This window comes from Amycolatopsis sp. NPDC028719 (genome assembly GCF_055565395.1).
The window spans coordinates 1-222371 of the sequence record NZ_JBVHUL010000011.1 but is presented as its reverse complement, the minus strand read 5'-3'; the positions used below and the strand labels follow the sequence as shown (position 1 = coordinate 222371).

General features: G+C 71.4%; 223 protein-coding genes, 1 tRNA gene and 1 riboswitch (1 of these 225 running past the window's edge). Of the genes, 81 read left to right on the top strand and 143 right to left on the bottom strand.

What is annotated here, in order from left to right:
- Window positions 1-195, bottom strand: the start of a protein-coding gene (locus tag ACZ4TR_RS39575) for a carbon-nitrogen hydrolase family protein (RefSeq protein WP_465293286.1). Its footprint begins 648 nt before the window's first position; 195 of the gene's 843 nt are visible here — the first part of the coding sequence; the start codon lies at window positions 193-195; the stop codon falls past the left edge of the window.
- Window positions 162-956 carry a DUF1295 domain-containing protein gene (locus tag ACZ4TR_RS39570; RefSeq protein ID WP_465293285.1) on the bottom strand — a complete coding sequence of 265 codons (795 nt, stop codon included), beginning with the start codon at window positions 954-956 and terminating at the stop codon, window positions 162-164. The genes ACZ4TR_RS39575 and ACZ4TR_RS39570 overlap by 34 nt, the downstream gene beginning before the upstream one ends.
- A 30-nt stretch (window positions 957-986) precedes the next feature.
- On the opposite strand from ACZ4TR_RS39570, the gene ACZ4TR_RS39565 reads away from it, so the two are divergent.
- Both ACZ4TR_RS39565 and ACZ4TR_RS39560 read left to right on the top strand, forming a co-directional pair.
- On the top strand, window positions 987-1478 hold the full coding sequence (locus ACZ4TR_RS39565; protein ID WP_465293284.1) for an EXPERA domain-containing protein: 492 nt from the start codon (window positions 987-989) through the stop codon (window positions 1476-1478).
- An 11-nt stretch (window positions 1479-1489) separates the two neighbouring features.
- Complete coding sequence (locus ACZ4TR_RS39560; RefSeq protein WP_465293283.1) at window positions 1490-2701, top strand: threonine synthase; 1212 nt, start codon at window positions 1490-1492, stop codon at window positions 2699-2701.
- Here the strand turns inward: ACZ4TR_RS39560 and ACZ4TR_RS39555 are convergent.
- Complete coding sequence (locus ACZ4TR_RS39555; protein WP_465293282.1) at window positions 2698-3051, bottom strand: arsenate reductase family protein; 354 nt, start codon at window positions 3049-3051, stop codon at window positions 2698-2700. The two genes, ACZ4TR_RS39560 and ACZ4TR_RS39555, sit on opposite strands and share 4 nt — an antisense overlap.
- A 53-nt stretch (window positions 3052-3104) precedes the next feature.
- On the opposite strand from ACZ4TR_RS39555, the gene ACZ4TR_RS39550 reads away from it, so the two are divergent.
- Both ACZ4TR_RS39550 and ACZ4TR_RS39545 read left to right on the top strand, forming a co-directional pair.
- Window positions 3105-3695: a TetR/AcrR family transcriptional regulator gene (locus ACZ4TR_RS39550; protein WP_465293281.1), complete on the top strand. Its 591-nt coding sequence runs from the start codon at window positions 3105-3107 to the stop codon at window positions 3693-3695.
- The gene (locus tag ACZ4TR_RS39545; RefSeq protein ID WP_465293280.1) at window positions 3695-4312 is read left to right on the top strand and encodes an enoyl-CoA hydratase/isomerase family protein; all 618 of its coding nucleotides are present in this window, start codon (window positions 3695-3697) and stop codon (window positions 4310-4312) included. The genes ACZ4TR_RS39550 and ACZ4TR_RS39545 overlap by 1 nt, the downstream gene beginning before the upstream one ends.
- Here the strand turns inward: ACZ4TR_RS39545 and ACZ4TR_RS39540 are convergent.
- Both ACZ4TR_RS39540 and ACZ4TR_RS39535 read right to left on the bottom strand, forming a co-directional pair.
- On the bottom strand, window positions 4260-5522 hold the full coding sequence (locus ACZ4TR_RS39540) for an RNA polymerase sigma factor (protein ID WP_465293279.1): 1263 nt from the start codon (window positions 5520-5522) through the stop codon (window positions 4260-4262). The genes ACZ4TR_RS39545 and ACZ4TR_RS39540 overlap by 53 nt on opposite strands.
- Window positions 5523-5624: 102 nt before the next feature.
- Window positions 5625-5975: a YciI family protein gene (locus ACZ4TR_RS39535; protein ID WP_155545365.1), complete on the bottom strand. Its 351-nt coding sequence runs from the start codon at window positions 5973-5975 to the stop codon at window positions 5625-5627.
- Between the two features lie 85 nt (window positions 5976-6060).
- On the opposite strand from ACZ4TR_RS39535, the gene ACZ4TR_RS39530 reads away from it, so the two are divergent.
- The 3 genes from ACZ4TR_RS39530 to ACZ4TR_RS39520 are packed head-to-tail and all read left to right on the top strand — an operon-like array spanning window position 6061 to window position 7720.
- Entirely contained in the window at window positions 6061-6531 is a 471-nt protein-coding gene (locus tag ACZ4TR_RS39530) for a hypothetical protein (RefSeq protein ID WP_465293278.1), read from the top strand.
- A complete protein-coding gene (locus tag ACZ4TR_RS39525) occupies window positions 6525-6749 on the top strand; it encodes a helix-turn-helix transcriptional regulator (RefSeq protein WP_364519691.1) in 225 nt (74 codons plus the stop codon). Before ACZ4TR_RS39530 ends, ACZ4TR_RS39525 begins: the two co-directional genes overlap by 7 nt.
- Complete coding sequence (locus ACZ4TR_RS39520) at window positions 6746-7720, top strand: NAD(P)-dependent alcohol dehydrogenase (protein WP_465293277.1); 975 nt, start codon at window positions 6746-6748, stop codon at window positions 7718-7720. The genes ACZ4TR_RS39525 and ACZ4TR_RS39520 overlap by 4 nt, the downstream gene beginning before the upstream one ends.
- Here the strand turns inward: ACZ4TR_RS39520 and ACZ4TR_RS39515 are convergent.
- From ACZ4TR_RS39515 to ACZ4TR_RS39505, 3 genes are all read right to left on the bottom strand, one after another.
- The gene (locus ACZ4TR_RS39515; protein ID WP_465293276.1) at window positions 7710-8591 is read right to left on the bottom strand and encodes a M48 family metalloprotease; all 882 of its coding nucleotides are present in this window, start codon (window positions 8589-8591) and stop codon (window positions 7710-7712) included. The genes ACZ4TR_RS39520 and ACZ4TR_RS39515 overlap by 11 nt on opposite strands.
- Window positions 8592-8675: 84 nt before the next feature.
- Complete coding sequence (locus tag ACZ4TR_RS39510) at window positions 8676-9500, bottom strand: NAD(P)H-binding protein (RefSeq protein ID WP_465293275.1); 825 nt, start codon at window positions 9498-9500, stop codon at window positions 8676-8678.
- A 51-nt stretch (window positions 9501-9551) separates the two neighbouring features.
- Window positions 9552-9923: a YciI family protein gene (locus tag ACZ4TR_RS39505; protein ID WP_364519683.1), complete on the bottom strand. Its 372-nt coding sequence runs from the start codon at window positions 9921-9923 to the stop codon at window positions 9552-9554.
- Window positions 9924-10085: 162 nt separating this feature from the next.
- Between ACZ4TR_RS39505 and ACZ4TR_RS39500 the strand changes: the two genes are divergently transcribed.
- On the top strand, window positions 10086-11168 hold the full coding sequence (locus ACZ4TR_RS39500; RefSeq protein WP_465293274.1) for an exo-alpha-sialidase: 1083 nt from the start codon (window positions 10086-10088) through the stop codon (window positions 11166-11168).
- A 2-nt stretch (window positions 11169-11170) separates the two neighbouring features.
- Window positions 11171-11455, top strand: coding sequence for a MoaD/ThiS family protein (locus tag ACZ4TR_RS39495; RefSeq protein ID WP_364519679.1), 285 nt, complete (start codon window positions 11171-11173; stop codon window positions 11453-11455).
- Here ACZ4TR_RS39495 and ACZ4TR_RS39490 read toward each other — a convergent pair.
- Window positions 11430-12815, bottom strand: coding sequence for an MFS transporter (locus ACZ4TR_RS39490; protein ID WP_465293273.1), 1386 nt, complete (start codon window positions 12813-12815; stop codon window positions 11430-11432). The genes ACZ4TR_RS39495 and ACZ4TR_RS39490 overlap by 26 nt on opposite strands.
- 24 nt (window positions 12816-12839) lie before the next feature.
- Between ACZ4TR_RS39490 and ACZ4TR_RS39485 the strand changes: the two genes are divergently transcribed.
- The gene (locus tag ACZ4TR_RS39485; RefSeq protein WP_465293272.1) at window positions 12840-13265 is read left to right on the top strand and encodes a MerR family transcriptional regulator; all 426 of its coding nucleotides are present in this window, start codon (window positions 12840-12842) and stop codon (window positions 13263-13265) included.
- A gap of 185 nt (window positions 13266-13450) precedes the next feature.
- Window positions 13451-14146: a DUF222 domain-containing protein gene (locus ACZ4TR_RS39480; protein WP_465293271.1), complete on the top strand. Its 696-nt coding sequence runs from the start codon at window positions 13451-13453 to the stop codon at window positions 14144-14146.
- On the opposite strand, the gene ACZ4TR_RS39475 is transcribed toward ACZ4TR_RS39480, so the two are convergent.
- The 13 genes from ACZ4TR_RS39475 to ACZ4TR_RS39415 all read right to left on the bottom strand — a co-directional run bounded on the left by ACZ4TR_RS39475 (window position 14128) and on the right by ACZ4TR_RS39415 (window position 28909).
- The gene (locus ACZ4TR_RS39475; RefSeq protein ID WP_465293270.1) at window positions 14128-15180 is read right to left on the bottom strand and encodes a radical SAM protein; all 1053 of its coding nucleotides are present in this window, start codon (window positions 15178-15180) and stop codon (window positions 14128-14130) included. The genes ACZ4TR_RS39480 and ACZ4TR_RS39475 overlap by 19 nt on opposite strands.
- A gap of 56 nt (window positions 15181-15236) precedes the next feature.
- Complete coding sequence (locus tag ACZ4TR_RS39470; RefSeq protein ID WP_465293269.1) at window positions 15237-15743, bottom strand: flavin reductase family protein; 507 nt, start codon at window positions 15741-15743, stop codon at window positions 15237-15239.
- A gap of 23 nt (window positions 15744-15766) precedes the next feature.
- A complete protein-coding gene (locus tag ACZ4TR_RS39465) occupies window positions 15767-17113 on the bottom strand; it encodes an FAD-binding oxidoreductase (protein WP_465293268.1) in 1347 nt (448 codons plus the stop codon).
- Window positions 17110-17451 (bottom strand): avidin-fold protein, encoded by a 342-nt coding sequence (locus tag ACZ4TR_RS39460; RefSeq protein ID WP_364519665.1) that lies wholly within the window; start codon window positions 17449-17451, stop codon window positions 17110-17112. Before ACZ4TR_RS39460 ends, ACZ4TR_RS39465 begins: the two co-directional genes overlap by 4 nt.
- Entirely contained in the window at window positions 17448-18746 is a 1299-nt protein-coding gene (locus ACZ4TR_RS39455) for an ATP-grasp domain-containing protein (RefSeq protein ID WP_465293267.1), read from the bottom strand. Before ACZ4TR_RS39455 ends, ACZ4TR_RS39460 begins: the two co-directional genes overlap by 4 nt.
- 16 nt (window positions 18747-18762) lie before the next feature.
- Window positions 18763-20274, bottom strand: a complete 1512-nt coding sequence (locus tag ACZ4TR_RS39450; RefSeq protein WP_465293266.1) for an NAD(P)/FAD-dependent oxidoreductase — start codon at window positions 20272-20274, stop codon at window positions 18763-18765.
- On the bottom strand, window positions 20271-21809 hold the full coding sequence (locus ACZ4TR_RS39445; protein WP_465293265.1) for a class I tRNA ligase family protein: 1539 nt from the start codon (window positions 21807-21809) through the stop codon (window positions 20271-20273). Before ACZ4TR_RS39445 ends, ACZ4TR_RS39450 begins: the two co-directional genes overlap by 4 nt.
- Window positions 21806-22177: a cupin domain-containing protein gene (locus tag ACZ4TR_RS39440; protein ID WP_465293264.1), complete on the bottom strand. Its 372-nt coding sequence runs from the start codon at window positions 22175-22177 to the stop codon at window positions 21806-21808. Before ACZ4TR_RS39440 ends, ACZ4TR_RS39445 begins: the two co-directional genes overlap by 4 nt.
- A complete protein-coding gene (locus ACZ4TR_RS39435) occupies window positions 22174-23520 on the bottom strand; it encodes a SidA/IucD/PvdA family monooxygenase (protein ID WP_465293263.1) in 1347 nt (448 codons plus the stop codon). Before ACZ4TR_RS39435 ends, ACZ4TR_RS39440 begins: the two co-directional genes overlap by 4 nt.
- A gap of 60 nt (window positions 23521-23580) precedes the next feature.
- Window positions 23581-25245 carry a peptide ABC transporter substrate-binding protein gene (locus ACZ4TR_RS39430; protein WP_465293262.1) on the bottom strand — a complete coding sequence of 555 codons (1665 nt, stop codon included), beginning with the start codon at window positions 25243-25245 and terminating at the stop codon, window positions 23581-23583.
- Between the two features lie 44 nt (window positions 25246-25289).
- Entirely contained in the window at window positions 25290-26486 is a 1197-nt protein-coding gene (locus ACZ4TR_RS39425; RefSeq protein ID WP_465293261.1) for an acyl-CoA dehydrogenase family protein, read from the bottom strand.
- 192 nt (window positions 26487-26678) lie between these two features.
- A complete protein-coding gene (locus ACZ4TR_RS39420) occupies window positions 26679-27503 on the bottom strand; it encodes an isocitrate lyase/PEP mutase family protein (RefSeq protein ID WP_465293260.1) in 825 nt (274 codons plus the stop codon).
- A gap of 20 nt (window positions 27504-27523) precedes the next feature.
- Entirely contained in the window at window positions 27524-28909 is a 1386-nt protein-coding gene (locus tag ACZ4TR_RS39415) for an AlkA N-terminal domain-containing protein (protein ID WP_465293259.1), read from the bottom strand.
- A gap of 211 nt (window positions 28910-29120) precedes the next feature.
- On the opposite strand from ACZ4TR_RS39415, the gene ACZ4TR_RS39410 reads away from it, so the two are divergent.
- The 6 genes from ACZ4TR_RS39410 (at window position 29121) to ACZ4TR_RS39385 (ending at window position 34309) form a co-directional block, all read left to right on the top strand.
- The gene (locus ACZ4TR_RS39410; protein WP_465293258.1) at window positions 29121-29417 is read left to right on the top strand and encodes a putative quinol monooxygenase; all 297 of its coding nucleotides are present in this window, start codon (window positions 29121-29123) and stop codon (window positions 29415-29417) included.
- A 233-nt stretch (window positions 29418-29650) separates the two neighbouring features.
- On the top strand, window positions 29651-30865 hold the full coding sequence (locus ACZ4TR_RS39405) for an MFS transporter (RefSeq protein WP_465293257.1): 1215 nt from the start codon (window positions 29651-29653) through the stop codon (window positions 30863-30865).
- A gap of 203 nt (window positions 30866-31068) precedes the next feature.
- On the top strand, window positions 31069-32394 hold the full coding sequence (locus ACZ4TR_RS39400) for a helix-turn-helix domain-containing protein (protein WP_465293256.1): 1326 nt from the start codon (window positions 31069-31071) through the stop codon (window positions 32392-32394).
- A gap of 297 nt (window positions 32395-32691) precedes the next feature.
- Window positions 32692-33174 carry a hypothetical protein gene (locus ACZ4TR_RS39395; RefSeq protein ID WP_465293255.1) on the top strand — a complete coding sequence of 161 codons (483 nt, stop codon included), beginning with the start codon at window positions 32692-32694 and terminating at the stop codon, window positions 33172-33174.
- Window positions 33175-33264: 90 nt separating this feature from the next.
- Complete coding sequence (locus ACZ4TR_RS39390) at window positions 33265-33411, top strand: hypothetical protein (RefSeq protein WP_364515430.1); 147 nt, start codon at window positions 33265-33267, stop codon at window positions 33409-33411.
- 97 nt (window positions 33412-33508) lie between these two features.
- Window positions 33509-34309 carry a dimethylarginine dimethylaminohydrolase family protein gene (locus tag ACZ4TR_RS39385; RefSeq protein WP_465293254.1) on the top strand — a complete coding sequence of 267 codons (801 nt, stop codon included), beginning with the start codon at window positions 33509-33511 and terminating at the stop codon, window positions 34307-34309.
- Window positions 34310-34362: 53 nt separating this feature from the next.
- Here the strand turns inward: ACZ4TR_RS39385 and ACZ4TR_RS39380 are convergent, their stop codons facing one another.
- A complete protein-coding gene (locus tag ACZ4TR_RS39380) occupies window positions 34363-34731 on the bottom strand; it encodes a hypothetical protein (RefSeq protein WP_465293253.1) in 369 nt (122 codons plus the stop codon).
- 19 nt (window positions 34732-34750) lie between these two features.
- Window positions 34751-35695, bottom strand: a complete 945-nt coding sequence (locus ACZ4TR_RS39375; RefSeq protein ID WP_465293252.1) for an NADP-dependent oxidoreductase — start codon at window positions 35693-35695, stop codon at window positions 34751-34753.
- 134 nt (window positions 35696-35829) lie between these two features.
- Here ACZ4TR_RS39375 and ACZ4TR_RS39370 point away from each other — a divergent pair, with 134 nt between their 5' ends.
- Window positions 35830-36327, top strand: coding sequence for a MarR family winged helix-turn-helix transcriptional regulator (locus ACZ4TR_RS39370; protein ID WP_364515439.1), 498 nt, complete (start codon window positions 35830-35832; stop codon window positions 36325-36327).
- Window positions 36328-36387: 60 nt separating this feature from the next.
- On the opposite strand, the gene ACZ4TR_RS39365 is transcribed toward ACZ4TR_RS39370, so the two are convergent.
- Window positions 36388-37257 (bottom strand): helix-turn-helix domain-containing protein, encoded by an 870-nt coding sequence (locus tag ACZ4TR_RS39365; RefSeq protein WP_465293251.1) that lies wholly within the window; start codon window positions 37255-37257, stop codon window positions 36388-36390.
- Window positions 37258-37302: 45 nt separating this feature from the next.
- Here ACZ4TR_RS39365 and ACZ4TR_RS39360 point away from each other — a divergent pair, with 45 nt between their 5' ends.
- Window positions 37303-37821, top strand: coding sequence for a hypothetical protein (locus ACZ4TR_RS39360; protein WP_465293250.1), 519 nt, complete (start codon window positions 37303-37305; stop codon window positions 37819-37821).
- On the opposite strand, the gene ACZ4TR_RS39355 is transcribed toward ACZ4TR_RS39360, so the two are convergent.
- The gene (locus tag ACZ4TR_RS39355; RefSeq protein WP_364515821.1) at window positions 37811-38077 is read right to left on the bottom strand and encodes a hypothetical protein; all 267 of its coding nucleotides are present in this window, start codon (window positions 38075-38077) and stop codon (window positions 37811-37813) included. The two genes, ACZ4TR_RS39360 and ACZ4TR_RS39355, sit on opposite strands and share 11 nt — an antisense overlap.
- 38 nt (window positions 38078-38115) lie before the next feature.
- Entirely contained in the window at window positions 38116-39222 is a 1107-nt protein-coding gene (rlmN, locus tag ACZ4TR_RS39350) for a dual-specificity RNA methyltransferase RlmN (RefSeq protein ID WP_465293249.1), read from the bottom strand.
- A gap of 176 nt (window positions 39223-39398) precedes the next feature.
- Here rlmN and ACZ4TR_RS39345 point away from each other — a divergent pair, with 176 nt between their 5' ends.
- Window positions 39399-40166 (top strand): RDD family protein, encoded by a 768-nt coding sequence (locus ACZ4TR_RS39345; protein WP_465293248.1) that lies wholly within the window; start codon window positions 39399-39401, stop codon window positions 40164-40166.
- A 91-nt stretch (window positions 40167-40257) separates the two neighbouring features.
- Complete coding sequence (locus ACZ4TR_RS39340) at window positions 40258-40851, top strand: hypothetical protein (protein WP_465293247.1); 594 nt, start codon at window positions 40258-40260, stop codon at window positions 40849-40851.
- Here ACZ4TR_RS39340 and ACZ4TR_RS39335 read toward each other — a convergent pair.
- The 6 genes from ACZ4TR_RS39335 to ACZ4TR_RS39310 form a co-directional block, all read right to left on the bottom strand.
- Window positions 40844-43153 (bottom strand): transketolase-like TK C-terminal-containing protein, encoded by a 2310-nt coding sequence (locus ACZ4TR_RS39335; RefSeq protein ID WP_465293246.1) that lies wholly within the window; start codon window positions 43151-43153, stop codon window positions 40844-40846. The genes ACZ4TR_RS39340 and ACZ4TR_RS39335 overlap by 8 nt on opposite strands.
- A 106-nt stretch (window positions 43154-43259) precedes the next feature.
- Complete coding sequence (locus ACZ4TR_RS39330) at window positions 43260-43745, bottom strand: Lrp/AsnC family transcriptional regulator (RefSeq protein WP_364515481.1); 486 nt, start codon at window positions 43743-43745, stop codon at window positions 43260-43262.
- Between the two features lie 13 nt (window positions 43746-43758).
- Entirely contained in the window at window positions 43759-44766 is a 1008-nt protein-coding gene (locus ACZ4TR_RS39325) for an ABC transporter substrate-binding protein (RefSeq protein ID WP_465293245.1), read from the bottom strand.
- Window positions 44756-45574, bottom strand: a complete 819-nt coding sequence (locus tag ACZ4TR_RS39320; RefSeq protein WP_364515487.1) for an ABC transporter ATP-binding protein — start codon at window positions 45572-45574, stop codon at window positions 44756-44758. Before ACZ4TR_RS39320 ends, ACZ4TR_RS39325 begins: the two co-directional genes overlap by 11 nt.
- 10 nt (window positions 45575-45584) lie before the next feature.
- Entirely contained in the window at window positions 45585-46613 is a 1029-nt protein-coding gene (locus ACZ4TR_RS39315; protein ID WP_465293244.1) for a FecCD family ABC transporter permease, read from the bottom strand.
- Window positions 46610-47617 (bottom strand): FecCD family ABC transporter permease, encoded by a 1008-nt coding sequence (locus ACZ4TR_RS39310; protein WP_465293243.1) that lies wholly within the window; start codon window positions 47615-47617, stop codon window positions 46610-46612. The genes ACZ4TR_RS39315 and ACZ4TR_RS39310 overlap by 4 nt, the downstream gene beginning before the upstream one ends.
- Window positions 47618-47778: 161 nt before the next feature.
- On the opposite strand from ACZ4TR_RS39310, the gene ACZ4TR_RS39305 reads away from it, so the two are divergent.
- Window positions 47779-48399, top strand: a complete 621-nt coding sequence (locus ACZ4TR_RS39305; protein ID WP_364515495.1) for a PadR family transcriptional regulator — start codon at window positions 47779-47781, stop codon at window positions 48397-48399.
- Here ACZ4TR_RS39305 and ACZ4TR_RS39300 read toward each other — a convergent pair.
- On the bottom strand, window positions 48339-49148 hold the full coding sequence (locus ACZ4TR_RS39300; RefSeq protein WP_465293242.1) for a class I SAM-dependent methyltransferase: 810 nt from the start codon (window positions 49146-49148) through the stop codon (window positions 48339-48341). The two genes, ACZ4TR_RS39305 and ACZ4TR_RS39300, sit on opposite strands and share 61 nt — an antisense overlap.
- A gap of 112 nt (window positions 49149-49260) precedes the next feature.
- On the opposite strand from ACZ4TR_RS39300, the gene ACZ4TR_RS39295 reads away from it, so the two are divergent.
- The gene (locus ACZ4TR_RS39295) at window positions 49261-50106 is read left to right on the top strand and encodes a VOC family protein (RefSeq protein ID WP_364515501.1); all 846 of its coding nucleotides are present in this window, start codon (window positions 49261-49263) and stop codon (window positions 50104-50106) included.
- Here ACZ4TR_RS39295 and ACZ4TR_RS39290 read toward each other — a convergent pair.
- The 6 genes from ACZ4TR_RS39290 to rpsB form a co-directional block, all read right to left on the bottom strand.
- Complete coding sequence (locus ACZ4TR_RS39290) at window positions 50094-51419, bottom strand: MFS transporter (protein ID WP_465293241.1); 1326 nt, start codon at window positions 51417-51419, stop codon at window positions 50094-50096. The genes ACZ4TR_RS39295 and ACZ4TR_RS39290 overlap by 13 nt on opposite strands.
- Window positions 51420-51499: 80 nt before the next feature.
- The gene (locus tag ACZ4TR_RS39285) at window positions 51500-52597 is read right to left on the bottom strand and encodes a phosphatidate cytidylyltransferase (protein ID WP_465293240.1); all 1098 of its coding nucleotides are present in this window, start codon (window positions 52595-52597) and stop codon (window positions 51500-51502) included.
- Window positions 52597-53154: a ribosome recycling factor gene (frr, locus tag ACZ4TR_RS39280; protein ID WP_285484806.1), complete on the bottom strand. Its 558-nt coding sequence runs from the start codon at window positions 53152-53154 to the stop codon at window positions 52597-52599. The genes ACZ4TR_RS39285 and frr overlap by 1 nt, the downstream gene beginning before the upstream one ends.
- Before the next feature lie 49 nt (window positions 53155-53203).
- Entirely contained in the window at window positions 53204-53947 is a 744-nt protein-coding gene (gene pyrH / locus ACZ4TR_RS39275; protein ID WP_003065595.1) for a UMP kinase, read from the bottom strand.
- A gap of 119 nt (window positions 53948-54066) precedes the next feature.
- Complete coding sequence (gene tsf / locus ACZ4TR_RS39270) at window positions 54067-54882, bottom strand: translation elongation factor Ts (RefSeq protein ID WP_465293239.1); 816 nt, start codon at window positions 54880-54882, stop codon at window positions 54067-54069.
- Between the two features lie 94 nt (window positions 54883-54976).
- Entirely contained in the window at window positions 54977-55861 is an 885-nt protein-coding gene (rpsB, locus tag ACZ4TR_RS39265; RefSeq protein ID WP_364515511.1) for a 30S ribosomal protein S2, read from the bottom strand.
- Between the two features lie 1145 nt (window positions 55862-57006).
- On the opposite strand from rpsB, the gene ACZ4TR_RS39260 reads away from it, so the two are divergent.
- Window positions 57007-57444: a M23 family metallopeptidase gene (locus ACZ4TR_RS39260; protein WP_465293238.1), complete on the top strand. Its 438-nt coding sequence runs from the start codon at window positions 57007-57009 to the stop codon at window positions 57442-57444.
- On the opposite strand, the gene ACZ4TR_RS39255 is transcribed toward ACZ4TR_RS39260, so the two are convergent.
- The 17 genes from ACZ4TR_RS39255 to ffh all read right to left on the bottom strand — a co-directional run bounded on the left by ACZ4TR_RS39255 (window position 57445) and on the right by ffh (window position 71969).
- Entirely contained in the window at window positions 57445-58293 is an 849-nt protein-coding gene (locus ACZ4TR_RS39255; RefSeq protein ID WP_364515514.1) for a FliA/WhiG family RNA polymerase sigma factor, read from the bottom strand.
- A 109-nt stretch (window positions 58294-58402) separates the two neighbouring features.
- A complete protein-coding gene (locus ACZ4TR_RS39250) occupies window positions 58403-59386 on the bottom strand; it encodes a tyrosine recombinase XerC (protein WP_465293237.1) in 984 nt (327 codons plus the stop codon).
- 103 nt (window positions 59387-59489) lie between these two features.
- Window positions 59490-60629: a DNA-processing protein DprA gene (dprA, locus tag ACZ4TR_RS39245; RefSeq protein ID WP_465293236.1), complete on the bottom strand. Its 1140-nt coding sequence runs from the start codon at window positions 60627-60629 to the stop codon at window positions 59490-59492.
- On the bottom strand, window positions 60626-62137 hold the full coding sequence (locus tag ACZ4TR_RS39240) for a YifB family Mg chelatase-like AAA ATPase (protein WP_465293235.1): 1512 nt from the start codon (window positions 62135-62137) through the stop codon (window positions 60626-60628). Before ACZ4TR_RS39240 ends, dprA begins: the two co-directional genes overlap by 4 nt.
- On the bottom strand, window positions 62137-62514 hold the full coding sequence (locus ACZ4TR_RS39235) for a YraN family protein (protein ID WP_364515524.1): 378 nt from the start codon (window positions 62512-62514) through the stop codon (window positions 62137-62139). The genes ACZ4TR_RS39240 and ACZ4TR_RS39235 overlap by 1 nt, the downstream gene beginning before the upstream one ends.
- A 265-nt stretch (window positions 62515-62779) precedes the next feature.
- Window positions 62780-63103 (bottom strand): DUF2469 domain-containing protein, encoded by a 324-nt coding sequence (locus ACZ4TR_RS39230; RefSeq protein WP_003096226.1) that lies wholly within the window; start codon window positions 63101-63103, stop codon window positions 62780-62782.
- Window positions 63100-63942, bottom strand: a complete 843-nt coding sequence (locus ACZ4TR_RS39225) for a ribonuclease HII (protein WP_465293401.1) — start codon at window positions 63940-63942, stop codon at window positions 63100-63102. Before ACZ4TR_RS39225 ends, ACZ4TR_RS39230 begins: the two co-directional genes overlap by 4 nt.
- A 91-nt stretch (window positions 63943-64033) precedes the next feature.
- Entirely contained in the window at window positions 64034-64972 is a 939-nt protein-coding gene (lepB, locus tag ACZ4TR_RS39220) for a signal peptidase I (protein ID WP_465293234.1), read from the bottom strand.
- A 31-nt stretch (window positions 64973-65003) separates the two neighbouring features.
- Window positions 65004-65372: a 50S ribosomal protein L19 gene (gene rplS / locus ACZ4TR_RS39215; RefSeq protein ID WP_155545319.1), complete on the bottom strand. Its 369-nt coding sequence runs from the start codon at window positions 65370-65372 to the stop codon at window positions 65004-65006.
- Window positions 65373-65539: 167 nt separating this feature from the next.
- Window positions 65540-66286, bottom strand: coding sequence for a tRNA (guanosine(37)-N1)-methyltransferase TrmD (trmD, locus tag ACZ4TR_RS39210; RefSeq protein ID WP_465293233.1), 747 nt, complete (start codon window positions 66284-66286; stop codon window positions 65540-65542).
- A 1-nt stretch (window position 66287) separates the two neighbouring features.
- Window positions 66288-66800 carry a ribosome maturation factor RimM gene (gene rimM, locus ACZ4TR_RS39205; RefSeq protein ID WP_465293232.1) on the bottom strand — a complete coding sequence of 171 codons (513 nt, stop codon included), beginning with the start codon at window positions 66798-66800 and terminating at the stop codon, window positions 66288-66290.
- Between the two features lie 19 nt (window positions 66801-66819).
- Complete coding sequence (locus tag ACZ4TR_RS39200; protein ID WP_003103110.1) at window positions 66820-67059, bottom strand: RNA-binding protein; 240 nt, start codon at window positions 67057-67059, stop codon at window positions 66820-66822.
- Window positions 67056-67499, bottom strand: a complete 444-nt coding sequence (gene rpsP, locus ACZ4TR_RS39195; RefSeq protein WP_364515535.1) for a 30S ribosomal protein S16 — start codon at window positions 67497-67499, stop codon at window positions 67056-67058. Before rpsP ends, ACZ4TR_RS39200 begins: the two co-directional genes overlap by 4 nt.
- A 182-nt stretch (window positions 67500-67681) precedes the next feature.
- Window positions 67682-68485 (bottom strand): CPBP family intramembrane glutamic endopeptidase, encoded by an 804-nt coding sequence (locus ACZ4TR_RS39190; RefSeq protein WP_364515537.1) that lies wholly within the window; start codon window positions 68483-68485, stop codon window positions 67682-67684.
- 101 nt (window positions 68486-68586) lie between these two features.
- Window positions 68587-69312, bottom strand: coding sequence for a CPBP family intramembrane glutamic endopeptidase (locus ACZ4TR_RS39185; protein ID WP_364515540.1), 726 nt, complete (start codon window positions 69310-69312; stop codon window positions 68587-68589).
- Between the two features lie 45 nt (window positions 69313-69357).
- On the bottom strand, window positions 69358-70434 hold the full coding sequence (locus ACZ4TR_RS39180) for an amidohydrolase family protein (protein ID WP_465293231.1): 1077 nt from the start codon (window positions 70432-70434) through the stop codon (window positions 69358-69360).
- Window positions 70431-71969 (bottom strand): signal recognition particle protein, encoded by a 1539-nt coding sequence (gene ffh / locus ACZ4TR_RS39175; RefSeq protein WP_364515546.1) that lies wholly within the window; start codon window positions 71967-71969, stop codon window positions 70431-70433. Before ffh ends, ACZ4TR_RS39180 begins: the two co-directional genes overlap by 4 nt.
- 218 nt (window positions 71970-72187) lie before the next feature.
- Between ffh and ACZ4TR_RS39170 the strand changes: the two genes are divergently transcribed.
- Both ACZ4TR_RS39170 and ACZ4TR_RS39165 read left to right on the top strand, forming a co-directional pair.
- On the top strand, window positions 72188-73987 hold the full coding sequence (locus ACZ4TR_RS39170) for an ABC transporter ATP-binding protein (protein ID WP_465293230.1): 1800 nt from the start codon (window positions 72188-72190) through the stop codon (window positions 73985-73987).
- A gap of 9 nt (window positions 73988-73996) precedes the next feature.
- Window positions 73997-74461, top strand: a complete 465-nt coding sequence (locus ACZ4TR_RS39165; RefSeq protein WP_465293229.1) for a MarR family winged helix-turn-helix transcriptional regulator — start codon at window positions 73997-73999, stop codon at window positions 74459-74461.
- A 281-nt stretch (window positions 74462-74742) separates the two neighbouring features.
- Here the strand turns inward: ACZ4TR_RS39165 and ku are convergent, their stop codons facing one another.
- On the bottom strand, window positions 74743-75615 hold the full coding sequence (ku, locus tag ACZ4TR_RS39160) for a non-homologous end joining protein Ku (RefSeq protein WP_465293228.1): 873 nt from the start codon (window positions 75613-75615) through the stop codon (window positions 74743-74745).
- A 53-nt stretch (window positions 75616-75668) separates the two neighbouring features.
- Window positions 75669-76031, bottom strand: a complete 363-nt coding sequence (locus ACZ4TR_RS39155; protein WP_364515558.1) for a hypothetical protein — start codon at window positions 76029-76031, stop codon at window positions 75669-75671.
- Between the two features lie 120 nt (window positions 76032-76151).
- Here ACZ4TR_RS39155 and ACZ4TR_RS39150 point away from each other — a divergent pair, with 120 nt between their 5' ends.
- The 6 genes from ACZ4TR_RS39150 to ACZ4TR_RS39125 all read left to right on the top strand — a co-directional run bounded on the left by ACZ4TR_RS39150 (window position 76152) and on the right by ACZ4TR_RS39125 (window position 82142).
- The gene (locus tag ACZ4TR_RS39150) at window positions 76152-76739 is read left to right on the top strand and encodes a TetR/AcrR family transcriptional regulator (protein ID WP_364515561.1); all 588 of its coding nucleotides are present in this window, start codon (window positions 76152-76154) and stop codon (window positions 76737-76739) included.
- Between the two features lie 22 nt (window positions 76740-76761).
- On the top strand, window positions 76762-77514 hold the full coding sequence (locus ACZ4TR_RS39145; RefSeq protein WP_465293227.1) for an SDR family NAD(P)-dependent oxidoreductase: 753 nt from the start codon (window positions 76762-76764) through the stop codon (window positions 77512-77514).
- 625 nt (window positions 77515-78139) lie between these two features.
- Complete coding sequence (locus ACZ4TR_RS39140) at window positions 78140-79444, top strand: GGDEF domain-containing protein (RefSeq protein WP_465293226.1); 1305 nt, start codon at window positions 78140-78142, stop codon at window positions 79442-79444.
- A 67-nt stretch (window positions 79445-79511) separates the two neighbouring features.
- A complete protein-coding gene (locus ACZ4TR_RS39135; protein WP_465293225.1) occupies window positions 79512-80114 on the top strand; it encodes a TetR/AcrR family transcriptional regulator in 603 nt (200 codons plus the stop codon).
- The gene (locus ACZ4TR_RS39130) at window positions 80111-80773 is read left to right on the top strand and encodes a VC0807 family protein (protein ID WP_465293224.1); all 663 of its coding nucleotides are present in this window, start codon (window positions 80111-80113) and stop codon (window positions 80771-80773) included. Before ACZ4TR_RS39135 ends, ACZ4TR_RS39130 begins: the two co-directional genes overlap by 4 nt.
- A complete protein-coding gene (locus ACZ4TR_RS39125) occupies window positions 80766-82142 on the top strand; it encodes an FAD-dependent oxidoreductase (protein ID WP_465293223.1) in 1377 nt (458 codons plus the stop codon). Before ACZ4TR_RS39130 ends, ACZ4TR_RS39125 begins: the two co-directional genes overlap by 8 nt.
- Before the next feature lie 75 nt (window positions 82143-82217).
- On the opposite strand, the gene ACZ4TR_RS39120 is transcribed toward ACZ4TR_RS39125, so the two are convergent.
- Genes ACZ4TR_RS39120 through ACZ4TR_RS39110 form a run of 3 tightly spaced genes read right to left on the bottom strand, consistent with a single transcriptional unit; the run spans window position 82218 to window position 86260 of the window.
- Window positions 82218-84533, bottom strand: a complete 2316-nt coding sequence (locus ACZ4TR_RS39120; RefSeq protein ID WP_465293222.1) for a [protein-PII] uridylyltransferase — start codon at window positions 84531-84533, stop codon at window positions 82218-82220.
- Between the two features lie 9 nt (window positions 84534-84542).
- Window positions 84543-84881, bottom strand: a complete 339-nt coding sequence (locus ACZ4TR_RS39115; protein ID WP_086677886.1) for a P-II family nitrogen regulator — start codon at window positions 84879-84881, stop codon at window positions 84543-84545.
- Window positions 84878-86260, bottom strand: coding sequence for an ammonium transporter (locus ACZ4TR_RS39110; RefSeq protein WP_364515581.1), 1383 nt, complete (start codon window positions 86258-86260; stop codon window positions 84878-84880). Before ACZ4TR_RS39110 ends, ACZ4TR_RS39115 begins: the two co-directional genes overlap by 4 nt.
- A gap of 174 nt (window positions 86261-86434) precedes the next feature.
- Here ACZ4TR_RS39110 and ACZ4TR_RS39105 point away from each other — a divergent pair, with 174 nt between their 5' ends.
- Window positions 86435-87286, top strand: coding sequence for a putative RNA methyltransferase (locus ACZ4TR_RS39105; RefSeq protein ID WP_465293221.1), 852 nt, complete (start codon window positions 86435-86437; stop codon window positions 87284-87286).
- A 24-nt stretch (window positions 87287-87310) separates the two neighbouring features.
- Complete coding sequence (locus ACZ4TR_RS39100) at window positions 87311-88051, top strand: (2Fe-2S)-binding protein (protein WP_465293220.1); 741 nt, start codon at window positions 87311-87313, stop codon at window positions 88049-88051.
- Between the two features lie 5 nt (window positions 88052-88056).
- Here the strand turns inward: ACZ4TR_RS39100 and ACZ4TR_RS39095 are convergent, their stop codons facing one another.
- The 5 genes from ACZ4TR_RS39095 to ACZ4TR_RS39075 form a co-directional block, all read right to left on the bottom strand.
- Window positions 88057-88914 (bottom strand): sigma-70 family RNA polymerase sigma factor, encoded by an 858-nt coding sequence (locus ACZ4TR_RS39095; protein ID WP_465293219.1) that lies wholly within the window; start codon window positions 88912-88914, stop codon window positions 88057-88059.
- A 144-nt stretch (window positions 88915-89058) separates the two neighbouring features.
- Window positions 89059-89472, bottom strand: coding sequence for a PPOX class F420-dependent oxidoreductase (locus ACZ4TR_RS39090; protein ID WP_465293218.1), 414 nt, complete (start codon window positions 89470-89472; stop codon window positions 89059-89061).
- A gap of 62 nt (window positions 89473-89534) precedes the next feature.
- On the bottom strand, window positions 89535-89948 hold the full coding sequence (locus ACZ4TR_RS39085) for a VOC family protein (RefSeq protein WP_465293400.1): 414 nt from the start codon (window positions 89946-89948) through the stop codon (window positions 89535-89537).
- A 20-nt stretch (window positions 89949-89968) separates the two neighbouring features.
- Window positions 89969-91267 carry a serine hydrolase gene (locus tag ACZ4TR_RS39080; RefSeq protein WP_465293217.1) on the bottom strand — a complete coding sequence of 433 codons (1299 nt, stop codon included), beginning with the start codon at window positions 91265-91267 and terminating at the stop codon, window positions 89969-89971.
- A gap of 40 nt (window positions 91268-91307) precedes the next feature.
- Window positions 91308-91820, bottom strand: a complete 513-nt coding sequence (locus ACZ4TR_RS39075; protein ID WP_465293216.1) for a DUF3887 domain-containing protein — start codon at window positions 91818-91820, stop codon at window positions 91308-91310.
- A gap of 293 nt (window positions 91821-92113) precedes the next feature.
- Here ACZ4TR_RS39075 and ACZ4TR_RS39070 point away from each other — a divergent pair, with 293 nt between their 5' ends.
- The 4 genes from ACZ4TR_RS39070 to ACZ4TR_RS39055 all read left to right on the top strand — a co-directional run bounded on the left by ACZ4TR_RS39070 (window position 92114) and on the right by ACZ4TR_RS39055 (window position 95199).
- The gene (locus tag ACZ4TR_RS39070; protein WP_364515602.1) at window positions 92114-93400 is read left to right on the top strand and encodes an O-acetylhomoserine aminocarboxypropyltransferase/cysteine synthase family protein; all 1287 of its coding nucleotides are present in this window, start codon (window positions 92114-92116) and stop codon (window positions 93398-93400) included.
- On the top strand, window positions 93397-93873 hold the full coding sequence (locus ACZ4TR_RS39065) for a CoA-binding protein (protein ID WP_465293215.1): 477 nt from the start codon (window positions 93397-93399) through the stop codon (window positions 93871-93873). The genes ACZ4TR_RS39070 and ACZ4TR_RS39065 overlap by 4 nt, the downstream gene beginning before the upstream one ends.
- A gap of 35 nt (window positions 93874-93908) precedes the next feature.
- Window positions 93909-94664 (top strand): MBL fold metallo-hydrolase, encoded by a 756-nt coding sequence (locus tag ACZ4TR_RS39060; RefSeq protein ID WP_465293214.1) that lies wholly within the window; start codon window positions 93909-93911, stop codon window positions 94662-94664.
- 361 nt (window positions 94665-95025) lie between these two features.
- Window positions 95026-95199, top strand: a complete 174-nt coding sequence (locus tag ACZ4TR_RS39055) for a hypothetical protein (protein WP_196425520.1) — start codon at window positions 95026-95028, stop codon at window positions 95197-95199.
- Between the two features lie 45 nt (window positions 95200-95244).
- On the opposite strand, the gene alc is transcribed toward ACZ4TR_RS39055, so the two are convergent.
- Window positions 95245-96267 (bottom strand): allantoicase, encoded by a 1023-nt coding sequence (gene alc, locus ACZ4TR_RS39050; protein WP_465293213.1) that lies wholly within the window; start codon window positions 96265-96267, stop codon window positions 95245-95247.
- 1 nt (window position 96268) lies between these two features.
- The gene (gene allB / locus ACZ4TR_RS39045; protein WP_465293212.1) at window positions 96269-97597 is read right to left on the bottom strand and encodes an allantoinase AllB; all 1329 of its coding nucleotides are present in this window, start codon (window positions 97595-97597) and stop codon (window positions 96269-96271) included.
- A gap of 130 nt (window positions 97598-97727) precedes the next feature.
- Between allB and ACZ4TR_RS39040 the strand changes: the two genes are divergently transcribed.
- The 6 genes from ACZ4TR_RS39040 (at window position 97728) to ACZ4TR_RS39015 (ending at window position 102459) form a co-directional block, all read left to right on the top strand.
- Window positions 97728-98228 carry a helix-turn-helix domain-containing protein gene (locus tag ACZ4TR_RS39040; RefSeq protein WP_465293211.1) on the top strand — a complete coding sequence of 167 codons (501 nt, stop codon included), beginning with the start codon at window positions 97728-97730 and terminating at the stop codon, window positions 98226-98228.
- Between the two features lie 79 nt (window positions 98229-98307).
- Window positions 98308-98787, top strand: coding sequence for a 2-oxo-4-hydroxy-4-carboxy-5-ureidoimidazoline decarboxylase (gene uraD, locus ACZ4TR_RS39035; RefSeq protein WP_465293210.1), 480 nt, complete (start codon window positions 98308-98310; stop codon window positions 98785-98787).
- Window positions 98784-99101, top strand: a complete 318-nt coding sequence (gene uraH / locus ACZ4TR_RS39030) for a hydroxyisourate hydrolase (RefSeq protein WP_364515626.1) — start codon at window positions 98784-98786, stop codon at window positions 99099-99101. Before uraD ends, uraH begins: the two co-directional genes overlap by 4 nt.
- Before the next feature lie 3 nt (window positions 99102-99104).
- Window positions 99105-99986 (top strand): factor-independent urate hydroxylase, encoded by an 882-nt coding sequence (gene pucL / locus ACZ4TR_RS39025; RefSeq protein WP_465293209.1) that lies wholly within the window; start codon window positions 99105-99107, stop codon window positions 99984-99986.
- Between the two features lie 179 nt (window positions 99987-100165).
- The gene (locus ACZ4TR_RS39020) at window positions 100166-100750 is read left to right on the top strand and encodes a TetR/AcrR family transcriptional regulator (RefSeq protein WP_465293208.1); all 585 of its coding nucleotides are present in this window, start codon (window positions 100166-100168) and stop codon (window positions 100748-100750) included.
- Window positions 100751-100878: 128 nt separating this feature from the next.
- Complete coding sequence (locus ACZ4TR_RS39015; protein ID WP_465293207.1) at window positions 100879-102459, top strand: glycoside hydrolase family 27 protein; 1581 nt, start codon at window positions 100879-100881, stop codon at window positions 102457-102459.
- 1 nt (window position 102460) lies between these two features.
- On the opposite strand, the gene pucD is transcribed toward ACZ4TR_RS39015, so the two are convergent.
- From pucD to ACZ4TR_RS38995, 4 genes are read right to left on the bottom strand one after another with little or no spacing between them, the layout of a single operon-like run.
- The gene (gene pucD / locus ACZ4TR_RS39010) at window positions 102461-104716 is read right to left on the bottom strand and encodes a xanthine dehydrogenase subunit D (RefSeq protein ID WP_465293206.1); all 2256 of its coding nucleotides are present in this window, start codon (window positions 104714-104716) and stop codon (window positions 102461-102463) included.
- Window positions 104713-106053, bottom strand: a complete 1341-nt coding sequence (locus ACZ4TR_RS39005; RefSeq protein WP_465293205.1) for an 8-oxoguanine deaminase — start codon at window positions 106051-106053, stop codon at window positions 104713-104715. Before ACZ4TR_RS39005 ends, pucD begins: the two co-directional genes overlap by 4 nt.
- Entirely contained in the window at window positions 106050-106517 is a 468-nt protein-coding gene (locus tag ACZ4TR_RS39000; protein ID WP_364515641.1) for a (2Fe-2S)-binding protein, read from the bottom strand. The genes ACZ4TR_RS39005 and ACZ4TR_RS39000 overlap by 4 nt, the downstream gene beginning before the upstream one ends.
- Complete coding sequence (locus ACZ4TR_RS38995) at window positions 106508-107380, bottom strand: FAD binding domain-containing protein (RefSeq protein WP_465293204.1); 873 nt, start codon at window positions 107378-107380, stop codon at window positions 106508-106510. The genes ACZ4TR_RS39000 and ACZ4TR_RS38995 overlap by 10 nt, the downstream gene beginning before the upstream one ends.
- 141 nt (window positions 107381-107521) lie before the next feature.
- Here ACZ4TR_RS38995 and ACZ4TR_RS38990 point away from each other — a divergent pair, with 141 nt between their 5' ends.
- Together ACZ4TR_RS38990 and ACZ4TR_RS38985 are read left to right on the top strand one after the other, a co-directional pair.
- Entirely contained in the window at window positions 107522-108853 is a 1332-nt protein-coding gene (locus tag ACZ4TR_RS38990; RefSeq protein ID WP_465293203.1) for a PucR family transcriptional regulator ligand-binding domain-containing protein, read from the top strand.
- An 8-nt stretch (window positions 108854-108861) separates the two neighbouring features.
- Window positions 108862-109350 (top strand): MarR family winged helix-turn-helix transcriptional regulator, encoded by a 489-nt coding sequence (locus ACZ4TR_RS38985; RefSeq protein WP_364515646.1) that lies wholly within the window; start codon window positions 108862-108864, stop codon window positions 109348-109350.
- Here the strand turns inward: ACZ4TR_RS38985 and ACZ4TR_RS38980 are convergent.
- Entirely contained in the window at window positions 109347-109673 is a 327-nt protein-coding gene (locus ACZ4TR_RS38980; RefSeq protein WP_465293202.1) for a DoxX family protein, read from the bottom strand. The two genes, ACZ4TR_RS38985 and ACZ4TR_RS38980, sit on opposite strands and share 4 nt — an antisense overlap.
- 56 nt (window positions 109674-109729) lie before the next feature.
- On the opposite strand from ACZ4TR_RS38980, the gene ACZ4TR_RS38975 reads away from it, so the two are divergent.
- Window positions 109730-110884, top strand: coding sequence for a DUF2786 domain-containing protein (locus ACZ4TR_RS38975; RefSeq protein ID WP_465293201.1), 1155 nt, complete (start codon window positions 109730-109732; stop codon window positions 110882-110884).
- Between the two features lie 3 nt (window positions 110885-110887).
- Here ACZ4TR_RS38975 and ACZ4TR_RS38970 read toward each other — a convergent pair whose 3' ends face one another.
- The gene (locus ACZ4TR_RS38970) at window positions 110888-112075 is read right to left on the bottom strand and encodes a DUF6986 family protein (protein WP_465293200.1); all 1188 of its coding nucleotides are present in this window, start codon (window positions 112073-112075) and stop codon (window positions 110888-110890) included.
- Window positions 112075-113652, bottom strand: coding sequence for a malate synthase A (aceB, locus tag ACZ4TR_RS38965; RefSeq protein ID WP_465293199.1), 1578 nt, complete (start codon window positions 113650-113652; stop codon window positions 112075-112077). The genes ACZ4TR_RS38970 and aceB overlap by 1 nt, the downstream gene beginning before the upstream one ends.
- Before the next feature lie 113 nt (window positions 113653-113765).
- Here aceB and ACZ4TR_RS38960 point away from each other — a divergent pair, with 113 nt between their 5' ends.
- Complete coding sequence (locus ACZ4TR_RS38960; RefSeq protein ID WP_364515654.1) at window positions 113766-114542, top strand: IclR family transcriptional regulator; 777 nt, start codon at window positions 113766-113768, stop codon at window positions 114540-114542.
- Between the two features lie 49 nt (window positions 114543-114591).
- Here the strand turns inward: ACZ4TR_RS38960 and ACZ4TR_RS38955 are convergent, their stop codons facing one another.
- Complete coding sequence (locus ACZ4TR_RS38955) at window positions 114592-115107, bottom strand: GNAT family N-acetyltransferase (RefSeq protein WP_465293198.1); 516 nt, start codon at window positions 115105-115107, stop codon at window positions 114592-114594.
- A 143-nt stretch (window positions 115108-115250) separates the two neighbouring features.
- On the opposite strand from ACZ4TR_RS38955, the gene ACZ4TR_RS38950 reads away from it, so the two are divergent.
- Window positions 115251-115739 (top strand): hypothetical protein, encoded by a 489-nt coding sequence (locus ACZ4TR_RS38950; protein WP_465293197.1) that lies wholly within the window; start codon window positions 115251-115253, stop codon window positions 115737-115739.
- Here the strand turns inward: ACZ4TR_RS38950 and ftsY are convergent.
- Window positions 115736-117007, bottom strand: a complete 1272-nt coding sequence (ftsY, locus tag ACZ4TR_RS38945; protein ID WP_465293196.1) for a signal recognition particle-docking protein FtsY — start codon at window positions 117005-117007, stop codon at window positions 115736-115738. The genes ACZ4TR_RS38950 and ftsY overlap by 4 nt on opposite strands.
- Window positions 117008-117147: 140 nt before the next feature.
- Between ftsY and ACZ4TR_RS38940 the strand changes: the two genes are divergently transcribed.
- From ACZ4TR_RS38940 to ACZ4TR_RS38925, 4 genes are all read left to right on the top strand, one after another.
- Complete coding sequence (locus ACZ4TR_RS38940; protein ID WP_465293195.1) at window positions 117148-118356, top strand: anhydro-N-acetylmuramic acid kinase; 1209 nt, start codon at window positions 117148-117150, stop codon at window positions 118354-118356.
- A gap of 20 nt (window positions 118357-118376) precedes the next feature.
- Window positions 118377-119942: a sodium:solute symporter gene (locus ACZ4TR_RS38935; protein ID WP_465293194.1), complete on the top strand. Its 1566-nt coding sequence runs from the start codon at window positions 118377-118379 to the stop codon at window positions 119940-119942.
- A gap of 84 nt (window positions 119943-120026) precedes the next feature.
- A complete protein-coding gene (locus ACZ4TR_RS38930; protein WP_364515664.1) occupies window positions 120027-120527 on the top strand; it encodes a DUF3455 domain-containing protein in 501 nt (166 codons plus the stop codon).
- A gap of 55 nt (window positions 120528-120582) precedes the next feature.
- Entirely contained in the window at window positions 120583-120807 is a 225-nt protein-coding gene (locus ACZ4TR_RS38925) for a hypothetical protein (RefSeq protein ID WP_364515666.1), read from the top strand.
- Between the two features lie 4 nt (window positions 120808-120811).
- On the opposite strand, the gene smc is transcribed toward ACZ4TR_RS38925, so the two are convergent.
- Window positions 120812-124414, bottom strand: a complete 3603-nt coding sequence (smc, locus tag ACZ4TR_RS38920) for a chromosome segregation protein SMC (protein ID WP_465293193.1) — start codon at window positions 124412-124414, stop codon at window positions 120812-120814.
- A 157-nt stretch (window positions 124415-124571) separates the two neighbouring features.
- On the bottom strand, window positions 124572-124859 hold the full coding sequence (locus tag ACZ4TR_RS38915) for an acylphosphatase (RefSeq protein WP_465293192.1): 288 nt from the start codon (window positions 124857-124859) through the stop codon (window positions 124572-124574).
- A 222-nt stretch (window positions 124860-125081) separates the two neighbouring features.
- On the opposite strand from ACZ4TR_RS38915, the gene ACZ4TR_RS38910 reads away from it, so the two are divergent.
- A complete protein-coding gene (locus ACZ4TR_RS38910) occupies window positions 125082-125666 on the top strand; it encodes a hypothetical protein (protein ID WP_465293191.1) in 585 nt (194 codons plus the stop codon).
- Between the two features lie 45 nt (window positions 125667-125711).
- On the opposite strand, the gene ACZ4TR_RS38905 is transcribed toward ACZ4TR_RS38910, so the two are convergent.
- On the bottom strand, window positions 125712-126353 hold the full coding sequence (locus ACZ4TR_RS38905; protein ID WP_465293190.1) for a TetR/AcrR family transcriptional regulator: 642 nt from the start codon (window positions 126351-126353) through the stop codon (window positions 125712-125714).
- 65 nt (window positions 126354-126418) lie between these two features.
- Here ACZ4TR_RS38905 and ACZ4TR_RS38900 point away from each other — a divergent pair, with 65 nt between their 5' ends.
- Window positions 126419-127558 carry an acyl-CoA dehydrogenase family protein gene (locus ACZ4TR_RS38900; RefSeq protein ID WP_465293189.1) on the top strand — a complete coding sequence of 380 codons (1140 nt, stop codon included), beginning with the start codon at window positions 126419-126421 and terminating at the stop codon, window positions 127556-127558.
- On the opposite strand, the gene ACZ4TR_RS38895 is transcribed toward ACZ4TR_RS38900, so the two are convergent.
- Genes ACZ4TR_RS38895 through kdpF form a run of 7 tightly spaced genes read right to left on the bottom strand, consistent with a single transcriptional unit; the run spans window position 127555 to window position 135393 of the window.
- Complete coding sequence (locus ACZ4TR_RS38895) at window positions 127555-127782, bottom strand: hypothetical protein (protein ID WP_465293188.1); 228 nt, start codon at window positions 127780-127782, stop codon at window positions 127555-127557. The two genes, ACZ4TR_RS38900 and ACZ4TR_RS38895, sit on opposite strands and share 4 nt — an antisense overlap.
- 21 nt (window positions 127783-127803) lie before the next feature.
- Entirely contained in the window at window positions 127804-128502 is a 699-nt protein-coding gene (locus tag ACZ4TR_RS38890; protein WP_465293187.1) for a response regulator, read from the bottom strand.
- Window positions 128499-131027 (bottom strand): sensor histidine kinase, encoded by a 2529-nt coding sequence (locus tag ACZ4TR_RS38885; RefSeq protein WP_465293186.1) that lies wholly within the window; start codon window positions 131025-131027, stop codon window positions 128499-128501. The genes ACZ4TR_RS38890 and ACZ4TR_RS38885 overlap by 4 nt, the downstream gene beginning before the upstream one ends.
- 4 nt (window positions 131028-131031) lie before the next feature.
- Window positions 131032-131622 (bottom strand): potassium-transporting ATPase subunit C, encoded by a 591-nt coding sequence (locus ACZ4TR_RS38880; protein WP_465293185.1) that lies wholly within the window; start codon window positions 131620-131622, stop codon window positions 131032-131034.
- A gap of 5 nt (window positions 131623-131627) precedes the next feature.
- Window positions 131628-133634, bottom strand: coding sequence for a potassium-transporting ATPase subunit KdpB (kdpB, locus tag ACZ4TR_RS38875; protein ID WP_465293184.1), 2007 nt, complete (start codon window positions 133632-133634; stop codon window positions 131628-131630).
- On the bottom strand, window positions 133631-135292 hold the full coding sequence (kdpA, locus tag ACZ4TR_RS38870) for a potassium-transporting ATPase subunit KdpA (protein ID WP_465293183.1): 1662 nt from the start codon (window positions 135290-135292) through the stop codon (window positions 133631-133633). The genes kdpB and kdpA overlap by 4 nt, the downstream gene beginning before the upstream one ends.
- Window positions 135292-135393, bottom strand: a complete 102-nt coding sequence (gene kdpF, locus ACZ4TR_RS38865) for a K(+)-transporting ATPase subunit F (protein ID WP_364515690.1) — start codon at window positions 135391-135393, stop codon at window positions 135292-135294. Before kdpF ends, kdpA begins: the two co-directional genes overlap by 1 nt.
- Before the next feature lie 412 nt (window positions 135394-135805).
- Here kdpF and asnB point away from each other — a divergent pair, with 412 nt between their 5' ends.
- Both asnB and ACZ4TR_RS38855 read left to right on the top strand, forming a co-directional pair.
- Window positions 135806-137647 (top strand): asparagine synthase (glutamine-hydrolyzing), encoded by a 1842-nt coding sequence (gene asnB, locus ACZ4TR_RS38860; RefSeq protein WP_465293182.1) that lies wholly within the window; start codon window positions 135806-135808, stop codon window positions 137645-137647.
- A gap of 96 nt (window positions 137648-137743) precedes the next feature.
- A complete protein-coding gene (locus tag ACZ4TR_RS38855; RefSeq protein ID WP_465293181.1) occupies window positions 137744-138052 on the top strand; it encodes a hypothetical protein in 309 nt (102 codons plus the stop codon).
- Window positions 138053-138117: 65 nt separating this feature from the next.
- Here the strand turns inward: ACZ4TR_RS38855 and ACZ4TR_RS38850 are convergent, their stop codons facing one another.
- From ACZ4TR_RS38850 to ACZ4TR_RS38840, 3 genes are all read right to left on the bottom strand, one after another.
- Window positions 138118-138597 carry a GNAT family N-acetyltransferase gene (locus tag ACZ4TR_RS38850; RefSeq protein ID WP_465293180.1) on the bottom strand — a complete coding sequence of 160 codons (480 nt, stop codon included), beginning with the start codon at window positions 138595-138597 and terminating at the stop codon, window positions 138118-138120.
- A 9-nt stretch (window positions 138598-138606) separates the two neighbouring features.
- Window positions 138607-139605: a Gfo/Idh/MocA family protein gene (locus tag ACZ4TR_RS38845; protein WP_465293179.1), complete on the bottom strand. Its 999-nt coding sequence runs from the start codon at window positions 139603-139605 to the stop codon at window positions 138607-138609.
- An 82-nt stretch (window positions 139606-139687) separates the two neighbouring features.
- Window positions 139688-140722 carry a LacI family DNA-binding transcriptional regulator gene (locus ACZ4TR_RS38840; protein ID WP_465293178.1) on the bottom strand — a complete coding sequence of 345 codons (1035 nt, stop codon included), beginning with the start codon at window positions 140720-140722 and terminating at the stop codon, window positions 139688-139690.
- A gap of 112 nt (window positions 140723-140834) precedes the next feature.
- On the opposite strand from ACZ4TR_RS38840, the gene ACZ4TR_RS38835 reads away from it, so the two are divergent.
- The 8 genes from ACZ4TR_RS38835 to iolD all read left to right on the top strand — a co-directional run bounded on the left by ACZ4TR_RS38835 (window position 140835) and on the right by iolD (window position 149150).
- A complete protein-coding gene (locus ACZ4TR_RS38835) occupies window positions 140835-141713 on the top strand; it encodes a TIM barrel protein (RefSeq protein WP_465293177.1) in 879 nt (292 codons plus the stop codon).
- A 24-nt stretch (window positions 141714-141737) separates the two neighbouring features.
- Window positions 141738-142733 carry a sugar ABC transporter substrate-binding protein gene (locus ACZ4TR_RS38830; protein ID WP_465293176.1) on the top strand — a complete coding sequence of 332 codons (996 nt, stop codon included), beginning with the start codon at window positions 141738-141740 and terminating at the stop codon, window positions 142731-142733.
- A 167-nt stretch (window positions 142734-142900) separates the two neighbouring features.
- Complete coding sequence (locus ACZ4TR_RS38825) at window positions 142901-143842, top strand: ABC transporter permease (protein ID WP_465293399.1); 942 nt, start codon at window positions 142901-142903, stop codon at window positions 143840-143842.
- Complete coding sequence (locus ACZ4TR_RS38820; protein WP_465293175.1) at window positions 143839-144618, top strand: ATP-binding cassette domain-containing protein; 780 nt, start codon at window positions 143839-143841, stop codon at window positions 144616-144618. The genes ACZ4TR_RS38825 and ACZ4TR_RS38820 overlap by 4 nt, the downstream gene beginning before the upstream one ends.
- The gene (gene iolC, locus ACZ4TR_RS38815) at window positions 144615-145544 is read left to right on the top strand and encodes a 5-dehydro-2-deoxygluconokinase (protein WP_465293174.1); all 930 of its coding nucleotides are present in this window, start codon (window positions 144615-144617) and stop codon (window positions 145542-145544) included. Before ACZ4TR_RS38820 ends, iolC begins: the two co-directional genes overlap by 4 nt.
- Window positions 145541-146431 (top strand): Cgl0159 family (beta/alpha)8-fold protein, encoded by an 891-nt coding sequence (locus ACZ4TR_RS38810; RefSeq protein WP_465293173.1) that lies wholly within the window; start codon window positions 145541-145543, stop codon window positions 146429-146431. Before iolC ends, ACZ4TR_RS38810 begins: the two co-directional genes overlap by 4 nt.
- On the top strand, window positions 146428-147318 hold the full coding sequence (iolB, locus tag ACZ4TR_RS38805; RefSeq protein WP_465293172.1) for a 5-deoxy-glucuronate isomerase: 891 nt from the start codon (window positions 146428-146430) through the stop codon (window positions 147316-147318). Before ACZ4TR_RS38810 ends, iolB begins: the two co-directional genes overlap by 4 nt.
- Entirely contained in the window at window positions 147315-149150 is a 1836-nt protein-coding gene (iolD, locus tag ACZ4TR_RS38800) for a 3D-(3,5/4)-trihydroxycyclohexane-1,2-dione acylhydrolase (decyclizing) (protein WP_465293171.1), read from the top strand. The genes iolB and iolD overlap by 4 nt, the downstream gene beginning before the upstream one ends.
- A gap of 106 nt (window positions 149151-149256) precedes the next feature.
- On the opposite strand, the gene ACZ4TR_RS38795 is transcribed toward iolD, so the two are convergent.
- The 29 genes from ACZ4TR_RS38795 to ACZ4TR_RS38655 all read right to left on the bottom strand — a co-directional run bounded on the left by ACZ4TR_RS38795 (window position 149257) and on the right by ACZ4TR_RS38655 (window position 180614).
- Window positions 149257-149673: a hypothetical protein gene (locus ACZ4TR_RS38795; protein WP_465293170.1), complete on the bottom strand. Its 417-nt coding sequence runs from the start codon at window positions 149671-149673 to the stop codon at window positions 149257-149259.
- Entirely contained in the window at window positions 149670-150602 is a 933-nt protein-coding gene (locus ACZ4TR_RS38790; RefSeq protein ID WP_465293169.1) for a TolB-like translocation protein, read from the bottom strand. The genes ACZ4TR_RS38795 and ACZ4TR_RS38790 overlap by 4 nt, the downstream gene beginning before the upstream one ends.
- Window positions 150599-151831: an MFS transporter gene (locus tag ACZ4TR_RS38785; RefSeq protein ID WP_465293168.1), complete on the bottom strand. Its 1233-nt coding sequence runs from the start codon at window positions 151829-151831 to the stop codon at window positions 150599-150601. The genes ACZ4TR_RS38790 and ACZ4TR_RS38785 overlap by 4 nt, the downstream gene beginning before the upstream one ends.
- Window positions 151832-151839: 8 nt before the next feature.
- Window positions 151840-153396 carry a discoidin domain-containing protein gene (locus tag ACZ4TR_RS38780; RefSeq protein ID WP_465293398.1) on the bottom strand — a complete coding sequence of 519 codons (1557 nt, stop codon included), beginning with the start codon at window positions 153394-153396 and terminating at the stop codon, window positions 151840-151842.
- 488 nt (window positions 153397-153884) lie between these two features.
- Window positions 153885-154952 (bottom strand): NAD(P)-binding domain-containing protein, encoded by a 1068-nt coding sequence (locus tag ACZ4TR_RS38775; RefSeq protein WP_465293167.1) that lies wholly within the window; start codon window positions 154950-154952, stop codon window positions 153885-153887.
- 302 nt (window positions 154953-155254) lie between these two features.
- Window positions 155255-156481: a GGDEF domain-containing protein gene (locus ACZ4TR_RS38770; protein WP_465293397.1), complete on the bottom strand. Its 1227-nt coding sequence runs from the start codon at window positions 156479-156481 to the stop codon at window positions 155255-155257.
- A 639-nt stretch (window positions 156482-157120) separates the two neighbouring features.
- Window positions 157121-157891, bottom strand: coding sequence for an SRPBCC family protein (locus ACZ4TR_RS38765; RefSeq protein WP_465293166.1), 771 nt, complete (start codon window positions 157889-157891; stop codon window positions 157121-157123).
- An 87-nt stretch (window positions 157892-157978) separates the two neighbouring features.
- A complete protein-coding gene (locus ACZ4TR_RS38760; RefSeq protein ID WP_465293165.1) occupies window positions 157979-158833 on the bottom strand; it encodes an FAD binding domain-containing protein in 855 nt (284 codons plus the stop codon).
- On the bottom strand, window positions 158830-161271 hold the full coding sequence (locus ACZ4TR_RS38755) for a xanthine dehydrogenase family protein molybdopterin-binding subunit (RefSeq protein ID WP_465293164.1): 2442 nt from the start codon (window positions 161269-161271) through the stop codon (window positions 158830-158832). The genes ACZ4TR_RS38760 and ACZ4TR_RS38755 overlap by 4 nt, the downstream gene beginning before the upstream one ends.
- Window positions 161271-161795, bottom strand: a complete 525-nt coding sequence (locus tag ACZ4TR_RS38750) for a (2Fe-2S)-binding protein (RefSeq protein ID WP_364375056.1) — start codon at window positions 161793-161795, stop codon at window positions 161271-161273. Before ACZ4TR_RS38750 ends, ACZ4TR_RS38755 begins: the two co-directional genes overlap by 1 nt.
- Window positions 161796-162017: 222 nt before the next feature.
- On the bottom strand, window positions 162018-163130 hold the full coding sequence (locus ACZ4TR_RS38745) for an XdhC family protein (protein WP_465293163.1): 1113 nt from the start codon (window positions 163128-163130) through the stop codon (window positions 162018-162020).
- Window positions 163123-164235, bottom strand: coding sequence for a vWA domain-containing protein (locus tag ACZ4TR_RS38740; protein ID WP_465293162.1), 1113 nt, complete (start codon window positions 164233-164235; stop codon window positions 163123-163125). The genes ACZ4TR_RS38745 and ACZ4TR_RS38740 overlap by 8 nt, the downstream gene beginning before the upstream one ends.
- Before the next feature lie 139 nt (window positions 164236-164374).
- Window positions 164375-164451: transfer RNA gene (locus ACZ4TR_RS38735), tRNA-Arg, on the bottom strand.
- Window positions 164452-164706: 255 nt separating this feature from the next.
- Window positions 164707-166431: a hypothetical protein gene (locus tag ACZ4TR_RS38730; protein WP_465293161.1), complete on the bottom strand. Its 1725-nt coding sequence runs from the start codon at window positions 166429-166431 to the stop codon at window positions 164707-164709.
- A 39-nt stretch (window positions 166432-166470) separates the two neighbouring features.
- A complete protein-coding gene (locus tag ACZ4TR_RS38725) occupies window positions 166471-167349 on the bottom strand; it encodes an AAA family ATPase (protein ID WP_465293160.1) in 879 nt (292 codons plus the stop codon).
- A gap of 206 nt (window positions 167350-167555) precedes the next feature.
- Entirely contained in the window at window positions 167556-168143 is a 588-nt protein-coding gene (locus ACZ4TR_RS38720) for a nucleotidyltransferase family protein (protein ID WP_465293159.1), read from the bottom strand.
- A 290-nt stretch (window positions 168144-168433) separates the two neighbouring features.
- Window positions 168434-169264, bottom strand: coding sequence for an IclR family transcriptional regulator domain-containing protein (locus ACZ4TR_RS38715; RefSeq protein WP_465293158.1), 831 nt, complete (start codon window positions 169262-169264; stop codon window positions 168434-168436).
- A 10-nt stretch (window positions 169265-169274) separates the two neighbouring features.
- Entirely contained in the window at window positions 169275-169676 is a 402-nt protein-coding gene (gene pcaC / locus ACZ4TR_RS38710) for a 4-carboxymuconolactone decarboxylase (protein ID WP_465293157.1), read from the bottom strand.
- A complete protein-coding gene (gene pcaD / locus ACZ4TR_RS38705; protein WP_465293156.1) occupies window positions 169673-170476 on the bottom strand; it encodes a 3-oxoadipate enol-lactonase in 804 nt (267 codons plus the stop codon). Before pcaD ends, pcaC begins: the two co-directional genes overlap by 4 nt.
- A 13-nt stretch (window positions 170477-170489) precedes the next feature.
- Window positions 170490-171044 (bottom strand): protocatechuate 3,4-dioxygenase subunit alpha, encoded by a 555-nt coding sequence (gene pcaG, locus ACZ4TR_RS38700; RefSeq protein ID WP_465293155.1) that lies wholly within the window; start codon window positions 171042-171044, stop codon window positions 170490-170492.
- On the bottom strand, window positions 171041-171778 hold the full coding sequence (gene pcaH, locus ACZ4TR_RS38695; protein ID WP_465293154.1) for a protocatechuate 3,4-dioxygenase subunit beta: 738 nt from the start codon (window positions 171776-171778) through the stop codon (window positions 171041-171043). Before pcaH ends, pcaG begins: the two co-directional genes overlap by 4 nt.
- A gap of 12 nt (window positions 171779-171790) precedes the next feature.
- Window positions 171791-172972: a thiolase family protein gene (locus tag ACZ4TR_RS38690; protein WP_465293153.1), complete on the bottom strand. Its 1182-nt coding sequence runs from the start codon at window positions 172970-172972 to the stop codon at window positions 171791-171793.
- 159 nt (window positions 172973-173131) lie between these two features.
- The gene (locus tag ACZ4TR_RS38685) at window positions 173132-173884 is read right to left on the bottom strand and encodes a CoA-transferase subunit beta (RefSeq protein WP_465293152.1); all 753 of its coding nucleotides are present in this window, start codon (window positions 173882-173884) and stop codon (window positions 173132-173134) included.
- 154 nt (window positions 173885-174038) lie between these two features.
- The gene (locus ACZ4TR_RS38680) at window positions 174039-174848 is read right to left on the bottom strand and encodes a CoA transferase subunit A (protein WP_465293151.1); all 810 of its coding nucleotides are present in this window, start codon (window positions 174846-174848) and stop codon (window positions 174039-174041) included.
- 169 nt (window positions 174849-175017) lie between these two features.
- On the bottom strand, window positions 175018-176325 hold the full coding sequence (locus ACZ4TR_RS38675; protein WP_465293150.1) for a glycoside hydrolase family 27 protein: 1308 nt from the start codon (window positions 176323-176325) through the stop codon (window positions 175018-175020).
- A 24-nt stretch (window positions 176326-176349) separates the two neighbouring features.
- Window positions 176350-177183, bottom strand: a complete 834-nt coding sequence (locus ACZ4TR_RS38670) for a carbohydrate ABC transporter permease (RefSeq protein ID WP_465293149.1) — start codon at window positions 177181-177183, stop codon at window positions 176350-176352.
- Window positions 177183-178136, bottom strand: a complete 954-nt coding sequence (locus ACZ4TR_RS38665) for a carbohydrate ABC transporter permease (RefSeq protein WP_465293148.1) — start codon at window positions 178134-178136, stop codon at window positions 177183-177185. Before ACZ4TR_RS38665 ends, ACZ4TR_RS38670 begins: the two co-directional genes overlap by 1 nt.
- Window positions 178136-179404, bottom strand: coding sequence for an ABC transporter substrate-binding protein (locus tag ACZ4TR_RS38660; RefSeq protein ID WP_465293396.1), 1269 nt, complete (start codon window positions 179402-179404; stop codon window positions 178136-178138). Before ACZ4TR_RS38660 ends, ACZ4TR_RS38665 begins: the two co-directional genes overlap by 1 nt.
- 19 nt (window positions 179405-179423) lie before the next feature.
- On the bottom strand, window positions 179424-180614 hold the full coding sequence (locus ACZ4TR_RS38655) for an ROK family protein (RefSeq protein ID WP_465293147.1): 1191 nt from the start codon (window positions 180612-180614) through the stop codon (window positions 179424-179426).
- A 76-nt stretch (window positions 180615-180690) separates the two neighbouring features.
- Here ACZ4TR_RS38655 and ACZ4TR_RS38650 point away from each other — a divergent pair, with 76 nt between their 5' ends.
- The 4 genes from ACZ4TR_RS38650 (at window position 180691) to ACZ4TR_RS38635 (ending at window position 185856) form a co-directional block, all read left to right on the top strand.
- Window positions 180691-182781 (top strand): alpha-galactosidase, encoded by a 2091-nt coding sequence (locus ACZ4TR_RS38650; RefSeq protein WP_465293146.1) that lies wholly within the window; start codon window positions 180691-180693, stop codon window positions 182779-182781.
- A 106-nt stretch (window positions 182782-182887) separates the two neighbouring features.
- Window positions 182888-183775 (top strand): SGNH/GDSL hydrolase family protein, encoded by an 888-nt coding sequence (locus tag ACZ4TR_RS38645; protein WP_465293145.1) that lies wholly within the window; start codon window positions 182888-182890, stop codon window positions 183773-183775.
- Between the two features lie 30 nt (window positions 183776-183805).
- Window positions 183806-184738, top strand: coding sequence for a 2-hydroxyacid dehydrogenase (locus ACZ4TR_RS38640; protein ID WP_465293144.1), 933 nt, complete (start codon window positions 183806-183808; stop codon window positions 184736-184738).
- Window positions 184735-185856: a glycerate kinase gene (locus ACZ4TR_RS38635; protein WP_465293143.1), complete on the top strand. Its 1122-nt coding sequence runs from the start codon at window positions 184735-184737 to the stop codon at window positions 185854-185856. Before ACZ4TR_RS38640 ends, ACZ4TR_RS38635 begins: the two co-directional genes overlap by 4 nt.
- 44 nt (window positions 185857-185900) lie before the next feature.
- Here the strand turns inward: ACZ4TR_RS38635 and ACZ4TR_RS38630 are convergent, their stop codons facing one another.
- Both ACZ4TR_RS38630 and ACZ4TR_RS38625 read right to left on the bottom strand, forming a co-directional pair.
- Window positions 185901-186194, bottom strand: a complete 294-nt coding sequence (locus ACZ4TR_RS38630; RefSeq protein ID WP_284743642.1) for an iron-sulfur cluster biosynthesis family protein — start codon at window positions 186192-186194, stop codon at window positions 185901-185903.
- An 80-nt stretch (window positions 186195-186274) separates the two neighbouring features.
- Window positions 186275-186685: a hypothetical protein gene (locus tag ACZ4TR_RS38625; RefSeq protein WP_465293142.1), complete on the bottom strand. Its 411-nt coding sequence runs from the start codon at window positions 186683-186685 to the stop codon at window positions 186275-186277.
- A gap of 148 nt (window positions 186686-186833) precedes the next feature.
- Between ACZ4TR_RS38625 and ACZ4TR_RS38620 the strand changes: the two genes are divergently transcribed.
- The 4 genes from ACZ4TR_RS38620 to shbA all read left to right on the top strand — a co-directional run bounded on the left by ACZ4TR_RS38620 (window position 186834) and on the right by shbA (window position 189317).
- Window positions 186834-187313 carry a GtrA family protein gene (locus ACZ4TR_RS38620; RefSeq protein WP_465293141.1) on the top strand — a complete coding sequence of 160 codons (480 nt, stop codon included), beginning with the start codon at window positions 186834-186836 and terminating at the stop codon, window positions 187311-187313.
- An 11-nt stretch (window positions 187314-187324) separates the two neighbouring features.
- Window positions 187325-187678, top strand: a complete 354-nt coding sequence (locus ACZ4TR_RS38615; RefSeq protein WP_364515787.1) for a YidH family protein — start codon at window positions 187325-187327, stop codon at window positions 187676-187678.
- A gap of 430 nt (window positions 187679-188108) precedes the next feature.
- Window positions 188109-188405 carry a DUF202 domain-containing protein gene (locus ACZ4TR_RS38610; protein ID WP_465293140.1) on the top strand — a complete coding sequence of 99 codons (297 nt, stop codon included), beginning with the start codon at window positions 188109-188111 and terminating at the stop codon, window positions 188403-188405.
- Between the two features lie 255 nt (window positions 188406-188660).
- On the top strand, window positions 188661-189317 hold the full coding sequence (gene shbA, locus ACZ4TR_RS38605) for an RNA polymerase sigma factor ShbA (RefSeq protein ID WP_364515791.1): 657 nt from the start codon (window positions 188661-188663) through the stop codon (window positions 189315-189317).
- A 34-nt stretch (window positions 189318-189351) separates the two neighbouring features.
- Here shbA and ACZ4TR_RS38600 read toward each other — a convergent pair whose 3' ends face one another.
- Genes ACZ4TR_RS38600 through ACZ4TR_RS38590 form a run of 3 tightly spaced genes read right to left on the bottom strand, consistent with a single transcriptional unit; the run spans window position 189352 to window position 191518 of the window.
- A complete protein-coding gene (locus ACZ4TR_RS38600; RefSeq protein ID WP_465293139.1) occupies window positions 189352-190209 on the bottom strand; it encodes an amidohydrolase family protein in 858 nt (285 codons plus the stop codon).
- On the bottom strand, window positions 190206-191174 hold the full coding sequence (locus ACZ4TR_RS38595) for an aldo/keto reductase (RefSeq protein ID WP_465293138.1): 969 nt from the start codon (window positions 191172-191174) through the stop codon (window positions 190206-190208). Before ACZ4TR_RS38595 ends, ACZ4TR_RS38600 begins: the two co-directional genes overlap by 4 nt.
- 5 nt (window positions 191175-191179) lie before the next feature.
- Window positions 191180-191518 (bottom strand): L-rhamnose mutarotase, encoded by a 339-nt coding sequence (locus ACZ4TR_RS38590; protein WP_465293137.1) that lies wholly within the window; start codon window positions 191516-191518, stop codon window positions 191180-191182.
- A gap of 80 nt (window positions 191519-191598) precedes the next feature.
- On the opposite strand from ACZ4TR_RS38590, the gene ACZ4TR_RS38585 reads away from it, so the two are divergent.
- Window positions 191599-192318, top strand: coding sequence for a FadR/GntR family transcriptional regulator (locus ACZ4TR_RS38585; protein WP_465293136.1), 720 nt, complete (start codon window positions 191599-191601; stop codon window positions 192316-192318).
- 104 nt (window positions 192319-192422) lie between these two features.
- Here the strand turns inward: ACZ4TR_RS38585 and ACZ4TR_RS38580 are convergent, their stop codons facing one another.
- From ACZ4TR_RS38580 to ACZ4TR_RS38555, 6 genes are read right to left on the bottom strand one after another with little or no spacing between them, the layout of a single operon-like run.
- On the bottom strand, window positions 192423-193436 hold the full coding sequence (locus ACZ4TR_RS38580; protein WP_465293135.1) for an ABC transporter permease: 1014 nt from the start codon (window positions 193434-193436) through the stop codon (window positions 192423-192425).
- Window positions 193433-194956, bottom strand: a complete 1524-nt coding sequence (locus ACZ4TR_RS38575; RefSeq protein ID WP_465293134.1) for a sugar ABC transporter ATP-binding protein — start codon at window positions 194954-194956, stop codon at window positions 193433-193435. Before ACZ4TR_RS38575 ends, ACZ4TR_RS38580 begins: the two co-directional genes overlap by 4 nt.
- Entirely contained in the window at window positions 194953-195984 is a 1032-nt protein-coding gene (locus tag ACZ4TR_RS38570; protein WP_465293395.1) for a sugar ABC transporter substrate-binding protein, read from the bottom strand. Before ACZ4TR_RS38570 ends, ACZ4TR_RS38575 begins: the two co-directional genes overlap by 4 nt.
- Window positions 195985-196025: 41 nt before the next feature.
- Window positions 196026-196772, bottom strand: a complete 747-nt coding sequence (locus tag ACZ4TR_RS38565) for an SDR family NAD(P)-dependent oxidoreductase (RefSeq protein ID WP_465293133.1) — start codon at window positions 196770-196772, stop codon at window positions 196026-196028.
- Entirely contained in the window at window positions 196765-198069 is a 1305-nt protein-coding gene (locus ACZ4TR_RS38560; protein WP_465293132.1) for an enolase C-terminal domain-like protein, read from the bottom strand. The genes ACZ4TR_RS38565 and ACZ4TR_RS38560 overlap by 8 nt, the downstream gene beginning before the upstream one ends.
- 2 nt (window positions 198070-198071) lie before the next feature.
- A complete protein-coding gene (locus ACZ4TR_RS38555; RefSeq protein WP_465293131.1) occupies window positions 198072-198923 on the bottom strand; it encodes a fumarylacetoacetate hydrolase family protein in 852 nt (283 codons plus the stop codon).
- 202 nt (window positions 198924-199125) lie between these two features.
- Here ACZ4TR_RS38555 and ACZ4TR_RS38550 point away from each other — a divergent pair, with 202 nt between their 5' ends.
- Window positions 199126-200355 carry a multidrug effflux MFS transporter gene (locus ACZ4TR_RS38550; RefSeq protein WP_465293130.1) on the top strand — a complete coding sequence of 410 codons (1230 nt, stop codon included), beginning with the start codon at window positions 199126-199128 and terminating at the stop codon, window positions 200353-200355.
- On the opposite strand, the gene ACZ4TR_RS38545 is transcribed toward ACZ4TR_RS38550, so the two are convergent.
- Window positions 200298-200573, bottom strand: a complete 276-nt coding sequence (locus tag ACZ4TR_RS38545) for a hypothetical protein (RefSeq protein ID WP_465293129.1) — start codon at window positions 200571-200573, stop codon at window positions 200298-200300. The two genes, ACZ4TR_RS38550 and ACZ4TR_RS38545, sit on opposite strands and share 58 nt — an antisense overlap.
- 46 nt (window positions 200574-200619) lie before the next feature.
- On the opposite strand from ACZ4TR_RS38545, the gene ACZ4TR_RS38540 reads away from it, so the two are divergent.
- Window positions 200620-201345 carry a MerR family transcriptional regulator gene (locus tag ACZ4TR_RS38540; RefSeq protein ID WP_465293128.1) on the top strand — a complete coding sequence of 242 codons (726 nt, stop codon included), beginning with the start codon at window positions 200620-200622 and terminating at the stop codon, window positions 201343-201345.
- Here the strand turns inward: ACZ4TR_RS38540 and ACZ4TR_RS38535 are convergent.
- The gene (locus ACZ4TR_RS38535) at window positions 201338-202561 is read right to left on the bottom strand and encodes an NAD(P)/FAD-dependent oxidoreductase (RefSeq protein WP_465293127.1); all 1224 of its coding nucleotides are present in this window, start codon (window positions 202559-202561) and stop codon (window positions 201338-201340) included. The genes ACZ4TR_RS38540 and ACZ4TR_RS38535 overlap by 8 nt on opposite strands.
- 207 nt (window positions 202562-202768) lie before the next feature.
- Between ACZ4TR_RS38535 and ACZ4TR_RS38530 the strand changes: the two genes are divergently transcribed.
- The 3 genes from ACZ4TR_RS38530 (at window position 202769) to ACZ4TR_RS38520 (ending at window position 207245) form a co-directional block, all read left to right on the top strand.
- Window positions 202769-202972 (top strand): hypothetical protein, encoded by a 204-nt coding sequence (locus ACZ4TR_RS38530; protein ID WP_284743660.1) that lies wholly within the window; start codon window positions 202769-202771, stop codon window positions 202970-202972.
- A 74-nt stretch (window positions 202973-203046) separates the two neighbouring features.
- Complete coding sequence (locus ACZ4TR_RS38525) at window positions 203047-205026, top strand: SDR family oxidoreductase (protein ID WP_465293126.1); 1980 nt, start codon at window positions 203047-203049, stop codon at window positions 205024-205026.
- A gap of 437 nt (window positions 205027-205463) precedes the next feature.
- Window positions 205464-207245, top strand: coding sequence for a hypothetical protein (locus ACZ4TR_RS38520; protein ID WP_465293125.1), 1782 nt, complete (start codon window positions 205464-205466; stop codon window positions 207243-207245).
- Here the strand turns inward: ACZ4TR_RS38520 and ACZ4TR_RS38515 are convergent.
- Window positions 207242-208366 (bottom strand): FAD-dependent oxidoreductase, encoded by a 1125-nt coding sequence (locus ACZ4TR_RS38515; RefSeq protein ID WP_465293124.1) that lies wholly within the window; start codon window positions 208364-208366, stop codon window positions 207242-207244. The genes ACZ4TR_RS38520 and ACZ4TR_RS38515 overlap by 4 nt on opposite strands.
- 94 nt (window positions 208367-208460) lie before the next feature.
- The gene (locus ACZ4TR_RS38510) at window positions 208461-209783 is read right to left on the bottom strand and encodes an aminotransferase-like domain-containing protein (RefSeq protein WP_465293394.1); all 1323 of its coding nucleotides are present in this window, start codon (window positions 209781-209783) and stop codon (window positions 208461-208463) included.
- A gap of 290 nt (window positions 209784-210073) precedes the next feature.
- Here ACZ4TR_RS38510 and ACZ4TR_RS38505 point away from each other — a divergent pair, with 290 nt between their 5' ends.
- Window positions 210074-210730 carry an O-methyltransferase gene (locus ACZ4TR_RS38505; protein ID WP_465293123.1) on the top strand — a complete coding sequence of 219 codons (657 nt, stop codon included), beginning with the start codon at window positions 210074-210076 and terminating at the stop codon, window positions 210728-210730.
- Window position 210731: 1 nt separating this feature from the next.
- On the opposite strand, the gene ACZ4TR_RS38500 is transcribed toward ACZ4TR_RS38505, so the two are convergent.
- Window positions 210732-212648, bottom strand: a complete 1917-nt coding sequence (locus ACZ4TR_RS38500) for a transglycosylase domain-containing protein (protein ID WP_465293122.1) — start codon at window positions 212646-212648, stop codon at window positions 210732-210734.
- A gap of 76 nt (window positions 212649-212724) precedes the next feature.
- Window positions 212725-213444, bottom strand: a complete 720-nt coding sequence (locus tag ACZ4TR_RS38495; protein WP_465293121.1) for a FadR/GntR family transcriptional regulator — start codon at window positions 213442-213444, stop codon at window positions 212725-212727.
- 78 nt (window positions 213445-213522) lie between these two features.
- On the opposite strand from ACZ4TR_RS38495, the gene ACZ4TR_RS38490 reads away from it, so the two are divergent.
- Window positions 213523-213813 carry a hypothetical protein gene (locus tag ACZ4TR_RS38490; RefSeq protein ID WP_465293120.1) on the top strand — a complete coding sequence of 97 codons (291 nt, stop codon included), beginning with the start codon at window positions 213523-213525 and terminating at the stop codon, window positions 213811-213813.
- A gap of 124 nt (window positions 213814-213937) precedes the next feature.
- Here ACZ4TR_RS38490 and ACZ4TR_RS38485 read toward each other — a convergent pair whose 3' ends face one another.
- Genes ACZ4TR_RS38485 through gcvP form a run of 6 tightly spaced genes read right to left on the bottom strand, consistent with a single transcriptional unit; the run spans window position 213938 to window position 221920 of the window.
- Entirely contained in the window at window positions 213938-215305 is a 1368-nt protein-coding gene (locus tag ACZ4TR_RS38485; protein ID WP_465293119.1) for an L-serine ammonia-lyase, read from the bottom strand.
- A gap of 14 nt (window positions 215306-215319) precedes the next feature.
- The gene (gene lipA, locus ACZ4TR_RS38480; protein WP_465293118.1) at window positions 215320-216321 is read right to left on the bottom strand and encodes a lipoyl synthase; all 1002 of its coding nucleotides are present in this window, start codon (window positions 216319-216321) and stop codon (window positions 215320-215322) included.
- Window positions 216318-217592 carry a serine hydroxymethyltransferase gene (glyA, locus tag ACZ4TR_RS38475; RefSeq protein ID WP_465293117.1) on the bottom strand — a complete coding sequence of 425 codons (1275 nt, stop codon included), beginning with the start codon at window positions 217590-217592 and terminating at the stop codon, window positions 216318-216320. Before glyA ends, lipA begins: the two co-directional genes overlap by 4 nt.
- The gene (gene gcvH, locus ACZ4TR_RS38470; protein ID WP_465293116.1) at window positions 217592-217969 is read right to left on the bottom strand and encodes a glycine cleavage system protein GcvH; all 378 of its coding nucleotides are present in this window, start codon (window positions 217967-217969) and stop codon (window positions 217592-217594) included. The genes glyA and gcvH overlap by 1 nt, the downstream gene beginning before the upstream one ends.
- A gap of 11 nt (window positions 217970-217980) precedes the next feature.
- Entirely contained in the window at window positions 217981-219081 is a 1101-nt protein-coding gene (gene gcvT, locus ACZ4TR_RS38465) for a glycine cleavage system aminomethyltransferase GcvT (RefSeq protein ID WP_465293115.1), read from the bottom strand.
- Window positions 219082-219088: 7 nt separating this feature from the next.
- Window positions 219089-221920 carry an aminomethyl-transferring glycine dehydrogenase gene (gcvP, locus tag ACZ4TR_RS38460; protein ID WP_465293393.1) on the bottom strand — a complete coding sequence of 944 codons (2832 nt, stop codon included), beginning with the start codon at window positions 221918-221920 and terminating at the stop codon, window positions 219089-219091.
- A gap of 145 nt (window positions 221921-222065) precedes the next feature.
- Window positions 222066-222159, bottom strand: a riboswitch (glycine riboswitch).
- Window positions 222160-222371 lie beyond the last annotated feature (212 nt).

Genomic DNA, 222371 nt, shown 5'->3' with positions numbered 1-222371 from the left:
GATCGATGCTCGGAAGTAGCCGACGAACGGCTCCCGGCCCGGGTACCCGCCGAGCACGGCTTCGGGGAGCACCACCAGGGAGGCTCCGCGGATCTCTTCTTCGAACTCCAGGATCCGCTCGACGGGCACGCCTGTCCCGATCTGGAGCGCGGCGACGACGGTCATCCGCGGACGGGCTCGCGCTTCGGCGGCCACGGCACCACCGCGGAGACCCGGCGCTGGTAGTCCGCGTACTCCGGGTACCGCGACTTCGTGATGCTCTCGGTGAACTTCGTCGAGCCGACGAACAGCAAGGTGAGCAGCACCGCACCGATGACCGTCCACTGCAGACCGCCGGCGACGACGCCGAACGCCGCGACCGCCCACCACTGCGCCTGCTCGAAGAAGAAGTTCGGGTGCCGCGAATAGCGGAACAGCCCGTCCTGCAGGAACCGCGTCGACGCGCGGCCCGCGTGCTTCTCCCGGTGGAACACCCACTGCTGCTGGTCCGCGACCGTCTCCCCGGCCAAGAACGCCAGGAAGATCACCGCGACGACGACGTCCGCCACCCCGAACGAGCCCCGGTGCTCCAGCGCCGTCAGCGCGGGCAGCGTGATCAGCAGCAGGATCGCGTTCTGGTAGAGCGAGATGAAGAAGAAGTTGAACACCTGGAACTGCCACGGCGCCATCCGCTCGCGCAGCACCGCCCACCGGTAGTCTTCGCCGCCGCGGGCGTAACCACCCTTCCGGGCGAAGTTGAACGTCAGCCGGATCCCCCACAGGGTGACCAGGGCGAACAGCACGTCCAGGCGCGCGTCGGCGAACCCCGCCGCGCCGGCGAAGATCGCCAGGTACGCGACCGGGACGATCGACCAGATCCGGTCGACCCAGGAGTATTCCCTGGTCAGCACCGATAGCACCCAGGTGCCGAGCGTCACTCCGGCGAAGACGTACAGGCAGACCCGCAGCGCGTCCATCCGCCCACAATAGGACCTAGGATCGATCCCATGAACCTGCCGCTGCGGGACCGGAAGATCGACGTGTTCTTCGCGGTGCTGTTCTCGGCCTTCACGGTGACGTCGCTGATCAGCGACCTGCTGCCGACCGTCGGCGTCGACTTCTCGAAGCCGTCGGGCAACTTCTTCGTGAACTCGAACTACTGGTACGCCCACGACGCCGACCCGCTGTTCATGCACCCGCCGGACTGGATGCGGATCGTCACCGGGCTCTCGGCGTTCGTCTACATGCCGTTCTACGTCGTGCTCGTCTTCGCGCTGCTGACCGGCCGCAACCGGATCCAGCTGCCGTCGGTGATCTACGCGACGATGATCGTCACGCTGACCGGGATCGTCGTGTTCGGCGTCGAGTTCTTCGGCGACCCGGCCACGCGCACCGGCAACCCGGCGAAGTTCCTCGCGTTCAACCTGCCCTACGTCCTGGTGCCGCTCCTGCTGCTGGTCCGGATGCGCAAGCCACTCCCGTTCACCCGCCGTTTCTGACCGGAGGCGCCGTGCCGTACTCGTTCCTCAGCCACCTCGAATGCTCCCGGACCGGCGAGCGCCTCGACGCCGACGCGGTCCAAGGCCTCTCGGCGTCGGGCGCGCCGCTGCTGGCGCGGTACGACCTCGACGGCGTCCGCGAAGCCGTGACGCCGAAGGAGATCGCGGGACGTGAGCCGACGCTCTGGCGCTACCACGAGGTGCTGCCGGTGCGCTCGCCCGAGCACGTGGTGAGCCTGGGCGAGGGCATGACGCCGTTGCTGCGGCTCCCGCGGTACGGCCGTGAGCTGGGGCTTTCGCGGCTGTGGATGAAGGACGAGGGCTTGGTCCCGACCGGCACGTTCAAGGCGCGGGGCGCCGCGGTCGGCGTGTCCCGGGCGGCCGAACTGGGCGTGGGCGGGATCGCGATGCCGACGAACGGCAACGCGGGCGCGGCCTGGGCGCTGTACGCGGCGCGCGCGGGCATGACGAGCCTGATCGCGATGCCCGACGACGCTCCGGCGATCACCATGCGCGAGTGCGTCGCCGCCGGGGCCGAGCTGTACCGGGTGGACGGTCTGATCGGCGACGCGGGGAAGCTCGTGGCGGCGGCGGTTCAGCGCCGTCCGGGGGTGCAGGACGTCTCGACGCTGAAGGAGCCCTACCGCATCGAGGGCAAGAAGACGATGGGATACGAGATCGCCGAGCAGTTCGGCTGGCGGCTGCCCGACGTCATCCTGTACCCGACCGGCGGCGGGGTCGGGATCATCGGCATCTACAAGGCGCTGCTGGAAATGCGCGAGCTGGGCTGGGTTTCCGGGTCGCTGCCGCGGCTGGTGGCGGTGCAGGCGACCGGGTGCGCGCCGATCGTGGAGGCGTTCTCGCGCGGCGACCGGGAAAGTACTTTCTTCCCCGACGCCCGGACGGTCGCGTTCGGCATCACCGTCCCCAAGGCGCTGGGCGACTTCCTCGTGCTCGACGCGGTGTACGCGACCGACGGCACCGCGGTCGCCGTCACGGACGAGGAACTGCTTGCGGCGCAACGGGAGCTGACCACTTACGAGGGAACGTTCGTCTGCCCGGAGGGCGGGGCGTGCTTCGCCGCTCTTCGCCACCTTCGCGAGTCAGGGTGGCTTTCCGGCGACGAGGACGTCGTGGTCTTGAACACCGGCGCCGGGATCAAGTACCCGGAGACCGTGCCGCTCGACGTCCCGCTGCTTCCTCGGGACGGTCGCATTCCCTAGAGGACGGAGCGGACCGTTTCGGGGTCGCGGGCGACGACCGTCGTGCCGTCGTCGGCCGTGATGATCGGGCGCTGGATCAGCTTCGGGTGTGCGGCCAGGGCCTCGATCCACTTCGGCCGGTCCGCGTCGGTGCGGCCCCACGCCTTGAGGCCGAGTTCCTTCGCGATCGGCTCCGCGGTGCGCGTGATGTCCCACGGCTCGAGGCCGAGGCGCTTCAGCACGGCTTCGAGCTCCGCCGCGGTCGGCGGGTCCTCGAGGTAGCGGCGCACGGTGTACTGCGCGCCGGCTTCGTCCAACAGCGACACGGCGGACCGGCACTTCGAGCACGCCGGGTTGACCCAGATCTCCACGGCGGCAGCTTACCGCGCTGGTTTTGGAGCACGTGTTCTGTTACGGTCGCGGCATGCCCCGCCCCCGCGTCCACGACCTCGACGCGCTGCTCGACGTCGCCGAGCGGCTGGTCGCGTCGTCGGGGGAGGTCACCGTGCGTGGCCTGGCGGCGGCCGCGGGGGTGCCGAACGGGACGATCTACCACGCGTTCGGCTCGCTCAGCGCACTGCTGGCCCGGGCCTGGCTGCGCGCGGCGACCGCGTTCCTCGACCTGCAGACCTCGCGGGTGGATTCCGCGGCGACCCCGGTGGAGGCCGTCGTCGCGGCGGCCGACACGCCCGCGGTGTTCGCTTCGCTGCGTCCGGACGGGGCCCGGATGCTGCTGCGCGTCAAGGCCGACCGGCTGTTCGGGCCCGAGCTGCCCGACGAGCTCGCGAACGCCCTGCACGCACTGGACAAACGCCTGGTCGCACTGCTCGTTCGGCTGGCGCGGCAGGTGTGGGACCGCGGCGACGGCCTGGCCGTCGAGGTGATCACGACCTGCGTCGTCGACCTGCCGACCGCGTTCTTCCGGCGCGACATCACCGACCCCCTGGTGCGGGAGAGGCTGGCCGCCGCCGTGCGCGCCGTGCTGACCGTGCCCCCTCGAGACAAGGACCGATAGTGACCGTTTTGCACTTGGGCGACGACGAAAACCGGTTCTCGCCGGAGTGGCTGCAGCGCGTCCATTCCACTTTGGACGAAGTGGCCGACGTGCTGGTGACCACCGGCGGCGGCAAGTTCTATTCGAACGGCCTCGACCTCGACTGGCTGATGGCCAACGGGGACAAGGCTTCGGAGTACGTCGCCGAGGTGCAGGAGCTGTTCGCGCGCGTGCTGACGCTCCCGGTGCCGACGGTCGCGGCGATCAACGGCCACGCGTTCGGCGCGGGCGCGATGCTGGCGATGGCGCACGACTTCCGCGTGATGCGCTCGGACCGGGGGTACTTCTGCTTCCCGGAGGCCGACATCAACATCCCGTTCACGCCGGGGATGGCGGCCCTGATCCAGGGGAAGCTGACACCGGCGGCCGCGGTCGCGTCGATGACGACGGGACGCCGTTTCGGTGGCGCGGACGCTTTGTCTTTCGGCCTGGTGGACCAGATCGCGGCCGAGGGCGACGTGGTGAAGGTGGCTTCCGAGCGGGTCTCGGCATTGGCGGGCAAGGACCGCGGCACGCTGGGCGCGATCAAGGCGACGATGTTCGCCCCTGCGGTGACGGCTTTGCGTACGCCGGCTTAGCGCCCGGGCTTGCGACCTCGGCGAGGCGGCGGCGCAGGTGGGCGCGCTCCGGTTCGGTGCGGGCGAGAGCCAGCGCGTCCCGGTAGGCCGCGGCAGCTTCGGCGTGGCGGCCCAGGCGGCTCAGCAATTCCCCTCGCGCCGCCGGGAACGGGCTGTACTCCCGCAAGCGTGGCTCGTCCGCCAGCGCCTCCAACAAGGACAGACCCGCCGCCGGGCCGTCCCTCATCGCCACCGCCACCGCGCGGTTCAGCTCCACCACCGGCGACGGCGCCAGCCCGCGCAGCACGTCGTACAACCCCACGATCTGCGGCCAGTCCGTCCCCGCCACGTCCGCGGCCTCGTCGTGCAGGGCCGCGATCGCCGCCTGGACGCCGTACAGCCCTGGTGGCCCGCCCGTCAGCGCCACCTCGGCCAGCGCCGTCCCCTCCGCGATCATCGCGCGGTCCCAGCGGCCGCGGTCCTGGTCGTCGAGGAGCACCAGGGCGCCGTCCGGGCCCGTGCGGGCCTCGCGGCGCGCGTGGATCAGCAGCATCAGCGCCAGCAACCCCGCGACTTCCCGCTCCTCCGGCAGCAGCCGGCGCAGGATCCGGGCCAGGCGGATCGCCTCTTCCGCCAGGTCGAGCCGCTGCAGGTCCGGGCCCGAACTCGCCGCGTACCCCTCGGTGAAGATCGAGTAGACGACCTGCAGCACGCCCGGCAGCCGACCGGGCAGCTCGGCGGCGTCCGGGACCCGGAACGGGATGCCGGCCGCGCGGATCCGGTTCTTCGCCCGCACGATCCGCTTGCCCATCGTCGCGCTGGGCACCAGGAACGCGCGCGCCACCTCCGGCGTCGTCAGCCCGGCCAGGCAGCGCAGGGTCAACGCCGTCCGGTCCTCCGCGGGCAGCGCCGGGTGGGCGCAGGTGAAGAACAGCTGGAGCCGCTCGTCCGGCAAGCCGCCGTCGGACGCCGGGGCGGGCGCCGCGCGCTCGGCCTCGACCTGCAGCACCGCGAGCCGGGCCGCGTAGGCCTGGTCGCGGCGCAGCCGGTCGACGGCCTTGCGCCGCGCCGTCGTCATCAGCCACGCGCCGGGCTTCGGCGGCACGCCGTCGACGGGCCAGCGCACCAGCGCGGCCTCGATCGCCTCCGACGTCACCTCCTCGGCCAGGTCGAGGTCGCCGAACCGGCGGACGAGCGCGGCGAGCAGCAGCCCGCGCTCCTCCCGGAACACCGCCTCCAGTGTCAGCCGGGGCTCCGCCCCGGGCCGGGGGCTCCGCCACCCGGAACCCCCGAAAGCCTCGTCCGACGCCTCAACCCGCCCCGACATCTCGCGTCAGTCCCCGTACGAAGCGAGCGGCCGGACGACGATGTGCCCGCCGTCGCGGGCGCCCGGGCAGCGCGCCGCCCAGTCGAGCGCGACGTCGAAGTCCGGCACGTCGACGACGAAGTAGCCGCCGAGCACCTCACGGGACTCGGCGAACGGCCCGTCGGTGACGATCCGCTCGCCGTGCTCGTCCACGCGGACCGCGGCGGCGGTGGTGAAGTCGGCGAGCGAGTTCCCGCCGACGTGGACGCCCGCGTCCTTCATGGACTTGTCGAACAGCATCCAGTCTTCGGGCGTGCTGCAGCCGGTGGGCGCGCCGTCCGCGTCGAGCGAGGCGTTGATCAGCATCAGGTACTTCACGAGATCCTCCAGTGGCTCGGTTGCCGTACGCGGTGACTACGAACGGCCGGCGCCGCCTTGGACACCCCTCGCCGGGAATTTTCTCATGTCAAGAAACTTTGACACGGTGTCTGGTTTGTTTTACCTTGACGAGGTGACCCACGAAGAAAAACGCGCTTGGATCCTCGGGATCGCCTCGATAGCCGGCTACGCGGTGTACCTCGTCGTGGTCCTCGGCCGGGCCGGCGGGCGGCCGCTGGCCGAAGTCCCCTACGTCTCGGCGCTGCTGTGGACGGTCGGCGCGTCCGTCGTCGCGACGATCGCGGCGAGCATCCTGGCCGCGATGGTCTCGAAGGACAGCGGGAAGGACCAGCGCGACCGCGAGATCGGCCGGTTCGGCGAGTACGTCGGCCACTCGTTCGTCGTCATCGGCGCCGTCGCGGCCCTGCTGCTGGCGATGGTCCAGGCGCCGCACTTCTGGATCGCCAACGCCGTCTACCTGGCCTTCACGCTCTCGGCGATCCTCGGGTCGGTCACCCGGATCTTCGCGTACCGCCGGGGTTTCCAGCCGTGGTGAAACCGACCCGCGTCACCAACTCGATCCGCGCCCTCCGGTTCGCGCACGGCCGGCTCACCCAGGCCGAGCTCGCCACCCGGATCGGCGTCACCCGCCAGACCGTCATCGCCATCGAGCAGGGCCGGTACTCGCCCTCGCTCGAGCTGGCGTTCCAGATCGCGCACGTGTTCGGCGTCCCGCTCGAAGAAGTGTTCCAGTACCCGGAGGAGTCACCGTGAAAGCGATCGTCCAAGACCACTACGGCAGCCCGGACGTCCTCGAGTTCCGCGACCTCGGCAGACCGTCGCCCGGTGCCGGCGAGGTCCTCGTGCGCGTGCACGCGGCCGGCGTCGACCCGGGCGTTCGGCACCTGACCACCGGGCACCCGTACCTGCTGCGCCTGCTGGGGTTCGGGCTGCGGCGGCCGAAGCTGCCGGTGCGGGGCCTCGACTTCGCCGGCACGGTCGAGGAGATCGGTGACGGCGTCACGCGGGTCCGGCCGGGTGACGAGGTGTTCGGCGTCTGCGAGGGCGCGTTCGCCGAGTACGCCGTCGCGAAGCAGGACCTCGTCGCGGCGAAACCCGGCCGGCTTTCCTTCGAGCAGGCGGCCGCCGTGCCGGTTTCCGGCAGCACCGCCCTGCAGGCCCTGCGCGACGTGGGCCGTGTTCAGCCCGGGCAGCGCGTGCTGGTCATCGGGGCGGCGGGCGGCGTGGGTTCCTTCGCGGTCCAGCTGGCCCAGGCCTTCGGCGCGGAGGTCACGGGCGTGTGCAGCACCGCCAAGACGGAGGTGGTCCGCTCGCTCGGCGCCGACCACGTCGTCGACTACATGCGTGAGGACTTCGCAGCGCAGCAGTACGACCTGATCGTGGACACCGCCGGCCTGCGTTCGCTGACCACCCTGCGCCGGGCGCTGACCCCGCGCGGCTCGCTCGTGATCGTCGGCGGCGAAAACGGCGGCAAGTGGCTCGGCGGCATCCAGCGGGTGTTCCGGGCGGCGCTGCTGAATCCGCTTGTCCGACAGCGGTTGCGCGGGCTCGTCGCCCGCGTGCGCGGCGCGGACCTCGACGACCTGCGGGACCTGATCGAGGCCGGCCGGCTCACGCCCGTGCTCGACCGGACGTACCCCCTCGCCGACGCCGCCGCCGCGCTCGGCCACCTCCACGCGGGCCGCGCGGCGGGCAAGGTGGTGCTCACCGTGCTCACAACCTGACGCCGAGGTCCTTCAGCCGCTTGACCCGGTCGATGTGGGCGGGGTGCCCGGCCATCAGCCGGGACCACAGCCGGCGTTCGTCACCGCGGTCCCGCAGGTTCCACGCCTTCAGCAGCAGCGCCAGCTCCCGGCCGTACCCGAGCCGCGCCGCCATCCGGTCGGCCCGGTATTCGCCGAGCCGCTTCGACCAGGCGAGCACCGGGCCGAGCAGCGGCGTCAGCAGCAGCCACGGGTCGAGGAACGCGAGCGCGGTGAGGACGCCCAGGCTGAGCAGCACGGTGACCAGCACCTCGGCCGAGCGGCCGAAGGACCGGAACGCGCGGCCGACGTGCGGCACGACCCAGGCGATCAGCCGCACCAGCCGGGAGAGCACCCGCGCCGGCAGCTCGAGCCAGTGGATCAGCAGGGTGGCCCGCGTGTGCCCGGCCAGGTGGTGGCCCAGCTCGTGGGCGAGGATCGCTTCCAGGCCCGGGCGCTCCAGATCGAGGGCGGCCCGGGTCACCGCGACGGTCCGGCCCCCGGCGGCGAAGGCGTTCAGCTCGCGCGAAGGCTCAACCCACAAGCGGTACCGGCCGCTGTCGACGCCGGCCGCGGCGCAGACGGCCGCCCAGCTCGGCGTGAGCCAGGTCAGCTCGTTCTGGCTGGGCTCGCGCATCTTGAGCAGCACGGACAGCACGACGTGCTCGTAGACCGGGACGAACGTGATCGCGCCGGCCAGCGCCCAGCCGGCCGGCAGCACCCAGAAGTACGCCGGCCAGACCAGCTTTCCGAGCAGCCCCAGCACGAGCAGGCTGCTGGCGACCACCGGGACGGCGAGCACCACCCCCAGGACCGCCGAAAGATCCACCCTCGCCCGCTCTTTGTCGCTCACGCTCCCCCTCCCCGCCGACGCCGGATCCACCTTGGCGTGGCGCCCGGCGGAGCACAACGGTCCGCCGGAACTGTCCGGGAGCTGTCAGGAAAACGCGCCGGTGTGCGCGGCCGCCCAGTCGGCGAACGTGCGGGCGGGCCGGCCCGTCACCTCGGCCACCGTCGGGTACACCGTCGCCTCGTCCAGGGATCCGCCCACGTAGAAGTCCCAGAACGCTTCGACGTACTCGCGCGGCATGGTCGCCTCCAGCTCGGCGCGGGTCTCGTCGTCCGACAGCCCGTGGAACTCCAGCTTCCGGCCGAGCACCTCGGCCAGCACCGCGACCTGGTCCGCGGGCCGCAGCGCCACCGGGCCGGTCAGCTCGTGGATCCGGCCTTCGTGGCCACCCGCGAGCGCCCGCGCCGCCACCGCTGCGATGTCCGCCGGGTCGATGGACGCGGCCGCCACCTGCGGGAACTGCGCGCGGACCGTGTCGCCCTCGCGCAGCTGCGGCAGCCAGCGCAGCGCGTTCGCCATGAACGCGCGCGGGCGCAGGAACGTCCAGTCCAGCCCCGATTCCCGCACCGCGCGCTCGGCCAGCGTCATGTACGCCGAGACCGCGTTGTCCAGGTTTTCCAGCGCTGCCGAGCCGCCGGACAGCAGCACGATCCGGCGAACGCCCGCGCCACGCGCCCGAGCCAGCATGCCGGGCATGTCGTGGTAGCCGGGCAGCAGGAAGATCCCGTCGACGCCCTCGAGCGCGGCACCGAGACTCGCCGGATCGTTGAGATCGCCCGTGACGGCTTCGGCGCCGTCCGGGAGCGCGGCGGCCGGCCGGCGCACCAGCGCCCGGACCGGTTCGCCCGCTTTCGCCAGTGCCGCAACCACTTCCGCGCCCACGTTGCCGGTGGCGCCGGTGACCAGGAACATCGCTCTACCCCCAGAGTCGGTTCCGGGCCAGCCTAGCGCCACCGGCGGCCGTCAGTCCTGCGCCGGCAGGTCGTCGTACTCGACGACCTGGCGCACCTCGACCTCGATCTCGTTGTCGAACAGCTCGACGTAGGTCTTGGCGAACTCGACGGCCTCCGCCCGGTCGGCCGCGTTGATCAGCGCGAACCCGCCGATGACCTCCTTCGCCTCGGCGAAGGGCCCGTCGGTGACCCGGACGGCCGCGCCGCGCGGCTTGCGGATCAGCGCCCCCTTGTCCGACTTGTGGACGCCCTCGGCGGTGATCAGGATGCCCTTCTCGGCCGCCTCCTGGACGAACCCGCCCATCTTCTCCACGAACTCCGGGGTGGGGTTCCACGCCTGCGGGTCGTTCTCGTCGATCCGGTGCATCATGAGGAAACGCATGGTCGTTCTCCCTGTTCTCGTCGGCCGGGGCCCGGATCTTCCCGAGCTCGTCGACCGGCCTTCACCCCCGCGTCGATCGGCCGTGCGCGGCGTTCGACATTTTGCTCCGGAGATTTTTCCGGGAGAGTACTGTGACGCGGGTCACTGGGAGGAAGGTGTCCGATGTCGATACTGCTCGCGATCGGTACGCGCAAGGGTCTGTGGCTGGCGACCAGCACGGACGACCGCACGAGCTGGGAGGTGACCGGCCCCCACCACCCCATGACCGAGGTGTACGCGGTCGGCATCGACACGCGCCGCGCGGCGCCGCGCCTGCTGGCCGGGGTCACCAGCGAGCACTTCGGGCCGAGCGTCGCCACGAGCGACGACCTGGGCGCGACCTGGCAGGAACCCGACCACGCGCCCATCGCGTTCCCGCCGGACACCGCCGAGTCCCTCGTCCGGGCCTGGCAGCTCGTGCCCGGGCCGGCGAGCGAACCGGACGTCGTCTACGCCGGCACCGAGCCGTCCGCGCTGTTCCGCTCGGCCGACGGCGGCCGGACCTTCGAGCTGGTCCGCGGCCTGTGGGACCACCCGCACCGCGAGCACTGGACGCCCGGGGGCGGCGGCAAGGCGATCCACACGGTGCTCCCGGACCCGGTCGAGCCGGGCCGCGTCACCGTGGCGATGTCGACCGGCGGCGTCTACCGCACCGAGGACGGCGGCACGACCTGGCAGGCGAGCAACACGGGCATCAAGGCCGTGCACGTGCCCGACCCGTACCCCGAATACGGCCACTGCGTGCACAAGGTCGCGATGCACCCGAGCGCACCGGACCGGTTCTTCGCGCAGGTGCACCACGGCGTCTACCGCAGCGACGACGCCGGGGCGAGCTGGGAGTCCATCGCCGACGGCCTGCCCAGCGACTTCGGCTTCCCGATGGTCGTCCACCCGCACCGGCCCGAGGTGATCTACACGTTCCCGCTGACCGCCGACGTCATGCGGTTCCCGCCCGAAGGCCGGTGCCGGGTGTACCGCAGCGAGGACGCCGGGAAGTCGTGGGAAGCCCTGGGCGCGGGGCTGCCGGACGGGTACTGGGCCGGGGTCATGCGCGACGCGATGTGCGCCGACGACGCCGACCCGGCCGGGGTGTACTTCGGCTCGCGGACCGGCGACGTCTACGCCAGCCGGGACGACGGCGACAGCTGGGACTTGGTCGTCTCGCACCTGCCGGACGTGCTGAGCGTCCGCGCCGCGAGGGTGTGACCGTGCTCGTCACCGTGCTGGTGCCCGGTCCGCTGCGCGAGAAGACCGGCGGCGAGTCCCGGCTGGACGTCGAGATCGGCGAGCCGGCCACGCTGGGCGCCCTGCTCGACGTGCTCGCGCGGCGGTACCCCGCGTTGGAACGGCGGCTGCGCGACGAGCGGGCGCAGCTGCGCCGGTACGTCAACTTCTACGTCGACGGCGAGGAGTGCCGCCACCGCGGCGGCCCCTCGGCGGCGTTGCGCGACCGTGGCGAGGTGCAGATCATCCCGTCGGTCGCCGGAGGCTGACTCCTTCGACTTCGGCGAACAGCGCCGCCGCCCGCGTGGCCGTCGCGGTCGCTCGCGGCCCGGTGGTGACCAGGGCCAAGGCGAGGACGCCGGCCCCGAGCGCGGACACCAGCCACCAGACACCGGCCGTCTCGCCGGTGCCCGCGAGGGCGCCGGCGAGCGCGACCCCGAGGGTCGTGCCGGTCTGGCGGCCGGCCGAGGCCAGCGACCCGGCCACCCCGGCCATCGACGGCGGCATCCCGGCGACGGCCGAGTTGGTGATCGGCGGATTGACCGTGCCGAGGAAGACGCCGAACAGCAGGAAGACCGCGAGCACGAGCGGCAGCGGCGTCGCCGGGCCGAGCCACACCGACGCGGCGCCGCCCAGGGCGAGCGCGACCCCGGCGACGACCAGCGGCAGCCGCGGCCCGCGTGTGCCGACCAGGCGTCCCGCCCGCCGCGACAGGAGCAGGACGAGCACGCCGACCGGGAGCAGGCACAGCCCGGCGCCGAGGGCCGGCAGGCCACGGACGTCCTGGAGGTATTGCGTGGTGAGGAACAGGAAGGCGCCGAACCCGCCGAGGGACAACAGCGCCATGGCGATCGCGCCGGTGAACGGGACGCTGCGGAAGAGGCGCAGTTCGAGCAGCGGGTCGGCGCGGCGCGGTTCGTAGCGCAGGAGCGCGAACGCGGCGAGCCCGGCGACGAGCAGCAGGCCGAGGACCATCGGCGACCGGCGTGCCTCGATGATCGTCGCCACCACGCAGCCCAGCACGAGGACGACGAGCACCTGCCCGACCGGGTCGAACCGGCGTGCCCGGGCGGCGCGTGATTCGGGCACGAACGCGGCGGTGGCCACGATGGCGACGGCGATGATCGGCACGTTGACCCAGAAGACGGCCCGCCAGCCCAGGCCGTCGACGAGCAGGCCGCCGAGGATCGGGCCGAGCGCGAGCGCCAGCCCGGACATCGAGCCGAACACGCCGATGGCGCGGGCGCGTTCGGCCGGGGCGGGGAAGGTGGTGACGACGATGGCCAGGGCGACGGGGTTGAGCATGGTGCCCCCGACGGCTTGGACGGCGCGCGCGGCGATCAGCCAGCCGATACCGGGCGCCACACTGCACAGCAGTGAACCGGCTCCGAAGACGGCGAGCCCGGTCAGGAAGACGCGCTTGCGCCCGAACCGGTCGGCGGTCGATCCGGCGAGCACGAGGAACCCGGCCAGCACCAGCGTGTAGGCGTCGATTGTCCACTGTAGACCCGCTGTGGACGCGCCGAGGTCGTGGCGGATCGACGGCAGGGCGACGGTGACGATGGAGATGTCCATGACGGCGACGACGATGCTGGCACAGCAGATCGCCAGCACAAGCGTGGGTTTCATACCGTCGACGGTAGGATTTAGAGCGTGCTCGAAGTCAAACCGATCCCCGAGGCCGGCCTGACCATCGCCGACGCCGCGCGCCGTAGCGGGGTCAGCGCTCACACGCTGCGTTACTACGAACGAGCTGGTCTCGTGGTCACGCGCGTCGACCGCACTTCCGGTGGGCGGCGGCGGTATCGGCAGGTGGATCTCGAGTGGATCAAGATCTGCACCAAGCTGCGAGCCACCGGGATGCCGATCAAGGTGATCCGGCGGTATGCGGAGTTGGTGAGTGCCGGCCGGGGGAACGAGGCCGAGCGGCTGGCTTTGCTGGAGGCCCATCGGGCCGAGGTGCTTTGCCGGTTGGCCGAGCTGGAGGAGAACCTTCGGTTGATCGATCGGAAGATCGGGGTCTATCGGGGGCGGCTGGACGCTGGGGATGCTGATGGGCTTTGGGCTCCGGGTTCTTGAGTTTTACTGATATGGCTTGAGTTTTACTGAGACGGCTTCGCCGGGCGTGGGAAATCGGCGCTTCTTGTCCTTGCTTACCGCTCGGTGCCGGAGCGCCGATTCCCCACGCAACGGTGTCCCTGCCGAGGACTTGTTCTCACCACTTCGAGTGATGACATGCGTTCGGCTGCCGGTAATCTTGTTGTATGGACAGGGAAACGGTGTGGCAAGCGGATGCGGCGGCCTTGGCCGACCGCATCTCCGCGCTGCTCACCGTTGTGCGGTCTGCCGAGGCTGAGATCGGTTCTCTGCTGGCGGAAATCGAGACCCGCGGCGTGATGGAACTCTTCGGATACCGTTCTGTCGCGCGGCTCTTCGAGCACCTTGCCGACGTTCCCAAATCGGCTGCTGAGACTGTGGTGAAGCGAGCCCGCGCCCTCACTCCGAGCCGCACCCTCGACGGCACTCCCATCCCCGCGGTCGCTCCCGCTACCGGCGCTGCCGCTGCGGAGGGTCGGTTGAGCAGCCCGATGATCGACGCGATCGTCGGGGTGATGACCCAGGTCCCGCCCGAGCACCGCGATGATGCCGAGCAGCACCTGCTCGCGTTCGCTTCCGAGGCCGGACACAAGCAAGTCGCCGCTCTCGGCGCACGCATCCTGGCCCACCGGTCCTGCTCTGCGCCCACCACCACCGGCTCCTGCACCGCTCCGGCCGGCAAGTCCGCATCGCCACCGACGGCCTACCCGAATTCCTGCCACCCGTGTTCCTGGACAAACGCCGAAAACCCCGGCGCAACAACCTCCACCAACCACTCCCATTCGCAGCGTGAACACACGGGAAAGGCCCGCAGCCAACCGGCTACGGGCCTACACCCACGCCGTCAAAACAGCGTTGCCTGAGCAGGTTCCTCAGGCGGAGGCTGCTGCCCCCGCCGGCCGTTCAACGCGAACTTGTCCTCGATCGTCTTGTCCGGCTCGGGAAATCCGTACTTCGCGATCAACGGCCGGATCCTCGCCCCGATCTCGTGCCGGTACGACGTCTCCGAGCCCGACGAGTACAACCGCGTGTACTCCGTCACCAACGACGGGTACGTCCGCCGCAGCCACGTGAAGAACACGTCCTTCACCCCGCTCGACAAGTACAGCGGGTGGTACAGCACGTCCGTGGCCCCCGCCGAAGCCACCGCGGCCACCAAGGATTCCAGCTGCGCGACCGAATCCGACAGGTACGGCAGGATCGGCGACAGGAACACCGTGCACTCCAGGCCCGCGTCGCGGATCGCGCGGACGGTGGCCAAACGAGCCGTCGTCGTTGCCGTGCCGAACTCCACCGACTGCTGCAGGTCCTCGTCCAGCATCGACAAGGACACGCCCAGGTGCACCGTTGTCCGCTCGGCCGCCCGGGTCAGCAGACCGAGGTCCCGGCGGATCAGCGAGCCCTTCGTCAGGATCGAGAACGGCACCCGGTGCCCCGTCAGCGCGTCGATGATGCCGGGCATCAGCTCGTACCGGCCCTCCGCGCGCTGGTACACGTCCGTGTTCGTGCCGAACGCCACGCGCGGGGGGAGTTTCCGCTTGCGGGCGAGCTCGGCGCGCAGTACCTCCACGATGTTCGTCTTGACGATGATCTCGTTGTCGAAGTCGCCGGCCACGTTCAACCCGAGGCGCGTGTGGGTCGGCCTGGCGAAGCAGTACTGGCACGCGTGCGTGCACCCGCGGTACGGGTTGATCGTGTACTCGCCCGGCAACATCCGGGCGTCCGCCGGGACGTGGTTCAACGCGCTCTTGGCGAGCACCTCGTGGAACGTCACGTCCCGGAACTCCGGTGTCCGGACACTGCGCACGAACCCGGTCAGCCGGGCCAGGCCCGGCAGCGTTCCCTCGTCGACCCGGTCCGTGCGCTGGCCGCTCCAGCGCATCGCGTCTTCACTCACCCCGACGAGCATGCCCGGCCCCGGGAAGCCGGGCTAGCCAGATTCGGACATGACCGCTAGAGCGCCTCGCCCCACTGCCCCGGCCCGGCGACGTGGCGCGGGTCGGTGACCGCGTGGTAGCCGCCGTGCACGAACACCAGCGCCGGCGCGTGGCGGTCGTGGCCCGTGGCCAGCACCTCGCCGACGACCAGGGTGTGGTCGCCCAGGTCGAACTTCTCGGCCAGGGCGCACTCCAGCCAGCTCGCGCCGTCCAGCACGAGCGCCCCGGTCCGCTCCCCCGGCTTCGCCTCCAGGACAGCAATTTCGGAGACGCGTGACGCGCGCGGTCCGGCGAACCGGCGGGCCACCTCCCGGGCGTCCGCCGGGAGGATCGACACCACCCAGCGGCCCGTCTCGAGAAGGTCCGCCAGGAACGCCGAGTCCTTGCGGAACGACAGCGAAACCAGCGGCGGGTCGAGGGAGATCGACCCCAGGGAGTTGACGGTCACGGCGTCGTGCCGCCGGCCGCCCGGGGTGTCGCGGTACGTCGTGGCGACGCACACGCCGGTCGCGAAAGTGCGCATCGCACCACGGAGATCGGAAGCCATCACAACCCCTGCGGGTGGGAGAAGAACCGGTCCGGGTCGTACCGGCGCTTGACCTCGGCGAGCCGGGCGGCGTTCGGGCCGTAGTAGGCGCCGCGCCAGTCCTCGAGGTCCGGGTCGGTGAAGTTGACGTACGACGCGTCCGGCGCGAACTCGCCCGTCTCGGCGTGCAGCGCGTGCAGCCAGTCCAGGTTCGCCGCGACGGCGGCCGGCGTGTCCCCTTCGGCCCACGACGTGTCCAGGCTCAGCAGGAACTTCGTGTCCCGGTGCGGGAACGCGGTGTCCGCCACCGGGACGCGGCCGATCGCCCCGCCCCACGCGAACAACGCCGCCCCGGCGCCGTCGGGATTGCCACCGCCGGGCCACTTCTCGACCGCCCGGACGAGCGCCTCCAGCCCGGCGTCCGCGATCGCGAGCGGCGTGCACCGCGTGCGGACCGCGAACGCGCCGCCTTCGCTGCTGTGGTGCAGGAAGGACGCCGCGTCCCAGAAGTCCCGGTCTTCGATGTCCACCCGGTCGGGCGCCGCCACGGCGAAGGCCGGCGCCAGCAGCTCCCACAGCTCCGAGGCCGGGCCGAGGTGGTGGCCCACCACGGAGACGACGCCGTCGTCGCCCGCCGACCGCGAGATGCCGATCCGCGCGGAGAACTCCTCCGGCGCGGCGAGCATGATTTCCTGCATGGCCGCGAGGACCTCGACCGCGTGCGGCCACGCCCAGAGTACGACGCAGGTAGAGCCGGCCGGGGCCGGGCGCGCCTGGAACGTGAAGCTCGTGTTGACGCCGAAGTTGCCGCCCCCGCCGCCGCGGCAGGCCCAGAACAGGTCCGGGTTTTCCGACGCCGACGCCGTGACGACCCGGCCGTCCGCGAGCACGACGTCGGTCGAGACCAGCGCGTCGCACGTGAGGCCGTGCGCGCGGGAGATCGTCGTGACGCCGCCGCCGAGGGTCAGGCCGCCGATGCCGACGGTGTCGGAGTTGCCGAGCGGGAACGTCAGGTCCCACGGGCGCAACCCGGCGTAGAGCGCCTTCATCGGCGTCCCACCCCCGACGGTGACCCGCCCGGCGCCGCGGTCGACGCGGATCCCGGACAGCCGCCCGAGATCGAGCACCAGGCCGGGGCCCGCCGAGTGCCCCGCGTAGCTGTGCCCGCCGCCGCGGACCGTCACGGGCACCGACTCCGCACGGGCCCACCCGACGGCCCGGGCGACGTCTTCCGTGCGCGGGACCGAGAGCACCGCCGCCGGGCGGGTGGCGGCGAACCGCCGGTTCACCGGAGACACGGCGGCGAAGCCGGGGTCGCCGGGAAACCGGAGTTCGCCGAGGCCGCGCAGGCCGTCCCAGGCGGTCATGACACCCTGCTTTCCGCCATGACCTCTTCGAGGTAGGAGACGCCGGTGGCCGCGTGCTCGCCGTAGCGTTCCCAGACCTCGCGCAGCACCAGGGTGCCGCCGTGCCACTGCGGGGTGTTGGTGCTGTGCCCGGCGATCACCTCGCCGCTCGCCAGGACCATCGTGTAGGCCAGCCGCAGGACGCCGGCGGCGTCGCAGGTGCCGGTCACCGTGCCGCGCAGGACGTGGCCGCCCTCGAACTCGGCCCACACCAGGTCGCCCTGCTGGCGGTACTCCGCGTAGGTGCCGTCGCCGCCGCCCAGGGTGCGGAACCGGCGGCCGTCGTAGTGGATGCTCATTCGTCCACGTCCAGGAGCCCGGCCGGCATCGCCAGCGTCGTGCCGGTGGGCGGCGGCTCGATCTCGACCGAGTCCACCTCGACCTGCGAGGCCGCGTCCTCCAGCCGCTGCCGGCAGGTGTCGGCGTCGTCTGCTTCGCACGCGACGAACGAGTGGCGCGCGATGTAGCCACCCGGCGGCAGCCGCAGCGTGGTGCCGGGCTCGACCATCGGCGACGCCATCACGAGCCCGGGAGCCTCCCACGGAACCTCGACCGAGTGCACGACGCAGTCGTGGTCCGGGTAGCCGAACCGGATGCCGGCGACCCCGGACCGCGTCGGGGCGACGTCCGGGCGCTGGCCGGTGGCGACGTCGAACAGCACGCTGCCCGGGTCGATGCCGGTGGCCGTCTTGCCGAGCAGCGGGATGAGGTCGCCGCCGAGCCTGCCGTTGACCTCGATGATCACCGGACCACGGTCGGTCAGCCGGACCTCGGTGTGGGTGATGCCGTTCTCGATGCCGAGCACGCGGTGGGCTTCGGCCAGGACACGCAGCAGCTCCTCGTCACGCAGCAGCGGGTCCGCGGAGTCGACCAGGTGGCCGGTCTCCTCGAAGAACGGCGGCATCCCGGTGCTCTTGCGGGCGATGAACATCGGCAGGTACTCGCCCTTGTGGACGGCGCCGTCGATGCTGATCTCGGGGCCGTCGGCGAAACCTTCGATGATCGCGCCGCCCCGGTAGGGCTCGTCGCCGACGAGGCTGGCCTCGTGGGCGACGCGGTAGGCGGCGTCGAACTCCCCCGCGTCACGGGCGAGGGAGACGCCCATGCTGGCGCCGAGCGCGCGGGGCTTGACGACCACCGGGAAGCCGATGCGGGTGACCGCCGCGCGGGCGTCGTCGAGGTCGATGGCCAGGTGGAAGCCGGGCTGGGGCAGGCCGGCGGCGGTGAGCCGGACGCGGCAGCTGTGCTTGTCGCGGCAGCCGTGCACGCCGGGGATGCTCAGGCCGGCCACGCCGAACTCGTCGGCCAGCTCGGCCGCGGGCATGACCAGCGGCTCGTCCCAGCAGAGCACGCCGGCCACCGTGTAGCGGGTCGCCAGCTCGCGGGCGGTCTCGGCGAGCAGCGCGTGGTCGAAGACGTTGACCACGGTGATGTCGTCGAAGTACTCGTGCTGCCAGGTCGGCTTGAGGTTGTTGATCAGGACCAGCCGGAGCCCGTTTTCGCGGGCGCGGCGGGCGACGGAGCGGACGAGGTATTCGCGGTAGAGCTTGAGGCCGCTGCCGATGACGAGCAGCGCGCCCGGGTTCGAGGTCATCGAAAGTCCTTTCGGGTCAGAGGAACGAGGGCTGGGCGGCGAGTTCGGCGACGACGGCGTCCGCGGCCAGCGGGGCGGTGCGGAAGCCGTCGGGGCCACTGGCCGGACGGGCCCAGGCAGCGGGCCCGACGCGGACGAAGCCGGTTTCGCCGCCTTCGGAGGTGGCGTAGTGGCAGTGCTTGACGCGCACGACGTCGTAACCGTCCACATCGGACACGATGCCGGCGGCCAGGACGCGGGCCGCCCAGCCGGCGTTGTCGTCGGGGCCGGAGAGGGTGGACACCTCACGCCGGACGGCGTCGGTGCTGGCCTTGAGCAGCGTGCCCGCCACCGAGGGCAGCAGCCACGCCCGCCCGTCGGCACCGATCCCGCCCGCGGTGGGCGTCGCCGCCCAGGCGTGGGCGAGCGCGGCGGGCGGGCGCAGGTAGACCATCGTCTGCCGGTGCAGCGCGACGGGCCGGCCGATCAGTGCCGCGGTCCAGGGACCGGCGGCGACGAGCACGGCTTCGCCGGTGACGGTCGTGCCGTCGGCCAGGTGGACCTTCGCCTGGTCCGGGTCGACGGCGACGGCTTCCCGGCCGGGTCGCAGCTCGGCGTCCGGGTGGTGCCGCAGCCAGCGCGCGGCGGCGTGCAGCACGCGGTCGGCGAGCAGCGTCCCGGCGTGTGGCTCGAACACCGCGCCGCTGCCCCTCGGGAACCCGATGAGGGGGTAGCCGGACGGGTGCACGATCCGGATGGGCACGCCGGCGGTTCCCGCGGTGGCGACGGCCGCCGGCACGAGACCGGGCGGCAGGGCCTGGAGCACTCCGACGCGCCGGTACAGGTTGGCACCCGGCAGGTGGTCGCACAGCAGCATGTCGAGCTCCCGCCACCGGTGGTGCAGTTCGGCGGCCCGCCGCGTGGCGGCCGGGTCCCCGACGACGAGCGCCCGCAGCGCGCGGTGCTGGTCGAAGGAGGTGGACCCGGGGTGCGGCACGGGGCCGCGTTCGAGGAGGACGACCCGGTGCCCGGCGAGGACGCACTGGATGGCGGTGAGCAACCCGGTGATCCCCCCACCGACCACGACGACCCGCAAGCCGCCCCGGCGACCGGCCCGGCGACCGGCCCGGCGGGCTGCGGACGCGGCCATGGCCGGGTGAGTTGCGCTCGGCGCGGTCAGGGGTGCGGTCAGCAGCGTGTCGTGTCCGGCACCGGAGTGCGGGGGAAGGTCCGCCGGGGACGCGGTTTCGCCCAGACCCAGGGTGGGCGCGGTGACAGTGGTGCCCGGCAGGGTGGCAGCCCCGGCGGTCGCCGCGGTTGCCTGCCGCACGCCGGCGCCGGTCTCGGCCAGCAGGGTGCCGGCTCTACCGGACCCAGCCAGCACACTTGCCTGCCGCGCGCCGGCGGTCGGCGCCGGGTTCGTCCGGGACACCGCCCTGCCCAAGTCGCCCCGGCCCGCGCTGGCCTCCCGGCCCACGCGAGACAGCGGACCGTCCCGGCCGGCGCCGGGCGCGGCGGTCGCCGCGCCCGGCAATGTGTGCGGGCTCATCGGTCGCTCCCCGCCGGTCGCAGGCGCGGCAGTGCCGCCGGGGTGAACGACTCCGCCTCGGCGCCGGGATCCGTGCCGAGGGCCTGCTCCGCCAGATCCATCAGGATCGGCGCGGCCCCGCGCAGGAGCCGGTCGACCTCGAAGCAGAAGTCGCCCGCGTTCGCGCCCGTCACCTCGCGGCCGTCCAGCCGGGCCAGCTGCTCCGCGATCGTCTCCGCCGCGCGGTTCAGGCTGAACCCCGCCAGCTCGTACGACGCTGCGAACCGCTCGGCCATCAGCGAAGCCGCGCGGCGCGACCGTGCAGACACCGGAAGCGGGCCGATCCCGACCCACCGGTTCACCTCGTCGGCCACCCGGTTCCACGGGGACACCAGCCGTGACGACGTCACCCGGGCCAGCCCGTCGCGGGTGAAGCTCGTCCGCTGGTGCTCGGGGCTGGTCGCGGCCAGGTGGAACCGGATCAGGTCCCGCGGCACCTCGGCGGCCAGGTCCCGGCTCCACACCACGTGCCCGCGGCTGGTGGAGAACTTCCGGTGGTCCAGCTCGTAGAACTCATTGGTCAAGTACCGCGCCGGCAGGTCGTAGCGCCCGTCCAGCGCCAGGAGCATGGCGGGGCCGGCGATCGCGAACGGGTAGATGTTGTCGAACCCGAGGAAGTACACGATCTCCGAACCCGCGCCGGCCAGCCACAACGCGTCCTCCGAGGAGACCGCACCGGAGCGCTTCTCCGCCGCCAACGCCGTGGCGTGCATGCTCCACGCCATCGGCTCGGCGTTCGGGTTGACGCGCTGCCCCGCGACCTCGGGGAAGGGCACCTCGATGCCCCACGAGATCGGGTACGTCACCGGGAAGTCCGGCAACGGCTTCGCCAGCATCGCGGCCATCGCCTGCGCCATGTGCGGCCGCATTCCCGACGCGTGCGCCGCGAAGTGGGCCTGCAGCCGCGACCGGTACCGCTCGACCGGCAGCACGAGCACGTCGGCTTCCCGCAGCACCACGGGGTCCGAAGGGTCCGAAGTGGACCGGACGTCGAGCAGGTCCCCCGCGGCGACCAGCTGCCCGCAGCTCTCGCACAGCCCCGCGCAGCCCTCGGCGAGGCACTCCGGGCAGCTGCCGGACGCGAAACCGTCCACCAGGAACTGCCCCGACCGCGACGAGTACGGGAACTTCATCGTGCGCAGTTCCAGCTTGCCGGCCGAGTACAGCCGGCCGACGAAGTCGACGACCCACTTGGTGAACCGGTCGTCGTCGCCGGTGTAGCCGTCGACACCGATGCCCATGGCTTCGAGGCTGGCGGAAATCTGCGCGGCCGACGTGGCGACCAGCTCCGCCGGGGTGACCCCGCGCCGGTGCGCGGTCGTCACCACGAACGTCGAAGTGTCCTGGAACCCCGTGCCCAGCAACACTTCCCGGCCCTGCGACCGGGCGTAGCGCGTGTGCACGTCCGCGGCCAGGAACGGGCCCGCGATGTGCCCGAGGTGCAGGTCGCCGTTCGCCGTCGGGGCGGGCGAGATGACGACCGTCCGGGCCGTCATGACACGCCTGCTTCGTGGCGGGCCGTGAACCGGTCCGACATCCCGGTGTCCCACCAGACGCCGTAGTACTCGAAGTCCTCGGCGCCCGGGTTGGTGACGCAGTGCGTCGACCCCGGCGGCAGCCGGACGACGTCGCCGGCGGTGAAGGGGTGCGGCTCGTCGTCCACGACCAGGGTCGCGGTGCCCGAGACGGCGATGAAGATCTCGTACTCGTGGTGGGCGTGCGGGGTGGACGTGGTGCCGGGACGCAGGACGCACCAGGCGCCTTCGAACGGTGCGTTGAGTTCCGGCCAGGGCAGCAGCCGCTGCGAGTCGAGCCCGTACGCGCGTTCCAGGTGGTCGCGGTCGAGCCGGCGGATGTCGATCACACCCCCACCCCCACGGACTCGTCGGAACGACGGCGGTCTTCGTCGGGGCCGGAGCCGGTGACGCGGCGCTCGACGATGTCGCCGGCGATCTCGGCCGACCGCTGGGCCAGCACGCTGATCAGCGAGTCCGAGATGCCGTGCGTCGCCTCGTTGACGCCCTGCAGGTACAGCGCGCCGTGGGCGCCGGCACCGAGGTCGGCGCGGTAGCGGCGGTTGACGGAGATGCCCTCCAGGCCGATCGAGTCGGCCAGGCCGCGGACCATCGACGGCATCCGCGGGTCGAAGCCCGTGCCGAGGAACACCGCGTCGCAGCGGACCTGCTCGACCGTGTCGTGCTTGAGGTCGCGGACGTCGAGCACGATCTCCTCGCCACCGCCGGGCAGGGACTCCGTCCGGGAGCCGACGACGTCCGCGGAACCGCGGATGGTCGAAACGGGCTGGCCGAGCATCCGCTGCTTGTAGAGCATCGTGTAGAGCTCTTCGAGGAACGGCGCCGCCAGGCCGCCGTAGTTCGTCAGGTGCATCTCCGCGAGCACCTTCGCCCGTGCCTCCTCGGACATCGTGAAGAACTCGTCCACGAACGACGGGAAGAACAGCTCGTTGACGAACTTGCTGGTCTGGTAGTCCTTGAGGGCGATCGCGCGCAGCAGCAGCGTCGGGGACGAGCCCGGCGCCTCCTGGTGCAGGGCCATGAACATCTCGGCCGCGCTCTGGGCACCGCCGACGACGACCGGCCGCAGCGGCTTGCCCGGGCGGGCGAGCCCCGTGGTCTCGGCGACCCGGGTGCTGAACTCGGTGCTGTGCACGACGCGCTCGGCCGGCAGCCCGCGGAACACCTCGGGCACGTGGGCGTCGCGGCCGCCGCCGACGACGAGGTCACGGCAGAGGATCGTGTCGCCGTCGGACAGCGGGACGGTGAAGCCGAGCACCTTGCCGGACTCCGAGTGGATCGGCAGGACCCGCTCGGCGCGGGCGTTGTAGCGGATCTTCACCTGCTCCAGCGAGTCGGCCACCCACTGCAGATAGGCCGAGATCTGCCAGCGGAACGGGTTGAAGGTGCCCAGGTTGACGAACTCGTCGAGCTCGCCGCGCTCGTACATGAAGTTGAGGAAGGAGAACCGGCTGCGCGGGTTGCGCAGGGTCACCAGGTCCTTCACGTACGACACCTGGCTGCGCGCCCAGGGCAGCATCAGGTTGCGCTGCCACTTCACGTCTTCGTACTGTTCGAGGATCATGGCGGAGCGGGCCACCCCGGCCCGGCCGCACTCCTCGAGGGCCACGGCCAGCGCCAGGTTCGCGGGGCCGGCTCCGATCATCAGGACATCCACCTCGTGGACGGTCATGTCATCACTGCTTTCACGGTTCGACGTGCGGCGCGCCGGGTCGCGGCGCGCCGCACGGAGCTATTTGCCGACGGTGACGCTGAAGAGGTCGAGCTCGCGGAACTGGGTGGGCTGGACGTTGTGCAGCCGGGACGCCCAGGCCGCGGTACCGGACTGCCACCAGATGGGGATGGTCGGCATGTCCTGCAGGACCAGCTTTTCGGCCTGCTGGTACAGGGCCTGGCCCTGCTGCTGCGACGGCGCGGCGTCGGCCTGCTTGAGCAGCTCGTCGACCTTCGGGTTCGAGTACTGCCCGACGTTCGAAGCGGCGCCGGTGCGGAACAGCGGGTTGAGGAAGTTCTCGATCGACGGGTAGTCCGCGACCCACGCCGAGCGGTAGATGCCCGTGACGGTCCGGTTGTTGAGCTGCTTGCGGAAGTCGCCCAGCGTCGTCTGCGGGGTGAACTTGCACGTGCGGCCCAGCGAGGCCTGGATCTGCTTGCAGATGACCTCCATCCACTCCTGGTTGCCGGAGTCGATGTTCGAAGTCAGCTCGATGTCACCCTGGAAACCCGAGGCGTCGAACAGCTGCTTGGCCTTCTGCGGCTCGTAGGTGCACAGCTCGCCGCACTGGTTGTCGAGGTGGCCCTGGACGTTCGGGGCGACCAGGCCGTCGGCCGGGGTGCGGCCGCCGTTGAAGACCTGCTGGATCAGGGCCTTCCGGTCGATCGCCATGGAGATGGCCTGGCGGAACTGCGGGCTGTCGTAGCGCTTGTCGAACAGCGGGAACGCGATCGCCTGGTAGCCGAGGTAGGTGTAGGTCTTGCGCCGGTCGTCGGGCAGGTCCTTCTTGATCTTGCCGCCCTGGGTGGACGTCCACGGCGTGAACGACAGGAAGTCGAGCTTGTTCGCGATGACGTCGGCGTACGCCTTGTCGAGGTCGGTGTAGAAGCGGAAGTCGATGCCGCCGACGTTCGGCTTCTGCGCGCCGGCGAAGCCGTCGAACCGCTTGACGACGAGGTCCTTGCCCGGCGTGTAGGACTCGAACTCGAACGGCCCGTTGCCGACGGGGTGCGCCTCGAACGCCTTGCGGTCGGCGAAGAAGCTCGCCGGCATCGGGAAGAACGCCGCGTAGCCGAGCTGGACGCCGAACTCCGAGAACGGCGCGTCGAGCGTGACGGTGAACGTCTTGTCATCGACGATCTTCAGGCCCGGCAGTTCCTTGGCCGCCGGCAGCGCCGCCGGCTGCTTGCCGTCCGCGGTCGCGTTGTTGACCTGAGCGAAGCCCACGACGTGCGAGAAGTAGCTGGCGCCGGCCATCAGGTTCGGGGAGTACGCGGTGTAGTTCCACGCGTCGACGAAGCTCTTGGCGGTCACCGGGGTGCCGTCGTGGAACGTCCAGCCGTCCTTCAGCTTGATCGTCCACACCTTGGAGTCGGTGGTGGTGACCGAGTCCGCGACAGCGTTGTGGGGAGCGGCGGTCTTGGCGTCGTACTCGATGAGGCCGCGGAACAGCGTGCCCAGCACGCTGATGCCGCCGACCTCGGTGGTGTTGCCCGGCACGAGCGGGCCGGCCGGCTCGGTCTCGCTGTAGCTGATGACCGCGTCGCGGTCGATGTTCGCCGCGGCGGGCGCGGCGGCGCCGTCCGGCGTGGGAGCGGCGGTGGTGCCGCTCGGGGTGCTGCACGCGGTGAGCGTGACAGCCAGCACGGCGGCCGCGCAGACGGCGGCCCGGAGCTTTCGCATGGGTGTTTTCCTTCTTTTCGGGGTGGGGCCTGGGGTGGGTCGGGTCAGCGCCGGCTGGAAGTGATGCCGAGGGCCAGCGGGAACGCGGGGCGGCCACCGAGGAGGTGGGCGCCGGCGGTCTGCAGGATCCGGTCCTGCGCCACGATGTGCTGGCACATCGTGGTGGTGTCGCGCAGCCAGCGGTCCAGCGGCGAAGGCCGGTAGATCGCGGCGGTCTGCACCAGGTCGTAGAGGCGGGTGACGATCGACCGCGCGGTGCGGAACGCGTGCCGCCGGGACAGCGGCAGCGCGGCCCGCTCGCGCGGGGTCAGGTCGTCGAGGGAGCCGCCCGCGGACAGGACTTCGTGCTGGCGCCGCAACGCGCCGTAGACGCCTTCGCGAGCCGCGGCGAAGTCGCCTTCACAGTCGGCCAAGGTGGTCTGCGTGCGGTAGTCGTCTTCCCGGCCCGCGGACACGGAGGCGTCCGTGGCGTGGTCGAGCGCGGCCCGGGCGACGCCGAGCGCGACGCCCGGCATGTTCCGCATGTGCACCTCGGGCTGGGCCAGCGGGCCCGATCCCCCGCGTACTTCGGCGAACGTCAGCGTGTGCGCGGCGGGCACGAACACGTCGGTGATCGTGTAGTCGCAGCTGCCGCTGCCGGCCAGGCCGGTGGTGTGCCAGGTGTCGAGCACCTCGACGTCCGCCTTCGGCACCATGAGCAGGATCGACTCGTGCGGCGACCCGTCGGCGCCGGGTTCGGCCTTGCCGTCGCGGTAGAGGAAGGCCCCGGAGACGACCCAGTCGGCGTGCGTGACACCGCTGCCGAACTGCCAGCGGCCGGTGAGGCGGTAGCCGCCGGGGACGATTTCCGCGCGGCCGTTGGGAAAGAGCAGCCCGGCGGTCGCCATGTCCAGGCTGGGGAACATCTCCGCGGCGACGGCGCGGTCCAGGAACGACGCGTAGAGCCCGGTGTCCGACCCGATCATCGCGCACCACCCGGCGCCTGCGTCGCCGTGGGCGAGGGCCTCGATCACCTCGGTCTGCTCGATCGACGTGAGCTCGGGACCGCCGTGGTCGCGGGAGAAGCCCATCCGGAACACGCCGGTGCCGCGCAGGAGGTCCACGACGTCCGCGGGCAGCCGCCGGGCCCGTTCGATCTCCTCGGCGCGTTCGCGCAGCACCGGGGCGAGTGCCTGGGCCCGGCCGAGGATCTCCGCCGCGGTTTCCGGCGGGCGGACCGGCAGCGGCTCGACTACGGTCATCACATCACTTCCCTCGAGGTCTTCTTCTCGGTCGCGGTCCGGGTCGGCCGCTTGGAAGTGATTGAAGCCAGCGCTTTAATTGATGGAAACGGTTGGCCGTCAAGGAAAATCAACGGGGTGCACAACGGGAGTAGACAGCGGACGGGCCGCGAAGGGGATTCCTCCCCGTCGCGGCCCGTCCGTGGATGAGGCTCAGCCGGTCACGGCGCTGTTGACGGCGCCGAAGTCCAGGCCCCCTTCCAACGCGGTGTAGGTGCCCTGCTCCAGCAGTTCCACCGCCGCGCGCTGGGCGACCGCGTAGGCGGCCTGCGCGATCGCCGTGCCGACGCTGATCCGGCGGACGCCGACCGCTTCCAGCTCCGCCACCGTCGGGGCGCCCGGCCACACCATCACGTTCACCGGCAGCGGGCTCTCCTTGACGAGGACGCGGAGCGTCTCCAGGTCGACCAGGCCCGGTACGAACACGCTGTCCGCGCCCGCCGCGGCGTAGGCGCCCGCGCGGGACAGAACGTCGTCCAGGCGGCCTTCGGGCTCGCCGATGCCGAACAGGTGGACGTCGGTGCGGATGTTGAGCCACAGCCCGGGCAGGCCGGCCGCCGTCGCCGCGTCACGGGCCGCGCGAACCCGCCCGACCTGCGCCGGGACGTCGAACAGCGGACCACCGGGAGCGGTCGAGTCCTCCAGGTTGACCCCGACCGCGCCGGCCTCGACGACCGCGCGGACGGTCGCCGCGACGTCGTCCTCGGACGGCCCGTAGCCGCCCTCGATGTCGGCGGTCACCGGGACGTCGACGACGCGCACGATCCGCGCGACCAGCTCGGTCATCTCCTCGCGCGTGAGGCCGTGCCCGTCGGGCCGCCCGGCGGACCAGGCGACCCCGCCGCTGGTCGTGGCGATCGCCGGGGCCCCGGCCCGCGCGATGAGGGCCGCGCTGGCGGCGTCCCAGGCGTTCGGCAGCACCAGCGTGCGGTCGGTGTGCAGGGCGCGCAGCCGTTCGGCGAGCCGGGTGGCAGACATCTGTTCTCCTTCTGGGTGTTTCAAGCGGCCGGTGTCGGTACACCGGCGGCGATCAGGTGGGTCGCGGCGAAGGCGCGCCACGGGTGCCAGGCGGTACCCAGCCGGCCGGCGTCGGCGAAGACGTCGTGTTCGAGCAACGTCGCCTCGACCGTGCGCTCGGCGGCCGGGAAGGCGTCGGCGTGCCCCAGCCGCAGGGCGATCTCCTGGGCGGTGCTCCGGTCGATGCCGGGCAACGCCGTCAGCCCGGCGGTGCAGTCGGCCAGGCTCGCACCGGGGTCGAGCAGGGTCTCGTCGGCGGCCACGGCGGAGGCGAACGCACGCAGCGTCCGCGCGGTCTTCGCGGGCAGCCGGGCGCCCTCCAGGTCCGCCTGGGCCAGCGTCTCGGCCGAGGGGAACAGGTGGGTCAGGCCGTGTTCGAGGCCGGGCACCGGCTGGCCCGCCGCTTCGACCAGCGCGGCCAGCTGCCGCCGGACCCGCGCGCGGACGCTGTACTGGCTCAGCACGGCTTCCACGCCGACTTCGAAGAAGCCCCAGGCACCCGGCACGCGCAGGCCGGGCCGCTTGCGCAGCAGCGGGCCCAGCACCGGGTCTTCGGCGAAGGCGGCCTCGGCGGGCTTGGTGTCGGCGTCGACACCGACCATCCGCCCGACGCGGTCCACGACGTGGATGAGGCCCTCCCAGAACGGCATGTGCGCGGTCAGCAGCAGGTGGTCGTCGCCGCCACGGCGCACCTCGATGACGCCCGCCTCGCCGTCGAGGCTGATCGTGCGCCGGTAGACGCCGTCGAGCACCGACTCGACCCCGGGGACCGCGCGGTCGGCCAGGAACGCGCTGAGCGCTTCCCAGTTCAGCGGCGACTCGAAGGGCAGCCGCATCATCAGGCCGCCGTCCGCGGCGAGCCGGTCGGTCCGCCGGCGCCGGTTGCGCAGCTCGAGCGGGGAAGCGCGGAAGACCAGCTTCATGTCCCGGTTGAACTGGCGCAGGCTGCCGAACCCGGCGGCGAACGCCACGTCCGCGACGGTCAGGTCGGAGTCGTCGAGCAGGCGGCGCGCGAAGTGCGACCGCCGCGACCGGGCGAGCTGGTCCGGCGTCACGCCGAGGTGGTCGTGGAACAGCCGGCGCAGGTGCCGTGGGGACACGGCCAGCCGCCGGCCCAGCTCCGCTTCGGTGCCCGTGTCCAGCGCGCCGGCGATGATCAGCTGCACCGCGCGGCAGACGAGCTCCGGCGCGTCCGCGCCGACCGGGCCGGCCACGCGGTAGGGGCGGCAGCGCAGGCACGCCCGGAACCCGGCGGCCTCGGCCTCGGCGGCCAGCTCGAACGTCTTCACGTTCTCCGCGAGCGGCTTCGCCCCACAGCCGGGACGGCAGTAGATGCCGGTGGTGACCACGGCCGAAAAAGTCGTCATGTCCCAGGTGTAGGTGATCGGGCCCGGCCGGCGCTAGCCAGATCCGGACAGGACCGGGGCAGGTGCGCACCCCGGGAGAAGACTTCTTTGCGGGTCCGGGTGGCGAAGCCACGCATCGACGACAGACGTGTCCGGATCTGACCGGACGCGGCCCCGGGCGCTCGGCAGAGTGGTCGCCGGAGCAAGCACCGCACTACCGAGAGGTTCCCCCATGCTGGCGAAGGTGTTCCCCATCCCCCTCAAGCCGGGCAAGCAGGCCGAGGCCGAGGCGCTCGTGCACGAGTTCGCGCCGCTCGGCCCCGGGCAGGAGGACGGCACCCTGTCCTTCCGCGTCTACCGCGACCCCGCCAAGCCGGACTTCCTGCTGTTCGTCGAGCACTTCGCCGACCAGGCCGCCTACGACGCGCACACCGGTTCGGCCGCCTACAAGGAACTGATTTCGGGCAAGTTCGCCGATCTGATCACGGACTTCGTCGAAATCGACCACGAACTGATCGTCGGCCTCTGATTTTGCCGCATACCGGCCGGATGCAGCAATCGCTGCGTCCGGCCGGGCGCGGGCATGCGAATTCCGCGACAACCGCGTCACGCTCCGATTATCGGGGTTGTCCACATCACGCGAGAATTGATTTTCCGGCGGAACCAACTCTGCCGGTCAACCGGCCAGGCCGCTGCAATGAGGAAGCCGGCACCCGATCGAGGTGCGGCACACCCCTTCGCACAGCCCCTGGAGGCTCGGCCGTGACCACCACCGAAAAACCCGCCGGCGTACTGGCCGTCCTGCGCCGGACGCCCACGCCCGTCCGCTATCTGCTCGGCGGCGTGCTCGTCAACCAGCTCGGCGCGTTCGTCCAGACGTTCATGGTGCTGTACCTGGTCTTCCGCGGGTTCTCCGCGGGGCAGGCCGGCCTCGTTCTCGCCGCCTACAGCATCGGCTCGGTCCTCGGCGGCCTGGCCGGCGGCGAACTCGTGCACCGCATCGGCCCGCGGGCGACCATCACCGCGGCGATGTCCGGCTCGGCCGTGATCCTCGCGCTCGTCCCGTTCTTCGGGCGGCCCGGGCTGATCGCCGCCCTGATGGCCGCGATGCTGCTCGCCGGCCTCGCGACCCAGAGCTACCGGCCCGCGGCCGCCGTCCTGCTCAGCGAACTGATGCCCGATTCCGACCGCGTCATGGGCTTTTCGATGATGCGGATCGCCCTCAACCTCGGCGCGGCGCTGAGCCCGCTGATCGCGGCGGGCCTGATCCTGCTCGACTGGGACCTCCTGCTGTGGTTCGACGCGACGACCGCGTTGCTCTACGCGGTCTTGGCGGTGCGGCTGCTGCCCGACCGCCGGGTCGAGCGCGAGGTGTCGGAGCCGGCCGGGAGCGGAACCCGTGCCGCGTACGGGATCTTGCTGCGCGACGGCCGCTTCTGGTTCTTCCTGGCCTCGGTGCTGATCGGGTCGATCATCTACGTCCAGTACACGGTTTCCCTGCCGCTGAAGATCACCGCCGAGGGGCATTCCGCCGGTCTCTACAGCGTCGTGCTCGTGACCGCGTCGGCCGTGCTGATCCTGTGCGAGCTGAAGATCACCTCGTACGTCACGCGCTGGCCGAGCCACGTCGCCGCCACGGCCGGTACCGTGCTGATGGGCCTCGGGGTCGCCGGGTTCGGCCTCAGCGGCGGCTCGGCGGTCGCGCTTGTCGCCTGCACGATCGTGTTCGTCTTCGGCATCATGATCAACGGGCCGACGATGTTCGCCTACCCCTCGACGTTCCCCGCCGCCGTCAAGGCGCGCTACATCAGCGCCCACCAGGCGACTTTCGGCCTCGGCATGGCACTCGGCCCGCTGTTCGGCGTCGCCGCGTGGGTCGCGCTGGGCAACGGCGTCTGGTGGCTGTGCGGCGCGCTCGGCCTGGTGGCGGCACTGTGCGCCCTGCTCGGCATGACGGCCCGCCGCGCCACCCCCTGAGGTCCCGGACCCCGACGGCCGTCCGCTGCACGCGGACGGCCGTCGAGCGCTGCCCCCATTCACCGAAATGCCGTAAGAAGTATCGGAAAATGATCTACTCAACGTCAAAGAAATGCACGAACGGACTAGCGAAACCGCCAAAGAGCGGAAGAGACACCGGCCGCGAACAGCGACGCTGAGTGAGTGAGGGGAAGGGGATTCACATGGGCAGGCCAGAAAAGCCCGTCAACACCTCCGGTGGCATCGCCACCCAGTTCGCCCGGGAATTGCGCGAGCTGCGCGCACGGGCGGGCAACCCGACCTACCGGGAAATGGCCCGGTCGGCGATGTTCTCGTCGTCGGTGCTCTCCAGCGCCGCGAGCGGCAACCGGATGCCGTCGCTGCAGGTGACGCTCGCCTTCGTCGCCGCGTGCGGCGGCGACGACGAGGCGTGGCGACGCCATTGGCACGCCGCGACGAGCGGGTATACGCAGCCTCCGTTCGGGGGGCGCAAGAGAAGACCGCCGCTGTTCCAGCGGCGCGGCTCCGCGCCGCACCCGGCCCAGCTACCGCAGCGCCCCCGGGGGTTCACCGGCCGCACCGCCGAACTGGCCTGGCTGCGGTCCCCGCGCGACACCCCGCTGGTGATCAGCGGCCCGGCCGGGGTCGGGAAGAGCGACCTCGCGCTGCACTACGCGCATTCGATCGCGGCGGAGCAGGCCGACGGGCAGCTCTACGCCGACCTCGGCGGCCTGCGCCACGGCGGCGGGGCTCCTCCCGCGCCGGCGACCGCGGACGTCCTCGACGGCTTCCTGCGCGCGCTCGGTGTCGACGACGACCAGCTGTCGGGCACGTTCGACCACCGGGCCGGGCTGTACCGCACGCTGCTGGCCGAACGCCGGCTCGTGGTCGTGCTGGACAACGTCCAGGACGAGCAGCAGGTGCGCCCGCTGCTGGCCGAGACCACCACGAGCACGACGCTGCTGGTCAGCCGCAAACGGCTGCTGGGGCTGCGCGACGTCCACCGGCTGCAGCTGACACCGCTGCCGCGCGGCGACTCGATCGCGATGATCACCTCGGCGCTCCCGCACGTCGCCGTCTCCGCGGGTCCCGACCGCGACCGGCTCGCCGAGCTGTGCGGCGACCTGCCGCTCGCGCTCGACCTGGCGCTGCGCAAGATCGCCTCGCGGCCGCGGCTGACGCTGCGGCGGGTCGTCGACGAATGGCGCCTGAACGGCACCAGCGTGGACTGGCTGAGCGTCGGGGACCTTTCCCTGCGCGACTCCCTGGAGTCGGCCTACCGCACGCTCGGCGAGCCCGCGCGGGAGCTGCTGGAGCGGCTGGCGCGGACCCCGCCCAGCGGGTTCGACGCGGTGTCCGCGGCGCTGGAGGAGCTCGTCGAGGAAATCGCCGACGCCGGCCTGCTCGCGCACGCCGACCCCTACCTCGACGGCCACGCGCTGCTCCCGCCCGTGCGCGACTTCGTGCTCAGCACCGTCGAAAGCGGCGGACACGACCTTTCCGCCTTCGCGGGGCCGGTGTCCGCCTAGCACCGGGACGGCCCGGCAACGGCGCCGCCGTCCCTGTCTTCTCCACGGAAGCGCCGGATTGATTGTCCTTTGCGGACAAGGCTCCCAGCCAAGTCCGCGATGGCCTGTAATCAGCGGAGCACGGGTTTCCCGCTGACGCAGGCAGGTCGGACGCACCGGTCGTTCCGGCGGAACCCGTTCCCCACGGATTTCCCGGAAGGACAGGTCATGCTCGACAACGGCATCCCGGTACGGATCCCGCCCACCCCGCGTCCGCCGGGGTCCGGTGTCCACCGACGCTACGCGGCCTATTACGCCATGTCTGCTTCGATCATGCTGCTCGCCGGCGCGATCTGGCTGTCGACGCGGCTGCGGCCGAGTCCGGCGTGGCACGACATCGCGCTGTTCGCACACCTGGCGTCCCTCATCGTGGGCTTCGGCGCGGTCCTGGTCGCGGACTACTTCTTCGCCCTGTGGGCGCTCGGGCGCGCGTCGTTCGCCGAGGCCGTCCACAGCGCTTCCCGGCTGCACCTGCTGGTCTGGGGCGGGCTGACGGGCCTGGTGGCCAGCGGCGCGCTGCTCTCCCCCGACCTCGATTCCGCCGCCACGGTCGTGAAGCTCTGCCTCGTCGGGGTGCTCGCCGTCAACGGCGTCCGCGCGACCGTGCTGGGCCACCGCATGGCCCTGCTCGACGAGCCGGTTCCCTTCCGCCTGCTCGTCCAGGGCGGGCTCACCACGGCGGTTTCGCAGCTGTGCTGGTGGGGCGCGGTCGTCATCGGCTTCCTGAACGCGACGCGATGACCGCGAAGCTGTCCGGATCTGGCCAGACCCGGGACCCCGTGCCCGGGCACCCTGGGTTTTCCCCGAGTTCCGCGAAGAAGAGGAGTAGGAATGATCGCGAAACTGGCGCGCGCGGTGAGCGCGGCCCTGCGTCCGGCCCCTTCGGCCACGACCGTCGCGCAGCGCATCGACGCGGCCCGGTCGGAGCCGGGCTACCTCATGACGATCGAGCTGTTCCGCCTGCGCGGCCTGGGCTGACCCGCCTCGCTCGTTTCGTCGGCCGCGCGCCTCCCGGCCTGGTTCCCACACCAGCCCGCAACCGCCCGCCCGACCGACCGACGAATCGAGTGAACCCATGACGCACCAACGGCTCCTGATGTGTTCCGCGCGGTATTTCCGCATCGACTACGAAATCAACCCGTACATGCACGTCGGCGTCCAGCCCGACATCGAGGCCGCCATCGTGGAACACGAGAACATCGTGGAAGCGCACCTGGCGGCGGGCCGCAAGATCGAGTTCGTCGACGCGGACCCGTCCTGCCCCGACATGACCTACACCGCCAACGCGGCGGTGGTCCAGGGAAACCGTGCGGTGCTCGCGACGCTGCCTGCCGAGCGGGCGGCCGAAACCCCGCACCACCGGGCGTGGCTGGAGTCCCACGAGTTCGAGGTGGCTTCGACGTCGTACGCGTTCAGCGGCCAGGGTGACGCGCTCGCGTGCGGGCCCTTCCTGCTGGCGGCGCACGGGCAGCGCACGGACATCCGCGCGTTCCGCACCCTGGCGCGGCACCTGGACTACGAGATCGTCCCGCTCCGGACGACGAGTTCCCAGTGGTACGACCTGGATCTGGCGGTGGCGGTGATCCACCCGGGGTCCGTGCTGGCGTACAACCCGGCGGCGCTGGACGCCTCCGGCCTTCGTTCCCTGCGAGGGCTGGGGATGGAGCTGATCGAGGTGTCGCCGGCCGAGGCGGCGGCGTTCGCGCTCAACCTGATCAGCGACGGCCGCACGGTGACGATGACCGCGGGCGCCCCGCGGCTGGCGGCCGACCTGAGGTCGCTGGGGCTGGCGGTGACGGAGCTGGACACGACGGAGCTGCGCAAGGGCGGCGGCGGCATCCGCTGCACGGCGCTGACGCTGGACAACCCGGCCTGACGCCTGGTGCCTGGCGAGGCCGTCCCTCGCCAGGCGCCGCGGTTCGTGACCAGTCAGACGAGTCTCATGGCCGAGACGTCGGGCAGCCGATCGGGTGCTTCGTCGGTGACCCACGCGTATTCGATGGCCGCCAGGTAACCGCCGCCGACCCACACGAGCACCTCACCGAGGTATTCCCCCGCGCTGGTGCGGACTTCGGAGCCGGACGGCAGTTCACCGTCCGGCACCTGTGCCGGGGCGACGGTCCTCGGCACGGCCAGGTCGACGCTCGGCTGCCCCTCCGCCCACACCGCCACGACCCGGCAATGCGGTATCTGCGCGCGGAGCCGGTCCGCGCCGGCGAAGTCCGCGGACACCACGAATTCGAGGACTTCGCGTTCCGCCGGCGTCAACACCCGGGGCGTGCTGGGGATCGGTGCCATGGCGAACACCCCGTCCGGGTCAGGCAGTGGGCGGCAGGACGACGACCTTCCCGGCCAGTGTGCCCGCGGCGGCCTCGGCGTGGACAGCCGGCAGCTCGGCCAGCGGGACCCGCCGGGCGACGTCGACACGCAGCTCGCCGCGGTCGATCAGCTCCACCATCTGTGCCAGCTGGCCGGCGTCGCTGCGGACGAACAGATCGACGCCGCGCACGCCGCGTTCTTCGTCGGCGGGCGCGGGCATCCACACCGTCGTGTTGACCACGACCCCGCCCGGGCGGACCAGGGTGACCAGCGCGGCCAGTTCGGCCGGGTCGACCGGCGCGAGGTTCAGCGCGATGTCGACCGGCTCGGTCACCGCCGTGGTCACGCGGGTGACGGTGTGATCGACGACCTCGTCGGCGCCGGCCGACTTGACCGCGTCACCACTGCGCGGGCTGGCGGTGGCGATCACGTACGCACCGGCGTTCTTCGCCAGCTGCACGGCGTAGCCGCCGACCGCTCCCCCGGCGCCGTTGACCAGCACGCGTTGCCCGGCCTGGAGCTTGCCGTGGTCGAAGAGCGCCTGCCAGGCGGTGAGGCCCACCACCGGCAACGCGGCGGCGTCGGGCAGCGGAACGCTCTTGGGTGCCTTCGTCAGGATTCCGGCCGGCGCGATGACGTACTCCGCGGCGGCGCCGTCGCCGTCCATCGGCAGGAAACCGATGACGTCGTCCCCGGTCTCGACGCCGTCGGCGCCCTCGCCCAGCGCGTCGACCGTGCCGGCGACGTCGATCCCGGGCGTGTGGGGCAGCTGCACCGGGATGGGCCCCTGCATGAAGCCGCCGCGGATGTTGCCGTCGACGGAGTTGAACGACGTCGCGGCGACGTGGATCCGCACCTCACCGGCCCCGGGGACCGGTCGCTCGACGTCTTCGTAGCGCAGGACGCCGGGCTCGCCGTACTCGTGGAAACGCACTGCCTTCATCGGAGTTCTCGCTTTCGCTCTGGTCCAGTTGCTTCGAGTTCGAAGCAACTGAGGACGACAGTACATCTGCTTCAAATTCGAAGCAAGTGATGCCGGTCACTGCTGGTTCGAATTCGAAGCAGTAAGCTCCGGTCATGCCTGATTCGTCGCCGTCGCTCGACCCCGTGCAGCTCGGCGCCTACTTCGACCTCGTCGAGGTGACCAGCCTGCTCCGGCACGCGGTCGAGCAGCAGCTGCGCGAGGCCGGCGAGCTCAGCTACGTCCAGTTCCAGCTCCTGGCCCGGCTCGGGGATTCGCCGACGGGCAGCCACCGCATGACCGACCTGGCCGACGGCGTCGTCTACAGCCGCAGCGGCCTGACCTACCAGGCCGGTCTGCTCGAAAAGGCAGGGTTGGTCGTGCGCTCGCCTTCGCCGGACGACGAGCGGAGCGTCACGGTCACCATCACCGACGCCGGCCGCGCGCTGCTCGCGAAGGTGCTGCCGGGGCACATCGAGGTGGTCAGCGGCCTGCTGTTCGAGCCGCTCTCCCGCACGGACGTCGAAACCCTCGCCGGCCTGCTGGCGCCGGTGCGCGATCACATGCGTTCGACGCCGCCGCGGTCGGCCGCACCGCGCCGCCGCAAAGGCTGAGCTGGGGCGTTGGGCACGCCCGTGATCCCCATGAGCCCAGGATCACGGCCCCCGGCCCGGTCAGCCTGGGCCGGCTTGGCCCACCTCGAGGACGGCCGGCCCGCCGGACGCCCCGACGAGGTCACCGAGCCGCGCCGCGTCGGCCGAGCCCGGTGCCGCGGTGAGGACCACGGCCATCACGCCGTCACCCGGGACCTCGAGCAGATTGCCGTCGAGCGTGATCTCGCCACCGTCCGGGTGGCGGAAGACGGCACGGTTCTCGTAGGCGTCCACGGTCTTCGGCGTGCGCCACAAGGCGTCGAACGGCCGGCTGGTGCTCCGCAGCTCGTCGACGAGTTCGGCGAGCGACTCGTCGGCGGGATAGCGCACGACGGTGTCGCGCAGGCGGGCGACGAGCATCGCCTGGAACCCGGCCGCGCGCTCGTCGGTCCGGCTGATCCCGCCGAGTGCGCTGCGGAAGGTGCGCCACGCGACGTTCCAGTCGCGGGCGTGCCCGGTCGGCGCGCCGGCTTGGAGCGCCAGCCAGGCACCGTTGACGGCGATGACGTTCCAGGCGGCATCGGTCAGGAAGACGGGAGTGGCGCCGAACCGGTCCAGCAGCCGCAGGGAAGCCGCCCCGGCCGCGCGCGGCACGTGCCCCTCCGCGGCGGCGTACCCGGCCAGCGCGCAGAGCCGCTCGTAGTCGGCGCGTCCCACGCGCAAGGCACGGGCGATGGCACCCACAACCCCGGCCGACGGATGACTGCGCCCCTGCTCCAGCCGCCGCACGTAGTCCGCCGAAACCCCGGCCAGCTCGGCGAGTTCTTCGCGCCGCAACCCGCGAACCCGCCGCACACCGGACGTCAGCCCGCCGGCCGGCAGCCCCACTGAGACGGGGTCGGTGTTTTCGCGCAACCACCGCACCGCCGCCCCGAGATCACGCAACGCCATGGTGCGAGTGTGCACGCCCGCGCTCTGCCCCTACGGTGGGCACCCATGCGTTTGGATGAGATCCACGGCGAGTTCACGAGCGAACTGGACGCGCTCGCGGCCTCGGCCGAGTGGCCGGGCATCGGCTCGTACCACCCGTCCTTGCCGTTCGACGAGATCCCGCTCTACGCCCGGGACTCCGACGTGGCTTTCTTCGAAGGCCGACCGGTTCGAGAAGCGAACGAGGTTCTGCTTCGCTACTCGGCCCGGTTCCTCGCCGGCCTGGTCGGCGCGGTCGAGCGCGCGGGCAGCGAGCCTGCCGGCCGGTACCTGCGGATGATCTCACTCACGGAGTGGTCCGACGACGAAGCCGAACTGCTTCTCGTGCCCCGGTTCTGGATCGGCGACATGGCTCATCCGGCCATGAGTTTCTTCGAGATGTCAGCCGGCACCTCACCGTGCGCGCGGTTCGTCGAGTCCGCACTCGGGACCGGTGGCGAGTTCCGGGTGTACGAAAACTTCAGTACCCGCGGCGACCGGGAAGTGCCCGTCAGGGTCTACGTCCAAGCCGGCGTCAGCGGCTGAGCCACGGAGCGAGCAGCTTCTCCAGATCGGCGTCCGACAACGCCCGCGGTCCACCGTGGAACTCGTGCCAGCGCGAAGCATCGCGCGCCGCGTTGTACTCCACCTCGTACGCGCGCATCAGCACGTACATGAACGTCACCGAACTGAAGCGCTCACCGAGCAGCGTCCGCGCCTCGCGGGCGACGTCCGTCGCGCCGACGTGGTCGCCGAGCTTCAACGATTCCGCAGCCGGGTCCAGCAGGCTGGGGGCATACATCACGACGATTTCTCCATCACAGAAACAGAAACGAAAACTCAGCCTTCGGCCGCGAGCTGGCCACAAGCCGCGGCGATCTCCTGGCCGCGCGTGTCACGCACCGTGCACGCTACTCCGCCCGCGTTCACCAGCCGCACGAACTCCCGCTCCACCGGCTTCGGCGACGCATCCCACTTCGACCCCGGCGTCGGGTTCAACGGAATCACGTTCACGTGCACCAGCTGACCCAGGTGCTTGCGCAGCCGCTTCGCCAGCAGCTCCGCCCGCCACGGCTGGTCGTTGATGTCCCGGATCAACGCGTACTCGATGGACACCCGGCGCCCGGAAGTGTCGGCGTAGTACCGAGCCGCCGACAAAACCTCGTCCACCGACCAGCGCTCGTTCACCGGCACCAGCGTGTCCCGCAGCTCGTCGTCCGGCGTGTGCAGCGAAACGGCGAGACGCACCTGCATCTTCTCGTCCGCCAGCTTACGAATCGCCGGCGCGAGACCCACAGTGGACACCGTCACCGAACGCTGCCCGATCCCCAGCCCACCCGGAGCGGGATCCGTGATCCGCCGGACCGCCGCCACCACGCGCTTGTAGTTGGCCAGCGGCTCGCCCATGCCCATGAAGACGATGTTCGACAGCCGCCCGGGGCCACCCGGCATCGTGCCGTCGCGCATGACCGCCGCCGCCGACCGGACCTGGTCCACGATCTCCGCCGTCGACAGGTTCCGATCCAGGCCACCCTGGCCGGTCGCGCAGAACGGGCACGCCATGCCGCAGCCCGCCTGGCTCGAAATGCACAGCGTCGCGCGGTCCGGGTAGCGCATCAAAACGCTCTCGAGCAGCGTGCCGTCGTGCGCGCGCCACAGCGTCTTGCGGGTCGCGCCGTTGTCGGCTGCCAGCGCGCGGACCTCGGTCAGCAGCGTCGGCATCAGGTCCGAGACCAACCGGTCCCGCGACGCCGCCGGGATGTCCGTCATCTCCGCCGGGTCGACCGTCAGGCGCGAGAAGTAGTGGTTCGACAGCTGCTTCGCGCGGAACGGCTTCTCCCCCAGCTCGGCGACGGCGGCGGCGCGCTCGGCCACCGAAAGGTCGGCGAGGTGGCGCGGCGGCAGGCCGCGCTTGGGGGCGTCGAAGACGAGCGGGAGGGCAGTCATAACCGAACCAGTCTCCCACGACCCCCGAACCGCCGCCGGAGCCGCCCTGGCCCGGTGTACGCCAGGTCACCCGGCGGACTGGACAGTTCCCGGACAAAGGCGCGGGGCCTGAATCGCCGCCGCGGCACCGCGCGACTTCCCGGCTTGAACGCGAACGGCGGCGAAGGGAAACGATCGTGACCACACCCGGCGGCGGACAGCGCCCGACGACCTGGCGCCGGTGGGGCGCCCGCTGGATCGACTGGCTCCTGCCCTGGCTCATCGGCTCGCCGCTGTGGTTCCCGGCCGGCCACCTCATCCAGTCCGGCGCCGGCGAGCAGGCCGCGCTGCTGACCCGGGACGGCGCCCTCGACGCCGTGTTCGGCAAGTGGGGCGACCTCGACGACGTCGGGCTCGCGGCGCTGTCCGGCTACTGGGGCACCATCGTGCTCATCGTCGGCTGCACGCTCACGGTGCAGGTCCTCCTCGTCGCGGCGTACGAGGTCGCCTTCGTGCACTGGTTCGGCCGGACCCCGGGGAAGATGGCGTTCGCGCTGACCGTCATCCGGGCCGGGACGGGCGCGGCCGGCGGGGCCCGGCTTTCACTCGCGGCGACCGCCCGGCGCACCGCGGTCGCAGTGGTGCTCCCCGGGCTGGCCTGGGTGCTGCTGATCCTCGCGCTGCTGGACCTCAGCCTCCTGTGGGCGGCCCTCGGCGTCCTGCTGTTCGCGGGTTCGATCGCCGACTGCCTCGCCCTGCGGGCCGCGCCCGAAGGCCGCACCTGCTGGCACGACCGCCGCGCCGGGTCGGTCGTCGTCCCGGTCACCTGGGTGCAGCAGCTCCGGCAGGTGCAGGATTCGCAGGCCGCGGCTCAGCTGCGCGAATCGGGCCGCCGCGCCGCCGGCGAAATCCGCGCGCTGCGGTCCCGCGTCGCCGGTGATCCGGTGGACGACACCGCGTCCTGACGTCTCCGTGCGCCCTGGCTAGATTGTCGATCGCCCGGTGAAACCGGCCGGGGCGCTCGAGAGTCCAAGGGCGGACGAAAGAGGTGAGCCCGTGCGGAGCCGTTTCTTCCTGGCCGTCGCGGTGGTGCTGGGCACCGCCGCCTGCAGCACCGCCACCGGCGGTCAGGCGCAGCCCGTCCCGACCGTGACCAAGGTCGCCGGGCCGCAGATCGTGATCGCGACCATGCACGTCGCCCTGCCCGTCGGGGCGAAGTACACGGACAAAAGCGAGGACGGCCTCCTCGACGGCTGTGTCGCCGAAGGCGGCGCCGTCTGCCAGGCGCGGCTGCTGGACTTGCGCGAAGCGACTTCGGACCCCAACGCGCCCATCAACCTGCCCAGCGCGAAGCGGCCCTTCGGCTGGTACACCGGCACGGACGTCCCGACCTGCATCACCGCCGCCTCGCCGCCCGGCGACGCCGCCGTCGCGACCGGCAGCGACCTGCTCGAGTCCGGCTTCAAGCCGATCGGCCCGAAGAAGGCCGAGTACGGCAAGTGGCAGGTCACCTGCCGGGACTCGACGCAGAACAACCAGGTCCGGATGTGGTGGCTGCCGACGAGCAAGATCCTCGTCGTCGAGTACGGGTCCTTCCCTGAATGGGACGAGAAGATGGACTCGATGCTCGCCGCGGCGACCTTCAGCTGACGACGTCGAGCGCCGCCCGGATGATCGCGTCGGTGTCGATGCCGTGGTGGCGGTACACGTCCTCCAGCGACCCGGACTGACCGAAGCCCGTCACGCCCAGCGCGACCGACGGCACCCGGTTGACCCCGGCCAGGAACGCCAGCGTGTGCGGGTGCCCGTCGAGCACGGTGACCAGCGGCTTCGCCCGCGAAGCCGGGAACGCCTGGTCGAGGATCCAGGACTCCCCGCCGCCCCGGCCCGAGCGCGCCTGCAGAGCCTCGAACAGCAGGCCCGGGCTGGTCACGCACACGACGTCGGCCTCGACGCCCACCTGGGCCAGCCGTTCGGCCGCCGCCAGGGTGTCCGGCACCAGCGCGCCCATCGCCGCCAGCGTGACCGCGGGGGAATCCGCGCGGCGCAGCAGGTACGCGCCCGCGACGACCTGACGGCGACGGCGTTCGCGCGCCGCCGGATCCGTGGGCACGCCGGCCAGGGTCTGGTCGACCGGACGTGTCGAGAGCCGGAAGTACGACGACGTGCCGCCCGGCTTGCCCAGCCGGCCGAGCGCCGCCAGCAGCGTCCACTCGGTGTCGATCGCGAACGCCGGTTCGTAGCTGACGCAGCCGGGCTGTTCGATGCCGATCGACGGCGTCGTGATCGACTGGTGCGCGCCGCCCTCCGGGGCGAGCGTGACGCCGGACGGCGTGCCGATCAGGATCGACTGCCCGCCCGCGTAGATGCCGAACGACCACGGCTCCAGCGCTCGCTCGACGAACGGGTCGTACATGACACCGATCGGCAGCAGTGGCTCGCCCCAGCGGCTCCAGGTCGCGCCCAGCTCGCCGAGCAGCCCCACGAGGTTCGTCTCGGCGATGCCCAGCTCGACGTGCTGGCCGGTCGGCTTCTCCCGCCAGTGCATGATCGTTTCGGGGTCGTCGTCGAACCAGTCGCGGCGCTCGGTCGCGGACCAGACGCCGACCTTGTTGACCCAGCCGCCGAGGTTGGTCGTCGAGCTGACGTCGGGGCTGACCGTCACGACCCGCTTCGCCGCTTCGGGCGCTTCGCGCGTCAGGTCGAGCAGCACGCGTCCCAACGCGGCCTGGGTCGTCGCGGTCCCGGACGGCGTCCGCCCGATGTCGACCGGCAGCTCCAGCGAAGGCGCCGAAGGGACGTCAGGACGGCGAAGGCGCGAAGCGACTTCAGCGCACAACGCGGCTTCGGACGACCCTTCAGCGAAGCCCTCCCACGGCGAAGCGAGATCCGTTCCCAGAGACGAAGCCAGCTCTTCCATCTGCGCGACGGTCAGCAGCGACGAGTGGTTCTGCGGGTGTCCCTGGGTGGGGAGGCCACGGCCCTTGACGGTGTAGGCGAAGATCACCGTCGGCCGGCTGTCGGAAATGGACGCGAAGACCTCGTCGAGCGAGCCGAGGTCGTGGCCACCGAGGTTCCGGATCGCGGCCAGCAGCGTCTCGTCGTCCAGCGAGGCGACCAACGATGCCAGCGCGGCGTCGCCCGCGGGGAGCCGGTCACGCAGCTGGGCCGCGTCGCAGCGCAGCAGCCGCTGGTACTCGGGGTTCGGCATCGCGTCGATCCGCGCCCGCAGCTCCGCGCCGCCGGGCCGGGTGAACAGCTCCTCCAGCAGCCGCCCGTACTTCAGCGTCAGCACCTGCCAGCCGGCCGCGTCGAACATGCCCTGCAGCCGCCCGGCCGCGATGTTCGGCACGACGCGGTCGAGCGACTGGCGGTTGAGGTCGACGATCCAGACGATTTCGCCCAGCTCCGCGACACCCGGGTCGAGGATGGCTTCCCAGATCGCGCCTTCGTCCAGTTCGGCGTCGCCGACCAGCGAGTACTGGCGGCCCGTGCCGGCGGACGAGCCCCGCGTCGTCAGGTAGCGGCGGGCCAGCGCGCCCCAGATCGGGGCGGTCGCGCCGATGCCGACCGAACCGGTCGAGTAGTCCACCGGGTCGGGGTCCTTGGCGCGGCTCGGGTAGCTCTGCAGCCCACCGAACTCGCGCAGCGTCGGCAGGTAGGCCTCGTCCAGCTCGCCGAGCAGGTAGTTGATCGCGTGGAGCACCGGCGACGCGTGCGGCTTCACCGAGACGCGGTCCTCGGGACGCAGGTGCCGGAACCACAGCGACGTCATGATCGAGACCAGCGACGCGCATGACGCCTGGTGCCCGCCGACCTTGAGCCCGGACGGGTTGGGCCGGACGCGGTTGGCCTGGTGCACGATCGCGGTGGCGAGCCACAGCACCCGCCGTTCGATCGCGGCGAGCTCGTCCGAGCCGGTCGCCGGAGCCGTCGGGGAGGCCTGAGTCATCGTCGACACCTTTCGTGCAGGAAGCGTCCCTAGGACAGCACTGGTGAACGCAACGCACAACCGATGCCGCCGGAAGTGAGCAGAATGCCCACCGGCGACGGACGGCTCAGGTCTCCGGCTGCGCAGAATGCACGCGCTCGAGCAGGGGCGTCAGCCGGTACGGGACGAGTTCGCGCATGACGAGCGAGATGTTCGTCCGCTCGACCCCGGGCGAGGCCAGGATGCGCCCGGCGATCCGGTAGAGGTCGTCGGCGTCGACGGCCACCACCTGCACCATCAGATCGCTCGCCCCGGTCAGCCCGCACACCTCGGTGACCTCGGGAATCGTCGCGAGCGCGTCGGCGATTTCGGCCAGCCGCCGCTGGTCGACCTGCGCGTTGACGAACGCCCGCAGCGGGTAGCCCAGGCGAGCCGGGTCGATGCGGCGTTCGAACGACCCGAGGACGCCGCGCTGCTCCAGCCGCGCGAGCCGGGCCTGCACCGTGTTGCGGGACAGGCCCAGCCGTTCGGCCAGCGCGACCGCCGTGGACCGGGGGTCCTCCCCCAGCGCCTGGAGCAGGCGCGCGTCGATCTCGTCGATGGTTTCCGGCACGCCGCCGATTTTGTCAGCCCAGGTACTTCTTGAGGTCGTCGAGGACCCGCATGGCCCCGATCGGGCCGAGGCCGAGGAACCACACCTCGTCGGCGACCGGGATCGCGTGCTTCGCCTTCACCGCACCCAGGCCGGCCCACAGCCCGCTGCTCGTGACGGCCTTCTCGTCGGCGCTCGGCCCCGCGCCGTAGCTGGAGTAGAAGATCCAGTCGGCGTCGGCTTCGTCGATGCGCTCCTTGGAGATCTGCGCGGCGAGTTCGTCGATGTTCTGGTTCGCGGGCCGCTCCAGGCCGACGTCCTTGAGGACGACGCCGATGAAGGACAGGTTGCCGTAGAGCCGGATGTTGCCGGAGAGGAACCGCAGCAGCGAGATCTTGGGCGCGCCCTTGATCCCGGCCTTCACTTCGTTCGCCCGCTTCTGGTAGTCGTTCAGCAGCCCGACGGCCTTCGTCTCGTCGCCCAGCGAGGCCCCGATCAGCAGCAGGTTCTCCTTCCACGGGAACCCGGGCCGGATGCTGAACACCGTCGGCGCGATCTTCGACAGCTGCGGGTAGAGGTCGTTGGCGCGCAGCTTGCTGCCGACGATCAGGTCCGGGTTCAGCGCGGCGATCTGCTCGAGGTTCAGGTTGTTGATCTCCCCCACCGCCGGGATGCCCTTGACGCGGTCGGCCAGGTAGGACGGCACGCCGCTCTGCCCGGCGGTGGTGGCCATGCCGACCGGGGTGACGCCGAGCGCGAGGACGTCGTCGAGCTCCCCGCTGTCGAGGACGACGACCCGCGTGGGCTTCTTGTCGAGCTTCGTCTTGCCCAGCGCGTGCGTGACGGTGCGCGGGAAGACGCCGGGACCGACGTCCGCGCCCAGCTTGGCGGTCTCGCTGTCGGCGGTCGAGAACAGCCGGCCGCCGGTGGCGACGTCCTGGTCGCCGACGCCGGAGCTGCTCGGCTTTTCCGGCTGGCCGCAGGCGGCGAGGAGCGTCACGGCCGCGAACGCCGCGACCAGCTTTGTCCACTTAGGACGCATCGGGAGTTCCTTCTTCTCGGGGGGTGGCCCGCCGCCGGCCGATCGGGACGACCAGGGGCGTGGCGGAGACGGGGTCTTCGATGACCCGGCAAGGCATGCCGAAGACGTCGGCGACGAGCTCGGCGGTGAGGATGTCGGCGGGCGCGCCCTCGGCGGCGATCCGGCCGTCCTTCATCGCGATCAGGTGGTCGCCGTAGCGGGCGGCCAGGTTGAGGTCGTGGAGGACGATGACGATCGTCCGGCCGTCCTCGGCGTTCAGCTCGGACAGCAGGTCGAGAACCTCGACCTGGTGGGCGATGTCGAGGAACGTCGTGGGCTCGTCGAGCAGCAGCAACGGCGTCCGCTGCGCCAGCGCCATGGCGATCCACACGCGCTGACGCTGCCCGCCGGACAGCTCGTCGACGGGCCGGTCGGCCAGCTCGACGGTGTCGGTCGCGAGCATCGCCTTCGCGACGGCGTCGTCGTCCTCGTCGCTCCAGCGGCGGAACATCCCCTGGTGCGGGTAGCGGCCGCGGCCGACGAGGTCGGCGACGGTGATGCCTTCGGGCGCGGTCGGCGACTGCGGCAACAGGCCCAGCACGGTCGCGACGTCCTTGCTGCGCCACGTCGTGAGACCCCTGCCGTCGAGGTAGACGGCGCCCGCGGTCGGCGTGAGCAGCCGCGCGAGCCCGCGCAGGAGCGTCGACTTCCCGCAGGCGTTCGTCCCGACGATCATGGTGACCTTGCCGGGCGGGATCCGGACGGACAGGTCCTTGACCACCCGCAGCGGCCCGTAGCCGAGGTCGAGGTTCTCGGTGTGCAGTGTCACGGCGTTCCTCTCACACTCGCCCGGCGCGGTTGGCCGTCGCGAGCAGCCACAGCAGGTAGGGCGCGCCCACGGCGCCGGTAACGACGCCGACCGGCAGCTGGGCGCCGAGCAGGTGCTGGGCGGCGAAGTCGCCCAGCAGCACCACGAGCGCGCCGGTCAGCGCCGCGGGGACGAGTCCCGCGCGAGCCCCGCCGACGAGCCGGGTCGCGATCGGGTTGGCCGCGAAGGCGACGAACGCGACCGGCCCGGCGGCCGCCGTCGCGAACGCGGCCAGCGCGACGGCGACCAGGAGGAGCGCCACGCGGCTGCGTTCGACGCGCAGACCGAGTCCGGCGGCGGTGTCGTCGCCCAGCTGCAACCCGGTCAGCGCCCGGCTCTGGACCAGAGCCGCCGGCAGCAGGACGACGAGCGCGGCGGCGAGCGGAAGGGCGTGGTCCCAGCCTCGGCCGTTGAGGTTGCCCGTCAGCCAGACCAGGGCCTGCTGGGCGAGGGTGACGTCGGCCCAGGTCATCAGGTACGAGACGACGCTGGTCAGCACCGCGCCGACGCCGACGCCGACGAGCACCAGCCGGTAGCCGTGGACGCCGCCGCGGCGGGCGAGCAGGTAGATCGTGGCGCCGGTGAGCAGCGCGCCGGCCAGCGCCGCGGCCGAGACGACCGCGCCGCCGGCCCCGAACAGCACGATCGCGACGACCGCCGCCGCGCTCGCGCCCTGCGTCACGCCGATGACGTCGGGACTGGCCAGTGGGTTGCGCAGGAGGCGCTGGAAGAGCGCGCCGGAGGTCCCGAAGGCGACGCCGACGAGCACGCCGGTGACGGCTCGGGGCAGCCGGAGCTCGGTGACGACGTAGGCCGCGCGGCCGACGCCGTCGCCGCCGAACAGGAGGCCGGGAAGGTCGCCGAGCGGGACCGGGAAGTCGCCCACCGCCAGGGAAAGCGCGAAGACGACGACGATCGCGGCGAAGAGCAGCAGGGACACCGAACGGGCCCGGACCACGCCACGGCGGCGCGCGGCGGCGACCACGTCGACGGCGTTCACACCGCCACGACCTTCCGGCGGCGCACCAGGAACACGAACACGGGCGCGCCGACGAGCGCGGTGACGATCCCGACCTGCACCTCGGCCGGGCGCGCGACCACGCGGCCCAGCACGTCGGAGACCAGCAGGAGCAGCGGCGCCAGCAACGCCGAGTACGGCAGCAGCCAGCGGTGGTCGGGGCCGGTGAGCAGCCGCGCGGCGTGCGGCACGGTCAGCCCGACGAACGCGATCGGCCCGGCGATCGCCGTCGCCGATCCGCACAGCACGACGACGGCGAGCGCGCACACCAGCCGCGCGACCGGCACGTTCTGGCCGAGCGAGCGGGCGACGTCCTCGCCGAGCGCGAGCGCGTTGAGCAGCCGGGCCGAGACGAGCGCGAGCACGACGCCCGCCAGGACGAACGGCACGGCCTGGGTGATCGTCGCCGCGTCCCGGCCGGTCAGCGAGCCGACCTGCCAGAAGCGGTACTGGTCGAAGGTCGTGGCGTCGGTCAGCAGCAGCGCGCTCGTCACCGAAGCCAGGGCCGCCGTCACCGCGGCGCCGGCCAGCGCGAGCTTCACCGGTGTCGCCCCCGCCCGGCCGAGCGAGCTGACGCCGTAGACGGCGGCTCCGGCCGCCGCGGCACCCGCGAAGCCGAACCACACGTAGCCGCCGACGCTGGTGATGCCGAACGTGCCGATGCCCAGGACGACGAACAGGGCCGCGCCCGCGTTGACGCCGAGCAGTCCCGGGTCGGCCAGCGGGTTGCGCGTCGCGCCTTGGATGACGGCGCCGGACAGGCCCAGCGCGACGCCGGCGAGCACCCCGGCGAGCGTGCGCGGGAGCCGGAGCTCGCGGACCACGAGGTGGTCGGGGTTCGCCGGGTCGAAGTGGAAGAGCGCGTCCAGCACGGTGCCCGGGCTCAGGCCGCGGGTGCCGACGGCGATGCTGAGCAGCACGGCGGCGGCGAGCGCCGCGGCGAGGACCAGCAGCCCCGCCGTCAGCGGGAGCGATCGGGTGCGCACTGGTCGTTACCTTTGCTAACAGGTGTTTAGGCTTGCCTAATCTAAGGCTCAGCACTTGAAGGCTCAAGTTCCGTGAGCGGCATCACCGGAGCGAGGTTGCCATCCGACCGTTCACGATATATCGTGAACGTGTCGCAACAGTTCGAGAAAGGAACCCAGACATGCGTAGGCAACGACACCCCTTCGCTCACGAACGTGGGCGCGCCTCATTCGGGCCCTTCGGTGGTTTCGGCGAGTTCCCCCCGGGCTTCGGCCCCGGTGGACGCGGTCGCGGCCACGGACCGGGCCGGCGGGGTCACGGCGGACGGCGCAGCCGCCGCGGTGACGTCCGCGCCGCGATCCTGGCGCTGCTCGCCGAGCAGCCCCGGCACGGCTACGAGATCATCCGCGAGATCGGCGAACGCTCCGGCGGCTTCTGGCGGCCGAGCCCCGGCTCGGTCTACCCGACGCTGCAGCTGCTGGCCGACGAAGGCCTGGTCATCAGCAAGGACGAGCACGGCAAGAAGCTCTTCGAGCTGACCGACGCCGGCCGCACCGCCGCGGAAGAGCAGGACAGCACCCCGCCGTGGGAGCACATCGCGCAGGACGTCGACCCGACCGAGGTCGGGCTCGCCAAGGCGGGCAAGAACCTGGCCGCCGCCGTCGTGCAGATCATGCGCGCCGGCACCGAAAGCCAGCAGGCCCGCGCGGCCGAAGTGCTCAACGACGCCCGGCGCTCGCTCTACGGCATCCTCGGCGAAGACGACGAGGAATCCGCTTCGGGTGAAGCGGCAGCCGAGTGACCTGGTACGACGAGGCCGGTGGGCTTGACCCGCGCGTGGACGCGGTAGCCCACCGGCAGCGTCAGGTCGTGCGCGCGATTCCCATTACGCTGCACCGACTCCGCGATCGCCTGTTCGGCGACGCGCTTGCTGAACTCGATCTTCAGCACCGCTTCGAGGTCCCGCGCCGTCTCGAACCGCCACTCGGTGGTGACCCGGCGGCACCCGAACCCGGCCCGGGCGAAGAACCGTTCGACGGCGCCCGGGTCGTAGTGCGGTAGGTCGGCGCGCATCCAGGTGCCGTAGGGCTCGCTGGTCACGTCGAGGTCGACGATCAGGAGCACCCCGCCCGGCCGCAGCACCCGCTCCGCCTCCGCCAGCCCCGGCTCGCAGCCGGGCCCGAAGAAGTACGCCGTGCGCGCGTGGACGACGTCGACGCTCGCGCTGCGGACCGGCAGCCGCTGGGCCCGGCCCATCTTGACGTCCACGTTCGACAGATCCTTCACGCGCTCCAACGCGCTTCGCACGAGCGGCTCGTGCGGCTCCACCCCGAGCACCGAACGCGCGTCACGAGCGAAGCGCGGCAGGTGGAACCCGTCGCCGCAGCCGACGTCCAGCACGTCCCGGCCGGCCCAGTCACCCTCTTCACGCAGCACGTGCCAGATCTCGCCGCCGCTGTCCTGCGCCCGGTTCTCCAGCTCGTAATCGGCCTGGTAGTACCAGATGTTCGGACTCGGCACGACCTCCGCGCGCCGGGACGACCACCGCACCGTTGCTCCTTTCGGGCCCTTCACCCGCCGACAGTGATCGACCGGCGGCGAATTCTTGGCGGAAACCTTACGGATCACGCATAGAATTCGGTGGGTCTCGGGAGGAGCACCCATGGCGATCGACCCGTCCAGTACCCCATCCCCGGTCCCGGCCGGAATTCCGTGCTGGATCGAGCTGGCCTGCCGCGAGCAGGCCGTGGCGGAGAGATTCTACGGGGCCCTCTTCGGCTGGACGTACGCCACTCAGCGCGACCCGGCGACGTCCGACGGCCGGTACGCCATCGCGACGCTGAACACCGTCCCGGTGGGCGGCCTCTACCGCGCCGCCCAGGGCGCGCCGCTGGGCTGGATGCCGCACCTGTCCGTGCCGCACACCGCGAGTGCGGCCGAATGGGTGGAGCACCTCGGCGGGCGGCTGACGCTCGGGCCGATGCCGATCCCGCAGCGCGGCACGATCCTGCACGCCTTCGACGCGTGCGGCGCGCCGGTGGTGTTCTGGGAGGTGCCGCCGGACTGGGAGTTCGTCACCGGGATCCCCAACACCTTCAGCGGCGCGGACCTCAACACCCACGACGGCGTCGCGGCGGATCACTTCTACACCAAGCTGTTCACCTACGGCAGCCACCAGATCGGCGACGGCGAGTCGCTGGACTACGTCGAATGGCTCATCGAGCACGAGCCGGTGCTGTACCGGTACGTGATGGGCTCGGAGTACAGCATCGACACGCCGCCGCACTGGCTCGTCTACTTCGACATCGACCCGGCCCGCGGCGTCGACGCCGTCGCCGGCGAAGCGCTGATGAACGGCGGCACCGTCGTGATCCAGCCCTACGACACGCCGTTCGGCCGGATGTCGATCCTCGCCGACCCGGAAGGTGCCGTCTTCGCGGTGATCGACCACTCGCGCGTCTCCGAGGAGTGGGGCCGCGCCGAAGTCGACGACCCCTACGACGACTGACGCCCGGCGAACGCGAGCCCCGCGACGAGCGCGTAGCTGCCCGCCACCAGCCACATCCCGGTGGCGGGCAGCAGCGCGCCGACGAGCGCGACGCCGATCGCTCCCCCGGTCTGCCGCGACGCGTTGAGCACGCCCGCGGCCAGCCCGGCCTTGCCCGGCAGGGAGTTCATCGCCAGCGACGTCATCGCGGGCATGGCCAGCGAGCAGCCGCCGAAAACGACCGAGACCACGACGAACGGCACGAGCGCGCGGTCCGCGGGCAGCAGCGCGAAGCCCGCCGAACCGGCCAGGCCGGCCAGCGCGCCGGCGACCATCGGCACGCGCGGGCCGAAGCGCCCGATCAGGCGGCCGCTGAAGAACGCGTTGAGCCCGACCACCAGCGTCAGCGGCACCAGGGCGAGCCCGGCGGCGAGCGCGCCGAGCGACCAGGCGCGCTGCAGGTACAGCGCGAGGCAGAAGAGCGTGCCGTAGAGGCAGAAGTTGAACAGGCCGCCGATCCCGGTCGCCACCGCGAAGGTGCGGACCTTCAGGATGCCAAGCGGCAGCACGGGTTCCGCGACGCGCTTCTCGACCGCCACGAACACCGCGCCGGCCACCACTCCCCCGGCCAGCAGCGCGAGGGTCGCGGGCGCGAACCAGCCGGCGTGCCCGGCCTCGATGAACCCGGCGACGAGCCCCGCGAGCGACGCCGTGCCCGTCACCTGCCCGGCCGAATCCAGGCGGGTGGCGGTGTGGCGTGGCGGTTCCGCGACCGCGCGGCGCGTCAGCACGATCGCGACGACGCCGACCGGGACGTTGACCGCGAAGACGAGCCGCCAGTCGGCGAGGCCGACCGCGAGCCCGCCGAGCATCGGCCCGGCCGCGAGCCCGACCCCGCTCATGCCGCCCCACACGCCGAGGGCACGCGCCCGCTCCCGCGCGTCCGGGAACTGGTGGACGATCAGCGCGAGCGACGACGGCAGCAGCGCGGCGGCACCCGCACCCTGGACGGCCCGTGCCGCGATCAGCCAAGCCGTGTCACCGGCGAGCGCGCAGCCGATGCTCGCGAGGACGAAAGCGGCGACGCCCGCTTCGAAGACGCGTCGCGAACCCCACCGGTCGCCGGCGGCGCCCCAGGTGAGCAGGAACGCGGCGAGCGTGACGGTGTAGGCGTCGACGACCCACTGCAGCGCCGCGGTCGACGGTTCGCCGAAATCGGCCCCGATCGCGGGCAGGGCGAGGTTCACGATGGTCGCGTCGAGCGTGATCATCACGAAGCCCAGGCAGACTGCGGTGAGCGCCAGTTTCGCCGGGGCGCGCGTTTCGGTGGGCATGTCCCGAGTGAAACCCACCGAAGCTTCGGTGGTCCACGACGCGTCGCCTACCGCTGGGAGGCGACGGCTCCCAGCGCAGGTCAGCCGAGCGGCACGAACGCCGAGAGCAGGAGCCAGGACACCACGGCCGAAGGCAGCAGCGAGTCGAGGCGATCCATGATCCCGCCGTGCCCGGGCAGCAGCGTGCCCATGTCCTTGACGCCGAGGTCGCGCTTGATCAGCGACTCGACGAGGTCGCCCAGGGTCGCGGTCAGCACGATCGCGACACCGAAGATCACGCCCTGCCAGACGTGGCCGTCCAGCAGCAGGCTGAGGGTCAGGGCGCCGGCCACGACACCGCCGACGACCGAACCCGCGAAGCCTTCCCAGGTCTTCTTCGGGCTGATCGACGGCGCCATCGGGTGCTTGCCGCCGAGCACGCCGGCGATGTAGCCGCCGGTGTCCGAGGCGACGACGCCGATCAGGAAGGTCAGGACTCGCCCGACGCCGTCCGACGGCGGCACGAGCATCGCCGCGAAGGCGCCGAAGAGCGGCAGGTAGGCGGCGGCGAAGACCGACGCGCTGATGTCGCGCAGGTAGCCCTTCGCGCCGCCGGGCAGGCGCCACAGCAGGCACGCGAGCACGGTGAGGACGAACGCGGTGAGCGCGCCTTCGCGGCCGAACGGCCAGGCGAGCCAGATCATCGCCTGCCCGCCGACGAGCACCGGGATCATCGCGACCCGCGTGTCGGCGACCCGGCGCAGCACCCCGGCGAACTCGAAGGTGCCGACCGCGATCGCGATCGCGATGATCCCGATGAACAGGAAGCGCACGGTGAGCAGGGAAAAGATGATCGCGGCCCCGAGCAGCAGCCCGACCCCGATCGCCGCGGGCAGGTTCCGGCCGGCCTTGGAGGCCTTCTTGGCCTCGGGGGCCGGGACAGCCGGCCCGGCCGCGGTGCTTCCGGCGGCCGACAACCGGTCCGCTTCGCCGCTTCCCGGCGCCTCGGCCGCGAGCGGCGTTTCCGCCGCGCTCGAATCCGAGGCCGCGGGCGTGCCCGGTTCCGGCGCCGCGGTGGTTCCCGGGAACTCCGGCGTGGCCGGAGCGCCGGTGTCCGGTGTCCCCGGCGCCCCGGGAGCCGCCGGCTGATCTCCGGTGGCTTCCACCCGGTCCTCGCGTTCCTCGCTCACCTGTGCCATCAGACCTCGAGCAGCTCGGCTTCCTTGTGCTTGACCAGCTCGTCGACCTTGTGCGAGTAGGTGTCGGTGAGGTTCTGCAGTTCCTTCTCCGCGCGCACGACCTCGTCTTCGCCCGCTTCGCCGTCCTTGCCGATGCGGTCGAGCTCTTCCTTGGCCTTGCGGCGGATGCTGCGGATGGTCACCCGGGCGTCCTCGCCCTTGCTCTTGGCGACCTTGACCATCTCCTTGCGCCGCTCCTCGGTGAGCTGCGGGATGACGATCCGGATCACGTTGCCGTCGTTGCTCGGGTTGACGCCGAGGTCGGACTCGCGGATCGCCTTCTCGATGGCGTTCAGCTGCGACTGGTCGTAGGGCTTGATCAACGCCATCCGCGCCTCCGGCACGTTGACGCTGGCCAGCTGGTTCAGCGGGGTCGGCGCGCCGTAGTAGTCGACGACGATGCGCGAAAACATCGACGAGGTGGCCCGGCCGGTGCGCACCGACGTCAGGTCGTCCTTCGCGACGGACACCGCTTTTTCCATCTTCTCCTCGGCGTCGAGGAGGGTCTCGTCGATCACGGCTACTCCCGGTGTTGTGATGGTGTGGCGCTTGCTGATCCCAGCAGGTCTAGGCCGGCACCCCGTCGGCGGGGGTGCTGACCAACGTGCCGATTCTTTCACCACTCACCGCGCGGGCGATGTTCCCCTCGGTGAGCAGGTTGAACACGATGATCGGCATGTTGTTGTCCATGCAGAGGCTGAACGCCGTCGCGTCGGCGACCTTGAGGTCCCGCTCCAGCACCTCGCGGTGGGTGATTTCGCGGAACATCTCGGCGGTGGGGTCGGCCTTCGGGTCCGCGGTGTAGACGCCGTCGACGGCCTTGGCCATCAGCACGGCCTCGCAGCCCAGCTCGAGCGCCCGCTGCGCCGCCGCGGTGTCGGTGGAGAAGTACGGCATGCCGACCCCGGCGCCGAAGATCACGACGCGCCCCTTCTCCAGGTGCCGCTCGGCGCGGCGCGGGATGTAGGGCTCGGCGACCTGGCCCATCGTGATGGCGGTCTGCACGCGGGTGGGCAGGCCCTCCTTCTCCAGGAAGTCCTGCAGCGCCAGGCAGTTCATCACGGTACCCAGCATCGCCATGTAGTCGGCGCGGTCGCGGTCCATGCCGCGCTGCGAAAGCTCTGCGCCGCGGAAGTAGTTGCCGCCGCCGATCACGACCGCGACCTGGACGCCGGTGCGGGCGACGTCGGCGATCTGCTGCGCGACCGAGTGGACGACATCCGGATCGACGCCGATCGAACCACCGCCGAACATTTCGCCGCCCAGCTTCAGCAGCACCCGCCGGTAGCCACCCTCGACCCGGTCACCCATCTATGTCGCCTCCTAGGCCCTTCGACCCGCTGAATTCTTCTTCTGGACCCGGCAGTGCCCCGTCCCCGATGGACGGAGACGGGGCACTGGAGGGGTGAAACCTACGCCCGGACCTGGCCTCAGGCCTGGCCGACCTCGAAGCGGGCGAACTTCGTGATCGTCACGCCCGCCGCGTCGAGCAGGGCCTTGACGGTCTTCTTGTTGTCCTTGACCGAAGCCTGCTCGAGCAGGACGTTGTCCTTGTAGTAAGCGTTGACCTTGCCCTCGATGATCTTCGAGATGGCCTGCTCCGGCTTGCCCTCTTCACGAGCGGTCTTCTCCGCGATGGAGCGCTCGTTCTCGACGATCTCGGCGGGCACCTCGTCGCGGGTCAGGTACTTCGCGCGCAGCGCGGCGACCTGCATGGCGGCGCCGCGAGCGGCCTCGACGTCGTCACCGGTGAACTCGACGAGCACACCGACGGCCGGCGGCAGGTCGGAGCCGCGGCGGTGCAGGTAGGTCGCGGTCTGGCCCTCGAAGGCGACGACGCGGCGCAGCTCGAGCTTCTCGCCGATGCGGGCGGAGAGCTCCTGGACGACCTCGTTGACGGTCTTGCCGTCCAGCTCGGCGCCCTTGAGGGCCTCCACGTCGCTGGTCTTGAGGGTCTTCGCGACCTCGACGATCTTCGCGGCGAGCGCCTGGAAGTCGGCGTTCTTCGCGACGAAGTCGGTCTCGGAGTCCAGCTCGATCAGGACGCCGCTCTCGCCGGTGACCAGGCCCTCGGCGGTGGCGCGCTCGGCGCGCTTGCCGACGTCCTTGGCGCCCTTGATGCGGAGGAACTCGACGGCCTTCTCGAAGTCGCCGTCGTTCTCCTCCAGCGCCTTCTTGCAGTCCATCATGCCCGCGCCGGTCATCTCGCGCAGGCGCTTCACGTCAGCGGCGGTGTAGTTCGCCATTCTGGTAAATCCGTCCTTTTCAGGTACGCGAAAACTCTGGGTTGCTACGCCCGTGCGGCCGGCCACGAGGGCCGGCCGCACGGACGATGGGACATCAGGAGGAGGCGGTGGCCTGCTCGGCGGGGGCCTCGGCCGGCGTCTCGGTCGGCGCCTCGACGGCCGCGGCCGCCTCGGTCGCGTCGGCGGCGGCGGTCTCGGAGCCGGCGAGCAGCTCCTTCTCCCACTCGGCCAGCGGCTCGTCGGCGGCGACGCCCGGCTCCGGCTTGGTGTCGGCCGAAGCGCCGTTGCGGCTGGACCGCTGCATCAGACCGGCGGCCGCGGCCTCGGCGACGACCTTGGTCAGCAGCGCGGCGGAGCGGATCGCGTCGTCGTTGCCCGGGATCGGGTAGTCGACCTCGTCCGGGTCGCAGTTGGTGTCCAGGATCGCGACGACCGGGATGTTCAGCTTGCGAGCCTCGCCGACGGCGATGTGCTCCTTCTTCGTGTCGACGATCCACACGATGCTGGGCACCTTGGCCATGTCGCGGATACCGCCGAGGGTCCGCTCCAGCTTGTCCTTCTCGCGGGTCAGCGTCAGGATCTCGCGCTTGGTGAGACCTTCGAAGCCGCCGGTCTGCTCCCGCGACTCGAGCTCCTTCAGGCGGAGAAGACGCTTGTGCACCGTCTGGAAGTTGGTCAGCATGCCGCCGAGCCAGCGCTGGTTCACGTAGGGCATGCCCACGCGCGAGGCTTCGGCCGCGATGGCTTCCTGAGCCTGCTTCTTGGTGCCGACGAACATGATCGTGCCACCGTGCGCGACGGTTTCCTTGATGAACTCGTACGCACGGTCGATGTAGGTCAGCGTCTGCTGCAGGTCGATGATGTAGATGCCGTTGCGCTCGGTGAAGATGTAGCGCTTCATCTTCGGGTTCCACCGACGGGTCTGGTGCCCGAAGTGGACGCCGCTGTCGAGCAGCTGCTTCATGGTGACGACGGCCATTGCCGGAATCAACCTCTTCTGTGTCGTGCGCGCCCGGCGGTGGTTCGCCGCTGACGCGCTGCTCGGTTTTGTCGCTCGCGGCCGGGTGGCCGCTCGCCCTGGTGCCCGTGGCGGTGTCCGGACCCTGAGGAGTGAGGAGCCCCAGGGACCGCCGGACATCGTGCGACTCGCCGGCGAAATCCGCCGGGTATCGCGCACGTGCACGCGAAGTCAGCCCGCTCACGCGGACCGCGGAAAAGATTCTACCCCCTGCCACCAGCCCCTCCCCCACCGGCGGCCGCGGACGGACGGAGTTGTCCACAACGGGTCCGGTTGTCCACAGATTCGGCATCGGGTCCCCACGGGCGTCCCGGGTGCCGCAGGCTGGAGCCATGGAGTCGATCAAGGGTTTCCGGCACCGGGTAACGGGTCGTGGTCTGGTCGTGATCGCGCTGGTCACGGCCGGTTTTGTGGTGATTTGCGGCGGTGGGGCTCCGGCGCCTGCGGCGGGTGTTCGGCCGACCGGCTCGGCGGTCGGCGCCGGTGGTGAACCAGTCCGATCCGGGGTGGCGGCGGCGCCGGGACTGGGGATGCCTGCTGCTTGGGCCGACCTCGGGCCACCACCGGCACCTCCGCCACGACCGGGCGATCTCGGGCCGCCGTGGGCGGGCAATTTCGGCTCGCCCCAGCCGGGCGATCTCGGGTCACCGTGGGCGGACACTCTCGGGCCCACCTGGGCGGGCACTCTCGGCCCACCGTGGGCAGGCACTCTCGGCCCACCCCGGCCAGGGGGCCTCGGGCCACCCTGGGCGGACACCCTCGGGCCCACCCGGCCGGGCACTCTCGGCCCACCGTGGGCAGGCACTCTCGGCCCACCCCGGCGAGGCGACCTCGGGCCGCCATGGGCGGACGCCCTCGGGCCCACCCGGCCGGGCACTCTCGGCCCACCGTGGGCAGGCACTCTCGGCCCACCCCGGCGAGGCGACCTCGGACCGCCATGGGCGGACGCCCTCGGGCTCACCCGGCCGGGCGATCTCGGGCCACCGTGGGCCGGGCGGGCGGGCTCCGAACCGGCGGCGGCACCGGCGATACCCCTTCGGCCGGCCACGCCCGCGGCGGAGCCCTACCCCTCCGGGCCCGCCGGATCCGCTCCGGCCGGCTCGGCGATGGCCGTGTCCCAAGCGCGGCTGTCTTGGCCACTTTCACCCGTTCCGGTGGTCACCAAGTACTTCGACGCCCCCGAAACGCCCTACGGCGCCGGGCACCGCGGCGTCGACCTGGCCGCCGTACCCGGGCAGGAGGTGCTGGCGGCCGATGCCGGCGTCGTCGTCTTCGCCGGGCTCGTGGCCGGGCGTCCCGTGATCTCCGTCGACCACGACGGCGGCCTCCGCACCACCTACGAGCCCGTCGAGCCGAAGGTGGCCGTCGGCGAGCAGGTCTACCGGGGGCAGGTCCTCGGGTCCGTCCTCGCCGGGCACCCGGGCTGCGCGATCGCCGCCTGCCTGCACTGGGGCGTGCGGCGGGGCGACGAGTACGTCGATCCCCTCGCCCTCACCGGTGAGGTGGGCGAGTTCCGGCTCAAGTCGTGGGGAGGTGGTCCGTGATCAGGAGCCGGTCTGCTCGACCAGCTTGGCGCGCAGCCGCATGACCGCCCGCGTGTGCAGCTGGCTGACCCGCGACTCCGTGACCCCGAGGACCTTGCCGATCTCGGCGAGGGTCAGGCTCTCGAAGTAGTAGAGGCTGACCACGATCTTGTCGCGCTCGGTCAGCTGCGCGATGGCCTGCGCGAGCTGGCGGCGGTTGTCCTGGTCGACGAGCACCGCGACCGGGTCGACGGCGTCGTCGTCGGGGATGGTGTCGACCAGCGAGCCGCTGTCCTTGCCCGCGGCCACCAGGTCCTCCAGCGCGACGACGCTGGTGAGCTGCAGCTGGCCGTAGAAGTCGCGCAGGTCGTCGAGGCCGATGCCGAGCTCGGCGGCGAGTTCCGCGTCGGTCGGGGTGCGGTTCAGGCGGGCGCCGAGGCGCTCCATCGCGCGCTCGGCCTCCTTGGCCTTGCTGCGGACGGCGCGCGGCACCCAGTCCTGCGAACGGAGGTCGTCCAGGATCGCGCCGCGGATGCGCTGCATCGCGTACGTCTCGAAGCGCAGGCCGCGCTCGGGGTCGAACTTCTCGATCGCGTCGACGAGCCCGAAGATGCCGGACTGCACGAGGTCGCCCACGTCGACGTGGGTCGGCAGGCCGGTGCCGACCCGGCCCGCGACGTACTTGACCAGCGGGGCGTAGTGGAGCACGAGCCGATCGCGCGACGCCTGGTCGGGGCCGTCGGCGAACTGCCGCCACAGCGCCGCGATCCCGGCGTCGACGTCGTAACCGGCCCGCGCTTCCGCGGGCACGGCGGCGTCACCGCGAGTGGTCACTCCGGTGGCGTCGGTCACGTGCGGCCCTGCGGTCATTGCACAGTCGTTCTCGGCATGCGGCTCAGTATCGTCTCCGTGCTCGTGCGGATGCGCGTGCGCCGCCGGGCCCGCTGGTGACGACCCCGGCGAGCCTCCCCGGGCCGCCTCAGGCCCTGGGGTGCGCTCGGTCATGGATCGCTTTCAACCGGTCGACGGTCACATGAGTGTAGAGCTGCGTCGTGGCAAGCGTAGCGTGACCAAGCAGTTCCTGAACGCTCCTGAGATCGGCACCCCCCTCCAGCAGATGCGTCGCGGCCGAATGACGCAGGCCGTGAGGCCCCATGTCGGCCGCTCCGGGCACCGCCGAGACGGCGTCGTGCACCACCCGCCGCACCGCACGCGGGTCGAGGCGTTTCCCCCGTACACCGAGGAAAAGCGCGGGCTCGACGCGCTCACCGGCAGTTTCCGCGACGATCTTCGGCCGCCCCTCGGTGATCCAGTCGTCGAGGGCTTCCGCCGCCGGGACGCCGAACGGCACCACCCGCTCCTTGCCGCCCTTGCCGAGCACCGTCACGACACGACGGGAGAAGTCGGCGCCACCGACGTCCAACCCGCACAACTCGGACACGCGGATGCCGGTGGCGTAGAGCAGCTCGACGATCGCGCGATCACGCAGGGCGACAGGATCGCGCTGGGCCGCGCCGGCCGCCGACGCCCGCATGACCTCACCCGCCTGCCCGGCGCGCAGCACTCCGGGCAGGGTGCGGTGCGCCCGCGGGGCGGCGAGCCGCCCACCCGGGTCGGTGGCGAGGACGCCGGTGCGGTGCGCCCAGGCGGTGAACGTCCGCGCCGAGGCCGCGCGCCGCGCGAGCGTCGTCCGGCTCGCCCCGCCGGTCTGCTGGGCGGCGAGCCACGCCCGCAGCCGGCCGAGGTCCACCTCCGCGAGCCCGCCACCGCCGTCCACGACGAACGCCAGCAGCGCGACCGCATCGCCGACGTACGCCCGGACGGTGTGCACGGACAGCCCCCGCTCCAGCCCGAGGTGCCGTTCGTAGCCGGTGACGGCGGCCTGGACGGGCTCGGGCAGCGCGGCCCGGAGCGCGCGCAGGTCCGGGCGGCGCCCCCGGCCGGAGCGTGATGACGGCGGCATGGCTGTCACGCTGCGCGAACAACCGTCCTCGGTCAAGGATCGCCACGCGGCCCCACCGAACCGGCCGAACACTTTCGCCGATTTCGCCGGGAATTCGTGGCCTTCACGCGCTTTCCCTCCGTCGTCGCCACCCCGCTTCCCCGCGGACGGCGAATCCGTCGATCTCCAGCGCGGGCAGCAACGCCCGCACTTTCCGGAGAGGAAGCCCGGATTCGGCCGCGATTTCGGTGTCCGACCGGTCGGTGCGCGCGGCCAGCGCCTCGTAGGTCCGCAGCGCGTCGGGGCCCAGCCGGTCGGTGGGACGTTTCGGCCGGGCGGCCGGGTCCTCGGCGATGCCGAAGCGGCCCACGGTCTCGAGGACCTCGGCGACCGTCGAGACGAGGGTCGCCCGGGCGTCCCGGATCAGTTCGTGGCAGCCGACGGACATCCCGGACGAGATGGGTCCGGGCACCGCCATCACCACCTTGCCGAGGGCGCCGGCGGTGCTCGCGGTGTTCCGGGCACCGCTGCGGCGCCCGGCCTCGACGACCAGGGTGCCCTCGGTGAGGGCGGCGATGAGCCGGTTGCGGACGAGGAAGCGGTGCCGCGCCGGCGGGGTGCCGGGCGGGTACTCGCTGACGACCGCGCCGCCGTTGCGGACGATCCGGTTCAGCAGCCCGACGTGGCCCGCCGGGTAGCCCGCGTCGACGGCGCAGCCGAGCACCGCGACGGTGATCCCCTCGGCGGCGAGCGCACCGCGGTGGGCGGCACCGTCGATGCCGTAGGCAGCGCCCGAGAACACGGGGACGCCCCGGCCGGCCAGCCCGTACGCCAGCTCGGCGGCGTGGTGTTCACCGTATTCGGTGGCGGCCCGCGCCCCGACGACGGCGACAGCCCGATCGGCGGCGGTGCCGAGCGCGACATCGCCGGAGACCCAGAGTGCCAGCGGAGGCACGGCCTCGGTGACGCCACGCCGGGCCGCGAGATCGAGGGCGAGCAGCGGCCAGGCTGGCCACTCATCGTCCTCGGGAACGACCAGCCGAGCCCCGGCCGCGGCGGCCCGCGCGAAGTCCTGGTCGACGAGGTCGTACTCGCGACGCGCTTCGGTCGCCTTGAGCACCTCGGGCGGGCAGTCGCCTCGGCGCACCCGGGCGGCGGCGTCGATGGGACCGTGGTGGGCCACGAAGGCGATCAGCGCCGGAGCCGGCGGTTCGGCGACTCGCAGCAGGTAGGCGCGCGCTCGATGGACCTCGTCGGGGCTCACGCCGCCACCCGTTCGCGGAAGGCAAGTGCCGAGCCGACCTGGTCTGTTCCAGGGCGTTTCTCACCATCCAGATCCGCCAATGTCCAGGCGATCCGCAGGCACCTATCGGCGCCCCGACCGCTCAACGCTCCGCGTTCCATGGCGCGATCCAGGAGAGTTGTCGCGTCGTTGGCCAACGCGAACTGGCGCCGCAGCGCCGGCCCAGGCACCTCCGAGTTGGACAGCCAGCCGTGCTCACGCCATCGGCGCGCCGCACGTTCACGGGCCTCGAGCACCCGTCCGCGGACGACTTCCGACGATTCCGCTGTCCCGGTGTCATGCGCGCTGATAGCGCTCAACGGCCGTAACCGCACCCGCAGGTCGACACGATCGAGCAACGGTCCCGAGAGCCGGCCGAGGTAGCGACGCCGGGCCGTCGGCGAGCACACGCAGTCGGCATCTTTCGGTGGTGCGCACGCACAGGGATTCGTGGCCAGCACAAGTTGGAATCGTGCGGGGTAGGTGATTGAGCCCTTGACTCGAGCGATACGTACCTCGCCCTCTTCGAGTACGGTCCGCAGCGACTCAAGGCACTGCGCGCCGAACTCGCAGACTTCATCGAGAAACAGCACTCCGCGGTGGGCCCGGCTGATCGCACCAGGCGACGCGATTCCGCTGCCGCCCCCGATCAGGGCTGCGATGGAGATCGAGTAGTGCGGAGCCACGAACGGCGGCACGACGACCAGCGGCGATGACTTGGACAATGAGCCATCGACCGAGTGCACCGCCGTGACCTCCAACGACTCCGCCGGCGACAACTGCGGCAGCAGGCTGGGCAGCCGCTTCGCCAACATCGTCTTGCCGACTCCCGGCGGTCCGGTGAGCAGCAGGTGGTGCCCACCCGCCGCCGCGACCTCAAGGGCCCAACGCGCTTCCGGCTGACCGACGACGTCGGCCAGGTCCGGCACCTGCGGCGGTGTCGTCGGACCGGGTGGTTCCGGACGCGTCAGGTCGGCTTCGCCCTTGAGCCAAGCCACGAGATCGCGCAGATGACATGCACCCACCACGTCGATGCCATCCACAAGTGCCGCCTCGGTCAAAGAGTCCACCGGCACGACGGCGCGCTCGTAACCGGCCGTGCGCGCCGCAAGCAGGCCAGGAAGGATGCCGCGCACTGCGCGGATCCGACCATCCAGAGCGAGCTCGCCCAGCAGCACACTGCCGAGCAGCCGAGTCGCGGGAACCGCGCCTGTTGCCGCGAGGACGGCCGCAGCGATGCCGAGGTCGTACGCCGAACCGACCTTCGGCAAGTTCGCGGGAGACAGGCCTAGCGTCACCTTCCCGTCGGGCCAAGGTTGGCCCGAGTTGCGAACGGCGGACCGGACGCGGTCTTTCGCCTCACGCAGTCCTGCGTCCGGGAGTCCGACGAGCGTGACCCGGCTCAATCCACCCCCCAGGTCGGCTTCGATCTCGATGACTCGGCCATCGATACCCAGTAGTGCCGCCGACCATGCTTTGGCGATGGGCATCAGAACGCCGCCTCGATGTGCTGGACGCGGGGGCGCTTGCCGGGCTCGGCGAGGATCGTCACGACGTCGTAGCGGACCGGGCACCAGCCGATGCGGAACTCGCGCAGCCAGCGTTGGGCGGCCCGGCGCACGCGGCCGGCCTTCTCCTCCGTGACCGTCTCCGATGGCAGGCCGAACTCGGTGCCCGTGCGCGTCTTGACCTCGCAGAACACGACGCGGGTGCGGTCGGTGAGGATCAGGTCGATCTCGCCTTCGCGGCAACGCCAGTTGCGGCCGAGCAAGACGAGGCCGCGGTCCTGCAGGTGCCGGGCGGCGAGGTCTTCGCCCCACTCGCCCAGGTCGCGGCGGTGTCTTGCGAGCTGGTCGGTGCCCGTCATCGTGGTCGCCCCCTCGTCGGTGCGCCGGTCACCGGGGCGGTCCCGGCGATCACGGTGCGTGTGCGTTCGACGATGCCAGCGCGCGAGGCGGCGAAACCAGAGCGAAATCGCCGCTCTGTGGACAACCGGGGGTATGTGGACAACCGGTCCACGGAAAGCGCGGAACGCGCTGAATTGTCGGCCCGCTGTGCTAGGGGCGAAAAAAGATCACGCAAAAGCACCGCGCCGGCTCGTCCAGGACGAACCGGCGCGGGAAAAGACCAGCTCAGCCCGAGAACGGGCCGTCTTCGGGCAACCGGAGGTCCGGCTTGTCGAGCTCTTCGACGTTGACGTCCTTGAACGTGATGACGCGGACGTGCTTGACGAAGCGGGCCGGGCGGTACATGTCCCAGACCCACGCGTCGGACATGCGGACCTCGAAGTACACCTCGCCGCCGCCGTCGCGGACCTGGACGTCGACCGCGTTCGCCAGGTAGAACCGCCGCTCGGTCTCCACCACGTACGAGAACTGGCCGACTATGTCGCGGTACTCGCGGTACAGCGAGAGCTCCATCTCGGTCTCGTACTTCTCGAGATCCTCTGCGCTCATGAAATCCGCGCCCCTCCTCGGGATCGTGCTGCTGCTCCGCCGGCGGAGCGTTCATTGTGACCCACACCCGCGGCCGGGGCATGCAGCGGCAGGCTGAGTTGTGGCTCGAGTGCCTCGTCGAGGACCGCGGCGAGCTCCGCCCCGGCCCCGGCCTCCATGGCCTTTTCCAGCGCCGCGTAGGTCAGCAGGACCGGTCGCGCGGGTCGCACGCCGTGCTTGATGGCCACCGTCGCGACGTTCGTGTACGACCACCGGTGGACGTCGCTGGGGCCGTGTTCGCGCAGCGCCGCCAGGTGCTCGGAAGTGCTGTAGCCCTTGTGTACGTCGAATCCGTAGTGCGGGAGGTCGTCGTGGTGGCCCGCCATGATGCGGTCGCGCGTCACCTTCGCCAGGACCGACGCGGCCGCGATGCACGCCACCGAACGATCGCCCTTGATCACCGCCGTGTTCGGGGCCGTGAGGCCCGGGACCCGGAAGCCGTCGGTGAGGACGTAGCCCGGGGACACGCGCAGCGCCGCCGCGGCGCGCCGCATGCCCTCCAGGTTCATCACCCGGATGCCGTAGCGGTCGACCTCCGCGGTGGGGATGACGATCACGGAGTAGTCGACGGCCCGGGCGAGGACCAGGTCGTAGACCCGGTCGCGCGCCTTGGCCGTCATCAGCTTGGAGTCCGTCAGCTCGGTGAGCTTCGCCGCGTCGCCCTGCTTGAGCACGCAGGCCGCGACCACCAGCGGCCCCGCGCACGCCCCGGCGCCGGCTTCGTCCACACCGGCTACCGGGCCGAGGCCACGGCGGTCGAGCGCGCCCTGCAAACCCCAGAAGAGGTCGCCGCGCACCACGGCCCGCGGCGGCCGGATCGGCTCGGCCGCGGTGAGGGGAACGGGAAGAGTCAAGGCTGGATCACCCGTCTGCCGGCACGGATCGGGGTGGCTAGCGTTTCCGCCCGGCCGCCCGGCGCACTCCGGACTTGAGCTTGCGCCCGACGAAGAGCGCCGGCCAGGCCGCCGCGACGCCGGCCCCGAGCGGGATACCGCTCTGCCAGGCGGGCGCGCCGAGCGCCGCCGGCTGGGCGCCTTCTTGCGGGTTGTGGTCGGTGATCCCGCCCCACCGGCCCGGCGGCAGGACGATGATCCGCGCCTTGCCGATGATGTTGTCCACCGGGACCGCGCCGTTCACGCCGCCGCCACCCTGGAACCGGGAGTCGTCGGAGTTGTTGCGGTTGTCGCCCATGACCCAGACCGTCCCGGCCGGGACCTTGACCGGCTCGAAAGCGCGCTCGTTCTGGTTGGACGCGTCTTCCCAGTGGACGTACGGCTCGTCGAGCCCCTTGCCGTCCACGACGACCCGGCCCTGCGTGTCGCAGCACTGGACCGTCTGGCCGCCGGTCGCGATGACCCGCTTGACGAAGTCGCGCTCGTCCGGCGGGGCGAACCCGACCAGCGAGCCGAGACCACGCAGGCCGCGGACGACGATGTTGCTCGACTCCTGCGGCGGGACCTCGTTGTTGACCCACGCCGGCGGACCCTTGAACACGATCACGTCACCCGGCGAGGGCTCGGTGAAGTCGTAGGTGACCCGGTCGACCAGGATCCGGTCACCGGTGCACCCGGGGCACCCGTGCAGGGTGGCCTCCATCGATCCCGAGGGGATCATGAAGACCTTCGCGAGGAACGTCTGGATCAGGATCGTGAGCACCAGGGCGATCACGAGCAGGATCGGCAGTTCCTTCCAGAACGACCGTTTCTTGGCGGGTTTGGCTCGCCGCCGCCGGGATCCCCCGCGCTCCTCGGAGCGGGACCGCCTGGGCTGGTCCTCCTCGGAGCGATCGGGGTCATCCTCAGGAGCGTTCTGGGACACGGGTTCGGCCACGTCGTCAGGCTACCGGTAACCGGGTTGTGACTCAGTTAGCCGAAGCCGTCTCGCGGTTCTCGCGGCGCTCCTTGATCTTGGCCTTCTTGCCGCGCAGGTCGCGCAGGTAGTACAGCTTCGCGCGCCGCACGTCACCGCGCTTGTGGACCTCGACCTCGGCCACGTTCGGCGAGTGCACCGGGAAGGTGCGCTCCACGCCGACGCCGAAGGAGACCTTGCGAACGGTGAAGGTCTCCCGGATGCCGCCGCCCTGACGGCGGATCACGACGCCCTGGAAGACCTGGTTGCGCTCACGGTTGCCCTCGATGACGCGGACGTGCACCTTGAGCGTGTCGCCCGGGCGGAAGGCCGGGATGTCGGAACGCAGTGACTGCTTGTCCAGCGCGTCCAGGGTGTTCATCGGTGGTCCGTCCTCGTCTTCGTATGGCTTGCGTACACGTCCCCGGGCGCGCAACGACACCGCTGCGGGCGACCCAGGGGGCTGCTGGCGGGCTCGTGGACGAGGAAGTCCACTCACGCCAACCTGTCAAGTATTACAGACCGGGATCCGGCGGAAGCACCGGCCCCCTAGGCCCGCTCGGGGTCCAAGCCCTCCAGGACCCTGAGATCGTGCTTGTCGAGGCTACCTTCCGGCAGCCGCGCCAGGAGATCGGGGCGGCGCCGGGCGGTGCGCTCCAGGGCCTGGTCGCGCCGCCAGCGGTCGATCAGGGCGTGGTTCCCGGACCGCAGCACGTCGGGCACGGACAGCTCCCGCCACACCTCGGGCCGCGTGTAGCTGGGCCCTTCGAGCAGGCCGTCGGAGAACGAGTCCTCCTCGGCCGAGCGGGCGTTGCCGAGCACGCCGGGCAGCAACCGCACGACGGCCTCGACCATGACGAGCACCGCCGCCTCGCCGCCGACCAGGACGTAGTCGCCGATCGACACCTCGTCGACCGGCATCCGGCGGGCGGCGTCGTCGACGACGCGCTGGTCGATACCCTCGTACCGGCCGCAGGCGAACACGAGGTGCTTTTCCGCCGCGTAGGCGTGCGCGAGCTCCTGGGTGAACGGCCGCCCGGCCGGCGTCGGCACGACGAGCCGCGTCTCCGGACGGCAGACGTCGTCCAGCGCCGGGCCCCAGATCTGCGGTTTCATCACCATGCCGGGCCCGCCGCCGTACGGCGCGTCGTCGACCGCGCGGTGCACGTCGTGAGTCCAGTCGCGCAGGTCGTGCACGCCGACCTCGATCAGGCCGCGGTCGATCGCCCGCCCCAGCAGCGCGGCGCGCAGCGGGTCGAGGTATTCGGGGAAGATCGTGACGACGTCGATGCGCATCTCAGGCGTCCAGGAGCCCTTCCGGCGGATCGAGCACGACGCGGCCCCCCGCGATGTCCACCGTGGGGACGATCGCGTGGACGAACGGCACCAGCACCTCGCGGCCCTCGACGTCCAGCTCCAGCAGCTCGCCCGCGGGCGAGTGCACGACTTCGACGACCTTGCCGAGGACTGTCCCGTCGGCCAGCTCGGCCCGGAGGCCGGCCAGCTCGTGGTCGTAGAACTCGTCGGGGTCGCCGGTCGGCGGCAGCGTGTCGGTGTCGGCGAGCAGGAGGGCGCCCCGCAGCGTCTCGGCGACGTCGCGGGTCGGGACCTCCTCGAAACGCACCAGCAGCCGCCCGCTGTGTTCGCGGGCGGCTGCGATGGTGAGGTCCCTTGTGCTGCCGTCACGCAGCCTGGTCGTCACGGCCGCACCGATGCGGAACCGCTCGTCCGGCGAGTCCGTGCGCACGTCCACCGCGAGCTCCCCGCGGATTCCGTGCGCCTTGGCGATGCGACCGACTACGACGTCCATGACTGTTCCGAAACAGACTTCAGCGGTCGGTGTCGACGACGTCCACGCGGACGCCTCGCCCACCGATGCCACCCATGACGGTGCGCAGGGCGGTCGCCGTGCGACCACCCCGGCCGATCACCTTGCCGAGGTCGTCGGGGTGCACGTGCACCTCGAGCGTGCGGCCACGGCGCGTGGTCAGCAGCTCGACCCGGACCTCGTCCGGGTTGTCGACGATCCCGCGCACCAGGTGCTCGAGGGAGTCAGCCAGAAAGCTCACTCGGCCTTCTCACCCTCGGTGGCTTCGGCCTTCTCGGCCTCGGCCTTCTTGGGGGCGGACTTCTTCTTCGGCGTGGTGGCCTCCGAGGAGGGCTCCTCGCCGGCGGCGGCCAGGGCCGCGTTGAACAGGTCCTGCTTCGACGGCTTCGGCTCGGCCACCTTCAGGGTGCCCTCGGCGCCCGGCAGGCCCTTGAACTTCTGCCAGTCGCCGGTGATCTCGAGCAGGCGCTGGACCGGCTCGGTCGGCTGCGCGCCGACACCCAGCCAGTACTGGGCGCGCTCGGAGACGACCTCGATGAGGCTCGGCTCTTCCTTCGGGTGGTACTTGCCGATCGTCTCGATGGCCTTGCCGTCCCGGCGGGTGCGCGCGTCGGCGACGATGATGCGGTAGTACGGCGCACGGATCTTGCCGAGGCGCTGCAGCTTGATCTTGACGGCCACGGGTGTGGGTTCTCCTCGAATCTCTCTGGTGCGGGGCTGGGCGCACGCGGGCCGAGTGGGGACACGGTCGCGGGCACCCGAAGGTCAGGAGCTTTCGCACGGTGAGAGGGTCCGGCGGAAGCAGGCAGTGAACCATTCTGCCAGACGGCGCTCCGCGCCCGGAAAGAGGCCGGGAAAGAGGCTCAGAAAGACGCCACTCCGAGCGCTCCGAGCAGGATCGTCAGCGCCGGCAGGAAGTTGTTCACCTGGTGCGCGACGATACTGCCCGGCAGCCGGCCGGTGACCAGCCGGGCCAGGCCGATCGGCACCGCGATGACCAGCAGCAACGTCGTGCGCAGCGGCTCCAGGTGGCTCGCCGCGAACACCGCCGTGGACAGCATGAAGGCCGCCGCGCCGGCCCAGCGCTCGCTGCGCCACTGCAGCTGTTCGGCAGCGCCCCAGAGCAGGCCTCGGTAGATGATCTCTTCGCAGATCGGGCCGAGCAGCCACAGGTAGACGAACATCACGACGGCCGCCGAGACGGACATCTTCCGGTCCTCCACCAGCGCGCTGATCGCCGACGTCGCGTTGGCGTTGCCGACCAGCTGCGTCCAGAGGTAGGCGCCGAGGGTGGTGAAGACGAGCCCGACGCAGCCGAAGCGGAACCCGGTCTTCACGTCGGCCCAGCGCCACTCCAGCCGCAGGTCGATCACCGGCCCGTTGCCGCGCACGTACGTGATCAGCACCGCGACGCCGGCCGCGATCATCGTCGGCAGCATGGTGCCGAGCAGCACGACCCGGATCGGCAGCGGGCCCGGGCCGGTGTCGCCGACCAGCACGGACACGAACGCGGCCGACGACAGCAGCACGGCCTCGACCAGCAGGAACGCCCCGAAGCCCCACCGGTGCCGCCGCGCGGGCGGCAGGAACGCCGTCGCGGCGGGCTCCTCGGGCTCCGGCATCGGCGCGGCGTCGGGAGCCGGGTCCCGGGGCTGGGAAGTGGTCACGCGTTGCCCTCCGCGATCGTCGGCTCCTGGTCCCGAGCCTAGCCGCCGGAGAGTGATCGCACAGTATCCGTCCGACTACTGTCCACGATCCTCGCAACACCTCAGTGCGCGACGAACAGCAGGACCGCCGGCGGCAGGTTGTTGGCCGCGTGGGCGATCACGCCGGCACTCACCCGGCCGGACAGGTGCCGGGCGAGCCCGATCGCGATGCCCTGCCCGAACAGGGCGATCGTGCGGGTCGGCTCGCCGTGCAGCTGGGCGAACACCAGCGAGGTCACCAGCAGCACCACCCACGGCGGGACCCGGTGGAACGACAGCGCGTTCCACAGCGTGCCGCGGACCAGCAGCTCCTCCGTGATCGGCGCGCCCGCGATGACGATCACGGCGGCGAGCACCAGCCAGACGGTGTCGCCGTCGAAGGTGTCGGCGAGGTCGCTCAGCGGGCTGTCGGAGACGTCGTCGGCGCCGTAGACGGCGATCAGCACCAGGTTGAGGCCGTAGCCGACGACCAGCGCGAGCGCGCCGCAGGCGAGGCCGATCCGGACGTCGCGCCAGGTCGGCTTGAGCCCGAAGTCGGCGCGCAAACCCTCTCCCCAGCGCCACGAACCCGCCGCCGGGCCGAGGCCGAGCAGCAGGTTGGGCACGAACGCCAGGAGCAGCAGCGGGCCGACGTCGTGCAGTTCCAGGGGGTCGAACTCGCCGACGTTGCGGTTGACCGCGGCGGCGATGACGAGGTTGATCAGGTAGTAGCCGGCGATCCCCGCGAAGAACGCCACGAAACACCAGTGCGCCCCCAGCACGCGCCGTGCGCCGTCGTCGTCCGTCACGGCCCCAACGCTAAAGTGCCGTCCCCGCAAGGAAAACAGCGGGGGTCACACGTAGACGACACCGCCGAGCACGATGTGCTCCGGGTGCCGCAGGACGCCCAGGTCCTCGCGGGGATCGCTCGCGTAGACGAGCAGGTCGGCGGGGGCGCCGTCGGCGATGCCGGGGTGACCGAGCCAGTCGCGGGCGGCCCAGGACGCGCTCGCCAGCGCCGCCTCGCGGGTCATGCCCGCGCGGTGCAGGGCCTCGATCTCGTCGACGAGCCGGCCGTGCTCGACCATGCCGCCCGCGTCGCTGCCCGCGAAGACGCGTACGCCCGCTTCGATCGCCGTGGCGACCATCTGGCCGACGCCGGCGTGCAACGCGCGCATGTGCGCCGCGTAGGCCGGGTACTTGCCGGCCTTGTCCGCGATGCCCGGGAAGTTCTCGATGTTGATCAGCGTCGGCACGAGAGCGACATCGTTGCGGGCCAGCTCGGACAGCTGGTCGGCGCTCAGGCCGGTGCCGTGTTCGAGGCAGTCGATGCCCGACGCGATCAGCCCCGGCAGCGCGGCTTCGCCGAACACGTGCGCGGTGACGCGGGCGCCGTGGTCGTGCGCGACCTCGACCGCTTCGGCCAGGACGTCGTCCGGCCAGAGCGGGGCGAGGTCGCCGGCGCCGCGGTCGATCCAGTCGCCGACCAGCTTGACCCAGCCGTCACCGTCGCGAGCCTGCTCGGCGACCGCCTCGGGCAGCTGCGCAGGGTCGTCCAGCTCGATGCCGAGACCCGGGATGTAGCGCTTGGTCAGGGCGAGGTGCCGGCCGGCCCGGATGATGGTCGGCAGGTCGGACCGCCGCTGCAGCGGCCGGACGTCGATCGGCAGGCCGCAGTCGCGGATCAGCAGCGTGCCCGCGGCCCGGTCGGCCAGCGCTTGGGTCGCTGCGTCATGGAGCGACACCGGGCCGCCGACGCCGATGCCGGGGTGGCAGTGCGCGTCGACCAGGCCCGGCACGAGGAAGACGTCCCGGCCGAGCGTCTCGGCGTCCGGCACCGGCTCGAACGAGATCCGGCCGCCGGTGATCCAGAGGTCCCGGGACTCGCCGCCGGGCAGGATCACCCCGGCGGCGTGGAGCGCGGCGCTCAATTGTCCTTGGGGTTCTTCGGCAGCTTGAACTTCGACGGGTCGAAGCCCGGGACGTCGTTCATGCCGCCCAGCTTGGACAGGTCGGGCATCCCGCCGGGCATCTGGCCACCGGGGGGCAGCATCGGCATGCCGCCGGGGAAGCCGCCGCGGACCTTGGGCTGCGTCGGGCCCTTCCCCTTCTTGCCCTTCTTGCCCTTGCGCGTCTTGGAACCGCCGCCCCCGCCGCCGAAGCCGAACCGGCCGGCCATCTGGGCCATCATCTTGCGGGCCTCGAAGAACCGGTTGACCAGGTCGTTGACCTCGCGGACGCTGACGCCCGAGCCGTTGGCGATGCGCAGCCGGCGCGACCCGTTGATCATCTTCGGGTTGTCGCGCTCGGCGGGCGTCATGCCGCGGATGATCGCCTGCAGCTTGTCGAGGTGCTTGTCGTCGACCTGGGCGAGCTGGTCCTTCATCTGACCGGCGCCCGGCAGCATGCCGAGCAGGTTGCCGATCGGGCCCATCTTGCGGACCGCGAGCATCTGCTCGAGGAAGTCCTCGAGGGTGAGCTGGCCGCTCGACAGCTTCGCCGCGGCCTGCTCGGCCTGGTCCTGGTCGAAGGCCTGCTCGGCCTGCTCGATCAGGGTCAGCACGTCGCCCATGCCGAGGATCCGCGACGCCATCCGGTCCGGGTGGAAGGTGTCGAAGTCCTCGAGCTTCTCGCCGTTGGAGGCGAAGAGGATCGGCTGGCCGGTCACCTCGCGGACGCTCAGCGCGGCACCACCGCGGGCGTCGCCGTCAAGCTTCGTGAGCACGACGCCGGTGAAGCCGACACCGTCGCGGAACGCCTCGGCCGTGGTCACGGCGTCCTGGCCGATCATCGCGTCGACGACGAACAGCGTCTCGTCCGGCTGGACGGCGTCGCGGATGTCCGCGGCCTGCTTCATCAGCTCTTCGTCGACACCCAGGCGGCCGGCGGTGTCGACCACGACGACGTCGTGCTGCGCGTGCCTCGCTTCGGCGATGGCGCGGCGGGCGACGTCGACCGGGTCGCCGACGCCGTTGCCCGGCTCGGGGGCGAAGGTGACGACCCCGGCGCGCTCGCCGACGACCTGCAGCTGCGTGACGGCGTTCGGGCGCTGGAGGTCGCAGGCGACCAGCATCGGCGCGTGGCCCTGCTTCTTCAGCCACAGCGCGAGCTTGCCCGCGAGCGTCGTCTTACCGGCACCCTGCAGACCCGCGAGCATGATCACGGTGGGCGGGTTCTTCGCCAGGTTCAGCCGGCGCGTCTCGCCGCCGAGGATGCCGACGAGCTCCTCGTTGACGATCTTGACGACCTGCTGCGCGGGGTTGAGCGCCTGGGAGACCTCGGCGCCCTTCGCCCGCTCCTTGATCCTCGCGATGAAGGTCTTGACCACGCCGAGGGCGACGTCGGCCTCCAGCAGCGCGATGCGGATCTCGCGCGCGGTGGCGTCGATGTCGGCGTCGGACAGCCTGCCCTTGCGCGTGAGCGTCTGCAGGGCGGCGGTGAGCCGATCGGACAGGGTGTCGAACACGGGTGTGCACGCTCCAGCTGGGTCGAGAGTGGCGCGCCGGACGAAGCCGGCCCTCCCGAGGGTAGTCGCTCCGGCTCGCCCCCCTCACGGGTACGCGAAGGTCGCCCGCGCGATCAGTAAACACAGATGTACCAGTTTGCCTGACCACCTGAGGTAAAGGTGGCTTTACCTGGGAATATCCGGTGGCCAGCTCAGTCAGATTCGGTAAACATACGTGTATGACTTCCGCGACCAGACCCCGGCCGTCGCTCACCGAACCGGCCGCCGACACCGACGAGCCGGTCCCCCTCCGGCGGATCGCCGGGCTCTTCGACGCGCACCGCGCGGCCCTCGCCGCACTGTTCGCGCTGATCGTCGTGCAAGCCGGGCTCGGCGTCGTCTCGCCGTTCCTCCTGCGGGAGATCCTCGACGACGCCCTCCCCCACCGGAACACGCTCCTGATCAGCCTGCTCGCGGCGGGGATGATCGTCTGCGCGATCGGCAGCGGCTCCCTCGGCGTCGCCACCACCGGCCTGTCCAACACGATCGGGCAGCGGGTGATGAACGAGCTGCGCGTGTCGGTCTACGGCCACCTGCAGCGGATGTCCCTCGGCTTCTTCACCCGGACGAAGAGCGGCGAAGTGCTCTCGCGGGTGTTCAACGACATCGGCGGCGTCGACAACGTCATCACCACGACCGCCGGCTCGGTGGTGCAGAACGCGACCACGACGATCGCCATCACGGTGGCGCTGATCGTGCTCGACTGGCAGCTCGCGGCGCTGTCGCTGATCGTCGTTCCGCTGTTCCTGCTGTTCACGCTCCGGCTGGGCAAGAAGCGGCGGACGCTGGCCCGCGGCCGGACCCGGCGGATGGCCCGGCTGACGACGATGGTCGAAGAGTCCCTCTCGGTCACCGGCGTGCTGCTCGCCAAGACGATGGGCAACGAACGGGCGATGCGCGAGCGCTTCGGCGCCGAGTCCCGGGAGATCGCGGCGCTGGAACGCGCGGCGGCGCTGGCCGGGCGCTGGCAGATCGCGTCGCGCGGGATGAGCCTGACCGTCATCCCCGCGCTCGTCTACTGGATCGCCGGCCTGGCGCTGGCGGGCGGCGCGTCGCCGATCTCGCTCGGCACGGTCGTGGCGTTCACCAGCATGCTCAACCGGCTGGTCGCGCCGGCCAGCGCGATGCAGACGATCGGGCAGAACGTGGCGACGTCGAAGGCGCTGTTCGGACGCATCTTCGAAGTCCTCGACCTGCCGGTGGAGATCAGCGACAAGCCGGGCGCGGAGATCTTGGAGGTGCGGCGCGGCGACGTGTCGATGCGCGGCGTTTCCTTCCGCTACGACGAATCCGACACAGCGGGCCCGCTGACGCTGAAGGACATCGACCTCGACGTCCCGGCCGGGACCACGACGGCGCTGGTGGGCTCGACCGGTTCAGGCAAGACGACGCTCGCGTACCTGGTGGCGCGGCTGTACGAGGTGAGCTCCGGCTCCGTGCGGATCGACGGCACCGACGTCCGCGACGTGACCCTGGCGTCGCTCGCGGCGGGCGTCGGGATGGTGTCGCAGGAGACGTACCTGTTCCACGACACCGTCCGGGAGAACCTGCGCTTCGCGAAGCCGGACGCGACCGACGAGGAGATCGAGGCTGCGGCGAAGGCGGCGCACATCCACGACACCCTGGCCGGGCTGCCCGAGGGGTACGACACGGTCGTCGGCCAGCGCGGCTACCGGTTCTCCGGCGGCGAGAAGCAGCGGATGGCGATCGCGCGGATCCTGTTGCGCAACCCGCCGGTGCTCATCCTCGACGAGGCGACCAGCGCGCTCGACACCCGCACGGAACGCTCGGTGCAGGCCGAGCTCGACCGGCTCGCCGCGGGCCGCACGACGCTGACGATCGCACACCGGCTGTCCACTGTGGAGCACGCCGACCAGATCGTGGTGCTGCACGAGGGCCGGATCGTGGAACGCGGGACCCACGAAGAGCTGCTGGCGCGCGACGGGCGTTATGCCCGGCTGGTCCGGGGAACCGCTTAACCTGGGGGCATGCAGCCCGAATCCGACGTCGCACCACCGGTCAGCGCGGACCCTGAGCTGGCCGACCTGGCCCACCGGGTGCGCGAGGGCGTCGGACGGCTGAACTGGCGGATGCGCGCGGAGCGGGACCCGAACGGCCCGGGCCCGGCGGTGCTGGCGGTGCTGAGCCGGCTCTACCGGGCGGGCACGCACACACCGACCGAGCTGGCCGAAGCCGAACGGCTGCAGCCGCAGTCGCTGACCCGGATCCTCGCGTGGGTGACCGAACGCGAGCTGGTGACGCGCTCGCCGGACCCCGCGGACGGGCGCCGGTCGCTGGTGAGCATCACGCCGGCGGGGCTGGCGGTGCTGCGCGAGTACAGCGTCCGGCGGGAGCGGTGGCTGGCCGGAGCCATCGAAACGACGTTGTCGCCGACCGAACGGCAGCTGCTGAAACTGGCTTCGGAGCTGATGCTCCGGGTGGCGGACGCCTGAAAGCCGCCGCGGAGACCCCTCGATCCCTCCACGGCGGCTTCCGGGCCACCCCCTCGTTTCGCGCCGCCTCCCCGCGGTGCGACACGGGTTCCGGGAACGGGCCGCTCCTCCGTCGGCCCGCCCCGGAACCCTGGTGCCCGGACGGCTCACCTCCCCAGGGGCCGTCCGGTTCCCTTTCCCCCCTCGCCAGCGATCCGGTATCCGCTGGCAGGAGGAAGTCTGCCGCGCCGGACACCCGGCCAGCAGTGGGAGAACCCTCAATTACCCGTGGGTAGTACTACTCAGGACGTCTTCGTGCGCCCGCGAGACGCGGCTCGCTTCGCCGTCGTACGCGCCTTCGCCGCCCTCGACGCGGCGGCCTTGGCCTTCGTGACGGCCGCGGTGCGCGCGTCCTCGGCTTCGGACGCCGACTCCTGCAGCGCCGCCAGCAGCCGCGTGACGCCCTCCGCCTGCTCCGCGGCCGTCGGCTGGACGACCTCGGCACCGTCGATCTTCGCCTGGACCAACGCCTGGAAGGCCTCGCGGTAACGGTCGGGATAGCGGCCCGGGTCGAACTCGCCGGTCAGCTCCTCGACGAGGTTCACCGCGCGACGCAGCTCGCCCGGCCGGATGTCGACGTCGGCGTGCCGGAACGGGAAGTCGGGCGTGCGAACCTCATCGGGCCACAGCATCGTCTCCAGCACGATCACCTGGTCGCGCACGCGCAGCGCGCCGAGCGTCTCGCGCCGGCGCAGCGCGACCGTGACCAGCGCGATCCGCCCGGACTGCTGCAGAGCCTCGCTGAACAGCACGTACGGCTTCGTGCCCGCCGGCTCCGGCTCGAGGTAGTAGCTCTTCGCGAACCAGATCGGGTCGACGTCGGCCTGCGGCGCGAAGCCGCGGATGGCGATCGTGCGGCCGGGCATCGGCAGGGACGCGAGTTCGTGGTCCGACAGCAGCACGACGTCGCCGCCGGGCACGACGTACCCGCGGACCATCTCCTCGGGCGGCACCTCGGCGCCGTCGACCTCGCACACCCGCTTGACCCGGATCCGGCCGCCGTCGGCCTCGTGCACCTGGTGCAGCGGGATCTCGCGGTCTTCGGTGGCGCTGTACGCCTTCACCGGAATGGCGTAACTGCCGAACCCGATCGTGCCCATCCACATCGCGCGCATGCGAGCCACCTCCGCAGCTCTCAGGCTAGACACGCGCCCGCGCGCCCCGACAGCTACAAACGGGTGTCAGGGGCGACGGATTCGCTCACACATTCGAACGACGGCGTGACCTCGCCAAGAGCTTCGGCCGTGCAGCGGGCCGCGATGGCCGCCTCGCGGAACACCTCGGCGACGACCTCGACGTCCAGGGGCGGGGCCGCGGCGAGCGCGTGCGCACCGCCGCCTTCGACGCGGGCGGCGAGGCCGGCAAGCGCGTGGGAGATGGCTTCCTGGCTCGCGATCAGGTGCGCGACGACGTCGGTGAGCTCGGCGGTCGTGGCGCCCGGGCCGCCGCAACGCAGGCCGGCGGCGAGCTCCTCGGCGCAGGAGCGCAGGTGGGTGGCGACGACCGTCGGCGGCAGCGTCAGGTCCTGCATCACTCACCCCCTCCGGCGGTCAGATCAGCCATCGTGCCACCGCACAGCCCGTCATCGGAGGCGACACACCGCGGCATGCTTATTTGACCGAGCGTTCTCGATATAGGTAGGGTTTCGATCATGTCCCGGGTCAAGGAGTTCGACGTCGACGAAGCGTGCGACGCCGCGCTCGCGCTCTTCCGGCGCCAGGGCTACGAAGCGACGTCGGTCAGCGACCTCGTCACGCACCTCGGCGTCGCGAAGGCGAGCCTGTACGCGACCTTCGGCACGAAGCACGACTTCTACGTGACGGCGTTGAAGCGCTACGCCGAGCGGACCGACACCCGGGTCGTGTCCGAACTGTCGAAACCGGGCTCGGGCGTGGCCGCGGTACGGCGGCTCTTCGAGGGCTATGTCGCGGACATCCTGGGCGAAGACGGGCCCGTCGGCTGCTTCGTCGTCAACGCGGCGATCGAGCTCCTCCCCCGCGATCCGGCGGTCGCGCGGATCGTGGAGCGCAGCTGGGACACCCTCGAAGTCGCCCTGACGATGGCGCTCGAACGCGCCAGGACCCAGGACGAACTCCCCGGCGGCAGCGACCCGGCGACGCTGGCGCGTTTCCTGCTCACCGTGCTTCAAGGGCTTCGCGTCCTGGGCAAGGGGACGGACGCGGCGAGCCGGCTCGACGCGGCCGTCTCCCAGGCGATGCGCATCCTCATTCGAGACTGATCAGACCAGAAAGAAGGCAGCCATGGGGGCACGGTTCGCAGGCAAGGTCGTCCTGGTGACGGGCGGCGGCTCCGGCATCGGGCTGGCGACGGCCAAGGCGTTCGCGGCGGAAGGCGCGACGGTCGTGGTCGCGGGGCGGGACGAGCAACGGCTCGCGTCCGCGGTGCAGGAGATCGGCGACGCGGCGAGCGGGGTGACGGTGGACGTCACCGACTCGGCGGACGTGGCGCGGATGGTCTCCACGGTCGTCGAGCGGCACGGCGGGCTGGACGTCGCGGTCAACAACGCGGGCATCCTCGGGTCGCCGGCCCCGGTGGCGGACCTCGACGAGGACGGCTTCGGCGCGGTGATCGGCACGAACCTCACCGGCACCTGGCTGTGCCTGAAGCACGAGGTCGCGCACATGCGGGCGCACGGCGGTGGCGCGATCGTCACGATCGCGTCGAACATCGGCGCGCACGGCCGGCTGCCGAACATGGCGGCCTACGCGGCGTCGAAGGCCGCGGTGAGCGCGCTGACCCGCACGGCTGCGCGCGACCACATCGCCGACGGCGTCCGCATCAACGCGGTCAGCCCGGGGGCGACCGCCACGGACATGTCACTGCGCCCCGGCGAGACGGACGCGGACCGCGCCGCGCGGCTGAAGGACGCGATCCCGCTGGGCCGGGTGGGGGCCACCGCCGAGGTGGCCGCCGCGGTGCTGTGGCTGGCTTCGGACGAAGCGGCCTTCACCGTGGGGCACGACCTGGTGGTCGACGGCGGCGCGACCGCCTGAGCGGCCCCACCCGGGCCTGCGGGTTCTGGGGCCGGAGCTCCTCCGGCGGGTGTTCACGACTCACGGTTGCGCATGGTGACGTTTCCCCTCTCCTGCTGGACGGACGGGTGTTCGGCGTGGTCAGGACTCGCGGTTGCGCACGGGGCACTCCTCTCCCGCGAAGCGGCAGGTGGCTTTGGGTTCACGACTCGCGATTGCGCACAGCGCACTCCTCTCGCGCGAAGCGGCAGGCAGGCGTCGGTTCAGGACTCGCGATTGCGCACGGCACATCTCCCTTCCGGACGTAGCGGCAGGCGGGCTTGAGCTCACGACTCGCGATTGCGCACAGCGCTCTCCTCTCACGCGAAGCGGCAGGCAAGCGTCGGTTCAGGACTCGCGATTGCGCACGGCACGTCTCCTCTCGGGCGTTCCAGCGGGGCTTCGGCGGCTCAGGATTCGCGGTTGCGCATGACGGCCTCCCTCCGGCGTCGGCGTCGGCAACGGTCGGGGCGTCAGGACTCGCGGTTGCGCACGGCGACCTCCCTTCACTGCTCCGAACGTGTGGCAATCGTCGATCAGGGTCGCCCGATGTGGTGAAGTGGACGCGGATCGTCGGATCACCCAGGGGAGTTGCACCGCCTTGAGTATGGACGGCGCCCGTCCGGCCGAACCCCGCGTGGGGCGGATCCGTGGGGCGCTTTTCCCTGCTCACTGGACCCTTTGGCGCCAGCGCGGGTCGCTCGTCTTCTACTGCTTCCTCGTCGAGTCCGTCGCGCTCGTGGCGACCGTGTGGACCGCCTCCGACGTACCCGTCCACGACTGGGATCTCGTCGTCTTCGGCGTCCTCGCCGTCCTCGGCGTACTGCAGGCGGAGCTCGGCCGGCAGATCGAGCGCGTCCGGCGGCTGGTGTCCGACACCCCGCACATCAACCTGACGTCGGTCTGGACGTTCGCCGGCGTGCTGCTCCTGCCGCCCGCGCTCGTGACGGCCCTGGTCGCCGTCCTCTACCTGCACCTGGCGACGCGCAGCCTCGCGCGGATGAAGCGCGTCCCGCCGTTCCGGACCACGCTGAACGCGACCCTGGTCGTCATCACCTGCTATTCGGCCGAGTTCGTGCTCGCCCGGCTCGGCGTCGGCGACATGTACGCGGCCCTGACGTCGGGCTGGCGCGGCGTCACGGCCATCTCGCTGGCCGCGCTGACGTACTTCCTGGTCTCGGCGATCACGATCGTCCCGGCGCTGACGATCACCAAGCGGACGATCAAGGCGTTCTTCGGCGGTCTCGGCGACAACCTCCTCGAGGTCGCGACGCTCTGCCTGGGCCTGCTCACGGCGTTGACGCTGGCGACCCTGCCCGCGCTCGCCGTCGCGATCGTGCCGCCGCTGCTCGTGCTGCACCGCGCGGTGCTGATCAAGCAGCTGGAGATCGCCGCGACGACCGACGAGAAGACCGGCCTGTTCAACACGACCGGGTGGCATTTGCTCGCTTCCCGCGAACTGGCCCGCGCCCAGCGCAGCTCGCGGAGCACGTTCGGCGTGCTGATGATCGACCTGGACTACTTCAAGCTGATCAACGACCAGCACGGTCACCTGGCGGGTGACACGGTGCTGCGCGCGGTCGCGTCGACGATCAAGAGTGCGGTCCGCGACTACGACTCGGTCGGCCGCTTCGGCGGCGAGGAGTTCGTGGTCCTGCTGCCGGACATCGGCCCGGCGGCGGTGCTCGCGGTGGCCGAGCGCATCCGGTCGGCGATCGAGTCGCTGAAGGTGGAGTACGAGGACGGCAGCCACGTCCGCGTGATCGGCGCCCTGTCGGCGTCGATCGGCGTCGCGACGTACCCGGACGGCGGCACGGCCGTCGAGCGCCTGCTGCAGGCCGCGGACAAGGCCCTCTACCGGGCCAAGGACGCGGGCCGCAACCGCGTCGTAGACGGCACCGCCACCGCCTGACCCACCCCTTTTCCCGACCCTGACCAGGCGACTTGCCGGTTTTGCTCGGCTGAGCTAAATTTTGCTCATGCGAGCAAGAACGTTCACGGAGTCCGGCCGGCGAGCCCAGATCGTGCGGGCGGCGATCGAGGTGATCGCCGAGGACGGCTACGCCAAGGCGTCGTTCAGCCGGATCGCGAAGCACGCCGGCCTGTCCAGCACCGGCATGATCAGCTACCACTTCAAGGGCAAGGACGACCTGCTCGCGGCCTGCGTCACCGAAATCGAAGAGATCACCGGAGCCTTCATGGGGCCCCGCATCGACGCCGCCGTGGGGCACGTCGCCCAGCTGCGGGCCTACGTCGAGTCGAACGTCGAGCTCGTCGGCGAGCACCCCAACGAAGTGCGCGCGCTGATCGACCTCGTGAAGAACGCCGGCTCGCAGAGCGTGGGCGTCAACGGGCGGCTCGCGCTGTTCGAAGAGCACTTCCGCACCGGGCAGGCGGCGGGCGCGTTCGGCCCGCTCGACGCCCGGACCACGGCGCTCGCCTTCACCTCCGGCCTCGACGCCGTCGTCGCCACGGCGGCCGCGGCCGGGCTGGCGCCCGCCGAGCTCACGCGCATCGGCCGTGAGCTCGCCGACCTCTACGTGCGGGCGACCGCACCCGAATCCAGTGGGGAACCCGCATGATGATCGAAGAGAAGACCGAACCCGACGCCGGCCTGCGCCGGCTGATCCGCGCGAACGTGCTGACCGTCGTGTTCGAAGTGGTCGTGCCGATGGCGCTGTTCTACGGCCTGCGCGCGGCGGGCGTGAGCCAGTGGTGGGCCTTGATGGCCGGCGTCCTGGTGGCCGCGCCGTACGTGGTGTGGACGATCGTGCGCACCCGCAAGGTCGACCTGGTCGCCCTGGTCACGCTCAGCGTCCTGGTGCTGTCGGTGGTGCTGGGCCTGCTCTCGGACGACCCGCGCACGCTGGTGATCCGCGAAGGGTGGACAGCGGCGCTGGGTGGCGTGTTCGGCGCGTGGATGCTGGTCTCGGTGTTCGTCGGCCGGCCGGCGCAGCTGACGCTGGGCCGCACGATCGCCGAGGTCAAGCGCGGCGCCGAAGGGGCGGACGCCTGGGCGGGCCGCTGGGACACCGACGCCCGGTTCCGCCGCGGCCTGCGGATCAACACGGCCGTCTGGGGCGCGGTGCTGCTGGCCGGGGCGGTGCTGCACATCGTGCTCGTCTACACGCTGCCGATCGACCTCATCGCGCTGGTCACCAACGTGACGTGGTTCGGCGCGCTGGCCGTCCTGATCGGCTGGCACCTCTGGTACCTCAAGAAGGAGAACCTCGATGCCTGACGTCCTGGTGGCGGGCGCCGGGCCCACCGGCCTGCTGACCGCGTTCGAACTGGAACGCGCCGGGCTCGACGTGCTGGTCCTGGAACGGGACGCCCGGCCCACGACGCAGTCGAAGGCCCTCGGCCTGCAGCCCCGGTCGGCCGAGGTGCTGGCCGACCGCGGCCTGCTCACCGCGATCGAGCCGTACGTGCAGGCGAAGCTGCCCGCCGGGCACTTCTCGGGCCTCCCGATCGACTACACCGACCTGCCGACGCGCTTCCCGTACCAGCTCGGCGTGGAACAGGTCCACGTCGCGGCGGCGATCGAGGCGCGGCTGCGCACCCCGGTGCTGCGCGACGCGGCCGTCACCGCCGTCTCGCAGGACGACGAGGGCGTCACCGTCACGGCGGGAGGACGTACTCACCGCGCCCGGTGGCTCGTCGCCGCCGACGGCGGGCACAGCACGGTGCGCACACTCCTGGGCGCCGCGTTCCCCGGCACGCCGGCGCGGATCTCCCTGGTCGTCGCGGACGTCACGCTGACGGCCAAGCCCGCCGGCCTGGCGGACGACTGGCAGCTGCCGTCTTCGGGATCGGGCTACCTGCTGCCGCTGTCCGGCGGTCGCTTCCGCACGATCGTCTTCGGCGAGGAGCAGCAGCGGCTCGGCCGCGACGAGCCGGTGACGCTCCCGGAACTGCAGCGGGCCCTGACCGCCGCGCACGGACCGGGCATCGAGGTGGGCGAAGTGCGGTGGGCGTCGCGCTTCGGCGACGCGGCCCGGCAGCTGGAGCGCTACCGCCACGGCCGGGTGCTGTTCGCCGGCGACGCCGCGCACGTCCACCTGCCGGTCGGCGGCCAGGGGCTGAACCTGGGTCTGCAGGACGCGGTGAACCTCGGCTGGAAGCTGGCCGCGACGGTCCGCGGCACCGCACCGGACGGCTTGCTCGACAGCTACCACGACGAACGCCACCCGATCGCGGCCCGCGTGCTGGTCAGCACCCGCGCCCAGGCGGTGCTCGGCGTGCCGGACCCGGACGCGGCGGCCGTGCGGGAGGTCGTCACGGGACTGCTGACTGTCCCCGAAGCACGCCGCGCCCTCGCCTCGGAGCTGTCGGGACTCGGGGTGACCTATCCCGGGGTCAGCGGTCGCGCCGAGGTTCCGGCCGCACCCGACGGCCGCGCGGTGCTGATCGGTGCGGCGCTTCCCGCGGGCTGGGCCGACCGGGTCGAGACGCGGCCCGGCGCCCAGCCGCGGCTCGTCCGGCCGGACGGCTACGTGGTGTGGTCCGGTGGCCCGGGCCTGGAGGAGGCGCTGCTGCGGTGGTTCGGACGGCCCGAGGCAGGCCGGCCCGCTCACGAGCTGGCGGCGTCCGACCGCGGCGCAATCTAGCGGTCGCCGAAAGCCGTGAATGTCGCATTGAGGGACTTGAAGTCCCTCAATGCGACATTCACGGCCCGGAAGCGCTTACGAAGCGGCGGCCAGGATCGCCTGCTCCACCTCGCGCCGCCAGCCCGGCTCGATGCGGCCGCCGCGGGGCGTCACCGCGAACGAGTCCACCACTGCCCCGCCGAGGGTCGACACCTTCGCCCAGCGGACCTCCGCGTCGCAGCGGCGCAGGGCGCCCGCGACCCGGAACAGCAGGCCGATCCGGTCGGCGGCGCGCAGTTCGAGGACCACCGTGTCGGGGCCGCTCGTCTCGTCGTCGAACCAGAGGACCTTCGGCGCGACGGGGGCCGCGCCCGGCGAGCCGTAGTCGCGTTCCTTCGCCGCCAGGCGCTGGGTCAGCGGGAGGGTGCCGGCGACCGCGCGGGCGAACTGCTCGCGCAGCAGTGTCGCGTCCGGCAAGGAGCCGAACTTCGGCGACGCCGTGAAGACGCCGGCCCGGCCGCCGTCGTGACCCCGCAGGACCGCCGAGTGCACTTCCAGCGAGTTCAGCGCCAGCACGCCCGCCGCCGGCGCCAGCAGCTCCGCGCGGGCCGGCACGGCCAGCAGCACCGTGACGACCTTGCCATGAGCGCTGATCCGGATTTCGCCGGTGCCCGAAGCCACGGCCTGGGCGACGAGCTCGCGCTGGTCGCCGTCCATCGGTTCGGGCGCGGTGAAGCCCTTGCCGCGCAGCACTTCTTCGCAGCCCGTGACGAGCTCGGCGAGCAGCCGCGCCTTCCAGTCGGTCCAGACGCCGGGGCCGGTGGCCAGCGAGTCGGCCTGGGTGAGCGCGTGCAGCAGCTCGACCAGGACGAGGTCGCTGTCCAAGGTCTTCACCACGCGCCCGACCGTCTCCGGCTCGCTGATGTCGCGGCGCGTCGCGGTGTGTGGCAGCAGGAGGTGGTGGCGGACCATCGCCGACACCGTCGCCGCGTCCGCCGGGCTCAGCCCCAGCCGCGTGGCGACCTGGAGGGAGATCTTCGCGCCCAGCTCCGAGTGGTCGGCGTCGCGGCCCTTGCCGATGTCGTGCAGGAGCGCGCCGATCAGCAGCAGGTCCGGCCGCGACACCGTGGTGGTCAGCTTGGCGGCCTCGACGCAGGTGCGCACGAGGTGCCGGTCGACCGTCCACTGGTGCACCGGCGAGCGCGGCGGCAGGTCGCGGACCGCGCCCCACTCGGGGAACAGCCGGGCCCACAGGCCGGTCCGGTCCAGCGACTCGACGGCGTCGACCAGGCCCTCCCCCGCGCCCAGCAGCTCGACCAGGGCGTTCAACGCATCAGGCGGCCACGGCGCCCGCAGCTCCGGCGCCGATTCCGCCAGTGCCTTGAGCGTGCCGAGCGCGATGGGCTTGCCCGTGCGCGCCGACGCCGCGGCGACCCGCAGCAGGAGCGCCGGGTCCTTCGCCGGGACGGCGTCGCGGGCCAGCGCGACCTCGTTCCCGTGCAGCACCACGCCTTCCGCCAGCGGAGTGCGCGACGGCCGCCGTCCGAACCGCGGTTTCGGCGGTTCCACAGTGGACCGGAGCGCGACGTCCAGCGCGTACGCGATCGTGCGGCCCGCGCCGGAAAGCTTGCGGGCCAACGTGAAGCGGTCGCCGAACCCGAGTTCGGCGGCCACCAGCTCGGCCTCCGGCGCGGACAGGATGTCGCGTTCGCGCCGGATCTCCCGCCGCAGCTCGGTGCGGACGTCGAGCAGGAGCCCCTTGGCTTCCAGGAGCTCTTCGCCGGGCCGCGCGGTGAGCTGCGCCGCGGCCAGGGCTTCCAGGACGGCGAAGTCCCGCAGCCCGCCCCGCCCGTGCTTGAGGTCGGGTTCGGCGGACTGCGCGATCTCGCCGCTGCGGGACCAGCGTTGCCGGACCGACGCCGTCATGTCCGGGATCTGCTTGCGCGCGGTGCGGCGCCACTGGTCGCGCGCCGCGGACACCAGGCGGCCGGTCAGCTCGGCGTCCCCGGAAAGGTGCCGGGCGTCGAGCAGGCCCATCGCCGTGCGAAGGTCCTCCGAAGCGACCTTCAGTGCTTCGCCGGGCGTGCGGACCGAGTGGTCCAGCCCGACTTTCGCGTCCCACAAGGGATACCAGAGCGCGTCCGCGATCTCGCCGACCTTGCTGTTGCCGTTGTGCACCAGCACCAGGTCGAGATCGGAGAACGGCACCAGCTCCCGGCGGCCGAGCCCGCCCACGGCGACCAGCGCGACACCCGGTTCCGCGGTGTCGACGCCGGCCGCCGAGGCTCCCCTGCCCAGCCAGAACTCGTAGAGGTCGACCAGGGCCGCCCGCAGTGCGGACGCCCCCAGCCTCCCGTGCCTGCCCTCGAGCAATCGCTCGGTGGCCTTGACCAGTTCGCCCCCGTCGGCCATCCCCGTCGCCTATAGAGCGTCCGTGCCGCGCTCGCCGGTCCGTACCCGGATGACGGTCTCCACCGGCGTCACCCACACCTTGCCGTCGCCGATCTTGCCGGTGTGCGCGGCCGTGGTGATGGCCTCGAGGACCTTCTCCACGTTGGTGTCGTCGGTGACGACCTCGATCTTCAGCTTGGCCACGAAGTCCACCGAGTACTCGGCGCCGCGGTAGACCTCGGTGTGGCCCTTCTGCCGGCCGTAGCCTTGGACCTCACTGACCGTCATGCCCAGCACGCCCAGCTGCTCCAGCGCGGAGCGGACGTCGTCCAGCGTGAACGGCTTGACAATCGCCGTGATGAGCTTCATGCCTTGGTCTCCTCGAGTTTCGCGGCGGGGGAAGACTTGACCGGGATGATGGACGGAGCGCCACCGCCGGACAACCCGGTGAAGTCATACGCGCTCTCCGCGTGCTGAGCTTCGTCGATGCCGCTGACCTCGTCCTCGGTGCTGACGCGGAAACCGCCCGCCTTCTTGATCGCGAACCCGATGATGAAGGACAGGACGAAGGAGTACGCGAGCACCGCGCCCGCGGCCAGCGCCTGCCGGCCCAGCTGGGTGAACCCGCCGCCGTAGAACAGGCCGTCGGCGCCGAGCGCGTTGACGCTCGTGGTGCCGAAGAAGCCGATCAGCAGCGTGCCGACGATGCCGCCGACCAGGTGGACGCCCACGACGTCGAGCGAGTCGTCGAAGCCGAACTTGAACTTGAGCGAGATGGCGAGCGCGCAGAGGACGCCGGCGATCAGGCCGATCGCAATGGCCCCGAGCGGGCTCACGAAACCACACGCCGGAGTGATGGCGACCAGGCCGGCGACCGCGCCGGACGCCGCGCCGAGGGTGGTCGGCTTGCCGAACTTGAGCTGCTCCACGATCAGCCAGCCGAGCACGGCGGCGGCGGTGGCGACGGTCGTGTTGGTGAACGCGACGGCGGCGAGGTCGTTGGCGGCCAGCGCCGAACCGGCGTTGAAGCCGTACCAGCCGAACCACAGCAGGCTGGCACCGAGCAGGACGAACGGCACGTTGTGCGGGCGGCCGGTGTCCTTCGGCCAGCCCTTGCGCTTGCCGAGCACGATCGCCAGGGCGAGGCCCGCGGCACCGGCGTTGATGTGGACCGCGGTGCCACCGGCGAAGTCGAGTGCCTTGAGGTTGTTGGCGATCCAGCCGCCGACCGAGTTCTCGCCGATGAAGCCGTTGAAGGAGAACACCCAGTGCGCGACCGGGAAGTACACGACCGTCACCCAGATGACGACGAACAGCGTCCAGCCCCAGAACTTCGCGCGGTCGGCGATGGCGCCGGAGATCAGCGCGGGCGTGATGATGGCGAACATCAGCTGGAACATGACGAACGCGAGCACCGGCAGCGCGTCAGTACCGGGCCACGCGACGGCGGGCGCCGAGTCGGTCGCGGCGACCGCGAAGCCGGCGAGCTTCCCGAAGGTGTTCTCCAAGCCGGCGAAGTGGAAGTTGCCGAGCAAGCCGCCGAAAGCGTCGTCGCCGAAGGACATCGAGAAGCCGTAGAGGGCCCAGAGCACCCCCACCACGGCCAGCGCGATGAAGTTCATCATCAGCATGTTCAGGACGCTCTTCGCGCGGACCATGCCGCCGTAGAAGAAGGCCAATCCTGGGGTCATGAGCATGACCAGCGCGGCGCTGGCCAGTACCCATGCGGTGTCTCCTGCGTTCAGCACATCGTCCTCCCGTGCCCTGGGTGTCCTGCGAAGGCAGTTTTGGCTCGCGGTGTTTCACGGGGCGGCGCGAGAGGTTTCGCCCGCGTGAACTGTCCGTGCCCGGTTGTTACGGCCAGGTTTCCCGGGACGTGTCCTGGAGTGTCTGGTTGCGTAACGTCGTGGTCGAATAGCCCCATGACGTCTGGTGACCACGGGAATGACTCACTGCCACCCCTGGTCGTGGAAGCATTGCGCTGTTCGGTGTGCGGTACGCCGCTGGAGGCCGTGGATCGCACGCTGCGTTGCGAGAACCGCCACTCGTTCGATCTAGCCCGCCAGGGTTACGTGAACCTGTTGCACGCGCGAATCCCGGCCGGGACGGCGGACACGGCACCGATGGTCGCGGCCCGCGCGGACTTCCTGGCGTCGGAGGCGTACCGGTCGCTCGCGGACGAGCTGGCCCGCGTGTGCGCGGAGGCGGACGGTCTCGTGATCGACGCGGGCGCCGGAACGGGCTACTACCTGGCGCACGTCCTGGAGGCGGCTCCCGCGGCTTGGGGTCTCGCGCTGGACGTTTCCGCGGTGGCGTTGCGACGCGCGGCTCGCGCCCACCCGCGCCTGGGCGCGGCGGTGTGGAACCTGTGGGAGCCGTGGCCGGTGGGCGACGAGGTGGCCTCGGCGGTGCTGAACGTCTTCGCGCCGCGCAACGGGCCGGAGTTCCACCGCGTCCTGCGGCCCGGCGGGCTGCTGACGGTGGCGTCTCCGGCCCCAGACCACCTCCATGAGCTGGGCGACCTGGTGCTGTCGGTGGACGACCGCAAGGAGGAGCGCCTGGACGGCACGCTCGGCGAGTACTTCGCCCGCACCGGCCGCACGGAGGTCCGCCGGACGGCGCAGCTGACCCCGCGCCAGATCCGCCAGGCGGTGGAGATGGGCCCGACTGCCTTCCACCTCGACCGCGGCGACCGACGTGCCCGCCTGGACGCGCTGGCCGAGCCCCAGGCGGTGACGGTGTCGTTCACGGTCTCCACGTACCGGCGGCTCTGAGGACGTTCTGGAAGGCTGGGTGACGTGAAGCCCGACTGGACCGCGTCCGCGACGCTGCTCGCGGACGCGGAGTGGGTACGCGCCCGCATCGGCGGCGCGGCCAAGCTCTACGGCTGCGCCCGGCCGGAGGTGCTCGGCACGATCTGGTGGTACTCCCTGTCCTCGGTGCTCGTGGCCCCGGCTCTGGAGAGCCTGGTCGCCGCGACGGAGGGCGGGGCGAGCCCAGTACCGGCCGACCATGCGCAGCACTCGGCGAGCGACCCGATGGCACACCCGGTACCACCCGGCGGACCGGCAGCCGGCGGGTCTCCGCGGCCGGCGCTGGCCGACCCGTCGCTCGACGCCATGGAGATCGACCTCCTCGCCGACGGACGGTTCCTCGGCGCCCGCTCCACCCGTCCTCTCGCCGGCGGGCTGCCCGAACTGGGTGCCGCGTTCGGCGAGGCTCTGGGGGCTGCCATCGCCACGATCGCCGCCGTCACCGGCGCCCGTGCGCGCGCCCTCGGCGCCATCGCCACGGACTCGATCGGCAACCGGCTGCTGTGGACACCCGACCCGGAGCGCGCGATGGCCCTGGCCGAACCGCTCGTGGCCGCGATCGGCTTGGACCTGCCTAAGCCGCGTTTCGTGCGCCCCGGCCGGACGCCGGCTGTCCGCCGTGCCTCCTGCTGCCTGATCTATGAGGTCGGCAACCCGAAGTGCGTGAGTTGCCCGCGCCAGACGCCCGCCGAGCGCGAGGCGCGGCTTCGCGCCGCCCTGGGCTGAGCACGTCAGTCGAGGACGGCCAGCTCCAGCCCGCGCAGCCGCTCCGGGTCGGCGATGACCTCGATGCCGGTGATCCGGTCGCCGTCCACCTGGAACGCCAGGACGACCGACAGCCGCCCCTCGCGCCCCCACAGCAGCCCCGGCGAGCCGTCGACGAGGGCCAGCTCGCTGGCGCGAGACCGCTCGGCCGCCAGCACCGCGCCCTTGCGCACGTTCTCGACGCCGCGCAGCACGACCGGCGCCGGGCTCGGGCCGACGAACCGGTCCGCGTGCAGCACCACGTCCGGATCGAGGAGCGCGAGCAGCGCTTCGAAGTCGCCACCCCGCGACGCGGCCAGGAACGCCTCGACGACCTTGCGCCGCCGCGGCAGGCCCGCGTCCGCCGCGGTACCGCCCTTGACCCGCCGCCGGGCCCGGCTCGCGAGCTGCCGGGCCGCCGCCGGAGTCTTGCCGATCATCGGCGCGATCTCGTCGAACGGCACCGCGAACATGTCGTGCAGCACGAACGCGACCCGCTCGGCGGGCGCCAGCGCGTCGAGCACCACCAGCAGCGCCAGCCCGACAGTGTCGGCCAGCTCCGCCTCCTGCTCGGGGTCCCGCCGCTCCTCGCTCTGTTCGGGCCGGCCGTCCAGAGGCTCCTCGCGGTGGTTGCGACGCGTCCGCAGCATGGACAGGCACACCCGCGCGACGACGGTCGTCAGCCACGCGCCGACGTTCTCGACCTCACCCGTGTCGGTGCGGTCGAACCGCAGCCAAGCCTCCTGGAGAGCGTCGTCGGCCTCGCTCGCCGAACCGAGCATCCGGTAGGCGACCGCCCGCAGCCGCGGCCGCTCCTGCTCGAACCGCTCGGTCAGCGTGTCCACCGTGCCCGTCTCCTTCGCGCCGCAGTCGTAGCAGTAGACCCCGCGACGGCGGCCGATGTGACGAGAACACTGGGACGCACGGAGTGATCTGAGCCATTCCGGCATTCCGGCATTCCGGACGGCGTCGGAGCCGCGCCCGCTCAACTACCCGTGTACCGCCCTCCTCGGCTCGTACCACGTCTCGCCCACCGGCTCCCCCGCCATGTTCCAGCTCCACGAAATCCGCGGGGTGATCCGGGAGTACAGCCCCGGCCCGACCAAGCCGGTCCGTTCCACGGGCTCGTCCGCGTCGCCGTACACCCGGATCGCCCGCGCGACGAACGGGTGCAGCGACACCAGGTCGTCCACCACGACCGCGACCTTCCGGCGGCCGGCGGCGACGTTCCGGAACTTGCGGGTCGCCGCCACCGCCGCGCCGACGCCGCCGACCCAGAAGTGTTCGCCGTCGAACTCGAACGCCAGCGGGACGACGTCCGGCTGCTCCCCTGCGCCGAGCGTGGCGACGCGGGCGAGCGGCTGCGAACGCAGGTAGTCGATCTCTTCGGCGGTGAAGCTCATCAGCGCTCCTTCGTGATCCGGATCCACCTCCTACACGAACTCGGGGCACCCGGATCGACAGGTCAGAGCACGCAGAACTCGTTGCCCTCCGGATCCGCCATCACGACGTGGTCAGGGCGGCCGTCCAGCTCGTCCTCGTACAGCACCGTCGCGCCCGCCGCGGTGAGCCGGGCGACCGCTTCGACGACCCGCTCCCACCGCGTGTGCCAGGGGACCTCACGCCCGCCGCCGGCCTGGATGTCCAGGTGCAGACGGTTCTTCGCGACCTTCCCCTCGGGCACCTTGAGGAAGCTCAGGTTCGGCAGTATCCCTTCCGGATCGCTCAGGTACGCGCCGTCGTCCCACTCCGCCTCGGGCACGCCTTGCTGGGCGAACCACGCTTCCCAGCTGGCGAACCCGGCGGGTGGCGGCCGTTCGATGTAGCCGAGGGCCACCGCCCAGAACCTCGCCAGCGCGCGGGGTTCCGCGCAGTCCATCGTCAGGCTCCACCGCACCGTCACGGTCGAAGCGTAGCCGCGAGAAGGGCCACCGCACCCTTCGCGACGGCGATTCCCCGCCCAGCGACGTGGCTTTCGTTCAATGGCGCGGCCGGGTCCGACACCATGACGCTGGTGACCAGCGAGCGGCCGTCCGCGGTGCGCGCCAGGTAGTTCAAGGTCAGCACGCCCGGTTCGCTGCCGCCCTTGAACCAGACCTCCGGGAACTTCGTCCGGTCGAGTCCCAAGCCACCGTCGTTCAGCGCCAGCGCGTGCCCGATCTCCGGCTGGTTCTCCTTCTGCAGCCCGGAGAACGCGCGGCAGACGTCGTCCGGTGAACCGAACCACTCGATGTCGTCGATCTTCTCGGGCGACTGCCAGCCCTGGAGGCCGGTGAGCGGAAGGCGTTCCAGCCCGGCGACCGCCGCGGGACGCGCCCAGCGCGGCAGCGCCAGGTAGGCGTCCGCGCGAGCCGGGTACCGCGTGGCTTTGAGCTCGAACAACGCCTTCGTAGTCAGGAACGGGACGTTCGCCGACGGCCGCTGGTTGCCGAACGCGGCCACCTGCCGCTGCACGGCGTCCCGGCCGAGCCGGTGGATCAGGTGGTCGGTCGCGGTGTTGTCGCTGATCGAGATCATCTTGTCGGCGTACTCGGACAGCGGGAGCCGCGTGCCGGCCGGCTCGTTCTGCAGCACCCCCGACGGCAGGCTCTTCCAGTCGTCGCGGATCGCCAGCTGCTCGCTCCAGGACGCTTTGTGCTGGGCGACCGCCTTGCCGAGCGCACCGAGGACATAAAGCTTGAAGGCCGAGCCCAGCGGCCGCTGCACGTCGGCGTGCACGCCGTGCACGCTTCGGCAACGCCCGTCCGGAAGGATCTCCGACGCGCCGAACGACACGCGCGCACCGAGCGCCGCGAGCTGCGCGTCGACCTCCGGCCAGGACGCCGGGACCGGGTCGTCCGGGCTCGCCCTGAGCCCGTCGATCAGGCCGGCCTGGTCCACGTGCAGGTCGAGCAAGTAGTCGTCGGCGGTTCCGTGGACCGCGGCCTCCACGTGGTCCGGAGCCTCGGCGACGATCCGTTTCAGCTCGAGTGGACCTAGCTGCGCGAGTGCGCCGTTGACGCCCGCCGTGCCGCCCACGGCGGTCAGCAGGACCTGGGCGACGTGCTCACGCACCTCGGCGTCGGACACCGGGACGCGCGCGGTCGCGTCGACCACCCACTCGAGCTGGTGCGTCGCGGTGGGTATCTCGGCGGCCTGGGCGGCCGGAGCCACCAGCGGCGCCAGGACCGCGAGCACGCCCGCTATCGCTTTCTTCATTTCTCCCCCTGTGCTTCCATCGTTTCCCCCTTGGTCTCGGCTACTGGTCGGGCGGCCGGATCCACAACCCGGCCACTCGGCCGTCTTCGCGGTAGGTCACCTGCACCGTCCGCTCGCCGGCCTCGAAGGCCAGCGGCATGTGGACGACCGTGTAGTCGCCCGTGGACCGCGCATACGGTTCCCCCATCCCCTCGTAACTTCCGACCGTTCCGGCCACCTGGGCCCAGGCGAGCCGCAGCTCGTCCTCGCCCACCGCCGCCTGCATCCGGTCGTCGAAGTCGCGCCGTACCTCGTGCCACTGGCAGCCGACGAGCTCCGCCACGAGTCCCTCGGCGCGGTGGATCGCGTCCGGCGGCTTGAGCTCCGTCATGGACGTTCCCGTCGCCGGGTCGACCGGCCGGCCGAACCGCTGGAAGGCGGCCTGCCGGCTGGTGCCCAGCAGGTCGCCGAGCTCCTGCCACGTGTGCCCGGCTGCCCTCGCCGCGTCCACGGTGTCCCGCAGCGCCGCTTCGGCCTCACGGACCTTCCGCAACGCCTCACCGACCGCGGCCAACGGCCCTCCCGGCACAACGTCAAGAGTGGATTGACGTGGCCGGGTTGTCAAGTCATTCTTTACGTGCGCTCGCTGTCGACGGGCAGCACTCCGACAAGTGGCGTCGCAGTACTGGCGGTTTCGCCCAGCTCCGCGCCGAGGTGGCAACGGCTTGCCACACGCAGCACATTTCATACTTTCGAGTGTAGCGCACGGAATTCTAAATCGTGCTAAGCTCGGCAGCACGAAATGGTCCCGCCCAGCACCTGAGAGGCGTGGTCATCCGAAGGGGAGGACGGTTACGGTGAGAACCGATGAGTGAACGCACCTGGGGCTTCCGGACCCGAGCACTGCACGCGGGTGGAACCCCCGATCCGGCGACCGGCGCGCGGGCCGTGCCGATCTACCAGACCACGAGCTTCGTCTTCGAGGACGCCGCCGATGCGGCGAACCTCTTCGCGCTGCAGAAGTACGGCAACGTCTACAGCCGCATCGGGAATCCGACCGTGGCCGCGTTCGAAGAGCGGATCGCGAGCCTCGAAGGCGCCATCGGCGGCGTCGCCACCGCGAGCGGGCAGGCCGCGGAGTTCCTGACCTTCAGCGCACTCACCGAGGCGGGCGACCACATCGTGTCGGCGAGCGGCCTCTACGGCGGCACGGTCACCCAGCTCACCGGCACGCTCCGGCGGTTCGGCGTGGAGACGACGTTCGTCAGCGGCGGCATCGACGACTACGCGGCCGCGATCACCGACCGGACCCGGCTGCTCTACACCGAGGTGATCGGCAATCCCGGCGGCGGCATCGCCGACCTCGCGGCGCTGGCGGACCTCGCGCACGCCCACGACATCCCGCTGGTGGTGGACGCGACGCTGGCGACCCCGTACCTGTGCCGGCCGATCGAGCACGGCGCCGACATCGTGCTGCATTCGGCGACGAAGTTCCTCGGCGGTCACGGGACGACGCTCGGCGGGGTCGTCGTCGAGTCCGGGAAGTTCGACTGGGGCAACGGGAAGTTCCCGCGGATGACCGAGACCGTCGAGAGCTACGGCGGCCTGAGGTACTGGGAGAACTTCGGCGAGTACGCGTTCTGCACGCGCCTGCGAGCCGAGCAGCTGCGGGACATCGGCGCGGTCCTCTCGCCCCACTCGGCTTTCCTGCTGTTGCAAGGGGTCGAGACGCTCCCGCAACGGATGGACGCGCACGTGGCCAACGCCCGGGCGGTCGCCGAGTACCTCGAAGCGGACCCACGGGTGGCCTGGGTTTCGTACGCCGGGCTGCCCTCACACCAGCACCACGACCTGGCGAAGAAGTACCTGCCCGCCGGGCCGGGCGCGGTGTTCTCGTTCGGCATCGACGGCGGCCGGGCGGCGGGCGAGAAGTTCGTCGAATCGGTGGAGCTGCTGTCCCACCTGGCGAACGTCGGGGACGCGCGGACGCTCGTGATCCACCCGGCGTCGACCACGCACGCCCAGCTGTCGGAGGATCAGCTCGCGGCGGCGGGCGTCGGTCCCGACCTGATCCGGCTGTCGGTCGGCCTGGAAGACGTCGACGACATCCTCTGGGATCTCGACCAGGCTTTGGGCAAGGCGGTGGCCGGATGACGTACGCGGTGGGAGCCGTCGAGCGGCGGGCGATCCTCAACCGGACGAAGTCGGTGACGCTGGTGGGCGCGTCCGCCAACCCGGCGCGGCCCAGCTACTTCGTCGCGACGTACCTGCTCTCGTCGACGCGCTACGAGGTCAACTTCGTCAACCCGCGGCTGGACACGCTGTTCGGGAAACCGGTGTACGCCTCGCTCAAGGACGTACCGGGTGAACCGGACCTCGTCAGCGTGTTCCGCAAGCACGACGATCTGCCTCAGGTGGCCGAAGACGTGATCGACGCCGGCGCGCGGACGCTGTGGCTGCAACTCGGGCTGTGGCACGAGCCGGTGGCCGACCGGGCGCGAGCGGCCGGACTGGACGTCGTCATGAACCGGTGCGTGAAGATCGAACACGCGCGCTTCGCCGGCGGGCTCCACCTGGCCGGGTTCAACACCGGCGTGATCAGCTCCCGGAGGCAGTCGGCACCCTAGGGAAGAGAACGCGCGTTCCCACTGTTGCCCGGGGTATGACCGAGAACCTGGGGATCACCTTGTCCGGTGGTCCGACCGCGCTCCTGGAACTGGGCGGCGTCCGGCTGCTCACCGACCCGACCTTCGACGCGCCCGGCGATCACTCGATCGGCAACCGCGTGCTGATCAAGACCGAGGACTCCGTGCTGACCGAAGACGCGGTCGGCGTGGTGGACGCTGTCCTGCTGTCCCACGACCAGCATCCCGACAACCTGGACGACCGCGGCCGTGCCTACCTGGGGACGGTGCCGCTGACGCTGATCACGCCCAGCGGAGCCGAGCGGCTGGGTGGGACCGCGCGGGGACTGAAGCCGTGGGAGGAGACGCAGGTCGGACCGCTGACGGTCACCGCCGTCCCGGCGCTGCACGGGCCGGAGGGCGCCGAGACGACGACCGGCGAGGTCACCGGGTTCGTGCTGAGCGGCGACGGTCTGCCGACGGTGTACGTCAGCGGGGACAACGCGTCGGTCGAACTGGTGCGGGAGGTCGCGCCGCGGTTCCGTGTCGACATCGCGGTGCTGTTTGCCGGCGCCGCCCGGACGGCGCTCTTCGACGGCGCTCCCCTGACACTGACCAGCGCGAACGCCGCCGAAGCGGCCAAGGTGCTCGGCGCGGCGAAGGTGGTGCCGCTGCACTTCCGCGGCTGGCAGCACTTCAGCGAAGGGCCGGACGCGCTGCGGAAGGAGTTCGAGGCAGCCGGTCTCACCGACCGGCTGGTGCTGCTCGAACCCGGCGAGCGCGCGGAGATCTGACGCCGACGGAGTCATCAGGAGGTGACGCGAACTGGATCAGCGGGAAGTCAACGCAGTCGAGACGTGAGAGGACCCGAGCCGGGACTGCTGGAAGGGCCGCCGGTGCCGGCGGCCGGCCGCAGAAAGCGCGGCTTTCCTCCGGGCGTGGGTTGACGCCGGCCGGACCACGGGCACGGCACGGCACGGGCACGGGCACGGGCACGGGCACGGGCACGGGCACGGGCACGGGCACGGGCACGGGCACGGGCACGGGCACGGAGGTCGTAGTCCGGCGACGTCTCGCTCGGTCGCGCCGCCGTTCGCCGATGCGTCGTCCCTGGGTGCGCAGTCGGCTGACTCGCGCCCGTGAGAGGCTGGTGGCATGGCCAAGCCGACCCCGCTGCAGTTCCGGAACATCCTCGTCGCCGTGCTGGCGGCGGCGGCCTTCGTCTGGAGCGTCGTGGCCGGGCTCGAGTGGTGGGTCAGCGCGATCATCGGCTGCGCCTGCGTCCTGTCGCTGGCCTCCGCCTACCTCAACCGGCCGAACGCGGGCTGACCGCGAGCCGCCGGCGAGGGCAGCCGGCGACTCGCGAAACGAACCTCACCGCGTCTTGGCGAAGCGCGCCTTCACGTTGGTCCGGCCCGCTTCGGTGAGCCGGCCGTAGAGGCGCAGCCTGGCCAGTCCGCCGTCCGGGTAGATGTCCAGGCGGGCCTCCGTCACCTCCGGGCCGTCCTTCAGCGCGAACCGATGGCGGGTGTCCGGCTGCAGTCGGGTCTTCGGCAACAGCGGGACCCACTCGCCGTACGTGTCGCGGCCGCTGACCGACGCCCAGCCCGGGGCGTTGCCCTTGAGGTTGCTCGTATCCAGCTCGGCGAACCGGACGATGCCCGCGCCCGCCAGGCGCAGCGTCAGCCAGTCGTTGCCGTCGTCGCGACGGCGGGCCGTCTCCCAGCCCTCGGCCTGGTGCGCCGCCAGACCGGGTGAGAGCACGTTGTTCGGCGACGAATAGAACTTGTTGCTGCAGCCGATGACCAGGGCGCCGTTCTCCAGGGCCGCCAGGTCGAGCGCGTCCAGGTCCAGCAGCTCCGGGTCCGGGATCGGGGCGCCGTGCACACGCAGGCGCGCCACCCCGCCGTCCGGGTGCTGTGTCAGGCGCACGTGCGTGTACCGGCGCGAACCGTTGATCGCGTAGAAGTTCTCCGTGTGGCCGGCCGCCGGGGCGTGGTCGACCAGGGTGTCCCAGTCCGCCGACGCCAGCTCCGCCGCCGAGGGGTAACCCGGGACCGACGCCGCCTCGACCGAGACGAACGGCGGGTAGTTGCCCTTGAAGAACGCCGTGTCGACGATGACGCCCGTGACCGTGCCGGCCAGGCCGAGCCTGACCACGGCCTGGTCGTCGCCCGGTTCGCGGTGGCGGCGGGTCTCCCAGCCGTCGTACACCTGACCCTTCGGGCCGAACGTCTCGGCGCGGTGCGCCGGCGTCCACGGGTTGACCAGGTTCTCCTTCTCGGCGAACAGCTCGTCGGTCGCCCACATCACCGTCCCGCCGAAGCGGCGTGACGCGAGGTCGGGCAGTTCCGTCCACTCAGGACGGACAGGGTCGTCGGACAAGGCGGCCTCCATTTCAGCAGTTCCCCCGGGTCAGCAACGCGCCGCGGGGCTCGTCGCCGGTGATTTCGGTGCCCCGCAACCAGGTCGAGCGCACGACCCCGGCGAGCGGCCGCCGGTCGTAGGCGCTGACGGGGTTGCGGTGCTTCAGCTTCGCGACGTCGACCACGAACGCCTCTTCCGGCGCGAACACGCAGAAGTCGGCGTCGTAGCCCACCGCGAGGTGCCCCTTGCGGCGCATCCCGGCCTGCGCGGCCGGACGTTCGGCCATCCAGCGGACGACGTCGGTGAGCGCGAACCCGCGTTGCCGCGCCTGCGTCCAGATCGCCGGCAAGCCCAGCTGCAAGCTGGAGATCCCGCCCCAGGCAAGTCCGAAATCGCCGCTGTCGAAGCGTTTCAGCTCCGGCGTGCACGGCGAATGGTCGCTGACGACGGTGTCGATCACGCCATCGGCGAGCCCCTGCCAGAGCAGCTCGCGGTTGGCCGCCTCCCGGATCGGCGGGCAGCACTTGAACTGCGTCGCGCCGTCGCGGATTTCTTCGGCGATGAAGCTGAGGTAGTGCGGGCAGGTCTCCGCCGTCAGCGCCACGCCGTCGCGACGCGCCGCGGCGACCAGTGGCAGGGCCTCCGCCGAAGACAGGTGGAGGATGTGCGCGCGGGCGTCGTTGCGGCGGGCCGCCTCGATGACGTGCGTGATCGCGAGGTTCTCCGCCGCGCGCGGCCGGGACCGCAGGAAGTCGACATAGCGACCACCGTGCGGCTCGGGGGCTTCGTCGATCTCGTGCGCGTCCTCGGCGTGGACGATCATCAGCGCGTCGAAGGAACTCAGCTCCCGCAACGCTTCGTCGAGTCCCGCCGAATCCAGCGGGGGGAACTCGTCGACGCCCGAGTGCAGCAGGAAACACTTGAAACCGAACACCCCGGCATCGTGCAGAGCGCGCAGGTCGCCGACGTTGCCGGGGATCGCGCCGCCCCAGAAGCCGACGTCGACGTGCACCCGGCCGGTCGCCGCCTTGCGCTTGACCTCCAGGGCCGCGACGTCGACCGTCGGGGGCAGGCTGTTGAGCGGCATGTCCACGATCGTGGTCACGCCGCCCGCGGCGGCCGCCCGGGTCGCCGTCTCGAAGCCCTCCCACTCCGCGCGGCCGGGATCGTTGACGTGGACGTGCGTGTCGACGAGTCCCGGCAGCAGCACGACGTCGTCGCCGAGGTCGAGCACGCGGTCGCCGGACAGGGAAGCCCCGCCGGGTTCGACCGCGACGATCCGGCCGCCGTCGACACCGACGGTCGCCGGAACTTCGCCCTCGGCCGTGACGGCTCGGGCCGCGCGCACCACAAGATCCATCCGAAAACCCTTCTCCGGGAGGATTGAACCACCGCCGATTTCACAGTACGGAAAGGCGGTTTCGCACAACGACAGTAACCACGGCTCGCGCCGCTCGTCAACGACGGACGTGGCACGTTACGGTCATCCTGTGCGGCTTGAAGCGGAGTTCACGAGCGAACCGTTCCACGGCGAGGGTTCGCCGCCCGAGCACGCCGTCGCCGCGCGCGACGCCGCCGCGGAAGCCGGGCTGGACACCGACTTCGGGCCGTTCGGCACCCTCGCCCGGGGCGAGGCGAAGGAGCTGTTCGACGCGCTTCCGGTGATCGCGCAGGCAGCACTCGACGCGGGTGCGACCCAGGTGACGCTGCAAGTGCGCCGGGTCGAGCCGGGAGGCGCCGAAGCGGGCGAAAAGCCCGCGGCCGGCCCGGCCGTAGGACTGAACGACGCGCTGGCCCGGCTGATCGCCGATGTCGAGCGGGAACTCGGCGCCAAGCTGGGCGAACTCGACCGGCCCGGCAAGCAGCGCGCCGTCCGGCTGCTGCGCGAACGCGGGGCCTTCGGCCTGCGGAAATCCGTCTCGTCGGTGGCCGACGCGCTGGGAGTCACGCGGTTCACCGTCTACAACTACCTCAATCGGGAAGCCGACTGACCAGGCCTTTCAACAAAATGTTGACGGGACTCCGGCGCCGACGTACGGTCAGCGGGACGCCACTCACGAGGAGTTCCCCGTGCCGCTCACCCTCACCACCTTCAACGCCGCCGACGCCGATGACGTCCGTCCGGCGCTGACCGCCTGTCTCGCCGTCCCCCGCTGGGTGGACGCGATTCTCGAACACCGGCCCTACGCAAGCCGGGACGCGCTGATCGCCGCCACCAAGCTGCCGTTGAGCAGCGACGAGATCCGGCAGGCCATGGCCGCCCACCCCCGGATCGGGGAAAAGCCGAAACAGCGAGGTACCGAGGGCGACTGGTCGCGGAACGAACAGTCCGGTGTGGACAACGCCGGTGCGTTCGCCGCCGCGAATGCCGAGTACGAAGCCAAGTTCGGGCACGTGTACCTGGTTTGCGCCAGCGGGCGCAGTGGCGAAGAACTGCTGAAGACACTGCGGGAAAGGCTGGACAACGACCCCGCGACCGAACTGGCCGTCGCCGGCCGGGAACTGCTGAAGATCGCCGAACTCCGACTCGCGAAAGCGGTGACCGCGTGAGCCTCGTGACCACCCACGTCCTCGACACGGCGACCGGGCGCCCGGCGAAGGGGATCGCCGTCCGGTTCGAGACCGCCGAGGGGAAGCCGATCGCCGACGGGCGCACCGACGACGACGGCCGGATCCGTGACCTCGGCCCCGAAACCCTGGACCCCGGCGCCTACCGCCTGGTCTTCGACACCGGCGCCTACCTGGGTCCGGACGCCTTCTTCCCGGAGGTGGCGCTCACCTTCCGGATCGCCGACGGCACCGCGCACCACCACGTGCCGCTCCTGCTCAGCCCGTTCGCCTATTCGACCTATCGAGGGAGCTGAACCGTGGCCATCACCCTGGGCCCCAACCAGTACGGCAAGGCGGAGGTCCGCCTGGTGACGGTGCGCCGCGACGGCCCCGTGCACCACCTGAAGGACCTCACCGTGTCGACGTCGCTGCGCGGCGAGCTCGCCGCGACGCACCTCACCGGCGACAACGCGGGCGTGCTTGCGACCGACACGCAGAAGAACACCGTGTACGCCTTCGCGAAGGAGGCGCCGGTCGGCGAGATCGAGGACTTCGCCCTGCGCTTGGCGCGGCACTTCACCGGCACGCAGGGGAACATCACCGGCGCGCGGATCAAGGTCGACGAGCACGGCTGGGAACGGATCGCCGTCGGCGGCGAGCCGCACGACCACGCGTTCAGCCGCTCCGGCGACGAGCGCCGCACCACGGCCGTGACGATCCGGGACGGCCGCGCGTGGGTCGTGTCCGGCATCGACGGCCTGACCCTGCTGAAGTCGACGGGGTCGGAGTTCCACGGTTTCCCGCGCGACCAGTACACGACTCTCGCCGAGACCGACGACCGGATCCTGGCGACGGCTGTCACGGCGAAGTGGCGATACCAGGGCGAGGGCATCGACTGGGCCGGGAGCCACCGCGAGATCCGGCGGCTGATGCTCGAGACGTTCGCGACGAAGCACAGCCTTTCGCTGCAGCAGACGCTGTACGCGATGGGTTCGGCGGTGCTGGAGGCGCGGCCGGAGGTGGCCGAGGTGCGGCTGTCCCTGCCGAACAAGCACCACTTCCTGGTGGACCTGAGCCCGTTCGGGCTGAAGAACGACAACGAGGTGTTCTACGCGGCGGACCGCCCGTACGGGCTGATCGAGGGCACGATCCTGCGCGACGACGCCGAGGACCCGGGCCCGGCCTGGGACATCCACTGAGAGCGACCCCCGCGCAGCCCCCGCCCTCTCCGGGGGTCCGGCCCCGCATCCAGTGTATCGGGGGTGGCCGACGAAACCCGCGAAAAGCCGTCGTCGACGTCGGCTTGTCCACATCACCGTGGGGGTGTGGACAAGCCGGACTCGGTAGAACGCTCTAGCAAGCGCGTATCCTCGGGACCGTGGCAGGGACCAAGGAACGCATCATGGCCGCCGGCGCGGAACTGTTTCGGCGCAACGGCTACAGCGGTACCGGGCTGAAACAGATCGTCGCCGAGGCGAACGCTCCCTTCGGGTCGCTCTACCACTTCTTCCCCGGGGGCAAGGAGCAGCTCGGCCAGGAGGTCATCCGGACCTCCGGGCTCGCCTACATCCAGCTCTTCGACCTCTTCATCGCGCCCGCGCCCGATCTCGTCAGTGGGGTCGAGGCCTTCTTCGCCGCCGGGATCGCGACGCTCGAAGCCACCGACTACGTCGAAGGCTGCCCGATCGCCACCGTTGCCCTGGAGGTCGCCGCCACCAATGAGCCGCTGCGGCAGGCCACCGCCGAGGTCTTCACCGCCTGGATCGACGCCGGTACCGAAAGGTTCGCCCAGTTCGGCATCAGCACCGAAGCCGCGCGGACCTTGACCATCACCGCCGTCAACAACCTCGAAGGCGCCTTCGTCCTCTGCCGCGCGCTGCGGGACACCGAGGCCATGGCCGTCGCGGGTGCCGCGACCGTCGACGTCGCCCGGCGACTGCTTCAAGAAACGACGCAACTTTAGTCGGGAATCCAACAAGAATACTCAACATGGCGCTTGACCACGCAGTATCGGACATCGAAACTACCCAGTGCTGATCGAAAAGTGGTCTAGTCCTCCTGCCTCAACATCGTCGTTCGGTTGGAGCCGCCATGCGCCGAGTCCTCGCCGTCCTCGCCACCGCCGTAGCCGCTGCCGCCCTCCTCAGCCCTTCTGCCGACGCCCTGGAGAACGGGCTCGCGAGAACCCCGCCGATGGGCTGGAACACGTGGAACACCTTCGAGTGCGACATCAACGAGACGCTGGTCAAGCAGACCACCGACCTCATGGTCAGCTCCGGGATGCGCGACCGCGGCTACACCTACGTCAACCTCGACGACTGCTGGATGACGCGCACCCGCGACGCCGGCGGCCACCTCGTCGCCGACCCCGCGAAGTTCCCCAGCGGCCTCAAGGCCCTCGGTGACTACATCCACGCGCGCGGGATGAAGTTCGGGATCTACGAGAGTGCCGGCAGCGAAACCTGCCAGCACTACCCCGGCAGCCTCGGCCACGAGCAGACCGACGCGAACAGCTTCGCGAGCTGGGGCGTCGACTACCTCAAGTACGACAACTGCGGCAGCCCCGGCGGCGAAACCCAGCAGGACTACGTGCGCCGCTACTCCGCCATGCGTGACGCGCTGAAGGCCACCGGCCGCCCGATCGCCTACAGCATCTGCGAATGGGGCAACTTTTCGCCGTCCACCTGGGCGCCGGACGTCGGCAACCTGTGGCGCACCACCGGAGACATCACCAACAACTGGGGCAGCATCGACTCGATCTACCGCCAGAACGTCGGCCTCGCGTCCGCCGCGAAACCCGGCGCCTGGAACGACCCCGACATGCTCGAGGTCGGCGACGGCATGGACTTCCAGGAGGACCGCGCCCACTTCACGCTCTGGGCCGCCATGGCCGCGCCCCTGATCGCCGGCGCCGACCTCCGCTCCGCCAGCATCGCCACCTTCTCGACCTACCTCAACGCCGACGTCATCGCCATCGACCAGGACCCGCTCGGCAAGCAGGCCACGCGCATAGCGACCGGGAACGGCCTGGACGTCCTGGCGAAGCCGCTCCAGGGCGGGGACGTCGCCGTCGTGCTGTTCAACGAGAACAGCACCACGAAAACCGTCTCCACGACGGCCGCCGCGGCCGGGCTGCCCGCCGCGGCGAACTACCGGCTGACCAACCTGTGGTCGAAGGAGCTGTCCACGAGCACCGGCACGATCAGCGCGAACGTCCCGTCGCACAGCACGGTCGTCTACCGCGTGAAGGCCAACGCGAGCGGCAGCAGCATCGACACCGCCCACCCGCTGCAGAGCGCGTCGTCGGCACGCTGCATCGACATCAACGGCAACGTCACCACGCCCAGCACCAAGGTCGACATCTGGGACTGCGACGGCGGGCCGAACCAGTCCTGGACGTTCACCGGCGCCGGTGAGCTCAAGGCCGGCGGCCTCTGCCTCGACGCCGACGACGGCGGCACCGCGGCCGGGACCAAGCTCATCGCCTGGACCTGCCACGGCGGCGCGAACCAGAAGTTCAAGCTGAACCCCGACGGCTCGATCACCGGCACGCAGTCGGGCCTGTGCGTCGACGTCACCGGCGGCGACAAGCCCGCCGGCAACGTCAACGGCGTCCAGCTCGAGCTCTGGGGCTGCAACGACGACGCCAACCAGAACTGGCAGCTCAAGTAGCTCAAGTACCCGTGAGGTGCTCCGGCCGCACCGGGACGCGCGTGAGCGCGAGCCCGGTCGCGGCGCGGATCGCCGCCACGATCGCCGGGGTCGACGAGATCGTCGGCGGCTCCCCCACCCCGCGCAGGCCGTACGGCGCGTGCGGGTCCGGGCGCTCCAGGACGTCGATGCTCATCGGCGGCATGTCCAGGACCGTCGGGATCAGGTAGTCGGTGAAGGAGGGGTTCCGGATCTTCCCCCCGGAAGTCTGGATCTCCTCCATCACCGCGAGCCCGAGCCCCTGCGCCGAACCGCCCTGGATCTGGCCCAGCACGGCTTGCGGGTTCAGCGCCTTGCCGACGTCCTGGGCGCAGTCCAGCGCGACCACCTTGACCAGGCCCAGCTCCGTGTCGACGTCGACGACCGCCCGGTGCGCGGCGAACGCGTACTGCACGTGCGCGCTCCCCTGCCCGGTCTCGGGATCCAGCGCGGACGTCGGCCGGTGCCGCCATTCCACCGTCTCGTCGTAGACGTCGTCGCCGAGGACGTCCACCAGGTCGGCGAGCACCTGGCCGTCGGCCGCGACGAGCTTGCCGCCGACCACGCGCACCTTCGCGCCGAACCGCGAAAGCAGCCGCGACCGCACCGCCACGCAGGCGGCTTGGACGGCGCCGCCGGTGACGTAGGTCTGGCGCGACGCCGACGTCGAGCCGCCGTTGCCGATCGAGGTGTCCATCGGCAGGACCGTCACCTGCTCGACGCCCAGCTCGGTCCGGACGATCTGCTGCATGATCGTCACCAAGCCTTGGCCGACCTCGCAGGCCGCGGTGTGCACCGTCGCCGCCGGCTCGCCGCCGACGAGCTGCAGGCGCACGCGGGCCGTCGAGTAGTCGTCGAAGCCCTCGGAGAAGCAGACGTTCTTGATCCCGACGGCGTACCCGACCCCGCGGACGACGCCTTCGCCGTGGGTCGTGTTCGAGACCCCGCCCGGCATGTGCCGCAGGTCGAACGGCCGTTCCGGGGGCATCGGCTTGTCCCGGACCAGTCCCAGCAGCTCCGCGACGGGCGCGGCGGAGTCGACGACCTGGCCGGTCGGCATCAGGTCGCCCTCGCTCATCGCGTTGCGGACGCGGATCTCGACCGGGTCCAGGCCGCAGGCGGCCGCGAGCTTGTCCATCTGCGACTCGTAGCCGAAGGCCGCCTGTACCGCACCGAACCCGCGCATCGCGCCGCACGGCGGGTTGTTCGTGTAGGTGCCCCAGCAGTCGACCGACACGCTGTCCACTGTGTACGGTCCGACGCCGAGCGTGGCGGCGTTCGCGACCACCGCGCCCGTCGAGGACGCGTACGCGCCGCCGTCGAGGTACAGGCGCGTACGCACGTAGACGAGACGGCCGTCGCGAGTGGCGCCGTGCTCGTAGTACATCTTCGCCGGGTGGCGGTGGACGTGGCCGTAGAAGGACTCTTCACGGTTGTAGACCATCTTCACCGGCTTGCCGGTGTGCAGCGCCAGCAGGCACGCGTGGACCTGCATCGACAGGTCCTCACGGCCGCCGAACGCCCCGCCGACGCCGCCGAGGGTCAGCCGCACCTTCTCGGTCGGCAGGCCCAGTGCGGCCACGATCTGCTGCTGGTCGACGTGCAGCCACTGCGTCGCGACGTACAGGTCGACGCCGCCTTCGGTGTCCGGCACGGCGAGGCCGGACTCCGGCCCGAGGAACGCCTGGTCCTGCATGCCGACCTCGTAGACGCCCGAGACGACGACGTCGGCGGCCGGGTCCTGCGGCCCACGGCGGATCTTCACGTGCCGCACGACGTTCCCACCGGAGTGCAGCGACGGACCTTCGCCCGCGACAGCCGCTTCGGAGTCCGTCACCGGGGAAAGCTCTTCGTAGGTGACGGCGATCCGCTTCATCGCGCGACGCGCGGTCTCCGGGTGGTCGGCGGCGACCAACGCGACCGGTTCGCCCTGGTAGCGCACGACGTCGGAGGCGAGCACCGGCTGGTCGGAGTGCTCCAGGCCGTAGCGGTTGACGCCGGGGACGTCCTCGTGGGTGAGCACCGCGTAGACGCCGGGCACGGTCAGGGCGTCGGTGATGTCGATCGCCGTGATCCGCGCGTACGGGTGCGGGCTGCGCAGGGTCACGCCCCACACCATGTCCTCGTGCCACAGGTCCGAGGAGTACGCGAACTCGCCGCGGACCTTCACGATGCCGTCGGGGCGCTGCGGCGAGGTACCGACGCCGTCGACCGTCGGCGCGCTGACGGTGGTGGTCATCGGCCCTCCCGCAACCGGGCGCTCGCGGCCGCCAGCTCGGACGCGATCTCCGACTCGTCCGCCTCGCGCAGCGTGCCGTCCTCGACGACGGCCTTCCCGCCGACGAACAGCCGGCGCACCGGCGGCGTGGCGCCCAGCACCAGCGCCGCGACCGGGTCGGCGATCCCGGCGTGGTTCAGGCCGGTCAGGTCCCAGACGGCGAGGTCGGCGAGCTTCCCGGGTTCGATCGACCCCAGGTCGTCCGCGCGGCCCAGGCAGCGGGCGCCGCCCATGGTGCCCATCCACAGCGCCTCGCGCGTGGTCAGCCCGCGCGGTCCGCCGCGCTGGCGGGCCTGCAGCAGCGCCTGATGCAGCTCTTCGCCGAGGCCGCCGGATTCGCTGGACGCGGCCCCGTCGACGCCGAGGCCGACCGCCACGCCCGCGTCGAGCAGGTCGCGGACCGGGGCGATGCCGGAGCCGAGGCGGCCGTTGGACGTCGGGCAGTGCGCCGACCCGGTGCCGGTCGCGCCGAACCGCCGGATCGCCTCGGGCGCGAGGTGGACGGTGTGCGCGAGCCAGACGTCTTCGGCGAGCCAGCCGAGCTTGTCGGCGTACTCCGCGGGCGTGCAGCCGACCTCGGCGAGGCACTGCTTCTCCTCGTCCAGCGTTTCGGCCAGGTGGGTGTGGAGCCGGACGCTCTTGCGGCGGGCCAGCTCGGCCGCGCCGGACATCAGCCGCTCGGTGACCGTAAACGGCGAACACGGTCCCACAGCGATCTGCAGGTGCGCTTCCGGTGCGGCGTCGTGGAAACGGCCGATCGCCGCTTCCGTGCCGGTCAGCGCCTCTTCGGTCGATTCGACGAGGTTGTCCGGCGGGAGGCCGCCGTCGGACTCGCCGCGGTCCATCGACCCGCGCACGACGTGCAGCCGGACGCCGATCCGCTGGCGGGCCGCGGCCAGCGCCGCGACCTGGTCGCCGCCGTCGCGCGGGAAGACGTAGTGGTGGTCGGCGACGGTCGTGCAGCCGGTCAGGGCGAGCCGCGCCATCCCGGCCGTGCCCGCGGCGTGCGTGATCTCCGCGTCGAGCCGGCCCCAGACCGGGTAGAGCGCGACCAGCCACTCGAAGAGCGTGTGGTCGGCGGCCATGCCGCGGGTGGCCCACTGGTAGAGGTGGTGGTGGGTGTTGATCAGGCCGGGGGTGACCAGGCAGCCCGACGCGTCGACGCGCTCGTCGAACTCGCCCGTGTAGATGCCTTCGCCGACCTCGGCGATCCTGTCGTTCTCGACGACGACGTGCCCGTTCGCGTATTCCTCGCCGCTGACCGTGGCGATCGCGGCGCCGGAGATGAGCGTCCTCACGCGACACCACCCTTCGCCGCCACGCGCACCGCGTCGAGGATCTTCTCGTAGCCGGTGCAGCGGCACAGGTTGCCGGCCAGGGCTTCGCGGATCTCCTCGTCACTCGGGTCGGGAACGCGGTTCAGCAGGTCGTGCGCGGCGACGACCAGGCCCGGCGTGCAGAACCCGCACTGCACCGCACCGGCGTCCACAAAGGACTGCTGGACGGGGTCGAGCGTGGCGCCGTCGGCCAGCCCCTCGACCGTGCGCACCACGCGGCCCTCGGCCTGCCCGGCCGCGACCAGGCACGCGCACACCGGGAGATCGTCGAGGTAGACCGTGCAGGAGCCGCATTCGCCCTGCTCACAGGCGTTCTTCGAACCCGGCAGGCCGAGCCGCTCGCGCAGCACGTAGAGCAGGCTTTCGCCTTCCCAGACGTCGTCCGCCTGCCGTTGCTCGCCGTTGATCGTGACATTCAAGCGCATGCGCGCTCCCCCGTCCGGTGGTCGTCCCAGGCCCAAGTCAACGTACGCCGGGCGAGTACCCCGAGCGCGTGCTTCCGATACGCGGCGCTGCCCCGGACGTCGTCGATCGGCGACGACGCTTCGGCCACCAAGTCGCCGAAGCGGCGCTTCAGGGAGTCCGGCAGCGCTTCGGCCGACGTCCACGGCAGCTCGGCGGCCAGGAACTCCTCGGCCGCCCGGGCCCGGCGCGGGGTCGGCGCGGCGGACCCGATGGCGGCGCCGACCCGGCCTGGACGCAGGGACAGCGCGAAGGAGCAGACCGCGATGACCATGGCGTTGCGCGTCCCGACCTTGGCGAACTGCTGCGGGCCGGCGTGCGCGGGCAGGTGGACGGCGGTGATCAGCTCGTCCGGCTCGAGGGCGTGGCGTTTCACACCGACGTAGAACTCCTCCGCGCGGAGGAGGCGGGTCCCCCGGACGGAGGCCGCTTCGATCCGCGCGTCCAGGGCCAGCAGCACCGGATGGGTGTCCCCGGCGGGCGACGCGGCGCCGAGGTTGCCGCCGACCGTGCCGCGGTTGCGGATCTGCGGCGACCCGACCGTGCGCGAGGCCATGGCCAGCGCCGGAATGGATTCGCCCAGCTCGGCGATGACGCGGGAGTACGGGACGCCGGCGCCGAGCCGGACCGTTCCGCCCGAGTCGTCCACAGTGGACCACTCCGCCAGCTCGGGGACCCGGGTCAGGTCCAGCAGGGCCTCGGGACGCCGGTGGTCGAAGTTCAGCTCGACCATGACGTCGGTGCCGCCGGCGAGCGGCACGGCGCCGGGCCGCTCGGCCTTGACGGCCAGGGCCTCGGCGAGCGTCGTGGGCCGCAGGAACTCCACCGTGCCTCCTTGAAGAGGTGCTCCTTCGCCGGATGACGGCGATAGACCAGTAGACGCCGAACCGGCCGTGGGCGGCAACGGCAGGCCGCATGAACCGCACCCGAGCGAAAGCCGGGTCGTTTGTGCTTTCCTACAAGCCTGATGACGACCGTGAAAACTCTGCTGGGCCTGCCGGGGCTGCGGCTGCGCCCGCTGGCCGGGGCCGACCTGCTCGACCGGCCCGTGACGCGCATCTACGTCACGGAGCTGCCCGACCCCGGACGGTACCTGTCGGCGGGCGAGCTGGTGCTGTCCGGCCTGCTGTGGTGGCGGCGCCCGGGTGACGCCGAGCCGTTCGTGGCCGCGCTGGCCCGGGCGGGCGCGGCGGCGCTGGCCGCGTCCGGCGCCGACTCCGGCGGCATCCCGGACGAGGTCGTCGAGGCCTGCGAGCGGCACCGGATCCCGCTGCTGGAAGTGCCGTCCGACCTGTCGTTTTCGGTGATCACCGAGCAGGTGGTGCTGACGCTCGCGGCCGCGTCCGAGAGTGCGCGCAAACGTTTGCAGGCCGCCGCGGACGCCCCGGTTGAGACGCTGCTCGAGAGCGCGTCGGCGGAGCTCGGACTGCCGTGCTGGGTGCTGTCCGGTCTCGGCCGGGTGGTCGCGGGGACCTCCGCGCCTCCGGTGCCGGCCCCGGACGTCGTGCGCCGGTACGCGGCGAAGGAGGCCGGGCCGCTGACCCTGATCCCGGTCGAGGGGCGCCACGCCGTGCCGTGGCTGATCGCCGTCGGCGGCCCGTTGAGCACCGCGCAGGCGGAACTGGCCGAAGAGCTCGCCGGGCTCGTGGGAGTCACCCGGGCGCGGGGAGCGGCCCCTGAAGCCGAGCTGCCCGGCGAAGCGCGCGTTGTCGCGTTGCGGACCGAGGGCAGCGACGAGAGCCGGGACGTCCTGCGGGAGCTGCTGCCCGACGGCCTCCTGCTCGAGTCCACCGGGGACACTTCCTTCGCGGCGACCATCCTGGAGCCCTCCCCGGCCGAACTGTCCACTGTAGAGCCGTTGCTGCGGGCCTCACGAATCCTCTGCGGGGTCAGCGATCCCGCGCCGCGCGAGGAGGCGCGCGCGGTCGCGGCTTACGCGCTGGCCGTGGCGGCGCGGCGCGCGGGACGCGTCGCGGTCGTCCCGGCCGGCGAGGTGGACGTGCACCAGCTGTTGCTGGCCGGAGCGCCGGACGGGCTGCGCGCGGCGATGCGGCGGCGCGTCCTCGGACCGCTGCTGGCCTACGACGCCGAGCAGCACACGGACCTGGTGCACACGGTGCGAGTGTTCCTGGAGTGCTCGGGCTCGCCGACGCGGGCGGCGAAGGCCCTGCACGTCCACGTCAACACGCTGCGCTACCGCATCGGCCGGGCCGGCGAGCTGCTCGGCGCGGACCTGACCGAGTTCACCGGCCAGCTGGACGTCTACCTGGCGTTGCGCGCCGGCGACCAGGCAGGATGATGGTCGGCGTGGAACCCGAAATCACGTCGGCCCGGCAGGCGGGGTACGACCCGCGGGTGCTGGCCTTCGGGCGGCTGCAGGGGGCGGCGAACCGGCTCGAGTACCTGCTCGGGCGGGCCCTCGAGCGCGAGTGCGGGATCACGCACCTGATGTACGAGGTGCTGCTGATCGTGGGCCGCACGGGCGAGGACGGGCTGACCATGCGCGCGATCGCGCAGGAACAGGTGCTGACGACGGGTGGGGCGACCCGGCTCGTCGACCGGATGGAATCACTCGGCCTGGTGACGCGGACGGCGTCCCCGCGCGACCGGCGCGTCCAGCTCGTGCGGCTGACTCCACTCGGCGAAGAGACCACGGTGCGGGCGAGCCGGCTGCACGTCGAGAACATCGAGCAGCTGTTCTTCCGGCCGCTGCCCCCGGACCACCGCGAGCGGTTCGCCGAGGACCTGCGGACGTTGAGCCACTTCGCGCGGGACGCCCTCCCGCGGCTGCGTTAGACCAGCGTCGCCGCCGCCAGCCCGAGGAAGAGGAGCGGCGCGGCGCCGGTGGCGAACTTGCGGGCCTTGAGGTGCGCGACGACGGCGCCGACGTAGAACAGGACCAGGCCGATCCCGGCGGCGACGCCCAGAGCGGGTACTCCGAGCAGGCCCAGCGTGAGGCCGGCCGCGCCGGCGAGTTTCAGCGTGCCGAGCATCGGCAGCCAGCTCGGTGGGACGTCGACGGCGCTCGAAGTGGCCAAGACGAACGGGGCCTTGAGCAGGTCGGCGACGCCGATTCCGGCGTTCAGGACGATCACGGTGATGATGACGGCGGTGTGCATGCCTTCCCGACGGGGCGGCCGCCGGGAAGGTGACCGGGCTCCGGCACAATCGCCACGTGGGCAAGCAGAAGCGACGCACTCCGGCCGAAGAGACCGCGAGGCCTCGGACCGCAGAGGAATTCGGCGACGCGCTGCTGGCCGCCGCCTCCGACGTCGCGCGCGGAGTCCGCGGCGCGGCCGGTAAAGCCGCGAACCGGTTGGCACCGGACCTCGAACTGCCACCCGAGGCGGCCGAAGGCGCCCGCCGCGCCGGACAGCAGCTGATCGCCCGGGTCTGCCGGGGCGGCTGGCTGCCCGAGGACCTCCATGAGGCCGCCCGGCGGCGCGTCGACGAGTTCGCCCGGTCCTTCGTGCTCGACACGCTGGCCGCGTATGCCGGGCAGTTCGAGACCGCCCGCGACCAGGGTGCCGTCCGCTGGTGGACGGAGTCCGAACCGCACCTGACGCAGTGGGCGGCGAAGCACATCCTCACTCCGGCCGAGGCGCTGACCTCCGTCATCGAAGCCCTGGGCTTCCTCCTGACCTTGCCGGCCCTCGTCCCGCCGGGAACCGCGGCACCAGCCCGCCACACCGTGGACGAGAAGAAGCTGAGCCGCGTCCGCGCGCTGCTGGCGAAAGCCGAATCGAGCTCGTTCCCGGAGGAGGCCGAAGCCCTTTCGACGAAGGCGCAGGAGCTCATGACGCGGCACGCCCTCGACCGGGTGCTGGTCGAAGCCGGGCCCGAGCTGCCCGCGTCCCGCCGGATCTGGCTCGACACCCCTTACGTCGACGCGAAGTCGCTGCTGGTCCACGTGGTCGCGAAGGCGAACCGCTGCCGGGCCGTCTACGACTCGCGCTGGGACTTCGTCACCGTCGTCGGCGACGAGGACGACCTGGACGCCGTCGCGCTGCTGACCACCTCCCTGCTCGTCCAGGCGACGCGGGCGATGATCGCCGACCCCGACGGCCGGGACCGGGCGTTCCGGAAGTCGTTCCTCGTCTCCTACGCGACCCGCGTCGGCGAGCGGCTCGACCAGGCCGCCGAAGCGACGATCGCGGAGTCGCCGGACCCGGACCGGCTGCTGCCGGTGCTGGCGTCGCACGACCTGGCGGTGGAGGCGGCCTTCACCACGCTCTTCCCCGCGGTGGTCAGCAAATCGGTGACCGTGCGCAGCCACGAGGGCTGGCACGCCGGCCGGTCGGCCGCCGACCGCGCCCGGCTCGGTGAGTGACCCTCACGCGAGCCGGAGCGCGTACTTCTCCAGCTCCGGGCGCCCGAACGGCAGCTCGGTCTCGTCGAGGGCCCCGCAGTCGAGGCCGCGCAGCAGGTACACCGCCAGCGCCTGGGCCGTCGCCGGTTCGTCGAGGACTCCCCCGGCCTGCTTGTCCGCGTAGGCGCGCAGCCGCTCCACCGCCGCCGGGAAGCCCGAGCGGTAAAACGTGTACGTCGCGGCGAAGCGCGTCGGCAGCTGGTGCGGGTGCAGGTCCCAGCCCTGGTAGAAGCCGCGCTCCAAGGATCGGCGCACCAGGCGCAGGTGCTCGGCCCACGCCTCCGGGAGCGCGTCGCCGATCGGCAGGCGGTTGGTGGAACCGTCCGACAACCGGACGCCGGTGCCCGCCGCGGCCACCTGCATCAGGCCCTTCGCCAGGTCGGCCGCCGGGTGTTCCATGCTCTGGTACGCCGCCGCGATGCCCAGGCCGGCGCTGTAGTCGTACGTCCCGTAGTGCAGGCCCGAGCACCGGCCCGACGCGGCCTGCACGATCCGCGCCACCGAGAGCGTCCCGTCGAGGTCCACAATGGACTGGGCCGTCTCGATCTGGACCTCGAACCGCAGCGTCCCCGCGGCGAGTTCGTACGCGGATTCCAAGCGCTCCAGCACTTCCGCGGCCACGGACACCTGCTCGACCGCCGTCACCTTCGGCAGCGTGACGACGAACCCGGGCGGCAGCGGCCCGTTGTCGAGCAGCGCACCCAGGAACAGGTCCAGGGTCCGGATGCCCCGCCGGCGCGTCGCCGCTTCGAAGCTCTTGAAGCGGATGCCGCAAAACGGCGTCCCGCCGGTGGTGGCCAGGGTCTGGCCCGCCGCGCACGCGGCCGCGTCTTCGACGTCGCCGGGCACGCGGCCGAAGCCGTCTTCGAAGTCGATCCGCAGGTCCTCGATCGGCTCGGTCAGCAGCTTCGCGCGGACGCGTTCGTACACGTCCGCGTCGACGCCGAGGAGCTCGCCGTGCTCGATGAAGACGCGCATCGCCTGCTTGCCCCAGTCGGCGACCAGGCGGGTCTTGTACCGCGAGGCGGGGACGTACACCGTGTGCACCGGCTGCCGTCCCGGCCGCTCCCCCGGGTACGACGCCGCGACGCGCGCGTCGGCCGCAGCCAGGCGCGCGTCGGCGGCGTCGTAGACGTCCTCGGGAAGACGCACTACTTGATCCGCTCGTAGGCGGGCAGCGTCAGGAAGTCGGGGAACTCGTCGGCCAGCGCGACCTGCTCGAACAGCTCGACGGCCGGCAGCAGCCGGTCGGCGGGCAGCTCGCGGGCGAGCTCGCCGCGGACGTCGGCCAGCACGCCGCGCACCAGCTCGGACGTCACGACGTCGCCGGTGTCCAGCGTGGTCCCGTTCTTGACCCACTGCCAGATCTGCGAGCGCGAGATCTCCGCCGTGGCCGCGTCCTCCATCAGGTTGTGGATCGCCGCCGCGCCGTTGCCGCTCAGCCAGGACGCGATGTAGCGGACGCCGACGTCGACCGCGGCGCGCAGGCCGGCCGCCGTCGCGCCGCCCGGCGTCGAGGCGACGTCGAGCAGCTGGTCGGCGGTGACGCTGACCTCTTCGCGGGTGCGCCCGAGCTGGTTCGGCTCGTCGCCGAGGACCTTGTCGAACTCCTCCTTGCAGAGCTCGACCATGCCCGGGTGCGCGACCCAGGAGCCGTCGAAACCGTCGCCGGCCTCACGGGACTTGTCCGCGTGGACCTTCTCGAAGGCGCCCTTGTTGACCTCGGGGTCCTTGCTCGGGATGAACGCGGCCATGCCGCCGATCGCGAACGCGCCGCGCTTGTGGCAGGTGCGCACCAGCAGTTCGGTGTAGGCGCGCATGAACGGCGCGGTCATGGTGACGGAGTTGCGGTCCGGGAGCACGAACTTCTCGCCCGCGTCGCGGAAGTACTTGATCACGCTGAACAGGTAGTCCCAGCGGCCCGCGTTGAGGCCCGACGCGTGTTCGCGCAGCTCGTAGAGGATCTCCTCCATCTCGAACGCGGCCGGGATGGTCTCGATCAGCACGGTCGCGCGGACGGTGCCGTGCTCGATGCCGAGCGCCTTCTCCGAGTGGGTGAAGACGTCGTTCCAGAGCCGCGCTTCGAGGTGGCTCTCCATCTTCGGCAGGTAGAAGTACGGGCCCTTGCCGCGCTTCAGCAGCTCCGCCGCGTTGTGGAAGAAGTACAGGCCGAAGTCGACGAGCGCGCCGACGGCTTCGCGGCCGCCGAAGGACAGGCCGCGCTCGGGCAGGTGCCAGCCGCGCGGGCGGACCACGATCGTGGCGTGCTCGACGTCGTCCTTGAGAGCGTAGCTCTTGCCGCCGCTCTCGAGCGAGATCGTCTCCCGGACGGCGTCGTACAGGTTGACCTGGCCGGACACGACGTTCGCCCAGTGCGGCGTGTTGGCGTCCTCGAGGTCGGCGAGCCACACCTTCGCGCCGGAGTTGAGCGCGTTGATGGTCATCTTGCGGCTGGTCGGCCCGGTGATCTCGACGCGGCGGTCGCGCAGCGCGGGCGGGGCGCCGGCGACCTGCCAGTCGCCGTCGCGGATCTCCTTCGTCTCCGGCAGGAAGTCGAGCCGGCCGGTGGTCCGGGCCTCTTCGCGCCGTTTGCTCCGCGCCTGGAGCAGCTCGTCGCGACGGCCGGCGAACGCGTCGTGCAGGCCGGCGAGGAAGTCGAGCGCCTCCGGCGTGAGGATCTCGTCACCGCGCTCGACCGGCTCGCCCAGCACCTGGACTTCAGAAGACATGGGGAAACACCTCGAAGGTTCGGATCTTTGGATAACGGCCCTACGGTTTTCTACCAGCCGGACTATAGTTTCTGCATAGCGGAACCTCAACGCCGACGTAAGGAGGGCCACCGGTGGCAGCGGAGAAGAACGGGCGCGACGGCGGCGTCCAGTCCCTGCAGCGTGCCTTCGAGCTGCTGGAACACCTCGCGGACACCGGCGGGGAGGCCAGCCTGTCGGAGCTCGCGACGCTGTCCGGGCTGCCGATGCCGACGATCCACCGGCTCATCCGCACCCTGGTCGACCTCGGGTACGTCCGGCAGAACACCAACCGCCGCTACGCGCTGGGCGCGCGCCTGATCCGCCTCGGCGAGAACGCGAGCATGCAGTTCGGCGCCTGGGCGCGGCCGCTGCTGGCGGAGCTGGTCGAGGAGGTCGGTGAGACGGCGAACCTGGCGGTCCTGGAGCGCGACGAAGTCGTGTACGTGGCCCAGGTGCCCTCGAAGCACTCGATGCGGATGTTCACCGAGGTCGGCCGTCGCCTGCTGCCCCACGGCACCGGCGTCGGCAAGGCGATGCTGGCGCACCTGCCCGCGGACGACGTGCGCTCACTGCTTTCACGGACGGGGATGCCGGCTTACACCGAGCACACGTTCACCGACGCGGACCTGCTGGCCGTCGAGCTTTCCCGGATCGCGGAGCAGGGGTACGCGCTGGACGAGGCGGAGCAGGAGCTGGGGGTCCGGTGCGTCGCGGTGGCGGTGCCGGGCGCGCCGGTGCCGGCGGCCGTGTCGGTGTCGGGGCCGTCGGGGCGGCTGACCGCCGAGGCGGTGGCGCACATCGCCCCGGCGGTGCAGCGGGTGGCGGACGCCCTGGGCGCGAGCCTGTCCCAGGCGGCGGTCACGGTCTGACAGTCCGTGAATGTCGCATTGAGGGACTCTACGTCTCTCAATGCGACATTCACGGACTTGCGGGCTCGGTCAGCTCGCCGGCCAGCAGGTCCATCAGCAGGCCGTCGTGCCAGGTGCCGTCCGGGGCGCGCTCGTAGTCGCGCATCAGGCCCACCGGGCGGAAGCCCACCTTCGTGTACACCCGGATCGCCACTTCGTTCGACGCCGCCGGGTCGATCGTCAGGCGGTGGTGGCCCTGGTCCAGCAGGTGGCGGCCCAGGGCGCGCAGCGCGTCCGTGCCGATGCCGCGGCCGTGGAAGTCCGGGTGCACCGAGATGTCGATGCCCGCGTGGCGGTACTGCGGGTCCAGCTCCTCGCAGCTCTGGATCAGCCCGACGACCACGCCGTCGAGTTCGATCACGTAGCGCGTGACGCCGTCCTCGGCGGTGTACAGGCCTTCGGTCTCGTGGTCCGGGTCGCCCCACCAGCGGGCGACCTCGGGAGTGCCGAGGATCTCGCGTACGCGACCGCGATCGGTTGCAACGATCGGGCGCAACCGGACCCGTTCGCCGTGAATGGTGGTCATGATGGTTCCTCTCGTAGCGAATGACGGATTCGGGACGTCTGCTACGAGGAGGGGCACGAGCGGAAGTGCGTCAACCGGGCATGCCCGGGAGTGTGCGCCGCCGCGCGGGCGCCCGTCATCCGATTTTCGCCGGAGGGACCACGATGGACCCGCTCACCGGCGGCGCACTCGCCTGGCTCGCGCAGGGCGCCGCTTCGAACCTCCTGGACCGGCTCGTCGACCGCGCCCTCGACGGCTCTCCCCCCTCACCCGTCTGGCCGCGCCAGGCCGGGTCGCCCGCCGGGACCGTCGAGATGAGCGTGCGGCACCACCTCGCCGCGAAGGGGCGCACGCCGGTGATCCTGACGTTGCAGGAAGCGGGCAGCCGCACGGGCACGGTGTTCTCGGTCGTGCTGGGCCACACCACGCGCATCTCGGTGCCGGACGGCCACTACTTCGGGGCGGCCATGGTCGTCGACCCGCTGCGGCGCACCCGCTCCGGCCCAACGCTGCAGGGCATCGGCTGGTCCCGGCTGACGGTCGCGGCGCGGCGGACGTCGCCGTTCCTCATCCCGGTCCAGCGTCCGACCGCGCCGGTGCTGCTGCAGCTGGGCTTGCGCAAGGCGGACGGGACTCCGCTCTTCCGGGTCTAGCCCAGCAGGGCGTCCACGAAGGCGCCCGGCTCGAACGGCGCCAGGTCGTCCGGCCCTTCGCCGAGCCCGACCAGCTTCACCGGCACGCCCAGCTCCCGCTGGACCTGGAACACGATGCCGCCCTTGGCGGTGCCGTCCAGCTTCGTCAGGACGATGCCCGTCACGTCGATGACCTCGGCGAACACGCGCGCCTGCATCAGGCCGTTCTGGCCCGTCGTCGCGTCCAGCACCAGCAGGACCTCGTCGACCTTCGCCTGCTTCTCCACGACGCGCTTGACCTTGCCCAGCTCGTCCATCAGGCCCGTCTTCGTGTGGAGCCGGCCCGCCGTGTCGATCAGGACCGCGTCGACCCCGGAGTCGATGCCGCGCTTCACCGCGTCGAACGCCACCGCCGCCGGGTCCGCGCCTTCCTTGCCGCGGACGACCTCGGCGCCCACGCGCTCGGCCCACGTCTGCAGCTGGTCGGCCGCCGCCGCGCGGAACGTGTCCGCCGCGCCCAGCACCACCGTCTTGTCCTGGGCCACCAGGACGCGGGCGAGCTTGCCCGTGGTCGTCGTCTTGCCCGTGCCGTTGACGCCGGCCACCAGGACCACCGCGGGCTGCTTCCGGCCGTCGACGATGTGCGGCAGCGCCCGCACCGCGCGCTCGCTGTCGGTGGACAGCTGGGCCGTCAGCACCTCGTGCAGGACCTCGCGCGCCTCGGCCGACGACCGGATCGCGCGGCGGGACAGCTCGTCGCGCAGCCGCTCGACGATCTGGGTCGTGGTGGCCGCGCCCAGGTCGGCCATCAGCAGCGTGTCTTCGACGTCCTGCCAGGAGTCCTCGTCGAGGTCACCGGCGCCGAGCAGGCCGAGCAGGCTCGTCCCGAACACCGACCGGGACTTCGCCAGCCGGCCGCGCAGCCGCTCCAGGCGGCCGGTCGCCGGGTCGATCTCCTCGACGGCGGGAGCGGGCTCGTCGGGCAGCTTGACGTCGCGGACCGTGCGCTGCGCCGAATCGCGCGGCACGGCGGCGTCGTCACCGACCGCGGGCTGGCCGTCGGTCTCCGGCCGGTCCTCGACCGGGTGCTCGGGTGCTTCGGCCGTCCCGCCGGGCGCGAGGGCGATGCCCCCGCTGGCCGCGTAGGAGCCGCCCTTCGGTTTCTCCTCGACCTCGCGCTGGGCGTCCAGGCTGATCCGGCGCCGGCGTGCGACCAGCAGGCCGGTCACCAGCAGGGCGACCAGCACGACGACGGCGAGGACTACGAACAGGAACCAGGTGCTCGACACCCGCCCATCCTTTCATCCGCACCGCACCGGCCCGGACACCCCGTCCGCACAGGCAATTCGTAACGACGTAGATCCCGATTGGGCCAAGACTTCACCACACGGGGTTGCGCCGCCCGTGCCCCTGCACTAAACCCCTCCGGATGGGGATGAGCGCCGGCCACGGCTTCCGGGTGATCGGGCTGATTTCGGGCACGTCGATCGACGGTATCGACGTGGCCGCCGCCGACCTGCGCGCCGAGGGCGACACGGTCGTGCTCACCCCGCTCGGCGAGCTCGACATCCCTTACCCCGAGCCGCTGCGCGAGGGCCTGCTCGCCGCGTTGCCGCCGAACTCCTGCTCCGCCGGCGAGCTGACGCGGCTCGACACCGGCGTCGGCCAGGCGTTCGCCGCCGCGGCCGCCCGCGGCGCCGAAGAACTGGCCGACGGCGGCGCGGACCTCGTCGCCTCGCTGGGCCAGACGGTGTTCCACTGGGTCGAGGACGGTCACGTCCGCGGCACGCTGCAACTCGGCCAGCCCGCCTGGATCGCCGAGCGCACCGGGCTGCCGGTGCTGGCCGACCTGCGGGCCCGGGACGTCGCCGCGGGCGGCCACGGCGCACCCTTGGCGAGCACGTTCGACCAGCTGTGGCTGCGCGGCCTGGCCGAGGACGGCGGCCGGCCGGTCGCCGCGCTCAACCTCGGCGGGATCGCGAACATCACCGTGGTCGCCGGCGGCGAACCGGCGATCGCCTACGACACCGGGCCCGCCAACGCGCTGCTCGACCTCGCCGCCCACCGCGTCACCGGACGGCACAGCGACGTCGACGGCCGGCTCGCGCTCGGCGGCTCGGTGCGCTCGGACCTGCTCGCCCGGCTGCTCGCCGACCCGTACTTCGCCGCCGCGCCGCCGAAGTCCACCGGCAAGGAGCACTTCAACGCGCCGTACCTCGACGCCGCCCTCGCCGGGCTCCCGCCGGTCGGCTCCGGTGACCTCCTGGCGACGCTGACCGAGTTCACCGCCGTGACCGTCGCCGGCGAGTGCCGGCGCCACGGCGTCACGGCGGTCATCGCCTCCGGCGGCGGCGTCGCGAACCCGGCCCTGATGGCGGCGCTCGCCCGGAACCTGCCCGGCGCCGTGCTCAAGACCAGCGACGACCTCGGCCTGCCCGGCGCCGGCAAGGAGGCGTACCTCACCGCGCTGCTCGGCTGGCTCACCTGGTGCGGCGTACCCGGTACGGTGCCGTCCGCGACCGGTGCCCGCGGGCCGCGCCTGCTCGGCGCGCTCGTCCCGGGTGCCGGGCCCCTGATCCTTCCCGCCCCGCTGGGGGGCACCGTGACGCGGTTGCGAGTCGCGGAGAAGGCCGGATGAACAGACAGTAGGAGAAGTCCATGCGCGGTGTTGACCTCGCCATCATCGTGGTCTACCTGGCGGCGATGCCGCTGATAGGCGTGCTCGTCGGCCGGAAGCAACGGTCGGCGGCCGACTACTTCGTCGGCGAGCGCAGCCTCCCGTGGGGCGCGGTGATGCTGTCCGTGGTGGCCACGGAGACCTCGACGCTCACCGTGATCAGCACGCCGGGGCTCGTCTTCGGCAACGCGTTCCTGTTCCTGCAGCTGGCGTTCGGCTACATCATCGGCCGGACGATCGCCGCGTTCGTGCTGCTGCCGCGGTACTTCAAGGGCAACCTCGTGAGCGCGTACGCGTTCCTCGGCAAGCGGTTCGGCTCCGGGCTGCAGGGCACCGCGTCGGTGACGTTCGTGATCACCCGGCTGCTCGCCGAAGGCGTCCGCCTGTTCGCCGGCGCGATCCCGATCAAGGTGATCCTCGGGCACTACAACATCCACCTGGACTACTGGGTGATCGTGGTGATCCTGACCGCGCTGACGCTGATCTACGCCTACATCGGCGGGATCAAGGCGGTCGTCTGGGTCGACGTCATCCAGCTGACGCTGTACCTCGGCGGCGCGGCGGTGGCGGCGATCGTGCTGCTGAACAAGCTGCCCGGCGACTGGATGACCCAGGCGTCGGACGACGGCAAGTTCATGCTCGTCGACTTCTCGAAGAACCTGCTGACCAGCCCGTACGCGTTCATCACGGCGGTGCTCGGCGGCGCGGCGCTGTCCATGGCCTCGCACGGCGCCGACCAGCTGATCGCCCAGCGGCTGATGGCCACGCGCAGCCTGCGCGACGGCCAGAAGGCGCTCATCGGCAGCGGCATCATCGTCACCATCCAGTTCGCGCTGTTCCTGCTGGTCGGGGCGATGCTGTGGGTGTTCAACGGCCGCAAGTCGGTCGCGCAGCTCGGCCTGCAGAGCCCGGACGACGTGTTCTCGCGGTTCATCATCGACGACCTGCCGGTCGGTGTCTCGGGCCTGCTCATCGCGGGCGTGCTCGCGTCGACCATGGGGGCGCTCGCGTCCGCGCTCAACGCGCTTTCGACGTCGACCGTGGCCGACCTCTACCAGCGCTTCACCAAGCGGTCACCCGAGGATTCGAAGCTGCTGCAGCACGGTCGCATGTGGACGCTGATCTGGGCGGTCGTGTTCGCGCTCTTCGCGTCACTGTTCTCGACCACGAAGAACTCGGTGATCGAGCTCGGCCTGGCCATCACCGGGTACACCTACGGCGCGCTGCTCGGGTCGTTCCTGCTCGGCCTGCTGATCAAGAAGGCCCGGCAGCTGGACGCGATCATCGCGTTCGTCGCCACGGTCGTGGTGATGGCGTTCGTCATCCTCGGGGTGAAGTTCAGCGCGAAGACCGGCGGGCTCATCGGGATCGACTTCTCGAAGGCGGCCGGGGACAAGGTCGCGCTGGCGTACCCCTGGTACACGCTGCTGGGTGTGGTGATCACGCTGGTCGTGGGCGGTTTACTCGCGCTGCGGCACCGCACGCCGGACCCGAAGGCGGCGGAGGCGAACGCCGTGGGCGAGGCCGTGGAGGTCGAAGCCGCCTGATCCTTCTGAACCGTTTCCGGCGGGCGCCCGTGTCGGTCATCGGGAGCCCGCCGGGAAGCGGCGGGAGGAATCGAAGGTGGGTTCATGAAACGGATGACGGTGGCGCTCGCGGTCGGCGCCCTGGTGCTCGGCGGCGCGGCGACGGCTTCGGCCAGCCCGGCGGTCCGCGACGTGCCGGACGCGATCAAGGTCCCGGCCGGCAACCGGGCGCTGGCGAGCTACCCGGCCGAAGGCGTGCAGATCTACGGGTGCACCGCCGGCGCGTGGACGCTGATCCAGCCCGCGGCGGTGCTGTCCAAACACGGCAAGCCGGTGGCACTGCACAGCAAGGGCCCGGTGTGGACGTCCATCGTGGACGGCAGCACGGTCGGCGCGGCGGCGGTGGCCAACTCGCCGCAGCCCGACGCGATCCCGCAACTGCTGCTCAAGGCGAACCTCAACACCGGTGACGGGATCTTCGGCAAGGTGACCTACATCCAGCGGCTGAACACGCGGGGCGGGGTGGCGCCGGCCGGCACCTGCACCGACGGCGCGCAGACGGCGGTCCGCTACTCGGCCGACTACGCCTTCTGGGTCGCCGGATAAGCGGATGTGACCGCCCTCCCGCTCCCGTAGCCTGGGAGCGGGAGAGGGGTTTCACATGGGGTTCTTCATCGGGATCGGCGCCGTGCTCTTCGTGGTGCTCGCCGTCGCGCTGGTCATGGACCGGGCCGACCGCAAACGAGGCGTCAAGCGGGGCATGATGACGCCGCGCGGGCGCCGTCCACGAATCGGCGACGCCACGTACATCGGCAACGACCTCGGCACCTACGAGCCGCGCGTGCGGGGCGACGAGCGCCGCGCCCCACGTGAAGACGAGATGTGACGCGTCAGCCGACCGCGACCGGTTCGTCGTCGGCCGTGCGCAGGCGCTGCGAGATCACCTTCGTGATGCCGTCGCCCTGCATGCTCACGCCGTAGAGCGCGTCGGCGATCTCCATGGTCGGCTTCTGGTGGGTGATGATGATCAGCTGCGACGAGTCGCGCAGCTGCTCCAGCAGCCCGATCAGCCGGCGCATGTTGGTGTCGTCCAGCGCGGCCTCGACCTCGTCCATGACGTAGAACGGTGAGGGCCGGGCGCGGAAGATCGCGACCAGCATGCCGACCGCGACCAGCGACTTCTCGCCACCGGACAGCAGCGAAAGCCGCTTGACCTTCTTGCCCGGCGGGCGCGCTTCGACGTCGACGCCGGTGGCCAGCAGGTCGTCCGGCTCGGTGAGGACCATCCGGCCCTCGCCGCCGGGGAAGAGCACGCTGAACACGGTCTCGAACTCGCGGGCCACGTCCGCGTACGCCCCGGCGAAGACCTCGAGGATCTTCTCGTCGACCTGCTTGATGACCGCCTCGAGGTCCTTGCGCGTGTCCTTGAGGTCTTCCAGCTGCGTGGAGAGGAACTTGTAGCGCTCCTCCAGCGCCGCGAACTCCTCCAGCGCGAGCGGGTTCACCTTGCCCAGCAGCGAAAGGTCCTTCTCGGCGCGCTTGGCGCGGCGGGCCTGCGTGTCCCGGTCGTACGGCATCGGCGGCGGCGGGGTGACGTCTTCGCCGCGGTCCTTGGCCGCTTCGTACTCGGCCATCTCACCCGCGCTCGGCGGGACCGGGACGTCCGGGCCGTACTCCTGGACGAGGTCGGTGAGGCCGATGCCGAAGTCCTCGGCGATCTTCGCTTCCAGGGTCTCCAGCCGCAGCCGCTGCTCGGCGCGCAGGACCTCGTCGCGGTGGACGGCGTCGGTCAGCTTCTCCAGCTCGCCGGTCAGCTCGCGGACCTTGGCGCGGACGCCGGTCAGCGCGGCCTCGCGGCTCTGGCGGCGGGCCTGGACCTGGTCGCGTTCGGTGGCCGCGCGCTGGACGGAGTGCTCGATGCGCTCGAGGGCGATCTCGCCGCCGTTGACGACGGCGTTGGCGATCTCGGCGCCGCGCTTGCGGTTCGCGGCGGCGCGCTCGGCGCGTTCGCGGGCCTGCTGCTCGGCGTGCGCGGCGCGGCGCAGGCCCTCGGCCCGGCCCGCGATGCTGCGCGCCCGTTCTTCGGCGGTGCGCTGCGCGAGCCGCGCCTCCATCTCCTCCTGCCGGACGACGGCCAGCTCCTCGACGGCGGCGTCGCGCTCGGCGGTGTCCGGGTCGTCCTCGACGGGCTGCTCGGCGACGGCGGAGAGCCGTTCCTCCAGCTCGGCGAGCTGGGCCAGGGCCTGCACGCGGCTCTGCTCGACCTTCGCGCGCTGCCCCGAAAGCCGTTCGACCTCGGTCTGCGCCTGGCGGACCGCCTGCTGCAGCCGGCTGAGCCGCTCCGACGAGCGGGCCTTGCGGACCTTCGCCTCGCCGAGGGCGTCCTTGGCCTGGGAGACCTCTTCGCGACGCGCCTGCTGCTCGGCGCGGGCGCCTTCCAGCTCGGCCGCGTACTGCTCCAGCTGGCGCTCGGCCGTCCGCAGCCGCACCCCGGCCTCGTCGACGGCGGCCTGGACCTCGATGACGCTCTCGCGCTTGCCGGAGCCGCCGATCGCCCAGCGGGCACCGAAGACGTCGCCTTCGGCCGTGACCGCCCGGACGTCCGGGTGCACCGCGACGAGGTGGCGCGCCGCGTCGAGGTCGCGGACCAGGGCCAGCTTGTCGAGGGCCTGCTCGACGGCGGGCCGCAGCTGCGCCGGCGCCGTGACGACCTCGCGAGCCCAGCGCGCGCCTTCCGGCAGCGACGGCCACGAGTGGGTGTCCACAGTGGAATCAGGACCGCCGAGCAGGATGCCCGCGCGGCCGGAGTCGGTGTCCTTCAAGTACTTCAACGCGCGCAGGGCGTCTTCGCCGCCGGTGACGGCGACCGCGTCGGCGACCGGGCCGAGCGCGGCGGCCAGCGCGACCTCGTAGCCCGGCTCGACGGTGAGCAGCGCGGCGACCGAGCCGAGCAGGCCCGGCAGCTCGTGGGACGCGCCGAGCAGCGCGCCCGCGCCGTCCTTGCGCCGCAGGCCCATCGACAGCGCCTCGACCCGCGCCTTCTCGGACGCGATCTCGCGCTCGGCGGTGCGCTCGGCCTTGACCAGCTCTTCGACGCGCGCCTTGGCCGCGTTGTTGGCCTCGACGGCGCGGTCGTGACGGTCCATCAGGCCGGCGTCGTCGGACTCCTCGGCGCCGCCCTCGGCCTTGGCCAGTTCGAGCTCTTCGACGGCGATCTCGGCGCGTTCGGCGGCTTCTTCGAGGGAGACGCTGAGGCGGTCGATCTCGTCGGAGGTGGCGCCGTTCTTGCTGCGCAGGGCCTCGACCTGGCCGGTCAGCTTGGCCATGCCCTCGCGGCGGTCGGCGATGGCGCGGACGGCGGCCCAGTGCGCCCGCTCGGCGGCCTGGACGCGCTGTTCGAGGTCCTCGCGCCGCAGGACGGTCTGGGCGAGCAGCTCGCGGGCCTCCATGACGGCCTCGTTGAGCTCCTCTTCCTGCTCGGCGACCCGCTCGGCCTCCTCCAGGAGCTCTTCGGGGTCGCGGCCGCCGGTCGACGTCGAGACGTCGGCCGAGAGGTGGCGCTGCCGCTCGATGGCGAGCCGGACGGTGCCGCGCAGGCGCTCGGCCAGCGCGGACAGCTTGTACCAGGTCTCCTGCGCGCTCTGCAGCAGCGGCGCGTCCTCGGCCAGCGAGGACTCCAGCTCGGCTTCCTCGGCGGAGACGACTTCGAGGGTCTGCTCGACCTCGGCGCGGCGCTGGCGGGCGGTCTTCTCGTCGGCCTCGTCGCGCGCGATGGTGTCCCGCTGGGTGACCAGGTCGTCGGCGAGCAGGCGCAGGCGGGAGTCGCGCAGCTCGGACTGGACCGACTGGGCCTTGCGGGCGATCTCGGCCTGCTTGCCCAGCGGCTTGAGCTGGCGGCGCAGCTCGGTGGTGAGGTCGCCGAGGCGGTCGAGGTTGCCCTGCATGTTGGCCAGCTTGCGCAGGGTCTGTTCCTTGCGCTTGCGGTGCTTGAGGACGCCGGCGGCCTCTTCGATGAAGGCGCGGCGCTCTTCGGGCTTGGATTCGAGGATCGCCGAGAGCTGGCCCTGCCCGACGATGACGTGCATCTCGCGGCCGATGCCGGAGTCCGACAGCAGCTCCTGGACGTCCATCAGGCGGCAGCGGTCGCCGTTGATCTCGTACTCGCTGGCGCCGTCGCGGAACATCCGGCGGGTGATCGACACCTCGGCGTACTCGATGGGGAGCGCGCCGTCGGCGTTGTCGATGGTGAGGGTGACCTCGGCGCGGCCGAGCGGGGCGCGGCCCGCGGTGCCGGCGAAGATGACGTCCTCCATCTTGCCGCCGCGCAGGTCCTTGGCGCCCTGGGTGCCCATGACCCAGCGCAGGGCGTCCAGCACGTTGGACTTGCCCGAGCCGTTCGGCCCGACCACGCAGGTGATGCCCGGTTCGAAGCGCAGCGTGGTGGCCGAGGCGAAGGACTTGAAGCCCTTGAGCGTCAGGCTTTTCAGGTGCACTGGGTGCTGACCCCTCTGGCTGCCGGTACTGGCGATTCAATCGTCCCAGGCTACCCGGGGGCCTCCGGGGACCGCCGGACGCGTCCCTCCTCGGCGCGCCCTAGCACATCGCCGACGGCCTCGGCAACATCGTGCGCCCGGAAGTACCAAGGCCCTCTCACCGCTCGAGGAAGCCGCTGAGTCCCCCTTTCGGGTCGGACCAGCGCTCGACGACGGTCTCCACACTTCCGGGTGATTCTCCGGACCGCAGGGCGGCCAGCAACCGCTCACAGTGGTCTCGATCACCCTCCGCTATGACCTCGACACGCCCGTCGGGCATGTTCCGGGCACTGCCCACCAGCCCGAGCTCGAGCGCCCGGCTGCGGGTCCACCAGCGGAAACCGACACCCTGGACGCGCCCGCGGACCCACGCCGTCAACCGGGTGTTCGTTTGTTCCTCACGCACGCTTTCATCCTTTCCGGACACTTCGACTGCACACAGTGATCGCGCAGGCCTACTACCTGGGCGAATAGGGCACCGACGGTGATAGCCTCGCCGCCGAGGTCGTCCTCCCGGGTTCCCCCGCCCGGGGAAGCAGTGATCGATTAACGGCCTCGTACCGCGCCTTCCCGAACCCCCGAGGAGCCTGCAATGCCCCGCCCCGACGGGTCCGCATCGAGCTCGCACGTGACCAGGATCGACACCGCCCCGCCGAAGAGCAGCAAACCGAACCGCACCGGGTACGTCGTGCTCGGGGTGGCCGGGCTGGTGGTCGCGACCGCGTTCGCCGCGGTCGCCGAGCTCGCCGGCCCGGACCCCGCCAGCACGGCGGGCGGCACCGGCGGCACCGGCGGCCAGGGCACCTCGCAGGCCGGCCTGCAGACGGCGCCGACCACCCCGTCGTCCACCGGCCCGTCGACGGCCGGCGCGCCGACTCCGGAGTCGTCGGCCACGTCGTCGACCCCGCCGAGCACGGTGGTGTCGATCAGCCCGGACGGCAAGACCACGACAACGGTGGTCACCCACGCCGACCCGCCCCCACCCCCGCGCGACGACACGGGCGGCAACCCGCCGCCGGTCAGCAACTCCACGCCGAAACCGCCGCCGGCCAGCACGACGACGCCCAAGCCGCCGACCACCACGCCGTCGCCGACCACCACGGACGCCCCGCCGACCACGACGACCGGCGGTGGCACGAGCACCGGCGGCGCGCCGTCGCCGAGCACGACCGACTCCCCCACCGCGAGCGGAAGCACCACGCACGCGCAGTGAGAGAAGCCCCGAAGGCCACCGTTCCGGCGGTGGCCTTCGGCATGTCTAGGCCAGGATCGCGGCGACGACCGCGGCGCGCAGGAACGTCCCGTAGCGCTCCGGCGGCCACCCGCGCTCCAAGCACAACAGCTCGTACTGCTCCGGCCCGTGGTACGCCCACAGGACGTCGCGGACGTCGTCGGCGGCCAGGTCCGGCTTGACCTGCCCGGTCGCCAGCAGATCGGCCGAGAAGTACGTCATCGCCGTCAGCATTTCCGCGCGCATCTGCGCCCACACCTCGGCGGCCGCCGGGTCGGCCGCGGCCGCTTCCCTGGCCAGCAGCTGGACCGGGGACACCACCGGCGCGACCGCCGCGAGGTGGTCGAAGTACATCTCGATCTTGCGGGCGGCGTCCGGCTCGGCCTGGATCGCCGCGATGAAGTCGCGGCCGGCGATGGGGACGTCCTCGTCGTCGCCCGCGACCGTCACGTCGAAGACCGCCTTGAGCAGTGTCGCCTTGTTCGCGAACGCCTTGTAGACCGTCTGGACCGCGACGCCAGCCGCCTTCGCCACCTCGGGCATCGACGTGCCCGCGTACCCCTTCTCCCGGAACAGCCCCGACGCCGCCGTCAGGATCCGGCGGCGGTTCTCGCGCGCCTGCTCCTGGCGTCGCGACGTGTCGTAACGACGCTTGACAGGCTCGGCCATTTAGGTAGAGACTCCTCTATCTAATATACGTCCATCTATCATGACACCCTGAGGGGGCGCTGACCATGATGGGACAAGCCACCACCGACGCCGTGACCGCCGCGCGGGAGCTCGCGCCCGAGCTGAGCGCGCGGGCCGTCGAAGCCGAACGGCTCCAGACGCTGCCGCGCGACCTCGTCGAGCGGGCTCGGGAAGCCGGGCTCTTCCGCCTGGCGACGCCGCGCGCGCTCGGCGGACAGGAGCTGCCGCCCGCCGAGCTCGTGGAAGTCGTCGAGGAGCTGTCCCGCGCCGACGGGTCCGCGGGCTGGACGATCACCATCGGCAACGGCTCGGCGTTCCTCGCCTGGCTCGACCCCGCGGTCGCCGCGGAGCTCGTCGCCGGGACGCCGGACCCGATCGGCGGCGGCGTCTTCGCGCCGATGGGCCGCCTCACCCCGGACGGCGCCGGGAAGTTCGCGTTCGCCGGCCGGTGGGGGTTCTGCAGCGGCAGCCCGCACACCGACCTGTTCTTCAACGGCGCCTTCGCCGGCGGCGACCCGCGGGACTGGCGGCTCGCCGTGGTCCCGGCCGCCGAGGTGCGGGTGGTCGAGAACTGGGACGTCAGCGGCCTGCGCGGCACCGGCAGCCACGACGTCGAGATCGAGGCGGTCGTGCGCGAGGAGCACACGATCTCGCCCTTCACGAACCCGGCGCGCCACGACGGGCCGTTGTGGCGGTTCCCGTTCTTCACGTTCATCGGCACGCTGATGGCGGGCGTCCCGCTCGGCATCGCCCGCCGCGCGCTGGACGAGTTCACCGAGTTCGCTCCGGCGAAGTTCCGCCCGCCGGGCCCGGGCCCGATCGCCGAGGACGGCGACGTCCAGGTCGCCTTGACCGGGGCCGAAGGAGAGCTGCGGTCGGCACGGGCGTTCGTGTTCGACGCGCTCGGCGCGCTGTGGGAGACGGCGTGCGCGGGCGACGTGCCGGACGCGGCCCAGCGCGGGCAGTTCCTGCTGTCGACCCAGCAGGCGATGCGAGCGGCGTTGAGCGCGGTGAACACGGTGACGGGTCTCGCGGGCGCGGGGGCGTTGCACGCGGACCAGCCGGTGCAGCGGTGTTTCCGCGACCTGCACGCGGCATCCCAGCACATCTACTTCTCCGCGGCGGCTTCGAAGAGATACGCCAAGCTGCGGTTCGGGATCGAGCAGCCGACCTTCTGGTTCTAGCGCCGGCGTCGCAGGCGGTGGGCGAACAGCGCCCACAGGTAAACGGTCAGCGTGGCGGCCGCGCCCGCCGCCGCCACGCGGAGCCACGTCACCCCGCTCACGCCGCCGTCGAACGCCGTGAACAGCCAGCCGAAGGCACCGAACGTCGCTCCCACCGCCAGCGTCAGCACGATCACCGGCGGGATGCGCTCACCGCCCCGCAGCCACGTCTTCGTCCCGTCCATGGCCGTGGGGTACCCACGCCGCTACACCTCGAAGCGGTAACCCATGCCCGGCTCGGTGAGCAGGTGCCGGGGCCGCGAAGGCTCCGGCTCCAGCTTGCGCCGCAGCTGGGCCAGGTACACGCGCAAATAATGGGACTCCCGCTCGTACGACGGCCCCCACACCTCGTGCAGCAGCTGCTTCTGCGCCACCAGCCGGCCGCGGTTGCGGACCAGCAGCTCCAGCACGCCCCACTCGGTCTTCGTCAGGTGGACCTCGATGCCGTCGGTGCGGCGGACCTTCTTCGCCGCCAAATCCACGCTGAACGACGACGTCTCCACCACCGCGTCCGCGTCGTCCACGCCCGTCACCGCCGAGCGGCGGACCGCCGCCCTCAGCCGCGCCAGCAGCTCGTCCATGCCGAACGGCTTCGTGACGTAGTCGTCCGCGCCCGCGTCGAGGGCCTGGACCTTGTCCGCCGAGTCGCCGCGGGCCGACAGGACGATGATCGGGACCGTCGTCCAGCCGCGCAGGCCCGCGATCACCTCCGTGCCGTCCAGGTCCGGCAGGCCGAGGTCCAAAACCACCACGTCCGGTTTGGTCTCGGCCACCGCTTTCAACGCGGCCGTGCCGTCGTGCGCGGTGATCACCTTGTAGCCGCGGGCGGTGAGGTTGATCCGCAGCGCCCGCACGATCTGCGGTTCGTCGTCCACCACCAGCACGGTGGCACCCGGGTCGCTCATCGCACCCCCTCTTCTTCGAACTCGACGCAGAAAGCGGGCAGGGAGACCACGACCGTGAGCCCGCCGCCCGGCGTGTCCTCGGCGCGGATCGTGCCGCCCATCGCTTCGGTGAACCCCTTCGCCACCGACAACCCGAGCCCGACGCCCGGTGTCGTGTCGCGGTCGCCGCCGAGACGCTGGAACGGCGCGAACGCGGAGTCCGCGGCCCCCTTGCGCAGTCCCCGGCCGTGGTCGACGATCCGCAGCTCCACCTGCCCGGAGTGCGCCGAAGCCCGTGCGGACACCGGAGCGCCGCCGTGCCGGAGCGCGTTGTCCAGCACGTTCGCGACCACGCGCTCCAGCAGACCGGGGTCGGCGAGCACCGCGGGGAGCTGGTCGTCCACGGCCACCCGTACACCGTCCGATGAGTCCACAGTGGACAAAGCGTGCGCGACGACCTCGTCGTAGCCGACCGGGCGCAGGTGCGGCTTCACCGCGCCGGTGGCCAGCCGGGACGAATCCAGGAGGTTGTCGATCAGCCCGGCCAGCCGGTCGGCCGACAGCTCGATGGCCTCCATCAGCTCGGCGGTGTCCTCTTCGGACAGTGCGAGGTCGGGCGCGCGCAGGCTGCCGATCGACGCCTTGATCGACGTCAGCGGCGTGCGCAGGTCGTGCCCCACCGCGGACAGCAGCGTCGTGCGCAGCTCGGTCGCCTCGGCCTTCCGCTCGGCGCGCGCCGCGGCCGCGGCCGTCCGCTGCTGGCGCAGGGCGAGCAACGCCTGCCCGGCCACGGCTTCCAGCACCCGCCGGTCGGCCGCCGGGAGCGCCCGTCCGCGCAGGGTCAGGTGCACGTCCGCGGTGACGGCGATGTCGACGTCCGCCTCATCCGGGTCGGCACACGGGTGCTCCCCCGCGGTCGCCACGCCCCGCCACTCGCCTTCCTGCTTTTCCAGCAGGGTCACCGACGTCAGTGCGAAGTTCTCACGGACCTTCTCCAGCAGCCGCTCGATCGGGTTCGCGTGGGTCAGCACGGTCCGGGCGTAGGACGCGAGCAGCGCCGCCTCGGTCCGCGCCCGCGCCGCCTGCGTGGCCCGGCGCGCCGCCTGGTCGACGACCAGCGCGACGAGCACCGCGACCACGACCATCGCGATCAGCGTCACGAGGTTCTGCGGGGTGTGCACGGTCAGCGTGTACAGCGGCGGCGTGAAGAAGAAGTTCAGCAGGCCGGCGCCGAGCACGGCCGCGACCAGCGCCGGCCCGAGCCCGCCGACCAGCGCCACGACGACGGTGGCCAGCACGTAGGAGATGACGTCGGTGGCGAAGTCGAGCCCGGCCGGGATGAAGGAGCCGACGACGGTGACCAGCACCGGCAGCACGACGCCGAGCACCCAGCCCACGACCAGCCGCGAGAACCCCAGCGGGCTCGCGCTCAGCCGCGCCCGCAGGCGTCCGCCCGCCTCGGAGTGGGTGACCATGTGGACGTCGATCGACCCGGACTGCCGCACGACGCCGGCACCGATGCCCTCGTCGAACAGCCGCGCCACGCGCGAGCGCCGCGAGGTGCCGATCACCAGCTGGGTCGCGTTGACGCCGCGGGCGAAGTCCAGCAGGGCGGTCGGGACGTCGTCGCCGACGACGGTGTGGAAGGTCGCGCCGACCTCTTCGGCGAGCGTCCGGCAGCGCGCGATCGCTGCGGGCCCGGGCCCGGACAGGCCGTCGCCGCGCAGGATGTGGACGACCTGCAGCTCGGCGCCGGCCCGGGTGGCGATCCGGCTGGCGCGGCGGATGAGCGTCTCGCTCTCCGCGCCGCCGGTGATGGAGACGACGACGCGTTCGCGTGCCTCCCACGTGTCGGTGATGCTCTGCTCGGCGCGGTAGCGCTGCAGGGCGACGTCGACCTGGTCGGCCACCCAGAGCAGGGCCAGTTCCCGGAGGGCGGTGAGGTTGCCGGGCCGGAAGTAGTTGCCGAGCGCGGCGTCGATCCGCTCGGCCGGGTAGACGTTGCCGTGCGCGAGCCGCCGCCGCAGCGCCTCCGGGGTGATGTCGACCAGCTCGAGCTGTCCGGCGCGGCGGACGACCTCGTCCGGCACGGTCTCCTGCTGGGTGACGCCGGTGATCCGCTCGACGACGTCGTTGAGGCTCTGCAGGTGCTGGACGTTGACCGTGGACAGGACGTCGATGCCGGCCTCTAGGAGTTCCTCGACGTCCTGCCAGCGCTTGGCGTTGCGCGAGCCGGGCACGTTGGTGTGCGCGAGCTCGTCGACGACGGCGACCTCGGGGGCACGCTTGAGGAGGGCGTCGACGTCCATCTCGTCGAACTCGCGGCCGCGGTGGCCGGCGTGCCGCCGCGGGACGACCTCGAGGCCGTCGAGCAGCACCGCGGTCTTCTCGCGGCCGTGCGTCTCGACCAGCCCGACGACGACGTCGGTGCCGCGGTCGAGGCGGCGCCGCGCTTCGCCGAGCATGGCGAAGGTCTTGCCGACGCCCGGAGCCGCGCCGAGGTAGATCCTCAGCTCCCCCCGGCGCGGCTTCTTTGCACTGGTCACGCTGTCAGTGTGCCCCTCCGGCCGCACCTTGCACGGCCAAGTTGAGCGGGAGCACATCCACTCCCGGAACGCCGATCCCGGCCCCCGACGTGTTCGCTTCGACCAGTTGTTTCACCCGGTCCACCGGAAGCCCGGTGTTCCGGGCGACGCGGGCGATCTGGAGGTCGGCGTAGGCGACGCTGATCGCCGGGTCGAGCCCCGAACCGGACGCCGTCACCGCGTCCGGCGGTACCTGATCGGGCGACACGCTTTCGCGCTGGGCGATGGCCTCACGACGTTCCTGAACGGTCTTCACCAGGTCCTCGTTGTACGGGCCCTTGTTGGATGCACCGGACGGCATCTCCGGGGTGACCACCGACGGCCGGGTGTGGAACCACGGGTCGCGCGCGGGATCGGCGGGCACCGGGTCGATGCCGATGAGCGACGACCCGACGGCCTGGCCGTTCCGCGTGACGACCGAGCCTTCGGCGTTGCCCTCCAGCCCGGGGATGCGGGCGATGGCCCACACGGCAAGGGGGTAGAGGACGCCGAGCAGGGCGGTCAGCACGACGAGGACGCGCAGGCCGGCCCAGGTCTGCTTGACGAGAGTGTTCACGAAGGTCACCCGATTCCAGGGACGAGGCGCACCAGCAGGTCGATCAGCCAGATCCCGAGGAAGGGGCTGACGATGCCGCCGAGGCCGTAGAAGAGCAGGTTGCGGCGCAGCAGGGCCGAGGCCGACGACGGCTTGTACCGCACGCCGCGCAAGGCGAGCGGGATCAGCACGACGATGATCAGCGCGTTGAAGATGACCGCGGAGAGGATCGCCGACTTCGGCGTGGCCAGGTGCATGATGTTCAGCCCGCCCAGCTGGGCGTAGATACCGGTGAACATCGCGGGGAGGATCGCGAAGTACTTGGCGAGGTCGTTGGCGACGCTGAACGTGGTCAGCGCGCCGCGGGTGATCAGCAGCTGCTTGCCGATCTCGACGATCTCGATCAGCTTCGTCGGGTCGCTGTCGAGGTCGACCATGTTGCCGGCCTCCTTCGCGGCCGACGTGCCGGTGTTCATCGCGACGCCGACGTCGGACTGCGCGAGCGCGGGCGCGTCGTTGGTGCCGTCGCCGGTCATCGCGACGAGCCGGCCACCTTCCTGCTCCTGCTTGATGAGCGCCATCTTGTCTTCGGGCTTGGCCTCGGCGAGGTAGTCGTCGACCCCGGCGTCCGCGGCGATGGCCTTGGCGGTGAGCGGGTTGTCGCCGGTGATCATCACCGTCTTGATGCCCATCGCCCGCAGTTCCTCGAAGCGCTCCTTCATGCCCGGCTTGACGACGTCGGACAGCCGGATCACGCCGCGCACAGTAGTGTCTTCGGCGTCTTCGGCGACCACCAGCGGAGTGCCGCCCTGGGCGCTGATCTCGTCCACCACACGCTCGGTCTCGTCGGGGAATTCGCCGCCGTTGTCGCGCACCCACGCCCGGACGGCGCTTGCCGCGCCCTTGCGGATCCGCCGATCACCGATGTCGATCCCGCTCATCCGCGTCTGCGCGGTGAAGGGGACGAACTCTCCCCGCTCGTCCTGGGCCGCGTGGTCCGACGTCAGCTCGACGACGCTGCGGCCCTCGGGGGTTTCGTCGGCGAGGCTGGCCAGCCGGGCGGCACGCGCGAGTTCGTCCATCGTGGACGATCCGACCGGGATCAGCTCGGTCGCGCAGCGGTTGCCGAACGTGATGGTGCCGGTCTTGTCGAGCAGCAACGTCGAGACGTCGCCGGCGGCTTCCACCGCGCGGCCGCTCGTCGCGAGGACGTTGCGCTGCACCAAGCGATCCATGCCCGCGATGCCGATCGCGCTCAGCAGCGCGCCGATCGTCGTCGGGATCAGGCAGACCAGCAGCGCGGTCAGCACGATCACGGACTGCTCGGACCCCGAGTAGCGGGCCATCGGCTGCAGCGCGACGACGGCGAGCAGGAAGATGATCGTGAGCGTCGAGAGCAGGATGGTCAGCGCGATCTCGTTCGGCGTCTTCTTCCGCGAAGCGCCTTCCACCAACGCGATCATGCGGTCCACAAAGGACTCGCCCGGCTTGGTCGTGATCTTCACGACGATCCGGTCGCTCAGCACGGTCGTGCCGCCGGTGACGGCGCTGCGGTCGCCACCGGACTCGCGGATGACCGGGGCCGACTCGCCGGTGATGGCCGACTCGTCGACGGTCGCGATGCCCTCGACGACGTCGCCGTCGCCCGGGATCACCTGACCCGCCTCGACGACGACCAGGTCGCCGATCTTCAGCTCGACCCCCGGTACCTGTTCCTCTCCGGCATCGGTGAGCCGGCGGGCGACGGTCTCCTTCTTCGATTTCCGCAAGCTCTCGGCTTGGGCTTTGCCGCGTCCTTCGGCGACGGCTTCGGCGAGGTTCGCGAAGAGGACCGTGAACCACAGCCAGACGGCGATCAGGATGGTGAACACGCTCGGGTCGGTGACCGCGAAGACCGTGGTGAGCGCGGAACCCACCCACACCACGAACATCACGGGATTGCCGAGCTGGTGCTTCGGGTTGAGCTTCCGGACCGCGTCGGGGAGCGACGTCCAGAGCTGGCGGGGGCTGAACACCCCGGCGCCGACGGTCATGCGAGTGCCTCCGCGATGGGCCCGAGCGCGAGCGCCGGGATGAAGGTGAGGGCCGCGACGAGCACCACCGTGCCGGTGAGCATGGTGGCGAAGAGCGGCCCGGTGGTGGGCAGGGTGCCCGCGGTTTCGGGCACCTTGCGTTGCGCGGCCAGCGAACCGGCCAGGCAGAGCACGGCGAGGATCGGCACGAACCGGCCGATCGCCATGGCGACGCCGAACGACGACTGGAACCAGTCGCTCGTCGCGGTCAGGCCGCCGAACGCGCTGCCGTTGTTGTTGCCGGTGGACGCGTAGCCGTAGAGGATTTCGGACAGGCCGTGCGCGCCGCCGTTGCCGAGCGCGCCGGCCGTGTCCGGCAGCAGCAGCGCGATCCCGGAGCCGAGGAGCACCACGGTCGGCATCGCGAGCATGGCGATCGCCGCGCAGGTCACCTCGCGCTTGCCGAGCTTCTTGCCCAGGTACTCCGGCGTGCGCCCGACCATCAGGCCGGCCAGGAACATCGCGATGACCGCCATGACCAGGATCCCGTAGAGGCCGGTGCCGACCCCGCCGGGCGAGATCTCGCCGTAGAGCATGTTCAGCAACGGTCCCCCGCCGCCGAGGCCCGAGAGACTGTCGTGGGCACCGTTGACCGCCCCCGTCGACGTGCCGGTGGTGGTGTCGGCGAAGATCGACGTCAGGCCGATGCCGAACCGCTGTTCCTTGCCCTCCATGTTCGCGCCCGCGGCCAGCGCCGCCGGGTTGTTCGCGTGGGCTTCGGAGAACCAGATGAGGGCCAGCGAAGCCGCCCACAGCAGGCTCATCACGCCGAGCAGGACGTACCCCTGCCGGGGCTTGCCGACGAGCTTGCCGAACGCGCGGGTCAGGCTGACCGGGATCACCAGGATGAGGAACAGCTCGACCAAGTTGGTCCAGGCGTTCGGGTTCTCGAAGGGGTGCGCGGAGTTGGCGTTGAGGATGCCGCCGCCGTTGGTGCCGAGCTCCTTGATCGCCTCCTGGCTCGCCGCCGGGGCCAGCGCGATGGTGCTGGAGCTGCCGTCCGGGTTGGTGACGGCGACGCCCGCCTTGAGGCTCTGCACGACACCGAGCGCGACCAGCACGATCGCGAACACGAACGCCATCGGCAGCAGGACGCGGACCGTGCCGCGCGTGAGGTCCACCCAGAAGTTGCCGAGCCGGTCGGTCTTCGCCCGGACGAACCCGCGGGTGACCGCGATCGCCACGGCCAGGCCGACGCCGGCGGACAGGAAGTTCTGCACGGTCAACCCGGCCATCTGCACGAAGTGGCCCATCGTCGTCTCGGGGACGTAGGACTGCCAGTTCGTGTTGGTGACGAACGAAACCGCCGTGTTGAACGCGACGCCCGGGCTCACCGAGCCGCGGCCCAGGCTCCACGGCAGGAACGGCTGGAGCCGCTGCAACAGGTAGAGCAGGACGATCGAGACGAACGAGAAGCCGAGCACGCCCGCGGCGTAGGTCGGCCACCGCTGCTCGGAGTCCGGGTCGACGCGGAAGAGCTTGTACAGGCCCTTCTCGAGCTTCGAATGCTTCTCGGTGGAGAAGACGCGCGCCAGGTGATCGCCGAGGGGCTTGTAGACCGCGGCGAGGGCGGCGAGGAGGAGGCCGAGCTGGATGAGCCCGGCCGCGGTGTCGGACATCAGAATTTCTCCGGCCTGATCAAGGCGACGAACAGGTAGACGAGCAGACCGAGCGCCAGCAGCCCGCCGACGACGTTGGCAGGAGTTCCCGCGCCGCTCACAGCTTTTCCAGCCCACGCAGCGCCAGCGCGAGCACCACGAACACGCCGATCAGCAGGACGGCGTAGAGCAAGTCGGCCACAGGGCACCTCTCGAGACGGGTCACCGGGTTCGGGGACCGGACGCGTTCACTGTGCGGCTCCGGGACCTCGTCCCGACCTGGGGCTGACGGCGTCTTGATGCGTTCCTGACACGCGTTTACGCCGTCTTTATGGCCGGTGGCGGGCGTCACGCAAACGTTTGCCCGGTACTCACCGTATGCAGTTGGTCAGTGACTCGCGACACAACGCGTGACCGAACAAGTGCGGAACGTGCAATTCGGGCAGACAAGATCCACAGCCCGTGTTACACCTGTGTTACCGATAGTTGTATCGGCTAAGCAAACCTGTAGGAGATTTGGGAGAGGGGATCACTATGTGCGGTATCGCCGGCTGGGTTTCCTACGACGCCGACCTCACCCGCCGTCCGGACGTGGTCGACGCCATGACGGAGACCATGGCCTGCCGCGGCCCGGACGACGTCGGCACGTGGGTGCGCACGCACGTCGCGCTCGGCCACCGGCGGCTGGCCATCATCGACCTGCCCGGCGGCCGTCAGCCGATGTCCGTGCACACGCCGAACGGCGACGTCGCGATGGTCTACAGCGGGGAGGCCTACAACTTCACCGAACTGAAGGAAGAGCTGACGAAGCTCGGCCACCAGTGGGAGACCGACAGCGACACCGAGGTCGTGCTGCACGGCTACCTGCAGTGGGGCGACGAGGTCGTCGACCACCTCAACGGCATGTACGCGTTCGCGATCTGGGACGAGCGCGACGACCGGCTCGTCATGATCCGCGACCGGATGGGCATCAAGCCGTTCTACTACTACCCGACCCGCGACGGCGTCCTGTTCGGCTCCGAGCCGAAGGCCATCCTCGCGAACCCGCTGGCGGGCAAGGTGGTCGACACCGACGGCCTGCGCGAGCTGATGGCGTTCACCAAGCGCCCCGGCTGGTCGCTGTGGAAGGGCATGGAGGAGGTCCAGCCCGGCACGATCGTCACCGTGTCGCGCGAGGGCGTCCGCACCCGCACGTACTGGAAGCTCGACGCGAAGCAGCACACCGACGACCAGGAGACCACGGTCGCCCGCGTCCGCGAGCTGATGACCGACATCGTGCACCGCCAGCTGGTCGCGGACGTCCCGCGCTGCGTGCTGCTGTCGGGCGGGCTCGACTCGAGTGCCGTCACCGGTCTCGCCGCACCCCACCTCGCCGAGCAGGGCGAGCAGCTGCGGACGTTTTCCGTCGACTTCTTCGGCCAGGAGGAGAACTTCAAGCCGGACGAGATGCGCGACACCGCGGACTCGCCGTACATCCGTGACGTCGCGGAGCTGGTCGGGTCGGCGCACCAGAACGTCATGCTGAACCCGGCGGAGCTGAGCGACCCGGCGGTGCGGCGCGCGGTGCTGAAGGCCCGGGACATCCCGGCCGGGCTCGGCGACATGGACACGTCGCTGTACCTGCTGTTCAAGGCGATCCGCGCCGAGTCGACGGTGGCGCTGTCGGGCGAGTCGGCCGACGAGGTGTTCGGCGGCTACCGCTGGTTCCACGACGAGAAGGCCGTCAACGCGGACACGTTCCCGTGGCTGGCGTTCCGGACGTCGATGATGGACGAGCGGGCGTCGCTGTACACGACCGAGCTGCGGCAGAAGCTGGACCTGGAGTCCTACATCGCGGACCAGTACCGGACCGCGGTTTCTTCGGTCGACCACCTGGACGGCGAGTCCGCGCAGGACGCGCGGATGCGGGTCATCTGCAACCTCCACCTGACCCGGTTCGTGCGGATGCTGCTCGACCGCAAGGACCGCGCGTCGATGGCGGTGGGCCTGGAGGTCCGCGTGCCGTTCTGCGACCACCGGCTGGTCGAGTACGTCTACAACACGCCGTGGTCGCTGAAGACGTTCGACGGCCGCGAGAAGAGCCTGCTGCGGCACGCGACGAAGCACGTCCTGCCGGACTCGGTGCGCGACCGCGTGAAGAGCCCGTACCCGTCGACGCAGGACCCCGGCTACGCGGCGGCGTTGCAGCAGCAGACCAAGGAGGTCCTCGCGGACCCGGGCCACGCGGTGTTCGGCCTGGTCGACAAGACGTGGGCGCACCGGGTGTCCGAAGTGGACCCGGCGACCATGAACCCGGCGGCGCGGGTCGGGCTGGACCGCTTGCTCGACCTCTACCACTGGATCGAGATGTACCAGCCCACGCTCGAGCTCGACTGAGTTGTCCGTGAAGGCCTCCTTACCGGCGCCTATGGCCGGTAAGGAGGCCTTCACGGCGCTTGACCTCGAGTGCCCTTGAGGTGTGAGGCTGATGCCATGAAGGTGCTGCTGTTCGGCCGCAACCCGGCCACGGTCTCGAGGGTGACGGCGGCGCTGTCCGCGGCGGGTCTCGCCGCGGACGGCGTCGACTCGGAGGAAGCGCTGCTGTCCCGGCTGGGTGCTTACGAGGCGCTGGTCCTGGGCGCGGGGGTGGTGGGCCCGCTGCGGGAGCGCGTCACGGCCGCCGCGCGACGACACGGGGTGGTGTGGGTGCAGGGGCCGCACATCGTCCCTGAGCGGAACGCACTGGAGTACGTGCGGACGGAGATCCTGCCGCGGCTGCGGCCTTCGCGCTCTCCCGAGTGACCGCCGGGACGTCGTGAACGACTCGTTCACCTCGCCGGACGACAGGTAATGAGTCGTCCGGGACTTCAGCCCAGCCGGAGGTCCGCGGTCACCTCGTCCCCGTCGGTGGTGAGTGCCGCGCCGAGCCCGGCCAGCAGTGACCGGGCGCCGTGGTTGCCGGCCGTGGTCGAGGCGATGAACCTGGCCGCACCGGAAGTCCGGGCCTCCGCCAGCAGCAGTGCCGCCACCACACGGCCGATGCCGCGGCCGCGGACCGCACGGCTCAGCCAGACGCCCGCCTCCACCGCGTCCCCGGAGCGCTCCAGCCGGGCGGCACCGGCCGCGGTCCCGTTCACGTCGATCACCCACGTGCGTTCCACCGCGGTCGCCGGGTCGAGCGAGCGGCCGCGGTGGAACGCCCGGAACGCGTCCCGTCGGGCGGGGGTCCAGCCGGGCCGATCGTCGACCGGGGGCATCACCTCGAGGGGATCCGCCCCGGTCACGGCCGCGTCGAGCAGCCGGGCCAGCGCGGCTTCGTTCAAGGGGGTGAGCACTACGTCGGTCACCTCGCCACGTTAGCGGCGAACCTCCGCCAGCTTCACCGGACGCCGCTCCCGGCGAGAGACCTCGCACGCCTCCGCGATGTAGAACGCCTCCAACGCGTCCGCCGCGACGCACGGCGAGGGTGCCCGGCCGGCGACGACGTCCAGGAACGCCCGCAGTTCCGTCGTGTACGCCGGGCGGAACCGCTCCATGAACCCCGGGTACGCCGGGCCCGGCAGCGGCGCCACGGCCGGCTCCACCGAGCGCAGCGGCGCCCGGTCGTCCAACCCCACCACGACGTTCGCGAGAGAACCCAACGCCTCCAGCCGCACGTCGTAGCCCGCGCCGTTGTAGCGCGTGAGGGACACCGTCGCCAGCGTGTCGTCGTCCAAGGTGAGCGTCGCCGCCGCCGTGTCGACGTCGCCCGCGTCCGCGAAGAACCGCTCTCCCCGGTTCGCGCCGATCGCGTACACCTCGGAAACCTCGCGGCCGCTCACCCAGCGGATGATGTCGAAGTCGTGCACGCCGCAGTCGCGGAACAGCCCGCCCGAATGCGCCACGTACTCCGCCGGCGGGGGCGCCGGGTCGAACGTCGTCGCGCGCAGGGTGTGCAGCCAGCCCAGTTCACCGGACGCGACCGCCGCCCGCGCCGCCGCGTACCCCGCGTCGAACCGCCGCTGGAAGCCGATCTGGACCGGGACGTCCGACGCGCCGATGCGGTCGATCACGGCCAGGGTGCCCGGGATGTCGGCCGCGACCGGCTTTTCGCAGAACACCGGGATGCCCGCGTCGACCGCCGCGATGATCAGGCCCGGGTGCGCGTCGGTGGCGGCCGTGACGACCAGGCCGTCGAGGCCCGCGGCGAACATCTCGTCGAGGGAAGCCGTCTCGACGCCCAGCTTCGCGGCGGCCGACGACGCACGCGCCGGGTCGACGTCGGCCACGACGACCGACTCCACCTCGTCGAACCCCTTCAGCGTCTCCGCGTGCGCGGTGCCGATCCGGCCGGTGCCCGCCAGTCCCAACCTCATCGTGGTGCTCCTCCAGTCTCGGAACTGTGCCAATGGTTTCCGACCCCGCCACAGCCACGGCCGAATGCCTTTGCAGCGACGGTCACGTGCCGCTCGGGGGGCGGCCTGCTTTTGGCCGGGTCGGAAACTGAGCGGTGGTCGCGCGGACCACCAGGGAGGGGTGCAGCAGGTGCCGGACCGGCTCCGTGCGCTCCCCGCGGACGCGTTCGATCAGCGCTTCGAAGGCCAGCCGGGCCATGTCCTTGCGTGGCTGGTCCACTGTGGTCAGGGAAAGGTGGCGAAGCGCGGCGAGCGACGTGTTGTCGTAGCCGACGACCGACACGTCCTCGGGTACGCGCAGCCCGGCCTCTTCGAGCGCCGAGATCGCCCCCACGGCGTTGAAGTCGTTGCCGGAGACCAGCCCCGTCGGCCGGTCCGGAGGCGGGTACGCGGCCAGCAGCTCCCGCACGGCGTTCTCACCCCCGATGTCGGTGTGCTCGCTGCGCACGATGATCGGCTCGAGCCCGTGCCGCCGCATGGCGGCCTCGAAGCCCCGCCGCCGTTGAGCCGCGCCGGCCGCGCCACCGCCGTCGAGGTGCGCGATGCGCCGGTGCCCGAGGCCGACCAGGTGGTCGACGGCCAGTGCGGAACCCGCCTCGCCGTCGTCGTTCACCGTGTCCACTGTGGACGAGCGGGCGGTCCGCGAGACCAGCACGACCGGGCACTGCCGGGCCGCGACCTGGATCGCCGACGCCGGGACGACCGGCGAAAGCAGGATGATCCCCGCCGGACGGAAGGAAAGGAGGTTGTGCAAGGCGTTCCACTCGCGCGTGGGACTGCGGCCGCCCGTGGTGAGGATCAGGTCGAAGCCCGCCGCCTGCGCGGCGCTGTCCAGCTCTTCGACGATGTCGGCGAAGAAGGCGTTGCGCAGGTCGTTGACCATCACCCCGAGCACCGTGGACGTCCGGCTGGCCAGGGACCGCGCCATCACGTGCGGCTGGTAGCCGAGTTCTTCGGCCGCGCGCAGGACAGCGGCGCGCCGCGCGTCGGACACCTTCGGTGAATTCCTCATCACCAGGGAGACCAGCGCGCGGGAAACCCCCGCCCGCGCGGCGACGTCTTCCATGGTCGGACGCATGCCGCACCTCCCCTCAGCATCGAAAACTCGGCCTTGACTTGCTGTGACGGACGCTACAAGATTAGAGCGCTCTAATCAATAGAGCGCTCCAACGGACCAACGGAGGCCCCTGGTGACAGCGACGATCCGAGTAGCCGCCGCGCCGATCTCTTGGGGTGTCTGCGAAGTGCCGGGCTGGGGGCGGGTGCTCGATGCGGCGACCGTGCTCGCGGAAATGGCGGCGCTCGGGGTCCAAGCCACCGAACTGGGCCCGCCCGGCTACCTCCCCCGCGACCCGGCGGAGCTCCGGGAACTGCTCGGGAAGCACGGCCTGAAGCTTGTCGGCGGCTTCCTCGCCGTCGTCCTCCACGAAAATCAGGAGAACGCCCTCAAGGAAGCCGAGGAGTCGGCCGCGCTGTTCGCCGCGTGCGGCGGTGACGTGCTCGTGCTCGCCGCCGCGACCGGGCTCGACGGCTACGACGAACGCCCGAAGCTCACCGACGCCGAATGGGCGACGCTCGTCGACACGGCCGGCAAGATCGGGGACATCGCCGCCGCCCACGGCCTGCGCACCGTGCTGCACCCGCACGTCGGGACGCACGTCGAGCAGCAGGCCGAGGTCGAGCGCTTCCTCGCCGATTCCACGCTGGGCTTGTGCCTCGACACCGGGCACCTGATGATCGGCGGGACGGATCCGGTCGAGCTGGCGAAGCGGTATCCCGAACGGGTGGGACACGTGCATCTGAAGGACGTCCGGGAAGACCTGGCGGCCGAGGTCCGCGCGGGCCGGCTCGGCTACACCGACGCGGTCGGGCGGGGCATCTACACCCCGCTCGGCGAAGGAGACGTGGACGTGGCGTCGATGGTGCGCTCCGTCCAGGCGGCCGGCTACGACGGCTGGTACGTCCTCGAACAGGACACCGCCCTCGGCGACACCAGCCCCGACGACCTCCCCCGCCGGGACACCGGGCGCAGCCTGGCCCACCTCGCGAAGATCATCGACTCTCTCTAGAAACCTGGTCCCAAAGGAGTGACTGTGTTCTCTTTCAAGAAGCTGGCCGGGGTGGCGGCGCTCGCCGCCGCCGGGCTGGTCCTGTCCGCCTGCAGCGGCCCCAGCGCCGACAACTCGTCCAGCAGCTCGAGCGCCCCGTCGGCCGCCGCGCCCAGCTCGGGCGGCCCGCTGAAGGTCGCCGTCGTCACCCACGGCAGCGCCGGCGACGCCTTCTGGAACGTCGTGAAGAACGGCGCCGAGCAGGCGGGCAAGGACCTCAACGTCGGCGTCGACTACTACTCCGACGGCGACCCCGGCAACCAGGCCAAGCTGATCGACAACGCGGTCGCGCAGAAGGTCGGCGGCCTGGTCGTCTCCATGGCGAACCCGCAGGCCCTGCAGACGTCGATCCAGAACGCGGTCAAGGCCGGCATCCCGGTCGTCACGATCAACTCCGGCGAGGATTCCAGCGCGCAGTTCGGCGCGATCGCGCACGTCGGGCAGAGCGAGGGCCTCGCGGGCCAGGGCGCGGGCCAGCGCCTCAAGGCCGCCGGCAAGACGAAGCTGCTGTGCGTCATCCACGAGGCCGGCAACATCGGCCAGAACCAGCGCTGCGACGGCGCGAAGCAGACCTTCGGCACCGTCACCACGCTGCAGGTCGACATCTCCAACCCGACCGACGCGCAGGCCCGCATCCGCGGCGCGCTGCAGTCCGACCCGTCGATCGACGCCGTGCTGGCACTGAACTCCCAGGTCGCGGCCCGCGCGGTGGACGCGGCCAAGGAGGCGAGCTCGAAGGCGCAGGTCGCCACGTTCGACCTGAACGCCGACGTCGTCGCGGCCATCAAGGCCGGCACGATCCTGTTCGCCGTCGACCAGCAGCAGTACGAGCAGGGCTACCTGCCGATCGTGTTCCTCAAGCTGTACAAGGAGAACGGCAACACCATCGGCGGCGGCCACCCGGTGCAGACCGGCCCCGGCTTCGTCGACAAGACCACCATCGACACCGTGGCCCCGTACGCGGAGCGCGGCACGCGATGACCGCGGCGTCTTCTGGGGCCGAGCCCCAGACCCCAGCCGGGGGGCAAGCCCCCCTGGACCCCCCGAAGGCCGGTGAGATCCAGGCAACGCCCGACGAACGAGTGGGGAAGAAAAGCCTGACCGACCGGCTGGTCGTCCGGCCGGAGATCGGCGCGCTGCTCGGCGCCGTGCTCGTGTTCGTCTTCTTCTCCGTCGTGACCAGCCAGTTCCTCAGCCCGCTGGGCGTGGCGACCTGGCTCGACGACTCCTCGACCCTGGGCATCATGGCCGTCGTGGTCGCGCTGCTCATGGTCGGCGGCGAGTTCGACCTCTCGGCCGGCGTGATGACGGCGTCGACGTCGCTGGTCACGGCGATCCTGGCGACGCAGGCGGGGTGGAACGTCTGGCTCGCGCTGGGAGTCTCCCTGGCGTTCGCGCTCGGCGTCGGCGCGTTCAACGGCTGGCTGGTGATGAAGACCGGGCTGCCCAGCTTCATCGTCACGCTGGGGTCGTTCCTCGCCCTGCAGGGGCTCAACCTCGGCGTGACGCGCTGGGTGACCAACACCGTCCAGGTCTCGGGCATGCGCTCGACCAGCGGCTACGAGTCCGCCGGCGGGTTGTTCGCGTCCACGTTCAGCGTCGGCGGCACCGAGTTCCAGTCGTCGATCATCTGGTGGATCGTCGTCACGGCGATCGCCGCGTGGCTGCTGGTCCGGACCCGGTTCGGCAACTGGATCTTCGCCGTCGGCGGGTCCCAGGTGTCGGCCCGCTCGGTCGGCGTGCCGGTGGTGCGCACGAAGATCCTGCTGTTCATGGGCACCGCGCTCGGCGCGTGGCTGGTCGGCTCGATCAACATCCTGCGCTTCGCCAGCGTCCAGGCGAACCAGGGCATCGGGCTGGAGTTCCAGTACATCATCGCGGCGGTGATCGGCGGCTGCCTGCTCACCGGCGGGTTCGGCTCGGCGGTGGGCGCGGCGATCGGCGCGCTGATCTTCGGCATGGCCCGCCAGGGCATCGTGTTCGCGCAGTGGAACAGCGACTGGTTCATGCTGTTCCTCGGCATCATGCTGCTGGCCGCGGTCCTGGTGAACAACGCCTTCCGGCGGCGCGCGGAAAGGGTCCGGCGATGAGCCTCATCGAGGTACGCGAGATCGGGAAGACCTACGGCAGTGTCATCGCGCTGCGCGATGTGTCCACTGTGGTCAACGTCGGCGAGGTGACCTGCGTGCTCGGCGACAACGGCGCCGGGAAGTCCACGCTGATCAAGATCCTGGCCGGCGTGCACCAGCACGACCGCGGCGAGTTCCTCATCGACGGGCAGCCGGTCCGGCTCGCCTCGCCGCGGGAGTCGCTCGACCACGGCATCGCGACGGTGTACCAGGACCTCGCCGTGGTGCCGCTGATGAGCGTCTGGCGGAACTTCTTCCTCGGGTCCGAGCCGACGACCGGGTTCGGCCCGTTCAAGATGCTCGACCGGAAGAAGGGCCGCGAGACGACCAAGCAGGCGCTGTCCGACATGGGCATCGACCTGCGGGACGTCGAGCAGCCGGTCGGGACGCTGTCGGGCGGTGAACGCCAGTGCGTCGCGATCGCGCGGGCGGTGTACTTCGGCGCGAAGGTGCTGATCCTCGACGAGCCGACCGCCGCGCTGGGCGTCAAGCAGGCCGGGGTGGTGCTCAAGTACGTCGCGCAGGCGCGGGATCGCGGGCTCGGCGTCGTGCTGATCACGCACAACCCGCACCACGCCTACCCGGTCGCCGACCGGTTCCTGCTGCTCAAGCGCGGTGCGCCGCTCGGCTCGTACGAGAAGAAGGACATCGACATCAACGAGCTGACCCGGCAGATGGCGGGCGGTGCGGAACTCGAAGCCCTGGAACACGAACTGCGGCAGGTGGAGAAGGCGTGAGTCTCGAGGCGCTGACGATCGGCCGGGTGGGCGTCGACCTCTATCCGGAACAGAGCGGCGTTCCCCTGGCCGGCGTCAGCACGTTCGCCAAGTCGCTCGGCGGGACCGCGACCAACGTCGCGGTCGCCGCCGCGCGGCTCGGGCGGCGCACGTCGGTGCTGACCAAGGTCGGCCCCGACGGCTTCGGCGACTACGTCCGGCAGGCCCTCGAAGGCTTCGGCGTGTCCTCGGCGCACGTGGGCACCGCGGAAAACCTCCAGACGCCGGTGGTGTTCTGCGAGCTGAACCCGCCCGCGGACCCGCCGCTGCTGTTCTACCGCTCCCCCATCGCGCCAGACCTCACACTCACCGACGAGGACGTGCCGTGGGACGTCGTCGAGTCGGTGCCGCTGCTGTGGGTCACCGGCACCGGCGTCTCCGCCGAGCCCGCCCGCACCACGCAACGGAAGATCCTGGAGGCCCGCGGGCGTCGTGAGCACACCGTGCTGGACCTCGACTACCGGCCGATGTTCTGGCCGTCGGTGGACCAGGCCCGGGAAGAGATCGGCGCGATGCTCGACCACGTCACCGTCGCGGTCGGCAACCGCACCGAGGCCGAAGTCGCCGTCGGCACCGCGGATCCGGACGCCGCCGCCGATCGGATGCTCGAACGCGGCCTGCGGCTCGCGGTGATCAAGAAGGGCGCCGACGGCGTCCTGGTGGCGACGCCCGAGGGACGTTCGACAGTGCCGCCGCAACGCGTCGAGGTCGTCTGCGGGCTCGGCGCCGGCGACGGCTTCGGCGGCGCGCTGATCCACGGCTTGCTGTCCGGCTGGGAGCCGGTGCGCATCGCCGAGTACGCGAACGCGGCGGGCGCGCTCGTCGCGTCCCGCCTGGCCTGCGCCGACGCCATGCCGACCGTCGCCGAGATCGAGGAGCTCCTGTGATCCTCACCGACGAACGCTGGCGCGACCTCCTGCACACCCGGGCCACGAACCCGGGCGCAATCCGCCAGGCCTACGCGACCCGCAAACGGCGCCCCCACCTCCTGTCCGACCAGGGCACGCTGTTCCTGGTCGCGGCCGACCACCCGGCCCGTGGGGCCCTGTCCGTCGGTGAAGACCCGCTCGCCATGGCCGACCGGCGAACCCTCCTCGACCGCCTGCTCGTCGCCCTCGCCAACCCGGCGGTCGACGGCATCCTCGGTACCCCCGACATCGTCGAGGAACTGCTCCTGCTCGGCGCGCTGCACGACAAGGTCGTCTTCGGCTCGATGAACCGCGGCGGCCTCGCCGGCGCCGACTGGGAGATCGACGACCGCTTCACCGGCTACGACGCCCGCACCCTCGTCGACTGCGGCCTCGACGGCGGCAAGATGCTACTGCGGCTCGTCGACTCCGACCCCGGCACGGTCCCGACCCTGCAGGCCTGCGCCGACGCCGTCACCGAACTGGCCGCGTACGGCCTGGTGGCGATGGTCGAACCGCTCCCCTACCTCCGCTCGGAGGGAAAGCTCGTGCTGCAGAAGGATCCCGGGTCGCTCACGCGGGCCGTCACGGTCGCGTCCGGGCTCGGGACGACGTCCGCGCACACCTGGCTGAAGCTCCCCTCGACCGACTCGGCCGCCGTGCTGGGCGCGACGACGCTGCCGGTGGTCGTGCTCGGCGGCGTGCCGTCCGGCGATCCGGCCGCCGATCTCGCCTCGTGGGGCCGGACGCTGCGCCACGACGTCGTCCGCGGCCTGGTCGTCGGCCGCACCCTGCTCTACCCGCCCGACGGCGACGTCGGTGCCGCCGTCGAAGCCGCCGCGAAGGTCTTGGAGGCCGCGAAGTGAGCAAGCTGCACCGTCCACTCGGGACGCTTTCCGACGATGCCGACCCGGTCCGGCTCACCCCGGATTCGGCGGGCTGGGCCTACACGGGGCTGCGGGTGCTCCGGATCGGCACCCGGCTCCCGCGCACGGTCAACACCGGCGAGTTCGAGGCGTTCGTGCTCCCGCTGTCCGGCTCGCTCACGGTCCGCGTCGACGGCGAGGAGTTCGAGCTGGAAGGGCGTGAGTCGGTGTTCACCCGGGTCACGGACTTCGTCTACGTCCCCCGCGACGCCGAGGTCGAGCTGACTTCCGAGACCGGCGCGCAGGTCGCGCTGCCGATGGCCCGCTGCACCCGTCGCCTCTCCCCGAAGTACGGTCCCGCCGAAGACGTCCCGGTCGAGGTCCGCGGCGCCGGGCAGGCGACGCGGCAGGTGACCAACTTCGGCGTGCCCGGGGTGTGGGATCACGCCGACAAGCTCAACGCGTGCGAGCTGATCACGCCGGGCGGCAACTGGTCGTCGTACCCGCCGCACAAGCACGACGAAGCGAGCGAGTGCGAGGTCGTCAACGAGGAGATCTACTACTTCCGCATCGCCGGCCGCGACGGGGTGACGCCGTCGCGCGAAGGGTTCGGCCTGCATCGGACGTACACCTCGGACGGCGAGCTGGACGAGGACGTCGCCGTGCGCGACCACGACGTCTTCCTGATCCCGCGCGGCTACCACGGTCCGTGCGTGGCCGCGCCGGGCTACCCGATGTACTACCTGAACGTCCTGGCCGGCCCCGCCGACGAGCGGTCGATGGCGTTCTGCGACGACCCCGCGCACGGCTGGGTCCGCGACACGTGGGCGTCGCAGGACCTCGATCCCCGCTGTCCGGTGACGAGCCACGAAGGGCGTGTCCAGTGAAGCTGACGACGGCTCAGGCGCTGGTCCGCTGGATCCTTGCGCAGCGCTCGGAAACCCTGGACGGGCGCGAAGTCCCGCTCTTCCCCGGCGTCTTCGCGATCTTCGGGCACGGGAACGTGCTCGGCCTGGGGACCGCCCTGGAAGACCACCGGGCCGAGCTGCCGGTCTGGCGCGGCCACACCGAACAGGGCATGGCGCTCGCCGCGGTCGGGTACGCGAAAGCCACGCACCGGCGGCAGGTCGGCGTCGTGACGTCGTCGATCGGGCCGGGCGCGCTGAACATGGTCACCGCGGCCGGGGTCGCGCACGCCAACCGGCTGCCGGTCCTGCTGCTGCCCGGCGACACGTTCACCGGCCGCGCGCCGGACCCGGTGCTGCAGCAGATCGAACCCTTCGGCGACGCGACCGCGACGGTCAACGACGCCTTCCGCGCGGTCTCGCGCTACTTCGACCGGATCACCCGGCCCGAGCAGCTGCTTTCGACGTTGCCGCAGGTCGCGCGGGTGCTCACGGACCCGGCGGACAGCGGACCGGCGGTGCTGGCGCTGCCGCAGGACGTCCAGGCGGAGACGTACGACTTCCCCGACGCGTTGTTCGAACCGGTGACGCACCGGCCGCTGCGGCCGCGTCCCGACCGGCGTTCGGTCACCGAAGCGGCGGGTGTCCTGCGTGCTTCGCAACGGCCGTTGCTCGTGCTCGGCGGTGGCGTCCGGTACTCCGGCGCCGGGAAACGTGCGCTGGACTTCGCCGAACGGCACGGGATCCCGCTGGTGGAGACCACGGCGGGCCGGACACTGGTGGCCCACGACCATCCGCTGCACGCCGGACCGCTGGGCATCACCGGCTCGACGTCGGCGAACGTCCTCGCGGCCGCGGCCGACGTCGTCCTGGCCGTCGGGACGCGGCTGCAGGACTTCACGACGGCGTCGTGGACGGTCTTCTCCCCCGACGTCCGCCTGCTCGCGCTCAACGCGGCCCGGTTCGACGCGGTGAAGCACGGCGCGCTGTCCGTGGTCGGGGACGCCGACGCGGGGCTGGCCGACCTGGGCGCGCAGCTGGAGAGCTGGCGGGTCGACCCGGCGTGGACGTCGCGGGCCGCAGCCGAGCGGGCTTCCTGGGACACGCATGTCGACTCGCTGCGCTCGGCAGCAGCCGAAGTTCCGTCCTACGCCCAGGTCGTGGGCGTGGTGAACGACCTGTCGGCGCCGGACGACTACGTGATGACGGCGTCCGGCGGCCTGCCGGGCGAACTCATCGGCGGCTGGCGCGGCTCCGGCTCGATCTCGATGGACGTCGAGTACGGGTTTTCCTGCATGGGTTACGAGCTGTCCGGCGCATGGGGCGCGGCGATCGCCCATCCGGGCCTGGTCACGACCCTGCTGGGCGACGGTTCGTACCTGATGCTGAACTCCGAGCTGTTCTCGGCCGCGTTCGCGGGTCACCCGTTCGTCGCGGTCGTCTGCGACAACGACGGCTACGCGGTGATCGGGCGGCTCCAGGAGGGGCAGGGCGGGAAGCCGTTCAACAACTTCTACGCCGACTGCACGACTTCCCACGCCTCGCCGCCGCGAGTGGACTTCGCGCGGCACGCGGAGTCGTTGGGCTGCCTGGTCTTCCCGGCGTCCGATGTGGACTCGCTACGCATCGCCTACGCCCGTGCCCGCGAGGCGGCGGTGTCGGAACGGCGTCCGGCCGTGGTCGTCGTCAAGACGCAGCCGTCGGCGTGGACCGAGGCCGGCGCGTGGTGGGAGGTCGGCGTGCCGGAGCACCTCGCGGGCCGCGACGAGTACGAGCGTTCGAAAGCCGATCAGGTGCGCTACCTCAGGTCCTGACCCCGGCCGCGGGGGCGCCCCCCGTTTTCCACGTTACCGGAGGGCACCGACATTTTCGGCGCCGTACGCACCCGCGACCGCAGCGTGAACCCGCTGAGCTTGAGCGTCAGCGACTCGACGATCTTGAGTTCGCACGACGGATCGACCTCGAAGTCGTCGCGCTGCAGCACCATCCCGAGCGCCTGCCCATGCCGACGTGCTTGCCGAACCTCGTCTCGTCGTTCAGCTCGGTGACGAGGTCGACGCCGCCGACGAAGACGATCTCGAAGCCGAAGATCTTCCGGGTGAAGATCGGCCCGAGGCGCCGGCCGATGCGCACGGTGTCCTGCAGCGGCGTGCGCGGGACGGCACCGATCAGCGTCGATCGTCCGCGAGCGGCGCCGACCGCGAGATCCAGGAGATCCGCGAGGCCGGGATGGCCGCCGACGTTCGTCGCGACCACGATCCTCGAGTGGCTCGACCAGCCGACGGTCACCCAGGAGGAGCTGTGCGCGCGGACGTTGTTCGCGGCGGTCGGCGTCACCCCGTGACGGCCGGCGACGCGGCGTTCCGGGCAAGTTCTCGTGGCGCGCCGGAGCCGTCCGCCGGGACCGCCCAGACGGCATTGTCCAGCCCGTAGAGGACGGTGTGGTCGTCCTGCCAGAGCGCTTGGTCGTCCACGCTCCGCTGTTCCGCCAGTTCGGTTTCCTGCATCGTCTTCAGGTCGAGGACCGACAGCCGCCACACGCCCTCACCCGTCTTCTTCTTGAAGGCGATCCGGGTGGCGTCCGGGGAGAGCGACGGGCATTCGACGTTCTCCCGGAGGGTTTTCCCGCGGTACCGCCGGTAGTCGGCCTCGACGAGGTAGGTCTTGCCCTTGCTGCCGAGAGTGGCGTAGAAGCGGTTGCCGTCCGGGGCGAAAGTGATGCCCCAGTAGTTGACGTCCGCAGCGAAGTACCGCTCGTCGCCGACGAACACCGGCAGCTCTTCGATCGTCTTGACGAGCCGGCCGGTGTCGACCTCGTACAGCCCGGCGCGCGTCGAAAAACCGGTCTGCGAATAGGAGTCGCCGGTGACGAAGAGCGTCCAGTAGACGCGCTTGCCGTCCGGGGACACGCGGGCGCGGCTCGGCGTGCCCGGCAGCGCCTCGGTGTGGCGGACGGCGAGGTGGTCGTCGAGGACGAGGACGTCGGTCACCGCCGGGAGCGTCCCCGGCCGCACGGCCAGGCAGACGGCTGTCTGCTTCGCCACCGCGAAACGATCACACTTCAGTCCGCTGAGCTGCCGTTTTCCCAGGTCGAGGGTGCCGACGCGGCCGGTGGCGGTGTCGCGGAACAGCAGCTGACCGGGACTCAGCGTGAGCTGGGCGGCCGGCTCGGCGTCCGCGGTGCCGTGGCGGGCGCTGACGGTGTAGACGACGGCCGCGGCGATCAGCAGGACCGTGCCGAGGAGGGCGAGGACGAGTTTCTTCACGGGCGCACCGGTTTCGCGAAGGCGGCGGCGAGGGCGACCAGGACCAGGCAGGCCGCGGCGGCGAGCACCGCGGGCCGCAGGTCCCAGAGCGTCCAGGCCAGTCCGAAAAGGACGGACGAGAGCATGCGGGCCACGGCCTGCCCGGTCTGCACGACGGCCATCCCGGTGGCCCGGAGATCACGCGGGATGAGCGGGCCGGCGGCGGCCATGAGGACGCCGTCGGTGGCCGCGTAGAACACGCCGTGCAGGCCGAGCGCGACGACGGCGAGCCAGATGCCGGCCTGGGGGCCGCAGAGCAGCACGAGTGCCAGGCACAGCGCCCCGTGGCCGCCGAGGAACACCGGCCAGCGGCCGACGCGGTCGGCGAGCTTGCCGAGGGGCACGGCCAGGACCAGGTAGACGCCGGCGGTGCCCAGCGGCAGCAGCGGGAAGAACGTGGCCGCGATCTCCCAGCGCCGCTGCAGGACGAGGTAGACGAACGAATCGCCGACGGTCACCAGGCCCAGCAACGCGGCCCAGAGCGTCACGCGCCGGAAGTCGCCCTGTTTGAGAAGGTTCGCCGCCATTCGCAGCGACACCGCGGCGCGGTCGACGCCGCCGGGGTGATCCTTGACGAACAACGCCAGCAGCAGCACGGCGATCGCGGCGACGCAGAAGCTGGTGAAGAACACGCTCGTATAGCTGCCGAGGCTCAGGGCGAGCACCGCCATCGCGACCAGGGGGCCGAGGAACGCGCCGACGGTGTCGAGCGCGCGGTGCACGCCGAACGAGCGGCCGAGCGCGTCCGGTGTGCTGCTGAGGGAAATGAGGGCGTCGCGCGGGGCGGTGCGCAGGCCCTTGCCGGTGCGGTCGGCGGCGAGGACGACGCCGATCGCCGCGACCGACGAGCCGGCCGCGACCAGGCCGAGCTTGCACACCGCGGACAAGCCGTACCCGAACCCGGCGACGGCCTTGAGCCGCCGCCACCGGTCGGCGAGGTGCCCGCCGGCCACCCGCACCAGGGCCGTAGCGCCCGCGTAGAGCCCGTCGAGGAGCCCGAACTGCAGCGGGTTCAGGCCGAGGCCGAGCACCAGGTAGAGCGGGAGGACGGCGGTGACCATCTCCGAGGAGACGTCGGTGACCAGGCTGACCATCCCGAGCGCCACCACGTTGGCGGACACGCGTTTCAGCGCGGGTTTCCGGTCGGTGCCGGCCGCCAGGTCCGAGGTACGGCTTGCCGCGATGTACATGCCCGCTCCTACTGGTGGCAGGGGTAGGTCGGGCTGCTGTCGAGGACCTTGCCGTCGACGCCGATGAGCTGCGACTGGAACGACGTGTCCGTCATCGACAGCTTGAGGACGCCGAAGGTCTTGAGCAGCTTCGCGGTCGTCTGGTGCGCCGGGCTCAGGTCGTAGAGGTTGGCGCCGCCGGAACCGCCGACGATCTCGACCGGGCCGTTCGCGTCGGCCTTGCCGTCGGCGTTCTGCGGGACGAACCGCTCGTAGTCGTGGTCGTGACCGTTGAGGACGAGGTCGACCTTGTTGGCGGTCATGATGTTCCACAGCTCGGTGCTGTCGGGGTTGTCGCCGTGGTCACCGGAGCTCCACCGGGGGTGGTGGTAGTAGGCGGCGACGCAGCCCTTGGTGTTCTTGGCGAGGTCCTGCTTGAGCCAGGTGATCTGGGGCGGCTCGGCGAAGTCGTCGTGGGTGACGAAGTCGTTGGAGTCGAGGGCGATGAAGTGCCAGTTGCCCATTTCCCAGCTGTAGTACCGCTTTCCCTGCGGTTTGGCGATGGCGCCGAAGTAGTCTTCGTAGCCCTTGAACGGCGTGTCGTCGTAGGACTCGTGGTTGCCCGGGATCGGGTGGGTGATGCTCTTGAACCGGCCCCACGTCTTGTCGTAGTAGGACTTGAAGTCCGAGAGGTGGGCGTCGTCGTACTGGTTGTCGCCCATGGTGATCACGGCGGCCGGGTTCATCTGCTCGACCAGTTTGGCGGTCTTGACGTGAGCGCAGCTCGAGCTGCTCGAGGTGCAGCGTTCGGCGATGTCGCCGGCGGCGGCGAGGACGAAGCCCGATCCGCTGCCCGCCTTGGTCTTCACGGTGACCGGCGAGCTGGCGTTCGAGACGTTCCCGGCGGCGTCGCGGGCACGGACGGCGTAGGAGTAGCCGGTGTCGGGCGTGAGGCCGTTGTCGGTGTAGGACGGGGTGGTGCTGGTGGCGACGACGGTACCGTCGCGCAGGATGTCGTACCCGGCGACGCCGACGTTGTCCGTGGCAGCGCTCCACGTCAGGGCGGCGCTGGTGGCGGTGGTCGTGCCGGCGGTGAGGCCCGTCGGGGTGGTCGGGGCCTGGGTGTCGCCGGAGGAGTCCGTGGAGCCGAAGACCTGCATCTCCCAGAAGGAGTAGCCGTAGCTCGTCGCGCGGGTGACGCCGACGAAGCGGACGTACCGGCCGTGGGCGTTCAGGGTGAGGTCATCGGTCTTGCCGTCACCGTTGTCGACGGCGGTGGCGGCGGTGAAGTTCGTGCCGTCGTCGGAGACTTCGATGCGGTACTTCTTGGCGTAGGCGGCTTCCCAGGTGAGGAGGACGCGGTGGATCGCGGCGGACTGGCCGAGGTCGATCCGCAGCCACTGCGGGTCGGCACCTTCGGCGCTGGCCCAGCGGGTGGTGGTGCTGCCGTCGACGGCCTTCGCACCGGCGTACGACGAGCTCTCGACGGTGGAGGTCGCGACGGGTTTCCCTTGCGAGAGCAGGACGTCGGCTTGGGTACTGGCCGCGGCGAACGCGGAGGGCAGCAGGGTGATCGCCGCTATCACCGGGGTGAGGCGGGCGAATGTTCGTAGGGTCGACGGCACGTCGCGCTCCTTCTGGGCCTGGCGGTGGCTGGTGGGCTGCGGCGTTTTAGCTGTTAGGAAAGTTTCCTAACTAAGCGGACTGTATCGGTGACCGGTTTCGGCTGACAAGACGTGTCTTGCCGTTGAATCGGTCAAGAGGGTGAGGTTCTTCGTGTTTTCCCAGCGCAGCGGGGTTCCCGCTGACCGGCGCAGTGCCCCGTGGCGCGGGACGGGCTCCGCAGACTCCCCACCTTTACCAGTTCACCGCTGGTTCACCGCCGGTTTGTCGGCGGTCTTGTCGACGGTTTTGTCGGTGGTCGCGGGTAGCGTGGAACCGGGGGCAGCGCCCATCCGCACCGCGCCATTTCCCTTGTTTCACAACAAAAATCGCGCCGGTGGCCGTCTTTCGAGTTCACCCGATCCAGCGATGATCTTCGCACAGGTGTTCGGGTAGCTTCGGATGTATGACCTCATCCGTCCGAACGCAGCAGCTTCTTGATCTCGGTGACAGCGGCGCGGCCGGCCCGGTTCGCCCCGACCGTGCTGGCCGATGGCCCGTATCCCACGAGGTGCAGCCGCGGCTCGCGCACCACGCGCGTGCCGTCCATCCGGATCCCGCCCCCGGGTTCCCGGACGTGCAGCGGCGCGAGGTGGTCGATCGCCGCGCGGAACCCGGTCGCCCAGAGGATGACGTCGGCGTCGAAGCGAGAGCCGTCCGCCCAGGCGACTCCCTCGGGCGTGATGCGCTCGAACATCGGCCGCCGCTCGAGGATCCCGGCGGCGCGCGCGGCGCGCACTTCCGGCGTCACGGCGAGGTCGGTCACGCTCACGACGCTCTCCGGCGGCAGCCCGGCCCGCACCCGCTCGTCGACCTTCGCGACGGCGTCCCGTCCCCAGTTCTCGCTGAACGGCTCGTCGCGCCACACGGGCGGGCGCCGTGTCACCCAGGCGGTCGCGCGGGCGAGCGGAGCGAACTCCATGAGTAGCTGAACGGCCGACGCGCCACCCCCGACCACGACGACCCGCCGGCCGCGGAACTCTTCGGGGCCGGTGTAGTCCGCCGTGTGCACCTGACGGCCGGCGAAGGTTTCTTGGCCGGGGTAGTGCGGCCAGAAGGGCCGGTCCCAGGTGCCGGTAGCACTGATCACGGCTTTCGCGGCCCACGACTCCGCGGGGCTCGCCACCACCAGCCGCTCCCCCGCCCGCGTCACGGACTGGACGTCGACGGGCCTGAACACCGGGAGGTCATAGACGCTTTCAAAGCGCGCGAAGTACTCCGAAACGACTTCGGACGCGGGTCGTGTGACGTCCGGGCTGCCGAAGGCCATGCCGGGCAGGTCGTAGATGCCGTGCACCTTGCCGAGCACGAGTGAGGGCCACCGGTACTGCCAAGCACCCCCGGCCCGCTTCCCGTGATCGAGGACGACGAACCCGCCGTCGTTGGCGAACCCGGCCCGGCGCAGGTGATAGGCGGCCGAGAGCCCGGCCTGCCCCGCACCGATCACCACGACGTCGGTCTCGTGATCCGCACCGCTCATGTCGGTTTCAACGGCTGACGGCCAGGGGTATTTCGCGCCGTGGATCACAGCGCGCCCGCCTTCACGGAAGCGCCGAGTCACCGGGTCACCTCACCGGACCTGGCACGGGCCGCAGACGACAACGCCGCCACACCGAGGCCGGCGCCCACCCGAACCGACTCCTGCGTCGGCCACCGCGACCAGCCACCCGGCCGAGCCACGCCGCTGCCGGCGCCGCGCCCAACCCGGCCGACCGGTTCCCGGCCATCACGCCCAGCCCGAACCCACTTCGACCCTCAGCCACTCGACCGAGCAACCGGACGTCACACGGCAACGCGGTTCCGCCCCGCCTCCTTGGCGCGATACAACGCGGCGTCAGCCGAGCGGAGCACGTCGTCGAGCGTCGGGCCCGCTTCCGGGTGGCGGGCCACCCCGATCGACACCGACAAGCCGCTCACGCGAACCGTCCCGCTGCCCGTCGAGATCACCACGTTCAGCTCGCCCACCGCGGCCCGCACGCGTTCGGCGATGCCGAGCACGTCGGCGCGGCCGATGCCCGGCAGCAGCACCACGAACTCCTCGCCGCCGAACCGGCCGACCGTGTCGCCCTGGCGCACCGCCTCGGAAATCGCGATCGCGACCGCGGCCAGGACGTCGTCGCCGGTGAGGTGGCCGTACGTGTCGTTGATGCGCTTGAAGTGGTCGAGGTCGATCATCAGCACCGCGAAGCCGCCGCCGGCGGGGCCGCGCCGCTGTGCTCGGGCGTGTTCGCGCGCCGCGGAGTCGTGCCAGCCGGCGGTGTTGAGCAGGCCTGTCTTCTCGTCGGTGACGGCCGCGACCTGCAACTGCTGTTTCAGCAGCAGGTAGCGGTGCAACAGCAGCAACGGCGCCACGACGAACACCACCAGCACCGGCTGCTCGGCCAGCGCCAGCGCGGCGAGGCCGCCGAGGCACAGCGTCGCGAGCTCGAAAGCGTTGTCCTCCCACGTGCCGATCAGGTCGGCCGCCGAGCGCTTGCTCGTGTAGAGGTAGATCCCGGCCGAGACCAGGCCGATGTTCACCAGCTCGAACACCGTCGCCGCCAGGCAGAGCGCCAGCAGACCGCGCGCGGTCTGCAACGACGTCCCGTGCAGGCCCGACACCGCGAGAACGGACGAAGCGGCGAAGCACGAGAGCATGGCCCAAGCCGTGCTGGCGACGAAACGATGCACTGGCCGCGTACGGACCTGACGCCACACGCGCACCCACAGGTGCGCGTAAAGCACGACAGCGAGCAGGGCCACCCAGGCCGGCGGCAGCAGGACGACGCCGGCGAGGTACCAGACCGACGTGACGTTGATGTGGGTCTGCCCGCTCATCCACCGCCGCAGCCGCTCGATGCGGCGCGACATTTCGGCCTGGGCCACGCCGAGCGCGACCAGCACCGCGAACCAGACCGGCCGCACGGGCCCGCCGAAGCCGGTGACCAGCGCGACCCCGGTCGCCACGACGGCGACCAGTTCACAGCCGAGTGCGTAGGTGATCCAGCGGGCTTTCGCCCCGGCCCACATCTCCCACCGCGCGGGCCAGCCCGGCCAGGCGGAAAGCGCTTCCCGGCGCACGGCGGCCTGGGCTCTCAAGAGCCGAAGCCACAGAAGTGACGGACCGGCATCGTGACGTTACCCCTTGCGCGAAGTTCGGCCGACAGGTTGCCCAGCGTAGCCGTTCCGACGACGCGCGTCGCCAGTCCGGGCGAATTGCGGGCAACGCTCCTGCCCGAAGACCCGCGCAGGGTAGATCCGCCCAGCTCAGCGGCTCACGACCGGATCATCGCTCCGGGAACGCGCCCGTGAGAACGCCGGAGTGGGAATCCCACCCCCGCGCGCCCGGTGGCGGGCTAAATCGGCCAACGCGACGAGCGAGATCGGCGCAGAAGGATCTCGCGACAACAGGTGGGGTGCGCATCGCCGCCACTGGAAGGGCTCGCCGGACCCCAGCGGCGGAATCCAGCTCACCAACCCGGCCGGCGGACACCAGAGCGAGCCCGGCTCGCCCGCACAGCGCGCACTCCGGCCAACCCCTCGCCGACGGACGCACCGACGCATTCCGCCCGCATGCGTAGCGCGCAGGCGCGCGTACTTCAGGGAGCCCTCGCGGCGCATACACCGCGCAAATCCGGCTTGCGTTCGCAGCACCCAGGCCAACGGCAACTACTTGCGCAGCGCCCGGATGATCGCCACCACTCCGACCACCGCCGCGATCGCGACCACGACCGGCGCCAGCCTCTTCAGCACCGACTGGCCCGCGTAGTCGAGCAAGTCGATCGCTTCCGCCTCCGGGGCCGCCGGGACGCTTCGCAGCGGCGGGCGCTCCGCGGCCGGCTTGGGGTCCGTGTTGATCTCCGATGTCGTCGGAGCCGGCTTGACCGCCGCATCCGGACCAGGAGCAGGAGCAGGGGCCGGCTCGGCGACCGGCTCCGCGGTTGCCGTCGGCTCGGGCGTCGGTGCCGCGGCCACCGGGGCCGGGGCCGGCTCGGCCGCCGGGGCCAGCTTGCCCGACAAACATCCCGCGAACGTGTCGAGGATCTTGCCGCCCACCTCGCTGATCAGGCCGCGGCCGAACTGGGCCGGCTTGCCCGTGATCGACAGGTCCGTCGCCACCGAACCGTGCGTTGCGCCGTCGGCCTCCGTCAGCGTCAGGGTCACCGTCGCCGCCGCCGTGCCCGATCCTCGGGAGTCCTTGCCCGATGCCTTGATCGTCACCTTGTGCGCGGCGTCGTCCTTCTCCAGGAACTCGCCATTTCCTTTGTACAGCAGGGAAATCGGCCCGAGCTTGACCTTCACCGTCCCGCTGAACTTGTCCCCTTCGACCTTCGTCAGCGTGGCGCCCGGCATGCACGGGGCCACCCGCTCGGGGTCGACGACCGCCTGCCAGACCTCGCCGATCGGAGCCGGGACGGTGAATTCGTGGTCGAGCCGCACGGGCCGACCTCCTTCCTGATGACAACGAGGGCCGGTGTCCACCCTAGCCGCCGCCGGGGCGGCGGCCAGGGGGACGAACCTCGAACCTCAGGCGCCGGCCGCCGCCGCGATCGCCCGGCCCGTCAGGACCTGGGCCAGGTGACGGCGGTATTCGACGTCGGCGTTGCTGTCGACCGGCGGATTCGTGCCTTCCGCCGCGTGCGAAGCCGCCGCGGCGATCGAGTCGGCCGAAGCCTGGACCCCGACCAGCGCCGCTTCGACACCAGACGCCCGCACCGGGGTCGAGCCCATGTTCGTCAGCGCGACCCGAGCCTCCTCGATGACGCCCGCTTCGGTACGGACGGTGACCGCGACCGCGACCATCGACCACGCCTGGGCGACCCGGTTGAACTTCTCGTAGTGCGCCCGCCACCCGGTGTGCTTGGGCACGCGGACCTCGACCAGCAGCTCGTCCGCGGCCAGCGCAGTGGTGAACAGGTCCTGGAAGAACTCCGCGGCCGGCACCGTCCGGCGTCCCGAAGGCCCGGCCAGCACCAGCGAAGCGTCCAGCGCGAGCACCGGCGCCAGCAGGTCCCCGGCCGGGTCGGCGTGGGCGATCGCGCCGCCCAGCGTGCCCCGGTGGCGGATCTGCGGGTCGGCCACCGTGTCCGTCGCCTCTTTCAGCAACGCGGCGTGCGAAGCGATCAGCGCGTCACGCTGCACGTCGTAGTGCGTCGTCATCGCGCCGATGACCAGCTCGTCGCCCTCCTCCCGCACGCCGCGCAGCTCCGCGACGCGCCCGAGGTCGACCAGCGTCGTCGGCGCCGCCAGCCGCATCCGCAGCACCGGCAGCAGGCTCTGGCCGCCCGCGATGACCTTGGCGTCCTCACCCGCCGACGCCAGCGCCTGCACCGCTTCGTCCACTGTGGACGGGCGGACGTAGTCGAAGGAAGCCGGGATCACTGCACACCTCCGGTGGCGTCGATGGAGCCGAGGCCGCCGCCGGCTTCGTCGCGGCCGGGGCCGCCGGCGTCGGTGGTGCCATGCTGGATGGCGTGCCACACCCGCATCGGCGTCAACGGCATCTCGATGTCGTTCACCCCGAAGTGCCGCACCGCGTCGATCACCGCGTTGACCACCGCCGGGGTGGACGCGATCGTGCCCGCCTCGCCGACGCCCTTGGCGCCGAGCGGGTTCGACGTCGCCGGCGTCTCCGTGCGGTCGGTGGTGAACGACGGCAGGTCCGCCGCCGACGGCAGCAGGTAGTCGGCGAACGTGCCGGTCGTCAGCGTGCCGCTGTCGTCGTGCTCGGTGCCTTCGAAGAGCGCCTGCGCGATGCCCTGCGCGAGCCCGCCGTGCACCTGGCCCTCGACGATCAGCGGGTTCACCGCGACCCCGACGTCGTCGACGCACACGTACGAGCGCAGCTTGATCCGCCCGGTCTCGGTGTCCACTTCGGCGGCGCACAGGTGCGTGCCGTGCGGGAACGAGAAGTTCTCCGGGTCGAACGTCGCGTCCGAGTCGAGCGACGGCTCGATCCCGTCGGGCAGGTTGTGCGCCGCGAACACCGCGAGCGCGATGTCCCCGATGCCGGTGGACGTGTCCGTGCCCTTCACCGTGAACTTGCCGTTCGCGAACTCGAGGTCGTCCTCGGCGCATTCGAGCAGGTGCGCCGCGATCGGCTTGGCCTTCGCGACTACCTTCTCGGCGGCCTTGATGACCGCGATCCCGCCGACGACCAGCGACCGCGAGCCGTAGGTGTCCATGCCCTTGTGCGACGACTGGGTGTCGCCGTGCAGGATCTCGACGTCCTCGAACGCGACGCCCAGCTGGTCGGCGACGATCTGGCTCCACGCCGTCTCGTGGCCCTGGCCGTGCGCGGACGCCCCGGTCGTCACCTCGACCTTGCCGGTGGGCAGCATCCGGATCGACGCGTACTCCCAGCCGCCGGCGCCGTAGTCCAGCGAGCCGAGCACCCGCGACGGCGCGAGCCCGCACATCTCGGTGAACGTGGAGATACCGATGCCGAGCTGCACCTTGTCACCGGCTTTGCGGCGCCGGTCCTGTTCAGCGCGCAGGCCGTCGTAGTCGAAGAGCTGCTTGGCCTTTTCGGTGGCGGCCTCGTAGTTGCCCGAGTCGTAGGTCAGCCCGCACACCGTGGTGAACGGGAACTCCTCGTGCTTGATCCAGTTCTTCTCGCGCAGCTCCATCGGGTCCATGCCGAGCTCGACGGCGAGCTCGTCCATGATCCGCTCGATCGCGAACGTCGCCTCCGGCCGGCCGGCGCCGCGGTAGGCGTCGGTCAGCGTCGTCGTCGTGTACACGTTCGTGCAGGCGAAGTGGTACGCCGGGATCTTGTAGATCGCGTTGAACATGAACGCGCCGAGGATCGGCACGCCGGGGCCGACGAGGCCGTTGTACGCGCCGAGGTTGGCGAGCAGCTCGACCTTGAGACCGGTCACCTGGCCGTCGCGGGTCGAGGTGATGGTGATGTCCTGGATCTGGTCGCGGCCGTGGTGCGCGGCGAGCATCGTCTCGGACCGCGTCTCGTTCCACTTGACCGGTTTGCCGAGCTTCTGCGCGACGAGCAGCGACATCATCTCTTCCGGCAGGACCCCGATCTTGCCGCCGAAGCCGCCACCGACGTCCGGGGCGATCACGCGCAGCTTGTGCTCGGGGATGCCGAGCGTCAGCGCGGACATCACGCGCAGGATGTGCGGGACCTGCGTGGCCGACCACATGGTGATCTGGGTGCTGGTCGGGTCGACGACGCACGCCCGTGGCTCCATGAACGCCGGGACCAGCCGCTGCTGGCGGAAGCGGCGCTTGAGGACGACCTCCGACGAGCTGATCGCGTCCTCGACGTTGCCGCCGGTACCGGCCTCGGCCGAGTCGAACTTCCAGACCGCGCTCGTGTTGGTGCCGAGGTCCTCGTGGACCAGCGCGGCACCGTCGGCGATGGCGGCTTCCATGTCGAGGACGACCGGCAGCTCGTCGTACTCGACGTCGATTTCCTCGAGCGCGTCGTGCGCTTCGGCCGACGTCCGCGCGACGACGACCGCGACGCCTTCACCGGCGAAGTTGACCGTGTCGGCGGCGAGCACCGGGCGGCGTGGCGCCTTCATGTCCGGCGTGATCGGCCACGCGCAGGGCATGCCGATCGAGCCGTCCGGGTCGAGGTCCTTCGCGGTGTAGACGGCGACGACGCCGGACGCGCCCTTGGCCGCCGACGTGTCGATCGAGACGATCTTGGCGTGCGCGAACGGGCTGCGCAGGACCGCCATGTGCAGCAGGCCGGGCAGCGCGATGTTGTCGGTCCAGCGGGTGCGGCCGGTGATCAGCCGCTCGTCTTCCTTGCGGCGCCGTGACTTTCCGACTTCCGGTTCGATCGTGGCGGTCATCAGTCACCACCCACGCCGGCGTGCTTGGTTTCGGCGATCCGCTCGGCTTCGGGGCCGGCGCCGGGACTCATGTTCTGCGCGGCGTCGCGGACCGCGCGAACGATGTTCTGGTAGCCGGTGCAGCGGCAGAGGTTGCCTTCGAGCCCTTCGCGGACGGCCTGTTCGTCCGGATCGGGGTTGTCGGCCAGCAGGTCGATCGACTGCATGATCATGCCGGGCGTGCAGAACCCGCACTGCAGGGCGTGGTTGTCGTGGAACGCTTTCTGCACCGGGTGCAGCTGCCCGTCGCGGGCGAGGCCTTCGATGGTGGTGACCTCACAGCCGTCGGCCTGCACGGCCAGCACAGAGCAGGACTTCACGCTGTGCCCGTCCAGGTGGACGGTGCAGGCGCCGCAGTTGCTGGTGTCGCAGCCGACGACGGTGCCGACCTTGCCCAGCTTCTCTCGCAGGTGGTGCACGAGCAGGGTGCGGGGCTCGACTTCGTCGGTGTACTTGGTCCCGTCGACAGTGACGGTGATGCGCATCAGGCCTCCAAAAGCCGGTTCGGGAACGGCCCGCCCGACCGTGATCGGGCTCACAGACCTCCGAGCGTGCTACGCGACCTTCGCGCGGACAAGTCCTGATGTCATACGTTCAACTACCCGTTCCGCAGATACGCGGCAATCCCCTGCGGAAACCCGAATCTGCGGAAGTCCGGATGGGTGAACTTTTGTGGGCCACCCGGAGCAGCGCACGCCGGAAAGCCGTCAGCCGTGGATGCGCCCCGTCAGCTCCGCGAGCCGCTTGCCGCCGCCGCCCCACCGCAGCGCGATGATCTCCGCCGCGATCGACACCGCCGTCTCCTCCGGGGTGCGGGCACCGAGGTCGAGGCCGATCGGCGACGACAGCCGGTCCAGCTCCGCCTCGGTGATCCCGGCCTCGCGCAGGCGGGCGAAGCGGTCGTCGTGCGTCTTGCGGGAGCCCATCGCGCCGACGTACCCGACGTCCAGGCGCAGCGCGACCTCGAGCAGCGGGACGTCGAACTTCGGGTCGTGGGTCAGCACCGCGATGGCCGTGCGCCGGTCGATGCGCCCGGCCGCGGCTTCGCCCTCCAGGTAGCGGTGCGGCCAGTCGACGACGACGTCGTGCGCGTCCGGGAAGCGGCTGCTGGTGGCGAACACGGGCCGCGCGTCGCAGACCGTGACCTGGTAGCCGAGGTAGGCGCCCATGCGCGCCATCGCGGCGGCGAAGTCGATCGCGCCGAACACGAGCAGCCGGGGCGGCGGCTCGAAGGAGTTGACGAACACCGCCATGCCCTCGCCGCGGCGCTGGCCGTCCGGGCCGTAGTGCAGGGTGCCGGTGCGGCCGCTGGCCAGCAGGCCGCGCGCGTCGTCGGCCACCGCGTCGTCCATCCGCGAGGACCCCAGCGAGCCCTCGGTGCGGTCCGGCCAGACGATCATGTGCTCGCCGATCAGGCCTTCCTGCTCGTGCTCGATGATCGTGACGACCGCGACGGGTTCGCCGCCGCGCACGGACGCGACGACGTCGCCGAGCTCCGGCATCGACGCGCGGTCGACGTGCTCGACGTAGATGTCGATGATCCCGCCGCAGGTCAGGCCCACCGCGAAGGCGTCGTCGTCGGTGACGCCGTAGCGCTGCAGCACCGGCTTGCGCTCGCGGACGACCTCCTGCGCGAGCTCGTAGACGGCGCCTTCGACACAGCCGCCGGACACGCTGCCGGCGACGGTGCCGTCCGGGGCGACGACCATCGCCGCACCGGGCGCGCGGGGCGCCGACGAGAAGGTGGCGACCACGGTGCCGAGCCCGACCGTTTCCCCGTCGGACCAGCGGCGGAACACGTCGTCCAGTACGTCACGCATCGGAAATCTCCCCGAGCAGTCGTTCCAAAGTGGCCAGGGTGTGCCCGGCCAGCAGCCGGTCGATGTGGGGCAAAGCGGCCACGATGCCCGACTGGACCGGAGCGTACCCCGCACGGCCGGCGTGCGGATTCACCCAGAATACGGCGTGCGCGAGCCGGCGCAGGTGGGCGAGCTGCTCGCCGAGCAGGCCGGTGTCGCCGCGCTCCCAGCCGTCGGAGAACACGGTGACCACGGCGCGGCGGGCCACACCGCGCCGGCCCCAGCGGTCGAGGAAGGCCTGCAGCGTCTCGCCGAGGCGGGTGCCGCCGGCGAAGTCCGGCACCGCCGAGCCCGCCGCGAGCATCGCGCGTTCGGGGTCGCGCTGACGCAGCTGGCGGGAGACGCGGGTCAGCCGCGTGCCGAGGGTGAAGACCTCGACGGACTGCGGTGCGCTGCGCGTGAGGACGTGGGCGAACCGGAGCAGGGCGTCGGCGTACGGGCTCATCGACCCCGAGACGTCGATGAGCAGCACGACCCGCCGCGGCCTGCCGGCCCGCCGGGCGTAGGCCGGTTTCAGGGGTTCGCCGCCGCTGGCGAGCATGGCGCGCAGAGTGCGGGAGGGGTCGAGCCGACCACGCTTCGCCGGGGTCCTTCGCGAGGCCGGCCGCTTCGGAGGCACGGGCTTCAAGGTCGCCAGGAGCTCGCGAAGGTGTTCGCGTTCGGCGGTGGTCAACGCGGCGAGGTCGCGGTGGCGCAGGACTTCGTGGTCGCTCGCGGCGACTTTCAGCTGTTCGGGGCCGTCACCACCCTCGGCGTTCCCGCCGCCGGCGTCGACCAGCGGGGCGATCCGGGCCTGCTTCGGCGCGGCGGACTTCGCGCGCTGCGGGGTCGTGGATTCGATCGAAAACCACTGGCTGAAGGCTTCTTCGTAGTACGGGAGGTCGTCGGGGCTGGAGCACAGGGTGAGCCGGCCCGCCCAGTAGAGCTGGGTGGGTTCGGCGACGTCGATCTCGCCGACGGCGGCCAGGTAGGCCTGCACCCGGCGCGCATCGCAGGCGACCCCGGCCTCGCGCAGGGCAGCGGCGAACCCGGCGTACCCGGCGACGGGATCGGCGGCGGTGGTCATGACTCCATTGTGCGCTCATCCGGCCGCGCAGGTCGGCCTGTGGACGCGGAGGGCTGCCTTGTGGACGAGGCAACGGCGCGCACCCGAAACTGTCGGTGCGCGCCGGTAGCATGGAAAACGGGGGCCGGAGGCATACCATTGGTGTCCCGGCGAGGAGTCGAACCTCGGACCTCGGCGTTCGTAGCGCCGCGCTCTGTCCTGCTGAGCTACCGGGACGGGGCGGTCTGCGCGCACGCCCCTCCCCGGACGGGCGCAGACCGCGCTCTTCGCGGCGACCGACCCGAGGTAGCGAGGGGTGGGCGCGAAGAGCCTTCAGGAAGATTCAGCGAACGGCACGGGAGATCGTGCCGCAGTGGTGCGCTTGCCGGTTCACGATCTCCTCCTCTCGGCGGCGGTTTCCGCGGTACGGGAAAAGAATGCCGGAGCCCGGCGCACCGGGCAACGCATTTAATTCTGGTCCTTTGTGGACTGTCAGGCCGTGAAGCCCGGCACGATGTTCGCGCAGCCGCGGCGCCGCGCCACGTCGTTGCTCGCCAGGACCGGCGGCAGCGCCTGCTGCGCGAACGCCTGCAGTTCGGCGAGCTTCGCGTCGTCCACCAGGTCGCGGCGAACGTGGTACGTGGCCTGGTTCTTCGCGTCGTTCCGGGCGAAGATCGTGGCGTAGTCGCGCTCGAACCGCGGATCCTGGTCGAACTGCAGGGTGCTGCTCCACGAGCCGACGAAAACGATCAGTTCGGGCTTCGCCGTCGTGAAGACGTGATCCCGCAGACCGGCGAAGTCGGCGACGTGCAGGTAGTCCGCGATCGGGGCGTCGCCGAGCCCGGCGAGGTCGAGCAGCCGGAGCCGGCTGCCCAGCGCCGTGCCCCCGAGGTCGATCACCCCGGCCGAAGCCGTGTCCGGCAGCCGCAGGAGGTCCGCGAACCCGTTGATCGCGGTGTCGTCCCGCTCCGCGACGGCACACATCGCCGTCTTCACGTCGGCGCGGTACTTGGTGCCCTGGTCGTAGTAGCCGCCGATCGCACTGACCGACGCGGCGACGAGCAGGCAAGCCAGGACGACGCGGCCGCGCACCCGGACCAAGGCGAACGTCTCGACGACCGCGGTCGCGCCGAGGAGGGCGCCGACCGTCCAGACCGGCGTCGCGAACCGCAGGTGCCCCATCCAGTCGTACTCGAGCACGATGAACGCGGCGACGGCCAGGCCGAACGGAACCAGCAACGCGATCAGCCCGACGCGCAGCCGGCCCGGCTTGACCAGCAGCACCGCCAGGCAGCCGACCACGACGGCGGCGAGCAGCCAGCCCGCGTAGGACACGATTTCGCCCGGCCGCGCGAGGTCACCGAGGTCGGGCGGCTCCTGGCCCTTCGCGACCGCGGTGTTGGGCAGCAGGCGCCCGAACTCGAACCAGCGGTAGACCACGTAGGCGCCGAACGGCACGACGAAGGCGGCGACCGAGACGACCACCGCGCGGACGCTGGGGGCGAGCGCGGTCCGCTTCAGGAAGACGGCGACGGCGATCGGGTACGCACCCGCGTAGATGATCCCGTCGGGGCGGGTCAGCGCGGCCAGCATGGCGATCACGCCGGCGCCGATCGCGACGCGGTGGGTCAGCAGGCTGCCGCTCAGCACCGACCGCAGGAGGAGCACGGCCAGCGCGGCGACGGTCAGCGCGTAGAAGGAGTTCTCCAAGCCGGAGAAGCACCAGATCACGAACGACGGGTTGGCGGCGAGCGCGGCCCCGGCGACGAAGGTGACGAGCGCGGGGCGGCGGCTGAGCGTCTTCGCGCCGGCGTGGAAGAGAACCAGGACGCCCGCGCAGCAGGCCAGCGCCAGCGCCTTCGGGAAGAGGATCTGGTCGGAGACGCCGAAGAGCGTCCCGTGGTCGAACAGGCCGACGAGCTTGCCGAGGGCGAGCAGGACCATCCAGGTCGGGTTGGAGTACCCCTCGACCGGCGCCACGCCGGGCTGGAGCACCGGCCCGAGCCCGTCGGCGACGTTGCGCGAGTAGGCGAAGGTGATGGCGGCGTCGTCGATCAGCCAGTGGCCGTAGAACGAAGCGTGCACGGCGATCAACGCGGTGCCGCCCAGGACGGCCGCCACGGCGGCGAGCCAGGACGGCCACCGGCGAGCGGTCACCTCGGGTTCCGCTTGCCGGCCGGCCGACGGCCTCGCTTCGGTCGTCTCCACCACGCTCATACCTCGGGCCCTCCCATGCCTTCGGATACCCCGGGCCGGTCAGGCGAACAAAGCGTCGAGCTTGGCCCGGACACGGTCGAGGTCTTCGCTGTATTTCAGGACAGCACCGAGCGTGCGCGCCGCCGTCGCCGCGTCCAGCTCGTCCCGTCGCAGAGCCAGCAGGGCTCTCGCCCAATCGAGTGACTCCGCTACTCCGGGTGGCTTCAACAGGTCCATTTCGCGGAGCCGATGCACCGCTTCAGCGATCTGCCGAGCCAGGTTTTGCCCTATTTGGGGGATTCTACGGCGCAGGATCGTGACCTCTCGCGCCAGGTCGGGGTGTTCCAGCCAGTGGTAGAGGCAGCGGCGCTTGAGGGCGTCGTGCACTTCCCGGGTCCGGTTCGAGGTCAGCACGACGAGCGGCGGCTCCGCGGCGCGGATTTCGCCGTACTCGGGGATGGTGACGGCGTGCTCGTCGAGCAACTGGAGGAGGAAGGCTTCGAACTCGTCGTCGGCGCGGTCGATCTCGTCGATCAGCAGCACGCACGGCGCGGTGATCAAGGCCTGCAGCAGCGGGCGCGCGAGGAGGAAGCGTTCGGTGTAGAGCGAGCGCTCGGCGGCCTCGACGTCGATCCCCCCGCCCCCGGCGGCTTCGAGGGCCCGCAGGTGCAGGAGCTGGCGCGGGAAGTCCCATTCGTAGAGCGCCTGGGCGGCGTCGATGCCCTCGTGGCACTGGAGGCGCACGAGCGGGCGGCCGAGCGCGGTGGCCAGCGCGATGGCGAGCGACGTCTTGCCGGTGCCGGGTTCGCCTTCGCAGAAGAGGGGGCGGCCCATCCGCAGGGCGAGGAAGCCGGCGGTGGCGAGCCCGTCGTCGGCGAGGTAGCCGGTCCCGTCCAGCGCGGCGGCAAGTTCTTCAGGCGAGGCGAGCGAGTCCGTCACGGTGTCGATCGTAGGCGGCGCGGCGGCTGCGCGCGGGTCGCCGGGGCCGAGGGGGCTGGTGGTGGCCGTGATCCGGCGGACGACACGTACCCGGATGGACGACACGCGTGATCGGGCGGACGACACGCGTGATTGAAGGGTCGACACGACGGTTTGGCGGGGCGTCTCGCGTGCCTGGGGAGTCGGCTTGTGGGGCGGGCCGGTGGTCAGGCGGTGGGGAGGTCGGTGCGGTGGTCGACGTCGCGGCCGCTGCCGAGGTCGCCGCACTCGATGAGCTTCAGATCGGCGCGGGTCGACAGCCAGTCTCGGGCGCCGCGGTCGCCCTCGGCAGATTCGGCGATTTCGGGCCACCAGCGGCGGCCGAGGAGGACGGGGTGACCGGGGACGCCGTCGTAGGCCGCGCGGGCGACGGTTTCAGGCGTCGCGCCGACGGCGACCCGGGCGATGATGTCGGCGCCGACCCACGGCAGGTCGACGAGGTGGACCAGGGCCGCGACCGGGCCTGGTTCCTGGGAGAGCGCGGCGAGGCCGGCTTTGAGGGAGGCGCCCATGCCGGTCTCCCAGCCCGCGGCCCGCACCGCTTGGGCCGGATCGGGCAGAAGCGCGCTGACCTCGTCGGCGGCGGCACCGAGGACGACCCGGACGGGATCGCAGCCGGCCGCGGTCAGGGTGGCGAGCACGCGCAGGACGAGGGGTTGGCCGTCGATTTCGGCGAGGGCCTTCGGGCCGCCGAACCGGCGGCCGGCCCCGGCGGCGAGCAGCAAGCCGGCGACAGGCGGGGTGGCTGCGGTCATCGGCGCACCAGCTTCGTGACGGCAAGCAGAAGACCGCCGCCGGGCCGCGTAGCCAGGATCACCGGCACACCAACCTCCCGACAGCAAGCAGAAGGCCGCCGCCGGGCCGCGTAGCCAAGATCACCGGCACACCAACCTCCCCGCCGCGAGCCAGAAGGCTCGCACCGGGCCGCGTCGCCGGCGTTACCGGCCCACCGGGCGCCCGGTGGGCGGCCCGGACCAGGTGCTCGGCTGAGGCGCGCAATGCCCGGTCCTCGGCTCCGGCCGCCTGGCCCGTGCAGACTGGGTTCTCAACCATGGGCGCGGCCGGGGGCGCCGATCGCCAGGTCGGCTTCTATCAAGCGGGCCGTCTCCAGCAGCGGGGGGACCAGGTCCTTCTCCACCGACTCCGCCGTCGTGCGGCTCGCGTGCGTCGACAGGTTCACCGCTGCCGCCACCCGGCCCGTGCGGTCGTGGATCGGGGCCGCCACCGAGCGGAGGCCTTCCTCCAGCTCCTGGTCGACCATCGCCCAGCCCTGGTCGGTCACCTTGGCCAGTTCCGCGCGGAGGCGGTCGGGGGCCGTGACCGTGCGGTCCGTGAGGCGGTCGAGCTTCGCCACCACGAAGTACGCCTCCAGCTCCGCCCGGCTCAGGCCGGCCAGCAGGACGTGACCCATCGACGTCGCGTACGCCGGGAAGCGGGTTCCCACGTTGATGCTCACCGTCATGATGCGCGAGACCGCCACCCGCGCCACGTAGACGATGTCCGTTCCCTCCAGGACCGACACCGAACTGGACTCGCGCACTCCCGCCGACAGGTGCTCCAGGTGGGGCTGGGCCACCTCCGGCAGCGTCATGCTCGACAGGTACGAGTACCCCAGCTCCAGCACGCGAGCGGTCAGGGAGAAGTACTTGCCGTCCGTGCGGACGTAACCGAGGTCGGTCAGCGTCAGCAGGAAACGGCGGGCCGCGGCGCGGGTCAGGCCCGTCGCGCGGGCGACGTCGCTGAGGGTCAGCTCCGCCGCGTCCGCGTGGAACGCCTTGATCACCGCCAGGCCGCGCTCCAGCGACTGGACGTGGTGGGCGCCGCGGTGGGCCGGCTCGCTGTCGAGCTCGGCTTCGATGGGCCTCCCCGTGTCCATGCCCGGCACCCTATCCGGCGTCGGCCGGCCGGGCGCTCGGCTCGCCGAGCTCGGCCAGGGTGCGCTGGGCGATGGCGAACGCCGCGTTCGCCGCCGGGGCACCCGCGTAGACCGCCGTGTGCAGCAGGACCTCGCCGATCTCCGCCGCCGTGAGGCCGTTGCGGACCGCGGCGCGGACGTGCATCGCCAGCTCGTTGTGCGCCTGCAGCGCGGTCAGCGCCGCGAGCGTGACGCAGCTGCGCGTCCGGCGGTCGAGGCCGTCGCGGGACCAGACCGAACCCCACGCCCCTTCGGTGATGTAGTCCTGGAACGGGCGGCTGAAGTCCGTCGTGCCCGCGACCGCGCGGTCGACGTGCTCGTCGCCGAGCACTTCGCGCCGGACCTTCATGCCCTGCTCGTGACGGTCGCTCACTTCGCCTCCAGGTGCTCGAGGATCAGCCTCGTGAATTCTTCCGGCCGTTCGTAGCTGCCCAGGTGCGCGGTGTCCGGCACGACCTCGAGCCGCGCGCCCGGGATGCCCGCCGCGATCAGGTCGGCGTGGCCCTCCGGTGGCGTGGCCGGGTCGTCGGCACCCGCGATGACCAGCGTGGGCGCGGTGATCTTCGGCAGCACGTCGAGCAGGTCCATCCGCTCGATCGCACCGCAGCAGGCCGCGTAGCCCTCGGCCGGGACGGCGGCGATCATCGAGCGCAGGAACGCGGCGCGATCCGGGTGCCGCTCGGCGTAGCCCGGCGTCAGCCAGCGGCTCACGCCGGCCGCGGCCACCGCGCCGGTGCCCTTCTCCCGCACCGTGCGCGCCCGGTCCGCCCACATCTGCGGCGGCCCGAGCTTCGCGGACGTGCAGCAGAGCACCAGGCTCGCGATCCGGTCCGGCGCGTGGGCGCCGAGCCACATGCCCGTCATCGCGCCGAGCGACAGGCCCACGAGGTGCGCTTTCGCGACGCCGAGGTCCTCGAGCAGCGCGAGGAAGTCGAAGCCGAGGTCTTCGAGGTCGTACGGCCCCGGCGGCACCGGCGAAGCGCCGTGCCCGCGCGTGTCGTAGCGGACCACCCGGAAGCCGCGCTCCAGCAGCGGCACCACCTGGGGTTCCCACATCCGGAGGTCGCTGCCGAGCGATCCCCCGAACACCACCACCGGACCGTCTTCGGGCCCTTCGACGATCCGGTGCAGCCGGACGGCACCCACGCCGTCACCTCCGTTCGCGTTCGTCATGCCGGGAAGGACGTCATACCCGGAAGAACACCGTCTCGCCCTGGCCTTGGAGGCGCACGTCGAAGCGGTAGCCGTCCTCGGTCTTGGCCGCGATCAAGGTGCCGCGCCGCTCCGCCGGCACCGTCGCCAGCACCGGGTCCCCGGAGTTGTCCTGGTCCTCGAAGTAGATCCGCGTGACACACCGGTTGAGCAGCCCGCGCGCGAACACCGACACGTCGATGTGGCGGGCCTGCGTGGTGCCGCCCTCGCCGGGCACGACGCCCGGGAGCAGGGTGAGGATCCCGTACGTGCCCTCGGGGGTCGTCGGGCAGCGGCCGAAGCCTCGGAAGTCGCCGGACGCTTCGCCGCGCGGGTCGTCGGGGTGGCGGAACCCGCCGTCCGGGTCGGCCTGCCACGTCTCGATCATCGCGTCCGGAACCGGGTCGCCGTTGCCGTCGCGGACGATGCCGCGGATCCAGAACGCGCCGGGCGTGCCTTCGGGGACGACGTGCGGGCCGTCGGGCCAGGGCAGCCCGATCGACAGGTACGGGCCGACGGTCTGCGAAGGGGTGGGAAGCAGCTTGGTCATTCGTCTTCGTCCTCTTCCTCTTCGAACACCGACGCGTCGCGCCCGCGGAGCACGATGTCGAACTGGAACCCCAGCGCCCACTCCGACTGCGTGATCTCGTGGTCGTAGCGCGAGACCATGCGCCGGCGGGCTTTCTCGTCCGGGATGGAGTTGAAGATCGGGTCCTGGGAGAAGAGCGGGTCGTCCGGGAAGTACATCTGGGTGACCAGCCGCTGCGTGAACGCCGAGCCGAACACCGAGAAGTGGATGTGCGCGGGGCGCCAGGCGTTGTCGTGGTTCTTCCACGGGTACGCGCCGGGCTTGATGGTGGTGAAGGTGTAGCGGCCGTCGCTGTCGGTCAGAGCGCGCCCGACGCCGTCGAAGTTCGGGTCGAGCGGCGACGGCCAGCGGTCGCCGGTGTGGCGGTAGCGGCCGCCCGCGTTCGCCTGCCAGATCTCGACGAGGGAGTCGCGCACCGGGCGGCCGTCGCCGTCGAGCAGCCGGCCGGTGACGATGATTCGCTGGCCCTGCGGCTCGCCCGCGTGCTGGCGGGTGAGGTCGTTGTCGAACTCGCCGAGACGGCCGGGGCCGAGCAGCGGGCCGGTGACCTCGGTCAGCATCTGCGGGAGCAGCACCAGGTCCTGCTTGGGGTGCCGCAGCGCCGTGGAGCGGTAGCCGGGATAGCCGAGCGGGGGGTGCGTGCCTTCGGGCTCCTCGCCGTAGCGGGGCAGCCGGAATTCGGTCGGAGTAGCCACGTCTTCTCTCCTTTACCGGCCTTCGAGGACGACGGCCAGGCCCTGGCCGACGCCGATGCAGATGGCGGCCAGGCCCCAGCCGCCGCCCCGGCGGTGCAGGTCGTGCGCCAGGGTGCCGAGGATGCGGCCACCGGACGCGCCGAGCGGGTGGCCGATCGCGATCGCGCCGCCGTGGGTGTTCACGATCTCCGGGTCGAGCTTCTTCCAGTCGCGCAGGCAGGCCAGCGACTGCGCGGCAAACGCTTCGTTGAGCTCGACCGCCACCAGGTCGTCCCAGCCGATGCCGGCCCGCTCGAGGGCGATCTCCGCCGCGCGCACCGGGCCGATGCCGAAGACGTCCGGGTCGACGCCCGCAGCGCCGCGCCCGGCGATCCGGGCCAGCGGGGTCGCGCCGAGCCGGCTCGCGCTCGCTTCGTCACCGAGCAGGAGCGCCGACGCGCCGTCGTTCAGCGGGGAGGCGTTGCCCGCCGTGACGGTGCCGTTCTCCTTCCGGAAGACCGGCTTCAGCTTGGCCAGCTTCTCGGTGCTGGAGTCCGGCCGGATGCCCTCGTCACGGGCCAGGTCCACACCTTCGACCGGGACGACCAGGTCGTCGTAGAAGCCTTCGTCCCACGCCTTCGCCGCGTTGACGTGGCTGCGGGCGGCGAAAGCGTCCTGCTCGTCGCGGCCGATGCCGTAGCGCTCCGCGAGCAGCTCGGTGGACTCGCCGAGGGAGATCGTCCACTGCGACGGCATCGCCGGGTTGACCATGCGCCAGCCGAGCGCGGTGTTGTAGAGGGTCTGGTTGCCGGCGGGGAAGGCCTTCTCCGGCTTCGGCATGACCAGCGGCGAGCGGGTCATGGACTCGACGCCGCCGGCGACCACCAGCGAGGCGTCGCCGACCTGGATCGCGCGGCTGGCCTGCATCACCGCGTCGAGGCCGGAGCCGCAGAGGCGATTGACGGTGTTGCCGGGAACGCTCGTGGGCCAGCCCGCCAGGAGGGCGGCCATCCGGGCGACGTTGCGGTTGTCCTCGCCCGCGCCGTTCGCGTCGCCGAGGGTCACCTCGTCCACTGTGGACGGATCGAGGTCGTTGCGGGCCGCGAGGGCCTTGAGGACGCCCGCGGCCAGGTCGTCCGGGCGGACGCCGGCCAGTGCGCCGCCGTAGCGGCCGAACGGGGTGCGGATCGCGTCGAGGACGTAGACGTCGGTCATGCGTTCGCCTTCCGGGTCGGCGGCGCGGGGGTCGCCGGAGTGGTCGGGTGGGGACGGTTCGGTGCGGTTGCGAGAGCCGCGCGCGGGGCGACGATCACCGGCTCACCTTGCCACGGCGAAGGTGGTGGGCGCGCGTGGCGACGGAGAACTCGAATGCCGTCACGCCTTCTCCAGCTCTCGCAGGAGGCTGAGCTCCTGCTCCGTCGGGGCGGGGGTGGTCTTCAGGTCTTCCGCGACCTTCAGCTTCCACCCCGTGGCCGCGATCGCCTGCTCGAGCTCCACGCCGGGGTGGAGCTCGGTGAGGGTCAGCTCGGCCGTTTCCGGATCGGGGCGCATCAGGCCGAGATCCGTCACGACCAGCGTCGGGCCCTGGCCGGGGAGTCCGAGCTTCTCGCGGTCACCCTTGCCGGTGCCGTGGCCGAACGACGTGACGAAGTCGACCTTCTCCACGAACGCCCGGGGGCTCTGGCGGAGCACGATGAACACCTCGCCGCACGACGCCGCGATCTCCGGGGCGCCGCCCGCGCCCGGGAGGCGGACCTTCGGGTCGTGGTAGTCCGAGCCGATCACGGTCGTGTTGATGTTGCCGAACTTGTCGAGCTGGGCGGCGCCGAGGAAGCCGACGTCGATGCGGCCGGGCTGGAGCCAGTAGTTGAACACCTCGGGCACGCTGACCACCGCGTCCGCGGTGTCGGCCAGCTCGCCGTCGCCGATCGAGAGCGGGAGGCGGGACGGCTTCGCGCCCAGGCAACCCGATTCGTAGATCAGCGTGAGGTTCGGGGCGTGCGCGCGGCGGGCCAGGTTCGCCGCCTTCGAGGGCAGGCCGATGCCGACGAAGCAGGACATGCCGTCGCCGAGGGCGCGGGCCGCCGCGACGCTCATCATCTCGTCGGCGGTGTACTCCGTGCTCATGCGGTTGCCTCCGCGGTCTTGCGGGTGTCGGCGATGCCGGGGTGGGGTGCCGGAGCGGGGCTCCAGCCGGTGGGCGCCGCCCCGGGGAAGGAGGCGGCGACCACCGGCCTCGAGGGGGAGCCGGGCGCGTGCCGATGGGGACGACGGGTGGGGGTCATGCCTTCACCCCGGTCAGCTCGTTCAGCCACTTCGTGAACTCCTCGCGATCGCGGCCCACCTCGTCCCACGCCTGGTACGCCGAGTTGTCGCGCTCGTAGTACCCCGCCGCGTACGACGGCTTCGCGCCGCCTGGCACCTCGGCCACCGCGGTGACCACCCAGGCCGGCAGGATCACCGCGCCCGGGCGGGGCTCCAGCTCGTCGACGATCTCCTCGACCGTGACGATCGAGCGCTTCGCCGCCAGGACCGCTTCCTTCTGGACGCCGGTGATGCCCCACATCTGGACGTTGCCGGCCCGGTCGGCGCGCTGGGCGTGGACGATCGTGACGTCCGGGTTCAGCGCCGGGACCGCGGTGAGCCGCTCACCGGTGAACGGGCACGTGATGGGCTTGATCGTGTCGGTCTGCGCGGGCAGGTCGGTGCCCGTGTAGCCGCGCAGCACCGCGAACGGCAGGCCGGACGCGCCGGCGACGTACCGGTTCGCCATGCCGGCGTGGCTGTGCTCCTCGATCTCCAGCGGCACCGGCCAGTCATGCTGGACGGCGTCACGGAAGCGGTGCAATGAGCCGACGCCGGGGTTGCCGCCCCAGGAGAAGATCAGCTTGCTCGCGCAGCCCGCGCCGATCAGCTGGTCGTACACGATGTCCGGGGTCATCCGCACCAGCGTGAGACCCCGCCGGCCCTGCCGGATGATCTCCTGCCCGGCCGCGACCGGGATGAGGTGCGTGAAGCCCTCGAGCGCGACGGTGTCGCCGTCGTGCACCAGCCGGCCGACGGCCTCCTCCAGTGACAGCAGCTCCGCCATCTCACTCCCCTGCATCCGTTCGCATTACGCACACTCGTTCTGCAACCGAACATAGCACGACCATCGGGCCGCGGACCAGACGTCTTCCGCCCAATGGATGACTCAGGCACGACGAAGGGGACTTTCCTCGCGTGCGCGGCGAGGGAAGTCCCCCTTCGGAGGAAGAACGTCAGCCGATCCGGACCAGGCGGGAGCCGTGCGGCGGCACCGAAGAAGCCGTCCACGAGCCCCGGAACCGCCCGAGGTCCGTCCGCGCGACGAGGTCACGCACCGGCCGCGCCCCCGGCATTCCGAGGTCCACCGTGATGTCGGCGGGCGTCGAGCCGAGGTTGTAGACGGCCGCGTACGTCCGGCCGTCCGGCGCGCGCTTCTTCCACACCTGGAGGTTCCCGCCGGTCACCTGCGTCGCGTACGTCCCCGACTGGTCGACGCGGACGACCTCGGGATTCGTCAGGATGGACACGGCGGACGAGTCCAGGAAGTAGATGTCGCCCCCGACGTACAGCGGGGACGACGCCATCGACCAGAACGTCATCACGCTCTGCCGCTCGACGTCGGAGATCCCGTCCTGGATGCCGGACCCCGTGTTGTTGCTGATCGGCATCGAGTCCAGGTCGGGCCGGTACTGCGGGCCGAAGACGCCCTGCCAGCCCGGCAGGTCGGCCCACCGCGCCTTCACCGAGCTGTCCCACGTGGACACGGTGTCGCAGTAGCACTCGACGTCCGTGTCGATCCGCACGCTGTTGGCGTAGCGAGCGAGAGAAGGCCCGATGGACCGCGGCACCGGCCACGCGCTCGCCGTCAGCCACATCGGCCGCCGCGAGTGGTCGATCGCCCTGGACCAAGCCGCGATGTCCGGGACGTTGTCGGCCGTCGTGCCGTCGACCTTGACGAAGTCGACCCCCCAGGACGCGAAGCGGGCCACGATCGAGTCGTAGTACTTCTGCGCGCACGGGTTCCCGAAGTCGACCTTCCAGTTGCCGCCCCAGCCGTTGGACGGCGTCAGCGGCCGGTAGGCGATGTCCTGCGCGTGGCACGAGGTCCCGAGGATGGGCGCGTTCTTGTCGTACACCTCCTTCTCGAGCCCGGTCACCGCGTACAGGCCGAGCTTCAGCCCGAGCCCGTGCACGTAGGAAGCCAACGCGGGAATCCCGGACGGGAACCTGCCCGGGTCCGGCGTCGGGATGCCGTTGACGTCGGTGTGGAACACCCACGACTGGTCCGCGTTCCAGCCGGAGTCGATGTTGACGTTGGTGTAGCCCGCGGACTTGAGCTTCGAAGCCATGGCCGAAGCCGCGTCGCGGACGTGTGACTCGTTCAGCCACGAAGTGCCGTAACCCGCGCGGGTCGACGACTCGAGGCTCCAGCTGCTCCAGCCCATGAACGGCCGGACGAACGGCGTCCGCGCGTCGGCGACGGGCACCAGGAAGGCAAGAAATCCGAGCATGGCGAAGAAAACGGAAAGGAGGCGCTTCACTGAACACTCCTCGATAGGGGGGACCTACTCCTTGAGCCCGCTCGCGGCGATCCCGCTGACGATGAACCGCTGGGCGACCAGGAACATCGCGACCAGCGGCGCGATGGTGACCAGAGCGCCGGCGAACAGCGCCGGCAGGTTGACCGACTGCGCGGTCAGGAACGTCGAAAGCGCGATCTGCGCGGTCCACGACGACGGGTCCTGCCCGATCACCAGCGGCCACAGGAACGCGTTCCAGCTTTCGATGAACATCAGCGCGCCGAGCGACGCGATCATGCTCCCCGAGTTCGGCAGCACGAGCCGCCGGTAGACGCCGAGGTAACCGAGCCCGTCGAGCCGGCCCGCCTCTTCGATCTCGCCGGGGAACCGCAGGTAGAAGTTGCGGAACAGGATCACGGTGAACGCGCTGAACAGGTTCGGCGCGATGATCCCCCACTCCGTGTCGACCCCGCCCAGCGAACCGACGACGACGAACGTCGGCACGAACGTCACCGACTGCGGGATCATCAGCGTGACCAGCACGTACGTGAACACCGCACGGCGCCCGGGCACGTTGATGCGGGCCAGTGCGTACCCCGCCATCGAGCCGAACAGCGTGCCGACCGGCGCGGTCACGACCGCGACCAGGAACGAGTTCCAGAGCGAGTGCGCCATCGGCACCGACGCGTCGGCGAACAGGTCGCCGAAGTTGACCCACGACAGCGGGTCCGGCAGCCACGACCAGTCCGGCGAGCTGACCTGCTGCCGCGTCATCAGCGCGTTGCGCAGCATGATGTAGAACGGCAGCAGGAAGACCAGCGACAGCACCGAAGCCAAGACGTACTTCGGCGCTTTCCGGGAAACCGGGAGGACGGCCATCAGTCCTTCTTCCCGAAGCCGACGAACCGGCCCTGCAGCAGGGTGATCACGACGATGAGCACGGTCAGCAGGAACGAGCCCGCCGAACCGACGCCGTAGTTCTGGTCGCCGAGCGCGGAGTCGTACAGATAGACGAGGGGCGGCTTCACCGGCGCGGTCGCCGTGCCGGAAAGCCCGGTGCCGAACAGGTTGTAGAACTCGTCGAACGCCTGGAACGCCGCGATGAGGATGAGCAGCAGCACCGCCACCGACGTGTTCCGCAGCTGCGGCAGCGTGATGTACCGGAACGCCTGCCACTTCGTCGTGCCGTCGAGTTCGCCGGCTTCGTACAGCGACGGCGAGATCGCCTGCAGCCCGGCCAGGAACAGGATCATGTACAGCCCGACCTGCAGCCACAGCCGCAGCGTCACCACCGCGACCCAGTACACCGGCGGGCTCGTCTCCGACAGCCACGGCACCGGCTCGACGCCGAACAGCCCGCCGAGGACGTTCGCGACGCCTGAGGGCAGCCCGTTGAACAGCGCCATCTTCCACACCAGCGCCGCGACGACGTACGACACCGCCGCCGGGATGAGGAAGATCGTCCGGAAGAACGCCTTACCGCGCTTGATGCTGTTGATCAGCACTGCGAGACCGAGCGACGCCACGAAGGTGATCGGCACGATGACCACGGTGAAGAGCGCGATCGTCGCCAGCGACGTCAGGAAGGCGTCGTCGCCGAGCAGGAACGCGTAGTTGCCGAAGCCGATCCAGTGCCCGAGGGTGATCGTGCCGCGAGCATCGTTGAAGCTGAGCAGGAAGCTCCACGCGATCGCGACGTACTTGAACAGTCCCAGCCCGATCACCACGGGCCCGGTCAGCACCGCGAACGCGCCGATCGCGCGCCAGTCGCGGCGACGGCGGCGTTTCTCGGGCGCCACCGTGACCGGCGGAGCCTCCAGCACGGCCGTCATCAGGCCAGCTGCTTGTCGACTTCGGCCTGGGCCTTCTTCGCCGCGTCGCCGAGTTCGGCGGCCGGGTCGGCCTGCCCGTTCGCGATCTTCGTCGCGGCCTGCAGGAACAGCGTCGCCGATGCCTTGTTCCACAGTCCCGAGTAGGACTTGCCGTTCTGCTGCGAGATCGTGACGGCGTCCTTCGCCGGGCCGCTGGAGAACTCGGTGGTCTGCGCGGCGACCGGCTTGCGCGCCGGGATGTGGAAGCCGTACTTCACGCACCAGTCCTTCTGGAGGTCGGCGTTCTTGATCCACAGCCAGTCGATGAACTGCTTCACCGCATCCGGATGAGCGGACTTCGCGTTGGCCAGCTGGTACCAGCCGCCGACCCGCGCGACCTGCTTGCCGGCGTCGCCGAACTTCGGCCACGCGACGACGCCGAAGTCGTCACCCAGCGCCTTCTTGATGTCCGGCAGCGACCAGAGGCCGCCCCACTGCATGGCGGTGGCGCCGTTCGCGAACGCGCCGGGGTCGGACCAGTCGGTCGGGTAGCCTTGGAGCAGGCCGCCGGTGTCGTGCAGCTGCTTGAGCCCGGCGATCGCGGCGACGGCCTCGGGGGAGGCGAAGGCGACCTTCTTGCCGCTGCTGTCGAAGAAGTCCGCGCCGGACGACCAGAGCAGCAGCGTCGCGGCTTCGCCGACGCCGTCGGTGCCGACGTAGAGGCCCTTCTGCTTGCCGCTGTTCAGCTTCCGGGTCGCTTCCAGGAGCTCGGCGAACGTCTGCGGCGGCTGGACGCCCGAGGCCTGCAGCGCGGACTTGCGGTAGTACAGCATCATGACGTCGTCGATCATCTTGACGCCGTAGATCTTGCCGTCGACGGTCACGGTGTCCAGCGCGGCCGGGCTGAAGTCGGCCTTGGCCGGGGCGATGATGTCGTCGAGCGGTGCGAGCAGGCCGTTCTTGACGTTCTGGTACCGGAAGTCGCCGAGTTCGAACAGGTCCGGTGCCTGCGCGGTGAGCATCGCGGAGTTGAGCTTGGTCTCGTAGTCGCCGGCGATCCAGCTGACGTTGATCGCGATGTCCGGGTGGGCCTTGGTGAACTCCTGCGCGTATCGCTGGACGGCTTGCTGCGTCCCGGATTCGCCGTACGCGTGGTACCACTGCTGCAGGGTGACCTTGGCGCCGGAAGAGGGACCTGCGTTCTTGTTCAGCGGATCGCTCGTGCAGCCCGCGAGTGCGGCGCCACCGGCGAAGAGGACGGACCCGACCAGGAAGCTTCGGCGATTCATGGGGCTCACAAGGGACTCCTTAGACGCTCTCGGCGACGAAAAGACTTTGGATGGCGACGGCGGCCGCACCCCGCGCCCACTCCTCGAACGGCAGCGGCCGGATCACCAGGCCGCAGCGGGCGGCACTGCCGAACGCCTGGACCGCGAAGGTCCGGCGGATCTGCTCCTCGAACAGGTCGTAGGTGGCGACGCCCTCGCCGGAGACCACGACCCGTTCCGGGCCGAACAGGTTGACCAGCGCGGCCAGGCCGAGCCCGATCGCGTGGCCGGCACCGGCGAACACCTCGCGCAGCGGTTCGTCGCCGCGCCGGGCGCGGGCCACGGCGTCTTCCATGTCCAGCGCGGGTTCTCCGGAGACCTCGCGAGCCCGCGTCAAAATCGCTTCGGTGGAGGCGATCGCCTCGACGCAGCCCCGGCCGCCGCAGTGGCACGGCGGTCCGCCGTCGGCGACCGGGACGTGCCCGATCTCGCCCGCGACGCCGTGCGCGCCGCGGACCAGGTCGCCGTTGACCACGAGCGCGCTGCCGATCCCGGTTCCCACCGTCACCAGCGCGAACGACGACGCGCCGACGCCTTCGCCGAACCACTGCTCGGCGACGGCCAGGGCCTTGACGTCGTTCTCCAGCGTCACGGTGAGACCGGTCGCTTCTCCCAAAAGTGAAGCCAGGGGCACGTCCCGCCAGCCGAGGAACGGCGAATACCGGACCACGCCGGACGCGCGGTCGACGTCGCCGGACACCGCGACGCCCAGGCAGTAGGCGCGCTCGCGGAGGTTGCTCGTGCCGTCCGGGGTCGGGCCGGCCAGCAGCTCGCCGACGAGGTCGGCCAGCGCGCGGACGACGTGGCCGACGTCGTGGCTCTTCAGTGCGTGGTGAGCGCTGGCCCGGACGTCGGCGCGCAGGTCGGTGACCACGCCGATCAGGTCGTCGCCGGTGATCTTGACGCCGACGAAGTACTCGCGGTCGGGCCGGATGGCGAGGGGATTCGCGGGGCGCCCGGCGCCGGGGCCCGTGCGGCCTTCGGAGGCGAGCTCTTCGAGGTAACCGGCTTCGATGAACGGCCGGGCCGCCTTGGTGACCGCGGCCGACGACAGACCCGTGCGCCGGGCGACGTCGACGCGGGAGACCGGCCCCTCGGTCAGGACCGTGGTGAACACGGTCGCTGCCGCGGGACTGGTGATCGGCGCCCTTGCCGGTGCACTGCGAGGCATGGCCGGAAGGGTAGGCAGGATTAATTAACTTCGTCAAGAATTTATTTTCTGGCTGGTCGTGCCTACGCTCGGGATCATGTCGCTCGTCGAACACGACCCCGCGCACCGGCTCTGGCTGCTGCGCACCCCCGAGAGCTCGTACGCGTTCCGGCTCGACGCCGACGACCGGCCGCGGCACGTCCACTGGGGCCCGCCGTTGACCTTGGCGCAGGCCACGCAGGTCGCCGCGCGCCGCAACCCGGCCGACAGCAGCTTCGACGAGCCGGGTGACGAGCGGCAGGAACTGCCGGCCGAAGGCGGCGCGTTCTTCGGCGTCGCAGCCCTGGCGGTCCGGTACGAAGACGGGACGTCGGCGCTCGAGTGGCGTTACGACGGCTTCGCGATCGAAGACGACGCGCTCGTCGTCCGGCTCGCCGACCGGCACTACCCCCTCGAACTCTCGCTGCACTACCGCGCCCGCGGCGAGGTGATCGAGCGCTGGACGTCGTTGCGCAACACCGGCGACGCCCCGATTTCCCTGCTGCGCACGGATTCCGCGTCGTGGACACTCCCCCGGCGCGCCGGCGCGCGGCTCACCCGGACGTCCGGCGCGTGGAGCGCCGAGTACGGCGTGCTGCGGGAACCGCTGCCGGTCGGCGAAACCACGCTGACCAGCCGTCGCGGCGTCTCCAGTCACCAGGTCAACCCCTGGGTGATGCTCGACGCGGGCGACGCGACCGAGACGTCCGGCGAAGTGTGGTCGACCGCGCTGGCGTGGAGCGGGAGCTGGCGGATCACCGTCGAGCACACGCACACCGGCCGCGTCACGTGGACCGGCGGGTTCGGCCACGAACACGTCGGCTGGCGGCTGCTGCGCGGCGAAACGTGGGAGACGCCCGTGTTCGCCGGGCTGTATGCGGCCGACGGCTTCGGCGGCACGAGCCGGCGGTGGCACGCCTACGTCCGCGAGTTCGTCCAGCCGCACCCCGAAGAGCTGCGGCCGATCGTCTACAACTCGTGGGAGGCGACCGGCTGGGACGTCGACGAAGCCACCGAAACCTCCCTCGCCGAAGCCGCGGCGAAGCTCGGGGCCGAGCTGTTCGTCATGGACGACGGCTGGTTCGGCGCCCGCACCGGCGACACCGCCGGGCTCGGCGACTGGACCGCCAACGCCGAGCGCTTCCCGGCCGGGCTGCGGCCCCTCGTCGACGCCGTCCACGCCCGGGGCATGAAGTTCGGGCTGTGGGTCGAGCCGGAGATGGTCAACCCGGACAGCGAGCTTTATCGCGCGCACCCGGACTGGGTGCTGCACATGGCGAACCGGTCACGCACCACGCTGCGCAACCAGCTCGTGCTGAACTTCGCGCGCGCCGACGTCGCGGACTGGGCGCACGAGTGGCTCGACCGCCTGGTCGGCGAGCACGGCATCGACTACCTCAAGTGGGACATGAACCGCGCGTTCACCGAGGCCGGCTGGCCCGCGGCGGGCGAGGACGCGGGACGGCTCTGGGTCGAGCACGTCCGCGCGGTGCACGCCATCTTGGACCGGCTGCGCGCCGACCACCCCGCGCTGCGGATCCAGGGCTGCGCGGGCGGTGGCGGGCGCACCGACCTCGGGATCCTCGCGCGCACCGACGAGATCTGGGCTTCCGACAACACCGACGCCGCCGACCGGATCAGCATCCAGCACGGCTACGGCCAGCTCTACCCCGCCGGCACGATGTCGGCCTGGGTCACCGACAGCCCGAACCCGACCACCGGCCGCGAAGCGCCGCTGAGCTTCCGGTTCCACGTCGCGATGGCGGGCGTGCTCGGCCTGGGCGGCGACCTGCCGCGCTGGAGCGCCGCCGAGCTTTCCGAGGCCGCCGGCCTCGTGGCGCTGTACAAGAAGATCCGGCCCGTGGTGCAGCACGGCGAGCTGTACCGGCTGGCCGACCCGGCGACGTCGGCGCTGACCGCGGTGCAGTACGTGCTGGACGCCGAGGCCGTGGTCTTCTTCTGGCGGCGGCCCGCGGAGTTCGCGCGCCCGGTCACGCCGCCACGGCTCGCGGGGCTGGACCCGGCGGGGCGGTACCGCGACTCCGGCGGCGTCGTGCACGACGGCGCGGTGCTGCTGAGCCACGGCCTCGACGTCGACCTGCCGGGGAGCGGGTACGCGAGCGCGGTGGTGCGGCTGACCAGGGTCTGATTACCCACGCCGATCGGCGTGACCGGCACGGGTGAGCCGCATTGACTTTTCACCGGACGTGAGCCGAATGTGAAAGTCCTTCACTTCGCTCGCCAACGGAGGCAGCATGCGCAAGCGCCTGTCCGCCCTGCTCGTCGTGCCCGCGCTCGCCATGCTCGCCTTCGCCGCTCCGGCGTCGGCGAGCGCGAGCTACCACGAATACGTCGCCCTGGGTGACTCGTGGACCGCCGACGTCTTCGTCACCTTCCCGCCCACCACCGAGTTCACCCCGCTCGACTGCGCACAGTCCACTTCGGACTACCCGCACGAGGTGGCCGGCGCGCTGGGCGTCGAGACGTTCCGCGACGCCAGCTGCGGCGGCGCCACGACGACCGACTTCACGCAGCCGCAGAAGCTGCCGCTGGGCGGCACGAACCCGCCGCAGTTCGACCGGCTCGCGACCACCACGGACCTGGTCACCGTCGGGATCGGCGGCAACGACATCGGGCTCGCTTCGGCCGTGACGAAGTGCCTCAACCTGCTGCCGGTGAGCACGTGCAAGGCGAAGTTCACCGCGGGTGGCGTCGACCAGCTGGAAAACGCGGTCACGGCGAGCGAACCGAAGGTCGCCAACGCGCTGCGGCAGATCCACGAACGCTCACCGCAGGCACGGGTCCTGCTGGTGAACTACCTCGCCGGGCTGCCCGCGAGCGGGAAGGGGTGCTGGCCGGTGATCCCGATCGCCGACGGCGACGTCGCCTACCTGCAGGCGAAGTTCCTCTCGATGAACGCCATGCTGGCGCGGGTCGCCGCGGCCAACGACGCCGAACTCGTCGACACCTACTCCCCGACCGTCGGGCACGACGCGTGCCAGGCGCCCACCGTGCGCTACGCCGAAGGCCTGCTCCCGGTCTCGGCGAGCAACCCGCTGCTCCTCGCGTTCCCCTTCCACCCCAACGGCGCCGGAGCCGCCGCGCAGTCGGAGATCGTCCTCGACGCGGTCCGACAAGGCTGAAATGTCGGTGCCGTGAACTAGGCTGTCGGGGTGCCCAAGATCGCGGTGACCCGATGGATTCCCGACGACGCGGTGAAGGTCCTGGCCGAGGTGGGCGACGTGGTCGTGTCGCCCGCCGACCGGCCGCTGACGGCCGGGGAACTGCACGAGTTCGTCTCCGGCGCTTCGGCCGTCGTCGGGATGCTGCACGACCGGCTCGACGGCGCACTCGCCGACGCCGCCGGACCCGGGCTGCAGGTGGTCGCGAACGTCGCCGTCGGCTACGACAACGTCGACGTTCCCGCGCTGGCTTCCCGCGGGGTCGTCGTCACGAACACGCCGGGGGTGCTGACCGACGCGACCGCCGACCTCGCGTTCGGCCTGCTGCTCGCCGTCACGCGGCGGATCGGCGAAGGGGAACGGCTGCTGCGCTCGCGCACGCCATGGTCGTTCCACCTCGGCTTCCTGCTCGGCTCGGGCCTGCAGGGCAAGACGCTCGGCATCGTCGGGTACGGGCAGATCGGCCGGGCGGTGGCGAAACGCGCCGAGGCGTTCGGCATGGACATCATCCACTCGGGACGGTCGAAGCAGGGTTCCGTTTCCTTCGAAGAACTCCTGGCGCGCGCGGACGTCGTCTCACTGCACTGCCCGCTGACCCCCGAGACGCGGCACCTCATCGACGCGGCCGCGTTGCGCGCCATGAAACCCGGCGCCTACCTGGTGAACACGACACGCGGCCCGGTCGTCGACGAAGCCGCCCTGGCGGACGCCCTCGAAGCCGGGGAGATCGCCGGCGCCGCGCTGGACGTGTTCGAGAAGGAGCCCGACGTCGAACCGCGGCTGCTCGGCCGCGACGACGTCGTGCTGAGCCCGCACCTCGGGTCCGCCACGGTCGAGACCCGCACGGCGATGGCCGTGCTGGCGGCCCGCAACGTCGCGGCGGTGCTCGCCGGGCGTCCCCCGCTGACGGAGGTGAAGCCGTGACCCGGATCGTCATCGCACCCGACAAGTTCAAGGGCAGTCTCACCGCGGTCGAGGCCGCGGAGGCCATCGCGCTCGGCGTCCGGGACGCCTTGCCGGACGCCGAGATCGTTTCGTGCCCGGTCGCCGACGGCGGCGAAGGCACCCTCGACGTCCTCGAAGCGGCGGGCGCGCGGATCGTCCGGCTGACCGTCCGCGGGCCGCTCGAAGACGCGGTCCAGGCTTCATACGCGGTACTGGACGGCACGGCGTACATCGAATCGGCGCGCGCGTGCGGGATCGAATTCGTCGAGCCCAGCCCGGAAACCGCGCTGGGCGCGCACACCTGGGGCGTCGGAGAACTGCTCTCGGACGCGTTGATCCACGGCGCTCGCCGGCTCGTCCTGACGGTCGGCGGCACGGCCAGCACCGACGGCGGGGCCGGGATGCTCAGCGCGCTCGGCGCCGGGGTGCTGGACGCGTTCGGCGCGCCGGTCGGCCTGGGCGGCGGGACGCTTTCGCGGGTCGCGTCGACCGAGCTGACGCCGGTGCGGGAACGTCTCGACGGGGTCAGCGTCGCCGTCGCCACCGACGTCACGAACCCGTTGCTGGGCCCGGAAGGCGCCGCGGCGGTGTTCGGGCCACAGAAGGGCGCGGGGCCGTCGGAGGTGACGTTGCTCGACGAAGCGCTGGGCCGGTGGGCGCACGCGCTGCAGGTCGGGGGCGCTCCCGACGTCTCGCGGATCCCGGGCGCGGGTGCCGGCGGCGGGGTCGCCGCGGGCGCGATCGCCCTCGGCGGGATCGTCGAATCCGGGTTCGACCTCATCGCGGGGCTGACCGGCGTCGATCAGGCCCTGGCAGGCGCCGATCTCGTCATCACCGGGGAGGGCTCGCTCGACGAACAGAGCCTGAACGGCAAGGCGCCCGCCGGGATCGCGGACCGGGCACGGCCGCGCGGAGTCCCGCTGCTGGCGCTGGCCGGGCGGATCCGGCTCGATGCCGCCGGGCTGGCGCGGCTGGGGGTGGTGGGGAGCAGCGCGCTGATCGACCACGCGCCATCGGTCGAGCACGCGCAGGCGAATGCGGCGGAACTGCTGCGGGTCCGCGCCGCGGTGCTGGTCAGCGAATGGGCGGCCCGCTAGCGAACGGACCTCCCGCGTCGCTGCGAAAGGCCCGTCCGCCGTGGTCAGCTCGTGTGCTGCGGCAGCACGGCGAAGGCGACTCCGCCGGCTTCGTCCTCTTGGACGTCGAGCACCTTGTCGTCGAGCAACGCCGCGGCCTGCGGTTCCAGGAAGACCTTCGGGCCTTCCTCGGCACCCAGCACGCTGTCGCCCGCCGCGGGCTCGGGGGCGACGGACAGCGCCAGCTGGGCGCTTTCGCCGTCGGCGTTCTGAACCGCCAGGCGGAGCCCGGCGTCACCCTCCCCCTGGCTGGTCAGTGCGGTGATCGCCTCGGCGGCGGCTTCGGTCACGGTCAGCATCTTCGGCCTTCCTTCGTCGCGGTCCGGTGCACTGGGGCCCCACGCTAGGGGCGTCCGTTCGGCCGTGCAGTCTGAGCGGATCAGCCCTGCCGCGCCTCACGGATGGCGTCCGCCACGGACCCGCCCGCGTAGTCCGCCTCTTCGCGCGGATCGGAGTCGGAGTGGCGGTGCGGCACCTCGTCGGCCGGGGCCACCTGTTCGAAGTCGGCCGGCGCGTCCTCGACGGTTTCGTCGAGCTGGTCGGCCGGGGTCACCGCGAGCGGGCGCTCCGGGACCGGCTCCGGCTCGGTGTCCGGCACTTCTTCGGCGAGGCGCTGGTCCATCGGCTCGCCTTCGCGGACCTCTCTGGGCGTGGTGCCGAAGCGGTCGGCGGCGCTCCAGCGCTCGGGCGGCTCGATGCCCTCTTCGAGGGGGTCGACGCGCAGCTCGTCCTCGTCCAGCGCCTCGCTGGGGTCGAGGCTTTCCGGTTCGGCCGCGTCACGGTCACTCACGGGTTTCTCCAGGCGCGTAGGCAGTAGTCATCGCCGGTGACCTACCCGAGGCGGCGGGCGCCGAAACCGCGGCGGTGTCGCCGGGATCACAATTCTTCAACTGGTTTAACATATTCACAATTTTGTGAACGCGGGGTAGGTTCGGATCATGGCCACCACCAGGTGCGCACCGGGACACCGGCTGCTCGCCACCGACCCCGAACGGCACCACGAGCTCGGCACGCACGCCGCGTGGTACGTCGTGGCCGGCGTGGTGACGACCGGCGTGCAGGCCGTTCTGTTCCTCCTGCTGCGCGACGAGCTCGGCTCCCAGGTGGCGAACCTGGTCGCGATCGCGCTGACCACGGTCGGGAACACCGAGTTCCACCGCCGCGTCACCTTCGCCGGGCGGCCCAGCAACGCCGGGAAGCGGCACCTGCAGGACCTCCTGACGTTCGCCTTCTACGCCGGGTACGGCTCGGCCGTGCTGGCGATCCTCGACGCGGTCGTCGACCGGCCGACGTCGTGGGAGGAGACCGGCACGCTGCTGCTGGCCAGCCTGGTCGGCGGGTTCGTCCGGTTCGCGGTGCTGCGCTGGTGGGTGTTCGCGCACCGCGCCGAAAGGGCCGCGGCAGCACACAGCGGCTAGCGTCTGGAGGCGTGGCCTCGGAAGACATCACGCCCCACGAGGGCGGCAGCGAACCGGACTATCGCTTCACGCTGGCCAACGAGCGGACGTTCCTCGCGTGGATCCGGACGGCGCTGGGATTGCTGGCGGGCGGGGTCGCGGTCCACCAGCTGGTCCCCGCCCCGGCGGCGGCGAGCGCGGTGCTCGCCGGGCTGTGCGTGGTACTGGCGGCAGCGTTGGCCGCGACGGCCTATCCGCGGTGGCGCCGGGTGCAGATCGCGATGCGGGCCGGGCAGCCGTTGCCGCGAAGCTGGACGATCGTGGCCCTGACGGGCGGCCTGCTGGCGCTGACCGTGGCGGCGGCGGTGTTGCTGGTGCTGTCGTGAGCGAGCCGGGCGCGACCATCGCACCGCCGCACTGCTCGCGGGCGGCGGGCAAGCCTGGCGCCGCCGGCCTCGAGCGGACGCCACGACTCACGGAGATCGCGCCCCACCGACAGCGGACCGAAGTCCCCCGGCCACGTGCCGCTCGGACCACACCGATCCAGCACCCGCACCAGCCGCGCCGGGCCATCCGGGCGCAGCCGAGCGTGAACCTTCAGCACTGCCTCGGCACCACCCGAGCCGAACCGGATCCGCACGCTCTGCCACGCAGCGCACACACCGTCCGGCCGTCCGAACACCCCCGCCGAGCCTCGCCGGCCGCCGTCCGCGCCATTCGGCCCAGCGCCCCCCAACCTCGGCTTGCCCCCCGAATACCGACACTTCGCGATTATCGCGACGTCAGAAGTACCGTCATCCGTCTGTGGGTAATCCCGTGACCGCCCCCGATGGCGCTCAGGCGGAGCGCACCGGGCTCGCCTGGCGGCGGACCGCCCTCGCCTCCGCCGCCTGCACCGTACTTCTCCTGCACTCGGCCGCCCAGCGCCATTGGGGTGTCTCTCTCGTCCCCGCACTGCTCGCCGCGATGACATCCGCCCTGCTGGCAGCCGTGGCCGTGCGCCGCGAACGGGTGCTGCGGACCGCCCGGCCGGTTGTGATGAGCCCCGTCCTGCCCGCCATCGCGTCGCTCGCCGTGACCGTGACTGCCACTTCCGTGGCGATCCTCCACTGACGAGTGAAGTCGGCACATCCTGAAACCGATTAATCGCAATGTGCGGGGCCTGGTCGCGGTAACATCACGACCACTGCTGCTAACGGGGTATTGGTACTTGAAATCTGGACTGATGTGCCACCACGTGCTTACGATTACCCAGCGTCGCACGGAACGCAGATAAGACCGGGTCTCCCGGAGTATCTTGCGATCAGAACGTCACAGAGAGTTGGCCCCCCGGCAGCGACGGTCGAGGGTCGGCCGGGGAGACGACTCATGACTGCACCGCCGAGGACCACCGAGCAATCCGCCAGCGACGTCCGCGATTATCGGACCCCGGAGTCATTGCCGCGGCCCGGTGGACGCCTCACCAAGGAGGACCTCGACCCGCTCGTCAAGGACGCGGGAGAGGGCAACCCCGCCGCCATCCACAACCTGCTCCAGATGATCGAGCCGGTCGTGGTGCGGTACTGCCGGGCCCGGATGGGGGGCCGCGACCTCTCCTACCTGTCGGCCGACGACGTCGCCCAGGAGGTCTGCCTCGCGGTGTTGAAGGCCCTTCCGGATTATCAGGACCGCGGCGGCTCCTTCCTCTACCTCGTCCACGCGATCGCGGCCAACAAGGTCGCCGACGCCTACCGCGCCGTCGCCCGCGACCGCTCCGAGCCCGTCCCCGAGCTCCCGGAACGCCCGCTCGCCGGCGGCAACGAGCCCGAGACCCACGCGCTGCACCTCGACCTCGGGGCCCGCCTCGGCCGGCTGCTCGCCTCACTGCCGCGCGTGCAGCAGGAAATCCTGACCCTGCGCATCGCCGTCGGCTTCTCGGCGCAGGAAACCGCCGAAGCGCTCGGGATCTCCGCGGGCAACGTCCGCGTCACGCAGCACCGGGCACTGACCCGGCTGCGCGGCATGATCCACGACGACGAGTTCTGACAGACCACCCCAGCGGCGGGCGGGGACACCTCTTTTACCCCCTGGAAGAGGTCTCCCCGCTCGCATCCAGGCCGTAGCAGCCGCGGGCGTTGTGCTCGAAGACGCCCAGCCGCTCGGCGTCCGAAAGCCCGCCGGTCAGCGCGATCGCCGCGTCCAGGACCAGCTCGTAGGACGCGGCCAGCTCGCAGACCGGCCAGTCCGAACCGAACACCAGCCGCGACGGGCCGAAGACGTCCAGCACGTGGTCGACGTACCGGCGCAGGTGCCCGACCTCCCAGCCCGTCCAGTCCGCCTCCGTGACCAGCCCGGAGAGCTTGCACACGACGTTCTCCCGCGCGGCCAGCGCCGCCACCCCGGACGCCCAGGGCTCCCACTCCCCCGCCGCGATCGGGGGCTTCGCCGCGTGGTCCAGCACCAGCCGCAGCTCCGGCAGCCGCAACGCCAGCTCGGTGGCCGCGGGCAGCTGCGCCGGGCGCACCAGCAGGTCGTACGCGAGCCCGGCCGACGCCACCGCGCTCAGCCCGGCGACGATCCCGGGCCGCAGCAGCCAGTCGTCGTCCGGCTCCGTCTCCACCTGGTGGCGGATCCCCACCAGCGGACCTTGCGCACGCAGTGCGGCCAAGCGGTCCACGACGTCCGGGGCCGCCAGGTCCACCCAGCCGACGACGCCCGCGATCACCGGCTCCGCCGAAGCCGTCGCCAGGAACTCCGCCGTCTCTTCGGCCGACGAAACCGTCTGGACCAGCACCGTCGCGTGCACACCGGCCGCCTTGGTGACCGCGCGCAGGTCGTCTGCCGTGTACGGCCGGCGGATCGGGTCGAGGGCCGTCCCCGCCATCCACGGGTACTCGCGCCGCGACGGGTCCCACAGGTGGTGGTGGGCGTCGATCATGGGGCTCCTCCGGCGATCACGACGTCGGCGCGCAGCAAGCCCGCGTCGACCAGTTCCTTCCACAGCCGCAGCGGCACCGCGGCCCGTGCGCGGCGCGCGTTCACGGCGACCTGGTCCGGATCATGCGCGCCGACGACGACCGACGCCACCGCGGGATGCGCCATCGGCAGCGCCAGCGCGGCTTCCGGCAGCTCGACGCCGTGCCGCGCGCACACCCCGGCGATCCGCCGGGCCCGCTCGACCAGCTCCGGCGGGGCCTCCGCGTAGTCGTAGACGCCGCCCGGCTCGGCGGTCGCCAGGATGCCGGCGTTGAACACGCCGCCGGCGACGACGGAGACACCGCGGTCGAGGCAGAGCGGCAGCAGCTCGTCGAGCGCCGGCTGGTCGAGCAGCGTGTAGCGCCCGGCCACCAGCACCACGTCGAGGCCGGTCCGGCGGACGAACTCCGCCAGCATGGGCGCCTGGTTCATCCCGGCGCCGAACGCGCCGATCACGCCCTGGTCCCGCAGCTCGCGCAACGCCGGGAAGGCGCCGCGCAGGGCTTCCTCGAAGTGGTCGTCGGGGTCGTGCACGTAGACGATGTCGACGCGGTCGAGCCCCAGCCGCGTCAGGCTGTCCTCCAAGGACCGCAGGACGCCGTCGCGGCTGAAGTCCCACCGGCGCTTGTACGCGGCCGGGACGGCGAAGCCCTGGTCGTCGCGCGCGCCGGCGCCGTCCGGATTCGGCTCCAGCACGCGGCCGACCTTCGTCGAAAGCACGTACTCGTCGCGGGGGTACGAGCGCAGTGCCGCGCCGAGGCGGGTCTCGGAGAGGCCGAGGCCGTAGTGCGGTGCGGTGTCGAAGTACCGGACGCCTTCCTCCCACGCGCGGCGCACGGTCGCGGCCGCGGTCTCGTCGCTGATCGCGTGGTAGAGGTTGCCCAGCTGCGCGCAGCCGAGCCCGAGCGGGGACAGGGAGAGTTCCAACGCCGTCACTCCTTCACCGGCAGTTCCCAGACCAGCCCGATGCCGGTGTCGCCGCCGGAGTAGTCGTCTTCGACGGCCAGCAGCTCGGCCATCCGGGCCTGCCACGGGACGTTCGCGGGGTGCTCCCGCAACGCCGCGCGCATCGCCGCGTAGTCGTCGACTTCGACGACGTGAAAGAGGTCGAGACCGTTACGCCAGATCCGCCAGGTGCGGACTCCGGCCTCGCGCAGGGCGACGTCCAGCTCGGGTGGGATGACCGCGTGGACGGACTCGTACTCGGCCTCCTTGCCCGGCTTGAGCCGGGTATGCAGAGCCACTCTTTGCGGTGCGGGTCCGTGGGTCATCACCACTCCTTCGTCGGGACATGGCACGCTGGGGAGTACACCGAAACATCCGAGGTCTGTTGCAGGGAAGGGCGGACACGATGCCCGTCACCGATGTCGCGATCGACAAGATCAAGGACATGATCATCTCCGGCGAGCTGGCGCCGGGCGACCGGCTGCCGAAGGAGGCCGAGCTGGCCCAGCGGCTCGGGCTCTCGCGCAGCTCCCTGCGGGAGGCCGTGAAGGCGTTGTGCCTGATCCGGGTGCTCGACGTCCGCCAGGGCGACGGCACGTACGTCACCAGCCTCGAGCCGAACCTGCTGCTCGACGCGATGACGTTCGTCGTCGACTTCCACCGCGACGACACCGTGCTCGACTTCCTCGCCGTGCGGCGGATCCTCGAGCCGGCCGCGACCGCGCTGGCCGCGCTGCACATGAGCGACGACGACATCACCGAGCTGGGTCAGCTCCTCGGTGAGCTGGAGGACTCGCCGACGGTCGAGGCGCTGGTCGCCAACGACCTGCAGTTCCACCGCAAGATCGCCGACGGCTCCGGCAACCCGGTCCTGTGCTCGCTGCTCGACAGCCTCTCCGGGCCGACGGCCCGCGCCCGCATCTGGCGCGGCCTCACCCAAGAGGGCGCGGTCGCGAAGACCCGGGAGCAGCACTCGGCGATCTACGACGCGATCGCGGCGCGCGAGCCGGAGCTGGCGCGCTCGTGGGCGACCGTGCACGTCGCGGGGGTGGAGCAGTGGCTGCGCAACGCTCTCGGCACCGCGGACGACCCGACGAACACCGACCTCACCGCGGAAGCCTCGTAACGCCACACGCACCTCCTGAAAGCCGTGAAGGCCTCCTTACCGGCCTTGAGAGCCGGTGAGGAGGCCTTCACGGCTTTGAACGTCGGATGATCACCGGGCTGGGGTCAGGTTTGGGGTTTGCCGCCCGCGTACCGGGCGATGATCAGCGCGACCAGGATGATGGCGCCGTAGATCGCGCCCTGCCACTCCGCTGAAACGTGCGCGTAGTTGAGGAGGCTCGACACCGACGACAGCAGCAGGACGCCGGTCAGCGCGCCGACCAGCGTGCCCTTGCCGCCGTCGAGGGAGACGCCGCCGATCACCGCCGCCGCGAAAACCTGCAGGATCAGCCCGGACCCCTGGTTCGCACCCAGCGCGCCGACGTAACCCGTGTACGCGAGCCCGCCGATCGCGGCGAGGATCCCGGCGACGACGAACACCGCCCACGCGATCCGGTCGACACGGACGCCGGCCGCCCGCGCGGCTTCGCGGTTGCCGCCGATCGCGTACAGCGCGCGGCCGACGCGGTGGTAGCGCAGCACCCAGCCGGCGACGGCGAACAGCAGCGCCGCCAGCCACACCGACATCGGCAGCCCGAGGAACGTCGTGGTCGCCAGGTTCGTGAACGAGTCGGGCAGGTTGAACAGCGTCTTGCCCTTGGTCGACCCGACCTGCACCCCGCGCAGCACGGTGAGCATCGCCAGCGTCACGATGAAGGCGTTCAGCTTCAGCTTCACGATCAGGAAGCCGTTGACGAACCCGACGAGCGCGCCGCAGAGCGGGATCACCAGGAGCCCGGCCGCGGCGGGCAGCTCCATGCCGAAGCCGGCCGACGCCGCCGGGATGACCACCATCGCTCCGAGCGCGGGCGCCAGGCCCATGGTGGATTCCAGAGACAGGTCGAACTTCCCGGTGATCAGCACCAGCGACTCGCCGAGCACGACCAGCGACAGCGCGGCCGACGCGGTCAGGATGCTGACGATGTTGCTCCAGCCGACGAACGTGTCGTCGACCAGGCCGCCGATGACGAACACCACGATCAGGGCGGGCAGCAGCGCGAGTTCGCGCAGCCAGACGGCTTTCCGGCGGCGAGGTGGCGCGGGCAGCTCCGTCTGGGGAGAGGTCATCACGTCGGTCACGAAAGCTCGACTCCTTCGATGTCGGCCACGAGGTCGCCGTCGGACCACCCGGCCTGGTGCTCGGCGACGACGGCCCCGGCGCGCAGCACCAGGACCCGGTCGCTCAGGCGCAGGTCGTCGAGCTCGTCGCTGACGATCAGCACCGCCTTGCCTTCGGCGCGCACCCGGTCGACGACCGCGAGCAGCGCCTCCTTCGACTTCACGTCCACCCCGGCCGTCGGGTTGATCAGCACGACCACCCGGGGATCGCCGATCAGGGCCCGCGCCAGCACGACCTTCTGCTGGTTGCCGCCGGACAGGTCGGACACGGGCTGCTCGGCGCTCGCGGCCACGATGTCGTAGTCGGCGAGTGCCTGCGACGCCCTCGCGAACCGGGTCCGCGGTGACGCGATCCCGCCGCGGCCCAGCTTGTCCAAAATGGACAGGGTGGCGTTGTCGGCGATCGAGTGCTCCAGGACCAGGCCTTCGTGGTGCCGGTCGCGCGGCACGCACCCGACGCCCGCCCGGATCGCCGCCGGGATGTCGCCCGGCCGCAGCGGCGAGCCGTCGACGCGGACCGTGCCGGCGGACGGCGTCCGCAGGCCGTAGACCGTCTCGGCGACCTGGTGCTTCCCGCTGGCGTTGCTGCCCGCGAGCCCGACGACCTCGCCGCGGCGCAACCGGAAGGAGACGTCGCGGAAGCCGTCGCCGGACAGCCCGTCGACCGAAAGGATCTCCGCGGCGTCCGCTTCGAGGGACTCGCGCGACGCGGCGTCGCGGACGGACAGCCCGCCCGGTTCCCCGGTCATCGCGTCGACCAGCTCGGCCCGGCCGACCTCGGAGACAGGCGCGGTGAGCACGTGCTTCGCGTCGCGCAGCACGGTGACGGCCTGGCAGACCTCGTACACCTCGTGCAGGTGGTGCGAGATGAACAGGAACGTCACCCCGCCCGCCTGCATCTGGCGCATCCGCTCGAAGAGCCGCTCGATGGCCTGGCTGTCCAGCTGCGCGGTCGGTTCGTCGAGGACGATGAACCGGGCGCCGTAGGACAGCGCACGGGCGATCTCGACGAACTGCCGGTCCTCGACCGACAGCTCACCCGCCGGCGTGTCGACGTCGACGTGGACGTCCCACGAGTCGAGCAGCTCGCGGGCCTTGCGCCGCAACGACTTCCAGCCGATCGAGAATCCGCCGCCGGCCTGCCGGTTGAGGAACAGGTTCTCGGCGACCGTGAGCTGCGGGACGACCATCGCGTGCTGGTACACGCAGGCGACGCGGGCCTTCCATTCGTCCTGTTTGGACAGGGGCGGGGCCGGCTCGCCGCCGAACTCGACGTGCCCGGTGTCCGTGGCGGACAGCCCGGTGAGGATGGAGACGAGCGTCGACTTGCCGGCCCCGTTGCGCCCGACGAGCGCGTGCGACTCGCCGGGGTGCACGGTGAGGCTGACGTCGTGCAGCGCCACGGTCGGGCCGTAGCGCTTTCCGACACCTACGGCGCTGACCACTCCGGCGGCGGGTTCGCCGGCGGGCAGCGCGGTCACAGGTTGTTCCCCCACAGGGCCTTGTCGTCCACGTTCTCCTTGGTGATGACGGGCGCGGGCAGCTGGTCCTCGAGGATGCCGGGGCTGATCTCGACGATGGTGCTGTCGTGGTCGGTCGGGCCGGGCTTGAACGTCTCGCCCGCCATGGCCTTCTTCAGCCAGTACAGGCCGTACTTCGCGTACGCGTCGGCCGGCTGGGACACGGTCGCGTCCAGCTCGCCGGCGCGGATCGCGGCCAGCTCCTGGGGGATGCCGTCGTTGGACACGAGCACGATGTGCTTCGGGTCGCCGACCGGGAAGGACAGGTTCTTGCGCTTGAGCGCCTGCTGGGTCGGGGCGAGGTAGACGCCGCCGGCCTGCATGTAGACGCCCTTGATGTCCGGGTTCGCGGTCAGCATGCTGTCGAGGCCGGAGGACGCCTTGTCGGCCTTCCACTCGGCCGGGATGTCCAGCACCTGGATGCCCGGGTACTTCTGCGCCATGCAGGCCTTGAAGGCCTCCGAGCGGTCACGGCCGTTGACCGAGGCGAGGTCGCCCTGGATCTGCACGACCTTGCCGGACTTGACCTTCTCGCCGATCGCGTCGCAGGCCTTGGTGCCGTAGGCCTTGTTGTCGGCCCGCACGACCATCGCGACCTTGCCGCTCTCGGGGGCGACGTCGACCGCGACCACCGGCACGCCCTTGTTCTCGGCCTGCTTGAGCCCCGCGACGATGGCCGCGGAGTCCAGCGGCGTCACGACCAGGCCCTTGACGCCCTGGTTGAGGAAGGTGCCGATGTCGGTGATCAGCTTCGCCGGGTCGCTGTCCGCGTTGACGGTCGGGAGGACGTCGACGTCCTCGGACTTCGCCATCTGCGGCACGTAGTTGTTGTAGGCCTGCCAGAACGGCGAGGTCAGCAGCGGCAGGGTCGCGCCGACCTTGCCCCCGGGACTGCCACCCGCGCTGGGCGTGGCGGCATTGTCCTTGGTGGACCCGCAGGCGGCCAGCACCAGGCCGCAGACGGCGGCCGTGGCGGCCACCTGGATCACCCTGTTACGCACCGCATCCTCCTTGATGACAGCGAAAAGTCTTATCGGGGTTGCACGGGGCCGCGCGGGCGCAGGCCGTACATGCCACCGTCGACCGCGAGCGCGGTGCCGGTGGTCGAAGCGGAAAGGGGACTCGCCAGGTAGGCGATGGCGTTCGCGACCTCTTCCGCGGTCACGAGCCGGCCCATCGGCTGGCGCGCCGCGAGGGCCGCGCGTTCGGCCGCCGGGTCGTCGGCGGCGTCGAGCAGCCGGCCCACCCAGGGGGTGTCCGCCGTGCCCGGGCACACGCAGTTGACGCGGATCCGGTCGGGCAGGTGGTCGGTCGCCATGGCCAGGGTCAGCGAGAGCACCGCGCCCTTGGTGGCCGAGTAGAGCGCGCGGTTGGGCAGGCCGGCCCAGGCCGCGATGGAGCTGGTGTTGACGATCGCCGCGGACGGCGAGTTCTTCAGGTGCGGCAGCGCGGCCCGGGCGAGCCGGACCATCCCGACGACGTTGACGTCGAACACGCGGTGCCACTCGTCGCCGTCGTTGGCCGTGACGTCGCCCTGCGCGCCGATGCCGGCGTTGTTGACGAGGATGTCGAGGCGTCCGAAGCGTTCGACGACGGCGTCGATCGCGGAACGCACTTCGTCGTCCGAACCGACGTCGCAACGGATGCCCTCGTCGTCCGGCTTCAGGTCGAGGACCGCCACCTGCGCGCCGCGTTCGGCCAGCAAGGTCGCGACGGCCTTGCCGATGCCCGAGGCGCCTCCGGTGACGGCGGCCACCAGGCCCTCGAATTCACTCACTTGCCGTCTCCCTCCACTCGGGACCGTCCGGGAACCGGAAGCGGCGCAGCGTGGCGTCGTGCATGCGCGCGGAGAACCCGGGGGCGGTCGGGGCGAGGTACCGGCCGCGCTCGACGACGGCCGGGTCGGTGAAGTGCTCGTGCAGGTGGTCGACCCACTCGATCGAGCGGTCCGCGTCGGTGCCGGACACGGCCACGAAGTCGAACATCGAGAGGTGCCGGACCAGTTCGCAGAGCCCGACGCCACCGGCGTGCGGGCAGACCGGCACGCCGAACTTGGCGGCCAGCAGCAGGATGGCGAGGTTCTCGTTGAACCCGCCGACGCGGGCGGCGTCCAGCTGCAGCACCGAGATCGCGTTCGCCTGCAGGAGCTGCTTGAAGACGACGCGGTTCTGGACGTGCTCGCCGGTGGCGACGCGGATCGGGGCAAGCGCTTTCGCGATGGCGGCGTGCCCGAGAACGTCGTCCGGCGAGGTCGGTTCTTCGATCCAGTACGGGTCGTACGGCGCGAGCTCGGTCATCCAGTCGACCGCCGCCCGGACGTCCCAGCGCTGGTTGGCGTCGACGGCGATCCGGATGCCGTCCCCGACGGTTTCGCGGGCCAGCTTCATGCGCCGGACGTCGTCCTCGAGGTTGCCGCCGACCTTGAGCTTGATCATCCCGAAGCCGTCGGCGACGGCCTGTTCGGCCAGCCGCACCAGTTTCGCGTCGGCGTACCCGAGCCAGCCGGGTGACGTGCTGTACGCGCGGTAGCCGTCGTTCTCCAGCTGCTTCGTGCGCTCGGCCCGCCCGGGTTCCGCGCGCCGCAGGATGTCGAGGGCTTCGGCTTCGGTGAGTGCGTCGGAGAGGTACCGGAAGTCGACGAGGCTGACGAGCTCCTCGGGCGTCATGCGGGCCGCGAACTTCCAGACGGGCAGCGCGGCGCGGCGTGCGGCGAGGTCCCACGCTGCGTTGACGATCGCGCCGACCGCCATGTGCGCGACACCCTTTTCCGGGCCCAGCCAGCGGAACTGCGAGTCGCCGACGAGGGTGCGCGACAGGTCGCCGAGAGCGGCCGCGTCCTCGGGCACCTCGCGGCCGACGACGTGCGGGGCGAGCGCGCGGATCGCGGCGGCCTGGACGTCGTTGCCGCGGCCGATGGTGAACGCGAGCCCGTAGCCGTCCGGGCCGCCGTCGGTGTGGAGCACGACGTAGGCGGCGGAGTAGTCCGGGTCGGGGTTCATGGCGTCCGAGCCGTCGAGCTCCCGGGAGGTCGGGAACCGGACGTCGAGGACCTCCATGCCGATGATCTTCGCCATGGTCAGGCCTGCCTCGCGGTCTGGCGCTGCCGGCCGAGCCCGTCGATCTCCAGCTCGATGACGTCGCCGTCGCGGAGGTAGGGCTTGGGGTCGGGCTGCCCGAGCGCGACGCCTTCCGGCGTACCGGTGTTGATGAGGTCGCCCGGCCGCAGCACCATCACCTGGCTGAGGTGGTGGATGATCTCGGCCACGGAGAAGATCATGTCCTTGGTCGACGAGTCCTGCTTCTTCTCGCCGTTGATCCACAGGCGCAGGCCCAGTTCCTGCGGGTCGGGCACCTCGGCCGCGGGGACCAGCGCCGGGCCGAGCGGGTTGAAGTTCTCGCACGACTTGCCCTTGTCCCACTGGGCGGTGCGGAACTGCAGCACGCGCTCGGAAACGTCGTTCGAGACGACGTAGCCGGCGACGTACTCCAATGCTTCGTCGACGCTGCCGAGGTAGCGGGCGGTCTTGCCGATGACGACGCCGAGCTCGACCTCCCAGTCGGTGCTGACCGACCCGCGCGGGATGAGGACGTCGTCGCCCGGGCCGACCACGACGTCCGGCGCCTTCATGAAGACGACGGGCTCGGTCGGCGGCGTCGCGCCGGTCTCCTCGGCGTGGCGGCGGTAGTTCATGCCGATGCAGACGACCTTGCCGGGCTGGGCGATGGGCGAACCGACGCGCAGCTTCTCGACGTCGGCCTTCGGCAGCTCCCCGGCGGCGAGCGCGGCGGCCACCCGGGCGACGCCGTCCGCGGCGAGGAACCCTCCGTCGATGTCGGCGGTCAGCCCGCCCAGCTCGTAGGTCGTGCCGTCGTCGGCACGCACGAACGGACGCTCACTTCCCGGCTCCCCGAGGCGCACAAGCTGCACGGATTTTCCCTTCACCGCTCGACCAGACATCCGATGTATATCGCAGTCATGGTCGCCAATCCAGAGCCGTCGCCCAATCGACCGGAAATTGGTCGGATCAGTACCGGTTCAGTGCGCATTCGAACACGGGGTGTCACCGCGCACAGCCGGAATAGCGCAGGTCACCGCGTCGCTGGTCGGAGTCAGGGACCCGAGGAGGCGCATGACCATCACGGCGGAAGGTACCGCGACGAGCAGGCGGGCGCACCTGAAGTTCATCCTCGTCCTGGGTGGTCTCTCGGCGTTCGGGCCGCTGTCGATCGACATGTACCTGCCCGCGCTGCCGCGGATGGCGGGCGACCTCCACGCGGCGGACACGACGGTCCAGCTGACGCTCAGCGCGTTCATCGCCGGCCTGGCGCTCGGCCAGCTGGTGCTCGGGCCGCTGTCCGACGCGCTGGGACGCCGTCGCCCGCTGCTGGCGGGCCTGGCGCTCTACGTCGTGGGCTCGGTGTTGTGCGCGGTGAGCCCGGACGCGTGGCTGCTGGTCGCGGCGCGCGGCGTGCAGTCCCTCGGCGCGGCGGCCGGCGTCGTGATCGCGCGGGCCACGGTGCGGGACCTCTTCTCCGGCACCGCGATGACGAAGTTCTTCTCGACGCTGATGCTGGTGACCGGGCTGGCCCCGATCCTGGCGCCGCTGATCGGCGGGCAGCTGCTGAACTGGACGTCGTGGCGCGGGGTGTTCGTCGTGCTGACGGCGTTCGGCGCGCTGCTGCTGGCCGTGGTGGTGTTCTCCTTCCCGGAGCCGTCTTCGAGCCGCTCCCCCGCCCGGCTCGGCCAGGTGATGCGGACGTACGGGCGGCTGGTGCTGGACCGGTCGTTCGCGGGGTACGCGCTGGCGTCCGGCCTGCTGTTCGCGTCGATGTTCGCCTACATCTCGGGCTCGTCGTTCGCGCTGCAGGGGGTGTACGGGTTGAGCCCACAGGCGTACAGCGTCGTGTTCGGCGTGAACGGCGTCGGCATCGTGCTGGCGGGCCAGCTCAACGGACGGCTCGTGGGACGGATCCGCGAGCGGGCCCTGCTGCTTTCGGGCTTGCTGCTGGGGACTCTCGGAGGGGCTCTCGTCCTGGTGACCGCGCTGACGCGGGCACCCCTGGCTTTCCTCTTGGTGTCGTTGTTCCTGCTGGTGTCGAGCATCGGCCTGGTGATGCCGAACGCGAGTTCGCTGGCGCTGGCTTCCCACGCGCGCTCGGCGGGCGCGGCGTCGGCGTTGCTGGGGGTGCTGCAGTTCGCGGTGGGCGCGGCGGCGACGCCGCTGGTGGGGCTGGGCGGACCGGGGACCGCGGTGCCGATGGCCGTCACCATGGCCGGGTTCGCACTGCTCGCCCTGCTGGCTTACCTGACCTTGGCGCGGGTCAGCAGCCGTTCGAGTTCGTCGCCGGCACCGTCGTAGCCGGCGTCGGAGATCCGCTGCAGCTCCAGAAGGTCACCCGCCGCGACCGCGCGCCGGGTGAGCAGGACGCCGGCGTGTTCGCAGCCCTCGTCCAGCAGCTCGCTCAGCTCTTCGACGTCCCCGCGGGCGTCGGCGAGGTCGGCGAGCCGGTCGAGCGCCGTTTCGTTGCCCTCGTCGGCCAGCGCGCGCAGGGTCTCGTAGTCCGCCATGCCCGCCATCCTGCAACCTTGCCCCAAGGGCAAGGTCAAGTGCGACGATGGCCGCGTGCTCACCATCGGACAGCTCGCCGGGTACGTCGGGGTGACGGCCAAGACGATCCGCGTCTACCACGCCAAGGGGCTCCTCACGGAGCCACCGCGCGACGCGTCCGGCTACCGGCGCTACCGCGCGGCCGACGCCGTCGAGCTGATCAAGATCCGCACGCTCGCCGAGGCCGGCGTGCCCCTGGCACGCATCCGCGAACTCCGTTCCGGCGACGGGCTCGGCGAGGCGCTGCGGCAGATCGACGACGACCTCGCCGTCCGGATCCGCGGGCTGCAGGACACCCGGGCACGGCTGCGGAGGCTCGCCGACGGGCAGTTGTCCGCGCTGCCCGCCGACGTCGTGGAGCACCTCGCGGGCCTGACCGGCCTCGGGTTCAGCGAACACTGGGTCGCGCTGCAGAACGACCTGTGGCTGCTGGTGTTCGCCACCCACCCATCGACGGCTCGGGTTTCCTTCCAGGACCAGGCGGCGATGCTGACCGACCCCGAGCTGCTCTCAGTCGTCCTCGAGTACGACCGGGTCCACGACGTGCCTCCGGACGACCCCCGCGTGGACGCCCTCGCCGAAAAGATCATCTCGGCGACCCGCGACCGCTACGGGCCGGATCTGCCCACCTACGATCGCGGTTCGGCGATCCCGGCGCTGGTGCAGGGCGCCGTCAACGCGTCGTCGCCGGCGTGGCGGCGGCTCGACACCTTGCTGCGGAAGGGGCTGGGCGTCAGGTGAGCGACGCCAGGTCCGCCGTCTCGAGCTGCTCCGCCGTCACCTTCGCGCGGCCGTCCACCAAGGCGCTCAACGCATCCCCGTCGTCCCACATGTTCACGTTCATCGCCGCCGCCACCTCGCCGTCGCGCAGCCAGAACGCCGTGAACTCGCGGGATCCCAGGTCGCCCCGGACCACCAGCTCGTCCGTCACCGGGTCCGCCAGCCCGCGGTACTCGCAGCCCAGGTCGTACTGGTCCGTGAAGAAGTACGGCGAACCGAGGAACGGTTCGTTCTCGCCCAGCAGGTTCCGCGCCACGTGCGCGCCCTGGTCCTTCGCGTTCGCCCAGTGCTCCACGCGGATCCTGCGCCCGTAGCGCGGGTGGAAGTGGGCCGCGATGTCACCGACCGCGAACACGTCCGTGGCCGCCGTGCGCAGGCCCGCGTCCACGCACACCCCGCCGTCGTCGGACAGCTCCAGGCCCGCCGCGTGCGCCAGCTCCACCCGGGGTGCCGCGCCGACCGCGACCAGGACCACGTCCGCCGTCAGTTCGTCGCCGCCGCTCAGGCGGACACCGCGGACGCCGTCCGGGCCGCCGGTGATCTCCGCGACCTGCTCACCCAGCCGGTAGTGCACACCGTTCGAGACGTGCAGGTCGCGGAAGACTCCGCCGACCGTCTCGCCGAGGACGTTCGCCAGCGGGACCGGGAGCGGGTCGACGACCGTCACCTCGGCGTTGTGCGTCCGGGCCGCCGCGGCGGCTTCGGAGCCGATCCAGCCGGCGCCGACGATCACCACCCGCTCCGCTTCGGCGAACGCCGAGCGCAGCTTGAGCGCGTCGTCGAGGCTGCGCAGGGTGTACAGCCCGGGCAGGTCGCCGCCCGGGACCGGGAGCGCACGCGGCCGGGAGCCGGTCGCCAGGACCAGGCGGTCGTAGCGGTGCTCGCCGCCCGCGTCGTCCAGCACCAGCCGCGCGCCCAGCTCGAGCCGGCTCGCCGTGACGCCCGCGCCGAAGCGGATGTCGTGCTCCGCGTAGTACTTCTCTTCGTGCACCCAGTCGGGTTCGTCGGTGGTGCCGAGCAAGATGCCCTTCGACAGCGGCGGCAGCTCGTACGGCCGGTGCGGGTCGGCGCCCATCAACAGGACTTCGCCGGTGTAGCCGCGTTCGCGCAGCGCGGCCGCGGCCGACGCACCGCCCAGGCCCGCACCGACGATGACGATCTTCCGCGGCTCCGACATCAGTGACCTCCCACGTCGACGAGACGGTGCGGACGGTACTCCCGAACGGGCCCGTCCACGACCGGGGGATACGCCGGAAATCCGCGAAGCGCAAGACAAAACCCGCGAGTAGGCAGATCGGGTGAACCGGCGTCATAGCGTCTCCACGCCGCCCTCCCACCCTCGCACGAAGCGCGACCACGAAGAGAAAACGGAGGGGCGGCGACCATGAGTCGGGGCGAGTGGTCCGTCGGCTGCCGGGATCTGGCCGGCAGGCGCAGGGACGTGACGGTGTTCGTCAGTCAGGACAAGGTGGTGCTGGTCGCACCGCCGGGAGAGGCCGCGGTGCTCGGGCCGCTCGACGTCGGACGGCTGCGCGCCGCCCTGCGCGACGCGGTCGTCGCGACGGCGGACGAGACGGCCGAACCGTGAGCCGCAGACACTGACAACTACCGTTCCTACTTTTCAGTAGGTTAGAGTCGGCCCGACTGCGGAAGGGACCGGCCATGACGACCTACTTCGTGACGGGCGCGACGGGCTTCATCGGGAAACGCCTGGTCGCCCGCCTCCTGCGACGGCCGGAGACGTCCGCCGTGTACGCACTGGTCCGCGAGACCTCTCGGGAGCGCCTGGCCACTTGGGCTCAGGAGTGGCCGGGGGCGGACAAGCTGCACCCCGTGGTCGGCGACCTCGCCGAACCCCGGCTCGGTGTCGACCCCGCCCCGCTGCCGCACTTCGACCACGTCGTCCACCTCGGCGCGATCTACGACCTCACCGCCGGCGAGGACGCGAACCGGCGCGCCAACGTCGAGGGCACCCGGCACCTGCTCGCCTTCGCCTTGGCCGCGGAGGCGGGCCTGGTGCACCACGTGTCCTCGATCGCCGTCGCGGGCGACCACGCCGGGCGGTTCACCGAGGCCGACTTCGACCTCGGCCAGCACTTCGGCTCGCCGTACCACGCGACGAAGTTCCAGGCTGAGAAGCTCGTCCGCGAGCAGTCGCTGCCCTTCCGCGTCTACCGGCCCTCCGCCGTCGTCGGCGACTCGCGCACCGGCGAGATGGACAAGGTCGACGGCCCGTACTACTTCCTCCCCGCGATCTCCCGGCTGGCGGCGCTGCCCGCGCGGCTCCCGCTCGCGGCCCCCGGTCTCGGCGCGACGAACCTGGTGCCGGTCGACTACGTCGTCGAGGCGATGGAGTACCTGATGCACCGGGACGCGCCGTCCGGGGCGACCTACCACCTCGCCGCCGCCCGGCCGCAGTCGCTCGATTCCGTCTACAACGCCTTCGCGCGCGCCGCCGGCGGGCCGACGATCCGCGCGGTGCTGCCGGCCCGGCCGTCCGGGGTCGTGCGGCGCGCCGGCACCCGGCTCGCGCACGCGGCAGCCAACGGCGTCGACCGCTTGCCCGGCGGCCGGGCCGCGCGCGCCGCCGTCCTCGAAGAGCTGGGCATCCCTCTCGAAGTGCTGCCGCACCTGAGCACGGACGTCGTCTTCGACACCGCGCGCACCACGACCGCGTTGTCCGGCAGCGGCATCGAGCTGCCGGAGCTGCGCGACTACGCGGCCCCGCTCTACCGGTACTGGCAGGCTCACCTCGATCCCGACCGCGCGCGTCGCGGGCACGGCCTGGCCGGGAGGACCGTGCTGATCACCGGCGCGTCGTCCGGGATCGGCCGGGCGTCGGCGCTCGCCGTGGCCCGCAAGGGCGCGAAGGTGATCCTCGTGGCGCGGCGCGCTTCGGAGCTCGAAAAGGTGCGGGACGAGATCACCGCGGCCGGCGGCTCGGCGGCGGCGTACCCCTGCGACCTCACCGACGGCGACGCCGTCGACGCGCTGGTCAAGCACGTGCTCGGCGACCACGGCGCGGTCGACGCGCTGGTGAACAACGCCGGCCGGTCGATCCGGCGCTCGGTCGCGCTGTCCACGGAACGTTTCCACGACTACGAGCGCACGATGGCCATCAACTACTTCGGGCCGGTGCGGCTGATCCTCGGGTTCCTGCCGTCGATGGCCGAGCGCCGGTTCGGCCACGTCGTCAACGTCACGACCCAGGGCCTGCAGACCGACACCCCGCGCTTCTCGGCGTACCTGGCATCCAAGGCGGCGTTGGAGGAGTTCGGGCTGACGGCCGGGCGCGAGACGCTCTCGGACGGCGTCACGTTCACGTCCGTGCGGATGCCCCTGGTCCGGACCCCGATGATCGCGCCGACCGGCTACCGCGGCATCCCGTCGAGCAGCCCGGAACGCGCGGCCGCGCTCATCGTGAAGGCCCTCGAGGAGCGGCCGGAGATCCTCAGCCTGCCCGAAGGCCGGGCGGCCGAGCTGGCGACGCTCACCGCGCCGCGGCTCGCCCGGTTCGCCGCGCACCTCGCCTACCGGGCGATGCCGGAGTCCGCACCCGAGGCACGCGGCCTGCCCCGCCAACCCGCGCCGGCGGCCGTCGCGGCGGCGGTGACCCGCCTGTTCTGGCGTCGTCGTGCTTGAACTCCTCGAATTCCGCCGAAACGCTGGCACTCCGACGACGGTACTTCTACCCTCGCGCGAGTCCCGTACATCGGTACGGGCGTGAACTGGGGAGTTCGAAATGCCGGAAATCAGCAGTACTGGGGAACGATCCGCCCTGGCCGACGAAACGGCCGCCATCGGCACCGCCCGGCGCACCATCGGGTGACCCACGGACCGGGGCCGGGCACCTCCGCCCGGCCCCGGCTCGCCACCCGCGCCACCGCGGCCCCCACACCGAACGCAGTGAATGACTCATTCCTGGCGCCGGACGCAAGGAATGAGTCATTCACTGCATCGCTGTCGAGCCCATCCGCCGTGCTGACCAGTGCACCCGGGTGGTGCTGTCCATGCCCGCGCCAAGCCAGGCCGCTACCATCGCGTTCCGGGCGTGATCGGGGAGCGGAAGGCGGGCAGGCGTGGACGTGGCGAGTCCGACGCGCGCCGCCGCCCCGGAACCCGCGCCCGCGAAACCCGCGCGGCCCCTGCTGCGCTGGGGGATCCACGCCGGCTGGGTGATCCTGCTGGCCCTGGCCACCGAACTGCGCGTCGGCCGCTTCGGGTTCCACCCCTCCGACCAGGGTTTCATCCTCGCCCAGGCGTGGCGCGTGCTGCACGGCGAAGTCCCGCACGCCGACATCATCTCCGCCCGCCCGCTCGGGTCCGCGGTGCTGCACGTCGCCGACTATGCCCTGCCGATGCCGCTGTTCTTCGGGTCGAGCTTCCTTTCGATGATCGAGATCATCGTCGCCACCATCGCCTTCGCCACGCTGGTCACCCGCCGCCGGGTTCTCGGCTGGGGCCCGGGCATGACCGCGATGGTCGCGGCGGCGTCGCTGATCAACCTCAACGCCTTCCCGCTGATGGCCTGGCACACCGTCGACGGCATCGCGCTCACCGCGTGCGGCGCCTGGGCCCTCGACACCGGGCTCGGCAAGAACCACGCACTCGCCCGCCGGGGTGGCCTCGTCCTGCTCGGCTGCGCGGTGTTCGTCAAGCAGAGCTTCGTGCTGGCCGCGGTGATCGGGGTGGTGTGGCTGCTGCTGCACCCGGCCACCCGGACGGGCAGCCGGCGCGTGCTCCGGTTCGTCCTCGACCTCCTCGCGCTCGGCGCGCCCGGGCTGCTGTACGTCGCCTGGGTGAGCCTCGGCGGCGGGTTCGCCGAGATGGTCGAGCAGCTGACCGGGGGCGTGCCCGCGTACGGCCAGCGGCTGCTCGGGCTCTGGCTCGAAGACCCCGAGGTGCTGACCCGGGCACCGATGCGGGAACTGGGCTTCTTCGCCGCGATCGCCGTCGTGCTGCTGGCCGTCCGGCTGCCCGGCGACCGGCTCGGCGCGGCCGGGCGCGCCGCGTCCTGGGTGCTCGTGCTCGCCGGCGCGGCGGCCGTCGTCTGGACGGTCGTCGACGGCCGGTTCACCGGCTCCTCGCGCTGGGCGGACGTCCTGTGGTGGATCGTCGCGGTCAGCGTGCCGGTCAACGCGGCCGTCACGCGGAAGGTGCCGTGGGCCGGGCTGCTGGTGCTCGCCACCGGGTTCATGACCAGCCTGTCGTGGGGCAACGACACGCCGACGCTGCTCACCGGCACCCTCGCGCTGACGGCGTTGCTGCTGCTGAGCCACGTCGTCCCGCCGCGGCCGCGGCTCGCGCGCCGCTGGGTGACCGCGACGGCGGGCCTGACGGCGGTGGCGGTGTGCGGCTGGGTCGTCGTCGCGCGCCACGACCAGGCGGCCTACCTCGACCTCAGCCACGACCGGCTGACCGCGGACCTCGGTGACGTCAGCCCGGCCATGGCCGGCATCCGCACCAACCCCTCGACGCACACGTTCGTCCGGCAGATCCGCGACTGCCTCGAGCGGTTCCCCGCCGAAAAGACCGCGATCCTGCCGGACAGCACGTTCGCCTACCCCGCGTTCGGCCTGCGCAACCCGTTCCCGCTGGAGTGGCCGCTGCCGCTGGAGATCGTCGGCGACGCACCCGAGCGGATGCTCGCGAAGGCCGACGAGCTGAACCGCGACGGCGGCTACCTGGTGCTGTTCGAGACGGATTCGATCCGGATGCTCGCGACCGGTGGCCCGGTGCCGGAGTCGATCCCGCTCGACACCCCGGTGTTCGACTACCTGGGTCTGGAGAAGGCGATCCAGGCCCGGCTCACGGGCCGCGCGGTCACCTGCGGCAGCTTCGTCGGGAAATACGCGCCCTAGCCCCGCTCGCCCCGGACCAGCTCGAGCAGGCTCTCCGGGACGTCGTCGCCGAACAGGCTCTCGAGCAGGACGGCGTCGTCGACGGGGGTCGCGGCGCGGACGAACATGGCCTCCTCGTAGGCGGCGATGCCGGCTTCGACGTCGCCGGGGTGCGCGGCGAGGGCCTGGCCGAGCTCCGCGCCGTCGAGCATGGCCAGGTTGGCGCCTTCGCCGTTCGGGGGTGCGAGGTGCGCGGCGTCGCCGACGAGGGTCACGCCCGGCACGCGGTCCCACCGGAGCCCGACCGGCAGCGCGTGGTGCGGGCGCAGGACCGGGTCGGTGTCGCCGTCGGTGATCAGCGCCGTGAGTTCCGGGGCCCAGCCGTCGAACTCCGCCGCGATCCGCGCCGCGGCGCCCGCCGGGTCGGTGAAGTCGATGGCGGCGAACCAGTCCAGCGGCCGGGCGAGCGCCACGTAGGTGTGCACGGTGTCGCCGCTTTCGCGGTGGGCGTTGATCCCGTCGTCCGGCGAGCCGCCGTGCGCGACCATCGACCCGCCGCCGACCGCCGCCGCGGTGGCGGGGTGCTTCGCGACGACGTCGAACAGGTAGGTCTCGACGAACGCCGTGCCCTCGTACTCCGGGGTCGCGTCGGTGAGCAGCGGCCGCACCTTCGACCAGGCGCCGTCCGCCCCGACCAGCAGATCCGTGACGACGGTGCTGCCGTCGGCGAAGGTCACCTCGTGGCCGCCGTCGTCGAGTGCCCGGGCACCGCTGACCTTGTACCCCCACTTGACGGTGCCGTCGGGGAGCGCGTCGAGCAGCATCTGCCGCAGCTCACCGCGCTGCACCTCGGGCCGGCCGCCGGTCCCGTCGTCGACCTTTTCGTACAGCAGGTTCCCGTCCCGGTCGAGGATCCGCATCGCCTGGCGGCCGTCCAGGACGAGACCGCGGAACTCCTCCGCCAGGCCGGCGGCTTCGACGGCGACCTGCCCGTTGTAGTCGTGGATGTCGAGCATCCCGCCCTGCATGCGCGCCATCGGGGAGGACTCGGCTTCGTAGACCGTGACGGGGATGCCGTGGACGTGCAGGACCCTGGCCAGGGTGAGGCCGCCGAGGCCGGCGCCGATGATCGTGACGTTCATGGATGCTCCTTCGGTTCGTTCGCGACGACCGAAGAGTGACGCGGCTGCCTGACGCGGGCCGCACACCGCACTGGCACGCCGCTGGCACCCGCCGTCAGTCGGTCAGCAGGTCGTCCGGGCTGCCGCTCGCCAGCGTCGCCAGGACGTCCAGCGCCGCGGCCAGCGTCGCCACCGGCGGGGCCGAGACCGCGATGCGCACGGCGTTCGGCGCGTGCCCCGGCAGCACCGCGAACGCCGCGGCCGGCGACAGGGCGATGCCCCGGCGGGCCGCCGCCGCGACGAACGTCTCCGCCCGCCACTGCTCCGGCAGCTCCCACCAGCGGTGGTAGGACGCCGCGTCGCCCTGGAGTCCCGGCAGCTTCGCCTCGACCACCGACGCCCGCGCGGCGGCGTCGAGACGTTTCGCGGCTTCGACGTCGGCGAGGGTGCCGGTGACGATCCACTGCGTCGCCGCTTCGACGGCGAAGCGCGACGCGGCCCAGGCGCCCGAGCGCACCGACGCCGCCAGCCGCGCGGTCCAGGCCGGGGGCGCCACCAGGAATCCCGCCGTCAGGCCGGGCGCGACGCGCTTGGACAGGCTGTCGACGAACACCGTCCGCTCCGGCGCGTATGCGGCGAACGGCCGGACGTCGTCGCGCAGGAACGTGTAGATGCCGTCCTCGATCACCGGCAGGTCCAGCCGGGCGACGACGGCGGCCAGTTCTTCGCGGCGCTGCGGAGGCATCGTCGTGCCGAGCGGGTTGTGCAACGTCGGCTGGACGTACAGCGCGCGCACCGGCCCGGCCGCGGCCAAGGCATCCGGCACCAGCCCGTGTTCGTCGGTCTCGATCGGCACCAGCTCCACGCCGAGCCGCGCGGCCACGGCCTTCACCACCGGGTAGGTCAGCGACTCCACCGCGAGCCGCTCCCCCACCGGCACGAACGCGGCGATCGCGGCCGCGATGGCCTGCCGTCCGTTGCCGGTGAACAGGATCGTTGCCGGATCCGGGCGCCAGTCGCCGCGGGTGAGCAGCGTGGCCGCGGCTTCCCGGGCGGCGGGCGTGCCCGCGGCGCCGATCGGGTGCAGGGCCGCGGTGAGGACGTCCGGCCGGAGCAGCGGTTCGAGCGCTCGCGCAAGATGCGCACTCTGGTCAGGCAGGACGGCGAAGTTGAGCTCGAGGTCGACGCGGGCGCCGCCGGGTTCGGCGAGCGCGGGTTCGGGCGGCGGCTTCGCGGCCCGCACGAACGTGCCGCGCCCGACCTCGCCGACGGCCAGACCGCGCCGGACGAGCTCGCCGTAGACGCGGGCGGCGGTGGAGTTGGCGAGCCCGCGCTGCCGCGCGAAGCGGCGCTGCGGCGGAAGACGGTCACCGGGGCGGAGCCGGCCGGCCTCGATGTCGGCGGCGAGGGCGTCCGCGACGACGCGGTAGTCGTCCATGTCCACCTTCCCGCCTTCGATCGCTCCGAGCATGATCCCAGCCCGCCGGGGCCGCTCCCGCAAGCGCCCCAATGTGGCGTTGGTTGCGTCCCACGCACCCAATGTGGCGTTCGGTGCGCCCCACGCACCCAATGTGTCGTTCGGTGCGTTGGATCAGCACTGCGGCGCGAAGCGCCTCCGTTGAGGGTGGCGGTGGGGGCATGGGAGGAGCACCGAACGCCACATTGGGGCGCTCGAGCCGGGAGCCGGTACCCGGCGGGTGTGGCCGCTAGATTGGCCGTGGAGGTGCCATGACCGACAAGACCTGGGCCGAAGTCGACGACTACCTCACCGAAGCACTGCTCGCCCCCGATCCGGTGCTCGACGACGCGCTCGCCGGCTCGGCCGCCGCCGGGTTGCCGCACATCGCCGTCGCCCCCAACCAGGGCAAGCTGCTGAACCTGCTGGCCCGCCAGGCCGGGGCCCGCTCGATCCTCGAGATCGGCACGCTCGGCGGGTACAGCACGATCTGGCTGGCCCGCGCGCTCCCGGCCGGCGGCAAGCTGGTGACCTGCGAGTACGAGCCCAAGCACGCCGAAGTCGCCCGGGCCAACCTGGCGCGCGCGGGCTTCGGCGAAGACGTCGTCGAGATCAAGGTCGGCGCCGCGCTCGACACGCTGCCGACGCTGACCGGGCCGTTCGACTTCGTCTTCGTCGACGCCGACAAGCGCAACCTCGGGAACTACGTGCGCGCGGCGCTGGAGCTGTCCCGGCCGGGCACGACGATCGTCGTCGACAACGTCGTCCGAGCCGGCCGGGTGACCGACGCGGCGAGCACCGACCCGGACGTCGTGGGCGTGCGGGAGATGTTCGGCTTCCTCTCCGCGGAGCCACGGCTGGACGCGACCGCCGTCCAGACCGTGGGCGGCAAGGGGCACGACGGGTTCGTGCTGGCCCTCGTCCGCTGACTCACCGCGGCGGCCGCGCCACCACCGGCGGCTCGCCCGGAGCCGACGGCCCGGCCGGCACGCCCTGGTGCGCCGCGGCCATGAACCCGCGCCAGATGTCGGCCGGGACGACGTCGCCGGTCAGCTTCGCGCCGTTCGCGTCCTTCAGCCGGCGGTCGTCGTCGGAGCCGATCCAGACCGCGGCCGCCAGCCGCGGGGTGTAGCCGACGGCCCAGGCGTCCTGGTTGTCCGGGCTGCTGCCGTGCTCGGCCTCGCCGGTGCGCAGCGCGGCCCCGCCGCCGTCGGTCAGCGTGCTGGTGACGTCCCGGGCGATGCGGCGGCTTTCGTCGCCGTCTTCGTCGAACGCGGGGCGCGAGGCGTCGGTGTGCTCCCAGATGACCGCGCCGCTCTCGTCGCGCACCTTCGCCACGAGGTGCGGAGTCGTGTGGCGGCCGTCCGCGGCGAAGGTCGCGTAGGCGCCGGCCAGGTCGATCGGCCGCAGCGGGTAGCGGCCGATCGCGATGCCCGGCCCGATCAGGAAGCCGTCCTTCTCCCGCATGGTCGGGGTGCCGTCGACGGTGTCGGGGATGCCCGCCTGCCGCGCGGCGTCGCTCAGCGCGTCGGGGCCGAGTTTCTTGGCCAGGGCGATGAACGGGCCGTCGGCGTGCGCCCGCATCGCCGCGCGCGGCGTGCACTTGGGGCCGCAGACGTCCGGGTACTTGAACTTCTCGCCGAGGAACTCCTGCTCCTCGGGCGCCGGGACCGGCACGTCCGGGCCGTAGCCGCGGCGCAGGGCGGCGGCGAGCGTGAACGGGTAGAACGCCGAGCCGGCCGCGTGCGGAGTGCTCGCGTAGTCGCGGACGCCCTGGTCGCCACCCTGGTAGACGCGCACGGCGCCGGTCTTCGGGTCGACCGCGACCACCGCGCCGCGGAACTCCTTCGGCTCGCCCTTCAGCCTGTCCTGCAACGCCTTCTTCGCGGCGTCCTGCATGCCGCGGTCCAGGGTGGTCTCGACCGTCATGTTGCCCTGCTGGAGCCGGCCGAGCGGGAAGCCGTCCTGCTCGAGCTCGGCGAGGACCTGCTGCTTGATGTGGAACTCGTCGTAGGTGAGGCGGCCCGCGCGGGTCTCCGACGGCGCCTGGATCTCGTCGCCGGGGTAGGCCATCGGTTCACCGGTCTTGACGTAACCGCGGTCCACCAGCTTGTCGTGCACGTACTGCCAGCGCCGGGCCGCGTGGGCGTCCCCGGACGCGGCCGGGTCGTGCACCGACGGCGACTGGATCATCCCGGCGAGGAACGCGGCTTCGCTCCACGTCATCGAGTCGTCGAGCTTCTTGCCGAAGTAGGCGTTCATCGCCGCGGCGGGCCCGAACGTGCCGCGGCCGAAGGAGATGATGTTGACGTAGCTTTCGAAGATCTGTTCCTTGCTCTGCTCCTGGGTGATCTTCGTGGACAGGACCAGCTCGGCGAACTTGCGGCCGAGGGTCGCGTCGTCGTCGCCGGTGGACTTCTTGATGTACTGCTGGGTGATCCCGGACCCGCCGCCGACGCCGGTGAGGAACGCGCGGCCGATGCCGGTCGGGTCGAAGCCCTGGTTGTCCCAGAAGGTCGGGTCCTCGGTGGCGATGATGGCGTCACGCAGCTTCGCGGGCACCTGCGCGTAGGGCACGAATGTCCGGTCGCCGTCGGCCGGGATGACCTTGAGCAGCGGCGACCCGTCCGAATACTGCAGGACTACGGTCTTGTCGAGCCCGTCGAGCACTTCTTGCGGGCTGCGGACGTCGAGCACGAGGTAGGCGACCCAGAAGGCGATCAGCGGCACGCCGATGAGCAGCCCGAAGGTCCAGTACCCGATGCGCCGGACCCGCCGCCACCGCCGGCGTCGCGGGGTGTCCGGCTTCTCGTTCTCTTCCTCTATTTCCTCCGTCGCCAAGGTCACGAATGGATGACGGCCGAACGGGTGAGGAGGTTCTGGGGAGAACTAACGAGGTTGTTCGAATCCTGTCAAGACGGGTTCACGCCAGGAACGCGCGCAGCAGCGAAGCCGTGCCTTCGATGTGTTCCGCCATGGCCTGGCGGGCCGCGGGGGCGTCGCCGGCCAGGATCGCGTCGACGATCGCCTCGTGCTGGGCGTTCGAGTGCTCGAGGTTGGGCGGGAGCAGCGGGATCCGGTCGAGCAGCTGGTTGACGCGGGTGCGGGCGTCGGCCATCGCCGTGGTCAGGGAGCCGGACGCCGTCACCTCCGCGATCGCGAGGTGCAGGCGGGAGTCCTTGCGGCGGTAGTCGTCGAGGTGCGCGCTCGCGGCTTCGGCGAGCGTGCCGGTGAGGTGCCGGCGGTCGGCGGGACTGAGCGAGCGGGCGGCGGCCATCTCCGCGGCGCCGGTCTCGAGGACGTAGCGGAGGCACAACGCGTCCTCCAGGCCGGTGGCGTCGATCTTGCCGTCGGGTTCGGGTGGTCCGGGCAGGGTGTCGTGCACGAAAGTGCCGCCATAACGGCCCCGCCGTGACTCGACGTAACCGGCGTCGGAGAGCGCCCGGATGGCTTCGCGGAGCGTGACGCGGCTGACCCCGAGCCGTTCGGCGAGCTCACGCTCCGACGGCAGCCGCTCCCCCGCCCCGACGACGCCGAGGCGGATGGCCTGGAGCAGCCGCTCGACGGTCTCCTCGAAGGCGTTGCCCGCGCGGACCGGCCGGAACAGCGCTTCACCGGCATTCACCACCGAGGTCGGTTCCATCCCGCGAGTTTAGGCCGCGGCGCGAGGTCCCTCCCCGCCGCGGCGCACCTTCGGAGTGGCCGCGAACGGTCGCTGTCGGTGACAATGCTGTTCGCGGGCGGAAAAACCGGTGGAACCGGACGGCCACGGTCGGCGACGATGACACCACCGACACCGAACATCGACGCAGGGGGCGATCCGGTGCACTTCCTGATGGCCGAGGATCTGGTTCACGAGCGAGAGGACGAGCTGCGCCACGGCGTCCGCAACCGCCCACCGGGCCGGGCGACACCGAGCCGCCGGACGGGCACCCGTCGCCAGCAGGTCGGCTGGCGCTTGGTCGAGGTGGGGCTGAAGCTGGCGGTAGAGGACGAGGACCGACGGAACTAGCACCGCTAGAAAACGCATCTTTCCTAGGGAAAGCTCGGCCTAAGCGCTCCTGAGACGCATCTTTCCTAGGGAAAGCTCGGCCTGAGCGCCCTGAGACGCATCTTTCCCGGAGAAAGTGGCGTCTTCAGCACTCGATGACGTTCACCGCCAGGCCGCCGCGGGCTGTTTCCTTGTACTTGACGCTCATGTCCGCGCCCGTCTCGCGCATCGTCTTGATCGCCTTGTCCAGCGTCACCACGTGGCTTCCGTCGCCGCGCATGGCCATGCGGGCCGCGTGGATCGCCTTCGACGCTCCCACCGCGTTGCGCTCGATGCACGGGATCTGCACCAGCCCGCCCACCGGGTCGCACGTCAGGCCGAGGTGGTGCTCCACCCCGATCTCCGCCGCGTTTTCCACCTGGGCCGGCGAGCCGCCGAGGACCTCCGTCAGGCCCGCCGCCGCCATCGCCGAAGCCGAGCCGACCTCGCCCTGGCAGCCGACCTCCGCGCCCGAGATCGAGCCCGTCTGCTTGAGGATCGAGCCGATCGCGCCCGCCGTGAGCATGAACTTGACGATGCCGTCGTCGGTCGAGTGCCGGATGAACCGCTGGTAGTAGTGCAGCACCGCCGGGATGATCCCCGCCGCGCCGTTGGTGGGCGCGGTGACCACGCGCCCGCCCGCGGCGTTCTCCTCGTTCACCGCCAGCGCGTACAGGCTGACCCAGTCCATCGCGTACAGCGGGTCGTCCAGGCCGTCCTCGGCCAGCAGCTTCTCGTGCAGTGCCTTGGCCCGCCGCGGCACCTTCAGGCCGCCCGGGAGCACGCCTTCGTGGGTGCAGCCGTTGCGGACGCACTCCGCCATGACCGCCCAAATCGCCAGCAGCCCGTCCCGGACCTCGTCGCGCGTACGCCACGACAGCTCGTTCGCCAGCATGATCTCGCTGATCGGCAGGCCGGTCGACGCGCAGTGCCCGAGCAGGTCGGCGCCCGTGCGGAACGGGTACGGCACCGGCGTCGAGTCCTCGACGAACACCGTGTCGGTCTCGTACGACTCGTCGCGGACGAAGCCGCCACCCACCGAGTAGTACGTGCGTTCCCGCACGAGCGTGCCCGCTGCGTCGAAGGCACGGAAGACCATGCCGTTCGGGTGCGCCGGCAACGACTTGCGCCGGTGCATCGTGAGGTCGTTGTCCTCGTCGAACGCGACCTCGTGCGTGCCACCCAGCTTCAACCGCCCGGACTCGCGGATCTCCGCGATGCGCACCGGGACGATGTCGGTGTCGATCTCTTCGGGACGCTCACCGGAAAGCCCGAGCAGCACGGCCTTGTCGCTGCCGTGGCCGAACCCGGTCGCCCCGAGCGAGCCGAACAGCTCGGCCTGCACGCGGGAAACCGAAGAGAGTTCCGCGCCGAGTCCGTCCACAAAGGTCCGTGCCGCCCGCATCGGCCCGACGGTGTGGGAGCTCGACGGCCCGATGCCGATGGAAAACAGGTCGAAGACGCTGATCGCCATTGATCCGCCCCTTCCTATCGCGCCAGCAGGGAGCTGGCTTCTTGCGCGGCCGGGCCCTGGTCGGCGAGGTGCCGCAGGTTCTCCGGCAGCTCCTCCCCGCGGTGGGCCTTCGTCTGGGCGTAGAGCCGTCCCGCGCGGTACGACGACCGGACCAGCGGCCCCGCCATCACACCGGCGAAACCCATCGCCTCCGCAGCCTGCGAGTGCACGACGAACTCCTCCGGCTTCACCCACCGATCCACCGGGTGATGCCGCGGCGACGGACGCAAATACTGCGTGATCGTCAAAATCTCGCAGCCCGCATCGACCAGGTCCCGCATCGCCGGAGCCACCTCATCCGGCGTCTCACCCATACCCAAGATCAGGTTCGACTTCGTCACCAAACCCGCTTCACGCGCCGCAGTGATGACCTCCAGCGAACGTGCGTAGCGGAACCCGGGACGGATCCGCTTGAAAATCCGCGGCACCGTCTCCACGTTGTGCGCCAACACCTCCGGCCGCGAACCGAACACCTCGGCAAGCTGCGCCGGGTCAGCGTTGAAGTCCGGGATCAGCAACTCGACCCCGGTACCCGGGTTCAGGTCGTGAATCTGCCGGACCGTCTCCGCGTACAACCACGCACCGCCATCCTCGAGATCATCCCGAGCGACACCGGTGACCGTCGAATACCGCAGACCCATCGCCTGCACCGACTCCGCGACCTTCCGCGGCTCAGTGCGATCCAAAGCAGCAGGCTTCCCGGTGTCGATCTGACAGAAATCACACCGACGGGTGCACTGGTCCCCACCGATCAGGAACGTCGCCTCACGGTCTTCCCAGCACTCGTAGATGTTGGGACAACCGGCCTCTTCACACACCGTGTGCAGACCTTCGCGGCGCACGAGACCCTTGAGTTCGGTGAACTCCGGCCCCATCCGCACCCGCGTCTTGATCCACGGCGGCTTCTTCTCGATCGGCGTCTCACTGTTGCGGACTTCCAGACGCAGCAGCTTCCGGCCCTCGGGCAGCGCGCTCATCGGGACAGGTCCGCGTACAACGGGTGCTTCGCGGCCAGCGCTTCGACGCGGTCGCGCAGCTTCGAACGCAGGGCGTCGTCGAAGTCCGGCTTGAGGGCCTCCGCGATGACGTCGGCGACCTCGGTGAAGTCCTCGGCCTGGAAGCCGCGGGTGGCCAGCGCCGGGGTGCCGATCCGCAGGCCGGAGGTGATCATCGGCGGGCGCGGGTCGAACGGAACGGCGTTACGGTTGACCGTGATGCCGACCTCGTGCAGCCGGTCCTCGGCCTGCTGTCCGTCCAGAGTGGACTGGACCAGGTCGACGAGCACCAGGTGGACGTCGGTGCCGCCGGTCAGCACGCGGACACCCGCGTCGGCGCAGTCCGGCTGCGACAGCCGCGACGCCAGGATCCGCGAGCCTTCGAGGGTGCGCTGCTGACGCTCCTTGAACTCCTCGCTGGCGGCGATCTTCAGCGCGACGGCCTTGGCGGCGATGACGTGTTCCAGGGGCCCGCCCTGCTGACCCGGGAACACGGCCGAGTTGATCTTCTTCGCCAGCTCCTGGCGGCACAGGATCAAACCGCCGCGCGGGCCGCCGAGGGTCTTGTGCGTGGTCGTGGTGACGATGTCGGCGTGCGGCACCGGCGACGGGTGCAGCCCGGTCGCGACCAGCCCGGCGAAGTGCGCCATGTCCACCATGAGACGGGCGTCGACGAGGTCGGCGATGCGGCGGAACTCGGCGAAGTCGAGCTGACGCGGGTACGCGGACCAACCGGCGATGATCAGCTTCGGCCGGTGCTCGACGGCGAGGCGCTCGATCTCGGCCAGGTCGACGATCCCGGTCTCTTTGTCGACGTGGTAGGCGACGACGTTGTAGAGCTTGCCCGAGAAGTTGATCTTCATCCCGTGCGTCAGGTGCCCGCCGTGGGCCAGGTCGAGGCCGAGGATCGTGTCGCCCGGCTTGAGCACGGCGAACATCGCGGCCGCGTTGGCCTGCGCGCCCGAGTGCGGCTGGACGTTGGCGTGCTCGGCGCCGAACAGGGCCTTCGCGCGGTCGATCGCGAGCTGCTCGACGACGTCGACGTGCTCGCAGCCGCCGTAGTAGCGGCGGCCGGGGTAGCCCTCGGCGTACTTGTTGGTCAGCACCGAACCCTGCGCCTCGAGCACGCCCACCGGGGCGAAGTTCTCGGAGGCGATCATCTCCAGGGTGGACTGCTGGCGGTTCAGTTCGTCGGCGACGGCCGCGGCGACCTCGGGGTCGACTTCGGAGAGGTGCTGGTCGAAGGTCGTCATCAGTTCTCCTGGGTGAGCGCGGCGTACGCGGCGGCGTCGAGCAGTTCGGGCACGTCGCCGGAGAGACGCACCTTGAGCAGCCAGCCTTCCGTGTACGGGTCCTCGTTGATGACCTCGGGGCGGTCCGATGTGGCGCCGTTCACCTCGACGACCTCGCCGGACACCGGCGCGTACAGCTCGCTGACCGACTTGGTCGACTCGACCTCGCCGAACACCTCGCCCGCGGTCACGGTCGCGCCGGCGTCGGGCAGCTGGACGAACACGATGTCACCGAGCGACTCGGCGGCGAAGGCGGTGATGCCGACGGTGGCGACGCCGTCCTCGACCGACAGCCACTCGTGTTCTTTGGTGTACTTCAGGTTCTCGGGGATGCTCACGGTGAAAGTCCTTACGCGCGGGAGTAGAAGGGCAGGGCGACGACCTCGACGGGCTCGATCCTGCCCCGGATGTCGACGGAGAGCTGGGCGCCGGGCTCGGCGTACGCCCGATCGACGTACGCCATGGCGATCGGGTAACCCAGCGTGGGCGACAGCGCCCCGCTGGTGACCTCGCCGATCACAGTGCTGTCCACGCCGTCGGCCAGCAGCTGGTAGCCGTGGCGCGGAGCGCGACGGCCGGTGCCCTTGAGGCCGACCCGCACGCGGGGGACGTCCGCCTTGGACCGCTCTTCCAGTGCCGCGCGGCCGACGAAGTCGCCCGGCTTGTCGAACTTGACGACGCGGCCGAGCCCGGCTTCGAACGGGCTCTGGTCGAGGGTGAGTTCGTTGCCGTACAACGGCATTCCCGCTTCCAACCGCAGCGTGTCGCGGCAGGCGAGCCCGGCCGGGACGAGCCCGTGCGGCTCACCCGCGTCCAGGAGCAGCCGCCAGATGGCCGGGGCCTCGTCGGCGTTCACGAACAGCTCGAAGCCGTCTTCGCCGGTGTAGCCGGTGCGGGCGAGCAGGATTTCGTGGCCCTTCACGACCGCCGGGACGCTGGCGTAGTACTTGAGCGCGCCCAGGTCGGCGTCGGTGACGGCGCCGAGGATCTCCACGGCCTTCGGGCCCTGGACGGCGATCAGCGCGGTCGTCTCGGACCGGTCGTCGACCACCGCGTCGAAGCCCGCGACCCGCTCTTCCAGGGCGTCGGCGACGACCTGGGCGTTGCCCGCGTTCGCGACGACCAGGTAGTGCTCGTCGGCCAGCCGGTAGACGACGAGGTCGTCCAGCACGCCGCCGTCGGCGTCGCAGATCATCGTGTACCGCGCCCGGCCCGGCTTGACCCCGGTGAGGTTGCCGACCAGCGCGAAGTCCAGGACGTCGGCGGCCTGCTTGCCGGTGACGTGGATTTCGGCCATGTGCGAGAGGTCGAACAGCCCGGCCGCCTCGCGGACGGCCTTGTGCTCGGCCAGCTCGCTGGCGTAGCGGACCGGCATGGACCAGCCGGCGAAGTCGGTGAACAGCGCACCGAGTCCCTTGTGGACTCCGTGCAGGGAGGTCTCTTTCGACACGGGGGAATCAGCCTTCGTAAGCGTTGAGGGGCGGGCAGGAGCACACGAGGTTACGGTCACCGCGGGCGCCGTCGATGCGCCGCACCGGCGGCCAGTACTTGTTCTTCCGCGACACCCCTGCCGGGTACACGGCCAGCTCGCGGTCGTACGGCTTGTCCCACTCCCCGACCAGCGTCTCGGCGGTGTGCGGCGCCCCGCGCAGCGGCGACTCCTCCGCGCTCCACTTCCCGGCCGCGACCTCGTCGATCTCCGCTCGGATGGCGATCATCGCGGCGATGAACCGGTCGATCTCGCCCAGGTCCTCGGACTCGGTCGGCTCGACCATCAGCGTCCCCGCCACCGGGAACGACATGGTCGGCGCGTGGAAGCCGTAGTCGATGAGCCGCTTCGCGACGTCGTCGACCGTCACGCCGGTCTCCTTGGTGAGCTGCCGCAGGTCGAGGATGCACTCGTGCGCGACCAGGCCGTCCTGGCCCGTGTACAGCACCGGGTAGTGCGGCGCGAGACGCGAGGCGACGTAGTTCGCCGCCAGCACGGCGACCTTGGTGGCCGCGGTCAGGCCGGGCGCGCCCATCATCCGGACGTAGGCCCAGGAGATCGGCAGGATCGACGCCGAGCCGTACGGCGCGCCGCTGATCGGGCCGACGCCGGTCTCCGGGCCGGCGGCGTCGAGCAGCGGGTGGTTGGGCAGGTACGGCGCGAGGTGCGCGCGCACCGCGACCGGGCCGACACCCGGGCCGCCACCGCCGTGCGGGATGCAGAACGTCTTGTGCAGGTTCAGGTGCGAGACGTCGCCGCCGAACTCGCCCGGCTTGGCCAGGCCCAGCAGGGCGTTGAGGTTCGCGCCGTCGACGTACACCTGGCCGCCGCCGTCGTGGACGATCTTGGCCAGCTCGTCGATGTCGTGCTCGTACACGCCGTGCGTGGACGGGTAGGTGACCATGATCGCGGCGAGCGTGTCGCGGTGGGTGTCCACCTTGGAGCGCAGGTCGGCCAGGTCGACGTTGCCCTCGTCGGTGCACTTCACGACGACCACGCGCATCCCGGCGAGCACCGCGGACGCGGCGTTGGTGCCGTGCGCGGACGACGGGATCAGGCAGACGTCACGAGCTTCGTCGCCGTTCGCGCGGTGGTAGGCGCGGATCGCGAGGAGCCCGGCCAGCTCGCCCTGGCTGCCCGCGTTCGGCTGGAGCGAGACCTTGTCGTAGCCGGTGACCTCGGCCAGCCACTCCGCGAGCTGCCCCACCACCGTGTGGTAACCCGAAGCGTCCTCGGCCGGCGCGAACGGGTGGATGCCGGCGAACTCGCGCCAGCTGATCGGCTCCATCTCGGTGGTGGCGTTGAGCTTCATCGTGCAGGAGCCGAGCGGGATCATGCCGCGGTCGAGCGCGTAGTCCTGGTCGGACAGGCGACGCAGGTAGCGCAGCATCGCCGTCTCGGAGCGGTGCGTGCCGAAGACCTCGTGGCCCATGAAGCCGCTCTCGCGGGCGAGGCCGTTCGGCAGCGCGACGCCGTCGCTCAGCTCCGCCTCGACGCCGAACGCGCGCAGGACCTTCTCGGTGATCGCCGGGGTGCTGACCTCGTCGAAGGCGACGCGGACGTGGTCGGCGTCGACGTGGCCGAGGTTGATCCCGGCTTCGCGGGCAGCCGCGTGGACCTCGGCGGCCTGACCCGGGACGTGCGCGACGACGGTGTCGAAGAAGGACTCGTGCACGACCTCGACGCCGGTCTTCCGGAGGGCGTCCGCGAAGCCCGCGGCGAGGCCGTGGACGCGCTGGGCGATCCGCTTGAGGCCGTCCGGACCGTGGTAGACCGCGTACATCGCGGCCAGCACGGCGGGCAAAACCTGCGCGGTGCAGATGTTGGACGTCGCCTTCTCGCGGCGGATGTGCTGCTCACGGGTCTGCAGCGCGAGCCGGTAGGCCGGGTTGCCGTCGGCGTCGACCGAGACGCCGACCAGGCGCCCGGGCAGCGATCGCTCGAGGCCGGCGCGGACGGACATGTACCCGGCGTGCGGGCCGCCGTAGCCGAGCGGGACGCCGAAACGCTGGGTCGAGCCCGCGGCGACGTCGGCGCCGAACTCGCCGGGTGAGGTGATCAGGGTGAGGGCGAGGAGGTCGGCGGCGACGGTGAACAGCGCGCCCGCGGCCTTCGCCGACTCGGAAATCGCGTGGTAGAAGCCGCGGCCGCGCAGCACGCCGGATGCGCCCGGGTACTGGGCGACGACGCCGAAGAAGTCGTCCGGGAGGCCGGTGAGCAGGTCGCGGACCTCGACCTCGATGCCCAGCGCCTCGACGCGGGTGCGCACGACGGCGATGGTCTGCGGCAGGCACTCGGCGTCCAAGACGACCTTGTTCGACTTGGACTTGGACGCGCGCCGCATCAGCGTGACGGCCTCGGCGACGGCGGTCGACTCGTCCAGCAGGGACGCGTTCGCGGTGGCCAGGCCGGTCAGGTCGGCGACCATGGTCTGGAAGTTGAGGAGCGCTTCGAGGCGGCCCTGGGAGATTTCCGGCTGGTAGGGCGTGTAGGCGGTGTACCAGGCCGGGTTCTCGAGGACGTTCCGGCGGATCACGCCGGGGGTGACGGTGTCGGAGTAGCCGAGGCCGATCATCTGCGTCATCGGGCGGTTGCGCGCGGCGAGGGCGCGCAGCTCCGCGGTGGCGTCCTCTTCGGACGCGGCGGGCGGCAGCCGCAGGTCGGCGGTGGCGCGGATGGCACTCGGGACGGCGGCGCCGACAAGGGCGTCCAGGCTGCCGTAGCCGCACTCGGCCAGCATCTTCGCGCGTTCGGCCTCGGACGGGCCGATGTGGCGGGCGTCGAACTGCGTGGAAGTGATCGGGAGCTCCTCAGGCCGGGCGCACAACGGTGCGCTGGGAACTCCCCCTCTGTCATGGCACCTGAGAGTTTCACCGTGTTGCTTGAAAGACAGCACGGCTTTCACCTTGGGTGAGGCGCGGGTGCGCCTGCTTTCCAGAGTGGCCTCGCGCGAAGCGGTAGCGGTTACCTGAGAGATTCCGGGGAGTTTGCTCCTTCGGTGCCCCACTGAGTTCGTGAGGGCTCTCCCGCCTCGGCTCGACGGCCCGATCTGCAGTTGTGGCGGCCACGGTACCTGCCGCCTCCGAGGTCCGTCTACTTCACCGGGCCAACGCCACAGTGATCCTCGCCCCGGCCCCCAGCGCCCCAATGTGGCATTGGGTGCGTCAGACGCACCCAATGTGGCGTTCGGTGCGTCCCACGCACCGAACGCCACATTTGGGGGCTTGGGGGAGGGAGCTTCTGCGACACGG

Coding starts and splice junctions, on each gene's coding strand:
- ACZ4TR_RS39570 (WP_465293285.1), bottom strand. CDS start 956: ATGGACGCGCTGCGGGTCTGCCTGTACGTCTTCGCCGGAGTGACGCTC.
- ACZ4TR_RS39565 (WP_465293284.1), top strand. CDS start 987: ATGAACCTGCCGCTGCGGGACCGGAAGATCGACGTGTTCTTCGCGGTG.
- ACZ4TR_RS39550 (WP_465293281.1), top strand. CDS start 3,105: ATGCCCCGCCCCCGCGTCCACGACCTCGACGCGCTGCTCGACGTCGCC.
- ACZ4TR_RS39530 (WP_465293278.1), top strand. CDS start 6,061: ATGTCAAGAAACTTTGACACGGTGTCTGGTTTGTTTTACCTTGACGAG.
- ACZ4TR_RS39510 (WP_465293275.1), bottom strand. CDS start 9,500: ATGTTCCTGGTCACCGGCGCCACCGGCAACGTGGGCGCGGAAGTGGTT.
- ACZ4TR_RS39505 (WP_364519683.1), bottom strand. CDS start 9,923: ATGCGTTTCCTCATGATGCACCGGATCGACGAGAACGACCCGCAGGCG.
- ACZ4TR_RS39500 (WP_465293274.1), top strand. CDS start 10,086: ATGTCGATACTGCTCGCGATCGGTACGCGCAAGGGTCTGTGGCTGGCG.
- ACZ4TR_RS39490 (WP_465293273.1), bottom strand. CDS start 12,815: ATGAAACCCACGCTTGTGCTGGCGATCTGCTGTGCCAGCATCGTCGTC.
- ACZ4TR_RS39480 (WP_465293271.1), top strand. CDS start 13,451: ATGGACAGGGAAACGGTGTGGCAAGCGGATGCGGCGGCCTTGGCCGAC.
- ACZ4TR_RS39470 (WP_465293269.1), bottom strand. CDS start 15,743: ATGCGCACTTTCGCGACCGGCGTGTGCGTCGCCACGACGTACCGCGAC.
- ACZ4TR_RS39465 (WP_465293268.1), bottom strand. CDS start 17,113: ATGACCGCCTGGGACGGCCTGCGCGGCCTCGGCGAACTCCGGTTTCCC.
- ACZ4TR_RS39460 (WP_364519665.1), bottom strand. CDS start 17,451: ATGAGCATCCACTACGACGGCCGCCGGTTCCGCACCCTGGGCGGCGGC.
- ACZ4TR_RS39455 (WP_465293267.1), bottom strand. CDS start 18,746: ATGACCTCGAACCCGGGCGCGCTGCTCGTCATCGGCAGCGGCCTCAAG.
- ACZ4TR_RS39450 (WP_465293266.1), bottom strand. CDS start 20,274: ATGAGCCCGCACACATTGCCGGGCGCGGCGACCGCCGCGCCCGGCGCC.
- ACZ4TR_RS39445 (WP_465293265.1), bottom strand. CDS start 21,809: ATGACGGCCCGGACGGTCGTCATCTCGCCCGCCCCGACGGCGAACGGC.
- ACZ4TR_RS39435 (WP_465293263.1), bottom strand. CDS start 23,520: ATGACCGTCCACGAGGTGGATGTCCTGATGATCGGAGCCGGCCCCGCG.
- ACZ4TR_RS39430 (WP_465293262.1), bottom strand. CDS start 25,245: ATGCGAAAGCTCCGGGCCGCCGTCTGCGCGGCCGCCGTGCTGGCTGTC.
- ACZ4TR_RS39425 (WP_465293261.1), bottom strand. CDS start 26,486: ATGACCGTAGTCGAGCCGCTGCCGGTCCGCCCGCCGGAAACCGCGGCG.
- ACZ4TR_RS39420 (WP_465293260.1), bottom strand. CDS start 27,503: ATGTCTGCCACCCGGCTCGCCGAACGGCTGCGCGCCCTGCACACCGAC.
- ACZ4TR_RS39415 (WP_465293259.1), bottom strand. CDS start 28,909: ATGACGACTTTTTCGGCCGTGGTCACCACCGGCATCTACTGCCGTCCC.
- ACZ4TR_RS39410 (WP_465293258.1), top strand. CDS start 29,121: ATGCTGGCGAAGGTGTTCCCCATCCCCCTCAAGCCGGGCAAGCAGGCC.
- ACZ4TR_RS39400 (WP_465293256.1), top strand. CDS start 31,069: ATGGGCAGGCCAGAAAAGCCCGTCAACACCTCCGGTGGCATCGCCACC.
- ACZ4TR_RS39395 (WP_465293255.1), top strand. CDS start 32,692: ATGTCTGCTTCGATCATGCTGCTCGCCGGCGCGATCTGGCTGTCGACG.
- ACZ4TR_RS39390 (WP_364515430.1), top strand. CDS start 33,265: ATGATCGCGAAACTGGCGCGCGCGGTGAGCGCGGCCCTGCGTCCGGCC.
- ACZ4TR_RS39385 (WP_465293254.1), top strand. CDS start 33,509: ATGACGCACCAACGGCTCCTGATGTGTTCCGCGCGGTATTTCCGCATC.
- ACZ4TR_RS39380 (WP_465293253.1), bottom strand. CDS start 34,731: ATGGCACCGATCCCCAGCACGCCCCGGGTGTTGACGCCGGCGGAACGC.
- ACZ4TR_RS39375 (WP_465293252.1), bottom strand. CDS start 35,695: ATGAAGGCAGTGCGTTTCCACGAGTACGGCGAGCCCGGCGTCCTGCGC.
- ACZ4TR_RS39370 (WP_364515439.1), top strand. CDS start 35,830: ATGCCTGATTCGTCGCCGTCGCTCGACCCCGTGCAGCTCGGCGCCTAC.
- ACZ4TR_RS39365 (WP_465293251.1), bottom strand. CDS start 37,257: ATGGCGTTGCGTGATCTCGGGGCGGCGGTGCGGTGGTTGCGCGAAAAC.
- ACZ4TR_RS39360 (WP_465293250.1), top strand. CDS start 37,303: ATGCGTTTGGATGAGATCCACGGCGAGTTCACGAGCGAACTGGACGCG.
- ACZ4TR_RS39355 (WP_364515821.1), bottom strand. CDS start 38,077: ATGTATGCCCCCAGCCTGCTGGACCCGGCTGCGGAATCGTTGAAGCTC.
- rlmN (WP_465293249.1), bottom strand. CDS start 39,222: ATGACTGCCCTCCCGCTCGTCTTCGACGCCCCCAAGCGCGGCCTGCCG.
- ACZ4TR_RS39335 (WP_465293246.1), bottom strand. CDS start 43,153: ATGACTCAGGCCTCCCCGACGGCTCCGGCGACCGGCTCGGACGAGCTC.
- ACZ4TR_RS39325 (WP_465293245.1), bottom strand. CDS start 44,766: ATGCGTCCTAAGTGGACAAAGCTGGTCGCGGCGTTCGCGGCCGTGACG.
- ACZ4TR_RS39305 (WP_364515495.1), top strand. CDS start 47,779: ATGCGTAGGCAACGACACCCCTTCGCTCACGAACGTGGGCGCGCCTCA.
- ACZ4TR_RS39295 (WP_364515501.1), top strand. CDS start 49,261: ATGGCGATCGACCCGTCCAGTACCCCATCCCCGGTCCCGGCCGGAATT.
- ACZ4TR_RS39290 (WP_465293241.1), bottom strand. CDS start 51,419: ATGCCCACCGAAACGCGCGCCCCGGCGAAACTGGCGCTCACCGCAGTC.
- ACZ4TR_RS39285 (WP_465293240.1), bottom strand. CDS start 52,597: ATGGCACAGGTGAGCGAGGAACGCGAGGACCGGGTGGAAGCCACCGGA.
- pyrH (WP_003065595.1), bottom strand. CDS start 53,947: ATGGGTGACCGGGTCGAGGGTGGCTACCGGCGGGTGCTGCTGAAGCTG.
- tsf (WP_465293239.1), bottom strand. CDS start 54,882: ATGGCGAACTACACCGCCGCTGACGTGAAGCGCCTGCGCGAGATGACC.
- rpsB (WP_364515511.1), bottom strand. CDS start 55,861: ATGGCCGTCGTCACCATGAAGCAGCTGCTCGACAGCGGCGTCCACTTC.
- ACZ4TR_RS39260 (WP_465293238.1), top strand. CDS start 57,007: ATGGCCGTGTCCCAAGCGCGGCTGTCTTGGCCACTTTCACCCGTTCCG.
- ACZ4TR_RS39255 (WP_364515514.1), bottom strand. CDS start 58,293: ATGACCGCAGGGCCGCACGTGACCGACGCCACCGGAGTGACCACTCGC.
- ACZ4TR_RS39250 (WP_465293237.1), bottom strand. CDS start 59,386: ATGCCGCCGTCATCACGCTCCGGCCGGGGGCGCCGCCCGGACCTGCGC.
- ACZ4TR_RS39240 (WP_465293235.1), bottom strand. CDS start 62,137: ATGCCCATCGCCAAAGCATGGTCGGCGGCACTACTGGGTATCGATGGC.
- ACZ4TR_RS39235 (WP_364515524.1), bottom strand. CDS start 62,514: ATGACGGGCACCGACCAGCTCGCAAGACACCGCCGCGACCTGGGCGAG.
- ACZ4TR_RS39230 (WP_003096226.1), bottom strand. CDS start 63,103: ATGAGCGCAGAGGATCTCGAGAAGTACGAGACCGAGATGGAGCTCTCG.
- rplS (WP_155545319.1), bottom strand. CDS start 65,372: ATGAACACCCTGGACGCGCTGGACAAGCAGTCACTGCGTTCCGACATC.
- trmD (WP_465293233.1), bottom strand. CDS start 66,286: ATGCGCATCGACGTCGTCACGATCTTCCCCGAATACCTCGACCCGCTG.
- rimM (WP_465293232.1), bottom strand. CDS start 66,800: ATGGACGTCGTAGTCGGTCGCATCGCCAAGGCGCACGGAATCCGCGGG.
- ACZ4TR_RS39170 (WP_465293230.1), top strand. CDS start 72,188: ATGACTTCCGCGACCAGACCCCGGCCGTCGCTCACCGAACCGGCCGCC.
- ACZ4TR_RS39165 (WP_465293229.1), top strand. CDS start 73,997: ATGCAGCCCGAATCCGACGTCGCACCACCGGTCAGCGCGGACCCTGAG.
- ku (WP_465293228.1), bottom strand. CDS start 75,615: ATGCGCGCGATGTGGATGGGCACGATCGGGTTCGGCAGTTACGCCATT.
- ACZ4TR_RS39155 (WP_364515558.1), bottom strand. CDS start 76,031: ATGCAGGACCTGACGCTGCCGCCGACGGTCGTCGCCACCCACCTGCGC.
- ACZ4TR_RS39150 (WP_364515561.1), top strand. CDS start 76,152: ATGTCCCGGGTCAAGGAGTTCGACGTCGACGAAGCGTGCGACGCCGCG.
- ACZ4TR_RS39145 (WP_465293227.1), top strand. CDS start 76,762: ATGGGGGCACGGTTCGCAGGCAAGGTCGTCCTGGTGACGGGCGGCGGC.
- ACZ4TR_RS39140 (WP_465293226.1), top strand. CDS start 78,140: ATGGACGGCGCCCGTCCGGCCGAACCCCGCGTGGGGCGGATCCGTGGG.
- ACZ4TR_RS39135 (WP_465293225.1), top strand. CDS start 79,512: ATGCGAGCAAGAACGTTCACGGAGTCCGGCCGGCGAGCCCAGATCGTG.
- ACZ4TR_RS39130 (WP_465293224.1), top strand. CDS start 80,111: ATGATGATCGAAGAGAAGACCGAACCCGACGCCGGCCTGCGCCGGCTG.
- ACZ4TR_RS39125 (WP_465293223.1), top strand. CDS start 80,766: ATGCCTGACGTCCTGGTGGCGGGCGCCGGGCCCACCGGCCTGCTGACC.
- ACZ4TR_RS39120 (WP_465293222.1), bottom strand. CDS start 84,533: ATGGCCGACGGGGGCGAACTGGTCAAGGCCACCGAGCGATTGCTCGAG.
- ACZ4TR_RS39115 (WP_086677886.1), bottom strand. CDS start 84,881: ATGAAGCTCATCACGGCGATTGTCAAGCCGTTCACGCTGGACGACGTC.
- ACZ4TR_RS39105 (WP_465293221.1), top strand. CDS start 86,435: ATGACGTCTGGTGACCACGGGAATGACTCACTGCCACCCCTGGTCGTG.
- ACZ4TR_RS39090 (WP_465293218.1), bottom strand. CDS start 89,472: ATGAGCTTCACCGCCGAAGAGATCGACTACCTGCGTTCGCAGCCGCTC.
- ACZ4TR_RS39085 (WP_465293400.1), bottom strand. CDS start 89,948: ATGGACTGCGCGGAACCCCGCGCGCTGGCGAGGTTCTGGGCGGTGGCC.
- ACZ4TR_RS39080 (WP_465293217.1), bottom strand. CDS start 91,267: ATGAAGAAAGCGATAGCGGGCGTGCTCGCGGTCCTGGCGCCGCTGGTG.
- ACZ4TR_RS39070 (WP_364515602.1), top strand. CDS start 92,114: ATGAGTGAACGCACCTGGGGCTTCCGGACCCGAGCACTGCACGCGGGT.
- ACZ4TR_RS39065 (WP_465293215.1), top strand. CDS start 93,397: ATGACGTACGCGGTGGGAGCCGTCGAGCGGCGGGCGATCCTCAACCGG.
- ACZ4TR_RS39060 (WP_465293214.1), top strand. CDS start 93,909: ATGACCGAGAACCTGGGGATCACCTTGTCCGGTGGTCCGACCGCGCTC.
- ACZ4TR_RS39055 (WP_196425520.1), top strand. CDS start 95,026: ATGGCCAAGCCGACCCCGCTGCAGTTCCGGAACATCCTCGTCGCCGTG.
- alc (WP_465293213.1), bottom strand. CDS start 96,267: ATGGAGGCCGCCTTGTCCGACGACCCTGTCCGTCCTGAGTGGACGGAA.
- allB (WP_465293212.1), bottom strand. CDS start 97,597: ATGGATCTTGTGGTGCGCGCGGCCCGAGCCGTCACGGCCGAGGGCGAA.
- ACZ4TR_RS39015 (WP_465293207.1), top strand. CDS start 100,879: ATGCGCCGAGTCCTCGCCGTCCTCGCCACCGCCGTAGCCGCTGCCGCC.
- pucD (WP_465293206.1), bottom strand. CDS start 104,716: ATGACCACCACCGTCAGCGCGCCGACGGTCGACGGCGTCGGTACCTCG.
- ACZ4TR_RS39000 (WP_364515641.1), bottom strand. CDS start 106,517: ATGCGCTTGAATGTCACGATCAACGGCGAGCAACGGCAGGCGGACGAC.
- ACZ4TR_RS38990 (WP_465293203.1), top strand. CDS start 107,522: ATGACGACCGTGAAAACTCTGCTGGGCCTGCCGGGGCTGCGGCTGCGC.
- ACZ4TR_RS38980 (WP_465293202.1), bottom strand. CDS start 109,673: ATGCACACCGCCGTCATCATCACCGTGATCGTCCTGAACGCCGGAATC.
- aceB (WP_465293199.1), bottom strand. CDS start 113,652: ATGTCTTCTGAAGTCCAGGTGCTGGGCGAGCCGGTCGAGCGCGGTGAC.
- ACZ4TR_RS38955 (WP_465293198.1), bottom strand. CDS start 115,107: ATGACCACCATTCACGGCGAACGGGTCCGGTTGCGCCCGATCGTTGCA.
- ACZ4TR_RS38950 (WP_465293197.1), top strand. CDS start 115,251: ATGGACCCGCTCACCGGCGGCGCACTCGCCTGGCTCGCGCAGGGCGCC.
- ACZ4TR_RS38940 (WP_465293195.1), top strand. CDS start 117,148: ATGGGGATGAGCGCCGGCCACGGCTTCCGGGTGATCGGGCTGATTTCG.
- ACZ4TR_RS38935 (WP_465293194.1), top strand. CDS start 118,377: ATGCGCGGTGTTGACCTCGCCATCATCGTGGTCTACCTGGCGGCGATG.
- ACZ4TR_RS38930 (WP_364515664.1), top strand. CDS start 120,027: ATGAAACGGATGACGGTGGCGCTCGCGGTCGGCGCCCTGGTGCTCGGC.
- ACZ4TR_RS38925 (WP_364515666.1), top strand. CDS start 120,583: ATGGGGTTCTTCATCGGGATCGGCGCCGTGCTCTTCGTGGTGCTCGCC.
- ACZ4TR_RS38905 (WP_465293190.1), bottom strand. CDS start 126,353: ATGGCCGAGCCTGTCAAGCGTCGTTACGACACGTCGCGACGCCAGGAG.
- ACZ4TR_RS38900 (WP_465293189.1), top strand. CDS start 126,419: ATGATGGGACAAGCCACCACCGACGCCGTGACCGCCGCGCGGGAGCTC.
- ACZ4TR_RS38895 (WP_465293188.1), bottom strand. CDS start 127,782: ATGGACGGGACGAAGACGTGGCTGCGGGGCGGTGAGCGCATCCCGCCG.
- ACZ4TR_RS38890 (WP_465293187.1), bottom strand. CDS start 128,502: ATGAGCGACCCGGGTGCCACCGTGCTGGTGGTGGACGACGAACCGCAG.
- kdpB (WP_465293184.1), bottom strand. CDS start 133,634: ATGACCGTCGGCGCCGGGGTGTTCAGCCCCCGCCAGCTCTGGACGTCG.
- kdpA (WP_465293183.1), bottom strand. CDS start 135,292: ATGTCCGACACCGCGGCCGGGCTCATCCAGCTCGGCCTCCTCCTCGCC.
- asnB (WP_465293182.1), top strand. CDS start 135,806: ATGTGCGGTATCGCCGGCTGGGTTTCCTACGACGCCGACCTCACCCGC.
- ACZ4TR_RS38855 (WP_465293181.1), top strand. CDS start 137,744: ATGAAGGTGCTGCTGTTCGGCCGCAACCCGGCCACGGTCTCGAGGGTG.
- ACZ4TR_RS38845 (WP_465293179.1), bottom strand. CDS start 139,605: ATGAGGTTGGGACTGGCGGGCACCGGCCGGATCGGCACCGCGCACGCG.
- ACZ4TR_RS38840 (WP_465293178.1), bottom strand. CDS start 140,722: ATGCGTCCGACCATGGAAGACGTCGCCGCGCGGGCGGGGGTTTCCCGC.
- ACZ4TR_RS38820 (WP_465293175.1), top strand. CDS start 143,839: ATGAGCCTCATCGAGGTACGCGAGATCGGGAAGACCTACGGCAGTGTC.
- ACZ4TR_RS38785 (WP_465293168.1), bottom strand. CDS start 151,831: ATGTACATCGCGGCAAGCCGTACCTCGGACCTGGCGGCCGGCACCGAC.
- ACZ4TR_RS38775 (WP_465293167.1), bottom strand. CDS start 154,952: ATGAGCGGTGCGGATCACGAGACCGACGTCGTGGTGATCGGTGCGGGG.
- ACZ4TR_RS38770 (WP_465293397.1), bottom strand. CDS start 156,481: ATGTGGGCCGGGGCGAAAGCCCGCTGGATCACCTACGCACTCGGCTGT.
- ACZ4TR_RS38755 (WP_465293164.1), bottom strand. CDS start 161,271: ATGACCGCCACGATCGAACCGGAAGTCGGAAAGTCACGGCGCCGCAAG.
- ACZ4TR_RS38750 (WP_364375056.1), bottom strand. CDS start 161,795: ATGCGCATCACCGTCACTGTCGACGGGACCAAGTACACCGACGAAGTC.
- ACZ4TR_RS38745 (WP_465293163.1), bottom strand. CDS start 163,130: ATGCGTGACGTACTGGACGACGTGTTCCGCCGCTGGTCCGACGGGGAA.
- ACZ4TR_RS38740 (WP_465293162.1), bottom strand. CDS start 164,235: ATGACCACCGCCGCCGATCCCGTCGCCGGGTACGCCGGGTTCGCCGCT.
- ACZ4TR_RS38730 (WP_465293161.1), bottom strand. CDS start 166,431: ATGAGCGTGGTGGAGACGACCGAAGCGAGGCCGTCGGCCGGCCGGCAA.
- ACZ4TR_RS38720 (WP_465293159.1), bottom strand. CDS start 168,143: ATGACCGCAGCCACCCCGCCTGTCGCCGGCTTGCTGCTCGCCGCCGGG.
- ACZ4TR_RS38715 (WP_465293158.1), bottom strand. CDS start 169,264: ATGGACACGGGGAGGCCCATCGAAGCCGAGCTCGACAGCGAGCCGGCC.
- pcaD (WP_465293156.1), bottom strand. CDS start 170,476: ATGACGAACGCGAACGGAGGTGACGGCGTGGGTGCCGTCCGGCTGCAC.
- pcaG (WP_465293155.1), bottom strand. CDS start 171,044: ATGACCAAGCTGCTTCCCACCCCTTCGCAGACCGTCGGCCCGTACCTG.
- ACZ4TR_RS38690 (WP_465293153.1), bottom strand. CDS start 172,972: ATGACCGACGTCTACGTCCTCGACGCGATCCGCACCCCGTTCGGCCGC.
- ACZ4TR_RS38685 (WP_465293152.1), bottom strand. CDS start 173,884: ATGAGCACGGAGTACACCGCCGACGAGATGATGAGCGTCGCGGCGGCC.
- ACZ4TR_RS38680 (WP_465293151.1), bottom strand. CDS start 174,848: ATGGCGGAGCTGCTGTCACTGGAGGAGGCCGTCGGCCGGCTGGTGCAC.
- ACZ4TR_RS38670 (WP_465293149.1), bottom strand. CDS start 177,183: ATGGCCGTCCTCCCGGTTTCCCGGAAAGCGCCGAAGTACGTCTTGGCT.
- ACZ4TR_RS38665 (WP_465293148.1), bottom strand. CDS start 178,136: ATGACGGCCGTGCTGGAGGCTCCGCCGGTCACGGTGGCGCCCGAGAAA.
- ACZ4TR_RS38660 (WP_465293396.1), bottom strand. CDS start 179,404: ATGAATCGCCGAAGCTTCCTGGTCGGGTCCGTCCTCTTCGCCGGTGGC.
- ACZ4TR_RS38655 (WP_465293147.1), bottom strand. CDS start 180,614: ATGCCTCGCAGTGCACCGGCAAGGGCGCCGATCACCAGTCCCGCGGCA.
- ACZ4TR_RS38650 (WP_465293146.1), top strand. CDS start 180,691: ATGTCGCTCGTCGAACACGACCCCGCGCACCGGCTCTGGCTGCTGCGC.
- ACZ4TR_RS38645 (WP_465293145.1), top strand. CDS start 182,888: ATGCGCAAGCGCCTGTCCGCCCTGCTCGTCGTGCCCGCGCTCGCCATG.
- ACZ4TR_RS38630 (WP_284743642.1), bottom strand. CDS start 186,194: ATGCTGACCGTGACCGAAGCCGCCGCCGAGGCGATCACCGCACTGACC.
- ACZ4TR_RS38620 (WP_465293141.1), top strand. CDS start 186,834: ATGGCCACCACCAGGTGCGCACCGGGACACCGGCTGCTCGCCACCGAC.
- shbA (WP_364515791.1), top strand. CDS start 188,661: ATGACTGCACCGCCGAGGACCACCGAGCAATCCGCCAGCGACGTCCGC.
- ACZ4TR_RS38600 (WP_465293139.1), bottom strand. CDS start 190,209: ATGATCGACGCCCACCACCACCTGTGGGACCCGTCGCGGCGCGAGTAC.
- ACZ4TR_RS38590 (WP_465293137.1), bottom strand. CDS start 191,518: ATGACCCACGGACCCGCACCGCAAAGAGTGGCTCTGCATACCCGGCTC.
- ACZ4TR_RS38585 (WP_465293136.1), top strand. CDS start 191,599: ATGCCCGTCACCGATGTCGCGATCGACAAGATCAAGGACATGATCATC.
- ACZ4TR_RS38560 (WP_465293132.1), bottom strand. CDS start 198,069: ATGGCGAAGATCATCGGCATGGAGGTCCTCGACGTCCGGTTCCCGACC.
- ACZ4TR_RS38550 (WP_465293130.1), top strand. CDS start 199,126: ATGACCATCACGGCGGAAGGTACCGCGACGAGCAGGCGGGCGCACCTG.
- ACZ4TR_RS38545 (WP_465293129.1), bottom strand. CDS start 200,573: ATGGCGGGCATGGCGGACTACGAGACCCTGCGCGCGCTGGCCGACGAG.
- ACZ4TR_RS38535 (WP_465293127.1), bottom strand. CDS start 202,561: ATGTCGGAGCCGCGGAAGATCGTCATCGTCGGTGCGGGCCTGGGCGGT.
- ACZ4TR_RS38530 (WP_284743660.1), top strand. CDS start 202,769: ATGAGTCGGGGCGAGTGGTCCGTCGGCTGCCGGGATCTGGCCGGCAGG.
- ACZ4TR_RS38525 (WP_465293126.1), top strand. CDS start 203,047: ATGACGACCTACTTCGTGACGGGCGCGACGGGCTTCATCGGGAAACGC.
- ACZ4TR_RS38515 (WP_465293124.1), bottom strand. CDS start 208,366: ATGAACGTCACGATCATCGGCGCCGGCCTCGGCGGCCTCACCCTGGCC.
- ACZ4TR_RS38510 (WP_465293394.1), bottom strand. CDS start 209,783: ATGGACGACTACCGCGTCGTCGCGGACGCCCTCGCCGCCGACATCGAG.
- ACZ4TR_RS38505 (WP_465293123.1), top strand. CDS start 210,074: ATGACCGACAAGACCTGGGCCGAAGTCGACGACTACCTCACCGAAGCA.
- ACZ4TR_RS38495 (WP_465293121.1), bottom strand. CDS start 213,444: ATGGAACCGACCTCGGTGGTGAATGCCGGTGAAGCGCTGTTCCGGCCG.
- ACZ4TR_RS38485 (WP_465293119.1), bottom strand. CDS start 215,305: ATGGCGATCAGCGTCTTCGACCTGTTTTCCATCGGCATCGGGCCGTCG.
- lipA (WP_465293118.1), bottom strand. CDS start 216,321: ATGAGCGCGCTGCCCGAGGGCCGGAAGCTGCTGCGTCTGGAAGTCCGC.
- glyA (WP_465293117.1), bottom strand. CDS start 217,592: ATGACGACCTTCGACCAGCACCTCTCCGAAGTCGACCCCGAGGTCGCC.